The sequence below is a fragment of the Stenotrophomonas sp. ATs4 genome (assembly GCF_051861585.1).
GTDB classification, from domain to species: Bacteria; Pseudomonadota; Gammaproteobacteria; order Xanthomonadales; family Xanthomonadaceae; genus Stenotrophomonas; species Stenotrophomonas maltophilia_AS.
The window spans coordinates 109805-337638 of sequence record NZ_JBLYPK010000001.1 but is presented as its reverse complement, the minus strand read 5'-3'; the positions used below and the strand labels follow the sequence as shown (position 1 = coordinate 337638).

Below are 227834 nucleotides of genomic sequence, written 5' to 3'. Positions count from 1 at the left end.
GCAGCTTCGGCGAATGCTGGCGCGACGGCGGGTAGATCAACGACAGTTCGCGGCTGCGGCCCTCGAATGGCTGCAGCACGCGCTGCAGGCGGCCGTCGGCCAATGCATCGGCCACCGCGAAATCCATCACCTGCACGATGCCGATACCAGCGATCGCTGCTTCCACCAGCGGATCGCCGCTGTCGAACACCATCCGCGTCGGTGGCGTGACCTCACGCAGGTGCCCGTCCTGCAGGAACTGCCAGTCCACCAGCCGGCCACTGCGCAGGTTGCGCACCGCCAGGCACGCGTGATCCTGCAGCGCGGCTACATCGCCCGGTGCGCCACAGCGGGCCAGATAGGCGGGGCTGGCCACGGTCACCCAGCGCAGCGGCCGCAATGGCCGTGCGACGATGCGCTGGTCGGCGATGACGCCGGTGCGCAGCGCGGCATCGAAGCCTTCCTCGACCAGATCGACCAGACGGTCGCTGAGCACCGCTTCCACCTGCAGCTGCGGATGCCGTTCCAGCAACGGCGCCAGCATCGGCACCAGCACCTTGCGCCCGAACATCGACGGCGCGCTGATCTTCAACGTGCCCGAGGGCGTGCACGGGCGGTCGGCCAGTTGCCGCTCGGCATCGTCCAGGCCGGCCAACAACGGTGCCACCTGTTCCACGAACTGGCGGCCATCCGGGGTCAGCGCCACGTTGCGGGTGTTCCGCTGCAGCAGCTTCACCCCCAGCGACACTTCCAACCGCCCGATCGCACGCGACAGGCCGGACTGGCTCAGGCCCAGCTGACCGGCAGCCACGGTGAAACTGCGGGCTTCGGCTACCTGCACCAGCATGCGAACCGCATTGAGGTCCATCGAGGCTGCATTCATGCGAAAAATCATGACAGAAATGGTGGGTGGGGGGTTTATTGATTCGGTCGCATCAATGAGACTGCGTTTCCCCACCGTTCCAGACCGCCGATGCCTCCCCTCAAATACCCGCGCTGGGCGCTGACCCTGCTGGCCACCGCCCAGCTGATCATCGCCCTGGACGCCACCATCATCTTCGTCGCCCTGCACGACATGGGGCGCGCGCTGCAGATCAATGCGCAGCAGCTGCAATGGGTGGTCAGTGCCTACACCGTCGCCTTCGGCGGCAGCCTGCTGCTGGGAGGCCGTGCCGCCGACCTGATCGGCCGCCGCCGCTTCTACCGGCTGGGCATGCTGCTGTTCGCGCTGGCATCGCTGCTCGGTGCCCTGGCACCGAATGCCACCCTGCTGATCATCGCGCGTGCCGCGCAGGGCATCGGTGCCGCACTGCTGTTCCCGGCCACGCTGGCGCTGATCAACACGCTTTACGCGGAAGGTCCAGTGCGCAACCGCGCGCTGGCGATCTGGAGCATGGCCAGCGCGGTGGGCCTGGCGCTGGGCACGCTGCTTGGTGGCGTGCTGACCCAGGCGTTCGGCTGGCCGGCGGTACTGGCGGTGATCGTGCCGCTGGCCACCGCTTGTGCGGTCGCCGCAGGCGCGTGGTTGCCGGCTGATGGCCCGCGTGCGCAGGGCCGCTCGTTCGATCTGGCCGGCTGCATCACCGTCACTCTCGGCGGCAGCCTGCTGGTCACCACCCTGGTGCAGGGCCCGGAATGGGGCTGGCTGGCGCCGGCCACGCTGGGCTGCCTGCTGCTGTCGGTGCTGCTGCTGGTGGCGTTCGTGCAGATCGAACAGCGCAGCCGCGATCCGCTGATGCAGTTTGCGCTGTTGCGCCTGCCCGGCCTGCGCGCGGCACTCGGCCTGACCTTCGCCTTCATGAGCAGCTATGGCGTGCAGTACTACTTCCTGGCGCTCTACTTCCAGGACGGCTACGGCTGGAGCCCGCTACAGGCCGGCCTGGCGTTCCTGCCGGCCACCGCGGTGTGCACGGTCGGCATCCAGCTGGCTGAGTGGACGCTGCAGCGTTGGAGCGCACGCAAGGTGCTGGTGGTCGGGCAGTTGGCCGGGGCCGTGGGCATTGCCGGAGTGGCGGCGGCATTGCCGCACGCAGCGAACTTCTGGCCGCTGCTGCCCGGTGTAGTGGTGCTGAGCATTGGCCAGGGCATGACCTGGACCGCGATGTGGATCGTGGCCGGGCAGGGCGTGCCGGCCGCACAGCAGGGTGTCGCATCTGGCATGGCCGCCACCGCGCAGCAGATCGGTGGGGCGCTGGGCCTGGCGGTGCTGGTGATGGTGGCCAATGCCGGTGCCGGCGCTGCAGGCTCGCCCAGTGCGTTGGCCGGACTGGTGCGCGCCGAGTACGGCGCCGCGCTGTTCGCGCTGTTCGGCGTGGTCATTGCGCTGGGCCTGCGCCCGGCGCCGGTAGACTCGGTAGCGACTGCTTGCCTGAGCACCGACGCATGATCGAACTGCTGGACCTGCAACAGACGCTGCACGCGTTTGCCGCCTGCAATGATGACTACGACGTATCCATGTCCTTCGGCTGGGTGCACGCCACCGACGGCGAGCCGATGCACGCGCGCTTCTGGTTGCCGCCCGATGAGGACACCGCCTTTGATGACGACGGCGAGGTGCCGGCCGAGGCGCGCGCGCTTGGGCTGCGCGGGTATCTCGAACCTGGCAACTTTGCAGGTGTGATTTTTGTACAGAAGCGCCAGCGTCCGCTATCCACTGTGGAGGAGTACGCAAAGGCTCTGGAGCACTATTGCGAGCACGACGCGTTCCTGGAAGTCGAAGGTGTCGACGAAGCGCTGGGGGAAGCTACGGCGGCTGACCGACTGGCCGCGCGCTATGCCGGGGTAGGTGCGGACATCTTTACGTCGTTCGACCTGTGGTTGCTGGCGTGTGCGGATGAGCAGCTGAAGGCCGCCGCGCAGCATGTGGCGCACGTGCACCAGGTACCCGTGGGTGAGGCGCTGGCACGCTGCCGTGCGTTGCCGCTGGTGCTGGGTGAAGCGCTGGATCGCAACCGCGCGCAGGTCATCAAGGATCAGTTCGGTGCGATCGGCGCGACCTTGCAGGTGCACGGGTTCAAGCCGTTCCCGTGGATGGATGCGCCGGTATTGCGTTGAACAACACCATCCACGCATGGCGTGGATCTACTGGGAACCGGCCTCGTTCGTTTTTCGCCGAATGCGGATGTCCGTCGGCGCTGCAGTAGATCCACGCCATGCGTGGATGGCGGTCACCCGGCCGCCAACAACCCCGGCTGCAACGCGCTGAAAATCCGCGCCAGCCGCTCCGCCCACGCCTGCTGCCCGGCGGTATCGGCGATCAGGTCCTGGCGGATCTCCAGTTCCACATGCACCAGGCCCCGGCCTTCGCCGTGCACCGGTACCGCGTAGTCGCTGGTACTGCTCACCGAATACGGTTCGTTGTCACCCACCACCAGGTCGCCTTCATCGCGCAGTGCCTGCAGCAGCGCATGCGCAAAGCGCGTGTCCTGGTGGTACAGCACACCGGCGTGCCACGGACGTTGCATCCCGTTCATCGCCGGGGTGAAGCTGTGCATCATCACCAGCAGAGTGGGGCGGCCGGCATCACGGCGTGCATCAAGTTCGGCCTCGATACGCGCGTGGTAGGGCGCGTGGATCGAATCGATGCGTTGCTGCCGCTGCGCCGCCGACAGTCCGGTATTGCCCGGTACCACAGTGTGGTCGCTCATCTCCGGAATCAGCGTGGGCGAGGCCAGCGGGCGGTTGCAGTCGATCAGCAGCCGCGAATAGGTCTGCTCGATCGCCCAGGCATCCAGCAATGCCGCCAGCGCACGGGTGGTGCCACCGATGCCGATATCCCAGCCGATGTGGCGGTCCAGCTCGGCCTGGGCCAGGCCAAGCCCGGCCAGCGCGCGCGGTACCTGCTGGCCGGCATGGTCAGCCAGTAGCACGTACGGCGACACGCCCTGCGGCTGATGGATGGTGTGGATCGCCGGGTCACCGGCGCCCAGCAGTGCTGGCAGCACATGCAGGTCGGCGTCAGCCACGCGGGCGCCCGTCCAGGTGGTGCTCGATCATCCACAGCCCGGCCCAGAGCTTGGCGTCCAGCGCGTAGCCTTCCCCCATCTTCTGCACCAACCACGCTGCCGCCTGCGCACGCGGGACCTCGTGCACAGTGATGTCCTCGCTGTCATCGCCGCCACCTTCGCCGATCCGACGCAGGCCGGTGGCGCGCACGAAGGCGATCTTTTCGCTGCTGGCGCCGGACGACGTCGGGCCGATCATCAGCACTTCGGCGTGATCGGCGGTCCAGCCGGTCTCTTCCTCAAGCTCTCGCACGGCCGAGACTTCAATCGACTCGCCTGCATCGATGTCGCCGACCAGGCCGGCCGGCATCTCGATGGTCGGTGCCTGCAGGGGCACGCGGAACTGTTCGACGAACAGCACGTTGTCCTCGGGGGTGACGGCGATGATGATCGCCGCCAGGCCACCGGCGTGGGTGCGTTCGCTGTACTCCCAGGTGCCGCGCACGACCATGCGCTGGTACTTGCCTTCATAGACGACACGCGGGGCTTCGGTATTTCTCTGGCTCATGCGGGCTCGCTGGAGGAGGGAAGGGGATTGTCGGGGCCGGCCGCGGTGGCCGAACCGGGATCGTTCACGCCTGCGGCGCTGAACAGACGCCGGCGGGTCAGCGGGCCGAAGCGCAGGGCCTGGCACAGGCCGCCCAGCAGCTCCGGGTCGGCCGTCTGGCGCAGCAGGCCGGGCTGGCAGCCTTCCAGCGGCGCGTCCAGCGCGATGGTGGTCAGCTGCCGCCAGAGCTGGGCATGCTCGCGCTGCTCGCGCAGGCGCACCGCCATCTGTGCGGCACCGCGCAGGCGCAGGAACGGCACTTCGTCCAGCCGTTCGTAGAGCACGTCCATGCTGCCGAAATGGGCCAGCAGCACCGCAGCGGACTTGCTGCCAACGCCACTGATACCGGGAATGTTGTCCACCGCATCGCCGCACAGCGCCAGGTAGTCGGCAATCTGGTGCGCGTGCACGCCGTGCCGCGCCTTCACCCCGGCCACGTCCCAGCGCTGGTTGCGCGCGTAGTCCCACTGCTCGTCGTGGTCCACCAGCAGCTGCGACAGGTCCTTGTCGGCGGAAATGATCAGGCCGCGATGGCTGTGCCGGTGCTGGTGCAGGGCACTGCCGATCAGGTCGTCGGCCTCGTAGTCATGATGGGCCAATACCACCAGGCCCAGCGCTGCGCACAACGCCTTGCAGTGCACGAACTGGCGCTTCAGCGCTTCCGGCGCCGGGTCGCGGTTGGCCTTGTAGGCCGCGTACAGGCGGTGGCGGAAGCCACTGTCCAGCGCCTCGTCGAAGGCGATGGCGATGTGCCGGGGGCGTTCGCGCTCGAGCAGGTCCAGCAGGAAGCGGGCAAACCCGTGTACTGCGTTGGTCGGCCAGCCCTGGCTGTCCTGGAACTCGTCCGGCAGCGAATGCCAGGCGCGGAACACGTAGATGCTGGCATCCACCAGGTACAGCGGTGGCAGCGGCACGGCATTCACGGCGCTCACTGGCCGGTCCAGTCCTGCAGCAAGGCCGCGGCGTCCGGCCGCTCGCGCTCAGGCACCTCGGCCTTGGGCGTGCCGATATGGATGAAGCCGGCGATGCCCTCGCCCTCGGTGAGGCCAAGGTGCGCCTGCACGACCGGGTCGAAGGCCATCCATGCAGTCAGCCACTGAGCGCCGAAGCCCAGCGCCTGTGCGGCCTGCAGCAGGGCGAAGCAGACACAGCCGGCGGTCATCAGCTGTTCCTGCTCGGGCACCTTCGGGTCCGGGCGTGGGCTGGTCACCACCACGATCACCAGTGGTGCATGGCTGAAACGCTGGCGGTCTTTCTCGATCACGGCCTCGCCGGCGTGCGGGTCACGCTGGCGGCTGCGCTCGGCCAGGAAGTCGCCCAGAGTGTGACGCGCATCGCCGGCAATCTTCAGGAAGCGGAACGGCACGCGCTTGCCGTGGTCAGGCACGCGTACTGCTGAAGCCAGCATCCGCTGCAGAGTGGCCGGATCCGGTCCGGGCTCGCCCAGTTGCCGCGAAGGCACTGAGCGGCGGGCATCCAGGGCAAGCAGGGCAGCGGGGTCGGGCATGGAGTCTGAACCGGTCGTCACGGGTGTTTGATTATAGTCGGGGTGGCCAATGGCGCCGTCTGTGTCGCGTCCGGACCCTGAATATCAAACTGTGATGAACATCATGCCACTGGCGGGAAACGGAGGACCGCTTCCCCTCGCCTCATGGGCCTTGCACCGCTTACGATACCTATCTTGCCGGGCCGCCGGTCATGAGGTTTGAAGTGAGGACTGTTTCACTGTCCGTGACGGGCTGGCCGGCCTACCATCGACGTACCGGTACATGGGGTGTGCCGGTCGTCGCGATGTCCATGCTGTCTGTCGTACCAGAGAAGGTGGGGAGCCTTCCCGAATGATGAGCGCGCCCACACCGATGGGATCGCCGGGCCGTGACCCGGCACAGCTCCAGCGTGCCCGGGACATGGTCCTGCCCGCCCTGTGCCAGGCCTTCGGGGCCGCACTGGCGCGTTTCGACGATGCCCTGTTCGACCGTGCCGGCAATGCCGGCTCGTCGCAGCTGCTGTTCCTGGATGCGATGCGCGAACTGCGCCGCCGCCGCGAGGACATCGCTGCCGCCTTCGCCGGCCATCTGCAGCAGGCCTGGGATGCGCTGGCCAGTGGTGAGCCGCTGTCGGCCGAGGCAACCCTGTCGGGCCCGGCCGAGGACAGCCTCAGCCTGCTGGATGAGCACGTACTGGAATCGCGGTTGGCGGTGCGCAACTTCGCCACCGTGCTGCTGCGTGATTTCAAGCCGGTGCTGGCACGGCTTGATCGCCGGCTGGGGCGGCTGATCGGTGGTGCCGAGCTGGATGCCGACCACAACCCGATCAGCCCCGAGCACCTGGGCGTTGCCATCCACGAAGCCTTTGCCGGCTGCGAGCTGGCGCCGGAAGTACACCTTGTGCTGATCAAGCTGTGCGAACGCGACCTGCGCGCGCCGGTGGGTCGCATCTACGAAAAACTGGACGAACAACTGGCCGCAGCCGGCGTGATGTCGCAGATGGGAGCGCCGCAGCGACCGCTGTCAGCCGCACCCGATCCGCGCATGCCCCCGGGCCTGGACGATCTGGTCGAACAGCGCCAGGGCGCGGGCTTCGACGGCGAATCCGGCGATGACGAACAGGCCGCACCGGCCTGGGCACAGCGCTTCGCCGCACGCTGGTCCGAGCGCCGCGGCCACATGCAGCAGCACCTGGGCGCTGAAGACAGCGGTGGCACCGGCGAGGCCTACGCGGGCCAGCAGGGCATGCTGCTCGAAGCGCTGCATGAACTGCTGCAGCAGACCCGCCATGTGCGCGAGGACGCAACGTCGGCCGCGCAGGTCGCCGTCGGCCAGCATCGCCCGCTCAGCCAGCGCGAGATGATGTCGGTGTTGTCGCTGCTGCAGGCCACACCCAGCGCCACGCTGCGTGCAGCGATCGGCGAGGACGGCGAATCACTGGCGCAGCGGCTGAAGAGCGAAGTGCTGTCCAGCGCCACACGCCTCGGCGTGGATCCGGGCCAGACCCGACTCGATCCGCAGGACGAGGATGCGATCGATCTGGTTGGCATGCTGTTTGACGTAATGCTGGACGAGCGCGAACTGGAAGGTCGCTCGCGCGAGCTGATCGGCCGCCTGGTGGTGCCCTTCGTCAAGGTCGCCATGCTCGATCGCCGCATGTTCGTGCAGAAGACCCACCCGGCGCGCAAGCTGCTCAATTCGCTGGCCGAGGCCTGCGAAGGTAATACCGGCGAAAGCCAGGCCGAGCGCATGCTGATGGCCAAGGTGGAAGAGATCATCGAGCGCCTGGTGGCCGAGTTCAACGAGAACCTGGCGATCTTCCTGACCCTGGAAGAAGAATTCCGCGAATTCCTGGTGCAGCATCGCCGCCGCGTGGAAATCGCCGAGCGCCGTGCTGCCGAAACGCAGCGCGGCCAGGAAAAGCTGGAAATGGCCCGCAGCCGGGCCGGTGCCGAACTGGATCGCCGCATCGGCGATGCCACCCTGCCGTCGGCCATCGCCGAGTTCCTGCGCCAGCCGTGGCAGCACCATCTGACCCTGGCGCTGCTGCGCGAAGGTGAGGACGGGGCATCGGTGGCCGAGGCGCTGAGCCTGGGCGATGGCCTGCTGGAGGAAGTGGCCGAAGCGCGCCGCCAGATCGTCGGCAAGCCGTGGCTGCAGGCCTGGCAGCCATTGCTGGCCAAAGTGTTCGCCAGCGTTGGCGTGCACGGTGATGCGGCCACCGCCGCCATCGATGCGCTGCACGATACCTTGCAGGGCATTGCTGAATCGCGGCCGGAACTGCAGCGCGCGCTGCCGGAACTGCCGCAGGTCGCGCTGCCGGCACCGCCGGTGGCCGAATCGCCGGCGGTGGAGTTGAGGGGTCAGATCGACGCCGATGACTTCGACAATGCCGACGCCGATCGCTTCCGTCGCATGGAGATCGGCAACTGGCTGGACTTCGTCGACAAGGACGGCAAGGTCCAGGCCGGCAAGCTGTCCTGGGTCAGCCCGATTTCCTCGCGCCTGTTGTTCGTCAACCGCCGCGGCGTGCGCTTCTGCGTGGCCTCGCCGGAGGAACTGGCGGTGATGGTGCGGCTGGGCCGCCTGCGCGCCCACGTTGACGATGGCGCCTTCGACAGCGCCATGCAGGGCGTGATCGATCGGCTGGACCCGGGCAGCGCCACCCTGCACTGAGGGGTGGCCGCCTGCTAGGATCGGGAAAACACACCGATCAGCGGGGACCTGCATGGCCGTGGCGTTGCTGGGGATCAAGGAGACCGCGCCGGGCGAACGGCGTGTGGCACTGACGCCGGAGACCGCGCGCAAGCTCGGTGCGCTGGGCGTCACCGTCTGGTACGAAGCCGGTGCTGGCCTCGCCGCGGGTTTCACCGATGCTGCCTATGACGATGCCGGCGCGCGCGTCTTCGACGCCAGCCGCTGGAGCGAAATCGACATCCTGCTGTGCGTGCAGGCGCCGCCGGCTGCGGTGCTGGCCCAGTTGAAGCCCGCCGCCAGTGTGGTCGGTCTGTTGACCCCGGCCAGCGATCCAGCCCTGGCCGCGTTGGCCAGCGACGACCGCCTGTACCTGTTCCCGCTGCAGCAGCTGCCGCGCACCACCCGTGCGCAGGCGATGGACGTGCTCAGTTCGCAGGCCGGCATGGCCGGTTACAAGGCCGCGCTGATCGCCGCCGAGCGCGCACCACGCTTCTTCCCGATGCTGACCACCGCGGCCGGTACCGTGCGCCCGGCCAAGGTGCTGGTGATCGGTGCCGGCGTGGCAGGCCTGCAGGCCATCGCCACCGTGCGCCGCCTCGGCGCGCAGGTGGAAGGCTTCGACGTGCGTCCGGAAACCCGCGAGCAGATCCAGTCACTGGGCGCGCGCTTCCTCGATCTCGGCGTGAGCGCGGCCGGCGAGGGCGGCTATGCGCGCGCGTTGACCGACGAGGAGCGCGCCGAGCAGCAGCGTCGACTGGCCGATCACCTGCGCAGCGTGGACGTGGTCATCTGCACCGCTGCGGTACCGGGGCGTCCAGCACCGACCATCGTGACCGCCGCGATGGTGGAGGGCATGGCCACCGGCAGCGTGATCGTGGACCTGGCCGCCGAGAGTGGCGGCAACTGTGCACTGACCCAACCGGGGCAGTGCATCGAGCATCAGGGCGTGACCATCGATGGCCCGCTGGGCCTGGCCAGTCGCGGCGCGACGCAGGCCAGTGAGATGTATGCGCGCAATCTGCTCAACTTCGTCGCGTTGTTCGTGCGCGAAGGAGCGCTCGGTTTCGATTGGGAAGACGAACTGCTGGCCAAGACCCGCTGGCAGGCGTGAGTCGGCAGCGCCGGTTGTCTTCCCGGTAGATCCACGCCATGCGTGGATGAACGGCCCAGTGTGCGGACCAAGGTCCGCACCCACCATGCGGATGCCGGCGTTACCGCGGCTTCGCCGGCGGCGGGTTGTCGCGCACCCAGTCCTTGCGCTGTTCCGGCGTCATCTGCGACCAACGCTCGCGCAGCGCGTCGCGCTGGGCCGGCGGCAGTTCCCGCATCTGACCGAACAGGGCGCGCGCCTGCTCGCGCTGTTCCGGGCTCATGTGCTCGAAGCGGCGCAGGCCACGGCGGGCCTTGTCGCGTTCTTCCGGGCTCATCGACTGCCAGCGCTGGCCATGCGAGAGCATGCGCTGGCGCTGGCCGGCATCGGCGCTGTTCCAGCGGTCGCGCAGCGGCGCCAGCAGGGATTCGCGCTGGGCTTCGCTCAGTTGCTCCCACGCCGGCAGTGGTGCTGCCGGTGCAGGGCGTGCGGCAGGCGCGGGCGCGGTGCTCTGCGCCAGCGCCGGGACGGCCGGCAGCAGCGACAGGATCAGCAGCAGCGGCAGGGTATGCAGTCGGGACATGGGTTCACTCCATCGCCAGGTCGTTGTCGCCCAGCCACAGGTACAGATCGGGATTCTCGTCGTACAGCGCGCTGTTGTCTTCCACCGATGCAAGTATCGGCGCCGGCGCCGGGCCCGTCAGCGTGTCGTGACCGGTGAACTGCAGGCCGATACCCAGTGCCACCACCAGTGAACAGGCGCTGGCCAGCCACCAGCGCCCGCGCCCGCGATGGGCAGCCGTGGCGCCATGTCGGGCCTGGCGCAGCCGTGCCAGCGTCGCCGGCGGCAACGCCTGCAACGACTGCGCGTGCAGGCTGCGCAGGGTGTCATCGGAAGGCAGGGAACGGTTCACGGGTGGGTCTCCAGGTAGTCCTGCAGCGCCTGCCGGGCGCGTGCCAGATGGGTTTTTACCGCGCCTTCGCTGCAGCCCATGGCACGGGCGGTGGTGGCCCCGTCCAGGTCCTGCAGCACGCGCAGGGTGAAGGCTTCGCGCTGGCGTGCAGGCAGGGTTCGCAGCGCCTCCACGAGTTGCTGGTACTGCTGGCGTTGTTCATGCGCCTGCGCCGGATCCGGGCCGGGATCGGCCCAATCGATTTCGCCGCCATCGGCATCCTGGTTGTCACGCCAGAACGGCAGGCGGAAGCGTCGCCGGCGCTGCAGGTCGATCACCCGTCGGCGCAGGATGCTCCAGAACAGTGGTGCCCATTCGGCGGCCGGCTTGTCGGCGTAGTCCAGCATGCGCAGCAGGGCATCCTGCACCGCGTCCAGCGCATCCTCGCGCTGGCGCAGGCCGGCCTCTGCGAAGCGGAACGCACGCGGGCCAACGCTGGCCAGGAACGCCTCCAGCGACGCCGGCAGGGCATCGGTCTCGGCGCTCGGGGGGAGGGGGCTGCTCACCAGCACAGGGTACGGTTCCACACTCGGGGTCACCATCGACAACGCGTGAGCGCGGCTTCGGTTGACGGCGGACGCGCGCCGGGTTCAGCCCATGGTTATGATGGGGCGACGAAGACAGAGCAGGAGCGTTGCCAGTGAGTAACGGGTTCGTAGCGCTGTACATCTTCATGCTGGCCGCCATTGCCGGCCACGTGATCATTTCGCGGGTGCCGGTGATCCTGCACACCCCGCTGATGTCAGGTTCCAATTTCATCCACGGTATCGTGCTGATCGGCGCGATGGTGGTGCTGGGGCACGCGCAGACGCCGCTGGAAAAGGCGCTGGGCTTCCTCGCCGTGGTGCTCGGTGCCGGCAATGCCGCCGGTGGCTACGTGGTCACCGCGCGCATGCTGGAAATGTTCAAGCCGAGCGCCCCCAAGCGCGGCAAGGACGAACCGAAGGAGCCGCAGGCTTGAACATCAGCACCGTCGAACTGCTCGATTGGCTGGTCAAGGCCAGCTACCTGGTTGCCGCCACCCTGTTCCTGCTGGGCCTGCAGCGCATGGCCTCGCCGCTGACCGCGCGCAGCGGCATCCGCTGGGCCGGGCTGGGCATGCTGCTGGCTACGGTAGCGACCTTCTTCCTGCCCGAACTGCACAACGTGCCGCTGATCCTGGTAGCACTGCTGCTGGGGGCCGGCCTGGCCTGGTGGTCGGCGGGCAAAGTGGCGGTCACCGACATGCCGCAGATGGTGGCGCTGTACAACGGCATGGGTGGCGGCTCGGCGGCGGCCATCGGTGCGGTGGAACTGCTGCGCTACGCCTTCCTGTCCAATCGCGATACCACTCACTGGAGCCCACAGGCGCTGGCCGACCTGGCCGCGCGCCAGCCGTCGGGCACGGTGCTGCTGCTGGCAGTGGTTGGTGCGGCCATCGGCGCGGTGTCGCTGTCCGGTTCGGTCATCGCCTGGGCCAAACTGGATGGTCGCCTCGACAAGCGGGTGACCTGGCCGGGCCAGCAGGTGATGAACCTGCTGGTCGCGCTGGCGGTGGTGGTGCTGGGCATCATCGCGGCCACCACGCTCAGCACCTGGGCCATCGTCGCCTTCTTCGTGCTGGCACTCGCCCTGGGCGTGCTGATGACGCTGCCGATCGGTGGCGCCGACATGCCGGTGGTGATCTCGCTGTACAACGCATTCACCGGCCTGGCGGTGTCATTCGAAGGCTATGTGCTGGGCAACGAGGCGCTGATCATCGCCGGCATGATGGTTGGCGCGGCGGGCATCCTGCTGACCCGGTTGATGGCCAAGGCGATGAACCGGCCGATCCGCAATGTGCTGTTCTCCAACTTCGGCGGCGCCGCGGCAGGCGAGGCGCAGGCGATTTCCGGATCGCAGAAGCCGATCGAAGCGGCGGACGTGGCGGCGATGATGGGCTTTGCCGAGCGGGCGGTGATCGTGCCGGGCTACGGCATGGCGGTGGCCCAGGCCCAGCACAAGATCTGGGAACTGGCGCAGCGCCTGATCACCCGAGGGGTCAAGGTGAAGTTCGCCATCCATCCGGTGGCCGGGCGCATGCCCGGGCACATGAACGTGCTGCTGGCCGAGGCCGGCGTGCCCTACGACCTGATCGCCGACATGGACGACATCAACCCCGAGTTCGCCAACACCGACGTGGTGCTGGTGATCGGCGCCAACGATGTGGTCAATCCGGTGGCACGCACCGACCCGGCCAGCCCGATCTACGGCATGCCGGTGCTGGATGTGGTCAACGCGCGCAACGTGGTGGTGATCAAGCGCGGTAAGGGCACTGGCTTCGCCGGCATCGAGAATGCGCTGTTCTATGCCGACAACACCCGCATGCTCTACGGTGATGGCGCCGAAGCGGCGGCGTCGCTGGTGAGCGAGCTGAAGGCGCTCGACGGCGGGCATTGAGGCCGTACCGGTAGCGCCGGGCCATGCCCGGCGGCTTTTCGTGCGGACCGCTGCGCTCGCCGGGCATGGCCCGGCGCTACCCCCATCCACGCGTGGCGTGGATCTACGGCGGGCATTGAGCGGCGGCTGCATCCGGTAGGTGCGGACCTTGGTCCGCACGCTTCTGCCGGCCAGCGGCCGGCACTACCGCCCATCCACGCGTGGCGTGGATCTACGCGCTCAGCGCGCCAGCCAGGCGCCTACGGCCACGCCCACGGCCAACCACAGCCATTCCACGGCGCCATTGGCCAGTGTGATCAGGGTCCAGGCCAGATGCGGACCCATCCGCATCGTTGCGTCCCACAGGCCCAGCCCGATCGAGCCGCCCATCCAGGCACTGGCGATGGTCCAGTTGGCCACCGCAGCCACCAGCAACGTGCCCAGTACCACCAGGGCGATGCGCAGGCGGCCCGGACCCAGCGTACCCATGCGCAGCATGAACACCAGCTCCAGTGCGGTCACCACGGCCATCCAGCCGACCTGCCGGCCGGTCATCAGGGCCAACACCATCCAGGCGAGGGGAGCAACAAGCAGGCCCAGCAGCAGCATGAGGGGCCAGAGCCAGGTCACGGTCCTGGCACGCGCGGCATTGGAGGACATCGAAGCTCCCTGAAAGTCATCCACAGGATACTGTGGTTTGCCGCAGTGCACCGGCGAGGGTAGGGCGGCTGGGCTAGAATGCGTTCTTGCGTGGCCTTGGCCACGGCCCCATATCGGTCCCCATGTATTCCCGTAGCAGCGAACCTGTCCACTTCGAACGCGATTGCGAGGCCGTGATGGTCCCGCAGGGCGATACCGTGACCCTGCCCGCCGGCAGCTATGGGTATATCACCCAGGCGCTGGGTGGCAGTTATTCGGTGTTCGTGGAAGGCAACCTGTTCCGCATCGCCGGCAAGGACGGCGACGCCATCGGCAAGGAGGCCCCGGCACCGCTGGAGCTGCCGGCCGATGCGACCGACGAGCAGGTGGAGCAACTGGTGTGGCAGCAGCTGCGGACCTGCTTCGACCCGGAAATTCCGGTCAACATCGTCGAACTGGGGCTGGTCTACGAGGTCGAGATCAAGCATCTGGACGAGGGCCAGCGCGAGATCGATGTGAAGATGACCCTGACCGCACCCGGCTGCGGCATGGGCGACATCCTCGTCGACGACGTGCGCAGCAAGCTTGAAATGATTCCGACGGTGGCCGAGGCCGACGTCGACCTGGTGTTCGACCCGCCGTGGAACCAGCACATGATGTCCGAGGCGGCCCGGCTCGAGACCGGCATGCTTTGACCCAGGGCCCGCAGTGACGCGGGCCCGGCATTACCCGCAACCAGAACAGGAAATCTCCGGTGTCCCAGTCCATTCCCAGCTTCGCCGTCACCCGTTCGGACCACCCGCGCAGCGCTGAAGAGCGCGCCCAGATCCTGGAGAAGCCGGGCTTCGGCCTGCACTTCACCGACCATATGGTGGAAGTGCGCTGGGACAAGGACACCGGCTGGCACAACGCCAACGTGCGTGCCTACGGCCCGCTGCAGCTGGATCCGGCCGCGGCCGTGCTGCACTACGGCCAGGAAATCTTCGAAGGCATCAAGGCCTACCGCCATGCCGACGGTTCGATCTGGACCTTCCGCCCGGATGCCAACGGCCGCCGCCTGCAGCGTTCGGCGCAGCGCCTGGCGCTGCCGGAACTGCCGGTGGAGATCTTCGTTGAATCGCTGAAGCAGATGATCGCCGTCGACAGCGCCTGGGTGCCGTCGGCCGACGAGTCGAGCCTGTACTTCCGTCCGTTCATGATCGGCGATGAAGCCTTCCTCGGCGTGCGCGGCGCGCACAAGGCCGGTTACTACGTCATCGCCAGCCCGGCCGGCCCGTACTTCGCCAAGGGCGTCGCCCCGGTGTCGATCTGGCTGTCCACCGAATACGCACGTGCGGCCAAGGGCGGCACCGGTGCGGCCAAGTGCGGTGGCAACTACGCCGCTTCGCTGCTGCCGCAGCAGAAGGCGCAGGCGCAGGGCTGCTCGCAGGTGCTGTTCCTCGACCCGGTCGAAGGCAAGTACCTGGAAGAACTGGGTGGCATGAACGTGTTCCTGGTCTACAAGGACGGCACCCTGGTCACCCCGCAGCTGTCGGGCAGCATCCTTGAGGGCATCACCCGCGAGAGCATCCTGCAGCTGGCCCGCGACCGTGGCATGAAGGTCGAAGAGCGCAAGGTGACCATCGATGAGTGGAAGCAGGGCGTGACCTCCGGCGAGATCGCCGAAGTGTTCGCCTGCGGTACCGCTGCGGTGGTGACCCCGATCGGCCAGCTGAAGGGCGAAGGTTTCTCGGTGGGCGACATCAACGCCCCGGCCGGCGAAGTGACCATGTCGCTGCGCAAGGAACTGACCGACATCCAGTACGGCCGCCTGCCGGACCGCCACAACTGGCTGGTCAAGCTGGGCTGATCGCCCACGCCCGTCTGTAGAGCCGAGCCCACGCTCGGCTGCGTTGTTCCTGGAAAGCCCGTCCCTGTGACGGGCTTTCTGCGTTTTGGTCAGGTCGGTGGGGTCAGATCCCTTTTCCGTGGGAAAAGGGATCTGACCCCATCCACCTCCGACCCCAAATCGGCGGACGCCGATGTCGGCAAAGTCATTGCAGGACACGTGATGACCCAGTCAGGTGCGTGCAGGGCACGAGAAAGTTCCTTCACCTTCACAAACCCTCGACCCGGGAAGTCTCAGAACGAACATTTCATCTTGCTGAAAAGACACTGAAAATCTTGTGGTGTCCGGTTTTGGTCTTTAGCGTCATCTGCACGGCGGATCGGAAGGGGGATCCGCTGGCTCTCCGGACTTCGAACCTCGCCATTGCAAGCCAGCCCACGGTTCGGGCCGGTGCTTCTGCCGATTCCGGCATTCACACCACTAGAAAGGGAAATACGATGTCCCAGGTAACGCAACCGCGTGTGCGTCGAGTGTGGGTGGTCCTTGGTGCGTCCGTTCTGTCATCGCTGCTGCTGGCCACGCCTGCGCTGGCCGGTGATGTCCAGCTCAGCGGCCTGCAGTCCGCACAGACCCACCAGCGTTTCATCGTGAAGTACCGCGACGGCAGCGCACCGGTGGCCAACACCACCGCACTGGCCTCTTCACTGAAGAGTGCCGCCGCCGGCCTAGCCAGCAGCCAGGGCCGCGCGTTGGGCCTGCAGCAGGTCCGCAAGCTGGCCGTCGGCCCGACCCTGGTCAGGACCGATCGTCCGCTCGACCAGGCCGAATCCGAGCAGCTGATGCGCAAGCTGGCCGCCGACCCGAACGTGGAATACGTCGAAGTCGACCAGATCATGCGCGCGACGCTGACCCCGAACGACACCCGCTTCAGCGAGCAATGGGGCTTCGGCACCTCCAATGCCGGCATCAACATCCGGCCGGCGTGGGACAAGGCCACCGGTACCGGCGTCGTGGTGGCGGTGATCGATACCGGCATCACCAACCATGCCGACCTCAACGCCAACATCCTGCCCGGCTACGACTTCATTAGCGATGCGGCGATGGCGCGCGACGGCAACGGCCGCGACAACAACCCGAACGATGAAGGTGACTGGTACGGCGACAACGAGTGCCAGGCGGGCTACCCGGGTTCGAACTCCAGCTGGCACGGTACCCACGTCGCCGGTACGGTGGCGGCGGTGACCAACAACAGCACCGGCGTGGCAGGCACCGCGTTCAACGCCAAGGTCGTGCCGGTGCGTGTGCTGGGCAAGTGCGGCGGCTACACCTCCGACATCGCCGACGCGATTGTGTGGGCCTCCGGCGGCAGCGTCAGCGGCGTGCCAGCCAACGCCAATCCGGCCGAGGTCATCAACCTCTCGCTGGGCGGCGGTGGCAGCTGCTCGACCACCTACCAGAACGCGATCAATGGCGCGGTCGGCCGTGGCACCACCGTGGTGGTCGCGGCAGGCAACAGCAACACCAACGTGTCCTCGTCGGTGCCGGCCAACTGCCCGAACGTGATCGCGGTGGCGGCCACCACCTCGGCCGGTGCGCGTGCCAGCTTCTCCAACTATGGCAACGGCATCGATATCTCGGCACCGGGCCAGGGCATCCTGTCCACCCTCAACAGCGGCACCACCACTCCGGGCAGCGCCAGCTACGCCTCGTACAACGGTACCTCGATGGCGGCACCGCACGTGGCCGGCGTGGTTGCGCTGATGCAGTCCGTGGCCCCGAGCCCGCTGAGCCCGGCGCAGGTGGAGAGCATCATCAAGAGCACCGCACGTCCGCTGCCGGGTGCCTGCTCGGGTGGTTGCGGCGCCGGCATCATCGACGCCGACGCGGCCGTGGCTGCAGCGATCAACGGCGGCGGCCCGAACCCGGGTGGCAACGTGCTGCAGAACAACGTGCCGGTGACCGGCCTGGGTGCCGCCAGCGGCGCTTCGCTGAGCTACACCGTCAACGTTCCGGCTGGCAGCACCCAGCTGCGCGTGGCGATCAGTGGCGGCAGCGGTGACGCCGACCTCTACCTGCGTCAGGGCAGTGCCCCGACCGACACGGTGTACACCTGCCGTCCGTACCTGAGCGGCAACGCTGAAACCTGCACCGTCAACAGCCCCGCCGCCGGCACCTGGCATGTACGGGTGAAGGCGTACAGCACCTTCTCGGGCCTGACCCTCAACGCCCAGTACTGAGCCCAAGCCCCTCTCCATGGGCACGCCCCGGCTCCGGCCGGGGCGTTTTTCTTCGGGCAGGTGCCGACCTTGGTCGGCACGCTGTTCCTCAAACCGACTCGAAGCGGTTCGCGGCCACGTTCTTGCGCACATGCTGCGGATCGAAGATCCGGCCATTCATCGCGATGTACACGCCGCTCGGCAGCGACTGCACCGCACCGATCGCACAGCCGATGTTGAACTCGGCATCCGACCCGCGGAAACGCGCCGGGCTGAGTGCGCCGGTCATCACGATGGTCTTTTCCGGAATCGTCGCCAGCACCTGGCCGGTCTGCACCATCGAATCGGTGCCATGGGTCACCAGCACGTGGCGGGTCGGCTGTGCGGCGATGGTGGCGCGGATCAGCTCGCGATCCTCATCGTTGATGTGCAGCGAATCCTTGCGCAGGATCGGAATCACGTTGAAGCGGAACGTCACGCCCAGCTCGCGTAGGATCATGCCGATCTGAGGGTCGCCGATCTGGTAGTCCGACTTGTCGTCGAAATAGATCTTGTCGATCGTGCCACCGGTGGTGACGACCAGGAGCTCTTCCATCATGTGCATGCGCGAAACCAGGACAGGTACAGCGGCGCGGGGCCAGGAACACAGATGATACGGCCCGGCGGCCGCAGCGTCAGCGTCGCTTGCCGAAGCGGGCACGCAGCCCGGGCAGGCTGGCACTGAAGATCACCAGCAGCGCCAGGGAGATCTCGATCAGGGCCAGCCAGCGCGTTTCCGGGTGGCTCCAGGCGCTCATCACGCCGTGGCTGAACCAGCCCAATGCCAGTACCGATGCCCAGAAACCGGCCTTGCGCCAGCCCAGGCGCAGCGCCACGGCCAGCGCCAGCGGCGGCGCGGTGAACACCAGCTGGGTGGCCAGCCAGTGCTTGTCATTGATGAACCAGCCGGCGAACAGCGCGGCCAGCCCCATCAGGGCCAGCAGCAGGACCGTGCGCGGCGGGCGGTTCATCGGGCCAACCGCTGTGCGATGTCGGCCACCCGGCGGCCCAGCGCGCGCGCCAGCACTGCCTCGTCGTCGGTCGGCTGCGGATCGTCGGCCGCGCCGGCCACATGGCTGGCGCCATACGGCGTGCCGCCACTGGTGGTATGGCTCAATGCCGGTTCGGTGAACGGGATGCCGACGATCACGCAGCCATGGTGCAGCAGCGGTACCTGCATCGACAGCAGGGTCGATTCCTGGCCGCCATGCATCGAGGCGGTGGAGGTGAACACGCCGGCCGGCTTGCCGGACAGGGTGCCGTTGACCCATTCGGCGCCCAGCCCATCAAGGAAGTGCTTCACCGGCGCGGCCATGTTGCCGAAGCGGGTCGGGCTGCCCAGCAGCAGGCCCTGGCACTCGACCAGGTCCTGCACGCTCACGTAGGGGGCGCCATCGTCGGGCACCGGCGGCTGCGCGGTCTGGGTCACTGCGGCCACCGGCGGCACCGTGCGCAGGCGCGCAGTCATGCCCGGCACTTCGCCGATGCCCCGCGCGATCTGGCGCGCCAGCCGTGCCACTGAACCGCCCCGGCTGTAGTACAGCACCAGAATCTCGCCCATCGTGACCGCTTCTCCTCGTCGTGTGAGTACCAGTATGGCTATCCTGCGAACATTCCGCATCGGGTACCCTTTCGCCGATGGAACCTTTGGATACGCTCAACCTGTGGATGGAGCGCGCGCGGGATCGCGCACGCGCCATCAGCTTCGGCCGCTTCCTGTGGCATCGCTTCCTCGACGACCGCCTGTTCCAGGCAGCGGCGGCGCTGGCCTACACCACGGTGTTCGCGCTGGTGCCGCTGGCCATCGTGGTGTTTGGCGTGCTCTCGGCCTTCCCCGTCTTCGACCGCTGGAGTGACCAGCTCAGCGATTACGTCTTCTCCAACTTCGTGCCCAATGCCGCACGCGCGGCCGAAGGCTACCTGCGGCAGTTCTCGGCCAGTGCCGGACAGCTCACCGCCGCCGGCTTCATTGCGCTGGTGGTGTCACTGCTGATCACCCTCAATAGTGTTGAAGAAACCTTCAACCAGATCTGGCGCGTGGGCTCGACCCGGCCCAAGTTGACCCGCTTCCTGGTCTACTGGACCGTGCTGACCCTGGGCGCGATGCTGGCTGCGGCCTCGCTGGCGGTGTCGGCGCGGGTCTTCGCGATGCCGCTGTTCGGCACCCAGGAAGGCCGCTGGCTGGCCGACCTGGCGCTGCGGCTGGCACCGATCCTGATCGAATTCGTCTGCATCACGCTGATGTTCCGCGTGGTGCCGCACCACACGGTGAAATGGCGGCACGCGGTGCCTGGTGCGATCCTCGCGGCGGTCATCCTGGAACTGGTGAAGTGGGGCATCGGCGCCTACCTGGGCAGCTTCCAGTCCTACCAGAAGCTCTACGGCACAGTGGCCTTCGTGCCGATCCTGCTGCTGTGGATCTACCTGTGCTGGGTGGCGGTGCTGTTGGGTGCATCGTTGTCTTCGTCGATGGCAGCCTTCCGCTACCAGCCGGTAGAGTTGCGCCTGCCGCAGGGCTACGAGTTCTATGGCCTGCTGCGCCTGCTCGGCCGCTTCCACCATGCCCGTGCCAAGGGCAAAGGCCTGGCCGACGACGAGATCCTGCGGCTGGAGCCGATGCTGACCGACTCGCTGCTGCAGGACCTCATCTGCAACCTGCAGGAGATCGGCCTGCTGCGCCGCGATGAGCGCGGCGAGTGGCTGCTCGCGCGCGACCTGGAGCAGGTCAGCCTGGCCGATCTGTACGAATGCACCCAACTGCGCATTCCAGTGGCCGAGCAGCACCTGCCGTATCGCGACGACACCCTGGGCCGTGCCGCACTGGCGGCACTGGACGACCTGCGACTGCCCCTGCGCGAACGCCTCAAGCGCAAGGTCAGCGACATCTACACCGATTCTGGAGACACGCCATGACCCGCAAGCCCCCGTTGCCGCTGCTGCTCCCGCTGGCCCTTGTGCTGGCGCTGGCCGCCTGCAAGCCCGCGCAGGAACCGACGCCCGCCAGCAGCCAGCCGCCAGCACAGGCGCCGACGCCGACTACGCCGGCGCCGGTGGATGAGACCCCGGCCGAGCGCACCACCGCCGAGTTCCCGACGCTGAAGATGAAGGCGGTGGACGGCAGCGATTACGATCTGGCTGCGCATCGTGGCAAGTGGGTGGTGGTGAATTTCTGGGCGACCTGGTGTGCACCGTGCCGCAAGGAGATGCCGGAACTGTCAGCGCTGCACGCGATGCGCAGCAACATCGAAGTGGTCGGCCTGGCCTATGAAGACATCGAGGTGCCGGAGATGCAGTCGTTCCTGACCAAGCATCCGGTGACCTATCCGATCGTGATCGTGGACCCGTTCGATCCGCCGGCCGACTTCGCCACCCCGCGTGGCCTGCCGTTGACGCATCTGCTGGATCCGCAGGGCAAGCTGGCGCACAGCTTCCTTGGCCCGGTGACGGCCGCCGACATCGAAAAGCAGATCGCTGCTGCCAAGTAGTGGGGTTGTCGGCAGGGCCTGCGACCCTGCACCTGCTACGAACCAAGGCAACAGCAACAGCCGAAGCAAAAGCGGGTTACCTGTGGGTAGGCGGGGTGGGTCCGGTTGCGGGGGGCGCTGCAAGTACGTCCATGTAAGCTCGGTCGCCGCTTGCTCGTGCGCGCAGTCCTGCGCACACGGCAAGACCGGGGTTGGGCGTCCTGCCCAACTCGCCCGAGGCATGCCTCGGGCCCATGCGGCTCACGCCCCCGCAACCGGACCCACCCCGCCTTCGACAGTTTCTCGCGACCTGCAGTAGATCCACGTCATGCGTGGATGCTCTTCGTTCCATTGTCGAAATATTCGATTTCGATTGAGATTCATCCACGCATGGCGTGGATCTACTGTGTCGACCAAGGTCGACACCCGCCAACAGCTGCCGGAATCTGTCAGGGGTGGGGCGGTGTCGGAGTGCGGGGTGTCCGCGGCATGGATGCCGCGGCCAAGCCCCCATGGACGGGTTCACGGCGTCCCCGCACTCCGACACCGCCCCACCACCCCACGGAATACCCGCCGTTGCTGTCGCTGTCGCCTTTGCTCTGGCTTCGGCAGGTGCAGGGCGCAGCCCTGCCGAACAACCCTAATCTTCGACCGGGAAGTCCTCGATCGGCTTCAGCACATCGTAGTGCTCGCGATGCAGCTTGCCCTTCAGCTTCGGCAGCTCCGGCAACGGTGCATCCACCCGCGTATCCGGCAACCGGTCCAGCAGGTTGCGCACCAGGGTCAGCCGGCCCAGCCGCTGGTCATTGAAATCCACCAGCGTCCACGGCGCTGCCTCGCGATGGGTCGCGCGCAGCATCGCCTCGCGGGCCTCGGTGTACGCGCTGTATTTGCTACGCGATTTCAGGTCCACCGGGGAGAGCTTCCAACCCTTCAGTGGATCGAGGTGGCGCTCGGCGAAGCGTTTTTCCTGCTGTTCCTGGTCCACGCACAGCCAGTACTTGAACAGCAGGATGCCGTCGTCCGCCAGCAGCTGTTCGAACACCGGCGCCTGGCGCAGGAACTGCTGGTACTCGGTTTCGCTGCAGTAGCCCATCACCCGCTCGACGCCAGCGCGGTTGTACCAGCTGCGGTCCATCAGCACGATCTCGCCGGCGGCGGGAAGATGCGAGGCGTAGCGCTGGAAGTACCACTGCGTGGTTTCACGGTCGGTGGGTTTGGGAAGTGCCACCACCCGGCACTGGCGCGGGTTGAGATGCTGGCTGATGGCCTGGATCGCACCGCCTTTGCCCGCCGTATCACGGCCTTCGAACAGCACCAGCAGGCGCTGCCCGCTGTGCTGCACCCAGCGCGCCATCGCGGTCAGTTCCAGCTGCAAAGGCAGCAGCAGTTCGTCGTAGTCCTTGCGCTTGAGCTTGGCCATCGTCACACCACGCGGGGAGGAAGCCCGAGCGTAGCGCAGGGGGCGCTCAGGCGATGTCGAGGCCCTGCCAGCCATGCTCGCCGGCCAGCCGCTGCAGCAGCGCCGAAAGGTCGTGGGCAAATCCAGCCATGTCGAACAGGCCACTGTCTTCGCGTGCCTTTGCCAGTTCAGCGCGCAAGGCCGCCAGCGCTGCAGGGTCGTTGCCCAGCGCGCTGGCAGTGGTGATGAACGCCGCATCGTCGGCGACATTCATCCGCGCCAGCCCCAGATGATGGTTGAGGCTGCCGGCCACGCGCGCAGCGAAGGTGTCGCCGGGGCAGGTCAGCACCGGGCAGCCGGCCCACAGCGCGTCCGATGCCGTGGTATGGGCGTTGTACGGGTGGGTATCGAGGAACAGGTCGGCCAGCTGATACCGGGCCAGGTACTGCGGATGCGGCAGCTTGGCCATGAACACCAGGCGCGCCGGGTCCATGCCAGCGGCCTGTGCGGCGGTGCGCAGGCGGGCATCGGCCCGGCCGGGGCCGGACAACAGCCACAGCACGCTGCCAGGCACTGCCTGCAGTACGGCGAAGGCACGGCCCATGCTGCGTGGGTTGAGCTTGTAGCTGTTGTTGAAGCAGCAGAACACCACGCCGTGCTCGGGCAGTCCGCAGTCCGCGCGTGTCGGCGCGTGTTCCAGCGCGCGCGTGTTGTCCGACGGCTGGAAGGCGCGCGGCAGGCGCAGCACGCGTTCGCTGTAATGCGGTTCCAGCGACGGTGGTAGCGCGAAGTCGTCGCCCATCACCGCATCCATCCACGGTGCGCCGGACGTGCCGGGGTAGGCCAGCCAGTTCAGCTGCAGCGGGGCAGGGCGCATCGCCAGAACTTCCGGCGTGCCGCCGCCGCCCCATCCGCGCAGGTCGAACAACAGATCGATGCCCTGTGCGCGGATGCGTGCCGCCGTATCGGCATGGCGCAACCCCACCACGTCATGCAGCTGGGTGGCGTTCTGCAGGCGTTGGCGGATGCGGCTGCCATCATCGGCATTGAGCGCGAATAGATGCAGTTGCAGCGCCGGGTCCAGCCGCAACTGTTCGAGCAGGGCCACGGTCAGCAGGCCGGTGGGATGGGCGCCGAAACCATTGGAGAGGAAGCCCACGCGAAGTGGACCTCGCTCGCGCAACCTCGCCGGGGGGAGCGGCCGTACCGATGCGGCAACGGCGGCTGCGCGCGCACGCGCGCAGGCCAGCTGTTCAGCCGCGCTGGCGTCTTCGCTGAGAAACGCGAAGGGCTCAACCACGCCCTGGCCCGATGCCAGCGCGCCGCGCACCTGTGCAGCCAGCGCATCCACATCCTGCCAGTCGCACAGGCGGCGCTGCCAGGCCAGCCGCTGGGCGGCGATATAAGGCTCAGCCGGCATCAGTGCATGCGCGCGCCGATAAGCCGCCGACGCGCCTTCGGCATCATCGGCATCTTCCAGCGCATGGCCCAGCCACAACGCGATGCCCGGGTGCTGCGGCGCCAGCGCCGAGGCCTGGCCAAGCAGCTTCGCTGCGTCGGCATGCGCGCCGGCCATCCACGCCACGCGGCCCAGCCGCGCCAGCGCTTCGGGATGATTCGGCCGCAGCTGCAATGCGCGGCGTGCCGCCTGCTCGCCGGCGGCGATGTCGCCAGCTTCCAGCTCAAGATCGGCCAACATCACCCAAGCGACGAAGTCGCCGGGTTGGCGAGCGATCGCCTGTTGCAGGTGTTGCCGCTGCTGCCAGGCCGACATCGTCGTCAGCCCGCCGACAGCTGGGCCAGGGCGTCAACCTGGTGCTCATGGCTGAGCCGCAGCAGCAGCGGATCGAGATCGCCGGCCAGGATGTTGGGCAGGTCGTACAGGGTCAGGCCTTCCACGCGGTGGTCGGTGATCCGGCCCTGCGGGAAGTTGTAGGTGCGGATGCGCTGGCTGCGGTCGCCGCTGCCGACCTGCAGGCGCCGCGACTCGGCCTGTGCCGCATCCTGGCGCTGGCGCTCGGCGTCCAGCAACTGCGCCTTCAGCCGCTTCATCGCCTTGTCGCGGTTGGCATGCTGGCTGCGCTCGGTCTGGCATTCCACCACCACGCCCGTGGGCACGTGGGTGATGCGGATGGCTGATTCGGTCTTGTTGACGTGCTGGCCGCCGGCACCCGAGGAGCGGAAGGTATCCACCCTCAGGTCGGCCGGGTTGATGACGATGTCATCCACTTCGTCGGCTTCGGGAATGATCGCCACGGTCGCCGCCGAGGTGTGGATGCGGCCCTGCGATTCGGTGGCCGGTACCCGCTGCACGCGGTGCGTGCCCGATTCGAACTTCAGGCGCGAGAACGCGCCACGGCCGACCACGCGCGCCACCACTTCCTTGTAGCCGCCATGCTCGCCGGGGTTGTCGGATTCGATCTCGACTTTCCAGCCCTGGCGCTCCGCATAGCGGGCGTACATGCGGAACAGGTCGCCGGCGAAGATCGCCGCTTCGTCACCGCCGGTACCGGCGCGCACTTCCAGGAACAGGTTGCCGTCGTCGCGCGGGTCGCGCGGCACCAGCAGCAGGGCCAGTTCCTGTTCCAGTTCCTGCAGGCGGGCCTGGGCGGCGGCGATTTCCTCGTCGGCCAGTTCGCGCAGGTCAGGGTCGGCACGCATGCCTTCGGCCGCGGCCAGATCGGCCTTGGCGCGGGTCTCATCGGCCAGGGCGGTGGCGATCGGCTCAAGTTGGGCGAATTCGCGCGAAAGGTCGCGGAAACGGGTGTTGTCGGCGACCACATCGGGTTCGGCGAGCAGGCGTTCCAGTTCTTCGCGGCGCTCGGCCAGCGCTTCCAGCTTACGGCGCAGGGTCGGCGTCATCGGGTCTCACGGGTGGGTGGCGGTAACCCGGCGTGGCCGGGAACAGGCGCTCGGCGGCGCGGGTCAGGTCGGCGTCGCCACTCAGCGCGGCAGCGCGCAGTGCAGCGGTCGGCGGATGCAGCAGGCGGTTGGTCAGGCCATGGGCAAGCAGTTCCAGCACTTCGTCAGCCGGCTTGCCGTTGGCCAGCTGCTGGCGTGCGCGCTCCAGCAGTTCGGTGCGTGTGGCCTCACCGAACGCGCGCAGCTGCCGCAATGGCGCCTGGTGAGCGCTGGCCTGCTGGGTTTCGACGAAGCGCGACACCTGCAGGTTGATGATCGCTTCGGCCTCGGCGGCGGCCTCACGGCGGCCACGGCGGTTGTCTTCCACCGCACGTTCGAGATCGTCCACGGTGTAAAGGAAGGCATCGTTGAGCGTGGCGACCCCCGCTTCGATGTCACGCGGCACGGCCAGGTCGAACAGCAGCATCGGCTTGTGCCGTCGCGTGCGCAACGCCTTGGCCACCATCTCGCGATGGATCACCGGCTCGCGTGCGGCAGTGGCCGAGAACACCACGTCGGCCTCGCCCAGGTGGCGGTCCAGTTCGGTCAGCGGCAGTGCCACGCCGCCGTGGCGGCTGGCCAGCTCCTGTGCATGGGCGAGGGTGCGGTTGGCGATCAGCAGCCGCCGCACCTTGCCTTCACTCAGGTGGCGTGCAGCCAGCTCGATGGTTTCGCCGGCGCCGACCAGCAGCACGGTGGAATCGTCCAGGCGCGCGAACGCGTTCTGCGCCAGTCGCACTGCAGCCGAGGCCACCGACACCGGGTTGGCGCCGACCTGGGTATCGGTGCGCGCGCGCTTGGCAACCGAGAAGGTCTGCTGGAACAACCGGTCCAGGCGCTGGCCAAGCAGGCCGTGGTCGCGCGCGGTCGACCAGGCATCCTTCACCTGGCCGAGGATCTGCGGCTCACCCAGCACCATCGAGTCCAGCCCGGTGGCGACCCGGAACAGGTGGCGCACGGCCTCGGCATCGGCATGCTGGTACAGGTAGCCCTGCAGATTGCCGGCCTGGGCGTGCAGCCACTGATCCAGCGCCTGCGCCGAGTCGGCCACCGCATACAACTCGGTGCGGTTGCAGGTGGACAGCAGCACCGCCTCGGCGATCTGCGGGGTATCGCGCAGCGAACCGAGCGCGCGCGGCAACGCCTCACCGGCGAAGGCTGCGCGTTCGCGCAGTTCCACCGGTGCGGTCTGGTGATTCAGTCCGAGCACCCACAGGGTCATTGTTCAGTTGCTTGCGATAAGCTGCTGGCCATTGGACGACATTTTAAGGCCCCGATGCCGACGATGCCCGCATTGATTCGCATCCCCAGTGTTCTGCTGCTGTCCCTGGCCTGCAGCCAGACCCTGGCGGCGGTGCCGGCCAAGGCCCCCGTACGGGCCCCGGCCACTGAGGAACTGGCGCTGGAACCGGTGATGGCCGGTGAGTTCGCCCTGCAGGCCGGAAAGCTGGCCGAGGCCGCGCGCTGGTACCTGCAGGCGGCCCAGCAGACCGACGGCGACGCCGGCCTGGCCGAGCGCGCCACCCGCATTTCCATGCTTGCCAACGACGATGCCAGCGCCGCCAAAGGCTTGGCCTTGTGGCAGCAGCGCGCCCCGCGCTCGCTGACCATGCGCAGTGCCGCCGGTGCGCTGGCCATGCGCCAGGGCGATGTGAAGGCTGCCCGCAGCGAGCTGCAGGCGCTGCTGGCCGACCCTGACGAGCGTGGTTGGAAGTTCGCCCTGGCCGCGCTGATCGGCGGCGGCCGCGACCCGGCGGTGCCCGCGCAGGTGCTGGGGGAGCTGGTCGACGCCAATGCCATTCCGTCGAAGATCGAGGCCTGGCAGGAGTTCGGCCGCCTCGCCCTGCGCATGGACAAGCCCGAACTGGCGCGGCGCATGATCGACGAAGTGGTCAAGCGCTTCCCCGAGGAGCCGCGCGTGGCCCTGCTGCGTGCCAGCCAGCTGCAGCAGGCTGGCGAGACCGGCAAGGCGCTGTCGCTGCTGCATGACGTCGAACCGAAAACCCGCCAGGACCCGGAACTGCGCAACGCGGTGGCCATCGCCTACGACAGTCTCGGCCAACCGTCCGCGGCCGAGCGCGTGCTGGCCTTCGGGCCGCAGGATGTGCAGACCTGGGGAATGCGCGCCTCGCTGCTGGCCAAGCAGGGCGACAAGGCCGCGCTGTCCAACCTCTACAACGAACTGTCGCGGCAGGCGGCCAAGCCGGACCCGGCGCAGCGCCTGCTGCTGGGCAAGATCGCCGAGTACCTGAAGCGTTACCCCGAGGCGGTGCAGTGGTACCACAGCGTGCCCGGCGGCGATGAGCTGAGCGAGGCACGCCTGCGCGCTGCCAATGCCCAGGCCCTGGCCGGGCGCCTGCCGCTGGCGCTGGATGAAGTGCACGCGATCCAGTCCGATGCGGTGGTCGACGACGACGTGCGCCGCGACGCCTACCTGCTGGAAGCGGAACTGCGTCAGCGCGCCGAGGACAGCGCGGGTGAACTGGACGCGCTGGCCCGTGGCCTGGCGGCCTATCCCGATGACAACGGCCTGCTGTACGCCCGTGCACTCACCTGGGAGCGCCGCGACGACATCCCGCGTGCCGAGGCCGACCTGCGCAAGATCCTGGTGACCGACCCGGAAAACGTGCCGGCGCTGAACGCGCTGGGCTACACCCTCGCCGACCGTACCGGCCGCTTGCAGGAAGCGCTGGAGCTGATCGACCGCGCCCGCGTGGCCGAACCGGACAATGCCGCCATCGTCGACAGCTATGGCTGGGTGCTGTATCGCCTGGGTCGCAAGGACGAGGCGCTGGTGCAGCTGCGTCGCGCCTGGACGCTGGCCAAGGATCCGGAAATCGCCTCGCACGTGGGTGAAGTGCTGTGGGTGCTGGGCAAGCATGACGAGGCACGCCATTTCTTCGACGAAGCGGCCAAGCTCGATCCCGAGAACCGCGCGCTGCTGCGCGCCCGTGAGAAATTCAATCCATGAGTGTTTCCCTGATCCGGCCGCTGTTGCTGGCGGCCGCGACCCTGGCGGTTACCGCCTGCACCACCGTGGGCACGCAGAAGACTCCGGCACCGGCCGTGGTCGAGATCGTTTCGGCCGAAGCGGCGCAGGCCGAGGCCGCACGCGTGGCTGCGTTGCAGGCACAGCCGGACTGGACCTTCCAGGGCCGGGTCGCGGTCAGCAAGGGCAAGGACGGTGGCAGCGGTCGCATCGACTGGAAGCAGGAAGGCCGCCGCTACGTGGTCGAACTGAGCGCGCCGGTGACCCGGCAGAGCTGGAAGCTGACCGGCGATACCCATTCCGAAGCGGGGCGTCTGGAAGGTCTGGCCGGTGGCCCGCGTGATGGCGAGGACGCCCAGCAGCTGCTGCTGGAGGCGACCGGCTGGGACATCCCGGTCAACCAGCTGCCGGACTGGATCCGCGGCCTGGTGGCAGGTGACGCAGCGGGTCCCGAGAAGATCGAACGTGACGGTGAAGGTCGTCCGCGTCGCATGCAGCAGATGGGCTGGCAGGTGCAGTACCTGGACTGGTACCCGGCCGAAGCCGGGCGCCCGGCCGTGCCGCGGCGGATCGAAGCCAGCAATGGCGACGCCAAGGTGCGCCTGCTGGTGGACCAGTGGGGGCAGGGCACCCCATGAATGCCGTGGTCGATGACGCGGGCTGGTCCTGGTGGCCGGCCCCGGCCAAGCTGAACCTGTTCCTGCACATCACCGGCCGCCGCGCCGATGGCTACCATGAGCTGCAGACCGTATTCCGCCTGTTGGACTGGGGCGATCGCATCGGTCTGCGCGTGCGTGAAGACGGCCAGGTGCGCCGGCAGGGCGAGGGCCTGGCCGGCGTGGCCGAGGTCGATGACCTGGCAGTGCGTGCCGCGCGCCTGCTCAAAGAAGTGGTGAATGTCGCGCAAGGTGCAGACATCATCGTTGAAAAGCATGTTTCGGCTGGCGGTGGCTTCGGTGGCGGTTCGTCCGATGCCGCCACCGTGCTGGTGGTGCTGAACCGGCTCTGGCGGGCCGGTCTGGACGAAGATGCGCTGGCCGCGCTGGGCCTGCGCCTGGGGGCGGATGTGCCGGTGTTCGTGCGCGGGCGCAATGCCTGGGCCGAGGGGGTGGGCGAGCGGCTGCAGCCGATCACGCTGGCGCCGGCCTGGTATGTCATCGCCGAGCCTGGTGTTCATGTTCCCACCCCGGCGCTGTTTGCTGATCCGGATTTGACGCGCGACTGCCCACAGGCGAAAATAGACGACTTCGCTTCCGGTGCTCTGGTCGGAAACGTGTTCGAGCCGGTTCTGCGCCGCCGCGAGCCTGCCGTAGAGGCGGTGCTTGCCGCGTTGAGCGGTATTGGCAGGGCACGTTTGACCGGGTCTGGAAGTGGTTGTTTCGTCGAGTTCGATTCGCAGGCTGCCGCAGAGCAGGGGCGAGCGAAGTTGCCGAAGGAGTTGCGGGCAAGGGTGGCAGCGGGCGTTGCACGTTCGCCACTGCTGGATGCACTCGAGCAACACTGATTCATCAATGCAGGGGCGTCGCCAAGAGGCCCAAGGCACCAGGTTTTGATCCTGGCATTCGGAGGTTCGAATCCTCCCGCCCCTGCCAATGCGGCTGTGTCCGCGCCATCCAGCGCATCGACCGCGCGGGACGTGGAAACAACCGCGGTGTTGTAAGCAGCAGGGGCCGAAGCGGTCCTTGCCGCTACCGGATCCCCGCCACTCGTCCCCGCCCGAGACAATCATGATGCAAGAGTCCCCGAACCTGCTGGTCTTTTCCGGCAACGCCAACAAACGTCTGGCGCAGAACATCTGCAAGGAACTCGGAGTACGCCCGGGCAAGGCACTGGTCTCGCACTTCTCCGATGGTGAAGTGCAGGTGGAAATCGAAGAGAACGTCCGCAAGCAGGACGTGTTCGTGATCCAGCCGACCTGCGCGCCGAGCGCGGAAAACCTGATGGAACTGCTGGTGCTGATCGACGCGCTCAAGCGCGCATCGGTGGCCAGCGTGACCGCCGTGGTGCCGTACTTCGGCTACTCGCGCCAGGATCGCCGCATGCGTTCCTCGCGCGTGCCGATCACCGCCAAGCTGGCGGCCAAGATGTTCAGCACCGCTGGCGCTGATCGCGTGCTGACCGTCGACCTGCACGCCGACCAGATCCAGGGCTTCTTCGATATCCCGGTGGACAACGTGTATGCGTCCCCGCTGCTGCTGGCCGACATCTGGCGCGCCTACGGCACCGAGAACCTGATCGTGGTATCGCCGGACGTGGGTGGCGTGGTCCGCGCCCGTGCGGTGGCCAAGCGCCTCGACGACGCCGACCTGGCGATCATCGACAAGCGCCGCCCGCGCGCCAACGTCTCCACCGTGATGAACATCATCGGTGACGTCGAAGGCAAGACCTGCGTGATGGTCGATGACATCGTCGATACCGCCGGCACCCTGTGCGCCGCTGCCGCAGCCCTGAAGGCGCGTGGTGCGCTCAAGGTCGCCGCCTACTGCACCCACGCGGTGCTGTCGGGCCCGGCGGTGGACAACATCACCAATTCCCAGCTCGACGAGCTGGTGGTGACCGACACCATCCCGCTGAAGGACGCAGCGCGGGTGTGCAGCAAGATCCGCCAGCTGAGCGTGGCGGAAATGCTGGCCGAGACGATGCGCCGCATCGCCTTCGGTGAGTCGGTCAGCTCGCTGTACGTCGACTGATTTTTCGTCCCCGCCGGCAACGGCAGGGACACACCGGGCACTTCTGGTCGCGGAAGTGCCTTCAACCGCCAAGCCGCAAGGCAAGGCAACAACCTGAGTAGTCGAAAATGTCGAAGACCCATGAAATCAAGGTCACCAAGCGTGAACTGCAGCGTAAGGGTGCGAGCCGCCGCCTGCGTCACGCCGGTGTGATCCCGGCGATCGTGTACGGCGGCAACGCCGAGCCGGTCGCCATCAGCCTGGACCACAATGAAATCTGGCTGGCCCAGCAGAACGAGTGGTTCTATGCCTCGATCCTGGACCTGAACCTGGACGGCCAGGTGCAGAAGGTGCTGCTGCGTGACATGCAGCGCCATCCGTACAAGCAGCTGATCATGCACCTGGACTTCCTGCGCGTGAACGAGAACGAGAAGCTGACCGCTTCGGTTCCGCTGCACTTCGTCAACGAAGACACCTCGCCGGCTGGCAAGGCTGCCGACGTCGTGGTTGCCCACGAACTGAAGGAAGTGACCATCAGCTGCCTGCCGAAGGACCTGCCGGAGTCGATCGAAGTCGACCTGGGCGAGCTGAAGGCCGGTGACATCGTCTACCTGTCCGACATCAAGCTGCCGAAGGGCGTGGAAATCCCGGCGCTGGCGCTGGGCAAGGACCACGACGACGCCATCGTCACCGCCAAGCACGGCAAGGAAGACGCTGCCGACGCTGAAGCACCGGCTGCCGAGTAATACAGTGGCGGTGCCTGCCTGCGGGCAGGCACCGTTCTGGAAGGAACCATGGCAGGACTGCGACTGATCGTCGGTCTGGGCAACCCCGGATCGGAACACGCCCGGACCCGGCACAATGCCGGGTTTCATTTCGTTGAGGCCCTGGCTGAAAAAGCCGGTGCGCGATGGAATGTGGACAGCAAGCTGTTCGGCGAGACCGCCAAGGTCGACATTGCCGGGCAGACGGTGTGGCTGCTCAAGCCCGCCACCTTCATGAACCTCAGTGGCAAGTCGGTCACCGCCGCACAGCGGTTCTGGAAGATCGAGCCGGAAGAGACCCTGCTGGCCCACGACGAACTGGACCTGGCGCCCGGCGTGGCGCGGCTGAAGTTCGACGGTGGCCACGGTGGCCAGAACGGCCTGCGCGACACCATCCGGTTGCTCGGCCACGGCAAGTTCCATCGCCTGCGCGTGGGCATCGGCCACCCCGGCCACAAGGATCGCGTGGTGGGCTGGGTGCTCGGCCGCCCGTCGAAAGATGACGATGTGCTGATCGCGCGCGCCATCGATGATGCGATCGACGTGATGCCGCTGGCGGTACAGGGCGATTTCAGCGAAGCGATGAAGCGGCTGCACACCCCGAAATAACCGGTCCGGTGGGTACCGACCGTTGGTCGGTACGGAAACAACCAGACCGGTAGGTGCCGACCGTTGGTCGGTACGGAGAATGATTGGAAAAGCAGCGCCCACCTCGCTGCTTCCCCAATCACTTTCACCCCAGAGAGCTGTCACCCATGGGTATCAAATGCGGCATCGTCGGCCTGCCCAACGTCGGCAAGTCGACCCTGTTCAATGCGCTGACCAAGGCGGGTATCGCCGCGGCGAACTTCCCGTTCTGCACCATCGAGCCGAACGTCGGCATCGTGCCGGTGCCGGATCCGCGCCTGAACGAGCTGGCAGCGATCATCAACCCGCAGAAGGTCATCCCGACCGCGGTCGAGTTCGTCGACATCGCCGGCCTGGTGGCCGGTGCCGCCAGTGGTGAAGGCCTGGGCAACAAGTTCCTGGCGCACATCCGCGAAGTCGATGCGATCACCCACGTGGTGCGTTGCTTCGAAAACGCCGACGTCATCCACGTCAACAACAAGGTCGACCCGATTTCGGATATCGAAACCATCGATACCGAGCTGGCGCTGGCCGACCTGGACAGTGTCGAGAAGGCGCTGAACCGTGCCGAGCGCGCCGCCAAGGGCGGTGACAAGGACGCAGCGGCGCGCAAGCCGGTGCTGGCCAAGCTGCAGGCTGCGCTGTCGGACGGCAAGTCCGGTCGTTCGGTCGGCCTGGACGAGGAAGAGAAGGCGCTGGTACGTGACCTGTTCCTGCTGACCCTGAAGCCGGTGATGTACATCGCCAACGTGCTGGAAGATGGCTTCGAGAACAACCCGCACCTGGACGCGGTGCGCGCCCACGCCGCCGCCGAAGGCGCGCAGGTGGTGCCGGTGTCGGCCGCGATCGAAGAAGAGCTGTCCCAGCTTGATGACGAAGACCGCGACACCTTCCTGGCCGACCTCGGCCTGAGCGAGCCGGGCCTGAACCGCGTGATCAACGCGGCCTACAGCCTGCTCGGCCTGCAGACCTACTTCACTGCTGGCGTGAAGGAAGTCCGTGCGTGGACCGTGCGCAAGGGCGCCACCGCCCCGCAGGCTGCTGCGGTCATCCATACCGACTTCGAGAAGGGCTTCATCCGCGCTGAAACCATCGCGTATGACGACTTCATCAAGTACAAGGGCGAAGCTGGCGCCAAGGAAGCCGGTCGCCTGCGCCTGGAAGGCAAGGAATACCGCGTGCAGGAAGGCGACATCCTGCACTTCCGCTTCAACGTCTGATCCAGCGGCATCGGATCGACCCCGGACGCCCCGCCTTGTGCGGGGCGTTCGCGTTTCCGGTGATGGACAAAAAAACACCACGTTGCGAAACGCTTGCGGTGTGATGTTCGCCGGCACTTGTCCACAGCAAACTCCCATCGCTTTCCACGCTGGATGTGGAAAACCGGGCGTACCTCTGTGGAGCCGAGCCCACACTCGACTCAGATTGCCATCAGCCGAGCATGGGCTCGCCCCTACAGGACTTTCCCGCGCAGCATGGACAAATTTTCACCACACTTCGAAACGCTTGCGTGGCAGCACTCACAGCCACTTGTCCACACCTAGTTCCCATCGCTTTCCACGGTGCATGTGGAAAACCCGGATTCTGCCTGGACAATAAATGGCCACCCTTCGAAACCATTGCCGTGCATGGCTCGCGCGGACTTGTCCACACCAAACCCCCATCGCTTTCCACGACGGATGTGGAAAACACGCAGATGCCTGCGACAGGGTGCTGGCTCGGATGACGCCCGGAAGAGTGCGCAATGGATCGGCTCAGTGGGCGGCACGCACCCGATCGTGTCGTACGATGGAGCGGCATCGCCGCGCAACATCCCCACTGCTTCCCTGCAGGAACACTCGATGGAGTTCCCCATGTTCAGCCACATCACCGTGGGTACCAACGATCTGGACAAAGCATCCACCTTCTACGATGCCCTGCTGACGCCGCTTGGCATGCGTCGCCGTCCGGTTACGCCCGATGGTGGACCTGCCGCCGCGTGCTGGGTGACTGCGCACGCGGCACTGCCGCGCTTCTACGTCTACTCGCCCTATGACCGCGAGCCGGCAGGCCACGGAAACGGCAGCATGGTGGCCTTCCTCGCACCTTCCCAGGAGGCGGTGGATGCAGCCCATGCGGCAGGTGTTGCCGCAGGCGGGACCGACGATGGTGCACCAGGGCTGCGGCCGCACTACGGGCCAGGCTACTACGGTGCCTATCTACGCGATCCCGACGGCAATAAATGCCATGTCGTCCATCGCGGCGATCTGACCTAGATCGCCGCTGGGCCAACGTCCGGCGCCCTGCTGCAGCCCACGTCCTGGCACGCTCCCTACCGGTCGTCTTCCTGCGTCTGCGCCTTGCGGATCATCCACTCGCGCGGAATCCGTTTCCAGCGATAGTGCTGCAGCTGCAGCGCGTGGATGGGAGCAGCCGCGGCAATCTCCAGACGCTCCGGCTCACGGTCACGCTCCCATTCCAGGGCGGTACCGTAAGGGGATGTGGCGTCGGCAGCCGTTGCGTCCCGAGGCGCATGGGCCAGGGCGATGGGTATGTTCCTTCCCTGCGCATCCAGTGCGGTGGCCGTGGTCCACACCCCCTCGCGTTCGGTCTTGTCCACCGCCGCCTGTACGAGCGTGGCCCGCCGGTCGGAACCCCACGTGATACGCATCCGCGTGTTTGTCTTTGACTGCTGGCCGCGGGGTACACGTTCTCCTGCATCCTTCGTGTAGCGCTCCAGGTCAACCGCGAGGCGGATGGCCGACAGCCCTTCCAGCTGCTCGGCGCGCGTATTGATGGATAGCCGGAATGGGAAGCCGACGTCGTTTTCATCGGTACGTGGTGCCCCGGCGATCATCCAGCGCTGTACGACCGGCACCGGCTGCAACCCTGGCAGCGGCCTACCCTTGGCATCGAGCAGCTCGACGCCGCGCAACCAGGCCATCATCGGGAACCATTCACTGTCCGCCGCAGCGTGGCGTTCATGCTCCGGCACCGGCATGTGCAGCCGGATCACCGGGCGGGCTGCACGGTGGTCGTCGTCGGTGGAAAACCGCAGGCCCGCTTCAAGTTCCGCCAAGGTGGTGCGGTCAAGTGTTCCGGCAGGGATCGGCTCTGCTGCCACCTGTGGATAGGCCGCCGGGTCGTTGCTGGGCGAGGAGAAGGGCGGACGTTCGATCAGTTCCTGCAGCAGCGCGTCGTAGCGCTGCCTGGACTCACGTTCATCGGCGTCGAGCAGCGGGTCGGTACTCACCCTTGCCACATACAGATCCCTCTCCAGAGCTGGCGTGTCGCCCTGCTCGTCCACCGAAAGTGCATAGCGTGCCTCAACCGGCATGCCATCGCTGCGCTGCAGGACCTGGCGCCCCTTGCCGCTGACCCGCGAACCGGAAACAACGACATCCAGAAGCACGCTGCGCTCGGTGAGCGCGAGCACCTGCTGTTGGATGGTCATGTCGCCCAGGTCGGTGGATGTGTCCTGGCGGACGATCTTCTGGCCGATCCGCAGGGGAACCGGCAGGTCCGTTGGCACGAGTCCGCCAACGCGACGTTGTGACGCCAGCTGGGCGGCCAGTTGCGGAGCGTGCTTCACGGCGTGCTGCCAGGCCGATGGATCGACCGCGTGTACATCGCGTACCGCACCATCGGCGGCGAGCGTCATTTCAAAGCCGGTGTCGAGCAGCGCCGTGATCGATCCGTCGTCAGCGGCCGTCGGATCGAGCCGCAATGAGTTTGCGGAGAAGCCGGTGCCGCGCTGCTCGCTCCAGATGACGCGGGTCCGCAGTCGCCGCTCGCTGCCGACTGCACCGTCCATGCGGAGGGCGGTGAACGATCGATCTTCGAATGCACCGGCTCCGCTGTCGGGCAGGCGGATGTTTGAGGCAGCAAAGTAGATCGCCTCTTCGCTGGCGGCAGATGCGTGGGTGGACGCCAGCAGCGCCATGCCCAGCAGAGCGCGGCGCGGCATGGCCATCGACAAGGTCATGCTTCGGTGGCGGAGGCGCGTCATGGTGCGTGCTGCCCGCCCACCGGGACACCTGTCGATGCATCTGCCGGCCTGGGCGCGATCATGCTGCCTTTCATCGGGGCACCCTGCGGTGCATCGCCTTCCAGAACAACAAGGGTTCCGGCATCGTGCACGCTCGTGGTGGCCGCCGTTGATCGGTATCCCTCGCGGCAGGCAGGGTTCACCACGCGCTCCCAACCGCCGGAGCCTGAGCAGCTGAAGCATCCTGAAAGGAGCAGCGGTGCGGTGGCGCAGGCAACAAGCCTTGCGAAGAATCTGCTGTGCGGTCCATGCATGTACTGCTCCTGGGGCTGCATCCGGGTGGATGGCCAGGCGGTGCCTGGCATCTGCGGGATTGTAGGGGGCGGGTATCATCGCGCACCCATGCCGCGGCCCGGTACGAAGAGAGCCTCGACCCTGGCCATGCTTCAGGAGGGGGTAAGAAAAACCCCCGCCGAAGCGGGGGTTCCTGTACTGCAGGTCAAGCCCTGTTACAGCGCGCTGCCACCGAACTTGTGGGTGTACTGCAGGTTGATGGTACGGCCGACGCTGTCGAACCAGGACACGTCGTAGTACGGATACGCGGTGTACGTGGCGTCCTTCGGCGGCATCTTGTTGAACACGTTGACCACCGACAGCGACAGGCGCGAGTGGTCGTCGAAGCGGTACTGCAGCGAGGCGTTGTAACGGTAGGTCGCCTTGATGTACGGGCTGTCACCGCTGTCCCACTTGAACACCTGGTCGTAGCTGTCCGAGGTCGGCAGCTTGCCCAGGCGCGAACCATAGACCGTGGCCGACCACGCGTCCTTCTCCCAGGTCACGCTGAGGCTGGTCTTGGTGCGCGGGATGTCGAAGTTGCTGTTGACCGCGAACTGGTCCTGGGTCGGATCCCCCGGGTAGCGCTGGAAGTCGTGCTTCTTCACCCAGGTGTGGGTGCCGTTGAGGATGAAGTCGCCGATACCGGTCTGCAGGCGATAGCGCAGGCCGACGTCGATGCCGGAGGTGGACTCGCGGGCGACGTTGATCGGCGCTACGCGCACGCCGTACAGGCGGCCATCACTGGTGCGAGTGATGCGGTCGAGCGCGTCCACGCAGGTCGGCGAAGTGATGTCGGCACTGCCGAGGCGGCAGTTCGCTTCGCTGGCCAGGATCGTGCGCACGTCCATGTCCTGCACCTGCTTGCGCATGTCGATATCGAACCAGTCCACCGACAGGTCCAGGCCGATCGCCGGTGACCAGACCAGGCCGGCGCTCCACGAGGTGCTGGTTTCCGGGTCGAGCTGGCGGTTGCCGGTGCGGCTGCGGATCAGGTTGCGTTCGTAGTCCGAACAGTCGGTGGCGCCGTCGGCGCGGCAGCTGTACAGGTCCTCAGCGGTCGTTTCGTCGTTGCCCGGGCCGGCGAACACGTAGTGCAGGTCCGGTGCACGGAACGCGGTGCCATACGAGCCGCGTACCAGCAGGGTGTCGATCGGGCGCCATTCCAGGCCGCCGCTCCAGGTGGCCTTGCCGATGGTGTTGCCGGAATAGCGGTACTGGTCGTAGCGACCGGCCACGCTCAGGTTGACCGTCTCGTGCAGCGGCATGCGCAGCTCGGCGGCAGTGGCCCAGCGGTTGCGCGAACCCTTGCCGTCCGAATCCTTCCAGCTGTAGTAGTAGTACTGGGTGGCCAGCGGATCAGGATTCAGCGAGTACGCCTGCTGGCCCACTTCCACGGTCGCGGCGAAACCGGCGTCGCCACCGGGCAGGCCGAACAGTGCGGAATTGGTCAGCGTGAACGCAGCCGTCTCGGTGCGCGACTTCGGGGTGTAGGTGGTGCGCGCGGCGATCGAATCGTACTCGGCGCGGGTCAGTGGCCGGTACAGGCGTGACGGGTCGGCGTTGTAGATCGGGAAACCGTCGTCGTCCACGCCCAGCTGCGGGCCCAGGAACAGGTCGTTGGCCTTGGCGGCGATGATCTGCGCCCAGCTGATCCGCGACTGGTACTGCGAATGGCTCAGGGCCGCTTCGTAGTCCCAGTTGCCGATCAGGTTGCCCTTGAAGCCGGTGGTCACGCTGAGGGTCTTCTGCGTGCTGCGCACCATCGCGTTGCGCAGGCCGCCCATTTCCTCGGGCGAGAACTGCCGCTGCCAGAACTCGATCTCGCCGGTGGCCTGGTTGTTGAAGTAACCCGACTCATTGCCGTTGGCGTCCATCCGGCCCCACTTGGTGACATCGCGCATCAGCGACATCGTGTGGTAGCCCAGCTGCACGTCGGCGAACCATTGCTGGCCATTGTCGAAGTCGTAGCTCAACGACGCATAGCCGTTGGCACCGCGGCGCTTGCTGAGGATGGTGCCGTAGCCGATCGAGCTGTCGCTGCCGCAGTAGTAGCCATACTTCGGGCGATAGGCACGGTAGGTGCTGCCCTGGTTCTGCCCGGCCAGCGCTTCGCAGGTGGCCGCGCCCGGGTCCAGATAGTCGTCGTTGTAATCGGTGCGCAGGTAGGCGCGGCGGGCGATGCGCGAGCCCTCGGTCGGCCCGTCCTGGGTCGAATCCTGGATGTCGCGCTCGTAGGCCCACAGCGGCGTCTGCGATTGCAGTTCAACGCTGTACACCGCATTGAAGTTGCCGTGGCTGAAGCCGCTGGCAATGCTCACGTCGAACGACTCGCCACCGCCTTCGCTGGTGGTGCCCATGCGCATGTCGACGGTGGTGCCGTCGGCCTTCTTCTTCAGGATGAAGTTGACCACGCCGGCGATCGCATCCGATCCATAAATTGCCGACGCGCTGCCGGTCAGCACTTCGATGCGCTCGATCATGCCCAACGGGATGTTGGAGACGTCGGTGAAGTTGCTGCGGCCCTTGAACGGCATCGGGAAGTCGGCGATGCGGCGGCCATTGACCAGCACCAGCGTGTGGTTCGGGCCAAGACCGCGCAGGTCCACCTGCTGGGCGCCCGGCGAGAAGTCGGCACCGCTGGAAGACTGCTGGCTCTGCGTCTCACCGCCGTTCTGGGTCATCGACCGCAGCACGTCGGGCACGGTGGTGAAGCCGCTGGAGCGGATCTGCTCGGCGCTGATCACCGTGATCGGGGCGGGGCCTTCAACCTGGGCGCGCGGAATGCGCGAACCGGTGACCTGCACCGCGTCCAGCTGTTGAACCGAAGAGGAAGCCGGAGCCTGGGCCGCCGCGGAAGCAGCCACGCCCATCAACGCCAGCTGGATCGACCACGCCATCGCCTTTCTACGCATGAGAAATTCTCGGAAATGAAGCCGGCCCGCAGAGGAGGGGCCCTGTCCCCCATTCAGATTTCTGGAATGGGCGCGCGCATTTAACGCCTTTTTTATGTCCTTGACTACTGGGTTTCTATCTGGCAAAGAGTGAAAACGCTTGCAAGTCGATTTTGTTCAGGGAGATCAAGATGCGGCGCCTCCATCGGACGCTATGTGCCCCCTTCGCCTGGTTGGCCCTGCTGGCGTTGGCCTGGCCGCTGGCGGCGCCTGCGCAGGACCTTCAGGGTCCCGGCTTCGCCTACTACGAGGTCGGCGACCTGGAAGCGCCCCGACCCGGCCCGCGCGCGCCGGCAATGATGCTGATGGGCGGTGGCGAGTGGGTGCCTGAGGCCTTCCAGTGGTGGCTGAAGCAGGCCGGCAACGGCCGTGTGCTGATCCTGCGCGCGTCGGGCCGCGATGAGTTGCAGGACCGCCTGTACCGCGACATCGGCGGCACTACCGCCGTGCAGACCCTGGTGTTCGACAGCCGCCGCGGCGCAGACGATCCGGCCGTACTGCGCGTGGTCGCGGCGGCTGACGCCATCTTCATTGCCGGTGGTGACCAGTCGCGCTATATCCGCTTCTGGAAAGGCACCGCACTCAACCGCGCACTCAATGCCCACGTGCGCGCCGGCAAACCGATTGCCGGCACCAGTGCCGGGCTGGCGATCCTGGGGGGCTACGCCTATGGTGCGTTGGATGGCGGCAGCATCACCTCCGCCGGTGCGCTGGCCGACCCGATGGGCAGCGCGGTGACCATGGACAGCGGCTTCCTGCAGATGCCCTATCTGCAGCGTGTGGTTACTGATACCCACTTCGACAAGCGCGACCGCCTCGGTCGCCTGATTGTGTTCGTCGCCCGTGCCGTACAGGACAGTGGCGACCCGGACATTGTCGGCATCGGTGTCGACGAGGACACCGCCCTGTGCGTGGAGCCGGATGGCCAAGCGCAGGTCTACAGCGCCGACGGCGAGGGCAAGGTCTGGGTGGTCAGCCCCGGTCGTGATGCCGATCGCCTGGTCGAAGGGGAGCCGCTGCGCTTCCACGCCGTGCCGGTGACCGTGGTGGCCAGCGGCAGCCGAATGCGCCTGGACGACTTCCAGGCAGACGTGGACTACCAGGCCATGGCCGAGATCGACGACGGCCAGATCGAAATCACGCGCCGGTAGCGCCGGGCCATGCCCGGCGGCCTTGCCGCGCTGCGCCTTCCGCCGGGCATGGCCCGGCGCTACCGAACTACATTTCCCTGGAGACGTATCCGATGAAACTGCGCCTGGCGCTGTCCACACTGTTGTCCCTGCCACTGATCGCCCAGGCCGCGCCGGCCACCTCGCCGCTGCTGGTCATCCATGGTGGAGCAGGTGTCGAGCGCAAGGACCTGTCGCCGGCGGAAGAGAAGGCCGCTCGTGACGCATTGAGTGCGGCCCTGCGGAAGGGACATGCGGAGCTGGCAGCGGGTCGCCCGGCGCTGGCCGCAGTCACTGCCGCGATCACTGTGCTGGAAGACGATCCGACCTTCAACGCCGGGAAGGGCGCGGTATTCACCCATGACGGCCACAACGAGCTGGATGCGGCTGTCATGGACGGCGCGACCCAGGCCGCAGGTGCGGTAGCCGGTGTGCAGCGGGTGCGCAATCCGATCTTGTTGGCGCAGACGGTGATGCAGAAGTCCAGGCACGTGATGATGGTGGGGCAGGGCGCCGAGTCCTTCGCGGTGGAGCAGGGCATGACCCTGGTCGATCCCTCGTACTTCCGGACCGACAAGCGCTGGCAGCAGCTGCAGCGTGCGCTGAAGGAGGAGGCCAGCGGCCAGGCCCATGCCGACCTGGAGACCGCAAAGCACTTTGGCACCGTCGGGGCAGTCGCGCTCGATACGCAGGGCCATCTTGCCGCCGGCACCTCCACCGGTGGCATGACCAACAAGCGCTACGGCCGTGTGGGCGACTCGCCGATCATTGGTGCCGGCACCTGGGCCGATGCCCGCTGTGCGGTGTCCGGGACGGGGTGGGGTGAGTACTACATCCGTACTGCGGCCGCGCACGAGATCTGTGCACGCGTGCGCTACCTGGGGCAGACGCCGGAACAGGCCGGCAAGGGTGTGATCAACGAGACGATCCCGCAGATGGGGGGCGACGGCGGGGCGATCGTGCTCGCTGCGGACGGGAAAATGGCCACGCCGTTCAACACCCAGGGCATGTACCGGGGCTGGATCGGGGCCGACGGAATTCCCCATGTCGCAATTTTCGCCAGCGAGTCGCTGCCGGTGCCCGGGCAATAGCCTTGCGTATCAATGGCTTTGCGACGCATGTGAAAAAAAGTGAAAAAAAGCGTTGACAGGCCCCCGCTTCATCTCCAGAATTGCGGGCTCACCACCACACACCGCAACGCTTCGGCGGCACGGAATGGGGTGGTAAGGAGGGATACCCAAGCGGCCAACGGGGGCAGACTGTAAATCTGCTGGCTTACGCCTTCGGTGGTTCGAATCCACCTCCCTCCACCAGTTTCACGTTGTGACATTCCCGGCGCGGGAGTAGTTCAATGGTAGAACCTCAGCCTTCCAAGCTGATGGTGCGGGTTCGATTCCCGTCTCCCGCTCCATTGAATGAACTTTGAATATTATCGAGTTCATGTCATAATGCAAAACTCGGCTCACGTAGCTCAGTCGGTAGAGCACTTCCTTGGTAAGGAAGAGGCCGAAGGTTCGATTCCTTTCGTGAGCACCATCTTAAGCACCACCTCTCAGACGAATTCGAGATAAGCAGCCATGGCCAAGGGTAAGTTCGAGCGCACCAAGCCGCACGTCAATGTCGGCACCATCGGTCACGTCGACCACGGCAAGACCACGCTGACCGCCGCACTGACCAAGATCGGTGCCGAGCGCTTCGGTGGCGAGTTCAAGGACTACTCCTCGATCGACGCCGCGCCGGAAGAAAAGGCACGTGGCATCACGATCTCGACCGCGCACGTCGAATACGAATCCGAGAAGCGTCACTACGCCCACGTTGACTGCCCGGGCCATGCTGACTACGTCAAGAACATGATCACCGGTGCTGCCCAGATGGACGGCGCGATCCTGGTCTGCTCGGCCGCTGACGGCCCGATGCCGCAGACCCGCGAGCACATCCTGCTGTCGCGTCAGGTCGGCGTGCCGTACATCGTCGTGTTCATGAACAAGGCCGACATGGTTGACGACGCCGAGCTGCTCGAGCTGGTCGAGATGGAGCTCCGTGAGCTGCTGAGCAAGTACGACTTCCCGGGTGACGACACCCCGATCATCGCGGGTTCGGCCCGTCTGGCGCTGGAAGGCGACCAGAGCGAGATCGGCGTGCCGGCCATCCTGAAGCTGGTCGAGGCGCTGGACACCTGGATCCCGGAGCCGGAGCGTGCGATCGACAGGCCGTTCCTGATGCCGGTGGAAGACGTGTTCTCGATCTCGGGCCGCGGCACCGTGGTGACCGGTCGTATCGAGCGCGGCATCATCAAGGTCGGCGACGAAATCGAAATCGTCGGTATCCGTCCGGTGCAGAAGACCACCGTGACCGGCGTTGAAATGTTCCGCAAGCTGCTGGACCAGGGTCAGGCAGGCGACAACGCTGGCCTGCTGCTGCGCGGCACCAAGCGTGACGACGTCGAGCGTGGCCAGGTCCTGGCCAAGCCGGGTTCGATCAAGCCGCACACCAAGTTCGAAGGCGAAGTGTACGTGCTGTCGAAGGATGAGGGCGGCCGTCACACCCCGTTCTTCAACGGCTACCGTCCGCAGTTCTACTTCCGTACCACCGACATCACCGGTGCAGCCCAGCTGCCGGAAGGCGTCGAGATGGTGATGCCGGGTGACAACGTCAAGATGGTCGTTACCCTGATCAACCCGGTGGCAATGGACGAAGGCCTGCGCTTCGCCATCCGCGAAGGCGGCCGTACCGTCGGCGCCGGCGTGGTCTCGAAGATCATCGAGTAAGCCTGCAGTACCGGCGGTTGCATAGCGCCGCCGGTTACGCGAATGGCGGGCCGGGAACCTCGGTCCGCCTTCGCCGTCTAAGGGAAGGCAAGTTTTAAAACGTACGCCAGTAGCTCAATTGGCAGAGCAGCGGTCTCCAAAACCGCAGGTTGGGGGTTCGAGTCCCTCCTGGCGTGCCATCTGCCCACCTTATCCAGCGGCCTGGGCCGCTAAAGCAGACACAGCCGGATGAATAGCAAGATCGAACATTCCAAAGACAACTCCGCCAGCGGTGGGGATATCGTCAAGTACGTTGCCGCATCACTGCTGGTGCTGGCCGGTCTGTTCGTCTGGTTCTGGTTCTCTGCCGATTCCGGTCGCGCTACCCAGCTGGGTACGTGGACGGGTCAGCTGCGTGCGTTGGCGGTCGTGGTCGGTCTGGTTGGCGGTATCGGCGTGTTCATGCTGACCGGCAAGGGGCGCGACACCCGCGAATTCCTCTCCGAGTCGCGCTTCGAACTGCGCAAGGTGGTCTGGCCGACGCGCCAGGAAGCCATCCGCATGACCTGGGTCGTGATGGTGGTGGTAACCATTCTCAGTCTTCTGCTGGGTGGGTTCGATTACGTCATTCAGTGGCTTGTTCAGTTGTTCCTGAGCCGCTAAGGAGAATTGCATGAAGCGTTGGTACGTCGTTCACGCCTATTCGGGCTTCGAGAAGTCGGTGGCGCAGGCCCTGCGCGACCGCATCGTCCGTGACGGCATGGAAGAGCGCTTCGGCGACGTCCTGGTTCCGACCGAGGAAGTGATCGAAATGCGCGCCGGCCAGAAGCGCCGTTCCGAGCGCAAGTTCTTCCCGGGTTACGTGCTGGTCCAGATCGAGACCCACGAAGAGGCCGGCATCCCGCGCATCGACAACGAAAGCTGGCATCTGGTCAAGGAAACCCCGCGCGTCATGGGCTTCATCGGCGGTACCGCCGATCGTCCGCTGCCGATCGCTGACTCCGAGGCCGAAGCCATCCTGAACCGCGTTCAGGAAGGTGTCGAGAAGCCGCGTCCGAAGGTGCTGTTCGAGCCGGGTCAGATGGTCCGTGTCACCGACGGCCCGTTCAACGATTTCAATGGCGTCGTCGAAGAAGTCAACTACGAGAAGAGCCGTCTGCGCGTCTCGGTGTTGATCTTCGGCCGTGCTACCCCGGTCGAGCTCGAGTTCGGCCAGGTCGAAAAGGCCGTCTGACCTGTATTGTAGGGTCGAGCCATGCTCGACTCCGCGGTCCGGATGGTGTGGTAGTCGAGCAAGGCTCGACTCTACAGAAAGGCAAGCCGGGCTCAGCCCGGTTTCGTTCGTTTATGTGCCGCTTCAGGCATGTGAAGAAAAAACCTGATATAGTGCGCGGCTCCCCGCTGGGAAGCCAGCAGGACGAGGCCGCCGCAAGGTGGCCTTCAGCATGATTTCAAAACGCGATGCCGGGACGCGTGATTCCCGGTCCGATGGGGAGCCTGTTGTCGCAAGGCGCTAGCACCCGGAGAGCATACTCATGGCAAAGAAAGTTGTCGGTTACATCAAGCTGCAGGTGAAGGCCGGTCAGGCCAACCCCTCGCCGCCGGTCGGTCCTGCGCTGGGTCAGCGCGGCCTGAACATCATGGAATTCTGCAAGGCGTTCAACGCTGCCACGCAGAAGCTCGAGCCGGGTCTGCCGGTTCCGGTGATCATCACGGCCTATTCGGACCGTACGTTCACCTTCATCACCAAGAGCACCCCGGCCACCACTCTGCTGAAGAAGGCCGCTGGCATCTCGTCGGGCTCCAAGCGCCCGAACACCGAGAAGGTCGGCAAGGTCACCCGTAAGCAGCTGGAAGAGATCGCCAAGGCGAAGGAACCGGATCTGACTGCCGCCGATCTGGACGCCGCCGTGCGTACCATCGCTGGCTCTGCCCGTTCCATGGGCCTCGTGGTGGAGGGTTAAGAAGATGGCACAGACCAAGCGTGAGAAGGCCATCAAGGCCGCCGTCGTTCCGGGCAAGGCATACGCCTTCGAGGACGCGATCAACATCCTGAAGACCGCCACCAAGGCCAAGTTCGTCGAGTCCATCGACGTTTCCGTGCGCCTGGGCGTCGATGCGAAGAAGTCCGACCAGCAGGTCCGTGGCTCCACCGTGCTGCCGGCGGGTACCGGCAAGTCGGTCCGCGTCGCTGTCTTCGCTCCGGCCGGTGCCAAGGCTGACGAAGCCCTGGCCGCTGGCGCCGAAGCCGTCGGTATGGACGATCTGGCCGAGAAGATGCAGGCCGGCGATCTGAACTACGACGTCGTCATCGCGACCCCGGACGCCATGCGCGTCGTCGGTAAGCTGGGCACCGTGCTGGGCCCGCGCGGCCTGATGCCGAACCCGAAGGTCGGCACCGTTTCCCCGAACCCGGGTGAAGCCGTGAAGAATGCCAAGTCGGGTCAGGTGCGTTACCGCACCGACAAGGCCGGCATCATCCACTGCACCATCGGCAAGGCCGACTTCGCCGAAGACGCGCTGAAGTCGAACCTGACCGCGCTGCTGCTGGACCTGATCAAGGCCAAGCCGGCCACCTCGAAGGGCACCTACCTGCAGAAGGTTTCGGTCAGCTCGACGATGGGCCCGGGCGTCACCGTCGACCAGTCGTCGCTGACCCTGAAGTAATTGTTTCAAGCGGTCACGATGCCCTGGGTGCCGTGACCGTGACATTTGAAGGCATCGCCGGCAGCACATCGCCGGTGGTAGCCGTCAAAGACCGCAGGCGCGGTCATGGCAATACCGGCGACGGGCACGGAAGCTCGAACTGGCAGGGAGTCGCCGCCGGAGCAGTCATGAGCGCTTAATCGATTCTTCGGAATCACCCTGCGTAGATGGTGCCCTTCTGGAGTTTTTCTGGTTTACGCATTTCTGGGATTTCCCTGATTGCCTCCAGGTCTGGAACGGCCCACCCCCCGGAGCATCATTCCGATGTTCCCGGCGTCCAGGACGGATGCCGCACAGGACCGCACACGGCAGGAGCCGTAAGCGGAGTTCAATAGGAGGAGTGCAATGGCTCTCAATCTGTCCCAGAAGCAAGAAGTAGTCGCGGAGCTGGCAGACATCGCCGCCAAGGCCCACTCCTTGATCGCAGCCGAATACGCTGGCACCACGGTCGCTCAGATGACCGCGATGCGCAAGCAGGCGCGTGAAACCGGCGTTTTCTTGAAAGTTGTCAAGAACACCCTGGCGTCGCGTGCTGTTGAAGGCACCGAGTTCGCATGTGCACAGGACAAGCTGGTTGGTCCGCTGCTGTACGCGTTCTCGCTTGAGGAGCCCGGCGCTGCCGGTCGCCTGATCAAGGATGCCGCCAAGGGCAACGACAAGCTGCAGGCCAAGGTCGTCGCCATCGGCGGCGAAGTGTTCCCGGCAAGCCATGTCGACGTGTTGGCCTCGCTGCCGACCCGCGACCAGGCGCTGGCAATGCTGGCACGCGTCCTGACCGAGCCGGTCACGATGTTCGCCCGCGCCATCAAGGCAATCGGCGACAAGCAGAATGGTGGCGACGTCGCCGCCGACGCTGCTGAACCGGCCGCCGAGACCGCTTGAGTTTCGACTAATCGTGGTTCCTGACGGAACCTCAATCCAGAAAAACATCCAAAGGTAATTATCATGTCCCTTACCAACGAACAGATCGTCGACGCCATCGCCGAGAAGTCCCTGATGGAAGTGATGGAGCTGGTCAAGGCCATCGAAGAGAAGTTCGGCGTCTCCGCCGCTGCTCCGGTTGCCGTGGCTGCTGCCGCTGGCCCGGCCGCTGCTGTTGAAGAGCAGACCGAGTTCACCGTCACCCTGAAGTCGGCCGGCGACAAGAAGGTCGAAGTCATCAAGGCCGTCCGCGCCATCACCGGCCTGGGCCTGAAGGAAGCGAAGGACCTGGCCGAAGCCGGTGGCATCCTGAAGGATGCCGCTTCGAAGGACGAAGCCGAGAAGATGAAGAAGGACCTGGAAGCTGCTGGCGCGACTGTCGAAGTCAAGTAAGCACTTCCTTTGCATCGTCATCGATTCACGGCGATGCAGCCAAGGCTGGGGGCGTAAGCCCCCGGCCTTTGGTCGTTGTTGCGGTGCTGTAGATCCATGCCATGCGTGGATGTAAAAAGCGGCAAAAAGCCCAACACGGGCTGCAGTCAAACCCCGATCGGCCAGCGCAGGGCGCGGCGGAAGGGGCGCGGTAGCAGACGAGTTGGCAGTTGGAAGTAGCGGGAGAAGGCGTGCTGGTGCCGGCAATACCAGCGACTTCCAACTGACAATTTCAAGTTCCCTTCGGATCGTGGGCGCACGATCCGCACAACAAGGTGGAAGACCTCATGACGTCCTATTCGTTCACCGAAAAAAAGCGTATCCGCAAGGATTTCGGCAAGCAGCGTTCGATTCTCGAAGTGCCGTTCCTGCTCGCCATCCAGGTGGATTCCTACCGTGAATTCCTGCAGGAAAACGTCGATCCGGCCAAGCGCACGGACCACGGCCTGCACGCCGCGCTGAAGTCGGTCTTCCCGATCGCCAGCTACAGCGGCAATGCCGCCCTGGAGTACGTCGGCTACAAGCTGGGCGAACCGGTCTTCGACGAGCGTGAGTGCCGCCAGCGTGGCATGAGCTACGGCGCACCGCTGCGCGTGACCGTGCGCCTGGTGATCTACGACCGCGAGTCGTCGACCAAGGCCATCAAGTACGTGAAGGAGCAGGAGGTCTATCTGGGCGAAATCCCGCTGATGACCGACAACGGCACCTTCATCGTCAACGGCACCGAGCGCGTCATCGTCTCGCAGCTGCACCGCTCGCCGGGTGTGTTCTTCGACCACGACCGTGGCAAGACCCACAGCTCGGGCAAGCTGCTGTACAGCGCCCGCATCATTCCTTACCGCGGTTCCTGGCTGGACTTCGAGTTCGACCCGAAGGACGCGCTGTTCACCCGTATCGATCGTCGCCGCAAGCTGCCGGTGTCGATCCTGCTGCGTGCGCTGGGCTACAGCAACGAAGAGATGCTGGCCGAGTTCTTCGAGATCAACACCTTCCACATCAACCCGGATGAAGGCGTCCAGCTGGAGCTGGTGCCGGAGCGCCTGCGTGGCGAAACCCTGGGCTTCGACCTCGCCGACGGCGACAAGGTCATCGTGGAAGCCGGCAAGCGCATCACTGCGCGTCACATCAAGCAGCTGGAAGCCTCGGGCATCGCCGCCCTGGCCGTGCCGGACGACTACATCGTCGGCCGCATCCTGTCGCACGACGTGGTCGATGCTTCGACCGGCGAACTGCTGGCCCAGGCCAACGACGAAATCACCGACGAGCAGCTGCAGGCCTTCCGCAAGGCCGGTGTGGATGCCGTGGGCACCCTGTGGGTGAACGATCTGGATCGTGGCCCGTATCTGTCCAACACCCTGCGCATCGATCCGACCAAGACCCAGCTGGAAGCCCTGGTCGAAATCTACCGCATGATGCGTCCGGGCGAGCCGCCGACCAAGGACGCCGCGCAGAACCTGTTCCACAACCTGTTCTTCACCTTCGAGCGCTACGACCTGTCCGCGGTCGGCCGCATGAAGTTCAACCGTCGCGTGGGCCGCAAGGAAACCACCGGCGAAGCCGTGCTGTACGACCGCAAGTACTACGGCGAGCGCAACGACGAAGAATCCAAGCGTCTGGTTGCCGCCCACGGCGACAGCTCCGACATCCTGGACGTGATCAAGGTCCTGACCGAGATCCGCAACGGTCGCGGCGTGGTCGACGATATCGATCACCTGGGCAACCGTCGCGTGCGTTCGGTCGGTGAAATGGCCGAGAACGTGTTCCGCGTCGGCCTGGTCCGCGTCGAGCGCGCGGTCAAGGAGCGCCTGTCGATGGCAGAGTCGGAAGGCCTGACCCCGCAGGAGCTGATCAACGCCAAGCCGGTCGCCGCTGCCATCAAGGAGTTCTTTGGCTCCTCGCAGCTGTCGCAGTTCATGGACCAGAACAACCCGCTGTCGGAAGTGACCCACAAGCGTCGCGTCTCGGCCCTGGGCCCGGGCGGTCTGACCCGTGAGCGCGCCGGCTTCGAAGTGCGCGACGTGCACCCGACCCATTACGGCCGCGTCTGCACCATCGAAACCCCGGAAGGCCCGAACATCGGCCTGATCAACTCGCTGGCCGTGTACGCCCGCACCAATCAGTACGGTTTCCTCGAGACCCCGTACCGCAAGGTCGTGGACGGCAAGGTCTTTGACGAAGTCGAGTTCCTGTCGGCGATCGAAGAAAACGAGTACGTCATTGCGCAGGCCAACGCCCTGACCAATGCCGACAGCGTGCTGACCGAGCAGTTCGTTCCCTGCCGTTTCCAGGGCGAATCGCTGCTGAAGCCGCCGGCGGAAGTCCACTTCATGGACGTCTCGCCGATGCAGACCGTGTCGATCGCGGCTGCGCTGGTTCCGTTCCTGGAGCACGATGACGCCAACCGTGCACTGATGGGCGCCAACATGCAGCGTCAGGCCGTGCCGACCCTGCGTGCGCAGAAGCCGCTGGTCGGTACCGGCATCGAGCGCGCCGTGGCGCGTGACTCCGGCGTGACCGTGAACGCCCGTCGCGGTGGTGAGATCGTGCAGATCGACGCCGCCCGCATCGTGGTCAAGGTCAACGAGGAAGAGATCGTTGGCGCCACCGACGCAGGCGTGGACATCTACAACCTGGTCAAGTACACCCGTTCGAACCAGAACACCTGCATCAACCAGCGTCCGCTGGTCCAGGTGGGTGACGTCATCGCCCGCGGCGACGTGCTGGCCGATGGTCCGTCCACCGACATCGGCGAACTGGCCCTGGGCCAGAACATGCTGATCGCGTTCATGCCGTGGAACGGCTACAACTTCGAAGACTCCATCCTGCTCTCCGAGCGCGTGGTGGAAGAGGATCGTTACACCACGATCCACATCGAAGAGCTGACCTGCGTCGCGCGTGACACCAAGCTGGGGCCGGAGGAAATCTCCGCCGACATCCCGAACGTTTCCGAGCAGGCGCTGAACCGCCTGGACGAGAGCGGCGTGGTGTACATCGGTGCCGAAGTCCGCGCCGGCGACATCATGGTCGGCAAGGTCACCCCGAAGGGCGAAAGCCAGCTGACCCCGGAAGAGAAGCTGCTGCGCGCGATCTTCGGCGAGAAGGCTTCGGACGTGAAGGACAGCTCGCTGCGCGTTCCGCCGGGTATGGACGGCACCGTCATCGACGTGCAGGTCTTCACCCGCGACGGCATCGAGAAGGACAAGCGTGCCCGCCAGATCGAAGAGTCTGAAATCAAGCGCGTCAAGAAGGACTTCGACGACCAGTTCCGCATCCTGGAAGCGGCCATCTACATGCGTCTGCGTTCGCAGATCGTGGGCAAGGTGGTCAATGGTGGTGCCAACCTGAAGAAGGGCGACGTCATCACCGACGCCTTCCTGGACGGCCTGAAGAAGGCTGACTGGTTCGCTCTGCGCATGAAGGACGAGGATGCGTCCGAAGCCATCGAGCGCGCCCAGAAGCAGATCCAGGCGCACGAGAAGGAATTCGAGCGTCGCTTCGCCGACAAGCGCGGCAAGATCACCGCGGGCGACGACCTCGCCCCGGGCGTGCTGAAGATGGTCAAGGTGTTCCTGGCCGTGAAGCGCCGCATCCAGCCGGGCGACAAGATGGCAGGCCGCCACGGCAACAAGGGTGTGGTCTCCAACGTGGTGCCGGTCGAGGACATGCCGTACATGGCCTCGGGCGAAACCGTGGACATCGTGCTGAACCCGCTGGGCGTGCCGTCGCGTATGAACATCGGCCAGATCCTGGAAGTGCACCTGGGCTGGGCAGCCAAGGGGCTGGGTCGCAAGATCCAGGCGATGCTGGAAGCCCAGGCCGCGGTTGCCGACCTGCGCAAGTTCCTCGACGACATCTACAACCACGATGACACCAACGTGGCCAACCGTGTCGACCTGTCGCAGTTCAGCGACGAGGAGCTGCTGCGCCTGGCCCGGAACCTGTTCGACGGCGTGCCGATGGCCACCCCGGTGTTCGACGGTGCCACCGAAGCGGAAATCAAGCGCATGCTGGAACTGGCCGACCTGCCGAGCAGTGGCCAGACCCAGCTGTACGACGGCCGCACCGGTGAAGCCTTCGATCGCCACACCACCGTTGGCTACATGCACTACCTGAAGCTGAACCACCTGGTCGACGACAAGATGCACGCCCGTTCGACCGGTCCGTACTCGCTCGTCACCCAGCAGCCGCTGGGCGGCAAGGCGCAGTTCGGCGGCCAGCGCTTCGGTGAAATGGAAGTCTGGGCGCTGGAAGCCTACGGCGCGGCCTACACCCTGCAGGAAATGCTGACGGTGAAGTCCGATGACGTGCAGGGCCGCAACCAGATGTACAAGAACATCGTCGACGGTGAGCACGAGATGGTCGCGGGCATGCCGGAATCCTTCAACGTGCTCGTGAAGGAAATCCGCTCGCTGGCCATCAACATGGAACTGGAAGACAACTGATCCATGCCGGCGCGGCGGTCCGCCGCCGCGCCGCTGGCAGTCAACTGAAAGCCCATCGACACAGCATTCCTCCTTCTGGAGAACACCATGAAAGACCTGCTCAACCTCTTCAACCAGCAGCGCCAGACGCTGGACTTCGACGCGATCAAGATCGCGCTGGCCTCGCCGGACCTGATCCGTTCGTGGTCCTTCGGCGAAGTGAAGAAGCCGGAAACCATCAACTACCGTACCTTCAAGCCGGAACGTGACGGCCTGTTCTGCGCCGCCATCTTCGGGCCGGTCAAGGACTACGAGTGCCTGTGCGGCAAGTACAAGCGCATGAAGCACCGTGGTGTCGTGTGCGAGAAGTGCGGCACCGAAGTCACCCTGGCCAAGGTGCGTCGCGAGCGCATGGGCCACATCGACCTGGCTTCGCCGGTCGCGCACATCTGGTTCCTGAAGTCGCTGCCGTCGCGCATCGGCCTGATGCTGGACATGACCCTGCGTGACATCGAGCGCGTGCTGTACTTCGAAGCCTACGTGGTGACCGAGCCGGGCCTGACCGCCCTGGAGCGCCGCCAGCTGCTGACCGAAGAACAGTACCTGCAGGCCCGCCAGGAGCACGGTGACGACTTCGACGCCGCCATGGGTGCCGAGGCCGTGTACGAGCTGCTGCGCACCATCGACCTGCAGTCGGAGATGACCCGCCTGCGCGAGGAAATCGCCAGCACCGGTTCGGAAACCAAGCTCAAGCGACTGACCAAGCGCATCAAGCTGATCGAGGCCTTCCTGGAGTCGGGCAACCGTCCGGAGTGGATGGTCATGACCGTGCTGCCGGTGCTGCCGCCGGACCTGCGTCCGCTGGTGCCGCTGGATGGCGGCCGCTTCGCGACCTCCGACCTGAACGACCTGTACCGCCGCGTCATCAACCGTAACAACCGCCTGCGCCGCCTGCTCGAACTGAGCGCGCCGGACATCATCGTGCGCAATGAAAAGCGCATGCTGCAGGAATCGGTCGATGCGCTGCTGGACAACGGCCGTCGTGGCCGTGCCATCACCGGCACCAACAAGCGCCCGCTGAAGTCGCTGGCCGACATGATCAAGGGCAAGCAGGGTCGCTTCCGCCAGAACCTGCTCGGCAAGCGCGTCGACTACTCGGGCCGTTCGGTCATCGTGGTCGGTCCGTACCTGCGCCTGCACCAGTGCGGCCTGCCGAAGAAGATGGCGCTTGAGCTGTTCAAGCCGTTCGTGTTCGCCAAGCTGCAGCGTCGTGGCCTGGCCACCACCATCAAGGCTGCCAAGAAGCTGGTCGAGCGCGAAGAAGCCGAAGTCTGGGACATCCTGGAAGAGGTCATCCGCGAACACCCGGTGATGCTGAACCGTGCGCCGACCCTGCACCGTCTGGGCATCCAGGCGTTCGAGCCGGTGCTGATCGAAGGCAAGGCCATCCAGCTGCACCCGCTGGTCTGCACCGCGTTCAACGCCGACTTCGACGGTGACCAGATGGCCGTCCACGTGCCGCTCTCGCTGGAAGCCCAGCTGGAAGCGCGTGCGCTGATGATGTCGACCAACAACATCCTGTCGCCGGCCAACGGCGAGCCGATCATCGTGCCGTCGCAGGACGTCGTGCTGGGTCTGTACTACATGACCCGCTCGCTGGAAAACAAGAAGGGCGAGGGCATGGCCTTCGCCAACATCGCCGAAGTCAAGCGCGCCTACGACAACCGCGTGGTGGAACTGCACGCGCGCGTCAAGGTCCGCATCACCGAGGTGGTGACCGACGAAGACGGCATCAAGCAGAACAAGACCTCGATCGTGGACACCACGATCGGTCGCGCCCTGCTGGCTGAAATCCTGCCGGAAGGCCTGCCGTTCGCGCTGGCCAACACCGAGCTGACCAAGAAGAACATCAGCCGCCTGATCAACTCCAGCTACCGCCAGCTGGGTCTGAAGGACACGGTCGTGTTCGCCGACAAGCTGATGTACACCGGCTTCGCCTACGCGACCCGCGCCGGCGTCTCGATCGGCATCGACGACATGCTGATCCCGGACGAGAAGAAGGGCATCCTCACCGAGGCCGAAGCCGAAGTGCTGGAAATCCAGGAGCAGTACCAGTCGGGCCTGGTCACCGCCGGCGAGCGCTACAACAAGGTGGTCGATATCTGGTCGCGTACCAATGAACGCATCGCCAAGGCGATGATGGACACCATTGGTACCGAGAAGGTCATCAACGCCAAGGGCGAAACCATCGACCAGAAGTCGATGAACTCGCTGTACATCATGGCCGACTCCGGTGCACGAGGCAGCCAGGCGCAGATCCGTCAGCTGGCCGGTATGCGTGGCCTGATGGCGCGTCCGGATGGCTCGATCATCGAGACGCCCATCAAGGCGAACTTCCGCGAAGGCCTGAACGTGCAGGAGTACTTCAACTCCACCCACGGTGCCCGTAAGGGTCTGGCCGATACCGCGCTGAAGACGGCGAACTCGGGTTACCTGACCCGCCGTCTGGTCGACGTGGCGCAGGACGTCGTGATCACCGAGGTGGATTGCGGTACCACCGAAGGCCTGATCATGACCCCGATCGTGGAAGGCGGCGACGTGGTCGAGCCGTTGAAGGATCGCGTGCTGGGTCGCGTGGTTGCCGAGGACGTGTTCCTGCCGGGCAATGACGAAGATCCGATCGTGACCCGTAATACCCTGCTCGACGAAGCCTGGGTGGCCAAGCTGGAAGATGCCGGCGTGCAGACCATCAAGGTCCGCTCGACGATCTCCTGCGAATCGGCCTTCGGTGTCTGCGGTCGCTGCTACGGCCGCGATCTGGCCCGTGGCCACATCGTCAACATCGGTGAAGCGGTCGGCGTCATCGCCGCCCAGTCCATCGGTGAGCCGGGTACCCAGCTGACCATGCGTACGTTCCACATCGGTGGTGCGGCGTCGCGTGCGGCTGCGGTCGACAACATCACCGTCAAGACCACCGGCTCGGTCAAGTTCAGCAACCTCAAGTCGGTCGAGCATGCCAATGGCTCGCTGGTGGCAGTGTCGCGCTCGGGCGAAATCTCGGTGCTCGACGCACATGGCCGTGAGCGCGAGCGTTACAAGCTGCCGTACGGTTCGATGATTGCCTCCAAGGACGGCGATGCAGTGAAGGCTGGCCAGACCGTGGCCAACTGGGATCCGCATAACCACCCGATCGTTTCGGAAGTGGCCGGCTTCATCCGCTTCATCGACTTCATCGACGGCGTCACCGTCATCGAGAAGACCGATGAGCTGACCGGCCTGGCTTCGCGCGAGATCACCGACCCGAAGCGCCGCGGCGCCCAGGCCAAGGATCTGCGCCCGATCGTCCGCATCGTCGACGCCAAGGGCAACGACCTGACGATCCCGGGTACCGACCTGCCGGCGCAGTACCTGCTGCCGCCGCGCTCGATCGTCAACCTGCAGGACGGCGCCGCCGTCGGCGTGGGCGACGTGGTTGCCAAGATCCCGCAGGAAGCCTCGAAGACCCGTGACATCACCGGTGGTCTGCCGCGCGTGGCCGATCTGTTCGAAGCGCGCAAGCCGAAGGATCCGGCCGTGCTGGCCGAGCGTTCGGGCATCATCAGCTTCGGCAAGGACACCAAGGGCAAGCAGCGCCTGATCATCAAGGACACCGATGGTTCGGAACACGAAGAGCTGATTCCGAAGTACCGCCAGGTGATCGTGTTCGAAGGCGAGCACGTGACCAAGGGCGAAACCATCGTGGACGGCGAGCCGAGCCCGCAGGACATCCTGCGCCTGCTGGGTGTCGAACCGCTGGCCGCCTACCTGGTCAAGGAAATCCAGGACGTGTACCGCCTGCAGGGCGTGAAGATCAACGACAAGCACATCGAGGTGATCACTCGCCAGATGCTGCGCAAGGTCGAGATCACCGATCAGGGCAGCAGCAAGTTCCTGAACGGTGAGCAGGTCGAACGTCAGCGCGTCATCGAAGAGAACGTTCGCCTTGTTGCCCGCAACGAGCTGATCGCCCGCTTCGACCCGGTCCTGCTGGGTATCACCAAGGCATCGCTGGCCACCGAATCGTTCATCTCGGCGGCTTCCTTCCAGGAAACCACCCGCGTGCTGACCGAGGCTGCCGTCCGCGGCACCAAGGACAACCTGCGCGGCCTGAAGGAAAACGTGATCGTCGGCCGTTTGATTCCGGCCGGTACGGGTCTGTCCTACCACGCCAACCGCCGCCGCAACGCGAGCGGGCTGACCGATTCGGAAATGCAGACCCTGTCGGGTACCCCGGCTGCCGCACCGGCCGCCGCGGCCGTGGCTGCACCGGAAGTAGTGGTGGAATCGACCGACGCCGAGCAGGCCGAGGATTGATCGACCGGTCCGGCCCCAGGGCTGGACCGCGCAAGAGGGTAGGGCCCGGCCGTTGGCCGGGTCGCGCTACCGGAACCTCCGGCCGCTGGTCGGATGGCTCCGGATGAGGTAGGATGCCGGCCCGGTCTTTCAAAGGACCGGGTTGACAACCTGAACGGGGGGCATGGAGAAGGCTCCCCTGTAACGGCCCGGGATCAGGGCTGGCTTGGCGCGTGCGCATTTGACCGCGTTTTCGTCAGGTTGCTACAATCGTCTGTCTCAGCAGGCCGGTTTCTCGCCTGCTCGCACATATCCGCATTCATGGCCGGTTTTTTTCGGCCTCTCTCAGAAGAACATACTGATGGCGACGATCAATCAGCTTGTCCGCAAGCCGCGGCAGGCAGTCACTTATAAGAGCGCCTCGCCGGCTCTCGAAAAGTGCCCCCAGCGCCGTGGCGTTTGCACGCGCGTTTACACCACTACTCCGAAGAAGCCGAACTCGGCGCTTCGTAAGGTTGCCAAGGTTCGCCTGACCAACCAGGAAGAAGTGATTTCCTACATCGGCGGTGAAGGCCACAACCTGCAGGAGCACTCCGTGGTCCTGATCCGTGGCGGTCGCGTCAAGGATCTGCCGGGTGTGCGTTACCACACCGTTCGTGGTTCGCTCGACGCCTCCGGCGTTGCCAAGCGTCGCCAGGGCCGTTCCAAGTACGGCGCCAAGCGTCCGAAGAGCTAAGGGAAAGCACACATGTCTCGTAAAGGTAATACGCCGCAGCGCGCAGTCCTGCCGGATCCGAAGCACGGAAGCGAAACCATTGCCCGTTTCATCAACATGGTGATGCTGAGCGGCAAGAAGTCGGTCGCTGAAAAGATCGTGTACGGCGCCATGGACGTGATCACCGAGAAGAACAGCAGCGCCAACGCCGTTGAACTGGTGCAGAAGGCGCTGGACAACGTTGCTCCGGCGGTCGAAGTCAAGTCGCGTCGCGTCGGTGGCGCCACCTACCAGGTGCCGGTCGAAGTGCGTTCGTCGCGCAAGATGGCCCTGGCCATGCGCTGGCTGATCGACTCCGCGCGCAAGCGTGGTGAGAACACCATGCCGAAGAAGCTGGCTGCTGAACTGATCGATGCCTCGGAAAACCGTGGCGGCGCCATCAAGAAGCGCGAAGAAACCCACCGCATGGCCGAAGCCAACAAGGCATTCGCCCACTACCGCTGGTGAGTTTGACGGCCTTGTAAAACAGGCAGGGCAGCACCATTACGGTGCTGCCTCGCGGCCCCGGAAGGGCTGCGCCAATCCGAAGGCCGCCGCAAGGCGGCGTTCGGCCATCCGAAATCCAAGAAATCTGAGAGGCTCCCCGTGGCCCGTTCCACTCCTATCGAGCGTTACCGTAACTTCGGCATCATGGCCCACATCGATGCCGGCAAGACCACCACGTCCGAGCGCATCCTGTTCTACACCGGCAAGAGCCACAAGATCGGTGAAGTGCACGACGGCGCCGCCACCATGGACTGGATGGAGCAGGAGCAGGAGCGTGGCATCACGATCCAGTCCGCTGCGACCACCGCGTTCTGGAAGGGCATGGACAAGTCGCTGCCGGAGCACCGTTTCAACATCATCGACACCCCCGGGCACGTTGACTTCACCATCGAAGTCGAACGCTCGCTGCGCGTGCTCGACGGTGCGGTGTTCGTGCTGTGTGCCGTCGGTGGCGTGCAGCCGCAGTCGGAAACCGTGTGGCGCCAGGCCAACCGTTACAAGGTGCCGCGCATTGCGTTCGTCAACAAGATGGACCGCACCGGTGCCAACTTCTACAAGGTCCGCGACCAGCTGAAGGCCAAGCTCGGCGCTGTCGCCGTGCCGATGCAGCTGCCGATCGGCGCTGAAGAAGGCTTCAAGGGTGTCGTCGACCTGCTGAAGATGAAGGCCATCCATTGGGATGAAGCCTCGCAGGGCATGAAGTTCGAATACGGCGAGATCCCGGCCGACCTGCAGGAAAAGGCTGAAGAAGCCCGTACCTTCATGATCGAAGCCGCGGCCGAAGCCAACGAAGAGCTGATGGAAAAGTACCTGGGCGGCGAAGAGCTGGCCGAGGCTGAAATCATCAACGCGCTGCGTACCCGTACCCTGGCCACCGAGATCGTGCCGATGTACTGCGGCTCGGCGTTCAAGAACAAGGGCGTGCAGGCCATGCTCGACGGCGTGATCCAGCTGCTGCCGTCGCCGGTCGACGTGCCGGACGTGACCGGTACCGACGTGGACGATGAAAACATCGCCATGACCCGCAAGTCCGACGACAAGGCTCCGTTCTCGTCGCTGGCCTTCAAGATCATCACCGACCCGTTCGTCGGCGCGCTGACCTTCTTCCGCGTCTACTCGGGCACCCTGAACGGTGGCGACACCGTCCTGAACTCGGTGAAGGGCAAGAAGGAGCGCATCGGCCGCATCCTGCAGATGCACTCGAACAACCGCGAGGAAATCAAGGAAGTTCTGGCCGGTGACATCGCAGCTGCCGTGGGTCTGAAGGACACCACCACCGGTGACACCCTGTGCTCGGTCGACAAGCCGATCATCCTGGAGCGCATGACGTTCCCGGAGCCGGTGATCTCGATGGCCGTCGAACCGAAGACCAAGTCGGACCAGGAAAAGATGGGTCTGGCCCTGGGTCGTCTGGCGCAGGAAGATCCGTCGTTCCGCGTCAAGACCGACGAAGAATCCGGCCAGACCATCATCTCGGGCATGGGTGAGCTGCACCTGGACATCATCGTCGACCGCCTGAAGCGCGAGTTCAACGTTGAAGCCAACGTCGGCGCGCCGCAGGTGGCCTACCGCGAAACCATCACCCTGGCCGACGTCAAGTCGGACTACAAGCACGCCAAGCAGTCCGGTGGTAAGGGTCAGTACGGTCACGTCGTGATCGAACTGTCGCCGCTGACCGCTGCCGACCGTGCGGATGCCAAGCTGTCGGCCAACATCAAGGACGACTTCCTGTTCGTCAATGACATCACCGGCGGCGTGATTCCGAAGGAGTTCATTCCTTCGATCGAAAAGGGCCTGCGCGAAACCATCACCAGCGGTCCGCTGGCTGGCTTCCCGGTGGTGGACGTCAAGGTCAAGCTGGTGTTCGGTTCGTACCACGACGTCGACTCCTCGGAAATGGCGTTCAAGCTCGCTTCGTCGATGGCCTTCAAGCAGGGCTTCGCCAAGGCCAAGCCGGTACTGCTGGAGCCGATCATGAAGGTCGAGATCGTGACCCCGGAGGATTACCAGGGTGACGTGATGGGCGACGTGAGCCGTCGTCGCGGCGTGTTGCAGGGTTCCGACACCACGGGTGACGGTTCGGCCAGCATCATCAACGCGATGATCCCGCTGGGTGAAATGTTCGGTTACGCCACTGCGCTGCGTTCGCAGACCCAGGGCCGCGCCACCTTCACCATGGAATTCGATCACTACGAGCCGGCGCCGAACAACATCGCCGAAGCCGTCATGAAGAAGGGCTGAGCCTCGCTCAGCCTCTCCTGAAAACCACTTACAAAATCAAGGTATACAACAATGGCAAAGGGTAAGTTCGAGCGCACCAAGCCGCACGTCAATGTCGGCACCATCGGTCACGTCGATCACGGCAAGACCACGCTGACCGCTGCACTGACCAAGATCGGTGCCGAGCGCTTCGGTGGCGAGTTCAAGGACTACTCCTCGATCGACGCCGCGCCGGAAGAAAAGGCACGTGGCATCACGATCTCGACCGCGCACGTCGAATACGAATCCGAGAAGCGTCACTACGCCCACGTTGACTGCCCGGGCCATGCTGACTACGTCAAGAACATGATCACCGGTGCTGCCCAGATGGACGGCGCGATCCTGGTCTGCTCGGCCGCTGACGGCCCGATGCCGCAGACCCGCGAGCACATCCTGCTGTCGCGTCAGGTCGGCGTGCCGTACATCGTCGTGTTCATGAACAAGGCCGACATGGTTGACGACGCCGAGCTGCTCGAGCTGGTCGAGATGGAGCTCCGTGAGCTGCTGAGCAAGTACGACTTCCCGGGTGACGACACCCCGATCATCGCGGGTTCGGCCCGTCTGGCGCTGGAAGGCGACCAGAGCGAGATCGGCGTGCCGGCCATCCTGAAGCTGGTCGAGGCGCTGGACACCTGGATCCCGGAGCCGGAGCGTGCGATCGACAGGCCGTTCCTGATGCCGGTGGAAGACGTGTTCTCGATCTCGGGCCGCGGCACCGTGGTGACCGGTCGTATCGAGCGCGGCATCATCAAGGTCGGCGACGAAATCGAAATCGTCGGTATCCGTCCGGTGCAGAAGACCACCGTGACCGGCGTTGAAATGTTCCGCAAGCTGCTGGACCAGGGTCAGGCAGGCGACAACGCTGGCCTGCTGCTGCGCGGCACCAAGCGTGACGACGTCGAGCGTGGCCAGGTCCTGGCCAAGCCGGGTTCGATCAAGCCGCACACCAAGTTCGAAGGCGAAGTGTACGTGCTGTCGAAGGATGAGGGCGGCCGTCACACCCCGTTCTTCAACGGCTACCGTCCGCAGTTCTACTTCCGTACCACCGACATCACCGGTGCAGCCCAGCTGCCGGAAGGCGTCGAGATGGTGATGCCGGGTGACAACGTCAAGATGGTCGTTACCCTGATCAACCCGGTGGCAATGGACGAAGGCCTGCGCTTCGCCATCCGCGAAGGCGGCCGTACCGTCGGCGCCGGCGTGGTCTCGAAGATCATCGAATAATCTGTTAGACTCTGCGCCCCGATGTTGCCTGGGTAGGGCATCGGGGCGTATCAAACGGGAAAGTAGGCACAGGATGTGCCTTGTGTTCCCCGGACCAGGAAGGGTCAATGCCATTCAGGCGGCGTCAACAGGAGACTGTTGACAGCTGCCTTGCGTGCCATTATACTTCTCCGTCTGGGCAGGCCGGTTTCATGGGTCTGCCTGTGCTTTTGGGGTCTACGGATTGACCTTGTCGGCCTGCCGGAGTGCGGGTCGTCTGCATTCAAGGATTTCATGGGACAAAGCAACCCAGAGGCTTTGTCTGTCGCTCTTTTAACGAAGGAACCTACCGCTATGGCGGACCAAAAGATCCGGATCCGGCTGAAAGCGTTCGATCATCGTTTGATCGATCGTTCGGCCAGCGAGATCGTTGAAACGGCTAAGCGGACCGGCGCGCAAGTGCGTGGCCCGATCCCGCTGCCGACCAAGATCGAGCGTTATACCATTCTCGTCTCCCCGCACGTCGACAAGGACGCGCGTGACCAGTACGAGACCCGCACGCACAAGCGCGTGCTCGATATCGTTGACCCGAATGACAAGACCGTGGACGCGCTGATGAAGCTCGAACTGGCTGCCGGCGTCGACGTTCAGATCAAGCTGACCTGAGGACTACGACCATGACGAAGAAGTATTCGTTGGGCTTCGTGGGCCGCAAGGCTGGCATGAGCCGCGTGTTCACTGAAGATGGCCGTTCCATCCCGGTGACCCTGATCGAAGCAACCCCGAACCGCATCGCGCAGATCAAGACCGTCGAAACCGACGGCTACAGCGCCGTGCAGGTGACCGTCGGCGCCCGTCGCGCTGCCCTGGTCAACAAGCCGGAAGCCGGCCACTTCGCCAAGGCGAAGGTGGAAGCGGGTCGTGGCCTGTGGGAATTCCGCGTTGAAGACGCGCAGCTCGGCGATTTCGCCGTTGGCGGCGAAGTCAAGGCGGACATCTTCGAAGTCGGCCAGATCGTCGACGTCCAGGGTGTCACCAAGGGTAAGGGTTTCCAGGGCACCATCAAGCGCTACAACTTCCGTATGGGCGATGCAACCCACGGTAACTCGCTGTCGCATCGCGCGCCGGGTTCACTGGGTCAGCGCCAGACCCCGGGTCGCGTTTTCCCGGGCAAGAAGATGTCGGGCCACATGGGCGCGGTGCAGCAGAGCACCCAGAACCTGGAAGTGGTCAAGGTCGACGTGGAGCGCGGTCTGATCGCGGTTCGCGGCGCCGTTCCGGGCGCGGCGGGTGGCGATGTGATCGTCCGTCCGGCGAGCAAGGCATAAGGAGAGATGACGATGGAACTCGTTATCACGGGTAGCAACAACAAGGTCTCGGTCTCCGACGCCGTGTTCGGTCGCGATTTCAGCGAAGATCTGGTCCACCAGGTCGTCGTTGCTTACCGCAACGCCGGTCGCGCCGGCACCAAGGCACAGAAGACTCGCTCCGAAGTGGCTGGTACCACCAAGAAGTCGAAGAAGCAGAAGGGCGGCGGCGCGCGTCATGGCGCACTGACGGCTCCGATCTTCGTCGGCGGCGGTGTCACCTTCGCGGCAAAGCCGCGCAGCTTCGAGCAGAAGGTCAATCGTAAGCAGTACCGTGCCGCCATGTGCGCGATCCTGTCCGAGCTGAACCGTCAGGGCCGTCTGACCATCGTGGAGTCCTTCGATGTCGAAGTGACCAACACGAAGGGTCTGATCGCCAAGCTGGCCGGCCTGGAAGTGGGCAAGCGCCCGCTGATCGTCACTGAAGAAGCCTCCGAGCACCTGTACCTGTCCGCCCGCAATCTGCCGTACGTGCAGGTGCGTGACGTCCAGGGCCTGGATCCGGTGTCGCTGGTCGGTGCCGACACGGTCGTCATCACCGCTGACGCGGTCAAGAAGGTCGAGGAGTGGCTGGCATGAACAGCAACGAAAAAATCTTCAGCGTGCTGCGTGCCCCGCGTGTCTCCGAAAAGACCGCGCGCCTGCAGGAACTCTCCAACCAGTATGTCTTCGAAGTTTCGAACGAAGCCACCAAGGCCGATGTAAAGGCCGCGGTTGAGCAGCTGTTCGACGTCAAGGTCGAAGCCGTCAACGTGGTCAACGTCAAGGGCAAGAACAAGTCCTTCCGTAACCGTGCTGGCCGCCGCGGCGATTGGCGCAAGGCGTACGTTCGCCTGGCCGACGGCCAGTCGATCGATGTAACGGCCAAGGCCTGAGGTACATCCCATGCCATTGATGAAATTCAAGCCCACTTCCCCCGGCCGTCGTTCGGCCGTGCGCGTGGTTACTCCCGACCTGCACAAGGGTGCTCCGCACGCCGCACTGGTCGAGTCGCAGAGCCGCTCGGGTGGTCGTAACCACCATGGCCGCATCACCGTGCGTCACGTCGGTGGTGGTGCCAAGCAGCACTACCGCATCATCGACTTCAAGCGCAACAAGCTGGGCATCCCGGCGCGCGTGGAACGCATCGAATACGATCCGAACCGCACCGCCCATATTGCTCTGCTGTGCTACGTCGACGGTGAGCGTCGCTACATCATCGCCCCGAAGGGTCTGAAGGCGGGCGATCAGGTGATCGCTGGTTCGGATGCCCCGATCAAGGCGGGCAACACCCTGCCGCTGCGCAACATCCCGGTGGGTACCACCATCCACTGCATCGAGCTGAAGCCGGGCAAGGGCGCTCAGATCGCTCGCGCTGCGGGTGCTGCCGTGCAGCTGGTCGCTCGTGAAGGCATCTACGCCACCCTGCGCCTGCGCTCGGGTGAAATGCGCAAGGTTCCGGTCGAGTGCTGCGCAACCATCGGCGAAGTCGGCAACGACGAGCACAGCTTGGAAAAGCTGGGCAAGGCCGGTGCCAAGCGCTGGCGTGGCGTCCGTCCGACCGTTCGTGGTGCAGCCATGAACCCGGTTGACCACCCGCACGGTGGTGGTGAGGCGAAGGCCGGCCAGGGTAACCCGCATCCGGTCACCCCGTGGGGTGTCCCGACCAAGGGCTACAAGACGCGCCATAACAAGCGCACTCAGCAGTTCATCGTCCGCGATCGTAGGGGCTAATCGACCATGGCACGTTCACTCAAGAAGGGCCCGTTTGTCGATCACCACCTGGTTGCTAAGGTGGCTGCCGCTGCGGGTAGCAAGCGTCCGATCAAGACCTGGTCGCGTCGTTCGATGATCCTGCCTGACATGGTAGGCGTCACCATTGCCGTGCATAACGGCAAGAATCACATCCCGGTTCTCGTCAACGAGAACATGGTCGGCCACAAGCTCGGCGAATTTGCCATCACCCGGACCTTCAAGGGTCACGGTGGTGACAAGAAGTCGGGCAAGTAAGGAGAGATGACAATGGAAGCGAAAGCCATCCTGCGCACCGCGCGCATCTCCCCGCAGAAGGCACGTCTGGTCGCTGACCAGGTGCGCGGTCTGCCGGCCGAGCGTGCCGTCAACCTGCTGAAGTTCTCGGACAAGAAGGCTGCCCACCTGATCAAGAAGGTGGTGGAGTCGGCTATTGCAAATGCCGAGAACAACCAGGGCGCCGACGTCGACGAGCTGAAGGTTCAGACCATCATGGTTGATGAAGGTCCGACCCTGAAGCGTTTCATGGCGCGGGCGAAAGGCCGCGGTACCCGCATCCTCAAGCGCACCAGCCACATCACTGTGGTTGTGGGCGCCGCCAAGTAAGCGGATAAGGAAAAGACCATGGGTCATAAAGTTCATCCGATTGGTATCCGCCTGGGTATTTCCAAGGACTGGAACTCCAAGTGGTACGCCAACAAGGCCGAGTTCGCTGGTTACCTGGCGGCCGACCTGAAGGTGCGGGAAATGCTGCGCAAGAAGCTTGCGCAGGCCGGCATCAGCAAGATCCTGATCGAGCGTCCGGCAAAGACCGCTCGCGTGACGATCCACACCGCCCGCCCGGGCGTGGTGATCGGCAAGCGCGGTGAGGACATCGAGAAGCTGCGCAAGGAAGTGAGCGAGATGATGGGCGTTCCGGCGCACATCAACGTCACCGAAGTGCGCAAGCCGGAGCTGGACGCACAGCTGGTTGCCGAATCGATCGCGCAGCAGCTGGAGCGTCGCATCATGTTCCGCCGTGCAATGAAGCGCTCGGTCGGCAATGCGATGCGCCTGGGTGCCCTGGGCATCAAGGTCAACGTCGGTGGCCGCCTCAACGGTGCAGAAATCGCCCGTTCGGAGTGGTACCGCGAAGGCCGCGTGCCGCTGCACACCCTGCGTGCCGACATCGACTATGGCTTCGCTGAAGCCAAGACGACCTACGGCATCATCGGCATCAAGGTCTGGATCTACAAGGGCGAAGTCTTCGATTTCTCCCAGGTTGGCCAGGAAAAGCAGGACGACACCCCGTCGCGCAACGATCGTCACGATCGCGGCGACCGTGGTGACCGTCAGCGCCCGGCCCGTGAAGCGAGGTAACGACAATGTTGCAACCCAAGCGAACCAAGTACCGCAAGGTACACAAGGGCCGTAACGAAGGCCTGAGCTGGAGCGCCAACGCTGTCAGCTTCGGCGAATACGGCCTGAAGGCAACCGCCCACGGTCAGCTGACCGCGCGTCAGATCGAAGCGGCCCGCCGCTCGATCAGCCGCTACGTGAAGCGCGGCGGCAAGATGTGGATCCGCGTGTTCCCCGACAAGCCCATCACCAAGAAGCCCATCGAAGTTCGAATGGGTTCGGGTAAGGGCAACGTGGAATACTGGGTGGCCCAGATCCAGCCCGGCCGCATGATCTATGAAATCGAGGGTGTTACCGAAGACGTGGCACGCGAGGCGTTCCGCCTGGCCGCCGCCAAGCTCTCGGTCACCACCACTTTCGTGACCCGGACGGTGCGCTGATGGATATCAAAACTCTCCGTGAAAAGTCGGCTGACGACCTCAAGGCCCACCTGATCGACCTGCGTAAGGAACAGTTCTCTGTCCGTATGCAGCAGGTCACCGGCCAGCTGCCGAAGACACACGACATCCGCCGGGTCCGTCGCGAGATTGCTCGCGTCAAGACCCTGCTCGGCAGCACGAAGTAAGGATGGCCGCTATGAGCGACAATACTGAAAACAAGGCGCTGCGCACGGTCGAAGGCCGTGTCGTCAGCAATAAGATGGACAAGACGGTTACCGTCCTGGTTGAGCGTCAGGTCAAGCACGCGCTGTACGGCAAGTACATCAAGCGCTCGACCAAGCTGCACGCCCACGATGCCGACAACGCCTGCAAGGAAGGCGATGTCGTCCGCGTGACCGAGATTGCTCCGATGTCCAAGACCAAGAACTGGCGCGTGGTGGAAGTCATCACGCGTGCGGCTGAATAAGGAGTCTGAATCATGATCCAGATGCAGAGCTACCTTGACGTCGCGGACAATTCGGGTGCCAAGCAGGTGATGTGCTTCAAGGTGCTGGGTGGTTCCAAGCGCCGTTACGCCGGTATCGGCGACATCATCAAGGTCACCGTGAAGGATGCGATTCCGCGCGGCAAGGTCAAGAAGGGTGAAGTGTATGACGCCGTCGTGGTGCGTACCCGCAAGGGTGTGCGTCGCGCCGATGGCTCGCTGATCCGCTTCGACGGCAATGCTGCCGTTCTGCTGAACAGCAAGCAGGAGCCGATCGGCACCCGTATTTTCGGGCCGGTGACGCGTGAACTTCGTTCGGAGAAGTTCATGAAGATCGTCTCGCTCGCTCCCGAAGTGCTGTGAGCGACAGGAGATAATCATGGCTAACCGTATCAAGAAGGGCGACCAGGTTGTCGTCAACGCCGGCAAGGACAAGGGCAAGCAGGGCGAAATCGTCCGCGTCGACGGCGACCGTGTGGTCGTCGCCAACGTGAACATCGTCAAGCGCCACACCAAGCCGAACCCGCAGGCAGGTGTTGCCGGCGGCGTGGTCGAGCGTGAAGCGTCGATCCATATCTCCAACGTGAATGTGCTGAACCCGGCTTCGGGCAAGGGCGAACGCGTTGGCTTCAAGGTGCTGGAGGATGGACGCAAACTGCGTGTGTTCCGCTCCAGCGGTGAGGCGCTCGACGCCTGAGGAATGTGAAGATGACTTCCCGTCTCGAAAAGTTTTACAAGGAAGAAGTGGTGCCGGCGCTGATGAAGCAGTTCGGCTACACCAATTCGATGGAAGTGCCGAAGCTGGTCAAGGTCACCCTGAACATGGGTGTCGGCGAAGCGGCCACCAACAAGAAGATCCTGGAAAACGCCGTCGGCGACATGACCAAGATTTCCGGCCAGAAGCCGGTTGTCACCAAGTCGCGTATCTCGGTTGCGTCGTTCAAGATCCGTGATGGTTGGCCGATCGGCTGCAAGACCACGCTGCGTCGCCACAAGATGTACGAGTTCCTGGATCGCCTGATCAACATCTCGCTGCCGCGCGTGCGCGACTTCCGTGGTGTTTCCGGTCGTTCCTTCGACGGTCGCGGCAACTTCAACATGGGTGTGAAGGAACAGATCATCTTCCCGGAAATCGACTTCGACGCTGTCGACGCGATCCGCGGCATGGATATCGCCATCACCACCACTGCGAAGACCGACGCGGAAGCGAAGGCGCTGCTGGCAGCGTTCAAGTTCCCGTTCCGTAACTGATCCGTCGAGGAAACCGAAATGGCAAAGACCTCCATGGTCAACCGCGACATCAAGCGGAAGAAGCTGGCTGAAAAGTACGCTGTCAAGCGTGCTGCTCTGAAGAAGATCGTGTCCTCGCCGGACGCGACCTACGAAGAGAAGATCGAGGCCTCCACCAAGCTGTCGAAGCTGCCGCGCGATTCGTCGCCGAGCCGCCATCGCAGCCGTTGCGAACTGTCTGGCCGCCCGCGTGGCGTGTACAGCAAGTTCGGCCTGGGTCGTAACAAGCTGCGCGAAGCCACCATGCGTGGTGACGTTCCGGGCCTGCGCAAGGCCAGCTGGTAATCCCAGCCGGTCCTGCGATCAGGGGTCCCCTCGGGGGCTCCTGAACCGGGGAGGGCAGGCGTTCAGCTTTCCCTCTGCGAAAAAACCCGAAGAGCCCGACGCAAGTCGGGCTCTTTTGGCGTATACTCCCGCGTCTTGCTCTGTGCAAACGGGGAAGTAGAGTGGGCTTCCGGCTCACTGCATGAAGGGACCTGGCCCGTTTCCAGGAGACAACAGATTTTCGCGAAAGCGGATATCGGTGCACTCAAAGGTACTCATATGAGCATGACTGATCCCATCGCCGACCTGCTGGTCCGCATCAAGAATGCGGCCGCGGTTGGCAAGCAGACGGTGAAAGCCCCGTCGTCCAAGATCAAGGTTGCGATCGCCCAGGTCCTGAAGGACGAGGGTTACATCACCGACCTGCGCGTTACCGCGCTCGAGAACAACAAGTCCGAGCTGGAAATCGTGCTGAAGTATTTCGAAGGCAAGCCGGTCATCGCGACCCTGAAGCGCTTCTCGCGTTCGGGCCTGCGCCAGTACCGCGGCAAGAGCGAGCTGCCGAAGGTCATGAACGGCCTGGGTATCTCCATCATTTCCACCTCCAAGGGCATCATGACTGATGCGCAGGCGCGCCAGCTGGGCGTCGGCGGCGAAGTCCTGTGCTTCGTGGCCTAAGGCGAAAGGAGTAGACCATGTCCCGTGTAGCCAAAAAGCCGATCGACCTGGGTAAGGTTGAACTGAACGTCCAGAGCGACAACGTCACCGCCAAGGGCCCGAAGGGCACCCTGTCGCTGGCCAAGCCGGCTGGTATCAACATCAATGTCGAGAACGGCGTTGCCACCCTGAGCACCGACAACGTGGACCTGATCCCGCTGACCGGTACCGTCCGCGCCATCCTGTCCAACATGGTCAAGGGTGTCTCCGAAGGTTTTGAGCGCAAGCTCGAGCTGGTCGGCGTGGGTTACCGTGCCGCGATGCAGGGCAAGGACCTCAGCCTGGCGCTGGGTTACTCGCACCCGATCGTGTTCGTGGCGCCGGAAGGCATCACCATCACCACCCCGACCCAGACCGAAATCCTGGTACAGGGTGCTGACAAGCAGGCCGTTGGTGAAGCCGCCGCCAAGATCCGTGCGTTCCGCAAGCCGGAACCGTACAAGGGCAAGGGCGTGAAGTACTCCGACGAAGTCATCATCCGTAAGGAAGCCAAGAAGGCATAAGCGCGAGTCCCTCGCAAGAGCCCGCACATTCTTTTGCGGACTCCTCAGGGAAAAGCTCTTCCTTCAGCTTTCAAGGAATAATCAAAATGAACAAGAACATCGCCCGCCTGCGTCGCGCCAAGTCGACCCGCGCCCACATCCGTGAGCTCGGTGTCGCCCGCCTGTCGGTGCTGCGCACCGGCCAGCACCTGTACGCCCAGGTCTTCACCGCCGACGGTTCCAAGGTGCTGGCTGCTGCCAACACCACTCAGGCCGACATCAAGGATGGCCTGAAGAACGGCAAGAACGCCGACGCCGCTGCCAAGGTTGGCCGCATCGTCGCCGAGCGTGCCAAGGCCGCCGGCGTCGAGAAGGTTGCCTTCGATCGTTCGGGCTACCGCTACCACGGCCGCATCAAGGCCCTGGCAGAAGCCGCCCGCGAAGCCGGCCTGCAGTTCTAAGGGATAAGGGCAGGGGACGTCAGGTCCCCTGCCTGCCTGCTCGCCAGCCTGAGTGAGGCTGGACGGCGCCGCTCTTCTGCAGCGGCTCACCGGATCAACGCGCCATTCCACAACCATAAGCGGCCTCGAGCCGTACATACCCAAACAACCAAGGAATCAAAATGGCAGAAGAACGTCAGCAGCGGGGTCGCGATCGCGACCGTAACCGCGAAGAGAAAGTCGACGACGGCATGATCGAAAAGCTGGTCGCGGTCAATCGCGTCAGCAAGACCGTCAAGGGTGGCCGTCAGTTCACCTTCACCGCCCTGACCGTGGTCGGCGACGGCGAAGGCAAGGTCGGTTTCGGTTATGGCAAGGCGCGTGAAGTGCCGGTCGCCATCCAGAAGTCGATGGAACAGGCTCGCAAGAACCTGGTCAGCGTTGACCTGAACAACGGCACCCTGTGGCACACCATCAAGGATGGTCACGGCGCAGCCCGCGTGTTCATGCAGCCGGCTTCCGAAGGTACCGGCGTCATCGCCGGCGGTGCCATGCGCGCCGTGCTGGAAGCGGTTGGCGTGAAGAACGTGCTGGCCAAGGCCACCGGTTCGCGCAACCCGATCAACCTGGTGCGTGCCACCGTGAAGGGCCTGTCTGCTGCGCAGTCGCCGGCTCGCATCGCGGCCAAGCGCGGCAAGAAGGTGGAGGAACTCAACCATGGCTAATGAGTCCAACAAGACTGTGAAGGTGCGCCTGGTGCGTGGCCTGCGTGGTGCTCAGTCGCGTCACCGCCTGTCGGTGCGTGCCCTGGGTCTGAATAAGCTCAACGATGTGCGTGAACTGAAGGACAGCCCGCAGGTTCGCGGCCTGATCAACACTGTTCACTACCTCGTCAAGGTTGAGGAGTAATCGATCATGACTCTGCGTCTCAATGAACTGAGCCCGGCACCGGGCGCCCGCACCGAGCGCACCCGCGTCGGTCGCGGTATCGGCTCGGGCCTGGGCAAGACTGCCGGCCGCGGCCACAAGGGTTCGTTCGCCCGTAAGGGTGGCGGCAAGATCAAGGCTGGCTTCGAAGGCGGCCAGACCCCCATGCAGCGTCGTCTGCCGAAGATCGGCTTCCGTTCGCCGATCGCCAAGGACACCGCTGAAGTGCTGCTGTACGCGCTGGACAAGCTGCCGGCCGGTGAGATCGACTTCGCCGCCCTGCGTGCTGCCAAGCTGGTCCCGAGCACTGCAAAGAAGGCCAAGGTCGTCGTCAAGGGCGAAGTGACCAAGGCGTTCACCCTGAAGGGTATCGCTGCTACGGCCGGTGCCAAGGCTGCGATCGAAGCTGCCGGCGGCAGCGTAACGGAGTAAGAAAATCATGGCGCAAGCTGGCATCGGTAACCTCGCGGGCGGAATGGGCAAGTTCACTGAACTTCGCCAACGTTTGCTGTTCGTCGTCGGGGCTTTGATCGTCTATCGCATCGGCTGCTATGTGCCGGTGCCGGGCGTCAATCCCGATGCCATGCTTGCCATGATGCAACAGCAGGGCGGCGGCATCGTGGACATGTTCAACATGTTCTCGGGCGGCGCCCTGCACCGTTTCAGCATCTTCGCGCTGAACGTGATGCCGTATATCTCGGCATCGATCGTGATGCAGCTGGCCGTGCACATCTTCCCCGCCCTGAAGGCGATGCAGAAGGAAGGTGAGTCCGGTCGCCGCAAGATCACCCAGTATTCGCGCATCGGCGCCGTGCTGCTGGCAGTGGTGCAGGGCGGCTCGATCGCGCTGGCCCTGCAGGGCCAGGTCTCGCCGACGGGCGCCCCGGTCGTGTACATGCCGGGCATGGGCTTCGTGCTCACCGCCGTGGTTGCACTGACCGCCGGCACCATGTTCCTGATGTGGGTCGGTGAGCAGGTCACCGAGCGCGGCATCGGCAACGGCGTGTCGTTGATCATCTTCGCCGGTATCGTGGCCGGCCTGCCGGGTGCGATCATCCACACCTTCGACGCCTACCGCGACGGCAACATCCAGTTCATCCAGCTGCTGCTGATCGCCATCGTCGTGCTCGCCTTCACCTTCTTCGTGGTGTTCGTCGAGCGTGGCCAGCGCCGGATCACGGTGAACTACGCGCGCCGCCAGGGCGGTCGCAACGCGTACATGAACCAGACCTCGTTCCTGCCGCTGAAGCTCAACATGGCCGGCGTCATCCCGGCGATCTTCGCTTCGAGCCTGCTGGCCTTCCCGGCCACCCTGGCGATGTGGTCCGGCCAGGCGGCGAACCAGAGCAGCACCGGCCAGATCCTGCAGAAGGTTGCCAACGCCCTTGGGCCGGGTGAGCCGCTGCACATGATCGTGTTCGCTGGGCTGATCACCGGTTTCGCGTTCTTCTATACCGCGCTGGTGTTCAACTCGCAGGAAACCGCCGACAACCTGAAGAAGTCGGGTGCACTGATTCCGGGTATCCGTCCGGGCAAGGCCACGGCGGATTACATCGATGGCGTGCTGACCCGCCTGACCGCGGCCGGCTCGGCCTACCTGGTGATCGTCTGCCTGCTGCCGGAACTGATGCGCACGCAGTTGAACGCCTCGTTCTACTTCGGCGGTACTTCGCTGTTGATCGTGGTGGTGGTGGTGATGGACTTCATCGCCCAGGTGCAGGCGCACCTGATGTCGCACCAGTACGAGAGCCTGCTGAAGAAGGCCAACCTGAAGGGCGGCAACCGCGGCGGCTTTGCCCGCGGCTGATTGGCCTGTTATACTTTCGTCTTCCTGACGTGATGGTCCCTCCGCTTCGCGGACTCCGGCCACACAAACGAAGGGCGGCCCCCGCAGCGGTTCCGGGTGGGGGTGTGATGAGGTGGTCCCGCGCTGGAGTAGCGCGGGCGGTCCGGGGGAAACCCCCAGGTCCAACCCCATCCGGCGCCGGAGCCTGGGCACACTCCCCAGGCCGGGTTCATGAAACCAATGGTTTCACGGGCTTCCATGTAAACCGGAACCTTGTTAGTATCGCTAGTTCACTTTTTTGATCCATCCTGCCGGATTGGCGTGCCCGAGGCGCGCTGTCGGCCATCACTCAGCTGGAGAACCGCGTCATGGCGCGTATTGCAGGCGTCAACCTGCCAGCCCAGAAGCACGTCTGGGTCGGGTTGCAAAGCATTTACGGCATCGGCCGTACCCGTTCGAAGAAGGTCTGCGAAGTTGCAGGCGTTGCTTCGACCACCAAGATCCGCGATCTGTCGGAGCCGGAAATCGAGCGCCTGCGCGCCGAAGTCGGCAAGTACATCGTGGAAGGCGATCTGCGCCGTGAAATCGGCATCGCGATCAAGCGCCTGATGGACCTGGGCTGCTACCGCGGCCTGCGTCACCGCCGCGGCCTGCCGCTGCGTGGCCAGCGCACCCGTACCAACGCCCGCACCCGCAAGGGCCCGCGCAAGGCGATCAGGAAGTAAGGGACCTATAAATGGCTAAGCCTGCTGCTAAGACCAAGAAGAAGATCAAGCGCGTCGTCACCGACGGCGTTGCCCACGTCCACGCTTCGTTCAACAACACCATCGTGACCATCACCGACCGCCAGGGCAATGCTCTGTCGTGGGCGACCTCCGGTGGCGCTGGCTTCCGCGGTTCGCGCAAGTCGACCCCGTTCGCAGCCCAGGTGGCTGCCGAAAAGGCCGGTCGTGCTGCGCTGGACTACGGCGTGAAGTCGCTGGAAGTCCGCATCAAGGGCCCGGGTCCGGGCCGTGAGTCGGCCGTGCGTTCGTTGAACAACGTCGGCTACAAGATCACCAACATCATCGACGTGACGCCTATCCCGCACAACGGGTGCCGTCCGCCGAAGAAGCGTCGCGTCTAAAGGGAGCGATAAGAAATGGCTCGTTATATCGGTCCTACCTGTAAGCTCGCCCGTCGCGAAGGCGCCGACCTGTCCCTGAAGAGCCCGGCGCGTGCGCTGGACTCCAAGTGCAAGCTGGAGCAGAAGCCCGGCCAGCACGGCGCCACTGCCCGCAAGGGCAAGCTGTCCGACTACGCCACCCAGCTGCGTGAAAAGCAGAAGGTCAAGCGTATCTACGGCCTGCTGGAGCGTCAGTTCCGCAACTACTACAAGAAGGCCTCGACCAAGAAGGGCAACACCGGCGAGAACCTGCTGCAGCTGCTGGAAACCCGCCTGGACAACGTCGTCTACCGCATGGGCTTCGCCGTGACCCGTCCGGCTGCCCGTCAGCTGGTGTCGCACCGCGGCGTCACCGTGAATGGCAAGTCGGTCAACCTGGCTTCGTACCAGGTCAAGGCTGGCGACGCCATCGCCCTGTCCGAAAAGGCTGCCAAGCAGCTGCGCGTCCAGGAAGCCCTGACCGTCGCCGCCCAGCATGACCTGAGCCCGTCGTGGGTTGAAGTGGATTCCGGCAAGTTCTCCGGCATCTTCAAGGCTGTTCCGGATCGTTCGGATCTGCCTGCGGACATCAACGAAGCGCTGATCGTCGAGCTGTATTCGAAGTAATTCACATTGGAGAGCCCCCGGCGACGGCCGGGGGTTCACTAGGAGAACCCGCAACATGACGGTTACCGCCAACCAGGTTCTGCGTCCTCGCGGTCCGCAGATCGAACGCATTACCGACACCCGTGCAAAGGTCGTTATCGAACCTTTGGAGCGGGGTTACGGGCATACGCTGGGCAATGCCCTGCGTCGCGTGCTGCTGTCGTCCATCCCGGGCTTCGCCATCACGGAAGTCGAAATCGACGGCGTGTTGCATGAGTACACCACGGTCGAAGGTCTGCAGGAGGACGTGCTGGAAGTCCTGCTGAACCTGAAGGACGTGGCCATCCGTATGCACTCCGGCGACAGCGCCACCCTGTCCCTGTCCAAGCAGGGCCCGGGCGTTGTCACCGCTGCCGATATCAAGGTTGACCACAATGTGGAAATCCTGAACGGCGAACACGTGATCTGCCACCTGACCAAGGACACGGCAGTCAACATGCGTCTGAAGATCGAACGTGGTTTCGGCTACCAGCCGGCTGCCGCGCGTCGTCGTCCGGACGAAGAAACCCGTGCCATCGGCCGTCTGGTCCTGGATGCCTCGTTCTCGCCGGTCCGCCGCGTCGCCTATGCCGTGGAAGCGGCCCGCGTCGAACAGCGTACCGACCTGGACAAGCTGGTCATCGATATCGAGACCAACGGCACCATCGATGCCGAAGAAGCAGTGCGTACCGCTGCCGACATCCTCAGCGATCAGCTGTCGGTGTTCGGTGACTTCACCCACCGCGACCGCGGTGCGGCGAAGCCGGCCAACAACGGCGTGGATCCGGTGCTGCTGCGCCCGATCGACGATCTGGAGCTGACCGTGCGTTCGGCCAACTGCCTGAAGGCTGAAAGCATCTACTACATCGGCGATCTGATCCAGAAGACCGAAGTGGAGCTGCTGAAGACCCCGAACCTGGGCAAGAAGTCGCTCACCGAGATCAAGGAAGTGCTGGCTCAGCGCGGCCTGTCCCTCGGCATGAAGCTGGAGAACTGGCCGCCGGCCGGTGTCGCCAGCCACGGCATGCTGGGCTGATATCGGTAATGCCTGAAGGCTCCACCGTTCGCGGTGGGGCCTTCAACCGGTTGTAAAAGCCGAGCATGGCTCGACGCTACAAAGTGCCACGACGAACGAAGGTTCGCGGGGCAGGTCGTCCAGGACGGGTGACCAGGACCAACCGCAGTCCGCGCAGCAACGCCAGGATGGCGACAACGATCCACACAGCCTCATCATTAACCAAGGAATATCACCATGCGTCACCAGAAGTCTGGCCGTAAGTTCAGCCGCACCAGCGCCCACCGCGAAGCGATGTTCAAGAACATGGCCGCGTCGCTGTTCAAGCACGAGCTGATCAAGACCACCCTGCCGAAGGCCAAGGAACTGCGCCGCGTTGCCGAGCCGCTGATCACCCTGGCCAAGGTCGACTCCGTCGCCAACCGCCGTCTGGCCTTCGCCCGTCTGCGCGACAACGAAGCCGTGGGCAACCTGTTCACCATCCTGGGCCCGCGCTACGCGAACCGTCCGGGCGGCTACCTGCGCCTGCTGAAGTGCGGCTTCCGCGCCGGCGACAACGCGCCGATGGCCTACGTCGAGCTGGTTGACCGTCCGGTCGTGGCCGAGGAAGTGGCCGAGTAATCGGACTGCTTCAACGCGACACAGCGAAAGCCCGGCATCTGCCGGGTTTTTGCGTTTCCGGGGTCGGATCCCTTTCCGCAGGAAAGGGCTCTGACCCACACCGTTCCGACAGGCGTCGCCTGCAGCGGTTCGAATGGCGCGCACTCTCGGTTACGCTTGGCGCCTGATCCGTTCGAGCGTTCCCGATGAATCCACTGCGCTGGCCCTTCCGCGCCCAGTTCTTCCTGGGCTTCCTGATCTGCGCGGGCCTGCTTGGCTACGCGATCTTCCTGCAGCTGAAGATGGGCCTGGAGCCGTGTCCGTTGTGCATCTTCCAGCGGCTGGCGTTCGCCGCGCTGGGCCTGCTGTTCCTGATCGGTGCGCTGCACGGGCCGTCCAACCGGGCAGGCCGCGCGACCTATGGGGTGCTGGCCTTCATTGCCGCGGCGGTGGGTGTCGGCATCGCCGGTCGCCATGTCTACGTGCAGATGCTGCCGCCGGAGATGGGGGCAACCTGCGGTCCGCCGTTGAGCTTCCTGAGCGAGACCATGGGGCCGCTGGAAGTGTTCCGCACGGTGCTGACCGGTACCGGCAACTGCGGCAACATCGACTGGACCTTCCTGGGCCTGACCATGCCGATGTGGTCGGGTGTGTGGTTCGTGCTGCTGGCGCTGTGGGCGCTGGTGGCGTCGTTGCGCAAGGTGAAGCGCTGATCCAGTCTGCAGCCACGCATGGCGTGGCTCTACTGGGTTCCGGTGGTGCCGGCCGCTGGCCGGCACTACCTCAGAAGTCCTGCTGCAGGCTCAGGTAAGCGCCACGGCGCGGCCCCCACTGCGGGGCGAAGACGCCGACACCGCCGCCATCGCGCAGCTGATAGCTGCGGTCCAGCGCGTTGAGCACCGCCAACTGCACATGCAGCGGATGGCCGCTGTCGGCGTTGAAGTCATGTCCGGCGCTGAGATTCACCTGCAGGTAGGACGGCAGCGCGCCGCCGTTGGGCACGCCCTCGATATCCGAACGCAGTCCGCTGCCGAACACGTAGTTGGCACCGATGCGGTTATGGCCGGCAAACGCATAGCTGAATCCGCCTGACGAGGTCAGCTTCTGGTCGTGGTCCAGGTGGATCCAGTGGTCGGCCACATAGGCCAGCGCTTCCGGGTCGAGGTTGTACTGGCTGGTGATGACGTCGGTACCGATGGCTTTGTTCAGGGCGGCGTTGACGTAGGCGCTGAACGGGCCGTCGCTGTAGTCGGCGCTGAATTCCAGCCCGCGGATATGGCCACGCCGGTAGTTGAACGTCGAGTAGATGTAGGCGGCGCCGAACTGGCCTTCGTCCTGCAGGCGCGATACGCGACGGTCATAGGCATCCAGCCCCAGGGTCAGGTGCTCACCGAGTTGCTGCGAGACGCCGATGTCGTAGTAGTCACTGCGCTCGGCCAGCGGCGTGTTGTTGCCGCCGCTGGGCTGCTGGTTGGTGGTGCCGTCATAGAGGGCGATGTCGCTGCTGGCGATCAGCTCACTGGCGGGAGGTGTGAAATAGCGCGAGTAGCCGGCGTGCACGGTGGTGCTGTCGCTGGCGTTCCAGACCACACCCACGCGCGGGCTGAGCTGGCCCTCGGTGCGGCCGAAGGCGCGGTAGCGGTCGCCACGCAGGCCGTAGTTGACGGTCCAGTCGTCGCCGATCTTCCATTCATCCTGCACATACAGCGCCAGCGTGCTGGCATGGAAGGCGCTGCGGTCAGGAATCAGCAGCGGCGTGGTGCTGGACTGCTGCCCGGCGTCATTGACCGGGAACACCCAGCTGTTGTTGTTGGCCTGCGCGTTCTCGTAGTTGCCATACAGGCCATAGCGCAGCGTGTGGTCGTTGCCCAGCGGGGTGGAGAAGTCCGCCTGCAGGGTGTTGGCGCGGTTGCTGCGCTTCACCTGCGAAGCAACGCCACTGAACACCAGGTCACCCACCACGTCCGGGTTGAACGCCGCATCGCTGTAGCGCTGCCCGGTGGAGACTTGGTAGGCGGTGCTGCCCAGCGTGCCCTGCAGCACCAGCATGCCGAAGCGGGTGGTCTCGCGCTGGGTCTCATCCAGCTGGCTGGAATCGAAAGCAGTGGTGTCCAGGTAGCCGAACTGGGGCGTCTGGCCGGGATTGACCGGGATCTGGAAGCGATTGTTGGCAAAGCCGGCGAACACGCTCAGCCGGGTGTTTTCGTTGACCAGGTAGGTGAGGTCGGCGAACGCCTTGCCCTGGTGGGTCTCGTCATGCAGCGGCCTGCGCGAGTTGGTCGGGTTTTCCAGGCCCACCTCGTTCTGGTCGTAGTTGCCGGTCAGGAACCAGCTCCAGCGGCCCTGGTTGCCCCACCACGATGCGTTCGGATTGACCTTGCCGAACGAGCCGGCGGTAAGCCCGGCGCTGCCACCGTTGCCCAGCTCGGCGCCGCTGCGGGTGGTGATGTCGACCACCGCGGCGGTGCGCTCACCGAACTGTGCCGGCAGCGCGCCGTCCATCAGCCGGATGCTCTTGATGGTGCGCGCATCCAGGGTCTGGCCGAAGCCGGAGATTGATTCGGGCAGCAGCACGCCGTTGACGCGGTACTGCAGGTTGGCGTGGTCGCCGCGCACGTGCACGCCGCCATAGGAATCCTGGACGACGCCGGGAGCCTGCAGCAGCACCTGGCTCAGCGGCGCGGAGGCGCCCAGTGGCTGTTTCTGGATGTCCTCGGCGGTGATCTGGTACTGGCTGCTGCCGATGTCCGGCGACAGCGCGTTGCGGGCCTGGTCGAGCTGGGCGCTTACCGTGACCGTGTCCAGGTCCTTGACCGCAGGCCCGGCGTCGTCGGCGGCGACTGCGAAGGCGGGCAGGCTGGCCAGGGCCAGGGCGAAGGTGATGCCGGTAGCAAGGGGCGAGGGCTTCATGGTGGGAGTGATGGCGGGGCGTGGAAGGGGCCGGTCCATGACGTGGAAGTGTTACTCCGTAACAGATCATGCGCCTGCCTTGAGCGACTGACCATGCTGGATCTGGCTGCTCGCGTCGGCCTTTCCCTGCCGTTCAGGCGGCCGGGCCGATCAGGTCGGCCCTTTGCGCCAGCGGCTGGCTCTGCGACCATGACCGCCCCCCATCCCGGAAGTCTGCAATGAGCCTGTCCGCCGTTCCGCCCGTGCCCGATCCCGCCGCCGCCGCTGGCGCTGCCTGGTCGCCGGAGAGCTGGCGTGGCAAGACCGCGCTGCAGATGCCCACCTATCCCGATCCGGTTGCGCTGGACGCGGCCCTGCACGAGCTCAAGCGGCTGCCGCCGCTGGTGACCTCCTGGGAGATCCTGGCACTGAAGCAGCAGCTGGCCGACGCCCAGGAGGGCAAGCGCTTCCTGCTGCAGGGCGGCGACTGTGCGGAGAACTTCAGCGACTGCGAGTCGGGCACCATCTCCAACCGGTTGAAGGTGCTGCTGCAGATGAGCCTGGTGCTGGTGCACGGTCTGCGCCAGCCGGTGATCCGCGTCGGCCGCTTTGCCGGGCAGTACGCCAAGCCGCGTTCGGCCGATACCGAGACCCGCGACGGCGTGACCCTGCCCAGCTATCGCGGCGATGTCATCAATGCGCCGGCCTTCACCGCAGCGGCTCGGCTGCCGGATCCGAAGCGGATGCTGCAGGCCCACGCGCACTCGGCGATGACCATGAACTTCGTGCGTGCGCTGATCGACGGCGGCTTCGCCGACCTGCACCACCCCGAATACTGGAACCTGGAATGGGTGAGCCATTCGCCGTTGGCCGCCGACTACCAGAAGATGGTGGCGTCGATCGGCGATGCCGTGCATTTCATGGAGACCCTGGCCGGGGCCCGCGTGCACAACCTCAACCGCATCGATTTCTACACGTCGCATGAAGCGCTGCTGTTGCCGTACGAGCAGGCGCTGACCCGCCAGGTACCGCGCCAGCAGGGCTGGTTGAACCTGAGCACGCACTACCCGTGGATTGGCATGCGCACGGCAGCGCTTGACGGCGCCCACGTGGAGTACCTGCGTGGCGTGCGCAATCCGATTGCGATCAAGGTGGGCCCGTCGGTGACCCCGGACCAGCTGCTGCGCCTGATCGACGTGCTCAACCCGCATGACGAACCGGGCCGTCTGAGCTTCATCCACCGCATGGGAGCAGCGCAGATTGCACAGAAGCTGCCGCCGCTGCTGGACGCGGTCAAGCGCGATGGTCGTCGCGTGCTGTGGGTGTGCGATGCGATGCATGGCAACACCGAGAGCACCGCCAATGGCTTCAAGACGCGCCGTTTCGACAACGTGCGTGGCGAAGTGGAGATGTCGTTCGATCTGCACGCGGCCGCAGGCACGCGCCTGGGTGGCGTGCACCTGGAGCTGACCGGCGAGGATGTAACCGAATGCACCGGTGGCGCGCGCGAGCTGACCGAGCGTGATCTGGAGCGCGCGTATCGTTCGACGGTGGACCCACGGTTGAATTACGAACAGTCGCTGGAGATCGCGATGGCGATCGTGCGCAAGCAGGAGCAAGTGCGGTAAAGGTTTTTTCGGCAGGGCTTGCAGCCCTGCACCTGCGGACGCAACGGCAACGGCCGAAGCAACGGCAACAGCATGCATTCCGTGGGATGGCGGGGCGGTGTCGGAGTGCGGGGACGCCGCAAGTACGTCCATGTAGGCTTGGCAGCCGCATCCATGCGGCTGACACCCCGCACTCCGACACCGCCCCGCCTATGACAGATTCCGGCGGCTGTTGGTAGGTGTCGACCTTGGTCGACACGGTAGATCCACGCCATGCGTGGATGCTTTTGGATTCCAATTCGAAATATTCGATTCCGATGGAGATTCATCCACGCATGGCGTGGATCTACTGCAGATCGCGGGAATCTGTCGAAGGCGGGGTGGGTCCGGTTGCGGGAGTGTCCGCGGCATGGATGCCGCGGCCAAGCCCCCATGGATGGGTTTACGGCGTCTCCCGCAACCGGACCCACCCCGCCATCCCACGGAATGCCAGCTTCTGCTGTTGCTGTTGCTTCGGATTCTGGCAGGTGCAGGGCTGCAAGCCCTGCCGACCAACACCCTCCTTACGAATGACTGACGTGACGCTCATGCGCCATGCGCGAGGCTGTCCGCTTGCTGTTCAAGTGGAGGTGGCAACGGTGCACTGGCAAAGCGCACAGGCATACGCATGGCCGTTGGGTTTGGCAGCGTTGATGGGCGGCATCGGTGCGTGGTTGATCCTGTGGATCCATCACCGGCTGAAAGGGCGTGACCGCCGGCGTGCGCGCATCGGTCGTGTGCTCGGGCTGCCGATGGCGACTGCATGGCCGCTGTTGCTGTTGATCCCTGCGCTGCAGGCCACGCCGTTGCAGGATCCCTTGCTGGGCAACCTGCAGCATGTGCTGCACATCGCGCTGACCGCGTGCTTCATCTGGCTGCTGGTGCGCGGTGTTGCTGCGGGCGAGCGCGCGATCCTGCGCAGCCATCCCATCGATGTCTCCGACAACCTGGAAGCGCGCCGCATCCAGACCCAGACGCGGGTACTCAGCCGCGTGCTGATGGGCGGCATCATCGTGCTGGGTGCGTCGCTGGTGCTGCTGACCTTCCCGATGGTGCAGAAGATCGGTACCGCGCTGCTGGCCTCGGCGGGTCTGATCGGTCTGGTCGCCGGCATCGCGGCCAAGCCGGTATTCGGCAACCTGATCGCCGGTCTGCAGATCGCAGTGACGCAGCCGATCCGGCTGGATGACGTCGTGATCGTCGAGGGCGAGTGGGGCCGGATCGAGGAGATCGGCAGCAGCTATGTGGTCGTACGCATCTGGGATGAGCGGCGGATGGTGGTGCCATTGACCTGGTTCATCGAGAACCCGTTCCAGAACTGGACACGGCGTAGTGCGGATCTGCTTGGTACTGCGTTCCTGTGGCTGGACTATCGCGCACCAGTCGCGGCGATCCGCGCCGAACTGGAGCGTATCTGCCGTGGTGAGGCATTGTGGGATGGCCGGGTCTGCGTGACCCAGGTGACCGAGACCAGCGAACGGGCGATCCAGGTGCGCCTGCTGGTCAGCGCGCGCAGTTCCGGTGATGCCTTCGACCTGCGCTGCCTGGTGCGCGAGCGGATGCTTGATTTCCTCGCGCGTGAACATCCGCAGGCGTTGCCGCAGGTGCGTGCGCGGTTGCAGCACGAAGACGAGCGGGACATGCCGCGTGGTCCGCGTGCACGCACTGCGGATGTGCGTTCGCCAGGCGCGGAAGATGGTGAGGCCGCGATCGTGGCGGTGGATCCCGAACGGTAGCGCCGGGCCGTGCCCGGCGGATAGTTCGACGCCGCTACGCTCGCCGGGCGTGGCCCGGCGCTACCGAGCGGATCAAGGTTCGCCAGCGTCGATCAAGGTATCGGTGTTGAAGCGCGGCGGCCGCCGCGCGCGCGTGCGCTGTTCGTAGGCGTAGGCCATCTCGATCAGCTTCGGTTCGCTCCAGGCGGTGCCCATGAACAGCAGGCCGACCGGTAGGCCGTTGATCTGGCCCATCGGCACGCTGAGGCTGGGATAGCCGGCCACGGCGGCGACGCTGTAGCTCTCGCCGGGGAAGTCATCGCCTTCACTGCGGATCGGCCAGGCCACGCCGGTGGTCGGCGCAACCAGTGCATCGAGCTGATGGGCGGCGAGGGCAGCATCAATGCCTTCAGGACCGGCCAAACGGCGCGCGTCGGTGCGCGCACGGATGTAGGCCGGATCGGCCAGGCCTGCCGTGGCATCGGCCTCCACCAGCAGTTCCTGGCCGAACAGGCCCAGTTCCTGCTTGCTGTGTGCCTGGTTGAAGGCGATCAGTTCGGCCAGGCTGCGCAGTGGCGCGCGGTGGGTAGTGAAGTAACGCTCCAGGCCGGCCTTGAATTCGTACAGCAGCACGGTGCGTTCGGCCTCGGCCCAGGCGCCCTGGTTGGGCAGCTCCACCGGTACCACCACCGCGCCTGCACGGCGCAGTTCGGTGGCGGCCTGCTCGATCAGCGGCGGCATGCCGCGGTACTTCAGCAGAGGTGTCTGCAGCAGGCCGATGCGCTTGCCGCGCAGACCCTGCGGGTCCAGGCGCGCGGTGTAGTCGTAGACCGCACGGCCGGGCATGGTCGCCGTGGCCGGATCCGCGTCATCGCGGCCAGCGATGGCGGTCAGCACGGCCGCAGCATCGGCGACGCTGCGCGTCATCGGTCCGGCAGTGTCCTGGCTGAAGGAAATCGGGATGATGCCGTCGCGGCTGACCAGGCCGACAGTCGGCTTCAGGCCGACCACGCCGTTGACCGCGGCCGGGCAGACAATGCTGCCGTCGGTCTCGGTGCCGATGGCCACGCTGGCCAGGTTGGCAGCTACGGCCACCGCGCTGCCGCTGCTGGAACCGCAGGGCGAATGGCTGAGCCGGTAAGGATTGCGGGTCTGGCCACCGCGCGCGCTCCAGCCGGACACCGAATCATTGCCGCGGAAATTTGCCCATTCGCTGAGGTTGGTCTTGCCCAGCACCACCGCGCCGGCATCGCGCAGGCGGCGCACCAGATAGGCGTCGTCCGGACGGAAGCCCTGCAGCGCCAGCGAACCGGCCGTGGTGGCCATCGGTGCGGCGTTGATGTTGTCCTTCAGTACGATCGGGATGCCGTGCAGCGGGCCGCGCAGGCGGCCGTCACGACGCTCGCGATCGCGTTCGGCGGCTTCCTTCAGCGCATCCGGGTTGAGTTCGATCACCGCGCGCAGGCGGGGGCCGGCACGGTCCAGTGCGGAGATGCGCTGCAGGTAAGCCTGGGTCAGGGTAGTGCTGTCCAGTTCGCCGGCGGTCATCCGCGCCTGCAGGTCGCTGACATCGGTTTCGGCGTAAGGAAATGGCACGTTGCGGCTGGCGGGTTCGGCGGCGTGGGCGCTGGGCGTGGCCGGACTGCAGCCAGCAACGAGCAGCGCAGGCAGCGCAGCGAGCAGGCAGATCAGGAGGGGCGGCAAGGACGGGCGCATGGGGCGGCGTGGTCGGCTCCAATCCCCAGTGTAGCCGGTGCTCAGCGGCGGCGCTTGCGCAGGTCGCGGGCCAGTACGTAGACCACGATCAGATTGATCGCCAGGATCGTCCACGAGGGCCAGCCGGGGTGGCGGATGATCGCGAAAACATCGAACGGCAGGTACAGCGAAGCGGTCAGGCAGCCCAGCCATGACGCCCAGGCCTTGGCGCGCCAGAGGCCCCAGGCCTCGACCAGGTGCAGCAGGCCGTAACCGATCATCCCCGCCGCGGCCAGGTGCACCGCGTCGGGACTGATCATGTGCAGCAGCGAGGGCAGGGTGCCATGGTCCGGATCCAGGCTGAAGCGCCGGATCAGGGCCATGATGCCGTGCCGCAACGGCTGCGGTCCGAGCACTTCCAGCCCGGTGGCGGCCAGCAGCGCCAGCATCGCCTTGCTCGCTTCGAGCAAGGCGATGACGTGCAGACCCGGATGCCGGTGTGGATCCGGGTTGTAGCCGCTCTGGTTCAAGGGGGGGCTGGCTCAGCCGCCGCGCGAAGACTTCTTGCGGTCGCTTTCGGTCAGACCCTTCTTGCGCAGGCGGATTTCCTTCGGGGTGATCTCGACCAGCTCGTCGTCTTCGATGAAGTCCAGTGCCTGCTCCAGCGAGTACTTGATGGCCGGGGTCAGCTGGATCGCATCGTCCTTGCCCGAAGCGCGCATGTTGGTCAGCGGCTTGGTCTTGATCGCGTTGACGGTCAGATCGTTGTCCTTGGAGTGGATACCGATCAGCTGGCCTTCGTACACGTTGTCGCCTTCAGCAGCGAACAGCTTGCCGCGTTCCTGCAGCGGGCCCAGCGAGTAGGCCGGGGTGGCACCCGGGGCATTGGCGATCATGACGCCGTTCTGGCGCTTGGCGATCGCGCCCTGTTCCTTCGGACCGTAATGGTCGAACACGTGGAACAGCAGGCCCGAACCCTGGGTAAGGGTCTTGAACTCGTTCTGGAAACCGATCAGGCCACGGGCCGGGATCTGGTACTCAAGGCGCACGCGGCCCTTGCCGTCCGATTCCATGTTCTTCAGCTGGCCCTTGCGGGAGCCCAGCTTTTCCATCACGCCGCCCTGGTGGATTTCTTCGATGTCCACCACCAGCTGCTCGATCGGCTCCATGGCCTGGCCGTCGATCTGCTTGATGATCACTTCCGGGCGCGACACGGCCAGCTCGTAGCCTTCGCGACGCATGTTCTCGATCAGCACCGACAGGTGCAGTTCGCCACGGCCGGAGACCAGGAACTTGTCGGCGTCTTCCAGCTGTTCCACCTTCAGGGCCACGTTGTGGACCTGCTCGCGGTCCAGACGGTCCTTGATCTGGCGGCTGGTCAGGAACTTGCCGCCGGACAGGTCCTTGTTGCCGGCGAACGGCGAGTTGTTGACCTGGAAGGTCATCGAGATCGTCGGTTCATCGACGGTCAGTGCCGGCAGGGCTTCCGGGGTATCCGGGTGGCACAGGGTGTCGGAGATGGTCAGTTCGGCGATACCGGAGATGGCGACGATGTCGCCGGCCTCGGCAGTGTCCTGCTCGATGCGCTCCAGGCCCAGGAAGCCCAGCACCTGCGCGACCTTGCCGTTGCGCTTCTTGCCTTCACGGTCGATCACCGCGACCTGCATGCCCTTCTTCAGGGTGCCGCGCTGGATACGGCCGATGCCGATCACGCCGACGAAGTTGTTGTAGTCCAGCTGGCTGATGCGCATCTGGAACGGACCTTCCGGGTCCACTTCCGGCCTCGGCGCGTGCTGCATGATGGCTTCGTACAGCGCGGTCATGTCGCCGTCACGCACGGTGTCTTCCAGGCCGGCATAGCCGTTCAGGGCCGAGGCGTAGACGATCGGGAAGTCGAGCTGCTCATTGGTGGCGCCGAGCTTGTCGAACAGGTCGAACACCTGGTCGATCACCCATTCCGGACGCGAGCCCGGGCGGTCGACCTTGTTGACCACGACGATCGGCTTGAAGCCCATCGCGAAGGCCTTCTGGGTCACGAAGCGGGTCTGCGGCATCGGGCCGTCCATCGCATCGACGAGGATCAGCACGGTGTCGACCATCGACAGCACGCGCTCCACTTCGCCGCCGAAGTCGGCGTGTCCGGGGGTGTCGACGATGTTGATCCGGTTCTTGATACCGGTCTTCTTGTCTTCCCAGGTGATGGCCGTGTTCTTGGCCAGGATGGTGATGCCGCGTTCCTTTTCCTGGTCGTTGCTGTCCATCACGCGCTCGGCGAGGACGGTGCGTTCGGACAGGGTGCCGGACTGCTTCAGCAGCTGGTCGACCAGGGTGGTCTTGCCATGGTCGACGTGAGCGACGATGGCGATGTTGCGAAGATTTTCGATGGACATACGAAAGGGGGCCAGTCGGCGCCGGATTTGGAAAAAGAAGTCCAACATTATACGTCGAACTTGACGTTTGGCGAAAACCTGCATTTCACACCGCCCGGGTGCCCCGTTCAGCTACCCGCCCAGGGCCCACCGTCCGGGTGCTGAAGACCCCGCCTGCACCGATGGTCGAAGGCGCCCATACGGCAGGGGAGGTGTATCCTTATGGGGCTGATTACACACCCCGCATCCCAAGGATCTTCATGTCCCTCATCGCCACTTTCGACACCACCCAGGGCCCGATCAAGGTCGAGCTGTTCGCTGACAAGGCGCCGCTGACCGTTGCCAACTTCGTGAACCTGGTCAAGCACGGCTTCTATGACGGCCTGATCTTCCACCGCGTGATCGCCGACTTCATGATCCAGGGCGGCTGCCCCAAGGGTCAGGGCACCGGTGGCCCGGGCTACAAGTTCGAAGACGAGAAGAATGGTGTGAAGCACCAGGTCGGCTCGCTGTCGATGGCCAATGCCGGTCCGAACACCAACGGCAGCCAGTTCTTCATCACCCACATCAAGACCGATTGGCTGGATGGCAAGCACACCGTGTTCGGCCAGGTGCTGGACGGCCAGGCCATCGTCGATTCGGTCAAGCAGGGCGATGTGATCCATTCGATCACCCTGGAAGGCGATACCGACGCCGTGCTGGCCGCCCAGGCCGAGCGCGTGGCGGAGTGGAACAAGCTCCTCGCCGCCTGATTCCCCTTCGAAACGGCCACCCTCGGGTGGCCGTTTCCCTGTTCCCCGCCGCCCGCCCGGCCTGCGTGGCCACGCCCGCGGCGTCCCATCAAACGCTTGCAAGCAAGAGGAAACCCCCATGAAAGCACCCGTTCGTGTTGCCGTGACCGGCGCCGCCGGCCAGATCGGTTATGCCCTGCTGTTCCGCATCGCCTCCGGCGAAATGCTGGGCAAGGACCAGCCGGTCATCCTGCAGCTGCTGGAACTGCCGATCGACAAGGCCCAGGCCGCCCTGAAGGGCGTGATGATGGAGCTGGAAGACTGCGCCTTCCCGCTGCTGGCCGGCATGGTCGGCACCGATGATGCCGAAGTGGCCTTCAAGGACGCCGACATCGCCCTGCTGGTCGGCGCGCGTCCGCGTGGCCCGGGCATGGAGCGCAAGGACCTGCTGCTGGAAAACGCCAAGATCTTCACCGCCCAGGGCGCGGCGCTGAACAAGGTCGCCAGCCGTGACGTGAAGGTGCTGGTGGTCGGCAACCCGGCCAACACCAATGCCTACATCGCGATGAAGTCGGCGCCGGACCTGAAGCCGGAAAACTTCACCGCCATGCTGCGCCTGGACCACAACCGCGCGCTGAGCCAGCTGTCGGCGAAGCTCGGCAAGCCGGTCGGTGGCATGGAGAAGCTGGTCGTGTGGGGCAACCACAGCCCGACCATGTACCCGGACTACCGTTTCGCCACCGCCGATGGTGCGTCGATTGCCGATGCAATCAACGATCAGGAGTGGAACGCCAACACCTTCATCCCGACCGTCGGCAAGCGTGGCGCGGCGATCATCGAAGCCCGTGGCTCGTCCTCGGCTGCTTCGGCCGCCAACGCTGCCATCGACCACGTGCGTGACTGGGTGCTGGGCAGCAACGGCAAGTGGGTCACCATGGGCGTGCCGTCCGACGGTTCCTACGGCATTCCGGAAGGTGTGATCTTCGGCTTCGCCGTGACCACCGAAAACGGCAAGTACACCCTGGTCAAGGATCTGCCGATCGACGACTTCAGCCAGAAGTACATCGACAAGACCCTGGCCGAGCTGGAAGAAGAACGCTCCGGCGTCGCCCACCTGCTGGGCTGATGCAGTCGGTACCGGCTCCGGTCGGTACGTCTTCCATCGAGGTAGGTACCGACCGTTGGTCGGAACGCAGAAAACGGGGAAGCTTCGGCTTCCCCGTTTTTGTTTGGACGGATAGAACCTGATGATCCACCTGCATTACATCGACGACGCGCTGCTGGTGGCGGAAAAGCCGGCCGGCCTGCTGTCCGTGCCTGGCCGCAGCGCCGAGAACCAGGACTGCGTGATCGTGCGTTTGCAGGCGTTGTACCCGGATGCGCTGACCGTGCATCGCCTGGACCAGGTGACTTCGGGCCTCTTGCTGCACGCGCGTGGCAAGGACATGCAGGCGGCGTTGTCGATGCAGTTCGAGCAGCGCCGGGTCGGCAAGCGCTACGAGGCCATCGTGCAGGGTCTGCTGGAAGCTGAGGCCGGCGAGGTGGAGCTGCCGTTGATCGTGGACTGGCCGAACCGGCCGAAGCAGATGGTTGACCACGAGCGTGGTAAGCCGGCGCTGACACGCTGGCGTGTGCTTGCCCGCGATGTTGAAGCGCAGCGCACCCGCGTGGAGCTGGAGCCGGTCACCGGCCGCAGCCATCAGCTGCGCCTGCACATGGCCAGCCTCGGCCATCCCATCGTCGGTGACGTGCTGTATGGCGCTGCACCTGCGCAGCGGGTGCACCTGCATGCGCGCAGCCTGCAGTTCACCCACCCGGTGACGGGTGAGGCGCTCGCGTTCGAGTCTGCGACTCCGTTCTAGGGGTTCGGCAGGGCTTGCAGCCCTGCACCCGCAGAATCAACGTCAACGTCGAAAGCGGGCTATCCGTGGGATGGTGGGGCACTGTGGGTTTGCGGGGACGCCGTAAACCCATCCATGGGGGCTTGGTCGCGGCATCCATGCCGCTCACACCCCGCAAACCCACAGTGCCCCGCCTTCGACAGTTGGCCGGCGGCCAGTAGATCCACGCCATGTGTGGATGAATCTCAATCGGAATCGAATATTTCGAATTGAAATCGAAATGCATCCACGCATGGCGTGGCTCTACCGTGTCGACCAAGGTCGACACCCACCAAGGCAGAACGTCGTTCCGACAGATCGCGGAGAACTGTCGAAGGCGGGGTGGGTCCGGTTGCGGGGGCGTGAGCGCCATGGATGGCGCGACCGAGCCTACAGGGACGCATTCACGGCGTCCCCCGCAACCGGACCCATCCCGCCATCCCACGGATACCCAGCTCTTGACGTTGCCTTGGCTTGAAGCCTCGGCGGGTGCAGGGCGCAGCCCTGCAGAACAAACACCCCCTACCAAGGTAGGGCGGCCCGCGCGGCAGCGCCGGACTATCCTCGAACCCATGACTTTGTCTGGGAGGGCTGCGTCATGAACTACGAGGAAACCTACCGTCGCTCGATCGACGAGCCGGAGGCCTTCTGGGGCGAGGAAGCCAAGCGCATCCATTGGCACAAACCGCCGCAACAGGTGCTGGACTACAGCAATCCGCCGTTCCGGCGCTGGTTCGTCGGCGGCGAAACCAATCTCTGCTACAACGCCGTCGATCGCCACTTGGTGGATCGTCCCGACCAGCTCGCATTGGTCGCAATCTCCACCGAAACCAACAGCACCCGCGAGATCACCTATCGCCAGTTGTATCGCGAGGTGAACGACTTCGCCGCCGTGCTCAAGCACCTTGGCGTCGGCCACGGCGACCGCGTTGTGATCTACATGCCGAACATGGCCGAAGCGGTATTCGCCATGCTTGCGTGCGCGCGTATCGGTGCGGTGCACTCGGTAGTATTCGGTGGCTTCGCCGCGCACAACCTCGCGCTGCGCATCGACGACGCAAAGCCCAAGCTGCTGATCGCCGCCGATGCCGGCATGCGCGGTGGCAAACTGATTCCCTACAAGGCGATGGTCGACGCGGCCTGCGCTGAAGCGGCTTCGCCGCCACCGCATGTGTTGATCGTATCGCGTGGTCTGGATGCAGCCGAACCACGCGTGGCAGGCCGCGACGTGGACTACGCTGCGCTGCGTGCACAGATCGGCGAAACCGACGTGCCGGTCCAGTGGCTGGAATCGAGCGAGCCGAGCTATCTGTTGTACACCTCCGGTACCACCGGCAAGCCGAAGGGCGTGCAACGCGACGTGGGCGGATACGCGGTGGCGATGGCACAGTCGATGGAGACGGTGTTCGACTGCAGGCCGGGGCAGGTCATGTTCTCCACCTCCGACGTCGGCTGGGCCGTGGGTCACTCCTACAACGTGTACGGCCCGCTGATCGGCGGCTGCACGTCGCTGCTGTACGAAGGACTGCCGACCAACCCGGACCCGGGCATCTGGTGGGCACTGTGCGAACAGTACAACGTGCGCACGATGTTCTCTTCGCCCACTGCCATCCGCGTGCTGAAGAAGCACGACGCGGACTTCATCCATCGCCACGACCTGCGTGCGCTGAAGTACCTGTTCCTGGCGGGCGAGCCGCTGGACGAACCCACCGCGCACTGGATCAGTGAAGCGCTGGGCAAGCCGATCATCGACAACTACTGGCAGACCGAAACCGGCTGGCCGGCGCTGACCCTGCTGCCGGGCCTGGAGATGAAGCAGGTGCGCTTCGGTTCGCCGGGCTTCCCCAACCTCGGTTACCGGATGAAGGTGATCGATGAGAACACCGGCGAAGAAGTCGCGCCGGGCCAGAAGGGCGTGCTGGTGATGACCCCGCCGTTGCCGCCGGGCTGCATGAGCACGGTGTGGAACGACGACAGCCGCTTTCTGCAGAGCTATTTCAGCCACTTCAAGGAGCTGCTGTACAGCTCGCTGGACTGGGCGATCCGCGATGACGATGGCTACACCTTCATCCTCGGCCGCACCGACGATGTGATCAACGTGGCCGGGCATCGACTGGGCACGCGCGAAATCGAAGAAGCCATTTCCAGCCACCCGCGCGTGGCCGAGGCCGCAGTGATCGGGGTCAAGGACGAACTGAAGGGGCAGGTGCCGCTGGTGTTCGTCACTCTCAGGCAGGGGCTCGATGGCGAGGATCCGGCGCCGGTGGTGGCCGAGATGATGGCGACGGTGACTGCCTCGCTCGGTGCGGTTGCGCGCCCGGCGCACGTGCACGTGGTCAATGCGCTGCCCAAGACCCGTTCGGGCAAGCTGCTGCGGCGCTCGCTGCAGGCGCTGGCCGAGCAGCGCGACCCGGGAGACCTGTCGACGCTGGATGATCCCAGCGCACTGGAGGAGATCCGCCGGGCGCTGGGGCGGTAACCGGTCTGGTAGCGCCGGGCCATGCCCGGCGAGCGCGAAGCGCGGAAAAGCCGCCAGGCATGGCCTGGCGCTACCCATCCGCCAGACATGCGCTAAGCTCGGCCTGTCATCGATCTGCAACAGGGCCTGCGCTTCGGGGAAGCTGCGCAGGCTCCGGCGATGGCGGGCAAAGGGGGCGCGTCCGTCCGGGCGCGCAGATGAAGCGCATCAAGGATCGGGGGGATGCAATGGCATTGCTGCACGCCAAGACGGCTGCTGGCCGCCAGGAAATCGAAGACCGCGCGCGCCGGCTGCCGGCGGCGCTGCGTTCGATCCTGCTGATGGTCGATGGCCAACGTGATGACACTGAACTGCGTGGCCTGTTCGAAGGCCTGCGTGCGCCACCCGATGCACTGGAACAATTGTCGGCGCAGGGCCTGATCGAAGTGATCGGCGGAAGCGCCGATGTGGCACCGGTGCGCGGCATCAGCACGGGCCGCGAACAGGACCCGGCGCTGTACCAGCAGCTGTACGACGCGATGAGCGAGGCCGTGCGCCGCCATCTGGGCCTGAAGGGCTACTTCATGCAGTTGAAGATTGAACGCTGTACCGATGCACGGGCGTTGGAGCGCTTGTGCCCGGAGCTGCTGACCGCCGTCGGCAAGGCGCGCAGCCCGGCGCTGGCGCAGCGTTGGTGGCAGGAAACCCAAGCGGCACTGGTGGGTGGCAGCAGCGAGGTCGTACAGGCCTGAGCCACCGCGTAAAGTGACCGGTTCACTTCCACAAGGAGTCTCCCGTGCAGGACGACCACGACGACACCGATACCCCCGGCTGGGACGCGATCAACGCAGCGCTGGCGCCAATGTATGCCGGCCAGGAGCCGCGTCACTACGGCACGGCGCTTCCGTACACGCTGGGTGGCCAGGACCCCTTGGATGGCATCAGTGTGTACTGGGCGGATGCGCCTGTACCGCACTGGCACTACATCACCTATGGCTTCTCCGAGCTGTACGCCAAGGAGAGCAGCGATGCCGCTACCAGTGGCTATGGCTTCGAGCTGACCTTCCGTCTGGCGGCGGCTGCCGATGAGAACGCCGACAGCACGCCGCCGGTGTGGCCGATGAACCTGCTGCAGAACCTGGCGCGCTATGTGTTCGGCAGCGGCAACGTGTTCGAGGACGGTCACCACCTCAATGCCAATGGCCCGATCGCGCTGGAGACCGACACGCGGTTGTGCCACCTGGCCTTCGTCGCCGACCCTCAGTTGCCGGCGCGCGATACCGCCAATGGCCATCTGCAGTTCCTGCAGCTGGTCGGGCTGACCGATGAGGAGATGGAGGCGGTCAAGCGCTGGTCGACGCGCGGCGTGCTGCAGGTGCTGCAGCCGGCGATGCCGCTGTGGATCAGCGACCTGCATCGCGGCAACCTGCTGGACGATCCAGCGCTGGCCGCACAGGTGCGCGCCGGCAGCGAGCGCGAAGGCTCCAGTACCGGCATGTTGTTCATCGAGACGCTGGACTGGCGCCAGGAGGCCGGTGTTACCACGCTGGTGCTGGGCGCGGGCCAGGTGGCCAGCGTGTGCGAGTTGCTGCCGCTGCGTCTGCGCCACGGCAGATCACTGGAGCTGGTCAGCCGCGAGCGGCAGTGGGAGTTCATTCCAGCCGGGCGCGATGAAGCCGGCGAGGTGTCTGTCGACAGCGCGCGCTGGGCGCTGGACGAGGCAGGGCTTCAGGCGCTTGCCGAGGTGCGTGCCGAGCGCGGCATCTACCCGCTGGCCGATGCGCTGCGCATCGAAGTGGTGCCGACCTACCTGCGTGATGCGAAGGGCGAAGTGATCCGCCAGATCGGTTGATTGCACCGCTGGAACCGATGGGGTCAGAGCCGTCTGCTGCGCAGACGGATCCGACCCCGTCCCAGCAGCCATTTGGGTCAGATCCGTTCGCCACGCGAACGGCTCTGACCCCAGGTCACGGTCAGGCCAGGCCTTCAGCCTTCAGTGCGGCCTGCACGCCGGCATCGGCATCCATGCGCGCCTTGTAGGCGGCCAGGTTGTCCAGCCCGGACAGATCGACCTTGGCGCCGGCTGCCCAGCGCAGGGTGATGTAGAAGTACGGGTCGGCGTAGCTGCGGAAGCCGGCCAGCCACTGCTTGTCTGCCAGCTGCGTGTCGGCGGTTTCGAACAGGCCACGCAGGCGCTTGTGTGCGGCGGCGCGGATCGCGTCGTACTGGCCTTCGTCGGCAATGAACTTGCCCGGCGAGAACAGCGGCGAGAACGCCGGATGCACATCGGAATTGACGAAGGCCAGCCAGCGGGTGGCTTCTGCGCGCTGGCGCGGGCTGCCATCGCCGCCGAGGCCGGCCTGCGGGAAGCTGTCGGCGATATAGCCCATGATCGCGGCGTTCTGCAGCAGCACGAAATCGCCGTCGACCAGTGCGGGAACGGCGCCGGCCGGATTGATCTTGAGGAATTCCGGACCCTTCAGGGTGTCCTTGTTCAGCAGTTCAACCTCGAACGGCTGGCCGGTCCACTGCAGGGCGATGTGGTCGGCGGTGGAACAGGCACCGGGCTTGCTGTACAGCTTCATGGGAACTCCAGGTGATACGGGCGGGAAACGCCCACTATCCCAGAGCCCGCCGGCAGGCGGCAACGCTGCCGCCTGTACGGATCGTTACGACTGCCGCGGCTTGAGGTTCTGCACCTTATAGAAGGTGTGATCGCCGATGGTGGCCACCTGGTAGGCATTGCGCCAATTCGGGCTGGCGATGGACAGCGCAGCGAAGTGGCTCGCACCGGGCACGATCTCGCGGCGCTCGCCGGCCGGCAGCGCCCAGTTGCGCTCGGCGTCGAAGGCCACGTTCATCGCCTCGCTCCAGGCCGCGTCATTGCCCAGCTGGGTGCCGGGGGAGACGATGGTCGGTGCGAACTGCTTGCGCGCGGTAACCACCTGGCACATCGAGTCGCCCCACAGGCCACTGTCGAGACGGCGCAGGGCGACCTCGGCCACGGCCTGCTGGCCACGGACGGTCTGGTCGCGGGCTTCCAGGTAAACGGTGGTGCTCAAACACAGTGAATCAGCGGCCGGCTGCGGCAACAACTGCGACAGCCAGAGAATCCAGGCCAGTTTCATATAACTCCTTGCTCCGTATGGGCCGCACGCTCCGGTTCCGGCCGCGGGGGCGACAGGAGGCGGGGTACGACTTGGCGTCATGGGGAGGCGGCCATCGGGGCCGCCCCGTGGGCAGCCCCAAAAGAACGATCAGTACCGATCGAGGGGGCTGCGCCGGCTCACCGGAAACTGGCTGGTGAGCGGAAGATGGCGCAAGGTAGGGGGGGATAGCCGAACGCATCGTGAACCGTCCGGCTTGACATTCAGGTTCGGCAGGGGTGACGGAAATCACATTCCGCCCCCCATTCAGGCGCTCATCAGAGCGCGGCGGCGACCCGGCTGCCCTGGTCGATGGCCCGCTTCGCATCCAGTTCGGCCGCTACATCGGCACCGCCGATCAGCTGCGCGTTGATGCCGGCGGCCTGCAGTTCGGCCTGCAATGCACGGTTCGGTTCCTGCCCGGCGCAGATCACCACATGGTCGACCGGCAGCAGCTGTTCGCTGCCTTCCACGCGGATGCGCAGGCCCTCGTCGTCCACCCCCAGGTACTCGACGCCGCCGAGCATGCGCACACCCTTGGCCTTCAGCGTGGCGCGGTGGATCCAGCCGGTGGTCTTGCCCAGCCGCGCGCCGGGTTTGCCCGGGCTGCGCTGCAGCAGCCACAGCCGCCGCGGTGATGCCTCGACCTCGGGCCGGCCCAGTGAGCCGCGGGCCTCGAAGCTGGCATCGACGCCCCATTCGGCCATCCAGCGCTGCGGGTCCAGCGAGGGCGACTCACCGGCGTGGCTGAGGAACTCGCCGACATCGAAGCCGATGCCACCGGCGCCGATGATCGCCGCATTGGTGCCGACCTCAACCCGGCCCAGCAGCACGTCCAGGTAGTTGATCACCTTGGCGTGGTCGGCGCCGGGGAAGTCGACCTTGCGCGGGGTGATGCCGGTGGCCAGCACCACCTCGTCGAAACCGACCAGGTTGGCGGCATCGGCGCGGGTGCCGAGGCGCAGCTGCACGCCGGTTTCCTGCAGCTTGTGGCGGAAGTAGCGCAGGGTCTCGTGGAATTCTTCCTTGCCGGGGATGCGCTTGGCCACATTGAACTGGCCGCCGATCGCCTCGTTGGCATCGAACAGGGTGACCTGGTGGCCACGTTCGGCGGCCACCGTGGCACAGGCCAGACCGGCGGGGCCAGCACCGACCACGGCAACCTTCTTCGCCGTGGCGGTGGGGCGATAGACCAGCTCGGTCTCGTGTGCGGCGCGCGGGTTGACCAGGCAGCTGGCCAGCTTGTTCTCGAACACGTGGTCCAGGCACGCCTGGTTGCAGGCGATGCAGGTGTTGATCGCCTCGGCGCGGCCGGCGCGGGCCTTGTTCGGCCACTGCGGGTCGGCCAGCAGCGGGCGCGCCAGCGACACCATGTCGGCGCCGCCACTGGCCAGGATGCGCTCGGCCACCTCGGGCATGTTGATGCGGTTGGTCGCCACCAGCGGCACCTTCACATACGGCTTGAGCTTGGCGGTGACCCCGGCGAAGGCTGCGCGCGGCACCGAGGTGGCGATGGTCGGAATGCGTGCTTCGTGCCAGCCGATGCCGGAATTGATGATCGTTGCGCCGGCCGCCTCGATCGCCTGCGCCTGCTGCACGATTTCTTCCCAGTTGCTGCCGTCGTCGACCAGATCCACCAGCGACAGGCGGTAGATGATGATGAAGTCCGGGCCGCAGGCCTCGCGGATGCGGCGCACGATCTCCACCGCGAAGCGCATGCGCTGGCGTGCGTCGCCACCCCAGGCATCGGTGCGCTTGTTGGTGCGCGGGGCGATGAACTCGTTGATGAGGTAGCCCTCCGAGCCCATCACTTCGACGCCGTCGTAGCCGGCTTCGCGGGCCAGCTTCGCGCTGCGCGCGTAGTCGGCGATATGCCGTTCGACGCCACTGGCCGAGAGCGCGCGCGGGGTGAACGGGTTGATCGGCGCTTTCAGCTTCGACGGCGCCACCGACAGCGGGTGATAGGCATAGCGGCCGGCATGCAGCAGCTGCAGGCAGATCTTCGCGCCATGCTGGTGCGCAGCGGCGGTCAGTTGGCGGTGCGGGCGCACTTCCCAGGGCCAGGACAGCTTGCCGCCGAACGGCTTCAGCCAGCCCACCACGTTCGGTGCGAAGCCACCGGTGACGATCAGGCCGACGCCGCCCTCGGCGCGTTCGGCGAAATAGGCCGCCAGCCGCGGGAAGTCGCGGGCGCGATCTTCCAGGCCGGTGTGCATCGAGCCCATCAGTACGCGGTTGCGCAGCTGGGTGAAGCCCAGGTCCAGCGGGGCGAACAGATGGGGATAGGTGCTTTCGTTGGCTGGCGACATGGTCGATACGCTTGCGTACGGAAGCGCGAAGCGTGCCGCGAAACGGCGGCCGGGGCAAGGGCCGCCGCACGGCGGGGTGGCGCCGGGCCATGCCCGGCGACGCGATCAACCCTTGCCGCGCTGTGCGCTCGCCGGGCATGGCCCGGCGCTACCGGAAGCAGGCGCCGACGGTACCTTGCCAATTCCGAACCAACCCAGCGTCACCCCGCACAGCGGGCCGATCAGCAGAGCGAAAGCCAGCGTGCCGACGCCGACGTTGCCACCCAGCCACCAGCCCAGCAGCAGCACGCTGCCCTCGATCAGGCTGCGCACCTTCCAGATCGGCCAGCCGGTGCGCGCGTGCAGGCCGGTCATCAGGCCGTCGCGCGGACCGGGGCCGAGCTTGGCGCCGATGTACAGCCCGGTGGCAAGCGCGACCAGCAGCATGCCGGCGCAGAACATCGCCAGCTGCCAGCCGAGGCCGACGGCTGGCGGCAGCAGCCACAGCCCGAACTGGGCCGAAGGGCCGATCAGCATGACGTTGAGGACGGTGCCGACGCCGGGCTTCTGCCGCAGCGGCCACCAGAGCAGCAGCACCAGCGCGCCGATCACGTTGGTGGCCAGCCCGAACGACAGCGGGGTCTGTGCGGCGATGCCCTGCGACAGCACATCCCAGGGGGCCACGCCGATCGCTGCGCGGATCATCAGCGAGGCGCCAAAGCCGTACAGGAACAGCCCGGTGATCAGTTGCAGCAGGCGCAGGGGCAGGGCGGTGGGCATGGCAGGCTCGGGGGGAGGGTGATCTGTTTCCACCGTAGTCCTGATCCAGCAACTTCCATAGATACAGATGCCAGCCAATCCGCCGCTACAGGAGAGTCGAGCCTGCTCGACTGCTCCTGATGAATCAGTCGAGCAGGCTCGACTCTACGATCAGGCCGCATGGCCGAGCACGGGCTCGGCTCTACATCGGCGTTCCAGCCCGGCTCAGTCGTCCCAACCGGCCAGTGCCAGCTTGCCCACCGTGCGCCCGCTGGCCACGCGCTGATGCGCGATGTCCAGATTTTCCGCATTGATCGTGCCCAGCGTCTCGCTGAGGGTACCGCGCAGCTGGCCGGCGTCGATCATGCTGGCCGCACGGCTGAGGATGCGGTGCTGCTCGATGCGGTCGGCAGTGGCGAAGCGCGAGCGCGCGAACATGAATTCCCAGTGGATGCCGATGCATTTGGCCTTGTAGGGATCGCCGATGCGCAGCGGGCCGCGCGGTTCGACGATCAGGCCGACATGTCCCTGCGGCGCCAGCAGCTCACCCAGCTCGTCCCAGTAGTGGTCGGTGTCGGCCAGGTTGAGGGCGACCTGCACCGCATCGATGCCCGCCGCCTGCAGTTGGGGCAGCAGGGGTTGCCGGTGGTCGATCACGTGCTGGGCGCCCATGCGCCGGCACCAGTCGATCGAGGCCTCGCGGGACGCGGTGGCGATCACCTCGAAGCCGGCGTGGCGGGCCAGCTGGATCGCCATCGAGCCGACGCCCCCCGCGCCGCCGATCACCAGCAGGTGCTGGCCGGACTGGCGTCGGTCGTCCAGCCGCAATGGCATGCGCTCGAACAGCAGTTCCCAAGCGGTGAGGGTGGTCAGTGGCAGCGCAGCGGCCTCGGCGAAGTCGAGGGTGGTGGGCTTGCGTGCGACCAGGCGTTCGTCCACCAGCTGGTACTGCGCATTGCAGCCGGGGCGGGTCACATCACCGGCGTAATAGACCTCGTCGCCGGAAGCAAACAGACTGGCCTCGTCGCCGATCGCCTCGACCACGCCGGCGGCGTCCCAGCCGAGTACGCGGGGGACGTCGAGCGTGGCCGGATGGGTGGCAGCGCGTTGCTTGCCGTCGACGGGATTGACCGAGATCGCCTCGACCCGGACCAGCAGGTCACGGCCGCCCGGAGGCAACGGCGGAGGCAGATGGATATCGTGCAGGGCAGGGCATGATTCACGACTCAGGGCGACGGCTTTCATCACGGCTCCGGCTGGGTACGTGTTCTCATCATAAGGTTCCTCACCTTTCCGCAAACCGGCTGAATCCTGTGATGCAGTGTGTGGCGAAGAATGTCGCTTTTCGCACTTAAACCCCGTCAAACCCTTGCAGCGCGAGGGTCTTGCGGATTTTCATCATCCTGTATAGGGTTTCAACGTCGGACCGGTGGAGGGTCGGGCACAACACTTCACATGTTACGGGACTGTTAACATGACCTTCACCCGCCTGAGCATAATGTTCGCGGCGGTGGCGTGCTGAATCGGCTGTCGAGCTTCGACGCAGTAGTGCTGGCCCATGCCTCTACCGGTTTCATACCCCCGAAATAGGAGCTGTACTCAATGAACAAGAAGATCCTTACTGCCGCGCTGCTGGGTGGTCTGGCTTTTGCCCAGGCTGCTTCCGCGCAGGAGTTCGATGACCGCTGGTACCTGACCGGTTCGGCCGGCTTCAACTTCCAGGACAGCGACCGTCTGACCAATGACGCTCCGTTCGTGACCCTGGGCCTGGGCAAGTTCATCAGCCCGAACTGGTCGCTGGACGGTGAGCTGAACTATCAGAACCCGAACTTCGATTCGAACAAGGACCTGAACTGGTCGCAGTACGGCGTCTCGCTGGACCTGCGTCGCCACTTCATCAAGGAAGGCCGCGGCTGGAACCCGTACATCCTGGGTGGCCTGGGCTACCAGAAGTCGGAAGAAGAGTACCCGGCACTGAACGCCAATGGTCCGCGCGAGCGTAAGGACGGCAACGTTGCCGCCAAGCTCGGCGTCGGCCTGCAGACCACCTTCGAGAAGCGCGTTGCTGTGCGCGCCGAAGTGGCCTACCGCGCTGTCTTCGACGACAAGAGCATTGCTGCTCCGAAGGAAGACTGGTTCGGCGACGTGCTGGCTTCGGTCGGCGTCGTGATCCCGCTGGGCCCGGCTCCGGTTGCTGCCACCGTTGCTCCGGCTCCGGTTGCTCCGAGCTGCGCCGACCTGGATGACGACGGTGACGGCGTCAACAACTGCGACGACAAGTGCCCGAACTCGCAGCCGGGTCAGACCATCGGTCCGGACGGTTGCCCGGTGCCGGTCTCGATCGACCTGAAGGGCGTGAACTTCGACTTCGACAAGTCGAACCTGCGTCCGGACGCCGTGGCCATCCTGAGCGAAGCCACCGAGATCCTGAAGCGTTACCCGGATCTGCGCGTTGAAGTTGCCGGTCACACCGACTCGAAGGGTACCGACGCTTACAACCAGAAGCTGTCGGAGCGTCGTGCTACCGCCGTGTACAACTACCTGACCAAGAACGGCGTTGACGCCGGTCGTCTGGTCGGCCCGATCGGCTACGGCGAGAGCCGTCCGATTGCTCCGAACACCAACCCGGATGGTTCGGACAACCCGGAAGGTCGCGCCAAGAACCGTCGTACCGAGCTGAACGTCCAGAACTAAGTTCTGACGCTCTGCCAGTAAGACACAGCAGGACCCGGCTTCGGCCGGGTCTTGTTGTTTCTGCGGCCCGGAATGCCCGGAACCCCCCGAATCATCCGTTGGTAGCCGACCGTTCGTCAGTAATTTTCTTCTAAAACCAATGAGTTGCGGTATTCATTGAAAGTGGCGCTTGAAAGCTGTCGCGGCATTGCTAAACTCGCCGCGTCACTTCCTTTCCTGGATGTCCTTCATGCTGCGCTCTGCATCGGCCGCCGTCCTGGCGCTGGCCCTGGTTCCCGCCGCCCACGCTGCGGTCGATTGCTCGGTCAACACCAGCGCCTCGCCGCTGCCGTTGCCGGCCACGACCATCGCGCCGGTGGCTGACGAGCTGTACATCCGCGGCAACCAGCTGGGTATGCCGGCCGGCGTGCTGAGCGGCAACTACGATCCGTCGCAGTCGTTGGACCAGGTGCTGCAGCGACTGCGCATCGATGGTTGCCAGAACATCGCCAAGGCCATTCCGAGCGCGCCGGCGGTGAAGGCGAACGATCCGGCGGCCTACAAGCCGCAGACCGAGTTCGACAACACGCCGTGGCGCTTCGACATGAGCCAGAACGGCAAGCGCATGACCGCCGAAGAGTTCGACGCCTGGATGAAGGCGCGCGGCGTGCGTGTGGTCAAGGCCCGTCCGGTTCCAGCGGCTACGCCGGCTGCAGCCGAAGCACCGGCTGAAACCAAGCCGGTCGACAAGAAGTAAGCGACGCGGGGAGCAGAGGCTTGCGCACGCGCCGCCCACCTGCCGCCCCCGCTGCCCGCTCCCACGCCTCGCGTGGGCGTGCGAATCCGAACGCCTCCAGCGGCGTGCGCCATGGTCTGGCGCGCGTGCTGTCCAAGGCCGGCGTGTGCTCGCGCAGCGAGGCCGCGCGCTGGATCGCCGATGGCCGTGTTCGTGTCGCCGGGCGCATTGTCCGTGATCCGGAATTCCCGATTGCCAGCCCGGCGCCGCCGATCGAGGTCGACGGCCAGCCGATGGGCGCACCGCAGCGCCTGTACCTGATGCTCAACAAGCCGCGCGGGGTAGTGACGACCGCGCAGGACGAGCGCGGCCGCGACACCGTGTACCGCTGTTTCGATGGTGCCGGCCTGCCGTGGATCGCGCCGGTCGGGCGGCTGGACAAGGCCAGTGAAGGCCTGCTGCTGTTCAGCAATGATCCGCAGTGGGCCGCGCATCTGACCGATCCGCAGACCGGGCCGCAGAAGACCTATCACGTACAGGTGGACCGCCTGCCCGACGAGGACATCCTGGCAGCGCTGCGCGCCGGTGTCGAAGACGAGGGCGAGTTCCTGGTTGCCCAGGCCGTGCGCGTGCTGCGCAGCGGCGACAAGACCGCGTGGCTGGAGGTGGTCCTCGACGAGGGGCGCAACCGCCATATCCGTCGCCTGTTGGCGGCATTCGACCTGCAGGTGCTGCGGTTGGTCCGGGTTGCGATCGGAGAGCTCACGCTCGGCGATCTCGGCAAGGGCCAGTGGCGGGTGCTGGAGGTCAGCGACCAGCAGCGGCTGGGGGCCGCTGCAACGGGCTGATCATCGCCCGCGGCCGGCGCCCGCCGGCCACCGTTCCAGGCGTAGGGGGCGCCTGGTTGTTGAATTTCCCGAACGGAGCCTGCCCATGTACCACCCGACCCTCAATCACACCCTGCGCTGCGCAGGCCTGCTGCTGCCGATGGTGCTGCTCACTGCCTGTGGCGGCCACAAGAAGGTGGCCAAGGCGGAAACGCCGGCCGAGACCCCGGTGGTGGAAGTGAAGACCCCGGAACTGGACGGTCGCGGCAGCTACCGCTTCCTGATGAGCAACGGCGACCAGAAGATGACCGCCGACCAGTTCGACGCATGGATGAAGGCCAATGGCATCCGTGTGGCCAAGGGCAACGGCCAGGATGCTGCTACCAAGCCGGTGGTGGTGGCCAGCAAGGACGAACCGAAGGGCAAGAAGAAAAAGAAATGACGCGCAATGCGCGTCATTTCGGTAGCGCCGGGCCATGCCCGGCGAGCGCGTAGCGCGGAAGCTGTTGCTGGGGTCAGAGCCCTTTCCTGCGGAAAGGGATCCGACCCCGGGGCGTCATCAGCCCTTGATCACGCCCAGCTCGACGCCAATGCGGGTGAACGCATCGATGGCACGGTCCAGGTGCTCGCGGCTGTGCGCGGCGCTGATCTGGGTGCGGATGCGCGCCTGGCCCTTGGGCACCACCGGGAAGAAGAAACCGATCGCGTAGATGCCTTCTTCCAGCAGGCGCTCGGCGAACTTCTGCGCCAGCGGTGCGTCGTACAGCATCACCGGGCTGATCGGATGTACGCCCGGCTTCACGTCGAAACCGGCGGCGGTCATCTTTTCGCGGAAGTAGGTGGTGTTCTCGGCCAGCGTGCTGCGCAGGTCGTCGGCGGCGGCCAGCATTTCAAACGCCTTGATGCCGGCGGCGACCACGTGCGGCGGCAGCGAGTTGGAGAACAGGTACGGGCGCGAACGCTGGCGCAGCAGTTCGATCACTTCGCTGCTGGCGCAGGTGAAGCCACCCAGTGCACCGCCCATGGCCTTGCCCAGGGTGCCGGTGATGATGTCGATCTTCTCCAGCACGCCCTTCACCTCGGCCGAACCGCGGCCGCTGGCGCCAAGGAAGCCGGTGGCATGGCATTCGTCGATATGCACCAGTGCGTTGTACTTCTTCGCCAGCGCGGTGATTTCGTCCAGCGGGGCGATGAAGCCGTCCATCGAGAACACGCCGTCGGTGGTGATCAGCTTGGTCCTGCAGCCGGCAGCGTCGGCGGCCTGCAGCTGCGCTTCCAGATCGGCCATGTCGCAGTTGGCGTAGCGGAAGCGCTTGGCCTTGCACAGGCGCACGCCGTCGATGATCGAGGCATGGTTCAACGCATCGGAAATGATGGCGTCGTTCTCGCCCAGCAGCGGCTCGAACAGGCCGCCGTTGGCGTCGAAGCAGGCCGCGTACAGGATGGTGTCCTGCTTGCCGAAGAAGCTGGCGATCTGCGCTTCCAGCTGCTTGTGCAGGTCCTGGGTGCCGCAGATGAAACGTACCGACGCCATGCCGAAGCCGTGGCTGTCCAGCGCGTCTTTCGCGGCCTGGATCAGGTCCGGGTGGTCGGCCAGGCCCAGGTAGTTGTTGGCGCAGAAGTTCAGCACCGTGCGGCCGTCTTCGAGGGTGATCTCGGCCGACTGCGGGCTGGTGATGATCCGCTCGGACTTGAACAGGCCCTGGGCGCGGATGGCGTCCAGTTCCTCGGCGTAGTGGCGGGTCAGGGCGGAGGAGGCGTCGGTCATGGCGTGGGCACGGCTCTGAACGGGGAAACCGCTGATTCTACCGGGCATCGTTGCTCACCAACCGCTCCGGATGGGCCATCGCCATGGCCGGCACATGTTGCATCGCAATAGCAAACTGGTTAAGAATTCGTGAACCGGAGCTGTCGCGCTCCGGCTGCTACGCCCGCTACCGCCTTCCACGCCACCGCCCCCACCGGAGACGCTCATGAAGCACGCCCGTGCCTGCCTCGCCATTGCCGCTGCCCTGACCCTGGCCGCCCCGTTCGCCGCCAGCGCCCAGGAAAACGAATCGCCGTACAGCTGGAACGTCACTGCCGTTTCCGATTACCTGTTCCGTGGTGTGTCGCAGACCGATGAGGATCCGACCCTGCAGGCTGGCTTCACCTACACCAGCCCGGTCGGCCTGTATGCCGGCGTCTGGGGCTCGGGCGTGGACTTCGGTCCGGGCGATCCGAAGACCGAAATCGACTACCTGATCGGCTACGGCGTGGACGTCACCGAGCGGGTCAACTTCGACGTGCTGCTGAACCGCTACACCTACCTCAAGTCCAGCCGCCAGAACTACAACGAGCTGATCACCACCACCACGCTGGATGACACCTACAAGCTGACGGTGGCCTACAGCAACGATGTGTGGAACAGCAGCACCGATGGCTGGTACTTCGGCCTGGGCGGCAGCTGGGGCCTGCCGAAGGACTTCACCTTGAACGCCAACGTCGGTCGCAGCACCTTCGAAGATGGCATCGCCAAGGATTACACCGACTGGAACGTCGGCGTCGCGCGCCAGTTCGGCTTGTTCAACGTTGGCCTGGGCTACTACGGCACCGACGGCAATGGCCGTGACAACTCCGGCAAGCTGGCCCACAGCCGGGTGATGCTGAGCGTGGCGGTCGGAAAGTAACGCCGAAGCGTTACGGTAGGTGTCAGGCTTGCCTGGCACGCTTTACGAGAAAGGCGCCCCATGGGCGCCTTTTTCAATTCCAAGGCGTGCCGAGCAAGCTCGGCACCCACCATTCGCGCGCGGAGCGAAGGGTCAATTCCAGCTCAACACAACCTTGCCGGCCTTGCCTTCTTCCATCAGGTCGAAGCCCTTCTGGAAGTCGTCGATCGGCAGCTGGTGGGTCATCACCTTGCCCAGCGGGAAACCAGACAGCACCAGCTGGGTCATCTTGTACCAGGTCTCGTACATCTTGCGGCCGTAGATGCCCTGCACGGTGAGGCCCTTGAAGATGATCTTGTCCCAGTCGCAGCCAGCGCCCTTGGGCATGATGCCGAGCATGGCGATCTTGCCGCCGTGGTACATGCAGTCGAGCATGTCGTTGAACGCGCGCGGGTTGCCGCTCATTTCCAGGCCCACGTCGAAGCCCTCCATGTGCAGTTCCTTCATCACGTCCTTCAACGAGGTGTTGGCGACGTTGACCACGCGGGTGGCGCCCATGTCGGCGGCCAGCTTCAGGCGGAAATCGTTGACGTCGGTGACCACCACGTTGCGCGCACCGATGTGCTTGCAGATGCCCGCTGCGATGATGCCGATCGGGCCGGCGCCGGTGATCAGCACGTCCTCACCGATCACGTTGAATTCCAGTGCGCAGTGCGCGGCATTGCCGTACGGGTCGAAGAACGCGGCCAGCTCCGACGGGATCTGGTCCGGGATCGGCCACAGGTTGCTGGCCGGCATCACCATGTATTCGGCGAACGCGCCGTTGACGTTGACGCCGATGCCGACGGTGTTCGGGCACAGGTGCGGGCGGCCGCCACGGCAGTTGCGGCAATGGCCGCAGACGATGTGGCCTTCGGCCGACACGCGCTGGCCGATCTCATAGCCGGTCACGCCCGGGCCGATTTCAGCAATGCGGCCGACGAATTCATGGCCGATGGTCAGGCCCGGCTTGATCGTGCGCTGGCTCCACTCGTCCCACAGGTAGATATGCAGGTCGGTGCCGCAGATCGCGGTCTTTTCCAGCTTGATCAACACCTGGTTGGGGCCCGGGGTCGGCACCGGAACCTCTTCCATCCAGATGCCCTTGGCTGCTTCGCGCTTGACCAGGGCCTTCATCGTTTGCTGCGCCATCGGGGTGGAACTCATCAGGGGGAAAACGCGGATTATAGAGGCCTGCGCGGATTTCCCATGTTGCGCTGCGGGTGCAGTGGCGGAACGAAAGGCCAGCTTGGCCGGGTGTTTCGAACGACGCCGCTGCGCTCGTCGGGCATGGCCCGGCGCTACCGGGGAGGGCGCGCGCAAGCGGTAGCGCCGGGCCAGGCCCGGTGGAGGGCGTCGGTGCGCCCGGTCCATGACTTCCGGGGTTCGGGCCGGGGCAGGGCAGCGGGCTACAATCGAAGGTTCCACTACCAGGGGTCGCTCCATGCGCTCGAACCTGCTTGCATTCTCCGTCGTCGCCAGCCTTGCGCTGGTCCAGGTCGCCCATGCCGCTGAAGGCATGTGGGTGCCGCAGCAGCTGCCGGAAATCGCCGGCCCGCTGCAGAAGGCCGGCCTCAAGTTGTCCCCGGAACAGCTGGCCAACCTGACCGGCGACCCGATGGGCGCCGTGGTTGCCCTCGGCGGCTGCACCGCCAGCTTTGTCTCGCCGCAGGGCCTGGTGGTTACCAACCACCACTGCGCTTACGGCGCCATCCAGCTGAATTCGACCGCGCAGAAGAACCTGATCAAGGACGGCTTCAACGCACCCAAGCTCAGCGACGAACTGAGTGCCGGCCCGAACGCCCGCGTGTTCGTGCTCGACCAGATCACCGACGTCACCGCCCAGGCCAAGGCCGCCATTGCCGGCGCCGGCAACGATCCGCTGGCCCGCAGCCGCGCGCTGGACGCTTTCGACAAGGCCCAGGTGGCCGCCTGTGAAGCCGATGCCGGCTTCCGCTGCCGCCTGTACAGCTTCTCCGGCGGCAACACCTACCGCCTGTTCCGCAACATGGAAATCAAGGACGTGCGCCTGGTCTACGCGCCCCCGGGCAGCGTCGGCAAGTTCGGCGGTGACGTCGACAACTGGATGTGGCCGCGCCACACCGGTGACTTCTCGTTCTACCGCGCCTACGTCGGCAAGGACGGCAAGCCGGCCGCGTTCGCTGCCGACAACGTGCCGTACCAGCCCAAGCATTTCCTCAAGTTCGCCGACCAGCCGCTGGGCGCCGACGACTTCGTGATGGTGGCCGGCTACCCGGGCCGCACCAACCGCTATGCGCTGGCCGGTGAATTCAACGAGACCGCCAGCTTCACCTACCCGACCATCGCCAAGCACTACAACGCAGTGCTGAAGATGATCGCCGATGCCGGCAAGGCCGACGCCGACGTCAAGGTGAAGTACGCCGCCACCGCCGCCAGCATGAACAACGTGGCCAAGAACTATCTGGGCCAGCTGGAAGGCTTCAAGCGCATCGACGCCGCCGGCCAGAAGCAGGCCGAAGAAGCCGCCGTGCTGGCGTGGCTGAAGAAGCAGGGCGCTGCCGGCAAGCCGGCCCTGGCCGCGCACGCACAGCTGCTCAAGCACCTGGATACCAGCAAGGCCACCCGCGAGCGCGATCTGTTCGTTGGCCAGTTCAACAACACCTCGGCTGTTGGCGCGGCGATCACCCTGTACCGCCTGTCGATCGAGCGCAGCAAGCCGGATGCCGAGCGCGAAGCCGGTTACCAGGAGCGCGACCTGACCACCATCGAAGGTGGCCTGAAGCAGATGGACCGCCGCTACGTGGCGAAGATGGACCAGCAGCTGCAGACCTACTGGCTGGACCAGTACGTGGCCCTGCCGGCCGCGCAGCGCGACAACGAGGTGCTGAACAAGTGGCTGGCCGGCAGCGATGCCGCTGCGGTGAAGTCGCTGGTGGCCAAGCTGGGCGGCACCGAGCTGGGCAGCCTGGACAACCGCCTGAAGTGGTTCAAGGCCGACCGCGCCGCGTTTGAAGCCAGCAGGGACCCGGCCATCCAGTACGCCGTGGCCGTCATGCCGGCACTGCTGAAGCAGGAAGAGCAGAAGAAGATCCGCGAAGGCGAATCGCTGACCGCGCGTCCGCTGTACCTGCAGGCCGTGGCCGACTACAAGAAGAGCCAGGGTGAGTTCGTGTATCCGGACGCCAACCTGTCGCTGCGCATCACGTTCGGCAACGTCATGGGCTATGGCAAGGACGGCGTGAAGTACACCCCGTTCACCACCCTGGAAGGCGTGGCGGTGAAGGAAACCGGTGAAGATCCGTTCGATTCGCCGAAGGCGCTGCTCGATGCGGTCAAGGCCAAGCGTTACGGCGGCCTGGAAGACAAGCGCATTGGTTCGGTGCCGGTGAACTTCCTGTCCAACCTGGACATCACCGGCGGCAACTCGGGTTCGCCGGTGCTGGATGCCAACGGCAAGCTGGTCGGCCTGGCGTTCGACGGCAACTGGGAATCGGTCAGCTCCAACTGGGTGTTCGACCCGGTGATGACCCGCATGATCGCCGTCGACAGCCGCTACATGCAGTGGATCATGCAGGAAGTGGCGCCGGCGCCGCAGCTGCTGAAGGAACTGAACCTGGCTAAGTGAGGTAGTGCCGGCCGCTGGCCGGCAACGCCTGCAGACACTGCCGGGCGGTGCATCCACGCATGGCGTGGATCTACTGCCCGGCGCGCCCTCCGCGATCCCGAAACCCCGCGACGTCTGTCGCGGGGTTTTTTCATGCCCGGTCCGGCCCGGTGCGCCGAACAGGTATCATCCCTGTTCCGCGTACTTCACAGGATGTGAACGAAACGCGGAAACCTCCTCCCCCCAGGACCCCTTGCACGCATGCGCATCCTGCTTGCCCGTCACGGCGAAACGCCGTGGAACGCCGAAGGCCGCTACCAGGGCCAGATCGATATTCCGCTTTCGCCGATCGGTGAAGCCCAGGCCCAGGCCCTTGGCGCCCGTCTGGTCTCGGTGGACATCACCCGTGCCGTTGCCTCGCCGCTGTCGCGCGCGCAGCGCACCGCGCAGTTGGCGCTTGGCGCCGCCCGTGCCGACATGCTGCTGACCGAGCCGGAGCTGCAGGAAATCGCCCACGGTGAGTGGGAAGGCCTGCTGGCCAGCGAGATCAACGAGAAGGATCCGTCGCGCCTGCAGGCCTGGCGCGAGGAACCCGATACCGTGCTGATGCCCGGCGGTGAATCGCTGCGCCTGGTGCTGGAGCGCAGCTGGCGCGGCCTGGCCCGTGCCACCGAAGGCCTTGGCGAGCACGACACCCTGCTGGTGGTTGCGCACGATGCGGTCAACCGCGTGATCCTGTGCAAGGTGCTGGGCCTGCCGATTTCCCGCCTGTGGACCTTCCGCCAGGCACCGACCACGCTCAACCTGCTCGAAGGCGCGGATCTGGACAGCCTGGAAGTGGTGCGCCTGAACGATTGCGCCCATCACACGCCGTTCTTCGGCGAAGCCAAGCACCGCGCACTCTGACCATCACACCGAACCACCTGTACCTGTTGGAAGCACTGCCGTGACGAACACCCCGACCACCCTGGCCGATTGGCTGGATTACATTGAACGCCAGCACCCGGCGACCATCGACATGGGCCTGGAGCGCGTGCGCACCGTGGCCACCGCGATGGGTATTGGTGCGCCGGCCGGGCGCACCATCGTGGTCGGTGGTACCAACGGCAAGGGTTCCACCGTGGCCTTCATCGAAGCCATCGCGCGTGCCGCGGGCTGGAAGGTGGGTGCCTACACGTCGCCGCATCTGCTGCGCTACAACGAGCGCGTGCGCATCGATGGCCAGGAGGTGGACGATGCCGCGCTGGTCGCCGCCTTCAACGCCGTCGAAGCGGCACGCGGTGACACCACACTGACCTATTTCGAGTACGGCACGCTGGCGGCGCTGCAGCTGTTCACCGACGCCGACCTGGACCTGGCCGTGCTGGAAGTGGGTCTGGGCGGGCGCCTGGATGCGGTCAACATCATCGACGCCGATGTCGCCGTGATCACCACCGTGGACATCGACCACGCCGAATGGCTGGGCGAGGACCGCGAGGCCATCGGCACCGAGAAGGCCGGCATCATCCGCGGCTGGAAGCCGGTGATCCTGGGCGAGACCGATCCGCCATCGAGCGTGCTCGCACGGGCCTACCGGCTGGGCGCCAATGCGATCCGCGGTGGCAGCGACTATTTCTACGAACCGATCGATGCCGAGCGCTGGCGCTGGCGCGATGTTGGAACCCGCCTGGAGCTGCCGATCCCGGCGCTGGCCGGACCGATCCAGCTGGCCAATGCCGGTGCCGCCATCGCCGCACTGCGCGCGCTGGACAAGCCGGTGCCGCGTGCCGCCTGGGCCGAGGGTGTGGCCGCCGCCCGCATCGCCGGCCGCCTGCAGGCGTTCGAGCGCGACGGCGTGCAGATCCGCGTCGATGTCGGCCACAACCCGCAGGCTGCTGGCCAGCTGGCGCGTGCGCTGAAGGCCGAAGTGTCGCCGGGCCGTACCCTGGCGGTGTACGCCGCGTTGCAGGACAAGGACGCGCTGGGCGTGGTGCAGGCGCTGCAGGACGTTGTGGGCGCGTGGACCCTGGCAGGCCTGGACGGCCCGCGTGGACAGAGTGCCGCGCAGTTGCAGGCACGCCTGGCCGGCACGGCTGCGGCCAAGGCGCAGCTGGCCGATACCGTCGAACAGGCACTGGCGCAGGTGCTGGCCCAGGCCGAACGTGGCGACCGCGTGTTGGTGTTCGGCTCGTTCCATACCGCCGCCGCGGCCCTGCAGTGGCTTCAGGACCCGGCCTGATCCGCGTTCAGCCAACGCCGACGCCGTCCGGCCCGGCACCCGTATAATCGATGGCAACCCCCGGACAGTTGCCTGCCTCACGTGGATACGCCTCTGAAACAGCGTCTGATTGGTGCCATCGTGCTGGTAGCGCTGGCCGTGATTTTCCTGCCGATGCTGGTCAAGGGGCCGGCCCCGGACAGCGGGGTGGCCAATGTGCCGATCGCCGCGCCGGATGCGCCAGCCGATGGCCAGTTCGAAACCCGTGAACTGCCGCTGGTCGCCCCGGCAGGCGGCGCCACCGGCCTGCAGACCGGTCAGGCCAAGCCGCTGGCGGATGCTGCCGCACCGGCCACTCCGCCGACCGTGGACACCTCGCCGGCGGTGGCCGCCGGCAACTATGCGGTCACCTTCGGTGCGTACGGCAGCAAGGCCGATGCGGATGCGGTGATCGCGTACCTGAAGCGCTCGCAGCTGCCGGGCTTCACCGAGACCGCCACCATCAACGGCCGCCAGGCGTGGCGTGTGCGGGTCGGACCGTACGCCGATCGTGCCCAGGCCGAAGCGGCCCGCCTGCAGGCGGTGAAGATCCGCGCCGATGTGAAGGCCGAAGTCATTGCCCTGGATGCGGCGGCGGGCAACAGTGCCGCGGTTGCCGCTACCCCGGCGCCTGCGCCGGCAAGCGCCAGCACCCCGGCAGCAGCCACCACGCCGTCGGCCACTGGCAATCCAGTGCGCAGCGAAAGCCTGCCGCCGAGCACGCCGACCGCCACCACCACGCCGGTGGCCAAGCCGGAGCCGCCGAAGCCGGCACCGAAGCCGGAAGCCAAGCCCGAGCCGAAGCCGGAAACCACGGCCAGCAAGCCGGCGCCGGCGCCAGCCACGCCAGCCACGCCGGCAGCACCGGCTGCCAGCGGTGTCGGCTTCGCCGTGCAGCTGGGTGCGTTCGGCCAGGCCAACGATGCCAATGCACTGCGCGACAAGGTCCGTGGCGCAGGTTTCAGTGCCTTCGTCGAGCAGGTGCGTACCGACAAGGGCACCCTGCATCGCGTCCGCGTCGGGCCGGTGGCCAACCGCGCCGATGCCGAGCAGCTGAAGGCGCAGGTCGCCGCCAAGGTCGGCGTGGCCGGCATGGTCCGACCGCACCCATGACCCACGCGCAGCCCCGTTGCCAGCGCCGCCGAAGGAGCGGGGCGCCATGATCGACGTGGTGCTGCTGATCGTGATCGCCGCCTCGACCCTGCTGGGGATGCTGCGCGGCTTCGTGGGAATCGTCATCGGCACCCTGTCGTGGCTGCTGGCTGCTTGGGCGGCCTTCGCCTTCGGCAACGATGCCGCCCATTGGTGGGCGGCCCCGGCCGCCCCGGGCGGCGAACACTTCGTCGGTGGCTACCTGGGTGTGGGCATCGGCGTGATGATCGTGGTCGCCGTGATCGGCATGGTCATCAAGGCCCTGGTTCACCGCAGCATGCTGACCAGCCTGGACCGCTTGCTGGGCGGGGTGCTGGGAGCCGTACGCGGCGGCTTGATCGCTGCGATCCTGCTGCTGCTGGGCAGTTTCACCCCGCTGACCGCCGAGCCCTCCTGGCAGCGCTCGGCCGTGCGCCCGTTGCTGAACCCGACCGTGGCCTGGATGAACAGCAAACTGCCGCACTGGGAGGTTCCCGGGGCCGATCTGCTGCCCAAGGGCTTGCCGACCGACGCGCTGTCCCCATCTGCATTGATGGAGTTGGGCAAGAACGCAGGCGTCGGGTTGGGAAAGCCGGGCGCGGCAGGCGATAATGGCATCCTCAACCAGGTAGTGGCAGGCAGCGGATGGCTGCGGCCTGCGAAAGCGGAACAGGGCGATTCCTACGATCCGGCCGAAGTGCGCCCGGACGCTCCTGCACTGCCGGACAGTATCGAGCCGGGCGATCCGGCCAACGTCGACCGCGCGCGCGGCGACCACCGCGGCCAGGTACGGCCACCTTCCTTGTAACTGGGCACAGCCCAGCGGAGACCTCGCACCATGTGTGGCATCGTCGGAATCGTCGGCAACCAGAACGTCGCCGGGCAGTTGTATGACGGCTTGACCGTCCTCCAGCATCGCGGCCAGGATGCGGCGGGCATCGCCACCGTCAATGGCAGCCGCCTGCGGGTGCAGAAGGCCACCGGCCTGGTCCGTGATGTGTTCGATGCACGCACCATGTCCACCCTGGAAGGCAGCGTCGGCATCGCCCATGTGCGCTACCCGACCGCTGGTTCGGAAGGCATGGACGAAGCGCAGCCGTTCTACGTCAATTCGCCGTACGGCATCGCGCTGGCCCACAACGGCAACCTGATCAACACCGAGGCGCTGCGCCAGCAGGTGTTCGAGCAGGACCGCCGCAACGTCAACACCGATTCGGACAGCGAAGTGCTGTTGAACGTGTTTGCCTACGAACTGGAACAGCAGCGCCAGCTGAGCCCGGAAGCCGCGATCCGCGCGGTGGCCGGCGTGCACCGCCGCTGCAAGGGCGGCTATGCGGTGGTCAGCGTGGTGCTGGGCCTGGGCCTGGTGGCCTTCCGCGACCCGCACGGCATCCGTCCGCTGGTGCTGGGCAAGCGCAGCCATGCCGAGGGCGACGAGTACATCGTGGCGTCTGAGTCGGCTGCGCTGGACGTGCTGGGCTTCCAGCGCGTGCGTGACGTGCAGCCGGGCGAAGCGCTGGTGATCACTGCGCGCGGCGAGCTGTTCTCGGAGATCTGCGCCGAGCCGGCCGAGCACACCCCGTGCATCTTCGAATACGTGTACTTCGCACGCCCGGATTCGATGATCGACAACGTGTCGGTGCACAAGGCGCGCATGCGCATGGGCATCAAACTGGGCGAGAAGATCCTGCGCCTGCGCCCGGACCACGACATCGACACCATCATTCCGATCCCGGATACCTCGCGCGATGCCGCGCTGGAAATCTCCAACGTGCTGGGCGTGAAGTATCGCGAAGGCTTCATCAAGAACCGCTACATCGGCCGCACCTTCATCATGCCGGGGCAGGGTGAGAGGGTGAAGTCGGTGCGCCGCAAGCTCAATCCGATCCACCTGGAGTTCCGCAACCGCGTGGTGCTGCTGGTGGACGACTCGATCGTGCGCGGCACCACCAGCCAGCAGATCGTGCAGATGGCCCGTGATGCAGGCGCGCGCAAGGTCTACCTGGCCAGCGCCGCACCGCCGGTGCGCTACCCGAACATCTACGGTATCGACATGCCGGCGGCCGAAGAGCTGGTCGCGCACAACCGCACGGTGGAAGAGATCGAAGCCCACCTGGGCTGCGACTGGCTGATCTACCAGGACATCGAGGACATGGAAGCGGCGGTGAGCGAAGGCAATCCGGCACTGCGCAACTTCGATTCGTCCTGCTTCAACGGCCATTACCCGACGGGCATCGAACCGGGCTATTTCGAACGCATCCAGCAGTTGCGCTCGGACGATGCCAAGCACAAGCGCCGCGCCTGAGGCCCAGCGTGGTTGACGTGCCTGACGTCGGCGGCGACCTGCTGCGTGCTGCGCAGCAGTGTCTGGCCGAAGCCGACCCGCTGCGCAAGGTGGCGCTGACCCAGGCCTACGCGGCCGCGTTCCGGGCCGGCCGCCTGAAGGTGGCCGCCGATGCGCCGCCGCCGGAGCCGATCTGCATGCCGGGCCGGCCGGCGCAGCTGGTGCTGGTGCATCCGCGCGAAGTACCCCGGCGCGGGCTGGGGGGCGTGGAAGGGCGTGCTGCCTTCATCCACGCCATCGCCCACATCGAACTCAATGCGATCGACCTGGCCTGGGATGCGGTGTACCGCTTCCGTGGCCTGCCGTCGGCGTTCCATGCCGATTGGGTCAGCTGTGCCGACGACGAATCGCGGCACTTCATGCTGCTGCGCGAACGCCTGCAGGTGCATGGCCACGACTACGCTGATTTCCCCGCGCACAACGGCTTGTGGGAGATGTGCGAAAAGACCGCGCATGACGGTCTGGCGCGGATGGCGCTGGTGCCGCGCGTACTGGAAGCACGCGGCCTGGATGTGACCCCGGGCATGATCGAGAAACTGCGCAATGTCGGTGACGCTGCAACTGCCGATGTGCTTGAAGTGATCCTGCGTGAGGAAGTGGCGCACGTCGCCGCCGGTTCTCGTTGGTTCCGCTGGTACTGCGACCGCGCGGGTGTAGAACCACGCGCGCGTTTCAAGGAGCTGCTGGTCGAATACGCTGGCGGCTACCTGTATGGCCCCTTCAATATGGAAGCGCGGCTGTTGGCCGGATTCGATGCGGATGAGCTCGCCAACCTGGTCGAGCAGGCCGGTTGAGAAAAAGGGGACGGAGGGGATTAAGTCGTTTGTGCCCCAAACGACTTAATCCCCTCCGTCCCCTTTTTCATGCGTTCGGCAACACCACGCGCTTGCCATCCACCGTCGGCCGGTTGATGTAGAACAGGCCGGGGCCCGGCCGGTAGGGCAGTTCGCTGACGCCGGCATCGGCGGCATAGGTCAAGGCGGTATCGCCCAGCGCATCGAAATTCCAGTGCGCCGACTGCATCAGGTAGCGCCTTCGCAGCAACGCCTCCTGGGTCTGGGTCAGCGCCTGCCCGGCCACCAGCCTGCGGGCGATCGGCAGCAGCGCAGATGGAAGCTCCCAGCCCGGAACATCGGCGGCATTGGCACGCCACTGCACGCCGGCATCGCGTGCATGCTGCTGCATCACCTGCAGGGCGATCAGCTGGTACCGCCAGTCGATGCGCCGGCGCAGCACCACCGCAGCAGTCACATACAGCACCGGTGACAGCAATACGCTGCGGCTGCCTGCACGACGCTGCTGCTGCCACTGGTGCCACACATCCACCCACACTTCCTTCTGGTCCGCGCCCAGTTGCTGTCGCCAGCGTTCGGCATCGGCCTGTGCTTCGGCGTAGGCCGTGGTCGCCTGCAGTACCGCCAACGGGGGTGTCTGGTAGTCGGCAACGGCAGGGCGTCGCAGCTGCTGGCGGCGCGGCCGGCTGAGCAGCTTGGGCCCTTCTTCGAGCTGGTTGTAGCCACCGCCAATGTTGGCGTGCACCCCTGGCAGCGCGACCTCGGTAAAGGGAGGCGCCACGCTGGTGAGCGGGTAGTGCTGGCGGTGTTCATCGCGTGCCGTCAGCTGCAGCACCTGGCCGGCGATGCCGGTACGCAGCGCCAGCCGTGGCTGTTCGTCGGCGCGGCCGCCATTGACCGCAACCACGGTGTCCAACAGACCGATGAAGCGCAGTAGCGGGGTTGCGGCAGCGAAATCGCTGGCACAGATCATGCCCGATGACTGCAGCAGTTGCCGCCAGCGCGTGCTGTCCCAGGCCTGCAACTGGTTGGCGATATCGCGTGCAGCGGCGGCACCGCGCGAATAGCCGAACAGGTCCAGCTGCACGCGCCGCAGCGGTTGATGCCAGCGTGTGGACAGCTCGGCCAGTGCGGCCGGCAACAGTACCTGCAGCGCGCGTTGTACTTTGGCGCGCACGCCGCTGGCACCGATACCGAAGGCCAACCCGATCAGGTCGTCGTCTGCATCATCGCGGGTGCCGACGCCTTCCACATAGATCGACAGCGAGGGTGTGGCCAGCGCATCGCGGCGGCTGTCGGGGTACAGCCGCTGTAGTCGGGCGATGTTGGTCAGGCCGTTGTCGTAGCTGCTGGTCAGCCGGCTCTGGTAGGTCGAATCGTCATCGGTGCGCAACTGGGCGGGGCGCGGCTGTGGCCGCTGCGGGCGATCACGTTCCAGATTGTGCGCGTTGTTGCGGGTGCCGTCGAAGAACAGGCCGATCCGCAGCAAGCCGACATCTTCGTCCGTGTTCTGCGGTGGTGCCATGTGCATTCCCCGTCGTGGCTGCGTCACGGTAGCGCGAAAGCGGTGTGTTGGCGAAGTGTAGTGACGCTTTTGACCTGACTGAACGCAGATGCGGTCGATCACAGTTCCTGATTTTCATTCCCATCTTCTATTGAATTCACACGACCCGCGCAGGCCATATGGCCAAACCCGGCAAACCCCGGGCGTGCTGCATCAACGCTGTTCACATCATTCAAGGAGCGACGCAATGTTGTCCAGATCGATTGGCAAAGCGGCAGGTGGCCTGGTGTTGGGTTTGTCAGTGGTGGCGGCCGCGCATGCCGCACCGTTGTTCGAGCCGGTGACCGTCATCAGCCGGGCATCGGCAAACAGTGAGCCCGCGCTGGGCAAGCTGCTGGCCACCCCGTCCACCGCGACGGTACAGGAAGTGCGTGTGGATGCTGCGGCGACCGCGCAGCCGCAGCTTGAGTTCGAGCTGCTCGGCCAGCGCGTGCAGGCACTACGCAGCAAGGTCGAGTCGCTGCCCGATGGCGGCAGCATCTGGTATGGCCAGTTGCGCTCGCCGTCCGATCGGCTGACTGCCGCCACTTCGAACGGTCAGGATGATCCCGGCAATTCAGTGATCCTGGTGCGTTCGGGCAACACCCTCACCGGTTCGATCCGCAAGGACGGCAAGCTTTACCGGCTGCGTCCGCTGGGCAACCGCCATGTGTTGGTGGAAGTGGACGAGTCGCGGATGCCGGCCGACCATCCGGCCGACTACAACCAGTTGCCGAAGATCGCCATGCCGGCCAATGATCGCCTCGGCGCCGCTCAGGCCTCGTCGGGAAGCCCGGCGACCATCCGCGTACTGGTAGTGGCGACCAATGCCGCCGTCGCGGCCTATGGCGGCAACATGCAGTCGCTGGTGCAACTGGCGGTAGCCGAATCCAACCAGGGCTACGTCAACAGCAACGTCGGCATCACCATGCAGCTGGCCGGTTATGAAACCACCAGCTACACCGAGTCCGGCAATTTCACCACCGACCTGACCCGCTTCCGCAACACCAGTGACGGCTACATGGACAGCATCCATACCAGCCGCAACACCACCGCTGCCGACGTCGGTGTGCTGCTGATCAACAACACGAGCTATTGCGGGCTGGCTTCGGGCATCGGCTCCACCGCTTCGACGGCCTTCGCGGCGGTGTACTGGGATTGCGCGACCGGCTATTACTCCTTCGCGCATGAGATCGGCCATCTGCAGAGCGCACGGCATGACATCGCCAGTGATCCCAGCACGTCGCCTTACGCCTATGGCCATGGCTATCGCTACGAGCCGGCAACCGGTTCGCGCTGGCGCACGATCATGGCCTATGACTGCTCGGCCGGTTGCCCACGGTTGAACTACTGGTCCAATCCCAACATCAGCTACAACGGCGTGCCGATGGGCATCGCCAGCAGTGCCGACAACCAGCGCGTGCTGGTCAATACCAAGGCCACCATCGCGGCCTTCCGCTGAGCCCAGGCGCCAGCCAGGGTCGGTGTCTACCAGGGCGCGTGTACCTGCTCTGGTAGATGCCAACCTTGGTTGGCACCCTGCGATCCATCATCCGCGGCTGAGCGAATCCAGACGCCAGCCGTTGGCATCCACGCGCAGCACCGACCCCTGTTCGTACCAGTCGCCCAGCACGATGCGGGTGCAGCTGCGTCCGCCGGCCTGCAGCGTGTGGATCGCCGGGCGATGGGTGTGGCCATGGATCATCGTGTCCACGCCATGGCGCACGTAAGTCGCCTCCACTTCGGCCGGGGCCACGTCGGTGACCGTTTCAAACTGCGCGCGGTCACCCTGCTTCATGTCCGACTGGCGGGCCTGGCTGGCCTCGCGTGCCTTCTGCGCGAACGCGATGCGCGCGGCCAGCGGCTGCGACAGGAACTGCGCCTGGAATGCCGGGTCACGTGTCTGTGCACGGAACTGCTGGTAGGGGATGTCATCGGTACACAGCAGGTCACCGTGCTGCAGCAGCACCGGGCGCCCGTACAGTTCGATCACGCAGGGGTCGGGCAGGATGCGCAGGCCGGCGCGGCGCGCGTAGTCCTCGCCGAGCAGGAAATCGCGGTTGCCACGGATGAAGTATGCCGGCACGCCGCTGTCGGTCAGCACCTTCAACGCATCGGCTACCGCATCTGCGGTGGGCGAAGGCGTGTCGTCGCCGATCCAGGCTTCGAACAGGTCGCCGAGGATGTACAGCGCATCGGCGGTGGGCGCCTGTTCGCGCAGGAAGCGCAGGAACAGGTCGGTGATCTCCGGACGGCTGGGGTCCAGGTGCAGGTCGGAAATGAACAGCGTGGTCATGCCTGCATTCTAGGCCATCGGCGATGACGGTAGCGCCGGGCCATGCCCGGCGGCGGGCTTACACCGGCAGCGGCAGCCACGCCAGGCTGGCCGCAGCCAGCAGCGCGGCGATGCCGGTGGCAGCGAGCACGTCGCTGGGGTAATGAAGGCCCAGCACCACCCGCGACAGCGCTACGCCGACGGTGAACGGCACCAGCAGCGGTGCCAGCCACGGGTAGTAGGCCAGTGCGACGATGGTGAACGACACCGCGTGCAGCGTGTGCCCCGAGGGGAAGCTGAATTCGTCCAGCGGTGCCACCCAGGCGCGGATGCGCAGGTCCGCGGCGTACGGGCGCGGGCGCCGGGTCCAGCGCTTCAGGCTCTTGTACAGCAGCAGCGCAGCCAGGCCGGTGGTGGCCATGTGCAGTGAGGCCCGCAGGCCATCGAAGCCGTCCAGTACCACCAGCGCGCCCATCAGGACATACCAGAACACGCCATCGCCGAGCCGGCTGATGACCGAGAACAGACGGCGCACGCGGCGGCGCCGGCAGTAGTGGTTGGCCCGCCGGCACAGCCGTGCTTCGCGGCCGGCCAGCAGCTCAAGCGGCGTGGTGCGCATGGCCGCTCCTCCGCGACTGGGCCAGTTCGGCCAGCAGGGCGTCGAACTCGGCCACCACCTGCTGTGGATGCAGGCGTTTCATCGCCTGCGCGGCGCTGCTGCCCAGTGCGTGGCGGCGCGCATCGTCAGCGGCCAGTTGCACGGCCGCTTCGATGAACTGCTCGTCGTTGTCCACCGCTGCGCCGTTCTCGCCGTTACGCAGGTATTCGCGGGCGGCGCCGTAGTCGAAGGCCACGGTTGCCAGGCCGCTGGCCATGCTTTCCAGGGTCACGTTGCCAAATGTCTCGCTGCGGCTGGGAAACAGGAACAGATCGCCGCTGGCGAAGTGCCGTGCCAAGGCATCGCCGCGCTGGATGCCACAGAAAATGAAGTCGGGGTTGTCATGCGCCAGCTTCTCGCGGGCCGGGCCATCACCTACCCACACGAAGCGCGCCTTGGGCCGGATCTGCTGCAGTCGGCGGAAGGCCTTCACAGCCAGGCCGAGGTTCTTCTCCGCGGCGATGCGCCCGACGTAGATCGCCACCAGGCCGTTGCCGTCCACCCCCCATTCCTCGCGCAATGCGGGATCGCGCCGGCCCGGATCGAACTGCTGGCTGTCGACCGCGCGTGCCAGCAGGCGCACACGTTCGAAGCCCTGTTCGCCGAGGAACTGCTGCAGTTCGCGGGTCGGAACCAGGGTCGCATCGGCCTGGTTGTGGAAGCGGCGCATCCAGCGCATTGCCGCTGCCTGCAGCCAGGCCACGCCGTAGTCGGGCAGGTACTCGTCGAAGCGGGTGTGGAAGCCGCTGGCAACCGGGATGCCCAGACGGCGGGCAGTGCGCAGCGCCGACCAGCCCAGCGGGCCTTCTGTGGCCACATACACGGCATCGGGTCGCTGCTGCTGCCAATGGCGGCCCAGCCGGATCGGTGCCGGCAGCCCGAAGCGCAGGCCGGGATAGCGCGGCAGAGCGGCGCCCGGAACCAGCAGGGTGCCCGGTGCCGACTCCAGCGCCTCGCCGGCCTGACGTGGCCGGATCAGGTCGATGTCATGCCCCGATGCGCGCAGCCCCTGTTCCAGGCCCTGCACGGTGAGGGCAACGCCATTCACTTCCGGCGGATAGGTCTCGGTGACGATGGCATAGCGCATGGCGGGCCTCCGGGTTTCCGGCATGCTCGGGCCTGGCGATGTAGCCGATATGACCGCTTTGCGACCGCTGGATGACGGAGGCCCGGATCCCGCGCAACCACGGCCCCGAAGGGCCGTGGCGGCCGCTCACGCGTCGGGGTGGATCAGAAGCGCTGCTGGTATTTCATGTAGATGAAACGGCCGATGTCAAAGCCTCCGTAGTAGGAGAAGTTGGAACTCGGCTGGCTGTACATGGCAGGGCCCTGACGGCCGAACACGTTGTTCGCGCCGATCGAAACGGTAGCGTCCCACGGCAGGGTGTAGCGTGCCTGCACGTCGTGGAAGGTGACCGAACCCAGTCGGTTGTAGTCACGGCTGCCACTGAACCACGGTGCGCGCTGATTGGGGTGCGAGCACTCGTTCGGATAGTCATCCACGCCCAGGCAGCGTTCCTTCACCCCGGAGAAGTAGCGAAGGCCCCAGGTGATGCCGAGGTTGCCCTGCTCCCAACCCAGCGATGCGTTGGAGCGCACACGGAAGCCGATGCCGCCGTTGGTGGCGAGGCCGTTGCTGGGAATCGGCGGGACATCCACCTCGTTGGTGGTCCGATCTTCTGCATTGGCCACATAGGTGGTCTTCCAGTCGGCGCTCAGCGTGCCCCAGCGGGTTTCGACCCGGTGTCCGATCTCCAGGTCGTAGCCTTCGGCCTGTGCGAAGCCGCTGTTGCGGCTGCCGTAGTTGAGCTTGTTGACGATGCCCAGGTCCGGATCGCGGGTGAAACTGCCGCAGCGCTCGGCGATACCCAGCTCGTAGCAGTCGCGGAGGATGTCGTTGGGATGGTCGGCGACGATCGTGTTCTCGATGCGGATCTTCCACCAGTCCAGCGCGATGTTCAGTCCTTCGGCGAAGGTCGGGCTCCAGACCAGGCCCAGTGTGCGGCTGGTCGAGGTCTCGGGCTTCAGGTTGGGATTGGAGCCATTGGTGAAGGGGACGGGCGTCTGCCCGCTGCTGCCGGTGATCGGCTCGTTGCCCTGGCCGAGCTGGCGGTAGCTGTCCGCGTTGGCAATGTCGGCGGCGCAGCGTGCAAGCACCTCGGGACTGCTGGCGGCAGCACCGTGCACGGTGTCGCAGGGATCGCGGAAACCGGTGGTGAAGGTTTCCGAGCCGCCACCATACAGATTGGAAATGGTCGGCGCGCGGAAGCCCTGGGCCCAGGTGCCACGGACCAGCAACTGGTCGATCGGTTTCCAGGTGAAGCCGAATTTGCTGTTGAGGGTGCTGCCGAAGGTGGAGTAGTCCGAATAGCGGGTCGCCGCGTTGAGGGTAAGCTCGCGCGCGCCGGCGAGGTCGCGCAGCACCGGCACGCTCAGTTCCAGGTAGGCCTCGTCGACGCGATAGCCGCCACCGGTGGGGCCTGCGGCCAGATTGGTGGTGGCGCCGGTCTGCGCCAGCGCATCGGGAGTGAAGCGACCCTCCTCGCGGCGGCTTTCCGCACCCACGGCAAAGCCCAGCTCGCCGGCGGGCAGGGTGGCGATACTGCCACTGAGGCTGGTGAACAGGTTGCGGGTAGTGGTGAGGCCACGGGTGAGTTCTTCGGGGAACAGCCAGTCCTGCAGTTCCGGGTTGCCGGACAACCCATAGGGGTCATCCTGGCCGTAAGGCACCAGCGGATTCCACGGCTTGCAGCCGGCGATCGGCGCATCCGGCGTACCGCATTCAACCTTGCCCGTCGCCGGGTTGTAGAACGAAGGGCCGGTGGCATCGGCTACGCGCTGCTTGTGCAGGTTGCCCGTGGCGCGCTGGCTCAGCTCGCTGCGGTTGTACTGGTAGCCGGCCTCCCAATCGAACTCGCGACTGCCGAAGGTGAAGCTGCCTTCAAAGGCTGCAGTACCCTGCCAGGTAGTGAGTTCGCTGGTGCTGATGCGCGGAATTTCCCAGCTGCGGCGGTTCCAGTGCACGTCGCTGGGGTTTTCGTAGCCGTGGTGGCTGCCGAACGGGTTGAACCAGCTGTCGGCGGACATCGGCGTGATGCCGGCCGCAGCGGACTGGAAAGGATAGCCGGCGATCTGACGCGTGGTGGTGCGCCGGTTGTAGGCCAGCTGGGTGTTGAAGCGGACCTGGTCGTTCAGATCCATGCGGGCGTCGACGAAGATCGAGTCGCGCTTGATCGGCGTCTGCACGTGCATCTGCTCGTTGCTGTTGCTGACATCACCGGTGAACGGCGTGTTGTCGCTGATATGGAAGCTGTCCGGGCCGCCCGGCTGGCTGCCGCGATCGAGCGAGTAGCTGCAGCCACGGCTGCTGGTGCAACCCGGGCCGTTGAAGCCGGTGATGCGCCCCCATTGGCCGACCGTGGTCCAGCCGTCATCCGGGTGGCGATCGGTGTAGGTATAGGCACTGAAGCCACGATCCTTTGCCCATACGCCCTTTTCTTCGACATGCTCGGCGGCGATGCTGATCGACGCACGATCATTCGACCAGCCGGCAACCACGTCGTACTGCGTGCGCGCGCCGTCGCCTTCGCTGTACTGCCCGTGGTAGACGCTGGCAGTCACGCCTTCGACGTTGCGGCGGGTGATGATGTTGACCACGCCTGCCATGGCGTCGGAACCATAGATGGCTGAGGCGCCGTCCTTGAGCACTTCCATCCGCTCCACGGCCGCAGCGGGAATGCTGGATACATCCTGGTAGCCGCTGGTGGTCATGCCCAGGCGCTTGCCGTTGACCAGCACCAGGGTGCGCTGTGCGCCCAGGCCGCGCATGTCCACGTAGCTGCCGCCAGCGGCTTCACCGCTGCTGAGTGGGCTGGAACGACTGAGCGCGGGGCTGCCGGTCGCGGTCAGGTTCTGCAGGATGTCGGCGACGGAATTGAAGCCTTGCCGCTCGATGTCGGCGCGGCTGATGGTCAGCACCGGTTGTGCGGTTTCCAGGTCGACCTGGCGGATGCGCGAGCCGGTGATCTCGATGCGATCGAGCGTGGTGGCTTCCGGCGCGTGCTGGGCGAATGCAGGAACGGCGAGTGCGGTGGTTGCCGTCATCGCCAATGCGCGACGGATCGCCAACCCGAGTTCGGGAATACGGATGGTCATGGGTCTCTCTCTCTTCTAGGTCTTCGGTGCGCTGCCAAAGCGGACGGCGCAAATACCACCGCAGGCGGTGGAGATTCGACGCTAGTGAAGGACCGATGAGAGAGGTATGGGAAAGGTACGAATCCGCAATCGAAGGGGCTGACGCATCTGCACAAAGTCGATGCGAATCATGTGGCTGCGTTGCTCGATGACGATTCACCGCCGTTCCGGCACTGCCGCGACGGTGACGCGGCGAAGGTTGCCGAGCCTGTCAAACACGTCAACCTGCGCAGAAACAAAAAAACCACGGCCCCGCAGGGCCGTGGTCGTGGTGCATTACAGCGCGATGGATCAGAAGCGCTGCTGGTACTTCATGTAGACGAAGCGACCGATGTCGTAACCGCCGTAGTACGAGAAGGCCGAGTTCGGCTTGCTGTACATGACCGGGCCGTACTTCTCGAACACGTTGTTGGCACCGACCGAGACGGTTGCATCCCACGGCAGCGCGTAGCGGAACTGCACGTCGTGGAAGGTGACCGAGCCACGCTCGTTGTAGTTGCGTGCACCCTTGTACCACGGGGCGTAGACGTTCGGATCCGAGCATTCACCCGGATACGAACGGATGTCCACGCACTGTTCCTTCACGCCGGAGTAGTAGCGTGCGGTCCAGCTGACGCCGAAGTTGCCCAGGTCCCAGCCCAGCACCAGATTCGAACGGACGCGGAAATTGCTGCCGATGCCGTTGGAAACAGTCGGCACCACCGTGGTGTCGTTGGTCGAGCGGTAGATGCTCTTGCTGACATAGGTGGTAGCCCAGCCGGCGTTGAACTTGCCGACGCTGGTATCCAGGCGGTAGTTCAGGTCCAGGTCGTAACCTTCGGTCTCCATGAAGCCGGAGTTGCGGCTGCCGAACGTCAGCTTGTTGACGATGCCGGCGGTCGGACCGGTGGAGGTGTCACGGGTGAAGCGTGCGCAGCGAGCAGCAACGCCCTGCTCATAGCAGTCGATCAGGATCTGGGTCGGGGTATCGGACACGATCGTGTTGTCGATACGGATCTTCCACCAGTCCAGCGAGGCGTTGAAGTTCTTGATGAAGCTCGGGCTCCAGACCAGGCCCAGGGTCTTGCTGGTCGAGGTTTCCGGGGTCAGCTTCGGATCCGAACCGGACACGAACGGCACCGGGGTGGCGTCGGTGGCGGTGGTGACAGGCTGGTTGCCCTGCTTCAGCTGGCGGAAGGTGTTGGCATTGGCAATGTCCTGGGCGCAGCGCGCACGCACTTCGGCGCTGGTCTTGGACGAGCCGAACTGGACGTCGCACGGATCGCTGAACTGGGCGAAGGTTTCCGAACCACCGCCGTACAGGTCGTTGATGGTCGGAGCGCGGAAGCCCTCGGCCCAGGTACCACGGACCAGCAGCGAATCGAACGGCTTCCACTTGAAGCCGAACTTGCTGTTGAGCGTGTTGCCGAAGGTGTCGTAGTCCGAGAAGCGGGTCGCGCCGTTGAAGGTCAGTTCCTTCGCGCCCGGCAGGTCGGCCAGCACCGGCACGTTGATTTCCAGGTACGCCTCACTGACCTTGTAGTCGCCACCGGTCGGGCCAGCGGCCAGGTTGGTGGTGGCACCGGTCTGCGCCAGCGGATCCGGGCGGTACTCGCCCGATTCCTTGCGGCTTTCCACACCGAACGCGAAGCCCAGGTCGCCGGCCGGCAGAGTCACGATGGAACCGGCGATGTTGGCGAAGAAGTTCTTGCTGGTGGTCTTGCCGGTGGTGACCTCCGGCGGGAACAGCCACTGCTGCAGGGCGGCGTTGCCATCGATGCCGTTCGGATCGATCTTGCCGTACGGCACCAGCGGGTTCCACGGCATGCAGTTGGCGATCGGCGCGCCCGGGCGGCCGCACTCGACCTTGCCGGTGGCGGCGTTGTAGTACGACGGTCCAACGCCGCCAGCGACGCGGCCCTTGTGCAGGTTGCCGGTAGCGGTCGATGTCAGCTCGTTGCGGTTGTACTGGTAGCCCACTTCCCAATCGAAGAAGCGCTCACCAACCTCGAACGAGCCATCGAACGAAGCCACCGCACGGTAGGTCTTCAGTTCGCTGGTGGTCACGCGCGGCACTTCCCAGGTGCGGCGGTTCCAGGCCACGGCGGTCGGGTTGGCGTAGCCGTGCTGGTTGCCGAACGGGTTGAAATAGCTGTCAACCGACATCGAGCCAACGCCAGCGGTGCTCGACTGCAGCGGGTAGCCGGCGATCTGGCGGGTTGCTTCGCGCTTGTTGTAGCCCAGCTCGGTGCGGAAGTTGATGTTGTCGGTGATCTTGAAGCGACCGTCGAAGTACACCGAATCGCGCTTCAGCGGGTAGTTCACGTGCATCTGCTGGTTGGCGTTGCTGACGTCGCCGGTGAACCCAGTCGGATCGGTGATGTGGTAGTTGGCCGGGTTGGTCGGGTCGGCGCCGCGGTTGAGCGAGTAGTTGCAGCCGTCCTTTGCGTTGGTGCAGCCCGGGCCGCCCTTCAGGCCGGTGAACTGGCCCCACTGGCTGATGGTGGTCCAGTTGGTCAGGTTTTCGGCGTGGCGATCGGTGATGCCGTACTCGCTGAACCAGCGGTCCTTGGCCCACACCGACTTTTCTTCCGCGTGTTCGGCAGCCAGGGTCAGCGAGATGCGGTCATTGCTCCAGCCGGCCACTACGTCGAAGCGGTCACGCGCGCCGTCGCCCTGGCTGTACTGGCCGTGGTAGACGTTGGCGGTCACACCGGTGACATTGGAACGGGTGATGATGTTGACCACGCCGGACATGGCATCGGAACCATAGATGGCCGACGCGCCGTCCTTCAGCACTTCGATGCGCTCCACGGCCGAGACCGGAATCGTGGAGATGTCCTGGTAGCCCGAGGTGCTGATGCCCAGGCGCTTGCCGTTGATCAGCACCAGCGTGCGCTGGGTGCCCAGGTTGCGCATGTCGATGTACGAACCACCCGCGTTCTCACCGGCCGTCAGCGCGTTGGCGCGGCTGATGGCCGGGCTGCCCATCGCAGTGACGTTCTGCAGGATGTCGGCGACCGAGCTGAAGCCCTGCTGCTCGATGGCCGAACGGGTGATCGCAAACACCGGCTGGGCGGTTTCCACGTCCACCTGGCGGATGCGCGAACCGGTGATCTCGATGCGGTCGAGGTTGGTGGGAGTGGCGCTGCTGCCGTCCTGGGCAAACGCTGGCAGGGCGGCCAGCGCTGCGGTGGTTGCCAGGGCATAGCGGATGGCCTGCCCCAGTGCGGTGGTGCGTGAAGTCATGGCGAGCTCTCTCTCTCAGGTCGTGCAAAGGACGCCAAAATGGGCGTCGAAGAAGCCGGCGGGTCCAAAGACTGAGCCGGTGACCTGATAGTAGTCTCGTTGGTTAATGATCTGTAAAGAGTACGTATCCAATTGTTTCGCGATACGCCGCTTTCTTTCACAAAAAATGAACAAAAGCATTGGCTTACGCGAATCGACCCTCCCGAGCGGTCGCTGGAGGTCGCTGCATCGCAACAGAAAAAGAGGCCAGATTGCGCAAAGTGTGACGGATTCGGCCTCGGGCGCCGCCCCATTCAGGCCCGAGGTCAGCCGCGGATCACGCCACGAACGGGCGGAACTGGATGCCCAGGCCGGCGATGCCGTCGGTTTCGCCGATCAGGTCGGCGCGCAGCAGGGGGCGGGCATCGATGAAGGCCTGCGGCACGATCAGCGACAGCCGGTTGTCGTCGGCGGTCAGCTCCAGCACCGGCATCGGGTCGTCCTCGTGGGCGCGGTTGAGCAGCACCGCCAGGCGCAGCAGCGCGGCCAGCCGGCGTGCGGTCAGCAGCAGGCGCTCGGGCAGGGCATCGAAGGCGGTCTTGGTCACGCTGCGGCGGTGGCTGCGCACCAGTGCGGCCAGCATCTGTTGTTCCTGCCGCGAGAAGCCGGCGATGTCCGAGTTCTCCAGTACGTAGCTGCCATGCACGTGGTAGCCGCTGTGCGCGATCATCAGCCCCAGCTCGTGCAGGCGCGCGGCCCAGCCGAGCATGCGTGCATCGTCGGCATCAAGCTTCCAGCGTTCCTGCACCTGCTCCAGCAGCGACAGCGCGGTGTCCTGCACGCGGTCGGCCTGCACGGTGTCGATGCCATAGCGCTGGGTCAGCGCGGTGACCGACTCGTCGCGCAGGTCGTTCTCGCCGGCGCGGCCGACGATGTCGTAGAGGATGCCTTCGCGCATCGCGGCCTTGCTGACCAGCAGCTTCTGCAGGCCCAGGGCCTGGAATGCAGCCTCCAGCACCAGGATGCCGCCGGCGATGATCGGGCGGCGGTCGCTGGACAGGCCCGGCAGTTCGATGTCGTCGATCTTCCTGGCTTTCAGCAGTTCGTCGCGCAGCTGCGGCAGGGCCTCGGCAGTGATCGCACCCTTGCTCAGCTTCATCGTCGCGCAGATCTCGCTGATCGCCTTGTGCGTGCCCGACGAGCCCAATGCTTCCTGCCAGCCCAGCGCGCGGTACTTGCTGGCGAAGGGCTGGAACTCGCGGCCGATCTCGGCCAGCGCATCTTTCCAGCGCTTCTTGCTCAGCTTGCCGCCCGGGAAGAAACGCCGGGTGCTGGCAATGCAGCCGGCCTGCAGGCTTTCGCGCTCCAGGGTCTGCATGCCCATGCCGATGATGAACTCGGTGGAGCCGCCGCCGATGTCGATCACCAGCCGGCGCTGGCCGGGCTTGGGCGGCTGCGCGTGGGCCACGCCCAGATAGATCAGTCGCGCCTCTTCGCGGCCACTGACCACCTCGATCGCATGCCCGAGCGCGGTCTCGGCCGGAACCAGGAACGATTGCGGCGAGCGCAGCTGGCGTACGGTGTTGGTGGCCAGCGCGCGCACCTGGTGCGGCGGCACATTGCGGATGCGCTGGCCGAATCGGGCCAGGCATTCCAGCGCGCGCTGCCGCGCGGCGGCGGACAGTCCACCCTTGCCATCCAGGCCATCGGCCATCCGCACGGTTTCGCGCAGGCGGTCGATCACCCGCAGCTGGCCGAGCGTGTAGCGCGCGATGACCATGTGGAAACTATTGGAGCCAAGGTCGATGGCGGCCAGCAGGTCGCCATCCTGCAATGCGGGCGGAGTCGTGGTGGTATGCGGCATGGGCGAATGTTAGCCGAAGGGGCGGTGTACTCGTCACCGCGCGGCCTTCACATTTTGTAGGGGTGCGACCGCGGGTCGCATTGGACTGGACCGGTGGGTGCCGACCGTTGATCGGCACTGATCGAGTCCCGACCAACGGTCGGGACGCACTTCTGTAGAGCCGAGCCGTGCCCGGCTGCTTTCAGAGGCCCTGCATCAATGCCATCTGCGCAGAATGCGGCGCCTCATCGTGGGCCGGCGCACGTTTGTGGTAAACGCCATCGGCGTCCAGGTCCCACGCGTTGAGATTGTCGTCCAGGTAGTTCTGCAGGACCTCGCGGTACACCCGCTTGGCCAGTCCCGGGTCGAGGATCGGGAAGCAGGTTTCGACCCGGCGCAGCAGGTTGCGCTCCAGCCAGTCGGCGCTGGCGCAGTAAAGCTCCGGCGCACCGTCGTTGCCGAACCAGTACACGCGGCTGTGCTCGAGGAAGCGGCCGACGATCGAGCGCACGCGGATGTTGTCCGAAACGCCCGGCACGCCGGGGCGCAGGGTGCAGGCACCGCGGATGATCAGGTCGATCTGCACGCCGGCCTGCGAGGCGGCGTACAGCGCGCGCACCACCTGCGGTTCGTTCAGTGCGTTCATCTTGGCGATGATCCGCGCCGGGCGGCCGGCGGCGGCGACGCGCGTTTCGCGTTCGATGCGACCGAGGATGCCGGTATGCAGGGTGAAGGGCGACTGCAGCAGGCGCTTGAGCTTCATCTTCGAGGCCAGCCCGGACAGCTGCTGGAACAGCAGGTGCACGTCGTTGCCGATGTCGGCGTCGGCGGTGATCAGGCTGATGTCGGTGTACGCACGGGCCGTACCACTATGGTAGTTGCCGGTGCCCAGGTGCACGTAGCGGCGCAGCTTGCGGCCTTCGCGGCGTACGATCAGCAGCATCTTGGCGTGGGTCTTGTAGCCGACCACGCCATACACCACCTGTACGCCGGCTTCCTGCAGGCGGTCGGCCAGGCCGAGGTTGGCCTCTTCGTCGAAGCGGGCGCGCAGTTCGACCACCACGGTCACGTCCTTGCCGTTGTGTGCGGCCTGGATCAGCGCGTCGACGATCAGCGAATCCTTGCCGGTGCGGTACAGGGTCTGCTTGATCGCCAGCACGTTCGGGTCGATCGCCGCCTGGCGGATCAGGTCCAGCACGGCAGTGAAGGCATCGAACGGGTGGTGCAGCAGCAGATCCTGGCGGGCCGTGGTCTCGAAGATGCCGTCGCTGTCGCGCAGGGTGCGCGGGGTCATCGGCGGATACTTCAGGTCAGGCTGTGCGATCAGGTCATACAGCTGGATGATGCGGTTGAGGTTGACCGGGCCGTCGATGCGGTACACCGCGTTTTCGGTCAGGCCGAAATTCTGCAGCAGGGTGCGCACGATCTCGCGCGGCATGTCGTGGGCGATCTCCAGCCGCACCGCCGGCCGGTAGCCACGGTCGACCAGTTCGTCGCGCAGTGCCAGCGCCAGGTTTTCCACTTCTTCCTCGTCCACCACCAGCTCGGAGTTGCGGGTGACACGGAACTGGTAGGCGCCCTGGACTTCCATGCCCGGGAACAGCTCGTCGACGAAGGTGGACAGCACCGAGGACAGGAACACGAAGTTCTGCGGCCCGCCGAGCTTCTCCGGCAGCTGGATGATGCGCGGCAGCGAGCGCGGCGCGCGCACGATGGCCAGGTGGCCGGTGCGGCCGAACGCATCGGTGCCCTTCAGCACCACCACGATGTTCAGCGATTTGTTGAGGATCTTCGGGAACGGGTGCACCGGGTCCAGGCCCAGCGGTGACAGCACCGGCATGATCTCGTTGCGGAAGTACGCGCGCAGCCAGCGCTTCTGGCGGTGCGTCCAGGAATGGCGGCCGAGCACGCCGATGCCGGCGTCCATCAGTGCCGGGCGCAGCGTCTGGTTCCAGCAGCGGTACTGCTGGTCGACCAGTTCCGCGGCGCGGTCGTGGATGGCGTTGAGGATGGCCTGCGGGCTCATCCCGTCCGGCGCGGGCGGCAGGCCGAATTCCTGCGCATGGCGTACGGCGGCGGCGCGGATCTCGAAGAACTCATCGAGGTTGGTGCAGGAGATGCACATGAAGCGCAGGCGCTCCAGCAGCGGCACCTGCGGGTCCATCGCCTGGGCCAGCACGCGGAAGTTGAAATCCAGCTGCGACAGTTCGCGGTTGATGTACAGCGCCGGGTCACGCAACGGATCGTTGTCCGGGCTCACGGGGAGGGGGAGGGATCCGAGGCTGCTCATGGCGTCATTCTTCGATGGAGGTCAGGGGGGCGGACTCGCGCGGGCGCACGTGGTCGGCATCGAAATGGCAGGAGAACACCGAGCCCTTGCCGACTTCGCTTTCAATCTCCAGCCGTGCGTGATGCAGGCCGAGGATGTGCTTGACGATGGACAGGCCCAGCCCGGTACCACCGCTCTCGCGCGAACGGCTGCTGGAGACACGGTAGAAACGTTCAGTCAGGCGTGGCAGGTGGTTGGCCGGGATGCCATAGCCGGAGTCGCGTACCGCCAGCACCGCGCCGTCGCCTTCGCGACGGAACTCGACCGCGATGCGGCCCTCGGCCGGGGTGTAGCGCACCGCATTGGTGACCAGATTGGAAAATGCGCTGTGCAGTTCCTTGGTCGAGCCCTGCAGGTCGACGCCGGCCAGGTCGTCGATGCTGATCTGGTGGCGGCCCTGGCTGTGCGCCTCGGCCTCGCGGCGCAGCGTCGCCAGCATCGGCTGCATGGCCACCGTCTCGGCTTCGCTGTGTTCCTGTGATTCCAGTCGAGACAGGGTCAACAGGTCTTCCACCAGCTGGGCCATGCGCTGGCTCTGCTTGCGCATTTCTTCCAGCATCGGTCCGGTTCCCGGGAAGTCTTCCGGATCCATCATGTCCAGGTAGCCGTGGACCACGGTGAGCGGCGTGCGCAGCTCATGTGAAACGTTGGCCACGAAATCGCGGCGCACCTGTTCCAGGCGCAGCAGCTTGCTGACGTCGCGGGCGATCAGCAGCCAGTAATCCGACGAATAGGGAATCAGGCGCAGGTTGAGGCGGATGGCCGGATCGACCGGCGAGGGCACATCCAGGATCGGTTCGGCATTGCGGCCGCCGGCCAGCCAGTGGGCCAACGGCATCGGCTGCAGGCGCTCGACCAGCGCCTCACCCAGGTCGCCGGGGTGGTGCAGGCCGAGCAGGGCGGTGGCCGCTTCGTTGAACCACTGCACACGCTGGCTGTTGCGATCCAGCACCACCACCGCATCGGGAAGCGCGGCGGCTGCAGCGCGGTAGCTGCGCAGCATGTCCAGCAGGCGGCGCTTGCGCACGCGCATTTCCACCTGGTTGCGGTACAGCAGGCGGTCCAGTTCGTTCCAGACGCCAGTGCCTTCCTCGGCGGTGTCCCAGCGCTGGCGCGCGGTCAGCCGCCGCAGCACGCTGCGCAGGCGCCAGTAGTGCCAGGTGAGAGTCGCCAGCGCACCCAGTGCGATGCACAACCACAGGTGTCCCGTGAACCACCCCACCAGTCCGGAGAACAGCAGTACCGCGGCGACAGTGGCCAGGGTCTTCAACCAGGCAGAGCGGATGTGGCGGGGCATTGCGATCTCGTCGTTGAGGTGCGGCGGTTCACTGGGGCGAACCGAGGGTTATAGCAGAGTTGCCGGTGCCGGCACCCGCGGGTGCGCGGCGCCGGCATGACGAGACTCAGGTGGACGTGGAGAAGCGGTAACCGGCGCCGCGCACGGTCTGCACCATGTTCTCGGCGTTGAACGGTTCCAGCGTCTTGCGCAGGCGGCGGATGTGCACGTCGATGGTGCGCTCCTCCACGTACACGCTGCCGCCCCACACATGGTCCAGCAGCTGGGCGCGGGTGTAGACGCGTTCCGGATGGGTCATGAAGAAGTGCAGCAGCCGGTATTCGGTCGGGCCGATCGGCACCGGCTGGTCGTTGGCGAACACGCGGTGGGCGGCGCCGTCGATGCGGATCGGGCCGACGGCCACGCTGCCGTCCTCATCGTCCTCGCGCGCACGTCGCATGACCGCGCGGATGCGGGCCAGCAGTTCGCGCGCCGAGAACGGCTTGACCACGTAGTCGTCCACGCCGGCTTCAAGGCCACCGACGCGGTCGTTCTCTTCGCCGCGGGCGGTCAGCATGATGATCGGCACTTCGCGGGTCAGGGTTTCCTTGCGCCAACGGCGGGCAAGGTCCAGGCCGCTGGTGCCGGGCAGCATCCAGTCCAGCAGGATCAGGTCCGGAACGCGGTCGGCGATCGCGGTCTGGGCCTCGCGGGCGTCGCCGGCGTGGACCGGTTCGTAATCGCCCTTGCGTAGGGCGAAGGCGACCATTTCACGGATCGCGGGCTCGTCATCGACGATCAGGATGCGTTTCTGCACGAGGACACCGTAGGGCTCGGTTACTGGAGTGGTGCCAGTAGACTACGGTTTGATGACATGTTTGTGACCAACCGGCCGGAACCCGCGTGGATTGCCATCGGCCGGTCATGCAGCGCTCAGCGGCGGTCCAGGTCGGGGTCCTGCACGCCTTGCCGGCGCAGTTCCAGCACGGTGGGGGTGATGGCCTCGATGCGTGCGTCCACCCGCGCCCGGCCCACATAGTCCAGCGCCGGATTGCGCTTGAGCGCCTGCAGCTGCATCAGCGACTGTTCCGGCCGGCCACTGAGGAAGGCCGCCTCGGCATAGGCCTCGCTGGCCCGCACGCTGTCACCGGCCAGTTCGCTGGCGCGGGCATAACGCTGCTGGAAGACCGGATCGTTACCACTTTGCGACAGCAGGGGGCGCAGCATGGCCTGCGCGCGCTGGCCGGCCTCGCGGTTGCCCTGTTCGTTCAGGATTTCGGCATAGGTCAGCGCCACCGGGCGGCTGTTGGGGTGCTCGCGCAGCAGCTGCTCGAAGCGGCTGTTGGCCTGGGCGGTCTGCCCGGCGCGCAGTTCGGCCTCGCCCAGGGCCAGTGCCAGCCACAGGTTGTCCGGGCGGGTCTGCAGCAGGCCTGCCAGCGTCTGCCGCGCCTGGGTGGCACCGCTGCGGCCGCCACGCATCATAGCCAGGGCCTGGCCATAGCGTTGGGCATCGTTGAGACCGTCCTTCTGGCGTTTGGCCATGTCCGCATACTCGCGCTCCAGCTCGGCGTTGGAATCTGAGCTGAGGACACGCAGGCGTTCGCGTGCCCAGTCGAAATCACCGCTGGCACCCCGGCTGAGCTGGCCCATCGGAACACGCAGCACGCTGCTGGGCAGCAATGGATTGTTGCCACGCAGCAGCGGCTCGGCCAGGCTCGGGTCCGCCGGGTCCACCCGTTCCTTGCGCTCACCGCTGGGGGTGCTGGTGGTCAGCAGCACCGTGTCCTTCTTCATTTGATCGGCGCGGGCCTTGGCCTCGCTGATGCGGGTGATGTTGACCGGGTGGGTGCGCAGGAACTCGGGCACGCTGTAGCCGCCTTCGTTGCCGCGCATTGCCGCGGACATCCGCTCGAAGAAGCCGGCCATCGCGTCCACGTCGTAGCCGCTGCGCGCCAGGGTACGGATACCGAGGCGGTCGGCCTCGGACTCGTTGGAGCGGGTGTAGTTGATCTGGCGCTGCTGCATCAGGCCCATGCCCGAGCTGATCGCGGCCATGGTCGCGTTGCCCGAGGAGGTGCTGTTGCTGGCCTGGGCGGCCACCACGGCCGCCAGCATGCCCAGCAGGATCGGAATCTGGTCGCGCTGGGCGCGCTCGACCCCGCGCAGTACGTGCTGCTGGGTGACGTGGGCGATTTCGTGCGACAGCACGGCTGCCACCTCGTCCTCGCGCTCGGCCGTCAGCACCAGGCCGGCATTGACCCCGATGTAGCCGCCGAGCGTGGCGAAGGCGTTGATCTGGCGGTCCTTCATCACGAAGAAGGTGTACGGCTGGCGTGGCTGGTCGCTGTTGGAGCCAAGCCGGGTGCCCATGATCTGCAACCAGTCGTTCACCAATGGGTCGTCCAGCAGGTAGCCGTAGTTGCGCAGCTCGCGCAGCATCATCGCGCCGTACTCGGCCTGCCGGGCCGGGGTCAGCAGCTCGCCGGCCGAAGAGCCGATGTCGGGCAGCTTCTCCTGGGCCTGGGCCAGCGGCATGGCCAGGGCCAGGGTGACGGCGGTAGTCAGCAGCAGGGCTCGCAAGCAGAAGGTCCTCGGGCGGGGCGCGCCAAGCGTGGCAGGGCAGGGGGCAACCATTCGTTAATCCACAGTGTTGCGGCCGTGGCGTGGAAATTCCAGCGCACCGGTACCATATATGGACCGTCGATCCATCGTGGAGTTTCCCGTGACAGCCCAGACCGCCGGCGGTGCCCCCGCCATCACCATCTATTCCACCGCCGTCTGCCCGTACTGCGTGGCCGCCAAGAACTTCCTCAAGAGCAAGGGCCAGCAGTGGACCGAGGTCCGCATCGACCTGGACCCGGTCGAGCGCGAGAAGATGATGGCCAAGACCCGCCGTACCAGCGTGCCGCAGATCTTCGTGGGCGACGTCCACGTGGGCGGCTACGACGACATGATGGCCCTGCACCGTGAAGGCAAGCTCGAGCCGCTGCTGGCCGGGCAGGGGCAGGCATGAGCGCGGCCGACGACGGCAGCAAGGATCGGATCGCCGAGTTCACCGACTTCCGCAAGCGCATGAATGAACGCATCCTGGGCGAGCCGAACCAGGTGGTGCGCCGCTTCTTCGCGCTGGACACGCAGACCTACCAGGCCGGCGCGCTGGATGTGAAGACCAAGGAGCTGCTGGGCCTGGTGGCCTCGATGGTGCTGCGCTGCGACGACTGCATCAGCTACCACGTGGCCCAGTGCAAGGACGCAGGCGTGACCCGCGAGGAGTTCTTCGAGACTTTCTCGGTCGGCCTGGTGGTCGGTGGCTCCATCGTGATCCCGCATCTGCGCCGTGCGGTCGATTTCCTCGACCAGCTTGAAGGCGGCGCCGCCGCTCCCGCCGCGCACGAGCACTGAGGCTGACGACGGCCGCCGGGAACCGGCCCTCGCGGCCCTCCCGGTAGTGCCGGCCGCTGGCCGGCATCCCCTGAACCCGACACGGCCGAGGTTGCCGGCCAGCGGCCGGCACTACCGGGCGTAGCTCAGGGCCTTCTGCGCGATCCAACAGCCCAGGAGCCCCCTTGTTGTTCAAGGGGGCGCGCCGAAGGCGTGGGGATAAGGTGGGATGCGCGGGCAATTCTGCCTGAGCCGGGGCTGGGACCATGGTCTATTTGGGACCTCGGCCCCGGCTCAGGCATAATTGCGGGTGAAACTTCCTTTGCGCCGGCGTTTCCGGGCACGTCCGGACGGCGTTTTTCCCCCTGTTCGGAACATCGATCAATGACGCAGAAAATTACGGTCATCCGCGGCGACGGCATTGGCCCGGAAATCATGGACGCCACCCTGTACGTGCTCGACCAGCTCAACACTGGCCTGGAGTACGAAGATGCCGACGCCGGCCTGGTGGCCCTCGAAAAGCACGGCGACCTGATGCCGGCAGTGACCCTGGAATCGATCGCACGCAACAAGGTTGCGCTGAAGAGCCCGCTGACCACCCCGGTCGGTGGTGGCTTCACCTCGATCAACGTCAGCCTGCGTCGCCATTTCGACCTGTACGCCAACGTGCGCCCGGCCCACACCTTCCCGAACACCAAGTCGCGTTTCGACAACGTCGACCTGATTACCGTTCGTGAGAACACCGAGGGCGCGTACCTGGCGGAGGGCCAGGAAGTGTCGGCCGACGGCGAGACCGCCTTCTCCGGCACCCGCATCACCCGCAAGGGTTCCGAGCGCATCGTGCGCTACGCCTTCGAGCTGGCCCGCAGCGTCGGCCGCAAGAAGGTCACCGCGGTGCACAAGGCCAACATCATCAAGTCGACCTCGGGCCTGTTCCTGAACGTCGCCCGTGAGGTTGCCGCGCAGTACCCGGACATCGAATTCCAGGAAATGATCGTCGACAACTGCTGCATGCAGCTGGTGATGCGTCCGGAACAGTTTGATGTGATCGTCACCACCAACCTGTTCGGCGACATCATCTCCGACCTGTGCGCCGGCCTGGTGGGCGGCCTGGGCCTGGCCCCGGGTGCCAACATCGGCAAGGACGCGGCCATTTTCGAAGCCGTGCACGGCACCGCGCCGGACATCGCCGGCCAGGGCAAGGCCAATCCGTGCGCGCTGCTGCTGGCAGCTGCACAGATGCTGGACCATGTTGGCCAGCCGGAAAACGCCGAGCGCCTGCGCAAGGCCATCGTGGCGACCATGGAAGCCAAGGATTCGCTGACCGGCGACCTGGGCGGCAGCGGCACCACCATGAGCTTCGCCAAGGCCATCGCTACCCGCCTGTAAGCGGCGGGTGATCCTGCTGGACATCGCCCTGGGCGACGTCCAGTCAGGGCCTCGGATAGTTGAAGGCGGGCCGTCCTTGCACGGCCCGTCTGCGTTTTCGACTGCCGCCTTTTCACCGACAGGAGTTTCTGCAGATGCCTGAGGCGGCTGTGTGGGTCGTGGCGGCCATTGCCGTCTATGCCATCGGCGTGGCCCTCTACGCCATCTTCTACTGGCCTTGGTCCCGGGCCCAGCGCGCGCTGAGCCGCCTGCGCAAGCATGGGACGTCCATCCGCAGCATGCGGGAGCGCGAGGCGCGGGTCCTGCAGCTGATTGAATGTGCGGCAGGTTTACCTGTGTATCAGCTTGAAGGCCATTGCGCGGAGTTCGTCATCAGGAGCAGGCACTCCCCAGCCCAGCATGTGCAGACCCTGGCCGGCGTGCCAGTGAAGTATCCGGCGGGCCTCGAACGCGCCATGCGCGCTGGCAACAATACTGCCGAAGTGGTGCTGGCTCGCGACTACGCGATGATCCTGCGGCTCAATGGGGTCAAGCTGGCCTAGTAGAGTCGAGCCATGCTCGACTGCTCCTGCGTAGTCGAGCATGGCTCGACTCTACAAAAGCTATCTGTGCATCAGTCGCACAGATCATGTGCTGCTACATGGCTGGTTCGTGCGCCAACCGCTCCGCATCCTGTGCCCACTTTCCACCGCACAGGAGCACATCATGAATCTCACCGCCTTCGGCCTGGCCAGCCTGATCGGCATGGCCGCCACCACGCCGGTCGCTGCCGCCGAGCCGGCCCATCCCACCATCCGCCATCTGGCCGGGGCGCCGGCTGCAACATCGCTGGACGCGGCGAAGACCGCCGTGCTCGTGATCGACTTCCAGAACGAGTACTTCGACGCCAGCGCCGCGCCGGGGTTCGCCGGTGGCCGCATGGTCATTCCCGATGGCCTGGCCGCACTGCGCCAGGCCAAGCGCGTGGTTGAATTCGCCGATGCCAACGGCATTCGTGTGATCCATGTGCAGCACGTACTGCCGGCCGGCGCGCCGTTGTTCGCGCAGGGCAGCGTCAATGCCGCCTTCCACCGCGACCTGCAGCCGCGGCAGGGCGAAACCGTTGTGCAGAAGGACAACGTCAGTGTCTTTGCAGGTGCCTCGGCCGCCATGCTGGACAGGGTGCTGAAGGACGCCGGCATCGACACCCTGGTCGTGACCGGCCTGCAGACCCACGCCTGCGTGGTGGGAGCCGCGCGTGACGCCGCCGCCGCGCCGCGCGGCTATCGGGTGATCGTGTCGTCCGATGCCACCGCCAGCCGCGATCTGGACTTGGCCGGAGGCCAGCGCATCGGGCATCGCACGCTGCACGAGGCCTCGCTGGCGCAGATCGAAGACGCTTTCGGTGATGTCATGAGCACCGATGCGATCCTCGCGCTGCCGGTGCGCCGGGCTGGCGACGGCGCTTGATAAGCTGGTGGGGCCCGCATGCCGTGGGCCCCGCCGCGTGGAGCCGCCTGCCGATGGATCACTTCGCCGCTCTGCGCGCGCTGCGCGCCATCGTCGACGCAGGCAGCTTCTCTGCTGCTGCCGAACGCCTGGGTACCACCCATTCGGCGATGTCGCGGCAACTGCGGCAGCTGGAAGAGCATCTGCAGGTGCGCCTGCTTGACCGCAACAGCCGCCGGCTGTCACTGACCGAAGCCGGGCGCGACTATTACCGCGAAGCGGCATCGCTGCTGGACCGCCTGCAGGAAGCCGATGACCGGGCGCGTGCCGGGCAGGCGCAGCCCAGTGGCATCGTGCGGATCAGCGTGCCGCAGGTGGTGGCCAGCCAGGAGCTGCCGCATTGGCTGCCATCGTTCCTGCAGCGCTATCCGCAGGTCGCGCTGGACCTGTCGGCCGATGATCAGCTGGTTGATGTCGTTGGTGGCGGCTTTGACATGGCCTTTCGCATCGCGCCGTCCTTGCCGGACAGTCAGTTGGTGGCACGCGAACTGGCCAGTTGCCCGCGCATCCTAGTGGCTGCACCTGCCTACCTGGCCCGGCATGGCCTGCCACGGCAGGCTGCGGACCTGAAGCACCACGCCCTGCTGGGCTTCAGTCCCACGGCTGCCCCTGCGTCGTGGCAGCTGCAGGGACCTCGCGGTGCCACTGCCAGCGTCGAAGCCGGCCAGCGCCTGCGTGTCGACGCCACCCCGGCGCTGTATGCCGCCGCCGTGGCGGGCATGGGCATCAGCCTGTTCACTGCGCTGACCGTGCAGGAGGACCTGCGTGCCGGCCGGCTGATCCGCGTGCTGCCCGCATGGAATGCCGGCCAGCGCCACTATTTCGCCCTCTATCCGCATGCCCGCGCACTGGCGCCGAAAGTGCGCGCGCTGGTTGACCACCTGGCGACGCACTACGCTGCGTGGATGGATGGGGCAGCGTAGCCGCACGGCAGCAAACGGAGAGGGGATGGAATCGGTGTATCTGCTGGTCGCGCTGGGCGCGATCGTCGCGGGGTTCGTACAGGGCCTGTCGGGGTTCGCCTTCGGCATGGTCGCGATGTCGTTCTGGGCATGGGGGCTGGAGCCACGGCTGGCGGCGACGCTGTCGGTGTTCGGTGCGCTGGTCGGCCAGCTGCTGGCGGTGTTCACCGTTCGCCGCGGCTTCAACCTGCGGCTGCTGCTGCCGTTCGTGCTGGGTGGGCTGGCGGGCATTCCGCTGGGCGTGATGGTGCTGCCGCAGCTGGACATGGACTGGTTCAAGGCGCTGCTGGGCGGTTTCCTTGCGCTATGGTGCCCGGTGATGCTGATGGCGCGGTCGCTGCCGCCGATCACCGTCGGTGGCCGTTTCGGTGATGCGATCGCCGGCATGGCCGGTGGCGTGCTCAGCGGTATTGGTGGCTTTGCCGGACCGGTGCCGACGCTGTGGAGCACGCTGCGTGGCTTCGGCAAGGACGAGCAGCGCGCGGTCATCCAGAACTTCAATCTGGCGATGCTGGCGGTGACCATGGCGATCTATGTCGGCAGCGGCCTGGTCACCCGGCCGATGCTGCCGTACTTCGCCATCGTGGCGCCCGCGATGCTGGTGCCGACCTTGCTGGGGGCGCGGGTCTACATCGGCATCAGCGAAGCGCGTTTCCGGCAGATCGTACTGAGCCTGTTGACCGCCTCGGGCATCGCGTTGCTGGCGTCGTCGCTGCCGGTGCTGCTGGCACGCCCCATCGCGGGCTGAGGCTCAGCCCGGGCGGAACATGCGGAAACGCTGTTCGGCGTCGATGCGGAAATAATCGGCGGGCCCGCCGCCGCGCAGGATCGGGGCCGCCGCCGCGGTGTCGTAGATGCCATCGACGAGCAAGCGTGCATCGATATGCACCGCGACCACTTCGCCCAGCACCAGCCAGCCATGGGTGTCCTGACCGGCGGCATCGCGCAGGCGCACGATCTGGGTGCAGCGGCATTCCATGCTCACCGGACTCTGTGCCACACGGGGTGGCGCGACCTGCGTCGACGCCAGCGGTGCCAGGCCGGCGAGGGCGAACTCATCGACATCCGGCGCGACCGCGCGGCAGCTTTCGTTCATTGCCTCGGCCAGATCGAACGTGGCCAGGTTCCAGACGAATTCACCCGTGGCTTCGATGTTGCGCAATGAGTCTTTGCGACCCTGGCTGGAGAAGCCGATGATCGGTGGGGTGTAATTGAAGGCGTTGAAGAAGCTGTAGGGCGCGAGGTTCAACGTGCCTTTCGCGTCGCAGCTGGAAATCCATCCGATCGGGCGTGGGCCGATGATGGCGTTGAATGGGTCGTGTGGCAGGCGATGGCCGTCCGCTGGGCGGTAGCTGTGGAAGGTGTCGGGCATGGGGGCTGGTTCCGTAGCGTCGAGCTGGCTCGACTGGATCGGCATCAGTCGAGCAAGTTCGACTCTACCGTCTGAAACAGTCGAGCTGGCGCGACCCACAAAAAAGCCGCGACCCTTGCGGATCGCGGCTTGTCGTTTACGGCACGGCTGGACTCAGCGCTGCTGGATCTTCGACAGCAGTCGCAGGAATTCCACATACAGCCAGACCAGGGTCACCATCAGGCCGAATGCGCCATACCACTCCATGTACTTCGGTGCGCGCTGGGCCACGCCGGTTTCGATGAAGTCGAAGTCCAGCACCAGGTTCAGCGCGGCCACGACCACCACGAACAGGCTGAACGCGATGCCCAGCCAGCTGGCGTCGTGGATCACCGGCACGTTGATGTTGAAGAAGCCCAGCACGAACGAGGCCAGGTAGAGCAGGGCGATACCGCCGGTTGCCGCAACCACGCCCATCTTGAAGTTCTCGGTGGCCTTGATCAGGCCGCTGCGATAGGCGAACAGGAGCGCGAACAGGGTGCCGAAGGTCAGCAGCACTGCCTGGAACACGATGCCCGGGAACTTGGCGTTGAACAGCGCCGAGATGGCGCCGAGGAACAGGCCTTCCACCAGCGCGTACATCGGTGCGGTGACCGGCGACCATTCCTTCTTGAACACAGTGATCAGCGCCAGCACCAGGCCGCCGATGGCGCCGCCCATGGCGTACAGCTTGGCGCCGGCCATGACCTGGCCATAGTCGTCGATGGTCTGGTTCCAGGCGAAGGCGGCCGTCAGTACGGTCAGCAACAGCAGGAAGCCGGTCTTGTTGACGGTGCCGTTGAGGGTCATGGCCTGGTCAGGGCTGGTCACCACCGAGCCACTGGCGAGGTCGAGGAAGGTGGACTCGGAAAGAGCCGGGTTGCCGCTGCGCATGCGCGTTCTCCGTGCGAATAAGGGTCAGGACGGCCATCCGGCCGATGAGTGCGAGCATAGCCCATGGCTGCTTTCGGCGCCGTGGCAGGCCCCAGCTGTGCACTTCCTGCGTTGACAGTTCGTGATGCGCTTGGCGACAATGGTCAGCTCCCCGGGCCTGGCCCGAGGGGATTGCAAGATCGGGGTATAGCGCAGTCTGGTAGCGCGCCTGCTTTGGGAGCAGGATGTCGGGGGTTCGAATCCCTCTACCCCGACCAATCCAACGCCATGTCGGATTGGACACCGTTCGGTCTGGGCGCCCGTAGCTCAACTGGATAGAGCACCGGCCTTCTAAGCCGGCGGTTACAGGTTCGATTCCTGTCGGGCGCGCCATTGAAATCAATGGCTTATGTATTCCATTCCATGCCTGGCCGGGCGCCTCCCGAAATCATCGGGGCCTGGTCGTAGTCGGGCGGGCAACGAAAAAAGGCCAGCGCAGTGCGCTGGCCTTTTGGCGTCGTGGTGGACGCACTCTCCTGGAGTGCATCCTTTAGGGATCACATCTGTTCGAGTTCACCCACGCGCACGGTGCCGCCGCCGCAGTTGCCGTAGCAGCCGCCACTGATCGGGCCGCTGCCGCCACCGCCGCCGCCGCCGCCACCACCACCACCACCACCACCCTGGGAGTTGGGCGGAAGAACGGTCGAGATGACTTCACCGGAGTCGAATTTCCCGTTTCGCCAGGTGTAGTTGACGCAGGAGATGCCGTTGCAGACGGTCAGGACGTCGCCTGACTGGACGCGGGTCTGCGCTGTCCACACGGTTGTCCGGCCTTCGTTGAGCTTTGCAACCTCTTGGGAAAGCTGCTGGTTGGTCACCGGGTCCGGATAGGGGGTTGCCAGCGTGCACCCCGCGGTGCAGTTGATGACGCCAGGAAGCTTTTTCGCTTGAACACTCCCTACCGCCATGAGCAGCAGGACGCCTGCAAGGGCGGGGATGGAGTTTCTACCAAGCGAAGGGATAATCCCAATGAGTCTAGCTTTCACAATATGTCCTTATCGTGGGATGCAACAGTTCTTGAAGATCTCGTTTGATGACAGTCGGGCGTTTTCTTTTTGTTGGCTGCTCAGGTTTTTCTCACGGGTTGCAATGTCGTTGGTTGTGGCGAATCGCGGGTCGAGCCTGTTGAGGACGCGGGTGTAAGCCAGGGCGGCGACAGGATCTGCAGGAACGATGCCGCCGTAGGTGTAGGCCATTGCCATGTCGCTGATGACGTTGACGTTCCCTTGTGCCTCCAGTTCGCGGAGATACCCGGTGGCTGTTTCCTTCCATGCCTCGAGCTTCGCCGGGTCACGGATGGCGTCATCAAGCGAACCGATGGCCTTCTCTGGCGAGAGCGAGTAAGCGCGCATTGCTTCCTGCGAGCCCATGGCGGCGGCCTTTGAGAGCCAATCGGCGTGATAGATGTCCTGATCCAGAGCGAGCGACTCGCACTCTTTGAGGATTCGCTCGGATCTTTCCAGGAACCACTTGCCCGACCCGACGCTGGCGGCTGAATCGGCCAGGTTGTCAGCGCGATCGGAGATGAAGGTCTGGCACTGCTCGACGGTCCGATAGATTTCGTAGGTCGCCGTCGCATCTCCAGATTCGGAGCGCAGCATCAGTTGCTTGACGTGGGCGAGCGCGTCACCGGGAGGGCGGAACTCATTTCCCCGGACAATTTCGTAGGCCTTCGGTCCCACGGCCTTGTACGAGCCCCGGGGAATCTTGTTGTCTCTTTCAAGCGTCTGTGCAGCCGTTGCGCCTGAGGCTGGAAGCGGCTTTGCATATGCAGATGTGTCTTCCTGGCTTCCGCTCCTGTCGGATTCCCGCGGTGTGGTGTCAGCCGTCTCCTGCTGCCGATAGCTGGACACTGCAACGGCTGCTACTGCCAGCGCCGCTGCCAGCGTGACGAATCCGATTAGCCGCTTTCTCATTTATCGATCTCACCTTCATTGCAGGAACCGGCATGGTTGCAAACGCGAGCGCCGTGTTCCATGTCCTGCAGCTAACGGTGTATGAACAGATCCCCCCCATTCCCATTCGAGATTTGTTCACGATCTGTTCACGTTACATTCACTTGACCAGCGGGTGGCAGCCCCGGGGTGTGCGCGCCAGGCAAGGCGGCGAGGGCTCGCTTCCGACCGTTCTTGAATGCAGGCGATGTGCAGGGCATCAACATCGAACAACCTGACGGTGGGCTGCGCCTGGCCATCTGCAATCGCATAGCGTTTGGCTGCGCCGTGATGTCGCTGACGGACGGCGTCATTGATCTCTTGCCGCGTTTCCTCGCATGGCGGAGTCGTTCAACGCGATGCTCAAGACGGGAATGGCCCTTGATCGACCGTCCACCAGGTGTGGTGCAGTGTCTGCCGAAGCGGCAGTCGCGTCGTTGGATTGAACAAGGGCAGTGGCAGTTGCAAGCCTTGTTCCTGCGTCTGCACATCAATGTGAAGAAATGCTTGCAATTCCCTCGCGGCTCCCGGAAAATGCCGGACTCGCTTCGGGGGACGGACTTCTGGTTCAACCCGGTCGCAACGCATCAAGTCCAAGTGTCAGCGGTACCGGCGCAGGGACGAAAGTTTCAGTGGTGGCTGTAGCTCAGTTGGTTAGAGTACCGGATTGTGATTCCGGTGGTCGGGGGTTCGAATCCCCTCAGCCACCCCACTGATTCAACCGCATCGGCACAGCCGACACGGTGTTGCAATAAACAGAAAGCACGCTACAATGTGCGTCTGAGTTTCACGGGCCGTTAGCTCAGTTGGTAGAGCAGTTGACTCTTAATCAATAGGTCCAAGGTTCGAATCCTTGACGGCCCACCAAGACAGAAGCCACCTGGCATGCCAGGTGGCTTTTTTCTTATAAGTGTGACTCCTTCGATTCGAAGGAGGGCACGCTGCAGAGTCCCGCGTGGTGCGGCGCTTCTGCAGGAGCGGAACCGCAATGCTGCTTTCAACGACGTTGAAAAAAGCGCTTGCACCCACCGAGCGGATCGGGTCATAATTCGCGCCCCGATTTCGGGCTGTTAGCTCAGTTGGTAGAGCAGTTGACTCTTAATCAATAGGTCCAAGGTTCGAATCCTTGACAGCCCACCAGACAAAAGCCACTTGGTTCGCCAAGTGGCTTTTTTCTTGCTTGTTTGCCGGGTTGCGCTTCATCCACGCATGGCGTGGATCTACTGAAGCGATGCATGGCGTGGATCTACTGAAGCGATGCTGAAATCAGGGGCGTACGCGTCATCAGTGTTTTCAATGCTGTGCGCTGTTTCTCACCACACTGCGTGCTGGATCGCTCCCAATGGTTCTTCCGCGCCGATGGCGCATGCACGAAGGAAGATCCTGATGGCCGATATCAAACGACTGCGCCGGGCGCTGTGGGTTTCATGTGCGTTGCTGGCACTGGCGGCCTGTGCGCCGGAGCGTGATCCGGCGCAGACCGTGGAGCGCGATGCAGGTACAGAGGCGGTTCCGGCGCGCCCGGTCGGTGACGCCATGCAGATGCAGCCGGCGCAGCCGGTGGAGGCTGAAGCGGCGCCGGAGGCGGTGGAGCTGCGCCGCACCGACGAGGGCGGCGTGGAGGTCCGCAAAGTGGACGCGACGGTCGGGCAGGGGGCTGAGGCGTTGCCGTCCCGCGCCGAAGCGAAGCACTGAGTCGCTGCCGTCCCGGAGGCGCGCTCGGCGTCCGGGACGGCCCCTCGGCGATCATATTGCCCGCAGCTGGCAGGTTCAGCTTTGTGCAGGCCTTCCGCTTCCCGTCGTCGCCTGCGACAATGGGTGTCTGTGCCGGCCACGCGAAAGTGGCGGAATTGGTAGACGCCCTGGATTTAGGTTCCAGTGTCGCAAGGCGTGGGGGTTCGAGTCCCCCCTTTCGCACCAGTGCCGGCCTGTCCCCGCCCTGATCGGGCCATCTGTGCCCCCTTGACCGGCACGCGCTGGCAGTGCACGCCGAATTGGGCGAAACTAAAGGGCTGCGGCAAGCAGGCGCGTCCCAGACGTCGTGTCCTTACAACCGTTTCATCCCAATCATCGTGCCGGGGGCCTGGGCCACCGGTGGCAGGAGTCAACATGCAAGCTTCGATCGAATCCACCGGCAACCTGGAACGCCGCCTGAGCTTCTCGCTGCCGGAAGACCGTCTGCAGAGCCACATCGTCGGCCGCTTGGGCGAAATCGCCCGTACCACCCGCATCAAGGGGTTCCGTCCGGGCAAGGTGCCGGCCAAGGTGATCGAGCAGCGCTTCGGCGCGCAGGTCCGTGGTGAGGCGCTGGACGGCCTGCTGCGCGAAACCTTTGATGCCGCCGTGCGCGAGCACGACCTGCGCATCGTCGGCAGCCCGCGCATCGACAAGGGCGAAGAGGGCGAGTTCTCCTTCGTGGCGACCGTGGAAGTGGTGCCGGACTTCGGCGACATCGACGTCAGCAAGCTGACCGTCGTGCGCCACAGCGCCGAGATCAACGACGCCGACATCGATCAGATGATCGAAAATCTGCAGAACCAGCGTCGTACCTGGGCCCCGGTCAGCCGTGGCGCGCAGGACGGTGACCTGGTCGCGGTGGAAACCTGGTCCCAGGCCGGCGAAGAGCGCCTGCCGGCCGAAGGCACCGAGAAGGGTTCGATCGTGCTCGGCCAGGGCATGATGTTTGAAACCATCGAAAAGGGTCTGGTCGGCCTGGCCAAGGGTGAAGAGAAAACCCTGGACGTCGACTTCCCGGCCGACTGGCGCGTGCCGGTGCTGGCCGGCAAGACCGTGCAGGTCACCGTCAAGGTCGCCGAAGTGTCCGAGCCGGTCGTGCCGGCGGTCGATGAAGCCTTCATCAAGAGCTTCGGTGTGAAGGGCGGCGACGTCGAGCAGTTCCGCAGCGACATCCGCGCCAACCTGGAGCGTGAGCTGAAGGGCGCGCTGATGAACCGCCTGCGCCGCGAAGTGGGCGAGCAGCTGATCGCCGCTTACGCCTCGGTGGAAATGCCGCCGCGCCTGGTCGAGAACGAAGCCCGCGCCATGCTGGCCCAGCAGGTCGAGCAGATCCGCCGCAACGGCCAGAACGTCGGTGAAATCCCGGCCGATGCCCACGAAGGCTTCAAGGACGCTGCCGCCAAGCGCGTGCTGGTCGGCCTGCTGGTCGGCGAAGTGGCCCGCGTCAATGACCTGCGCCTGGAAGCCAAGCGTCTGAACGAAACGATGCGTCTGATCGCTTCGACCTACGAAGAGCCGGAGCAGGTCATTGAGATGTACCGCAATGACCCCCAGCTGATGTCTGGCCTGCAGAACCGCGTGATGGAAGAGCAGGTGATCGACTGGATCGCCGAGCGTGCCCAGCACACTGAAGAAAAGCTGTCGTTCCAGGACGCGATCCGCCAGTAAGCCCGGGCGGATCACCGGATGCCCCGCGCCTGTCCCGGCGCGGGGTTGTTGCCCCCCAAGATAGGTACCTCACGTAATGGACAACCGAACCAAAGCCCTGAACCTGGTTCCGATGGTGGTCGAGCAGACCAGCCGCGGCGAGCGTGCCTACGACATCTATTCGCGCCTGTTGAAGGAGCGCCTGATCTTCCTCGTGGGCCCGATCGACGATCACATGGCCAACGTGGTGGTGGCGCAGTTGTTGTTCCTGGAATCGGAAAACCCGGAAAAGGACATCAACATCTACATCAACTCGCCGGGTGGCGTGGTCACCGCCGGCATGGCGATCTACGACACCATGCAGTACATCAAGCCGAATGTGAGCACCACCTGCATCGGCCAGGCCGCCTCGATGGGCGCCCTGCTGCTGGCCGCGGGCGAAGCCGGCAAGCGCTATGCGCTGCCGAACTCGCGCGTGATGATCCACCAGCCGTTGGGCGGCTACCAGGGCCAGGCCACTGACATCGACATCCACGCGCGTGAGATCCTGACCCTGCGTTCGCGCCTGAACGAGATACTGGCCAAGCACACCGGCCAGTCGCTGGAGACGATCGCCCGTGACACCGAGCGCGACAACTTCAAGAGCGCCTTCGAGGCGCAGGCCTATGGTCTGGTCGACCAGGTCCTGGAGCGTCGCCCGGATGAGTCGATCCAGGCCGGCTGACCGGTCATCACGGGGCCGTGGAGGCCCCGTTCCTGCAGGGTCGGGCGGGACTGGTGTCCCTCCGGCCCTGTGCTATTCTCGAATCGAACCCCCGTTCAGCGGGTGGGGTAACTGGGTAAGCGAAGCATGAGCGAAGACCGCCAAGGTCGTTCCACGGACACCGGCAAGATCCTCTACTGCTCTTTCTGCGGCAAGAGCCAGCATGAAGTGCGCAAGCTGATTGCGGGTCCGAGCGTGTTCATCTGCGATGAGTGCGTGGAGCTGTGCAACGACATCATCCGTGAGGAACTTGAGGAAAAGGCGCAGTCGGCGCGCAGCTCGCTGCCCAAGCCGCGCGAGATCCTCGAGGTCCTCGACCAGTACGTGATCGGTCAGAACCGCGCCAAGCGCACCTTGGCCGTGGCTGTGTACAACCATTACAAGCGCATCGAGAGCCGGCAGAAGAACGACGAGGTCGAACTGGCCAAGTCGAACATCCTGCTGGTCGGCCCGACCGGTTCGGGCAAGACGCTGCTGGCCGAAACCCTGGCCCGCCTGCTCAACGTGCCGTTCACCATGGCCGACGCCACCACGCTGACCGAAGCCGGTTACGTGGGCGAGGACGTGGAGAACATCATCCAGAAGCTGCTGCAGAAGTGCGACTACGACGTCGAGAAGGCGCAGCAGGGCATCGTCTACATCGATGAAATCGACAAGATCTCGCGCAAGAGCGAGAACCCGTCGATCACCCGCGATGTGTCCGGCGAAGGCGTGCAGCAGGCCCTGCTGAAGCTGATCGAAGGCACCGTGGCCAGCGTTCCGCCGCAGGGCGGCCGCAAGCACCCGCAGCAGGAATTCCTGCAGGTGGACACCAAGAACATCCTGTTCATCTGCGGCGGCGCGTTCGCCGGGCTGGACAAGGTGATCCAGGCCCGCTCCACCGACGTCGGCAGCATCGGCTTCGGTGCCAAGGTGAAGAGCGCCGAGCGCAAGCAGGAAGTGGGCAAGGTGCTGGCGGAAGTCGAGCCGGAAGACCTGATCAAGTTCGGCCTGATCCCCGAGTTCGTCGGCCGCCTGCCGGTGGTGGCGACCCTGGAGGAGCTGGACGAGCCGGCCCTGATCAGGATCCTGACCGAGCCGAAGAACGCCATCACCAAGCAGTTCAAGAAGCTGTTCGAGATGGAGAACGTCGAACTGGAGTTCCGTCCGGACGCGTTGTCGGCCATCGCCAGGAAGGCGCTCAAGCGCAAGACCGGCGCCCGAGGCCTGCGTACCATCGTCGAATCGGTCCTGCTGGACACCATGTACGACCTGCCGTCGCAGGAAAACGTCAGCAAGGTGGTGGTGGACGAGTCGGTGATCGAGCACAAGTCCGAGCCGTACCTGATCTACCAGACCCCAGTGGCCCCTGAACAGAAGGCCGCAGGCGCCGAGTGATCCTTCCAGGTTGTTGATTGGAAAGGATTTTCAAGGAATGCCTTGCATCTGAAAGCCGATGGCCCCATAACGGGGCCATCGGCTTTTTTTGTCTCCGGAAGATGCCCTCCCGGAGGCGGTTTTCCCCTTCCCTGGAGCCCCCATGGCCCGTTCCCCAAGTGAAACCCTCGACCTGCCGGTCCTGCCGCTGCGCGACGTAGTGGTGTTCCCGCACATGGTCATCCCGCTGTTCGTCGGCCGTGACAAGTCCATGCACGCGCTCGAACAGGCAATGGAAGCGGACAAGCGCATCCTGCTGCTGGCGCAGAAGTCGGCTGAGACCGATGACCCGCATGCGGCCGACCTCTACCAGGTCGGTACGCTGGCGCAGGTGCTGCAGCTGCTGAAGCTGCCCGACGGCACCATCAAGGTGCTGGTCGAAGGCCTGTCGCGCGTGCAGGTCACCCACGTCGACGAGCGCAACGGCTCGCTGCATGGCCAGGCCGTGGAGATCGACGCTACCGACGAACGCGAAGCACGTGAGGTCGAGGCGATCGCCCGCTCGCTGATGTCGCTGTTCGAGCAGTACGTGAAGACCAACCGCAAGCTGCCGCCGGAGCTGCTGCAGACCCTGTCCGGCATCGATGAGCCGGCGCGCCTGGCCGATACCATCGCTGCGCACATCAGCGTGCGCCTGTCCGACAAGCAGCGCCTGCTGGAAACGCTGGCGGTGGGCGATCGCCTGGAGATGCTGGTCGGCCTGGTCGACGGCGAGATCGACGTGCAGCAGATGGAAAAGCGCATCCGCGGCCGCGTGAAGTCGCAGATGGAAAAGAGCCAGCGCGAGTACTACCTCAACGAACAGATGAAGGCCATCCAGAAGGAACTGGGTGACCTGGACGACGCGCCGGGTGAACTGGAAGAGCTCGCGCGCAAGATCGCCGAAGCGGGCATGCCCAAGCCGGTGGAGACCAAGGCACGCAACGAGCTCAACAAGCTCAAGCAGATGTCGCCGATGTCGGCTGAAGCGGCGGTGGTGCGCAACTACCTGGAGTGGCTGCTGGGTGTGCCGTGGAAGAAGCGCAGCAAGGTGCGCAAGGACCTCAAGGCCGCGCAGGACACCCTGGACGCCGATCACTACGGTCTGGAGAAGGTCAAGGAACGCATCCTTGAGTACCTGGCCGTGCAGTCGCGGGTGAAGCAGATGAAGGGCCCGATCCTGTGCCTGGTCGGTCCGCCGGGCGTGGGCAAGACCTCGCTGGGGCAGTCCATCGCCAAGGCCACCAATCGCAAGTTCGTGCGCATGTCGCTGGGCGGCGTGCGCGACGAGGCCGAGATCCGTGGCCACCGCCGTACCTACGTCGGTTCGATGCCGGGCCGCATCGTGCAGAACCTCAACAAGGTCGGCAGCAAGAACCCGCTGTTCGTGCTCGACGAGATCGACAAGATGTCGATGGACTTCCGTGGCGACCCGTCTTCGGCGTTGCTGGAAGTGCTTGATCCGGAGCAGAACAACGCGTTCAACGACCACTACCTGGAAGTGGATCTGGACCTGTCCGAAGTGATGTTCGTGGCCACCTCGAACTCGCTCAACATTCCGGGTCCGCTGCTGGACCGCATGGAAGTGATCCGCATCCCCGGCTACACCGAGGATGAGAAGCTCAACATCGCCACCCGTTACCTGTCGCCCAAGCAGATCAAGGCCAACGGCCTGAAGCCGGAAGAGCTCGAGATCGGCAGTGATGCGATCCAGGACATCGTGCGTTACTACACGCGCGAATCGGGCGTTCGCAACCTGGAACGCGAGATCGCCAAGATCTGCCGCAAGGTGGTGAAGGAGATCGCGCTGGCCGGCCCGCAGCCGGTGAAGGCGAAGAAGGGCGCGAAGAAGTCCAAGGCGCTGGTCAGCGTCACCAGCAAGAACCTGGACAAGTACCTGGGCGTGCGCCGCTTCGACTTTGGCCGCGCCGAGGAAGAAAACGAGATCGGCCTGGTCACCGGCCTGGCCTGGACCGAAGTGGGTGGCGATCTGCTGCAGATCGAATCGACGCTGGTGCCGGGCAAGGGCCAGCTGATCCTGACCGGCCAGCTCGGCAACGTGATGAAGGAGTCGGCGTCGGCGGCACTGTCGGTGGTGCGTTCGCGTGCAGTGGGCTTTGGTATCGACAGCGACTTCCTGCAGAAGCATGACGTGCACGTGCACGTACCCGATGGCGCCACGCCGAAGGACGGCCCCAGCGCCGGCGCGGCGATGGTCACCTCGCTGGTGTCGATGCTGACCAAGGTGCCGGTGCGTGCCGATGTGGCGATGACCGGCGAAATCACCCTGCGTGGTCGCGTCACTGCCATCGGTGGCCTGAAGGAGAAGCTGCTGGCCGCACTGCGTGGCGGTATCCGCACCGTCATCATTCCCGAAGAGAACCGCAAGGACCTGGCCGACATCCCGGCCAACGTCACCCGCGATCTGCAGATCGTGCCGGTGAAGTACATCGAAGAAGTCCTGGACCTGGCGCTGGAGCGTCCGCTGGCACCGAAGAAGGCGCGCAAGAGTGCGCAACGCGTCACGGTGCGCAGCAAGGCCAAACCGAGTGGAAGCGCGCGCGTCAAGCATTGACGCGCGCTGTCCAAGGGCTTGAAACCCGCGTCGTTGCTGGCTTTCCAGCTTGCGTGGGGGTAGGGCCACTGGTATAAAAGCAGCACTCGCGAATGAGTGATCGCTGTCTGCGATGACTGAACCAGCGAACCGTTTCCACATGGCGGCCGCATGCAGAAGGCGTGCGGTTGCTTCCCTGTCGAATCTGCGGAACCCACCGCCAAAGGAGTTGTAGAGAATGAACAAGACCGAATTGATCGATGCCGTTGCTGAAGCTGCCGACCTGACCAAGGCCGAGTCCAGCCGCGCTGTCGATGCCGTCGTTGCTGCCGTCACCAAGGCGCTGAAGGACGGCGATGCGGTCACCCTGGTTGGCTTCGGTACCTTCCAGGTCCGCGACCGTGCTGCCCGCACCGGCCGCAACCCGAAGACCGGCGACACCATCAAGATCGCTGCTTCGAAGAATCCGTCGTTCAAGGCTGGTAAGGCCCTGAAGGATGCTGTAAACTAAGCGGCTCGCTGGGGTGCTTAGCTCAGCGGTAGAGCGTCTCCTTTACACGGAGAGGGTCGGGGGTTCGAAACCCTCAGCACCCACCACAGCACCGCGGTAAAAGTTTGAGTGTGGAGCGGTAGTTCAGCTGGTTAGAATGCTGGCCTGTCACGCCGGAGGTCGCGGGTTCGAGTCCCGTCCGCTCCGCCACTTCAACGAGGCCTCCGGCCAAAAGCTGGAGGCTTTGTTTTCTCCCCGGTCCAGATCGGCAGAAAACAAAACAGGTAACAAATGCGGAGCGGTAGTTCAGCTGGTTAGAATGCTGGCCTGTCACGCCGGAGGTCGCGGGTTCGAGTCCCGTCCGCTCCGCCATTACATCGAGGCCCCCGGTCGAAAGCTGGGGGCCTTGTCTTCTCACCGGCAGGTCCGGAAGAAGACGAAAAGGTTTTTGCAAGAATGGAGCGGTAGTTCAGCTGGTTAGAATGCTGGCCTGTCACGCCGGAGGTCGCGGGTTCGAGTCCCGTCCGCTCCGCCATTGCAGAATTCTTAAGTCCCTGTGAAAAAACTTTGAAAAAAGTGTTCATCGGGCTGGGTTTCCAGGGAGTCTTCGGATATACTGGGCACCTGCAAAGTTCAAGCGCGGAGCGGTAGTTCAGCTGGTTAGAATGCTGGCCTGTCACGCCGGAGGTCGCGGGTTCGAGTCCCGTCCGCTCCGCCAACTTTAAAAGCCCTCGGCGCAAGTCGGGGGCTTTTTCTTTGGTCGCGCGCGGTGTGGAGGGCCGGCCGATCAAGTGCGCGGCCGCTGGCTGGCATCGAGATGTTGCGCGCAGGCCGCGCCAGCGCTGCTTTTGGTCCCTGCGGCGAAGCGGGTTACACTGCCGGGCTCGCCAATCAGGCCTTGTGATTCCTCACCATGCTGCAGAAACTCCGCGACAAGACCTCAGGCTGGATCGTCACCGTGATCCTGGGGCTGCTGATGATTCCGTTCCTGTTCGTGATCGACAACAGCTACCTGGGTGGCGTTGGTGCACAGAACGTGGCCAAGGTTTCCGCGCCTCCCACCTGGTGGCGTTCGGCCCCGTCGTGGTGGCCGGTGCGCATGCTGTGGCAGCACCATGAGATCAGCGCGCAGGATTTCCGCACCCGCTTCGAGCAGGAGCGCATGCGTGAGCGCCAGCAGCAGGGCGAGAACTTCGACCCGCGCGCGTTCGAGAGCACCGAAAGCAAGATGGCCGTGCTCGATCAGCTGATCGACGAGCAGGTCGTCCGTCTGGTCGGTGAGCAGGCCGGTGTCGTCATTGGCGATGGCGCGGTTCGCGAGTACATCACCACCATCCCGGCGTTCCTCGATGCGAACGGCAAGTTCAACGAGAACAACTACCGCCTGGCCCTGGCCGGTGGCAATCCGCCGCGTACGCCCACCCAGTTCCAGGAGCTGGTGCGTGAGAGCCTGCAGCAGTCGGTGATTCCGTCCGGCCTGCAGAATTCCGGCTTCGTCACCCAGGCCGAGACCGAGCGCCTGCTGAAGCTGCTGGGCGAGACCCGCGACGTCGAGCTGGCCGCGCTGCCGGAAGTGCCGGCCGATACCGCGCCGGTCACCGACGCGCAGATCAAGCAGTGGTACGACAGCCATGGCAAGGATTTCCGCCAGGCCGAGAGCGTGTCGCTGGAGTACGTCGAGATCAACGGCGGCAACCTGCCGGCGCCGACCGCGGCCGACGAAGCCACCCTGCGCAAGCGCTATGAAGACGAGAAGGCGAAGTTCACCTCGCCGGAACAGCGCCAGGCCGCACACATCCTGATCACCGGTGACGGTGCCGAAGCCAAGGCGAACAAGATCGCTGCCGAAGCCAAGGCTGCCGGCGCCGACTTCGCCGCACTGGCCAAGGCCAACTCGGAAGATCCGGGCTCGAAGGACCAGGGCGGTGACCTGGGCTGGGTCGAGCGTGGCGCGATGGTCAAGCCGTTCGAAGACGCTCTGTTCGCCGCCAAGGCGGGTGACGTGATCGGCCCGGTCAAGACCGACTTCGGCTACCACGTCATCAAGGTCGCCGCAGTGCGTGGCGGTGAAGGCAAGTCGTTCGAGGAAGTGCGCGACACCCTGGCCGCCGAACAGCTGAAGGCCGACGGTGAGCGTGGCTTCAACGAGCTGGCCGGCCGTCTGGTCGATGCCATCAACAAGAGCCCGAGCGACCTGGCCGCTGCCGCCAAGGAAGTGAACCTGCCGCTGCAGACCCTGGGCCCGATCACCCGTGCCACCGCCAGCGGTATTGCCACGGATCCGGCCGTGCTGCGTGCGGCCTTCTCCGAAGTGCTGGTGCAGGACGGAACCGCCAGCGACCCGATCGCCCTGGGCGGTGCCACCAACCACAGCGTAGTCATCCGCGTGGCCGCGCATACCCCGGAACAGGCGATGCCGCTGGAGAAGGCGCGTGAGCAGGTGATCGCTGCGATCCGCACCGACCGCCAGCGTCAGGCCAGCGACAAGGCCGCCGACGCCGTGCTGGCCAAGCTGAAGGCGGGTGCCACCCTGCAGTCGCTGGCCGCCAGCGAGAAGCTGCAGGTGAGCCCGATGCCGGGCCTGCCGCGCAGCCAGCCGGTGCCGACCCCGGAAATCAACCGCGCGATCTTCAGTGCGCCGGTCCCGGACGAAGGCAAGCCGAGTTACGGCAAGGTCGACGTCAACGGCCACGCGCTGTTGTTCGCGGTGAACAAGGTCAACCCGGGCGACATCAAGGAAGTGACCGCCGAACAGCAGAAGCAGCTGAAGGACCAGTTGAGCCAGATCGATGGCATGGCCGCGGCCAAGGCCTACATCGAAGCGATGCGCAAGAAGTTCGTGATCCAGACCACCGAAGCGAACCTGTAAGCCTCGCGGCGAGCCGCAAAGAGAAGGGCCCGGCATTGCCGGGCCCTTTTTTGTGCCTGCGGCTATGTAGAGCAGAGCCATGCTCGACTGCATCTGCCGAGCACAGACATGAAAAAGCCGAGCGTGGGCTCGGCTCTGCACAGACATGAAAAAGCCGAGCGTGGGCTCGGCTCTACAGGAAGCGGGGAGGGCGCGGCCGGAACCGCGCCTGCCTCAATCTTCGACGCGCAGTACCGCGCCCGGCTTCAGCACGCTGCTGCCGCTCAGGCCGTTCAGCGACAGCAGGGCCTTCACCGGCATGCCGTAGCGGCGGGCGATGGTCCAGGCCGACTCGCCATCACGCACGGTGTGGCGGCGGCTGCGCGGGCGATCGGCAATCGCGGCGACGGTCTTGGTCACCTGCGGCGTCGGCGTGGTCGTGGCGACCGGTGCGGTGCTGGCCACCAACGTGGTCGCAGCCTCGACCACCGTCGCACTGGCGGCCGAGACCGGGGCCAGCACCCGGGTGGTTCCCGAGGCGCGGCCGCCGCCGGCAAGCGCGGGGTTCAGGCGGGCGATCCTGGCCGGGTCCAGCGCGCGCTGGGCAGCCCACTGCTGCACGCTGGTGCCTGCGGGCAGGGTGTGGTCCTTCAGTACCGGCACGGTGCGGTCCAGCGAGGCCATCACGCGGGGCTGGTCTTCCACGTCTTCCAGCACGCAGGCCAGGGCATGCAGCTTCTCGACGTAGGCATGGGTAACCGGCGACAGACCCGGCAAGGCTGCCGGCTTGGCGTTCTGCGCGTTCATGCCGGCCTTGCGCATGGACTGCAGCACGCGGTATTCGCCGGCGTTGTAGGCCATGGTGGCCAAGCGCCAGTCGCCGCCGAACATGCCGTGCAGGGTCTTCAGGTAGCGTACCGCGGCCTGGGTCGAGTCGACCGCCGACAGGCGGCCGTCGTAGCCGGTGGCCATCGGCACACGGTGGTTTCGCGCGGTGGTGGCGATGAACTGCCACAGGCCGGTCGGGCCGCTGCCGTTGCGGGCATTGGGCCGATAGCCGCTTTCAACGAACGGAATGAGCGCGAATTCGGTGGGCAGGTTGGCCTTGCGCAGCTCTTCCACTACATAGCCGAACAGCACCAGCGCGTCGTCATCCTGGTTGGCCAGGCGTGAGGGGGCGTGGGCGAACTGCTTCTGCCAGCGCGGGCTGGTGGCCTCGGCATCGCAGCTGGGCTCGGCCAGGCCGTCGCGGAAGCTGGTGAAGATTTCCTGGCCGTTGCGCACCGAGGGCGCAGGCAGCGCGGACGGATCCAGCGGCAGCGCCGCGGCGGCGGTCAGGTTCTGGCTGATGCCGGCGCCCAGCGACTGTGCGCCTGCGGTTCCGGCCAGCCCCAGGGCAAGGCCCAGGGCCAGCGATAGACTTCGGCGCATCATGCGCGGAAGCCGTCTTTCCAATGCCGAAGACCGGCCATTACGTCGACGTCGTCAACGACGTCACGGCCCAGGTATGCCGACACCGACGCACGAATGGGCGCCGCGTGCACACGCAGGAAAGGATTGCAGTCGAATTCGTTGGCCAGGGTTACCGGCAGGGTGGAACGGTCATCGCGGCGCATGGCCAAAGCCTCCTCTTGGCGCTGCCACAGGGCAGCGTTGGCGGGGTCGACATGCCGCGCGAAGACGGCATTTGACACGGTGTACTCATGAGCGCAACACAGCAGCAGTTGCGCGGGCAGGGCACCCAGCTTGCACATCGATGCCAGCAGCTGGGACGGCGTACCTTCGAACAGGCGTCCACAGCCCAGGCTGAACAACGAATCTCCGCTGAAAAGGTGTTCAGCAGTGTGAAACGCGATGTGGCTGCGGGTATGCCCGGGCACGGATAGTACGTGGAACGTCCGGCCTAGTGCCTGAACGCGTTCACCTTCGCCGACCCGTTCGGTGGCCATGGGAATGCGCTCTTCGACCGGGGCGATCACCCGCACGCCGGGAAAACGCGCCCGCAGTGCGGGCACGCCGCCGATGTGGTCATCGTGGTGGTGGGTGAGCAGGATGCTGTCCACGCGCAGGCCCTGATCGGCCAGCGCGAGCACCGGCGCGGCGTCGCCGGGATCGACGACCACGGCCGCGCCATCGTCGTCGATCAGCATCCAGATGTAGTTGTCCGCAAATGCGGTCAGGGCAGTCAGTCGCATAGAATTGGACCATGCCCGCGCTGCAGAGCACCCGTCAAGCGAGCCAGGCCCCGTGGTTCGACAGCGAACCAGCGGTGGCGTTGCGCGTGCTGGAGCGGCAGTTGCTGCTGCCACAGCTGTCGGTGCTGCCGACGCAGCCGTGGCTGTGGATCGCGCCAAGCGCGGCCTGGCTGGACGACGCGCAGCCCGGCGGGCGCGGCCTGCGCCTGTACCGGCAGGGGCGGGGCTATGCCGGCGATACCCACTGCGCCCTGCCATTGCCACTGCCCAACGAGAGCGTCAACGCTATCGTTCTGCAGCATGTGGTTGCCGCCGATGCCGACCAGTTGCTGGATGAGTGCGAACGGGTGTTGATGCCGGGCGGCCATCTGTGGCTGAGCAGCCTCAATCCGTTCAGCCCGTACCGCACCCGCTGGCGCCAGCATGGGTTGGTGGTGCGCACACCGCAGCGGATCCGCCTGCTGCTCGGCCGCCACGGCCTGGAGTGCGACGATATACGCTACCTCGGCCCGCTCTGGCAGGGCGGTGGCAGCCGTCGTCCAGGGGGCTGGGCGCCACTGCGCGCGGCTTGCCTGTTCCATGCCGAAAAACGCACGCTGGCCCTGCCCGGGCCAAAACCACTGCCGGTGCGCTGGCACGGCACTGTTGCTACCTGATTCTGGAGTTGTATTGAAAACGATCGAAATCCACACCGACGGATCCTGCCTCGGCAATCCCGGTCCGGGCGGCTGGGCTGCGTTGCTGCGCTACAAGGGCCACGAGCGCGAGCTCAGCGGTGGCGAAGCGCACACCACCAACAACCGGATGGAGCTGATGGCAGCCATTTCCGGGCTGGAGTCGCTGACCGAGCCGTGCAACATCGTGCTCTATACCGATTCGCAGTACGTGAGGCAGGGCCTGACCCAGTGGATGCCGGGCTGGATCCGCAAGAACTGGAAGACCGCTGGTGGCGATCCGGTGAAGAACCGTGAGCTGTGGGAGCGCCTGCAGGCGGCCACGTTGCGGCATCAGATCGACTGGCGGTGGGTGAAGGGGCACTCCGGCGACCCGGACAATGAGCGGGTCGATACCCTGGCCCGCAATGCGGCGATCCAGATCCGCGATTCCAGCCCGGTAAACTGAGCCCATGCGCCAGATCATCCTTGATACCGAAACCACCGGCCTGGAGTGGAAGAAGGGCAACCGCATCGTCGAAATCGGCTGTGTTGAGCTGTTCAAGCGCCGCCCGACCGGCAACAACTACCACCAGTACATCAAGCCGGACTGCGAGTTCGAACAGGGCGCGCAGGAAGTCACCGGCCTGACCCTGGAGTTCCTGGCTGACAAGCCGGACTTCGCGCAGATCGCCGACGAGTTCCTGGCGTTCATCGATGGCGCCGAGCTGATCATCCACAACGCGGCGTTCGATCTGGGCTTCCTCGACAACGAGCTTTCATTGCTGGGGTCGCAGTACGGGAAGATCACCGATCGGTGCACCGTGATCGATACCCTGGTAATGGCGCGCGAGCGCTTCCCGGGTCAGCGCAACTCGCTGGATGCGCTGTGCAGGCGATTGGGCGTGGACAATTCGCACCGCGCGCTGCACGGCGGTCTGCTTGATGCGCAGATTCTCGGCGATGTGTACATCGCCCTGACCTCGGGCCAGGAGGAGATTGGTTTCGGTCTGGGCGATGACGAGGCCGGCGCTGCCGGTGCAGCATTGCAGGCCTTCGATACCAGCAAGCTGCTGCCGCGGCCGCGCGTGGTGGCCACGCCGTCGGAACTGGAGGCGCACACTGCGCGCCTGGAACGGCTGCGCAAGAAAGCCGGCCACGCGCTGTGGGATGGCCCGAAGGTGGAAGAAGCCGCGAGCGCGTAAGCGGCCGCGGCAGCCACGCATGGCGTGGTGATGCGTTCGAAATGCAGCCACGCATGGCGTGGCTCTACTGTAGGTCCACGCCATGCGTGGATGGCGCTGGTCAGTGGCAGCGCACCAGGATCACGCTGATGTTGTCGCGGCCACCACCATCGAGAGCGGCCGCGACCAGCGTATCCACGCATTCCTGCGCGCTGGCGTCGTCGAAGGCGAGGGTGCGGGCGATGCCGCGGTCGTCCACTTCTTCGGTGAGGCCGTCACTGCATAGCAGCAGCTGCATGCCCGGGCGCAGTTCGCCGCTGGTGGTGGCCACGTTCAGATGTGCCGGATCGGTCACGCCCAGTGCCTGGGTGACCACATTGCGGTGCGGATGCGCACGCGCCTGCTCGGCGGTGAGATTGCCCTGCGCGACCAGTTCCTGCACCACGCTGTGGTCCTGGCTGAGCTGGGCAAGCTGACCGTCGCGCCAGAGGTAGGCGCGGCTGTCGCCGACCCACGCCACTTCATAGCGATTGCCGTGCACGCGTGCGGCGACCACGGTGGTGCCCATCGGCAGGGTGTCGTTGCGGCGGCGCGAGGCGCGGATGATTTCTTCATCGGCAGTACGGATGGCCTGCGCCAGTGCCGCGCCGCGGCGTATCTCGCGCACGATGGTCTCGCGCGCCAGCGCACTGGCCACTTCGCCGCAGGCGTGCCCGCCCATGCCATCGGCCACCAGCCAAAGGCCGAGCTCGCTGTCACCGTAGTAGGTGTCCTCGTTGAGCTCGCGGCGCATGCCGGGGTGGGTGAGGTGTCCGAATTCGATCATGGGGGCTGGGGCGGGGTGTTGCTGGGGAGACAGGCATCATCGGGTGGCTGCGTGCATCCGGCAAGGCATGCGCTCAGGAAATTTTCACTTCGTTGGCCGGAATGACTTGTCGTCGGCGTCACTTCCTCGTATGATGCGCGTCCCCGGTCCGCCGGGGACCACCCGGAGAGGTGGCAGAGTGGTTGAATGTACCTGACTCGAAATCAGGCAGGCGTTTATAGCGCCTCGGGGGTTCGAATCCCCCCCTCTCCGCCAGATAAAGAAAAAAGGGCTGCCGAAAGGCAGCCCTTTTTTCTTTATCCGGCGCGGGACGCGACGCGCTCTGCCGGCCTCTCCCTGCCCCTGACGGGGCAGATGCATCAGTAGATCCACGCCATGCGTGGATGCCTTTTCCTGCAACCCCGAGCATCCACGCATGGCGTGGATCTACCCGATCACCAGGTGGCGGCTCTTTCCTGTTCCGGCAACCTGCGGAACACCAGGCTGGCGTTGGTGCCGCCGAAGCCGAACGAGTTCGACAACGCGTAGTCGATGCTGCGGCGACGCGGAACCTTCGCGGTGAGATCGAGCCCGGCACAGGCTTCCGATGCCGTTTCCAGGTTCCGTGTGGGCGGTGCGATCTGGTCGCGCAGCGCGAGGATCGAGAGAATGGCCTCGACGCTGCCCGCAGCGCCCAGCAGATGGCCCATCGAAGACTTGGTCGAAGAGATCGACATCGCACCTGAGGTGGCGTGTCCGCCGAACACACTCTTGATGGCGGCGATCTCGGCCAGGTCACCGGCCATGGTCGAGGTCGCATGGGCATTCAGATAGTCGATACGCTCCGGGCCGATACGTGCGCGGCGCAGGGCCGCCTGCATCGCGCGGGCTGCACCGTTGCCGTCTTCCGGCGGCGAGACGATGTGGTACGCATCGCCGGACATTCCATAGCCCACGATCTCGGCGTGGATATGGGCGCCGCGGCGGCGAGCGTGTTCGTATTCCTCCAGTACCAGGATGCCGCTGCCTTCGCCCATGACGAAGCCGTCGCGATCTACATCCCACGGACGCGATGCGCGCTCCGGGGTGTCATTGAAGGCAGTCGCCAGCGCGCGCGCCGCACAGAAACCGCCGATGCCGAGCTCGCACACTGTCGCTTCGGTACCGCCTGCGATCATGACGTCGGCATCATCCAGCGCGATCATCCGCGCGGCATCGCCGATGGCGTGAGCGCCGGAGGCGCAGGCGGTCACCGCCGCGTGCGCAGGGCCACGGAAGCCGTACTGGATCGCGATATGTCCGCCGGCCAGGTTGATCAGTGTGGAGGGGATGAAGAACGGCGAGATGCGCCGTGCGGAGGTGCGCTCGAGCACGCGCGCGGTGGCTTCGATGCCTGGCAGGCCGCCGATGCCGGCACCCACCATGACACCAGTGCGGTCACGCTGCTCGATGTCCTGCGGCAGCCAGCCTGCATCGTGGATGGCCTCGTGTGCAGCGGCCAGCGCATAGACGATGAAGTCGTCCATCTTCTTGAGTTCTTTGCTGTCGGCCCAGTCGCTCGGATCGAAGCCGCCGCTTGCGCGGTTGCCATGCGGCAGCAGTCCGGCCACACGGCAGGGCAGATGCGCGGCGTCGAAGCGATCGATCTGGCGCACGCCGCTGTGGCCGTCCAGCAGGTTGCGCCAGCTGGTCTGCACGTTCATGCCCAGCGGCGTGATCATGCCGATGCCGGTGACCACGACGCGGCGATAGCCCAGCGGATACGGGGGGGAATAAGAGGGGGTATTCATGGCAGCAGGGACCGTGGGGTTCATTCGGGCAGGGGCACGTCTTTCCAGAGGGCTTCGACCTGTGCGGCGCGTTGCCTGACCTGCTCTGAGGCGATGGCGCCGGGCTGCAGCAGCACGCGATCAACCGTGATCGGCGTGCGCGTGCGGCGGTCGACCACCATCGACTGCAGCGGCGCACCACTGCCACGGTCGATCTGTGCAACGGCGGTGCCTTCAGGCGTGAGGTAGCGGCTGCCCCAGTCGAACAGCACCACCAGCACCGGAAACAGGTCCTGGCCCTTGGCAGTCAGTACGTACTCATGGCGCGGAGGGCGCTGGCTGTATGCCTGCTTCTGCAGCAGGCCGTTGTCGACCAGATGCTTCAGGCGGCGGGTGAGGGTGTTGGCGGGGATGCCCAGGCTCTGCTGGAAGTCGTCGAAGCGGCGGCAGCCCTGGAAGGCGTCGCGCAGGATCAGCAGGCTCCAGGACTCGCCGATGCAGTCCAGTGCCCGCGCCGTCGGGCATTCCATTGTGGCGAAGCTGGTCGTTCTCATGGCAGCAGCGTAAACCAGTAACTTCAAATATGGAAGTTACTGGTTTACGCCATGCGACTGCCGGTTATGGGGCGGGTGTTGTGCTTGATCCCGGCAGTGATCGTTCGGGCCCGGGTTACCATGTGCCAATCACCTGCTGGAGCTTTTCACCATGACCGCTGAAATCCTCGTCCCCGTGTCTTTCGGCGAGCTGCTGGACAAGATCTCGATCCTGCAGATCAAGTCCGAGCGCATCAGCGACGAGGGCAAGCTGGCCAATGTGCGCAAGGAGCTGTCGGCGCTGGAGCAGACCTGGATGGCACACCCGGCGGCGGTGAAGGACATCGCCAAGCTGCGTGCCGAGCTGAAGGCGGTCAACGAGCAGCTGTGGGACATCGAGGACGACATCCGGCTGAAGGAGAAGGCGCAGGCGTTCGACCAGGGCTTCATCGACCTGGCGCGCAGCGTCTACCTGCGCAACGACGAACGCGCGCGCATCAAAAAGGCGATCAACCTGGCGCTGGGTTCGGCGTACGTGGAAGAGAAGTCCTACCAGGATTACGCGCAGCGCGGGTGAGGTGGATCCGCCGGGCGTGGCCCGGCGCTACCGATGATCCATCGACTCAGCTGAGGTGGTCCGCCACGTAACGTTCGAATGCGGCGATGCCGTCTTCGACGGTGATCAGTTCCATCACATCATCGAATTCGATCTTGGTGCCCCACTTCAGATCCGCCGCCTGCTTGGCCAGGTACTTGCGCGCGGCATCGTCGTAGCGGTCCACGCAGTAGCGGCGGTCGGAATAGGGACCGCTGCGGTTCGGGTTGCTGGCCGCATGCAGGCCCAACACCTTTGCCCCCATCGCGTTGGCAATGTGCATCGGGCCCGAGTCCGGGGTCATCACCAGGTTGGCGCGGGCGAGCAGGGCGGGCAGCTGCTTGAGCGTGTCCTTGCCGACCAGGTCCAGTGCCGGCGTTTGCAGCTGTGCCTGGATAGCGTCGGCCATGCTGCGCTCGAGCTCGCTGCGGCCACCGCACAGCACCACCCGCCAGCCGCGCTGGACGGCATGGTTGGCCACCGCCGCATAGCGGTCGGCGTACCAGTTGCGCATGACGTGGCTGGAGCACGGCGAGATCATCAGCACCGGGCGGCCATCATCGGGCCACTGCGCAGCGGCCCACTCGTAGGCCGACGGCGGCACCGCCAGGTCCCAGCTCACTTCGGTCTGGCGCAGGCCCAGCGGTTCGCAGAAGCTGCCGATGGCGTCCAGCACGTGGATGCCGGGGCGGTCGGGGATGCGCTCGTTGATGAACAGACCGTGCAGATCCTTCGATCGGCTGCGGTCGTAACCAATGCGGCGCTCGGCAGGAATGAAGGCGGACAGCACATTGGCGCGGAACGCCACCTGCATCTGCAGCAGCGCCTCGAAGCGCCCCGGCGGCAGTTGCTTGCGCAGTTCCTTCACCCCGGCCATGCCGGTCTTCTTGTCGTAGGCATGGAAGGTGACGCCCGGCAGGCCGTCGAGCAGCTTGTGGCCGGCTTTGTCGATGATCCAGTGGATCGGCGTATCCGGGCGCGCGGCCTGCAGGGTGCGCACCAGCGGCACTACGTGGGTCACATCGCCAAGAGCGGACAGGCGCAGAAGACACAAGGAGGAGGACGCTGATGCCATGTGTTGTTAGACTCAAAGGAATGGTCGCATTCGACGCCAATGAAGCGCTGACGCCATGCCGCGAGGGTCGCGGCATCGGGGCCATTCTGTTCGACCGCGAGCGGCTGCGGCAAGCCGAGATCGGCCTGTTCTCGCCCCAGCACTGGGGCAGCAGGGCCCGGCCGGTCAGCGAGGGTGGCCGCGGCAGTGCCTGGTTGGTCGATGCGCCGTTCGGCGCCAGCGTGCTGCGGCACTATCTGCGCGGTGGCCTGGCGGCGAAAATCAGCCATGACCAGTACCTCTGGCGTGGCGCGGACCGGACCCGCAGCTTTGCCGAATTCCGGCTGATGCGCGCGCTGCGCGAGAAGAAACTACCAGTGCCACGGCCGATCGCCGCGTTCTACATGCGCGAGGGCCTGCGCTACCGGGCCGCGATCCTGATGGAGCGGATCGATGATGTCCGTTCGCTGGCCGACCGCGCGCTGGTCGCTGGCCGGGGCGCACCGTGGGAGGAGACCGGGCGGCTGATCGCCCGCTTCCATCGTGCCGGCCTGGACCATGCCGATCTCAATGCGCACAACATCCTGTTCGATGGCAATGGCCATGGCTGGCTGATCGATTTCGACCGCGGGGTGATCCGCATCCCGGCCACCGCCTGGCGTGAACGCAATCTCAAGCGCCTGCTGCGCTCGCTGATCAAGCTGCGCGGCGAGCGCAGCATGGAAGACGTGCAGAAGGACTACATGCGGCTGCGCCGCGCCTATGACATGGCCTGGAACCGGGGCACCTGATGGACTGGTCGTTGCGTTTCCTCGGCGTCGGCAATGCGTCGGCGGTCGAGCTGGGGTCACCGATGTCGGTGATCGAGCGTGAGGGTCGGCCGTGGCTGACCATCGACTGTGGTGGCGAGGGCCTGACCGCGTTCAAGGCCCATTACGGGCACATGCCGCAGGCGCTGTTCGTCACCCATGTGCACCTGGATCACGTGGCGGGCTTCGAGCGGCTGTTCGTCGATACCTTCTTCAACGCGCATCGGCGCGGCAAGGTGCGCCTGTATGTGCCTGCCACCGTGGTGCCGCTGCTGCACAAGCGCATCGGGGACTACCCGAACGTGCTGGCCGAGGGCGGCGCCAACTTCTGGGATGCCTTCCAGTTGATCGTGGTGGGTGAGGCGTTCTGGCATGAGGGCGTGCGCCTGGAGGTGTTTCCGGTGCGCCACCACTGGCCGGAGACGGCCTATGGCCTGCGCCTGCAGGGCGCGCTGACCTGGAGCGGCGATACTCGGCCGGTTCCGGAGATGCTGGCCCGCTTCGCCGATGACAACGAACTGATCGCGCACGACTGCGGCCTGCACGGCAACCCGTCGCATACCGGCGTGGATGACCTGGAACGCGAGTACAGCGCCGAACTGCAGGCGCGGATGATGCTCTACCACTACGCCAGCGTGGCCGACGGCCAGGCGCTGGCCGCGCGCGGGCACCGCGTGGCGCAGCCGGGGCAGTGTGTGCCGCTGGCCAACCCCACCGCACCGCACGTGCTGGCACAGGATCCGCCGTGAGCGGAACCGGGCGGCCGGCCGATACGGCGCTGGCCACCGAACTGGAGGCGCTGGAGCGTGCGCTGCACACGCCACAGGTGCGCGGTGATCGTGAATACCTTGCGGCCCTGCTGGACGAAGATTTCAGCGAGATCGGCAGCTCCGGGCAGTGCTACGGCCGTGAGGCCGCACTGCAGGAGATCCCGCAGGAGCGTACGCAGGTGTTGATCGAATCGGACCAGTACGTGGTGCGGTTGTTGGGCGAAGGGCTGGCCCAGGTGCGCTACCGCAGCCGCTATCACGTCGATGGCCAGGCGCAGCGCTGGGTGCTGCGCAGTTCGCTATGGCGCCGGCACGGGCAAGGGTGGCGCGTGGTGTTCCATCAGGGCACGCCGGAAGCGCAGTAGCGCGGGGCCATGCCCGGCCAAGGGCGCCAACCAAGGTTGGCATCTACCAGAGGCGGGGTGTCGCCGGAAAAGGCGGTGGCCCCGCCGGCTGACCTCGGCGCCCGCGTCGATCGATACCGTTGCTGCCTTCCGGCCCTGGCGGGATTTTCGACCTAGCGTCGCGAGGGGCCGACGGGGCCACCATAGAGACGTTGGCCGCCCAGAGGGCGGCCAGTTCACGGATCAGGGGAAGCAGCGCGCGTTGCGCCGGAGACCACAGCCGGACTGCGCATCGGCTGGCCGATGGCAGACGCGCATTCTAGCGCAGGCAGGCATGCCGACGCCAGCTTCACGCACTGAATCAGCTGTAACCCGCATCCATTGGCAACGGCCCGGGCCGATCCGCGTTGCTAGAATGCCGGCCAGGAGGAACGACCTCCCCCCACATCGGGAATCAATGACCAGGACGGCCTGGCCCTACCAAGAGGAGGGCTGTCATGGCCTGGATCTATCTGTTGTTTGCCGGCCTGCTGGAAATCGTCTGGGCCGTGTCCATGAAGCAGTCCGAAGGCTTCACCAGGCTCACCCCCACCGTGGTCACGATCATCGGCATGATTGCCAGCTTCTGGCTGCTGGCGGTGGCGATGCGCAGCCTGCCGTTGGGTACCGCTTACACGATCTGGACCGGCATCGGTGCCGTCGGTGCGTTCGTGGTCGGCATTGTGTTCCTGGGCGAGCAGGTCAGCCCGATGCGGATCGGCGCGGCTGCACTGATCGTTTCCGGGCTGGTGCTGATGAAGCTCTCCAGCAGCTGAACGCATCTGTTCATGGCGGAGAAGGGAATCTCCGCTTCCGGCAGGAATATGCATTTTCGGCAAAACCATTTTGTCCGCCCGTTTTATTTGACGTACGTCATGAAAATAACGAGCGTGATTCACATCGCACTGGCGCCGTCGGCCGCACAGTGCCGCCATTCGTCAGCGAAATCGGGGAGTTTTCGCCTTGGCGGACGCGCTGGACTGCCTCTTTCGGGGGCGCCCGCGTGAAGATGTGAAGATTTTCAGGAGTTAATGCCACCAGACCTTGTTCCCGTGTCGGGAGCCGGGGTGGGCCGCATTGTCTTCAAAAAACCTGCCTGCAGTGCCATCTGGTCTTTTCATGGAGATTTACCGATGAACCGCATTTACCGTCTGGTTTTCAATCGTGCCCTCGGCGTAATGCAGGTTGCTTCGGAGGTCGCCCAGAATCCCGGCGGAAGCGCGGTCAGCACGGGCCGGGTACCGCGATTGAGGGCGCATCAGCTGGCAGTGGCATTGGCCGCCACGCTGGCCAGCGGTTCGGCGTTCGCGGCGTGCACAGGCACCACAACCGTCGACTGTGACGGTGCCACCAACACCAACAACTACACCAACGCGACCAATGGCCTCACGCTGAACATCGCTGCAGGTGCGTTGCTGCGTACGCCGCCGGTCGTAGGCGGCGGCAATGCAGCAACGCTGACCGGCAACAACGTGACGGTCAACAACAGCGGTACGATCGATCCGAGCTCGCTTCTTCTCGCGTCGCCCGGCCTGGTCATCGGCAATGGTGCGGCCGGCAGCAGCACGATCATTGTCAACAACAATTCCGACGGACAGATCAAGGGTGTCGTCAACCTCGCCACGTTGCTGGGCTTTGGTGGGCAGGCGCTGGTTGCGCAGAACGTCAACGGCACGACCACCCTCAAGAATGATGGCCTGATCAGCATGTCGTTGATCGGGCTGGGTAGTGTTTCCGACGCGACTTCGGTGGTGACCTATGGCGGCGCTGCCGCCAACGTGACCAACAACGGCACCATCAACGGGCGGGTCGGCCTGGGCGCTTCGGCGGGCAATACGTTCCTCAATGCTGGAACGGTCAATGGCAGCGTGCACCTTGGCGACTCGACCGGGGGAAATACCTTTACCGCGCTGGCCGGCTCCAGCATTTCCGCCGGTGGAGGCGTTGCCGCTGCCGGGACGATAACCGGGGTTGCCGGCGTCAAGGTTGCCGCTGCAGGCACCGTCAATGCAGGTGCCGGTACCGGTGCTGCCAACAACACACTGGTGCTGCAGGACAACGCCACCAACAATGGGCCGGTGTCGAGCTTTGGCTGGACCAACTACATCGGCTTCCAGAAGTTGACCGTCAACAGCGGTACCTGGAACCTGCAGGGACCGTGGCTGGGAACCGGCGCGGTGACGCTCAATGGCGGCCTGGCCAGCTTCAACGATGCCGGCGCTTTCGGTTCCGGCACGATTACAGGTGCCGGCGGCAGCATCGCTGCGAGCACCGGCGGCCTCACGCTGGCCAACAGCTTCACGCTCAACAGTGGCCTGGGCCTGACCCTCGGCGGCAGCAACGCCTTCACTCTGGGCGGTGTGCTGGCTGGTAGCGGCGGGCTGACGGTCAACAACACCGGCATCGTTACCCTCGGCGGCGCGAACCTGTTCTCCGGCGGCGTCAACCTCAATGCCGGTGGCTTGCTGCTGGGCAATGCGGGTGCTCTTGGTTCCGGCACCCTCACCGTGGGTGGTCTGGCGTCGCTGGACACCAACGCCGCGTTCAACCTGAGCAACAACCTGGTCGTCAGCGGGGGCGGCACCCTCAACCTGCTGGGCAACAACAGTCTTGGCCTCAACGGTTCGATCTCGGGCGCCGGCAACCTGGTCAAGGCGGGTCCGGGTACCCTCACCTTGAATGGTGCCAACCTGCTCACAGGCTCCTTCGCGGTCACCGGTGGCGCGCTGGGATTGGGCGCCGGTGGCAGCCTGTCGCCGACCAGTGCGATCTCGCTGAGCGCAGGTACCAACCTCGATCTCTCGGTTGCGGCCAGCCAGACCATCGGCTCACTCGCCGGATCCGGTGCGCTCAACCTCGGCGCGCGCAGCCTCACGTTGGGTGGCCTGAACACCAGTACCAGCTTCTCCGGCGTCATCGGCGGTGCCGGTGGCGCGCTCGTCAAGGTCGGTACGGGTACCCAGACCCTGTCGGGTGCCAATACCTTCACCGGTGGCGTCGCGCTCAACGGTGGCGGCCTGCTGCTGGGCAATGCGGGCGCGCTGGGTACCGGCGCACTCAGTGTCGGCGGCAACGTGTCCCTCGATGGCACCGGGGCACTTGCTCTCGCCAACGCGGTCAATCTGGGCGCGGGTGGCATCCTCAATCTGGCCGGGAACCAGGCGTTGACCTTCAACGGCGTCGTCGGTGGTACCGGCAGCCTGGTCAAGAATGGCGCGGCCACCCTGACCCTCAACAATGCCAACACGTTTGGTGGAGGGCTGTCGCTCACGGCCGGTGGACTGGTGCTCGGCAACGGCGGTGCGCTGGGAACCGGCGCATTGAATGTCGGTGGCGCGGTGACGCTTGATGCCAGCTCGGCACTCACCGTGGGCAACGGCATCAACCTGGGGCTGGGTGGTTCGCTCAATGTGCTGGGAGGCAACGCGCTGACACTGGGCGGCGTGATCGGTGGTACCGGCAGCCTGGTCAAGAACGGCGCCTCCACGCTGACGCTGGGTGGCGCCAACGCGTTCACCGGCGGCCTGAACGTGAACGCAGGCAAGGTGGCGCTGGCCAGTGGCGGCAGCCTGGCGGCCACCGGGGCGGTGAGCCTGGCGGGGGCCGGCGCGGAACTGGATATCTCACTCGGTGGCAACCAGACCATCGGTGCGCTGTCCGGTGTGGCAGGCAGCACCCTCTCGCTTGGCGGCAGCACGCTCACCTTCGGTGATGCCAGCAACCAGACCTTCGCCGGCGTGATCGGTGGCACTGGTGGCCTGATCAAGCAGGGCAGCGGCGTGCAGACGCTGACCGGCGCCAACACCTTCAGTGGCGGCGTGAACCTTGCCGCCGGTGGCCTGATGCTGGGCAACGTTGGCGCGCTTGGCAGCGGCACGTTGACCGTCAGTGGCAACGGCTCGCTGGACACCACTGCAGCGCTGAGCCTGGGCAACGCGATCAACCTCGGCGCAGCGCTGACCCTGCAGGGCAGCCAGAACCTGACGCTGGGCGGCGACATCACCGGCACCGGCAGCCTGGTCAAGAACGGCACGTCTCTGCTGACCTTGAACGGCACCAACACCTTCAATGGTGGCGTGAGCGCAAGCGCCGGCACCCTGCTGCTGGGCAACAGCGGCGCACTTGGCACGGGGACATTGGGTATCGGCGGCAGCGTCTCGCTCGATGGCAGCGCTCCGCTGAATCTGGCCAACAATGTGTCTCTGGGCGCGGGTGCTGCGCTGTCGCTGCCGGGCTCGCAGGCGATCACGCTGGGTGGGGTGGTCTCCGGTGCGGGCAGGCTGGTGAAGAACGGCGCCACCACCTTGACCCTCAATGGCGCCAACACCTTCGGTGGTGGGTTGACCGTCAACGGTGGCGGCCTGCTGCTGGGCAATGCCGGTGCGTTGGGCACCGGTGCGCTGTCGGTGGGCGCTAATACCACGCTGGACAGTTCGGTCGCGCTGAACCTGGCCAATGGCGTCAATCTTGGAACTGGGGCAGTGCTGAATCTGCTGGGCAGCCAGAATGCGTCGCTGGGCGGTGTCATCGCCGGCACCGGTAGCCTGGTCAAGAACGGTGCGGCGACTCTTGCGTTGAACGGGCCAAATACCTTCAGCGGGGGCGTTGGCCTCAACGCGGGTGTGTTGCAGCTCGGCAATGCGCAGGCACTGGGTACCGGTCAGCTTGACGTGGGCGGCAACGCTTCGCTGGATGCCACAACGGCGCTGGCGCTGGGCAATAACATCGGCCTTGCTTCCGGCGCCAACCTCACCGTGCTTGGCAGCAATGATCTGACGCTCACCGGACCGGTGTTCGGTGTCGGCGGGCTGATCAAGAACGGTGCGGCACTACTCACGCTGTCCGGTGCCAACGTCTATACCGGTGGCACCACCGTCAATGCCGGTACGCTGGCGTTGGGTGCGGGGGGCAGTCTTGCCGCGGCCGGTGCGGTGGATCTTGCCGGTGCCGGTGCGACGCTGGATATCTCCGCAGCTGCGGCGGCACAGACCATCGGTGCGTTGAACGGTGTGGCGGGCAGCCAGCTTGCACTGGGCGCGCAGTCGCTCACGTTTGGTGGTGCCGGCAACGGCAGCTTTGCCGGTGTGATCGATGGCACCGGTGGCCTGATCAAAAACGGTGCGGGCGTGCAGACGCTGTCCGGCGCCAACACCTTCAGCGGTGGTCTCGCGCTCAACGCGGGCGGCCTGATCCTCGGCGACGCCAACGCGCTCGGTACCGGCGCGCTGGGCATCGGTGGCACCACTACGCTGGACAGCACGGTGGCGCTGAACCTGGCCAACGCGGTGAACTTTGGTGCCGGTACGCAGCTGACGCTGGGCGGCAGCAACGATGTCACCCTGGGTGGCGTGGTGGCCGGCAACGGCAGCCTGATCAAGAATGGTGCGGGCCTGCTGACCCTCAACAACACCAATACCTTCGGTGGCGGCCTGACCTTGAACGGTGGTGGCCTGGTGGTCGGCGCGAACGGCGCACTCGGTTCCGGCACGCTGGCGGTGAATGCCAGCACCTCGCTCGATGCAGGCGCTTCAGTGACGCTCGGCAATGCGGTCACGCTCGGCTCGGGCGTCGCGCTGACGCTGCCTGGCAGCAACGCACTGACGCTGACCGGTGGGATCGGCGGCAACGGCAGCCTGATCAAGAATGGCGGCACCACGTTGACGCTGTCAGGCGCCAACACCTACACCGGTGGTACCACCATCAACGCCGGTACGCTGGCGCTGGGCACGGGCGGCAGCCTTGCTGCAGCGGGTGATATCACGTTGGGTGCGGGCGCAGGCTTCGATATCTCCGGCGCGGGCAGCAACCAGACCATCGGCGCGCTCCATGGCGCGGGCGGAAGTACGCTGGCGCTGGGCGGCAATTCGCTGACCTTCGGCACGGCCGGCAATGCCGCCTTCGATGGCGTGATCAGTGGCGGCGGCGGTCTGATAAAGGTAGGCGCGGGCGTACAGACGCTGTCCGGTGCCAACACCTTTGGCGGTGGCGTGGCACTCAATGCAGGTGGACTGGTACTCGGCAACGATGCAGCGCTGGGTACGGGCGCGTTGACTGTCGGGGGTGCCGCCACGCTGGATACCACCGGCCTGGCAACACTGGCCAACAACATCGCGCTCAACGCCGGGTTGACCGTGCTCGGCAGCAACGCGCTGACCCTCAACGGCGTCCTTTCCGGTACCGGCAGCCTGACCAAGAATGGTGGCGCGACGCTGACCCTGAACGGCATCAACACCTACACCGGTGGCACCAGCATCAACGCCGGCACGCTGGCGCTGGGTGCCAATGCCAGCCTGGCGGCGAGCGGTACCGTGAACCTTGCGACCGGTGCCACGCTGGACCTGTCGGCCGGAAGTGGCACGCAGACCTTCGGGACCCTGACCGGCAACGGCACGGTCAATCTCGGTGCCAACTCGATTGAAGTCGGTGGCGCCGCCAATGGAACCTTCAGTGGCTCTATCGCAGGCACGGGTGGCCTGACCAAGGTCGGTGCAGGTATCGAAACGCTGACCGGTGCCAACACCTACACCGGCGGCACCTTCATCAATGCCGGTACGCTGGCGATTGGCCCGGGCGGCAGCCTGGCCGCCACCGGCGCGGTGACGCTGAATGCTCCTGGCACCGGCTTCGACATCTCCACCGCAGGGGCGAACCAGACCATTGGGGCGTTGAACGGCGTGGCGGGCTCGTCGGTGAGCCTGGGGGCGCAGACGTTGACACTCGGTGGTGTGGGCAACAGCCTCTTCGATGGCGCGATTTCCGGCACCGGTGGTCTGGTCAAGAACGGCGCCGGCATCCTCACGCTGGGCGGCACCAATCTGTTCAGTGGTGGCGTTGCACTCAACGGCGGTGGACTGGTGGTCGGCAACAACGCTGCGCTCGGCAGCGGTGCGTTGACGGTCGGAAGCAACGCGACGCTGGATGCATCGACCGGCGTCAGCCTGGCCAACAACATCAACCTCGCATCGGGTGCCAACCTTGATCTGCTCGGCAGCCAGGCGCTGGCACTGGGCGGCGTGATCTCGGGTACAGGCGGGTTGATCAAGGACGGTGCGGCCACGGTGACCCTGAGCGGTGCCAATACCTACACCGGTGGTACCACCATCAACAGCGGCACGCTGGCGATCGGTGCCGGTGGCAGCCTGTCCGCAACCGGCGGAGTGAATCTGGCCGGCACCGGCACGCTCGACATCTCGGCGGGCAACCAGGCCATTGGTTCGCTGGCCGGCGTGGCCGGTAGCATGGTGGCGTTGGGCGGCAGCACGCTGACCTTGGGCGGCACGGTAGACAGCACCTTCGAGGGTGCGATCAGCGGCAACGGCGGCCTGATCAAGAACGGTGCAGGCGTGCAGACGCTCAACGGTGCCAGCACCTTCAGTGGCGGCGTAACGCTCAACGCAGGTGGCCTGGTTGTCGGCAACAACACTGCGCTGGGTACCGGTGCGGTGACGGTGGGTGGCAACGCCACGTTGGACTCGAATGCCGCGGTCACCCTTGCCAACAACTTCACGCTCAATGCCGGACTGACCGTGCTCGGCAGCAACAACCTCACCCTCAACGGCAGCCTGAGCGGCACCGGCAGCCTGACCAAGGAGGGTGCAGCGACGCTGACCTTGAACGGCACCAACACTTATACCGGCGGCACCTTCATCAATGCCGGCACCCTGGCACTGGGCGCCGGCGCCAGCCTGGCCTCCACGGGCACCGTCAACCTGGCCACGGGCGCGACCTTCGATCTGTCGGCGGGCAGCGGCACGCAGCAGTTCGGCACCCTGATCGGCAACGGTACGGTGAATCTGGGCGCCAACACGCTGACGATCGGAGGCGCTACCAATGGCACCTTCAGTGGTTCGGTGGCCGGCTCCGGTGGCCTGATCAAGGAAGGTTCGGGTACCCAGACGTTGACCGGCACCAACACCTTCACCGGTGGTACCACCATCAACGCTGGCACGCTGGCGATCGGCGCCGGCGGCAGCCTGGCTGCCACGGGTGCGGTGAATCTGGCCAATGCAGGTACCGCCTTCGACATCAGCGCAGGTGGCGCGCAGGCCATCGGTTCGCTGGCGGGCGTGGCGGGCAGCACAGTGGCGCTGGGTGGCAGCACGCTCACTCTCGGTGGCATCGGCAATACGACGTTCGCCGGCACCATCGACGGTACCGGCGGCCTGGTGAAGAACGGTGCAGGGATCCAGGGGCTGACCGGCGTCAATACGTTCACCGGCGGTGTGGCTCTCAATGCCGGCGGCCTGCTGCTGGGCAACGCTGGCGCGCTCGGAACCGGCACGCTGACAGTCGGCGGCAACGCCAACCTGGATGGCACCAGCGCGCTGACCCTGGCCAACACCGTGCAGCTGGCCAGCGGCACGTTGACCCTGGCCGGCAGCAACGCGCTGACCTTGAACGGCCCGATCAGCGGCGCTGGCGGCCTGCTCAAGGATGGCGCGGCGACGGTCACCCTGGGCGGTGCCAGCACCTATACTGGCACGACCACCATCAACAGCGGCACGTTGGCGGTCGCCGCGGGTGGCAGCCTGTCGGCGGCCAGCACGGTGAACCTGGCCGGCGCCGGTACGCTGGACATCAGTGCCGGTGGCAGCCAGAGCATCGGCGGCCTGGCCGGTGTGACCGGCTCCAGCGTAGTGCTGGGGGCGACAACCCTGACCACGGGCGGCAACAACAGCAGCACCACCTTTGGTGGTGTCATCAGTGGCACCACCGGCGGCTTGGTGCAAAGCGGTAGTGGCACGCTCATCCTGACCGGCGACAACACCTATACCGGCGGGACCACCATCAATGGTGGCAGCACGCTGCAGATCGGCAACGGCGGCAGTACCGGCTCGGTGCTGGGCAATATCACCAACGATGGCAGCCTCGTCTACAACCTCGGTACCACTGCAACAGTGACCGGGGTCGTCGGCGGCAGTGGTGGCCTGACCCAGGCGGGGAGCGGCACGCTGGTGCTGGCCGGTAACAACACCTACACCGGCGGCACCACCATCAACGCGGGTGGCACGCTGCAGCTTGGCAACGGTGGTGTGTCCGGCAAGATCACCGGCGACGTCACCAATAACGGCGCACTGGTGTCCAACGTGGCAGGCAGCACGTCACTGGATGGTGTCATCAGCGGTGCCGGCGGCCTGACCCAGGCGGGGAGTGGCACGCTGGTGCTGACTGGCAACAACACCTATACCGGCGGCACCACCATCAATACCGGTGGCACGCTGCAGGTGGGCAATGGTGGTGCGACCGGCGCCATCACCGGCAACGTCGCCAACAATGGCAGCCTGGTGTTCAACGTCGGCGGCAACACCACGGTCGGTGGCGCGATCAGCGGCAGTGGCGCGCTGACCCAGGCCGGTGCCGGCGTGCTGACCCTGGTCGGCAACAACACCTACACCGGCGGCACCACCATCAATACCGGTGGCACGCTGCAGGTCGGCAACGGCGGGGCAACCGGCGCCATCGCCGGCGACATCACCAACAATGGTGCGTTGATCTCCAACGTGGCCGGCAACACCGCGCTGGGCGGCACCATCAGCGGCAGCGGCGGCCTGACCCAGGCGGGGAGTGGCACGCTGCTGCTGACCGGCACCAACACCTACACCGGCGGCACCACCATCAATGCCGGTGGCACCCTGCAGCTGGGCAATGGTGGTGCGACAGGCTCGATCGTCGGCGACGTCACCAACAACGGCACGCTGCTGTCCAACGTGGCGGGCAACACCACGCTGGGCGGCACCATCAGCGGCAGTGGCGGCCTGACCCAGGCCGGCAGCGGCACACTGACCGTGACCGGCAACAACACCTATACCGGCCCGACCACCATCACTGCCGGTGGCACCCTGCAGGTGGGCAATGGCGGCGCGACCGGTGCGATTGGCGGCAGCGTCACCAACAACGGCAGCCTGGTGTTCAACGTGGGTGGCAACACCACCGTCGGCGGCGCCATCAGCGGCAGCGGTGGCCTGACCCAGGCCGGCAGCGGCACGCTGATCCTGGGCGGCAACAACACCTATACCGGCGGCACCACCATCAACACTGGCGGCACGCTGCAGGTTGGCAACGGTGGTGCGAGTGGGTCGATTGCCGGCAACGTCAGCAACAACGGCAGCCTGGTGTTCAACGTAGGTGGCAACACCACCGTCGGCGGCACCATCAGCGGCAGTGGTGGCCTGACCCAGGCCGGCAACGGCACCATCACGCTGACCGGCAACAATACCTACACCGGCGGCACCACCATCAATGCGGGTGGCACGGTGCAGGTCGGCAACGGTGGGGCCAGCGGTTCGGTCACCGGCAACATCACCAACAATGGTGGCCTGGTCATCAACACCGGTGGCACCACCACGCTGGGCGGCACCATCAGCGGTGGCGGCAGCATTGTGCAGGCCGGCCCGGGCAGCCTGAACCTCGGCGGCAACAGCGGTGGTTTCAGCGGTACCGGCCAGGTCACCGGCGGTGGCCTGAATGTTACCGGCAACATCGGCGGCCAGTGGACCATCGGCAGCGGCACCACGCTGTCCGGCACCGGCACCATCGGGGGTACCGGCGGTGGCGTGACGGTATCCAGCGGCGGTGTGCTGTCGCCGGGCAATGGTCCGGGCAACGGCAGCGGTGCGGGCAATGGCACCGGCACGATCACGGTGGGAGGCAACCTGACCCTGTCGCCGGGCAGCACGCTGGGCATCGATCTGGGTGCCACCGGCAGCGATACGGTACAGGTAGGTGGCAGCGCCAACGTGGGGGGCAGCAGCGTGCAGGTGAACACCATTTCGCCGAGTACCAGCTACCAGCTGGGCCAGCAGTACACCGTGGTCAACGCGGCCGGCGGCGTGAGCGGGCAGTTCGCCTCGGCGACCACGCCGTCGGCCTTCCTGACCATCACCCCGGTCTATACCGCAAACACCGCCAACCTGCAGATCGACGTGGCGCAGACCGCAGCGTTCACCACGGCAGCGAAGACGCGCAACCAGTACAACACCGCCGCAGCGTTGGACAGCCTGCCGCAGAGTGGTTCGGCACTGGGCCTGTACAACACGCTGCTGATGTATGACGCGGGTACCGCGCGCGCGGCATTCGACCAGCTGTCCGGTGAAGTGCATGCGGCCAGCCGTGCGGTGCTGCTGTACGACAACTATCTGGAAGAAGGCATCCGCCAGCGCCTGGGCAGTGAGCTGCCGACCGTGCGTGGTGAGCGTGCCTCGGCCTGGCTGGCCGGTAGTGGCAAGGTGTTCCGCCAGGACGGTGACGGCAACGGCGATGACATCCGCTCCAACCGCAATGCGCTGATGGCGGGCGTGGACTGGCAGCTGGGCGAGCACGTGGTGCTGGGTGCGGCGGCAGGCAACGAGCGGCTCGATACGCGCCTGTACGACCGCAGCTCGCGAGCCCGCCTGCGCGGCAACACGTTCGGCCTGTATGCGCAGGGCCAGTGGAACAACGGCTTTGCGGTCGGTGGCAGCGTATCGCGCGGTGACTACCGCACGCGCACCACGCGTGAGGTGCCGCTGCTGGGCCAGACCCTGTACAGCCGCCAGGACTCGGATGTGACCATCGCGCAGGTGGAGGGCAGCTGGACCTGGACCCATGGCAGGACCCAGCTGCAGCCGTACGTGCAGTTCACCAAGCACTGGGTAGACACTGATCGCGCGGTGGAGCAGGGCGGCACTGCTGCGCTGGAGCTGGAAGGCGGCAAGGACACGCTCAATGTCAGCACCGTGGGCGTGCGTGGGCGCTGGGACGTGGGCAGCGGCGAGCGCTTCCCGGCACAGCTGACGGTCGGCCTCGGCTGGCAGCACGCCTCGGGTGACACCGATGTGGCCAGCCGCAACCGCTTCGCGGTCGGCGGCAATGCCTTCGACGTCTACAGCGCGGTGATGGCACGCAATGCGCTGGTCAGTCAGGTCGGCGTGGCGGTGGGTCTGGGTCGCAACAGCCAGCTGTCGATGTTCGTGCAGGGCCAGCACGGCGATGGTCGCCGCGATGTCGGCGGGCAGATCAACCTGCGCGTGGGTTTCTGAGGGGAGTAGGTCGGCGGTAGAACTGGCACCGGGGAGCGGGACGCTAAAGCGCCCGCTCCATTTCCACGGCGTCGATCCCGGCGCCGTGGCCATCGGGCACGATCCGCGTCACCTGGAAGCCCAGGCCGGCATAGAACCCCTGGGTGTGCTGGCTGGTACTGAGCGCGATGCGCTCGATCGAGGGATCCGCTTCGGCCTGGCGCAGGCGTGCCAGCGCCAGGTCGCGGCCCAGCCCTTGCCTGTGCAGCGCGCGCTGCACCATGCCCCAACAGAACCCGGCGCTGCCATCGCCGCGGCGCGACAGGCCGCCACAGGCCACGATGCCGCCATCGCGCTCGATGACCTGGAATGCACAGTCCGTGGCCTGTTCGCGCAGGAAGCGTTCAAAGTCGCAGCGCTCTTCGGGCGCGAAGTAGGTGGGCACGTTGCTGTCGAAAATCGACAGGCATGCGTTGGCATCTGCGGGGCGGTAGAGGCGGAGGTTCATGGGGCCACGATAGACGATCGTCCGTAGATCCACGCCATGCGTGGATTCATGGGCCGGATGCCGAGCGTGTATCCCTCAGGCCGATATTCCCGCCAGCGCCGCATACATCACCACGAAGCTCACCAGGAACAGGTAGACGCCGCCGATGGCCAGGTAGCGAATTACGGTCAGCGCCTTGTTGCCGCCATACACGCGTTGCTGCATCCACAGCAGATAGACCGGGACCGCCAGCCACAGCAATGCATACAGCCACTGGCTGACGGCGGCGAACGTGGGTGATGCGATCGCGCTGTTGATGCCGGCGACGAGGAAGGTTGCCAGCAGCACCATCATCAGCCAGCAATGGCTGTACAGCGCCACGACCAGATGTTCCAGATACCCCGTCTGCCGTGGCACGTAGGCGATGCGCAGTACCAGTGCGAACACCGGCATCAGGAAGAACAGGGCGCCGGGCAGTGCGGTCAGGATCGCCTGCATGTAGAGATCGGTCTTGCCGCCCATGCGCTGGATGTTGGCGTTGCCGTTGTCCAGGCGCTTGTTGAGCCAGGTGTTGGCGAACCGGGGCCAGCCGGCAACGACGATGGGGTTGGTGTCCGCATTCCACGGCTTGCCGTTGACGTTGTGGCTGAAGAAGGTGCCATGTTCTGTCGTGGCGGTCTGTTTGCCGGTGCCGGTGAGCTCGGCCTTGCGCTGCGCGGCCGTGGCATTCACTGCAGCCCTGGCCATGGCGAAGCCGGCGTTGCCGGTGGCGGGTGAGTTGGCCTGTTGTTGGTTGATCAACGCCAGCTGCGCCGCGCGCGCGGCTTCGACCTGCTTCACGGTTGTGGCCCTGGCGTACGCCGAACCGCTGCTGCCGCCCACGTTGATGTCGCCGACATGCACGAACAGCTTGCCGATGAAGAACGTAAACAGGGTGAGGATGACGAACAGCCGCAACGGTTGCACGTATCCCACGCGACGCCCCTTGAGATAGTTCAGTGCGATGCGGCCGGGCACCCAGAGATCGCGCAGGGTGCGGAAGATGCGCCCATCCAGGTGCCAGAAGGATTCGAACACTTCTTCGATGGCATGGCCCACATGCTTGAGCGGGTTGTGTGCCGATTGCCCGCAACGATGGCAGTAGTGGCCCTGCAGGGCGGTGTCGCAGTTCTCGCAGGCGGCGTGAGCGCTGTCGGTCGAGCTCATGGGCGATGGGCCAAGCGTCGGTTGAGGGCGCCTACGATAGCGAATTTTCAGGTTTCATTCAGTTTTGTTTTGGGGTGCCAACGAGCGCGCGTGAGGCGATCAAAAGCATCCACGCATGGCGTGGATCAACTGATGGATCTGGAGGAACAAGCCCCTCTGTTGAGGGTTTGCCCCGACAGGGGCGGGGAGAGGCAGGCAAAGGGAGGGGCCCAATCGTTGCGTAGCAACGTTTGGGGCGAAGCGCGCGCAGCGCACTTCGCGTCCCGCGCCAGATAACTGAAAAAGGCCGCCCCTAAGGGCAGCCTTTTTCAGTTATCTGGCAGAGAGAGGGGGATCCAGTTGAGTCCGACCCAACCCATTGAACCGCTTGGCATTCACAAACCGGGAGTGTGCCCTGTTTTGTGCCCGGCCCATTGTAGGACTATCCAAACATGCACGGATAGTTCCGGAGCTCCTCCGTGTGCCTTTAGAGAATGCCGCCTGGATCGCCGAGGGCTGGCCGCGGGATAGCTGCTCCAATCGGTCCTACCCGCTGGATCCGACTGCTCAATGAGCCATCTCAGGGCCTCCTAGTGGCTAACCACTTCACTGCGAACAACGGGCACCCGGCGAGGGGAGAGGATCTTCTCCCAATCACCGGGGGTGATCATGCCACTTCTACGTTAGTAGGTATCGGGACGACTCATAAGCGCCGCCCAAGCTCTCAATTCGCTATCGGGGACATGAAGAATGCCGTCGGCTGTTGAAATCCATCCGGGCTGCCTTTTCACACCGCTGCCGTTGATCAAGGAAGCGGCCGATCCCCGCATTTGGGAAGACCATGGAGTCGTTGTCTCCAGTCCCCAGCCACTGTCAGGGCACACATTTTCCTCAGCGACGCACACTGACTGGCGGATGGACATGAAAGCGGCCCGGGCACTGCTGCTGATCACAGCCCGATTCAATCGTGTCCACAAAGTCCACGTGGCTAAGAGCCATTCACTTGCTCCCAGTGCCAAGGACAGAATCATTCAAAGCATCCGACCGCTGGCAATTAGCGATGTTCAGGATTGGAGGAGTTTCCTGGAGCAGATGACTCAGTGCTCCGGAATTGCGCCGTTCCAACTTCGTTCGGATCGCTCCTGGGTCGGGGCAGCATCGCCCTTAGAGGCAAGTCTTGTATGCCCCTCCATGGCAAGAGTGCCGCAACAGATGGCGGATCTAGTGTCATTCCTCGCGGATCATCTCGACAACCCCAATGAGGAGATTGACGAAGCCGCGGCATTTCAGTTCTTGACGATCCATCCGTTGCATGACGGCAATGGCAGAACGGCCCGAACCCTCTTGATCAAAATGGCCGCCAGGAAACAAAGTTTGTATCCGCTCTACATTGCATGGCGGCTTATGTTCGACAAGATTGGCCTGATTAGATCGTGGCGGGATCGATCCCTTGACGGTGGCATCTTATTCGATGCGAACCACTATATCCAATGGCGCCATACCAGCTCTAGCATCGGGAAAGCCTATCTCGATGCAGAAGCGGCAGGGTGCGACACCCGCGTTCTGGATTGTCTGACAGCGTTCGGAGAGATTTCCCCAGCCGGCATCTGTGCACTCAACAGCACGGTCAATCAAGGGCTTTCCGCAAAAATAGTTTCCAAACACGAGGACTGCTGCCACACCAAGATCTATAGCGAAACGCTTCGCGCCCTTCTTCAGAAGATCTGCAAGGACAGCACTTCGGATGAAGTGCTTCCCGTTCAAACAATATAAACACAAGGATGAACTGAGAAAATGCGACACTTGTACCGCTCAAGCCATACCACAGCGCGAACCTCGGATCTTGGGGCCGCAATACGGCATAGCATCAGATTGACCTTGGTAGTTGCAGGATGCTTCTTTGCCGTTCAGCCCGGCTTCGCAGACACCTCGACGGACAGAGGCACGACCAATCTTCCTCCGGTGGACGCAATCCCTCCTCCATATGTTCCTCCATATACACCCCCGATGGAGCCGCCGGCTCGCCCGCCTGACCTAGGATATGATCCAGGCGATTCAGGTGGCGGCGGCGGTGGCGGGGCCGGTAGTGACCAGCAACAATCTTGTGAATTTCTGCTTGCCACTCGTCCCGCCGCATGCCCTAATCCTATTCCCATGCCGACGGATCCGCTGTTTGGGGATGATCGAATACCCGCGGGACAACGCTCTTCCATGCGGATGGCTCATTCGTTCGTCAATGGCAAGGCCTATTGGGAAGGAACGCCGATCCAGATGGACTCCCTAGCCATCTGGTTCCTTCAAGTAGCTTTGCAGGAACAGGTCAACAGTTTCGCCTCAGGCGCCAGCCTTGTGGAGACCAATGCTCGCATGCGGATTCAGCTTGGTTTGACATGTGACATTCAGCTCGATGCGTCGAGTCAGTATCGCGTCGGGGGAACGCTGACCAAGCCGGAACAGTATTGTATCGAGATGCTGAAAGCATTCGATGCGGAGGCCAACGACAATCAGAACTTCATGATCTGGTTCATTGAACATCAACGAAAGGTTGGTGTACCCCTCGAAAACTACGTTCCGTATGGGATCGTCGAGCTCGTTGACACGCGAAACTCTATCGGCGAGAAATGGCGTGCAGTGACGGAAGACGCATCCTGCTCAAAATGGTGGACACAGGTCCAGAAAAACATGTGTGGGGTAAAGTAATGCACGCGAGATCGATCCTGTTTACGGCCATTTTGGCAGTCATCGCCACGGCTTGTTCAGAACAACCCGCCCCAGACAAGGGCGCAGTGACACAGGCGGCAGAAGGCGCCGCGTCGTCCCACTCTGTTCCGGGACAGACACCACGCGCTACCACGTCCCAGCACTCAACGGGTGGTGAATCCCATAGCATTGACGCGGCCGTGGTTGCGCAGCGTTTGTGCACTGGAGACTGCCGTGACGCCGGCCCCTTGCAAGCAAGATCGCAAGAAGAGGCCGAATGGCTAATTCGGCATCAATATCCTTCGCAGGCTGAACTCGAGCGGCTTCGATCAGAGTCGCTGGACGTATTGCAGCAAAAGGCGTCAGTGGGCGACTCCACCGCAGCCGCGGTGCTGGGAAAACGGATTGCCTTGGAGAAGAACTTCATGGACGGTCAAGTCATGCTCCGAAATCAGGTGCTATCGGGCAACTTCTATGCGCTTTACGCGATCTCAGAGTCGTATCGCGAATCGAAAGTTCCAAACGCGGTAGATGGCGCAGCATATCTCCGTTTGGCTTACATCATGGGCGACCACAAAGCAGCGACCGAGATTGCGAAGATGGGTCTCAGCTCTGCGGAGCTAGCGGCTGCCGACAGGAGAGCGTCTTTGCTTTACAAGGGATTCGCAGGAGACCAAGTGCCTGATCCGCGCCCACAAGGGTAGTCGTATATGGTGCAGCTGGGTGCCCTCTTAAGGGCACCCAGACTTCGCAGGCATGGGCAATAATGCAGTGCCGGTCGATGTCAAGCCATCTACCGGTGGGCAAGGCTGCCCCGCATTTTTCCCGTCTTCTTGCCTTGTTTGACGGCATTGGCGGCTTTGCGCTTTTTCTTCATGGTTCGGCGCAGGCTTTTGCGGCTCGTGTTGTAACCAGCGGCTTTCAGGAGTTTGTCGGCAGCGCGTGCCGCTGCCAGGCGGGTGAGTTTGTCTATCCCCAGTGTTTAGCGCGTTTTCGCCGATGCGCAAGCCCGGCGGCGCAGGAGCGCCGCCCCCTGCCTTTTCTCCAAAGGAAAACCGAGCAGCAGCGAGGCCAGAAGGGCGGCGCAGCCACCCGTGGTTTCGCTGTTGAACCCAAGCGCAGCCCGTCCAGCGACGAAGCCCGTGCGCGTGTTTTCCTGGTAGTGACCCCGGGCCATGTGTAACCGTAGGCGAACGCTGGCTCAGTCGCAGCCCGATAGAGACGCCCACAACAGATCGTGGGCGGCGTGGACCGGGATCTATCCGCCTCAGCGATATGCCAGTGCTCGGTCACCGTCCCGTCTGCCGCCTTGGTCCGGTTCAAGATCAACTGCTGTAGCGGGTCGCCATCGGTCAGGTGCCTGGCAGCGCGTCGATGTCCTCTTCCTTGATTCCCATGCGTTGCTCTCTCAGTGCCTCGAAAGCCCGAGCATAGCGCGCCGCCAGTTGCAGGGCGCGCAGCTGGGCCACGGCCAGCTCGGTCGTGCGCAGGGTGCATTTGAAGATGGAATGGCCTGGAGATCGGTGGGAGCCCGTTGCCGGAACGACCAAAGCCCAGAGAGCGCGCGAACAAGATGATGTGGGATGCGCATGGAAAGATGTGTCCCGATTTGTGTCCCGCTGAGGTCATTCCAGAAACGCAAAAACCCCTGCGTAAACAGGGGTTTGCGTAATCTGGCGGAGAGAGGGGGATTCGAACCCCCGAAGCGCGGTTTAGACGCTTACACACTTTCCAGGCGTGCTCCTTCAACCACTCGGACACCTCTCCGGATCCCTGCCATCTGCAAACGCCTCAGCAGGGGCGCAGATTCTAGCGGGCTGCGCGACACTTCACAAGCACCCCAGTCAGGAACCTGCGAACGACGTGCCGGAGGCGAGGGGGCTGGACAGGCATGGCACAATGGAACATCCGATGGAAAACGGTGGCCTGATGTCCTATCTCGTCCTTGCCCGCAAGTGGCGTCCGAAGCGTTTTGCCGAGCTGGTGGGCCAGGAACACGTGGTCCGTGCGCTCAGTAATGCGCTGGACAGCGGCCGGGTCCACCATGCGTTCCTGTTCACCGGTACCCGCGGCGTGGGCAAGACCACCATCGCGCGCATCTTCGCCAAGTCGCTCAACTGCGAGCAGGGCACCAGCGCCGACCCCTGCGGTCAGTGCGCGGCCTGCCTGGACATCGACGCTGGCCGCTACATCGATCTGCTGGAGATCGACGCCGCCTCCAACACCGGTGTGGATGACGTGCGTGAGGTGATCGAGAACGCGCAGTACATGCCCTCGCGTGGCAAGTACAAGGTCTATCTGATCGACGAAGTGCACATGCTGTCCAAGGCGGCGTTCAACGCGCTGCTGAAGACGCTGGAAGAACCGCCGGAGCACGTGAAGTTCCTGCTGGCCACCACCGACCCGCAGAAGCTGCCGGTCACCGTGCTCAGCCGCTGCCTGCAGTTCAACCTCAAGCGCCTGGACGAGGATCAGATCCAGGGCCAGATGACCCGTATCCTGGCGGCAGAAGAGATCGAGGCCGACGGCAGCGCCATCGTGCAGCTGGCCAAGGCCGCTGATGGCAGCCTGCGTGACGGCCTGTCGCTTCTGGACCAGGCAATCGCCTATGCCGGCGGCGCGCTGCGCGAGGACGTGGTGCGCACCATGCTGGGCACCGTTGACCGCACCCAGGTGGCGGCGGTGCTCGATGCGCTGGCCGAAGGCGATGGCCCGCGGCTGCTGCAGGTGGTGGCCGCGCTGGCCGAATTCTCGCCGGACTGGAGTGGGGTGCTGGAAGCATTGGCCGAAGGCCTGCATCGCATCCAGGTGCAGCAGCTGGTACCGGGGGCTGCGGTTGCCGCCGAAGGCCTGGACGCGGCGGCGTTTGCCGAGCGCCTGCGGCCTGAGGTGGTGCAGCTCTGGTACCAGATGGCGTTGAATGGCCGTCGCGACCTGCCGTTGGCACCGAGCCCGCGCGCGGGCTTTGAAATGGCTGTGCTGCGCATGTTGGCGTTCCGCCCCGCCGCAGCAGTGCCGCCGGTGCCGAAGACGGTCGAAAGCGCGGCCGGTGGTGCACCGGGTGGCAATGCTGCCGGTGGTGGTGCTGGCAGCCATGAGGCAACGCCCGCGCCTGCCTCCGCTGCTGCTTCGGCGAGCCCGGCAGTCGCAGCGGTGCCTGTGCAGGCTGCACCACGCGAACCTGAACCGGAGCCGGCCCCGCAACCGGAGCCGGATCCGACACCGGAACCTGAGCCGGTTCCGGTGCAGGAACCCGAATCGCCGCCGCCGGTGAAGGCCGAAGTGGAGGCGCCAGCGCCGGCCACTGATGCAGAGGCCGCCGATGACCTGCCGCCGTGGGCGACCGATGAAGCCGAGGCCCGCGACGAGGCGCTGGCCGTCGAGATGGCTGGCCCGGACGCCGCGATGGTTGCGCCCTGGCATGAGCCGCCGGCGCCGGCCGACGCCGCGCCTGCCGAACCGGAACGCCCGTTCCGCACCGAGGGCATTGCCATCGCCCCGGCCGAGCCCGCTGCGGCGCGTGATTCTGTGCCTCAGGAAGGCGTCAGCGAACTGGCCACGGCCGAGGACTGGCTGGATCTGGTCGGCAACAGTGGCCTGAGCGGTCCGTCGCGCCAGCTGGCCGCCAACGCGGCCTTCATCAGTTGCCAGCGCGGGACCTTGAAACTGGGCCTTTCGCCCGGATTTGAATACCTGCGCTCGGAGCGGGCGCTGGCTGCACTGGGCGAGATGCTGGAAAAGGCGCTCGGCCAGGCGCTGAAGATCGTGGTCGAGACCGTGGAAACCGAGCACGTTCCGGCCGAGACCCTGCACCAGCGTGCCGACCGCCAGCGTGGCGAGCGGCAGCAGGTGGCAGAGGCTGTTTTCATGGACGATCCGGAAGTACAGGTGCTGATCCAACAGCACGGCGCCCGGGTTGTTTCCGATTCCATCCGTTCTTTTGACGAGTAAGACACTATGCGCGGCAACATCGCCCAACTGATGCAGCAGGCCCAGAAGATGCAGGAAAACCTGCAGAAGGCCCAGGAAGAAATCGCCAAGATCGAAGTGACGGGCAGCGCCGGTGGCGGCATGGTCAGCGTGACCCTGACCGGTGCCAAGGAATGCCGCAAGGTGCGTATCGACCCGTCGCTGGCCAGCGATCCGGAGATGCTGGAAGACCTGATCGCCGCCGCCTTCAACGACGCCTCGAACAAGATCGATGCCGAGTCGAAGTCGAAGATGGGGTCGGCCACCGCCGGCATGCAGTTGCCGCCGGGCATGAAGCTGCCGTTCTGATTTCTGGCGCGGCGCCTGTCGTAGAGTCGAGCCTGCTCGACTTTACCTGGCCCTTCAGTCGAGCACGCTCGACTCTACACGTAGCCGTCGAGCCTGCTCGACGCCATCAAAGCATGCCGCCGTGTCCGCACCCCTGCTTGAACAATTGATCGACGCGTTGCGGGTGCTGCCTGGCGTAGGCCAGAAGACCGCGCAGCGCATGGCCTACCACCTGCTCGAGCGCGAGCGCGAAGGTGGCCAGCGCCTGGCCGAAGTGCTGTCGCTGGCAGTAGAGCGCATCGGCCATTGCGCGCAGTGCCGCGATTTCAGTGAAAGCGAACTGTGCCCGACCTGTGCCAACAGCAGCCGCGAACGCAGCCAGCTGTGTGTGGTCGAATCGCCGGCCGACCGCCTTGCCATCGAGAACGCCACCGGTTTTCGTGGCGTGTACTTCGTGCTGCAGGGACGGCTGTCGCCGCTTGATGGCATTGGCCCGCGCGAACTGGGCCTGGAGCAGCTGGAGCGGCGCCTGGCCGAAGGCGAGGTGCAGGAACTGATCATTGCCACCAGTGCCACCGTCGAAGGTGAAGCCACCGCGCATTATCTGGCGCAGCTGGCGCGCGCGCGCAAGGTACAGCCCAGCCGCCTGGCGCAGGGGCTGCCGCTTGGTGGAGAGCTGGAATACGTCGATCGCGGCACGCTGTCACATGCGTTCGGGACGCGCAGCGAATTCCGCGATTGAGCAACGGCCGGGCATCGTCCGGCGCGGCCGGCCTACAATGCGGGAGACATCTCCGCCGAGGCCGACCATGAGCAACGAAACCCTCTTCAGCAAGATCATCCGTCGCGAGATCCCGGCCACCATCGTCTACGAGGATGACGAGGTGCTGGGCTTCAAGGACATCGCACCGCAGGCGCCGGTGCACGTGCTGTTCATTCCGAAGAACGAGATCATCCCGACCCTGGACGACCTGCAGCCGACGCAGGCGCACCTGATCGGCAAGCTGGCGCTGGCCGCTGCCGAGTACGCGCGCGGCGAGGGATTCGCACAGGACGGCTACCGCATCGTGATGAACTGCCGCGAAGACGCCGGGCAGACCGTGTTCCATATCCACATGCACCTGCTGGCCGGGGCGCCGCTGGGGCATTTCGGTACGCCGGGACGTTGAGGCCCGTATCCACGCATGGCGTGGATCTACCGTCTCCCGGCGTAGATCATGCATGAGCGCCAGGAGCGCCCCGCTGTAGATCCGTACCATGCGTGGATGCAAAAAGGCCGCCCGAGGGCGGCCTTTCCCGTCATGCGTGCAGGGGAGGGATCACCACCAGCCCCAGCGTCCATAGCCGCCCCAGTACGGGCCATACGGGCTCGGGCCCCACGGACCATAGGGATAAGGCACCACGTCGACCTGGCGCTGTTCCGGCCACAGGTAGATCACATCGGCCGACAGCTTCGGCAGACGGTAGTCATAGTCGCCGATACGGGTGTTCTGGTAGCCGTCGATCTTGCCGATGAAGGTCACGTCACGGCCGGCTTCGAATACCGCCGGGTCGTAGAAGCCGGCGCGGCAGGCAATGAAGCGGCCGTCGCTGGCGTCGGACGAGGTGGTGTTCGGGCGGCCACTGGCGTTGAGCGGGCGCGAGATCATCTGGAAGCAGGTCTCGCCCTGGCCGGGCTTGGTTTCGATGATGCGACCACCCCAACGGACCGGCGTACCGACCTGCTGGGTAGCGACCGAGTCGCGCGGGGAAACCAGGCTGAACTGTCCCTGCAGCGGCTTGGGGGCCGTGGCGCAGGCCGACAGGGCCAGCGTGGCCACAGCGGTGAGGAGGAACTTGGTGTTCATTGGGAGGCTCCGGAAGTCGGGCGATGCCTGCGCAGGTCCCGCAATAATGAAGCGAGGTCGGTGCAAGTTCCAGCGTAGCGCGCGTCGGCGAAACGCTGGCTGAGTGCCAGCAGCGCAGAATCAGGGTGCCGGGCATGTACCCGACGTGCCCAATCCTGTGCGGTCTCATGCGTTTGGCGGGCCAGGCCGAGGCGGGCATAGCGATAGCCCAGCCGGTGCCAAGCGCGCAGCAGCGGATCGCGTTCGCGTTCGCCGCGGGCCAGCAGCCAGGCCATCCACGCCAGGGCCATCAACGCGGTCGTCACGAAGCCGGCTACCAGCTGTGTCGGGCCCAGATCATCCAGCCCGAGCGGCGTGAGCAGCTGCTGTTGGCGGCGCGCATCGAAGGACAGCACCAGGTCGTTCCAGCCACGGCGCAGCCAGTCGCCCATCTGACCCACCTGCAGCCAACGCTGCTGCAGCGGGCTTTCGGTACCGGCCTGCAGGCGATCGTCGAGGGTGTCGAGAATACGTTCCGGGGCCACGGCAGCGGTCGGGTCGATCCGCACCCAGCCACGTTGCGGCAGCCATACCTCGGCCCAGGCATGGGCGTCCATCCGCCGCAGCACCCAATAGTCGCCGATGCGGTTGCGGGTGCCTCCTGCGAAGCCGGTGACCACGCGCGCGGGAATGCCGGCATTGCGCATCAGCACTACGAAGGCCGAGCTGAAGTGCTGGCAGAAGCCGGCTTTGTAGCCGAACAGGAACTCGTCGACCGGGTCACGCCCAGCCGGGGGTGTGGTCAGCGTGTAGGAGAAGTCGCGGGTGATCCATTGCAGCGCGCGGCGGACGATGGCCTCGTCGTCGCCGCCAGCCTCCTGGCGCCATTGCTGGGCCAGGGTGGCGCTGCGCGGGTTGAAACCGCCAGGCAGCTGCAGGGTCGCACGGCGCAGGTAGGGGGACAGGGTGCTGTCGAACCGCGCAGGCGGGGCCGAGTGCAGGCGCCATCGGCTCAGCGACGCCAGCGGGCGCTCGCTGCTCAGGCTCATGTCCGCGTCCAGCGTGCTGCCCTGGGGAGCGCGGCTGGGCAGGTCCAGCGCCACCAGCTGGCGGCGATCGGTGGGCTCGTAGTCGATCTGGTAGTCCCAGCCCTGCGGGCCCGCTTCGACCGAGGCCGGCGGTCGCCGCACGCTGGCACGATCGCGCGACCAGCGACGGCCATCGAAGGCGGTCAGTACCGGGCCCCGCCAATAGCGCTGCGCCGGTTCCGGCACCGCACCGAAGAACTGCACGCGCAGCGCCGGGGTATCGTCGGCCATCAGGTCCAGCCATTGGTCGGGCTCCATGCTGTCGGACAGCCCCGGCGTACCCACCGCACGTTCGGGAACACCCCAGAGGGGCGTGGCCAAACGCGGGAACAGCCAGAAGCTGGCCAGTGCCAGCGGCAGGCCGATTGCCAGCAGGCGGCCGACACTACGCAGCTGCCCGCGCAACGCCAGGCGGCCGGCATGGCCCTCATCATGTGCCAGGCGTTGCAGCGCAAGCAGGGCGCCAACACCGGCGATGACGGCCAGGGTCGTGGTCAGCGGTCCCTGGTCGAGCAGGAATGCGGCGAACGGAGCAAACAGGGCAAAGCCGAGCAGGCTGCGCGCGTCACGCAGGTTGCGCAGTTCGCTGGATTTGATCGCCAGCATCGCCGCCAGCAGAGCGCAGCCGGTATCCCGGCCGGGGCGCACCATGCCCATCTGCCAGACGATGGCGGCGAGCATGCCCAGTACCAGCAGCAGGCGTACCGGCATCGGCAGCACGCGTCGCCAGGAAAGTGCGGCGGTCAACATCGCAGCGATCGCAATCACCGCCGCCAGCAGCGCTGGCAACTGCAGCAGCAGCGGCAGCAGGGCCAGGGCCGCACAGGCCAGCGTCCAGGCGCGTGTGCTGCGATCAAGTTGATCGAGATGCTCAGCCATGGGGCATCAGCGCCAGCGCGCGCAGGCACAGGTGATGATGGTTGGCGCCCTGGCCGGGGCCGAACGGCGGATGCGCCGGCAGCAGCAGGGTGTAGCGGCGCCCCTCGCGTTCGGCCATGCCGATCCAGCGCGCCAGCCGTGCGATGCGTGCTTCGTGGCCCAGCGGTGCCAGCGTGCGCCAGTCCAGCACCACTTCGATGCCGATCGGCTTCTCATACTCGCGCACCAGCAGGCTGTCGCGGCGCGCGGAGTGCTTCCAGGAAATGCTGCGTGTCGCGTCGCCGGCGCGGTAGGGACGCAGCTGATGCAGTTCCTCGCCGCTGGCATGGGCGCGCGTGTGCAGGGGATCGTTGCCACTCTCCGGAAGTGCGGGCGCGGTCGTCTCGGCCAGTGGATAAACCAGCAGCGGTTGTTCCGGCCACACCCACGACCACGCCCGCACCAATCCCAGTGGCTGGGTGGTGGACAGGCGGATGCGTGGCAGCTCCAGCCAGCCGCGGCGTTCGCTGGGCACCTCCAGCTCCACCTCACCGCGGCCGTGTGCAGGCAGCGAGGTCCAGGCTTGGCTGTCGCCCAGTTGCAGGTGCAGGCCATGACGTGCGCGCGGGTCACGCAGCGACAGGTCCACGCGCAGGCGCAGCGGTTGCCCGGCCGGTACCGGCTCAGCGGAGATCGCATCGACCTGCACCCCGGACAGCTGCAGGTGCGCGGCGATGGCACTGGCGATCGCCGCGGCCGCGAGCAGCAGGGCCAGCAGCAGCGCCGGGTTGTTGTTGTAGTTCAGTGCGCCCAGCAGCATTGCCGCCAACAGGGTGGCAACAAACAGGCCGAAGCGGGTCGGCAGCACGTAGATGCGATGACGGTCCAGTCGCTGCGGCAGGGTTTCGGGCCTGCGTGGCCGCGCCAACAGCTGCATGCGTGCCCAGCGTGTGGCCACGTTCAATCCACCGCGACGGTCTGCAGGATCGCACGCGCCAGTGCCGGCCCCGAGCTGGACTCGGCCTCCGCCACCAGCCGATGGCCGGCCACGGCCACGAACAGGGTCTGCACGTCTTCGGGCACTACATGGCCGCGACCGAGCAGCAGCGCATGTGCTTTGGCTGCACGCAGCAGGGCCAGGCCTGCACGCGGTGACAGGCCGACCCGCACGCCGGCGTGCTGGCGGCTGCGGGTCAGCAGCGCTTGCACGTAGTCGATGAGCGCGTCGCTGGCGTGCACCTGGCCGACGGCGTCGCGCAACGCGCGCACCTGGGTGTCGTCCAGTTTCGGTACGGCGCGTGCGATCAGGTCGCGGCGATCACTGCCACGCAGCAGTTCGCGTTCGGCCTGCACGCCGGGGTAACCCATCGCCAGCCGCAGCAGGAAGCGATCCAGCTGTGAATCCGGCAGTGGGAAGGTGCCGGACAGGTCCACCGGGTTCTGCGTGGCGATCACGAAGAACGGATCGGGCAGCGGATGGGTCTGTCCATCCAGGGTGACCTGCTGCTCGGCCATCGCCTCCAGCAGCGCGCTCTGTGTACGCGGCGGTGCGCGATTGATCTCGTCGGCCAGCAGCACGTGGGTAAACACCGGGCCGGGATGGAACTGGAACTGGCGGCTGCCCGCTTCATACACCGAGACGCCCAGTACATCGGCGGGCAACAGGTCGGAGGTGAACTGCACGCGCTGGAAGCTGAGGCCGAGGCTGCTGGCCAGTGCATGTGCCAGCGTGGTCTTGCCCAGGCCGGGCAGATCCTCGATCAACAGGTGACCACCGGACAACAGCGCGACGAAAGCCAGTCTGACTTCCGGCACCTTGCCCAGCACCAGTGCGTTTACCTGATCCTGTGCCTCCCGCAGGGCCTGTCTCAATTGATCGGTTAGCATGCTGGGGTTGGGGGACGAAGCTGGCATGATCGTCTCAGTTCTGGAATCCACTCGATTATCCATAGAGCGATGCAAGGCGAACAGCGCGCACGAACGATATTTCTCTGGTTATGGACGCTGGTCACAGCGGCCAAGCTGGTGGTGGCCGCGCGCCTGCCACTGTTCGTCGATGAGGCGTTCTACTGGCAGGAAGGCCAGCATCTGGCGGCTGCCTATTCCGATCTGCCCGGGCTGACCGCATGGCTGGCACGGCTGGGCGTGGAGATCGGTGGCCACCACGTACTGGCATTGCGCCTGCCGTTCCTGGCCATCGGTGCATTGCTGCCGCTGCTGGTGGCGCGCATTGCCACGCGCTGGTTCGGCAACGTGGCCGGGTGGCAGGCCGGCAGCCTGACGCTGTTGATGCCGTTGTCGGCCACGCTGGGGCTGCTGGCGGTGCCGGACGTGCCGATGGCGCTGGCGGCGGTGATCTGCCTGCACGCCGGCGCGCGCCTGCTGCACAACGTCGATGCGTCTGCGGCGATGAAGCTGGCGCTGGGCCTGATGATCGGTGCGCTCAGCCACTACCGTTTCATCGGCGTCATCGGCGTGGGCTTTGTTGCCTTGCTGGCGCTGCCGCAGGGGCGGCGCATGCTGGCCGATCCGCGCGTGTGGGTGGCGCTTGCCGTGGGCGTGCTGGCCTGGCTGCCGTTGCTGGCATGGAATGCGGACAATCACGATGCCGGGTTGAAGTTCCAGGTGGTCGAGCGCCATCCCTGGTCCTTTGAATGGGCTGGGCTCTGGTTTCTGCTGATCCAGCCGATGCTGGTCACACCCATCCTGTGCATCGCGATGTGGAAGGTTGCGTTGGCCGGTACCCGCAGCGGTGGCGGCGCGCGCGTGCAGTGGCGTTACTTCGGCCTGGTCGGTGGTGTGTCCACGCTGGGCATCTTCCTGCTGGGATTCTTCACCGACGTCGAGCGGATCAGCTTCCACTGGCCGTTGCCGGGCTATCTGGCGCTGCTGGTGGCGGTGCCGGTGGTGCTCAACGGCTGGCCTCGCTGGCTGCGCCGTACCGGCTGGTGGCTGGCCGGCGCCGGCATGGTGCTGGCATTTGGTTATTACCTGATGGCATCCACGCCTTCGCTGCGTGAACAACTGGCGGGCAGCAAGTATTACCCGCGCAATTTCGCAGGCTGGCAGCCGTTGGCGGTGGCCGTGCGTGATGAGCTGCAGCAGATGCCGGTGGGCACGCGCGTGCTGGCTGGCAACTTCAAGGTCGGGGCCGAACTGGGCTTCCAGCTGGGCAATGGTGATATCGAGGTGTTGCCGCATCCGCTCAACGACAAGCACGGCCGTACTGCGCAGCTGGCGCAGTGGGGCCTGCTGCACGAGGGCGAGCGTACGGTGCCGATGCTGCTGGTGCTGTCACCCAGTGACCAGCGTTACCGCGATCTGCTGGCGCGCTATCACGCCATCTGCGAACAGGTCGGGCCGCTGCCTGCGCCGCGGGTGGTCAGCAGTGACCACGGCTTCCAGCGCTTCCTGCTGTTCCGCATGCCGGCGCAGCGCGCGGCGGGACCGTGCGTGACCCCGGCGATGGCGTGGCTGGATGCACCGTCCAGTGGCGAGAAGGTTTCGGGCACGCTTTCCATCAAGGGCTGGGCGTTCAAGGACGGCGTTGGACTGGCGCGTGTGGAGGTGCTGGTCGATGGCCGCTCGATCGGCGACGCGCAGTACGGGCGGGTGTTCGACATACGCCAGACCTGGCCGGACAGTACTGACCCGCAGCACCCGGCGGTGGGCTTCGATGCGTCGCTGGATACCACCACGCTGGCACCGGGCCGGCATTGGCTGGGCCTGCGCCTGCATGGCCGCGATGGCAGCGTGGAGCAATGGCAGGAGCAGCCGTTCGAGGTCCGTTGAGGCGCTTGTTTTTGTAGAGTCGAGCCATGCTCGACTGCTTCTGTTCCAGATGGCAGGTGACCTGAAAAAAGCAGTCGAGCATGGCTCGACTCTGCAGTTCAGGGCACCGCGAAACCTGCCCTGCGCAGCAGCCCGCACAGCGTGATCAACGGCAAGCCCACCAGCGCTGTCGGGTCGCGGGTGTCGATCGCCTCGAACAGGCTGATGCCCAGACCCTCGCACTTGAAGCTGCCGGCACAGTCCAGTGGCTGCTCTGCGGCCACGTAGCGGGTGATCTCGTCCTCGCCCAGCGCGCGGAAGCGTACTTCGGTCAGGTCGATTGCTGTGAAGAATTCTCCGTTGCGCGTGAGACTGATGGCGGTATGGAAGCGCACGGTGTGCCCGGACATCGCCGCCAGCTGTGCGCAGGCGGCCTCGACCGTACCCGGTTTGCCCAGCGGCTGGCCGTTCAGGTCGGCCACCTGGTCCGAGCCGATCACCCAGGCGCCGGGGTGGTGGGCAGCGACCTCGGCGGCCTTGGCCGTTGCCAGGCGCGCAGCCAGGGCCTGCGGGGCCTCGCCGTTCAACGGGGTTTCATCCACATCGGGGCGTGCGCAGTCGAAGGGCAGGCCCAGCCGTTGCAGCAGTTCGCGGCGGTAGCGGGAGGTGGAGGCCAGGATCAGCGGCATGCGACAATACCGGGGCAGGGCGCGGCAGTCTGGCTCGTCCGTATCGCCAGCGGCAAGCCCTGTATGGCTGGCATTTGACAGCAGTCGCCTCGATCCTTAGTATTCAGCGGCTTATGTCCGCGAACGTGCCCGAAACGCTGGATGCTTGGCGGATGGTTGTAGCGCGAAGGCGCTTCGACGGCCAGGTCTCACTGGCTGAATTGACCCGCCTGCAGGGGTTGGTCGCCGATACCGACGGCGAGTGTGTCTACTCGCTTGAATTCGGTCGCGACGACATCTTGCGGGTATCCTATGTGGAATTGTCCATCGACACCGCGTTGCCGCTGACCTGTCAGCGCAGCATGCAGCGATTCCTGTTGCCGGTGAAGATGACCCAGAGGCTTGGCCTGATCCGCGACGAGGACGAGGAATCGTCCCTGCCGGAGGAATACGAGGCGTTGCTGGTGCCGGAAGATGGCCAGCTGCGTCCGCTGGACCTGGTCGAAGACGAGTTGGTGCTGGCGGTGCCGGTGGTACCGCTGTCGCCCGACGGTGAGGCAGTCGACAAGGACTGGGCACCGAGCGAAGAAGAAACAAAGAAGGCCAACCCGTTTGCGGCGTTGGCGGCCTTGAAGAAACAATAGCAGCCGGATTGTCGTCGGCGGCTGCGGCGAAAGCGAAAGTGTGCTGGGCGCTGGCGTCCTGCGCGACGATACGACGAAGCAAAAACGAACCGAGTTTGGAGCAATCCCATGGCTGTCCAGAAATCCCGTGTCACCCCGTCCCGCCGCGGTATGCGCCGTGCGCATGACGCCCTGAGCGCCAAGCAGCTGTCGACCGACCCGACCACCGGCGAAGTGCATCTGCGTCACCACATCACTGCCGATGGTTTCTACCGCGGCAAGAAGGTCATCCAGACCAAGACCTCGGCCGTCGAAGAAGATTGATGTGCCGGGAAGGCCGCTGCCTCCGGGCAGCGGCCTTTGCCTTCTTTCCCGGGCATGCCGGTGATCGGCGGCCCGCGCAACAGGAAACATGATGAGCAAGCGGATCTATTCGAGGATCGCGGGCACCGGTAGCTATTTGCCGGAAAAAGTCCTGACCAACGCCGACCTGGAAAAAATGGTCGAAACCTCGGATGAGTGGATCCAGTCGCGCACCGGTATTCGTGAACGGCACATCGCGGCCGAAGGCGAAACCACCAGCGATCTCGGCTACCACGCCGCGCTGCGCGCGCTTGAAGCGGCCGGCATCGACGCTTCGCAGCTCGACATGATCGTGGTCGGCACGACCACCCCTGACCTTATTTTCCCGTCCACCGCGTGCCTGATCCAGGCCAAGCTCGGTGTGGCCGGATGCCCTGCCTTCGACGTCAACGCGGCCTGCTCGGGTTTCGTGTTCGCGCTGGGCGTGGCTGACAAATTCATTCGTTCCGGTGACTGCCGGTACGTTCTGGTGATCGGCGCCGAAACGTTGACCCGCATGGTCGACTGGAACGATCGCACCACCTGCGTGCTGTTCGGTGACGGCGCCGGTGCCGTCGTGCTCAAGGCCGACGAAGAGACCGGTATCCTCAGCACCCATCTGCATTCCGATGGCAGCAAGAAGGAGCTGTTGTGGAATCCGGTCGGCGTCTCGACCGGTTTCAAGGACGGCACCAACGGTGGTGGCACCATCAACATGAAGGGCAACGACGTGTTCAAGTACGCCGTCAAGGCGCTGGACTCGGTCGTTGACGAAACGTTGGCCGCCAATGGCCTGGGCAAGTCCGATCTGGACTGGCTGATTCCGCATCAGGCCAACCTGCGCATCATCGAAGCCACGGCCAAGCGCCTGGACATGTCGATGGAGCAGGTCGTGGTCACTGTCGACCAGCACGGCAACACCTCGTCAGGCTCGGTGCCGCTGGCGCTCGACGCTGCAGTGCGTTCGGGCAAGGTCGAGCGCGGCCAGTTGCTGCTGCTGGAAGCCTTCGGTGGCGGCTTCACCTGGGGTTCGGCTCTGCTGCGCTATTGATAGTGCAAGTTACGACAACGTGAAGTCTGTCGTTACGGCCCCTCTGGGGCCGTAACGCGTTTTAAGGAGGACCTGTCATGGTTGAGCCCATCGTCATCGAAGGGCAACGTGCCTGGCTGAAGCAGTACGGCAAGGGAAGCCGGGCCCTGGCCCTTGGCCTGCTCAATTTTGTTGCCCGCCGTTTCCATCTCGATGCCCTGCGCCCGCCGCCGCACCGTGGTGGCGACGCCGCACGCCAAACCGAAGCCCGTCGTCTGGGAGAACTGCAGGCGCAGGGGGTGAACGTGCCCGATGTGCTGGGCACCGGTCATGCGGCGCTGGTGATCGGCGACAACGGCAGTTCGTTCAATACCTGCCTGCGCGAAGCTGATCCGGCCGGCCGCGACCGGTTGGTGATGGCGGCAATGCTGGCCATTGCCGAAGCGCATGCGCGTGGGGCCTATTTCGGTCAGCCGCTGCCGCGCAATCTCACCTGGGACGGGCAGCAGGTCGGCTTCATCGACTTCGAAGAAGATCCGCTGGAAGTGATGGATCTGTCCGAAGCACAGGCCCGCGACTGGCTGATGTTCGGTTACGGCGTGGCCAAGTACTACGCCGACCGCCCCGAGCACCTGCAGGCAATGATGGCCGAGGCGATGGACGACGTTCAGGCACCGGTGCGCGAGCATGTGCATGCGGTCAGCGGCCGCCTTCGCAATCTCGCCCGGGTCTGCATGAAGCTGGGCCGTTCAGCGCGCGCGCTGGCCCATTCGATCTTCATCGCCCATGGCGCCAGTACTGCTGGCGTGCTGATGCTGGTGGGCCTTTGTGTGGATTTCCTCGCCGACGGCGATCTGGACGTTCTGCAGCTGTTCTGCTGAGTTGCGTCCGCCGGGCATGGCCCGGCGCTACCATCGGCCGGGTCGGATCTCTTTTTCCTTGGAAAAAGGGATCCCACCCCGGATCTCCAGCGCGTTGCGACAGCCATGCACCATACGCGTGCATACGCGCACGTACAGACGACACGGCATGTTCCCCCTTATCATGGCCCGCTTCGATTGCAACAAGCGGATGACCGCGTGACCGTATCCACCCTCGCTTTTGTCTTCCCCGGCCAGGGCTCGCAGTCTGTGGGCATGCTGGCTGAGCTGGCTGAACTGCACCCGCAGGTGCGTGAAGCCTTCACCGAGGCATCCGATGGTGCCGGCGTCGACCTGTGGGCGCTGTCCCAGGGTGGCCCGGAGGAAATGCTCAACCGTACCGAATACACCCAGCCGGCCCTGCTGGCTGCAAGCATCGGCGTGTGGCGCGCCTGGAACGCCGTGGGCGGTCCGCGCCCGTCGGTGCTGGCCGGTCACAGCCTGGGCGAGTACAGCGCGCTTGTCGCTGCTGGCGCGCTGAGCCTGCATGACGGTGCGCATCTGGTGCGCCTGCGCGGCCAGCTGATGCAGCAAGCGGCGCCGACCGGTGTCGGCGCCATGGCCGCCGTGCTTGGCGCCGAAGACCAGCTGGTGCTGGACGTCTGCGCTGAAGCCGCAGGCAGCCAGGTGGTGGTGCCGGCCAACTTCAATTCGCCGGGCCAGATCGTGATCGGCGGCGACGCCGATGCGGTCGACCGCGCGCTGGCGCTGCTGGCCGAAAAGGGCGTGCGCAAGGCAGTCAAGCTGGCGGTCAGCGTGCCGTCGCACACCCCGCTGATGCGTGAAGCCGCCAACCGCCTGGCCGAAGTGATGGCCGGCCTGTCCTGGCAGGCACCGCAGCTGCCGGTGGTGCAGAACGTCGATGCCAAGGTTCATGACGGCATCGACGCGATCCGCACCGCGCTGGTGCAGCAGCTGTACCAGCCGGTGCAGTGGACCGGGTGCGTGCAGGCGCTGGCTGGCCGTGGCGTCACCCAGATCGCCGAGTGCGGCCCGGGCAAGGTGCTGACCGGCCTGGTCAAGCGCATCGACAAGGCCATTGACGGCCGCTCGCTGGCCACCCCGGGCGACTTCGAAACCGCCCGCGAGACGTGGTCGGCCTGATTGCCCCTGTTCCTGCCGACCGCGCCGGTCGCCGCTGCAAGCGGCATGGGTGCGGCGGCCGTCCCAGCCTGAGGAAAACATCATGAGCAAGCCCCTGCAGGGTGAAATCGCACTGGTCACTGGTGCAAGCCGCGGCATTGGTGCCGCCATCGCCGATCTGCTGGCCGCCCAGGGCGCCACCGTCATCGGCACCGCCACCACCGAGTCCGGCGCTGCCGCGATCGGTGAGCGCCTGGCTGCCCACGGCGGTCACGGCCGTGCGTTGAACGTGACCGACGCCGCTGCGCTGGACAGCGTGCTGGACGGCATCGCCAAGGAATTCGGCCCGATCTCGATCCTGGTCAACAATGCCGGCATCACCCGCGACAACCTGCTGATGCGCATGAAGGATGAGGACTGGGCGTCGATCATCGACACCAACCTGACCAGCGTGTTCCGCACCAGCAAGGCGGTCATGCGCGGCATGATGAAGGCGCGCAAGGGCCGCATCATCAACATCGCTTCGGTGGTGGGCGTGACCGGCAATGCCGGCCAGGCCAACTACGCGGCCGCCAAGGCCGGCATCATCGGCTTCAGCAAGTCGCTGGCCAAGGAAATCGGTTCGCGCGGTGTCACCGTCAATGTGGTCGCTCCCGGCTTCATCGACACCGACATGACCAAGGCGTTGCCGGAAGAAGCGCGTACCGCGCTGATCAACGACATCGCCCTCGAACGCCTGGGCGCGCCGGAGGACATCGCGCATGCGGTGGCCTTCCTGGCCGGCCCGGCTGCCGGTTACATCACCGGTGAAACCCTCCATGTGAACGGTGGCATGTACATGCCGTAAGCAAGGGGCGCAGGGATTGCGCCGCAAGTGATTGATCTGCTGAGGTTTTTGCTGCGATGCAAGGCCGCGCTGGTTTCCACTACACTATCCCACGGCCATCGCCTTTGATGGCGACCACTTTTGAACCACAACTCCATCTGGAGCGAGATCCCATGAGCACCATCGAAGAACGCGTCAAGAAAATCGTCGTCGAACAGCTTGGCGTCAAGGAAGAAGAAGTCACCACCAGCGCATCGTTCGTCGATGACCTGGGTGCTGACTCGCTGGACACCGTCGAGCTGGTGATGGCGCTGGAAGAAGAATTCGAGTGCGAGATCCCGGACGAAGAAGCCGAGAAGATCAGCACCGTCCAGGCCGCCATCGACTACGTCAAGGCCCACGTCAAGGCCTGATGTCAGACGGCAGTGCGCGCGCGGGCTCCCGCTCGCCGCGCACCGCACCCCATGGGGCCGCTGTTGCGGCCCCGTGTGTTTGGGCATCACATCGAAGCAAACCGAGTTACCCGTAGAAATCATCCGGGTCAGGAGAAACAGCAATGAAGCGTCGCGTCGTCGTAACCGGCCTGGGTATCGTCTCGCCGTTGGGCAATGATCTGGCCAGCAGCTGGGAAGGCATCACCCATGGTCGTTCGGGCATCGGTCCGCTGACCAACGTTTCTGATGCCTACCTGGATCGGTTCACCACCAAGATTGCAGGTGAGGTCAAAGGCTTTGACATCACCGCCGACAACGAACTGTTCGGCAGATTCCGGGTCAGCGGCAAGGATGCCAAGAAGATGGACCCGTTCATCCATTACGGCCTCGGTGCCTCGTTCATGGCCCTGCATGATTCGGGCCTGGAGATCACCGAAGCCAATGCCGATCGCATGGGCGCCATCGTTGGCGCCGGCATCGGCGGCCTGCTCGGCATCGAGGAGCAGACCATCGAGTTCCACGAGGGCAAGAAGATCTCGCCCTTCTACGTGCCCAAGACCATCATCAACATGCTGCCGGGCCAGCTGAGCATCATCACCGGCCTGAAGGGCCCGTCGTTCTCGGCAGTGTCGGCGTGCGCGACCTCGAACCATTCGATCGGTACCGCCATGCGCATGATCCAGTACGGCGATGCCGACGTGATGGTGGTTGGCGGTGCCGAGCGTGGCTCGTCGCCGACCGCGGTGGGCGGCTTCTGCGCGATGAAGGCCATGAGCACTCGCAACGACGCTCCAGAACAGGCCTCGCGCCCGTGGGACAAGGACCGTGACGGCTTCGTGCTGGGCGACGGCGCCGGCATCCTGATCCTGGAAGAGTACGAGCACGCCAAGGCACGCGGCGCGAAGATCTATTGCGAACTGGCCGGCTTCGGTGCCAGCTCCGACGCGTACCACATGACTGCCCCCAGCGAGAACGGCGAAGGCGCCGCCCGCTGCATGGTCATGGCCATGAAGGACGCCGGCGTGACCCCGGAACAGGTGGGCTACCTCAACGCGCACGGCACCTCCACGCCGCTGGGCGACCTGGGTGAAACCATGGCGATGAAGACCGCCTTCGGCGACCACGCCTACAAGATGATGGTCAGCTCCACCAAGTCGATGACCGGCCACCTGCTGGGCGCTGCCGGCGGCGTGGAAGCGATCTTCTCGGTGATGGCGCTGCAGGACAACGTCATTCCGCCGACCATCAACCTGCAGCAGCCGGGCGAAGGCTGCGACCTGGACTACGTGCCCAACGAAGCGCGCCAGGCCAAGGTCGATGTGGTGATGTCCAATGGCTTCGGCTTTGGCGGCACCAACGGTACGTTGATCTTCAAGCGCATCTGATCTGTCCGTGGCGCCGGGCAATTGGCCGGCGTCGCTTGGTAGAGTCGAGCTTGCTCGACTCCGCCGTTGTGTAGAGTCGAGCCATGCTCGACTGAACGTGCAACCCAGTCGAGCATGGCTCGACTCTACATGCGAAGAAGCCGCCGCAAGGCGGCTTCCGTGCATCTGAACCCCGAACTGGCCGCCATGAACCACGCACCGCTGATCCACCCGCTGCCGCATCCGATCGACCTGCTGGCCCTGCAGCAGAACGACCCGGCGCGCTTCCCGCTGCTGATGGAATCCACTGCCTCGGGCACCGCCCAGGGCCGCTGGAGCCTGCTGCTGGCCGCGCAGGGCGATTGCCTGCGGCTGGATGCCGATGGCCGGGTGCGTGACCAGCATGACGCTGTACAGGCAGGCAGCTTCCTGCAGGTGCTGGATCGCGCCTGGCAGCACGAACGCCTGCCGCATGACGGCAGCCACAGCCTGCCGTTCCGCGGCGGCTGGGCGTTGATGCTGGACTACGAAGTGGCCAGCCAGATCGAACCGGTGCTGCCGGCGCGTGCGCGCGACGATGGTCGCCCGACCGCGCTGGCGCTGCGCTGCCCGGCGGCGGTGCTGCACGATCACCACAACGATGCCAGCTTCGTCATTGCCGAAGCCGGTGAGCAAGCGCTGCTGGATGCGCTGGTCGGCCTGGCCGCGCAGGTGCTGCCCGAAGCAGGGCAGGGCTGGCAGCCACCGCAGTTGGTGGGCGAGGACGCGCCGCAGCGTTTTACCGACGGCGTCCGTCGGGTGATCGAGTATCTGCGTGCCGGCGACGTGTTCCAGGTGAATCTGTCGCGACGCTGGAGCGCGCAGTTCGCTGCGCCGGTCAGCCCGCAGGCGCTGTACGCGCAGCTGCGCCGCGCCAACCCGGCGCCGTTCGCGGGCCTGTTCAGTGCGCACGGCCGCCACGTGGTCAGTTCCTCGCCGGAGCGGCTGGTGTCGGTGCATGCCGGGCATGCGCAGACGCGGCCGATTGCCGGTACGCGTCCACGTTTCGAGGGCGACGACGATGCCGCGCGCATCCAGGAACTGGTCGGCCACCCGAAGGAGCGCGCCGAGCACGTGATGCTGATCGACCTCGAACGCAACGACCTGGGTCGCATCTGCCTGCCCGGCACCGTGGTGGTCGATGAACTGATGACGGTGGAGAGCTATGCCCACGTGCACCACATCGTCAGCAATGTCAGTGGTCACCTGCGCCCGGAAATCACCCCCGGCGAGGTGATCGCCGCCACCTTCCCCGGCGGCACCATCACCGGCTGCCCCAAGGTACGCTGCATGCAGATCATCAGCGAGCTGGAGCAGACGCCGCGCGGCGCCTACACCGGTGCGTTCGGCTGGCTGAACCGCGATGGCGATCTGGACCTGAACATCCTGATCCGCACCGCCGAAGTGGATGGCCACGAGGTGAGCTTCCGTACCGGCGCCGGCATCGTGGTCGATTCGGACCCGGACAAGGAACTCGACGAGACCCGCGCCAAGGCCCGCGGCCTGCTGCGCGCGCTGGGCCAGCAGGGTTGACGGCAACCACCCCGCCGGGCATGGCCCGGCGGGGTGGTTGCCTCCATGGCCGGTTCATCCACGCATGGCGTGGATCTACTGGTGGGTGCCGACCGTTGGTCGGCACGGCCACAAACCCCGGTCATGACCCCAATCCATCGGCACGGTATCCTGCACGACGGAATCGAGTTCAGAGGTAGTCCATGGCGGGAGCCAAGCGCGGGTGTCTGTTCGTGGTAACGCTGGTGGTGGTGCTGGCCGCCGTCGTGGCCGGCGCGGGCGCGTGGTTCTTCTACCAGCAGACCCAGTTCGCTGACGCCCGGATAACCCCGTCCGCCGAGAGCGTGGTCATCGCCAGTGGCGATGGCATGAACACGGTGCTGCGAAAACTGCGCGATGCCGGCGTTGACGAGGGCCAGGACGCGCAGTGGCAGCTGCTGGCGCGCCAGCTCGATGCGGCCGGCAAACTGAAAGTGGGCGAGTACGCGCTCAGTGGCGAACTGACCCCCCGCGAGCTGCTGCTGCGCATGCGCGCCGGCAAGGTGCTGCAGCATCGCGTCACGATCATTGAAGGCTGGAACATCCGCCAGATGCGTGCCGCGCTCAAGCGCGCCGAGCCGCTGCAGCACACCACCGACACCCTCGATGACGCCGCGTTGATGCAGCGTCTTGGTTTCGGCGGACAGCATCCGGAAGGTCGGTTCCTGCCGGAGACCTACGTCTACCAGCGCGGCGACAGTGATCTGGATGTGCTCAAGCGCGCCCACGCTGCGATGGAGAAGGCGCTGGACGAAGCGTGGGAAAGCCGCGCGCCGGACCTGCCGATCAATACGCCGTACGAGCTGTTGACGCTGGCCTCGATCATCGAAAAGGAAACCGCGCTGGCCAGTGAACGTCCGCAGATTGCCGGTGTGTTCATGCGCCGGCTGAAGATCGGCATGCGCCTGCAGACCGACCCGACTGTGATCTATGGCATCGGCGCTGCGTATGACGGCAACATCCGCCGTCGCGACCTGACCACCGATACGCCCTACAACACCTATACCCGTGCCGGCCTGACCCCGACGCCGATCGCCATGCCCAGCCGCGACGCGCTGATGGCCACCGCGCAGCCGGCCGCCGGTGACGCGCTGTACTTCGTCGCCGTGGGCGATGGCAGTGGCGCGCACGTGTTCTCACCCAGCCTGGACCAGCACAACGCCGCCGTAGCCCGCTACCTGCAGCAGCTGCGCCAGCAACGTACCAAGGAGACCCCGGCGCAATGAGTCCCGCGCTGCTTCGCCATCCCCGTTTCGTCAGCCTGGAAGGTGGCGAAGGTGCGGGCAAGACCACCGCCATCAACGCCATCCGTGACTGCCTGCGCGGCCATGGCCACGAGGTGGTGCTGACCCGCGAACCGGGCGGTACGCCGCTGGCCGAGCGCATCCGCGGACTGGTGTTGAAGCCCGATGCCGAGATCGCCGCCGAACCGCTCAGCGCCGAAGCCGAGCTGCTGCTGGTGTTCGCCGCCCGCGCGCAGCATGTGGGCCAGGTGATCCAGCCGGCGCTGCAGCGCGGCGCCTATGTGCTGAGCGATCGCTTCACCGATTCCAGCTACGCTTATCAGGGCGGTGGCCGTGGCCTCGACCCGCAGTGGATTGCCGACCTGGAGCGCCGCGCCGTCGGCTTGCTGCCGGGCCTGACCCTGCTGCTGGATGTGGATGTGGCGGTAGGTCGTGCGCGCGCCAATGGCCGTGACCTGTGGCCGGATCGCATCGAGAGCGAGCAGGACGATTTCTTCCAGCGCGTGCGCGAAGTGTTCCGCATCCGCGCACAGCAGGACCCGCAGCGCTTCGCGCTGGTCGATGCCGGACAGGTGCAGGAGCGCGTGGCTGCTGATGTAGTCGCGCGTGTCGAGCGCTGGCTGCAGGACGGGGAGGGCGCATGAGCACGTTCTCGCCCTGGCAGCAGCGTGCGTTCGATCAGACCGTGGCGGCGCTCGATGCCGATCGCCTCGGCCATGGCCTGCTGATCTGCGGACCGGCCGGGCTGGGCAAGCGCGAGGTGGCGTTGGCACTGGCCGACCACGTGCTGGCGCGCGGCGATGCCACGCATGCCACGCGCACCCGCCAGCTGATTGCTGCCGGTACCCACCCGGACCTGCAGCTGGTCAGCTTCATTCCGAACAAGAGCGGCGACAAGCTGCGCACCGAGATCGTGATCGAGCAGGTGCGCGAGATCACCAACAAGCTGGCGCTGACCCCGCAGTACGGCGTGGCGCAGGTGGTGATTGTCGACCCGGCCGATGCGATCAACCGCTCGGCGGCCAACGCACTGCTGAAGACCCTGGAAGAGCCGCAGCCCGGCCGCTACCTGTGGCTGATCAGCAGCGACCCGGCGCGCCTGCCGCAGACCGTGCGCAGCCGATGCCAGCGCCTGGAATTCAAGCTGCCGCCGCGCGATGAAGCGATGGCCTGGCTGCAGCAGCAGGGCCACAGCGAAGCATCCGCACGCGAAGCGCTGGACGCGGCACGCGGCCATCCCGGACAGGCCGACAACTGGCTGCGCGAAGACGGCCTGAGCCTGCGCCGCGAGGTGGGCCGCGAGCTGGAACAGCTGGCGGCCGGCAAGACCGGTGCGGTGGAGCTGGCGCAGAAGTGGTGCGCTGATGACAACGCGGCGCTGCGCCTGCGCTTTGCCGCCGACCTGGCGCTGGCACAGGCCAGCACCGATGCCTTGACCACGCCGGAGCGATTGCACAAGCTTGCGGCCTGGTTCGATGCGGCCAACCGCACCCGCGACCTGCTGCGCACCACGGTGCGTGCAGACCTTGCGGTGGTCGAGTTGCTGCTGGCCTGGAACAAGGTGAACGAGCGGCCTGCCGCAAGGGGAAATCGATGAGTGCCAGCAACGCCCGCCAGGGCATCCTGTCCCTGGCCGTGAAGGACAAAGCCGCGCTGTACAGCGCGTACATGCCGTTCGTGAAGAATGGCGGCATCTTCGTGCCCACGCCCAAGCGCTACTTCCTGGGCGACGAGGTGTTCCTGCTGCTGACGCTGCCCGATTCCAGCGAGCGCCTGCCGGTGGCCGGCAAGGTGATCTGGGTGACCCCGGCCGGCGCACAGGGCAACCGCACCGCCGGCATCGGCGTGCAGCTGGCAGATGGTGCCGAAGGCGAAGGCGTACGCCACAAGATCGAGACGCTGCTGGCCGGCCTGACCAGTTCGGACAAGCCGACCCATACGATGTGATGGGGCTGCGGATCATTGCTCCTGGCAGCGCCGGGCCATGCCCGGCGGATACCCCGGAAATCCCCGTGAACACATATGTGAAAACCTGTTGACGGTCTCTGAAAAGACCCTATAATGAGCGGCTCAGCAACACCGGGCGGTTAGCTCAGCGGTAGAGCATTGCCTTCACACGGCAAGGGTCACAGGTTCGATCCCTGTACCGCCCACCATGTTGCAGAACGAAGAAAGCCTCCAGAAATGGGGGCTTTTTTGTTGCTCGGGACCCGTCCTGGTCATCACCGGTGCGGAGCGCATCGAGGCCGGAGAGGAACGTCTGCTGCGATGACGATGGTTGCCGCTCTTCCTGCGCACCATGCGCTGTCCCGCCACCCCAGGCAGGCGTAGTCTCAGCCCATTGCTGTGCCCATCCACTCTGGAGTGCCACCATGCCGCTCGCCCGCATCGATCTTCGCAAAGGTAAATCCGCCGACTACCTGCAACGCGTCGGCGAAACCATCTACCAGGCCATGCGCGCGGTGGGCGTGCCGGAGAACGATCGCTTCCAGATCTTCCAGGAGCACGAGCCTGGCGCGCTGATCTACGACCCCGGCTACCTGGGCGTGGACCGCACCGACGACTTCATCTGCATCCAGATCACCTGGAATGAAGGACGCACGCTGGAGCAGAAGAAGGCGCTGTACCTGGGCATCGCCGATGGCCTGCACGCGGCGGTGGGCATCCGCCGCGAGGATGTGTTCATCAATCTGGTGGAAGTGAAGAAAGAGAACTGGTCGTTTGGTAACGGTCAGGCGCAGTACGTGAGTTGATGCGCGGAGAGCATCCGCGCATGGCGTGGATCTACTGCGAGCCCGGCAGGGGCTGAGAGGCCAATCCACGCATGGCGTGGATCTACACTTCGCTGCCCACCTGCGGGGTCTGCTTGACCGCGGCGCTGCTGGCGGCCTTCACCGCGTCGGCGCTGTTGGGCTGTTCGCACTCGATGCTGGTGCGGTAGCCGTCGTTGCCGATGTTGTGCTCGGCGCGCTTGACCAGCCACTGCCCATCCACGCCATCGCGGAAGCCCTGCATCACCACCGTGGCTTCGGCCATCAACGTCTCACGGCCGGGCAGGCTGTAGCTGAGCGTACGCGTTTGCCGGGCCTGCTCCTGGTGTTTGGCGCGGGCTGCGGCTTCGGCGGTGGCGCGGTCGGCATAGGCCATGCGCAGGCGAACGATCGGTTCACCGCTGCCCACCTTCACTTCCTGGCGCTTGGCACCGCGTACATCGCGGTAATAGGCGATGGTGGTGCCGGTCTTCTCGCGTGAGGCGATGGTCACCTTGTAGGCGCTGCCATCGGCAGGGGTAAGGGTGACGTCGGGAATGCGCTCGCCGCTGGCACTGGTGGATTCGCCTCGTTTGACGAACAGCAGGTGCCCACCGCCCGGCTTCGCGATGGCGTCGTGCTGTTTGGCCAGGCGCAGCAGCAGGTTCATGTCCGATTCCTGCGACTGCGCCGTCAGCGGTAGCACGATCGATGCCAGGGCTGCACTCACCGCAGCGGTCAGTCCATGTTCGGCAGCCATCCGCGTGACCATCCCGCCGATCGTCGTGCCCTTTTTCCAGGTGCGCGTTTTCTGCGTCTGCAGATCGTTCTTGCCGCCTTTGCTTGTTTCGAAGGGCGACGCGTGTGCGCGCAGGGTCATGCTGCCCGGGTAGCCGGAAATCTCCACCTCATTGCAGACGTACAGGCCCATGCGCCGCACTTCGCCGTCATAGCCGATGAAGGCTTCCAGCTCCGCGCCCGCAGGCGGCAGCTGGATCGGGTCGGATGGGTCATGGTCGGCCAACTGCAGTTCCAGCATGTCAGCGCTGGTGCCGGTCTCGTCAGTGATGCGCAGCGACTTGAAGCGCGACATGATCTTGTCAGTGATGTCTTCGCTGTTGGCCACCAGGCGGAACGCCGGTGCGATGCCTAGTCCCACAGTGCGACTCCCTTGCGTTCAGTGGCCGGACGCTGAACGTCGGGCAGGATGAGGGTGACCCCGGCCGGCAGTACTGCGCCGCGACCGGCCAGGCCGGGGTTTGCATCCAGTACCGCACGCACGATCGATGGTGACTGCTCGCCATAGTGCGAGTACGCGATGCGGTCGACGACGTCGCCGTCGCGGGTGTTATACGTTCGTGCCATGGCTGTGCTTCCGCAGGGAAAGGGTGAAGGTCTGCTGGCGTATTTCGCCATCGGCGGTGAAGTGCTTGCTGGTGGCTTCGACCTTGTCGATCACCCACAGGCCGAGGTTGCCGCCACGGCCGGTCAGCAGCCGCTGTGGCGCGCCCTGTGCGGCCAGCCTGCGCAGCTCCGACATCTGGTTGCCCTTGCCGCGGAACTCGTGATTCAACACCCCTGGCAGTGTCATGGTGGCCTGGCCTGGACCGATGTACTGCAGGGCGGCCAACTGGCCCACACGCTCCTGGGCCTGCCAACGGAACTCGTTGGATTGCTGGATCTCCTGGAACACCGCGGTGTTGAGGCTGAACTTGAAGCCGCCCAGCATCAGCAGCACGGGCGCGTTGCCTGAGTCGTTGCTCTGGAAACCAGGCAGCAGCTTGTCGAGGGTTGCGGTTACGAACTCGCGCTTCATGCTTAGTTCCTGTCTCCGAGGGTGGCGCGGGCCTGCACGGCCTGTTGGTGCTGCAGTGCATTGGCGGTACGCCGCGCCAGGGCTTCGCTGGATTCCCCGGGCTGCTGGTGGATGGTGATGTTGTTGGTCTGTTGCTGCTGCACGGTCGTGGGCATGGGTGGGGCGCCCGAGGGCATCGACGGCGCCTGTCGCCCTTGCTGTGCGCTGCCGAGGTCGGCCATGCGCCGCTTCAGGCCATCACCGTCGTTGCTGCCTACCGCGTAGGCGACACGTGCCATGTCACCGATGCCGCCGCCGCCGTTGGCGGCCATGGAGCCATACACGGCCTTGCCCACGTTTGCGCGGTCAAGGGCGATACCGGCGCCTTCGACGGCCTTGTCCTTGAGGAAGCCAAGGCCACCGCCCACTTTGTCTGCCACCCAGCTGATGCCGTCCAGCAACGGCTGCAGCTTGCCCATGATCCAATCGATGGCCGCGCCTGCCGATGCCATGATCGCGTCCCAGGCACCGCCCAACGTGACGGTGATCCAGCCGGCAGCCATGCCCAGCATTTCGCCCAGCCAGACAACGGTCTGCACCACGCCCCCGATGACCTGGATGACCATGCGGAAGTTGGTCAGCAGGGCCTCACCCACCAGCGAGCCGATCTCGGCCACGCGCGAAAGCTCGTTGCCGGTGTACTGCGCCGGCTCCAGCATCCTGGACAGCCAGTCCCAGGCCTGTCCGATCAGCCCGCTCATGACTTCCCATGCCGGACGCAGCGGTTCGACGGCACGCATCAGTTCGCCCATGGCAGCGGTACCTGCGCCGCTGAGACCTTCCCAGACGCCACCGAGGAAGGCCTTGATGGGCTCCCAGTACTTGCGCACCAGCAGTGCACCGGCGGTGATGGCTGCAATGGCCAGCGTGATCGGTCCTCCGCCGATGGCACCGACAGCAGTGGCGACCACGCGGAAGCCGGACGCCAGGCGCATGGCGGTCGGTCCGAACTGCCCCAGCTGGGCCAGCAGGCTGCCGCCGCGGAACAGTTCGAAGGCTTTCTGCACGGCCAGGATCGGGCCCTGCAGGAAGGTCCAGGCATAGCGCACGCCGAGCACAGCGGTGCGCATGCCCATCATGCCAACCACGACCTGGGTGGTGTTGGCGATCAGCTTGGGATTCTCCTGCACGAACGAGGTCACCCCGTTCAGCAGCTCGGTCAGCTTCACCGCCGCTTCGCCGACCGCGGGCAGCAGGGCGGTACCGAAGGCTTTGGACAGATTGTCGACGGCGATCTTCGCGCCTTCGATCTTTTCCGGATCGCTTTGGATTTTTGCTGCAAAGCCGGCATCGGTGGTGCCTGACGACGCGTACAGGGCCTTGTCGCGGATCCGGGTGTATTCCTCCCAGTTCTGGATCATCGGGCGCACGAAGTTCTGCGCCTGTGCATCACCGAACAGCTTGCCGATCTTTGCCTGGTCGCCCGAGGTGGCCTGGATGATGCCCTGCATCGCTGCATCGAACGGATTGCCGCCGGTGGTCTGCGCCTCGTTGATGATCCTGCGCAGGTCCAGCTTGAAGCCCTTCCTGGCCCTGGCCTGCAGGTCCGGCGAGAGGATGCTGGCCATGAAGCGCTGCATGTTGCCAGCCGCTTCGTCGGCACCACCGGCGCCCTGGCGGGCGACATCCAGCGCCGCACCCATGGTGGCCGCGGCTGCATTGCCATGCATCTGCAGCGACTGGAACGCGCTGCCAAGCACCGGCAGCGCGCCTGCCATGTCCTTCAGGCCGACGCCGCCATCCTTGCCGGCCACGACCAGTACGTCCAACGCTGACTGCAGGCCACTGGGGTCGATCTTCAGCGCCTGCTGCAGGCCGGACGCGGCCAGGGTCACGTCGTCGATGCTCTCGCCGGTGGCGGTGGTGGTGCGGCCGATCGCGCCGAGGCTGGCCTGTGCGGCCTGCGCGTCGATGCCGGCGCCAACCAGTTGGCTGATCGCGCGCTGCAGTTCACCGGCGCCCTGATAGGTGCGTCCGGATTCGGCCAGGATGGTCTCGCCCAGTGCCTTGACCTGGGAGCGGGTCAGGTTGGCGGCGTTGCCGATGGCCTGGTTCTCGCGTACGAAGCCGGCGGCGTTCTCCACCGGCTTGGCCAACGTGGTGATGGCATTGCCGAGCATGCCACGGGCATCGCCGAATGCCGATCCGAGCTTTTCACGCTTCTCGAGATTGGCCGTGCGCTTGTCTTCGATGCGTTGCAGTGCTTCCTGCGAGGCGCGCAGCGCGTCGGCTTCGATGCGCATGCGGGCGAACTGGCTGCTCGACCTGCCCATGAGGTTGAGCTTGCGCTCGAGCTTGTCCGCTTCATCGCCAAGACGCCTCAGGCCATCGTTGCTGAAGGACAGCGCGTCCTGCAGCGACTTGGAGACCGAGCCGCCGATCGTGATCGTTGTCGTTTGAACGTTACTCGCCATGTACCGGCAATCCCTGTATCCACCAGATGAACTTCGACACCCGCAGCGTCATGATCTCGCCCAGTCCCCAGCCGGTATGCCCGGCCAGGGCGAGCGCTCCCTGCCTGATCTGCGGCAGGGTCAGGTGGTAAAAAGCGCGACACCGGCCTGCAGGCGGGCGTAGTCACGCAGCGGCATCTTGCGCACGTCGTCGGGCGCGATCTCGCACAGGTTGGCGATCATGCGGACTTCGCGCTGGGCATCGGTGCCCTTGTCGTCCTGGTAGCGCTCCATGTCTTCCACGGTCGGCTCGCGCATGCGCAGCACGGCAGTGTCCACGCCATTGACCTGGCGCGGGCGGGAGAGGGTGATTTCGGCATAGCCGTCGCGCTCGATGACGGTGTCGGTGCTGGTCTTGGTCTTGCTGGACATGGATGTGTTCCTGGATATCGATGGAGTGCGGTGGATGCGGGGGCGCGATGCGCCCCCGTGTACTTCAGTGCGATGCGGGCTCAGATGCCCAGCGCACCGCGGATGCCGGCCAGTGCGTCCACGCCGCCCTGGCGGGCGATCATGTTGGTCACGTCGATCTCCTGCACCACCTGCGCGCCATGGGTCAGCTTGTAGTAGCTCAGCGCCAGGCCGACCTTGACCGTGCCCTTCTCACCGACCTTGGTCTCGCCGCGGTCCAGCGACTTCACCTTGCCGCGCATGTTGTGCACGACCTGGGAGACCGTGCCGTCGTCCGCTTCCAGTGCTTCGCGGGCGGTGAAGCCGTATTCCTTGCTTTCGATGACGTGGAACTTGGACATGATCTCCGCGTCATCGGAAGCGAAGGTCACTTCGGCGGTCAGCTTTTCGTGGCCGAGTACGATCTCGGTCGGGGCGAGCATGCCACCGGCCTGGAAGTCCTCGGTCTTCAGCGTCAGCTTGGGGGCGGTGAAGGAGACCACGCTGCCGGCATAGCCCTTGCCGTCGACGTAGAAGTTGAAGTTCTTGCGGATCTTGCGCGCCATGCTTAGAAGATCTCCGAGACGTAGTTGTTGTTCATGTGCATGCGGAAGGTCAGCTGCTCACCCGGGTAGGTCGGGGTGAAGTCGAAGTCCCAGTAGAAGCGGCCCTGGGCCACGCTGTCCGCTGCGTTCAGGTCGGGGTCGACCCAGCAGTTGCCGCCGAGGATCGCGCCCTGGGTCTTCAGGCCGCGCAGGAAGGCATTGACGCCCTCGCGCACGTCATCGACGTAGGTCTTGCTGATGCCGCGGTCAACGGCCCACAGATGGGCGGCCTCGAGGCTGTCGGCGATGATGTCGGCGGTGCGCACCACGCACAGGAACTGCCACTTGGCATCGATGCTGGCGGTGCGGTTGCCCCACAGGCGGAAGCCACCTTCACGGATGATGGTTGCCACGTTCGACTGGTTCAGCAGGTTGGCGCGGCTGGTTGCATCGGACAGCCCGAAGTCGATCGCACGTGCGGTACCGACCACACCGTTGAGCTCCAGGTTCGACGGCGATGCCCACCAGCCACGTTCGTTGTCGCTGCGGGCGATGGCGCCGGCCACGGCACCCGAGGCGTAGCGGGTGATGATGGCATCACCGGACTGCACCAGCAGTGCCGGGTCGACCACGTAGACACGCTTGGAGCCGGTCAGGGTGGTGGTGCTCTTGGCCGCCTCGTCGTTGCTGTTCGGGCCGTCCTTGATGATCACCGCGCGCAGCTTGTCGGCGATACCCAGCAGTTCGGCCACGACCGGGTTGGCCAGCAGCTCTGTGTCGCGCTTTTCGTGGGTGTGGGTGAAGCCCGGTACCGCCAGGATGCGCGGCTTGATGCCGACCACCGACTTGGCAGCCAGCAGCGCGTGCACGCCGGTGTAGGCACCGGTCTGCGCATTCACGCCGCCCAGCACGTTGGCCAGGGTGTCGTTCTCGGTGGCGCCCTTCTCGACGCGGACGACGACGACGACGGCGTTGGACTGGTCGAAGATGGCGTCGAGCTGGCCCGGGAGGGTGCCCTCATCGACTTCGGTTGCGGCGTTGGCGAGCAGCTTGGCTGCCTGCGAACGCGAGGTCACCAGGACCGGAGTGTTGTACGGGAAGGCGGTCTTGTCGGCGCGGGGCGCGGTGCCCACGATGCCGATGACGCTGGTCGAGGCAACAGCGATCGAGCGGGAACCACCATCGATGTTGACGACCTGCACGCCATGCAGAAATTCGGCCATGCGTTGTTTTTTCCTTGGTTGGGTGGGTGCTGCGGTCGCGAGCTGCGCCGCATGGGTACATGTTCGTATCTGGCCACGGCTGGATTAATTGCAGCCGTGGCCCGGCATCACGGTTGCGGCAGCGTGGGCACTTCGGGTTCGGGTGCAGCGACCATCACCCAGGCAGTGCTGGCTTCGTCGAAGGTGACCGGGTAGCTGCGGTCGCCGGGCGGCGCAAGATCGGTGACCGTGGCCGGTAGTGCTACGCCGCGAGGTACGGGAGTGGCGAAGCTGGCATCGCGCTTGTTCCACAGGGGACGCGCGCTGTAGTCCGGCAGCAGGGCCCATTCGAGGCGGCTGGCATTCCACGCGTTGTATTGCGCCGTGGTGCCATCCAGCTTGAACGGTTCCGACAGGGTCACGTCCTTCGGCAAGGGCTGGCCGAGCGCGAGGCGATTCGGTACCGCCGTTGCCGTGCGCGTGTCCCACAGCATGCAGTTGCGGAAATCGGCCACCGTTTCCCAGCGTGAGCCGTCGTCGGCCAGGCGCAGTGCCTGGTACTCGCCTGCAGGTTGGCGGGGGGCGACGTCCACGGTGAAGTCGGGCAGGTTCCATGCACCATCGGGCGAGGGCTGCAGGCGGACCTTGCCCATGTAGGCGCGGGTGTCGGGATCGTAGGAGTGCGCGAAGCGCGGTTCAGTAGGCAAGCTCATGTCCTCAGTACGCGATGCAATAGATCATCCGCAGGCCGGCAGGCAGGTTGCGGTCGCCACCGGTGTTCTCCACCACGATGGCGTGGGTGTGTGCACCGGCGTCGGCGGCCGAAGCGGCATGGCCGTGGTCCCCGACCTGGGCGATGGAAATGGTGTGCGAGTGGGCGCCAGCGCCATTCATGCCGATGTTGTGGCCGTGCGCGCCCGCGCCGTCGGTAGTGAAACTGTGTGCATGGCCACCGGCCGGGCTGGTGTACGGCCAGGGGTTGTCGTAGTCCAGGTTGCCGCGCGAACCCATGTGGTTGTTGTAGTCGGCGCCCCACGGGTAAGTGGTACCCGATTCCGCGAACGCGGTGAGATGCTGGTGATCGCCCACCCAGGAGGTGCCACCGGTATGCCCGTGGTGACCCTGCGAATCGGTCCACGCACCATGCGCGTGGTCGCCCACGGCACTGGCACTGGCGCCGTGGGAGTGCGCGCCGCCTGCGCCGACGGAGATGGCGTGGCTATGGTTGCCTGCTGTTGCCGCGCTGGCGCCATGGGCATGGCGGATCACCTCGCCCTGGGTGAAGCTGCCGACCGCGTCCGGGTTCAGCGTGTGGGTGACCACCGTGCCTTCCAGCATTGCCGGAAGGTTGAAGGTGGTTGCACCATCACCGGCACCGTAGCGGGTACCGATGGCTGCAAACAGTGCCGGATAGCTGGCACGCAGCACGGCGGCGCCGTTGCACAGCAGCATGCCGTTGGGTGCGGTGGCGCCGGCGAACAGGATCACCTGGCCAGGCACGTGCACGCTGGATGGCACGCCGGTCATGTTGCGCCAGTCCAGGTAGTGGGTGCCGTGGCGGCCATCGAGCAGGTCGGCGTCCAGGCCCTTGTCGGCGCCCTCATCCTTCAATGCGGCCGATTTCAGGCCCAATGCGGAACGGAACGCAGCATCGGTGGCGATCGACAACAACGTGCGCACGAACTGGGTCGGTGCGCTGGCGCCGAAGCGCTTGTCGATGAACGCACGCAGGCCACGCGGGGTGACTGCACGTTGCGTGTCGGCACCGTCCTCGGTTTCGGTGGGGGTGGCCAGTTCGACCACGCCCTGCACCTCGGTGGTGGACGGCGGGTAGATGAACTCGGCATTGCCGAACTCGATCAGCGCGGTATCGACTTCACTGAAGCGGGTATCGGTGGAGAGCAGCAGCATCGAGGCCGCGGTCTTCTCCATGATCGGATCGGCCTGGCCGAAGGTTGCGAACAGCGTGCCGTCGCCCAGGTAGAGGCCGAAGCCCCGCAGGCTGTAGGCCGCTGCGCTGTCGTCGCGGATGGTTACGTGCAGCGTGTCATCGCCCACGGCCTTGCCGCCGAAGGTCGAGACACGCTTGATCTCGCCGGGCAGCGTGGTCTGCCCGGCCGACGGTGTGAACGCCGTGGAGGTCAGGCCGATCTCGGTGATCAGTACGGCACTGGTGCCGGTATTGGGTGGGTTGACCAGCCTGGCGAAGCCGGCGTCGGTGATTTTCAAGCGCATGCGGGGTTTACTCTCCGATCAGTTGGATGCGGCGGAAGGTGGTGCCATGGGCGCCGGCAAGCGCACCGATACCGGCGCTGGCCTGCATGCCCTGGGTGAAGGTGAAGTGCGAGCGCACCGGCTTGGTGCGCGTGATCTCGCCGATCACGTCGTCGACGAATTTGGCGGTGGCGGTCTCGCCGCCCTGGTTGGCGATGGTCATCACCGCTTCGAAGGTGTGCGGCGCGCCCGGTGGCTGCATCTCCCACCATTCGCGGATCAGGATCGAGCCACCGAAGGCGGCGACCACATCACGTACGCTGCCCCAGGTGCCCTTGCGTCGCTGGATCGCGATCGCGGCGCGCACGCGCGCACGCTTCACCGTCTCCGGCCAGTAGGCTTTCCATTCGTCGACGGACAACGCCCAGGCCAGCCATGGCAGCAACGCGGCTGGGCAGCGGTCCGCATCCCACAGCGCGGTGATGTCCACCGGCAGCGGGCGGGTCACCGCAGCGCGGGCCAGCGCCCGTTCGGCGTGGGTGGCATTGGGGGGCAGCAGGTTGGCGGCGGCCGGTACCCTGACCAACGCATCGCCGTCGATGATCGAACCGGGGGCGGGCAAGTAGTTCAGAGTGACCACGTTGTTGACCACGCTGTAGTCGATCCTCCCCATCTGTTGCGGCAGGGTATGGATATAGCTTGTCGCTACACGGCCTTCTTCGGCCTGCGCGCCCCAGACATGAACGAGGCTGTCGGGCTTCAGACCGCGATTCCCGGCGGCCAGTCGATCCAGCACGATGCTCATGCCCCGTGGCGCGTCATCCGCGGTCGCCGTGTAGGTGTAGCTGTAGCGCTTCCACTCGGTGCCCACCTGCAGGCGCGTCCTGCCTGGGCCGGTCGTGCGCATGCCGAAGTCGATGGCGCACGGTTCGGTTGCACGCAGCCAGACGCTGATGGTGCGCATGGCACCGTTGGGAAACGAGCTGCCGTCCTCGTCCACCAGGCCGGCGAAGTTCTGTTCCGGCCCCCCGGTCGCGTCGGAGACGGGGAAGGAGTACGCGTTGAGACTGCCATCTGGGGCCAGCGCACCTGGTATCAGGTTGGCCGGCTTGAGGTAGAAGCCTTTCCACCGGGGATGGTCGAAGTACGCCGAGAAGCGCTGCAGGTTGCGCCGCAGCGTATCCGACAGCTTCAGGCGTCCCTGCCAGTCAGTGCGGTACACCGCCTGCAGGGTGGCCAGCGAGCCACCGGGATGGCGGAACTGCAGGTTGTGCCCATCGATCGCGCCGCGCAGGCGTGCATTGACCAGGCGTGTGGTGGAATCACTCATCGTTGCCGCCATGGGTCAGGGTCACCGTACTGCAGTAAGTGGCCTGGGTCCGGTCCACCACCACGTCAGCCGACGGGCTGGCAATCTCCACGCGCTGCACGCCCTCGGCATGCAATGCGGCGAACAGGCCCGAGCGGGTGACATCGCGGCCGAGCCGATGCGACTCGGCGATGTAGCGATCCAGGCGCGCGCGTGCTTCGGCCAGCACCACCTGTGAATCCGGGCCGGCGAAGGTATAGAGCGTGGCAGTGACCGCGTACCTGACGATCGCCGCCGTGCGTACCAGCACGTGGTCCGTCAGCGGACGCACGTCGGCCGCGCTCAGCTTCGCTTCCACTGCATCGAGCAGCCCCTGGGTGGCGGTGCCATCGGCTTCACGCGAGAGCACCGAAACCACCACCTCCCCCGGCGACGGACTGGTCGCGCTGGCGTCGAGCACGCGCGGATCGGCGCTCAGCGCGTGGAAGATGTAGGCGCCTTCCGGCCCGGCTACGCTGAATCCTTCCGGTCCCAGCTGGATGCGCCGACGGAAATCCTCGTCGTTCTCGTAGCGCGGCGGGACGCCCTCCTGCGGCTTGCCAGGGTCCAGCATCTGGCGGCCGATGCCGAAGATCGCGGCCAGCTGATCCAGATCGCTGCCGACTGCGTAGGCCAGCATCACGCCGCGTGCGGCGTCGTTGACGCGCTGGCGGTCGAGCAGGCGCAGGTAGGTGCAGACCTCCAGGATCTTGAAGGCCGGGTCCGACGGCAGCAGCGCGTCGAAGGTGGGGTCGAGCGCCTGCAGTGCGGTCAACGATTCATCGAACAGCGTCTCGAAATCGAGCACTTCGATGACCGCCGGTGCAGGCAGTTGGGAGAGATTGACACTGGTGAACGAGCCGGATGCCACGGTTAGCGAACCTCGATTCCTTCGATGGTGATGGCCTCGCCGTCGGGCAGATGGATTCCGGTCACTGCCAGGATCATCACGCCGGGGGCGGGGAGGGAGACGTCGACGTTCTCGACGTGGAGCCGCGGTTCCCATCGCGCGAGTGCGTCGACGGTTGCCGCGATCAGGTCCATGCGCAGCGAGCGGTTGGTCGGCGCATCGATCAGTTCGAACACACGCGAGCCATACTCGCGACGCAGTACGCGGGAGCCCAGGGGCGTGGTGAGAACGTCACGCACGGATTGATGCAGATGGGCCAGCCCATCCAGTGGTTTGCCAGTGTTGGCGTCGATTCCTCGCATGGCCTCTATCGTCGTGGAGTGCGGGTTTTCAGGGCATTGCACGCGTGGCCGCTCAGGGCTGCGCGGGCGTGGTGGGTGCGGTTGGACCCTGTGCGGTGTGCATGTGTGACTTCAGGCCGATGACGCCGGCCTTGACGTCGCCCGGTGTGCTGATGTCCTTGCCCGCACTGATCGCACCGGTGACGTCCAGGTCGCCGGTCGCCTTGACCGACGGTGTGTCGAGCACGATCGATTCACTGGCGATCACCTGTGCACTTGCACAGTTGACGATCACCTTGCCGCTGCCGACATTGACGGTCAGTGTGGTGGTTTCCCGGTCGTACTCGACAAAGCTGCCGTCGGCGAACTCGGTGCGCTGCCGCAGGTGCGAATCGGCCGGCGCCGGGAAACGATCCTGGTACAGGCTGCCGAGCACGAGTGCCTGGCCCGGGTCGCCATAGGGGCATGCCAGTACCACCTGCTCACCGGGCTCAGGGGCGCACCAGCTGCGCACGCCGGGCCCGGCACGCCGTTCCAGCCAGTGAATCCAGTCGGTGAGCATCCCATCGGCATCAACGCGTACGCGGCCATTGGCCTCATCCAGCTCGCGCACGACGCCGATCATCAACAGGTTCCCGATCAGCCTGGCGTGTTCGGCGCTCATGGTGCTGCTCCCTCGATGGGCTGGTAGCGGGCCTGATGATCGCGACCGATCTCCGGTACGAAGCTGTAGAAGGCCTGCGGCACCACGCCGCCGGTGTCTTCCCAGCTGTTACTGCCGAGCGCGACCGGTAACGCCCACTCGACCACCCAGGTGCGAAGCCCGGGCTGTGCCGTTGCGGCATCCTCGGGCAGTGCGGCGATCACTTCGATCGCTCCACTGGGAGCGCCGGGGAATCGGCCGAGCTGGTGCAGCCAGGTCGCCAGGCCAACGGCGCTGTTACGCAGCTGCAGCGCTGTGCCTGCATTGGCGGTGGCCACGACGATTCGCGCTTCGAAGCGCAACATGGCCTGCAGCTGCCCACTGCCGTCGTCGTTGTCCTTGCCGCGATCACAGCGGGTCAGTGCCAGCAGGCAGGCCGGCGTGGCCAGTCCTTCAGCGCTTGCGTCGCGATAGAACTCGACGGTTGCGAAGCCTGGAAAGCGCGCGCGTATCGCGGCTTCGACAGCAGCATGCAGCACGTCGAGAGTGGAAGGTTGGGAGTCGGTCGCCATGTCAGCTCGTACGTTGAATGGGAGGGCGCGCGCGATCGAGGAAGACGCGCGCTGTCTGCATGTAGTGTTGCCATCACCTGGAGCGCGGGACATTGCAGGCGTGGCCGTGGTCCGGCTCAGTACCGGCCATACCCGCCGGTGCTGTCACCGGCGGTACATCCCGCTGGCTTCAGTGGTGGCGCGCCATTGAGGGTGAAGCCCTGCTGGCTGCCAAGGCTGCACAGCAGGGCGCGCAACTGGTCGGCCAGTTCGTGGTAGTACCGCGCCACGGCGACGTGGTTGCGCAGCAGCGCATCGTCGTCGGCGGCCTGCAGATCCGGCAGCGCCCGCGGCGCGCGCAGCTGTGCTGGTGCGATGTGCAGATCAATGTGGCAAGGAGCCGGCGTTGGCTTCGCGCCAGATGCGCATGAACTCAGCATCAGCATTGCCGCGATTGCGGCCAGGGGTCTTGGCATGGGTCTCGATATCCCGTTGCAGGGCGTTGAACTGCTGGCTGCGCGTGGCCTGTGCGGCGACGTGCTGTGATTCAGCCTGTGCACCGGCTCGTGCGTTGGCCTGGCCCTGCCGGTAGGCGGCCTGCGCGTTGTCGGCCCGTAGCGCCTGCTGTGCCGCCTGCGCCACCGCGACGGCGCGGTCGGCACTGCGGTCGCGCAGTGTCCAACCCAGCCAGGCGCAGGCCACATGGCTGGTGAACAGTGCAACCAGGGCAATGCGCAACTTCAGAGGGATCGGCATCAAGGCGGGCCCCCACCCGCGGCACGATAGGCCGCGCGCAACGTTTCCAGCGCGTGCTCCTTCTGCCCATATCCGGCGCCTGGAAGCGAGGCCCAGATGCGTCGTGCCGCGCTGACGGCGGCATCGAAGCGGCCGAGGCGGACCAGCTCATAGGCACCGCATTGCTTGAGCAGGGCCACTGCCGCGCGGTCCTGCGATACCGGGCCGAAGTCGGGCAGGCCGAGGCGTGCACGCAGGTCATCCCAGGTGCTGCGCAGGAACTGGTAGCGGCCGGCGGCACTGGACTTGATGCCGTAACGCGGCAGCGACACCAGTACGCGCGGATGGTCGCGGTAGTCGTTGAGCAGCTGGCCACCGACGATCACGTCGTAGCCGCGGTCACGCGAGCGCTGGCCTGGGATGTCGGTGCCTTCGGAAACGGCCAGCATGTCCAGGAACGCGGCGACGTTGGCGCCGCCGAGGGCGCTGGCTGCAGCGGCGGTCATGCCGCAGCTCCAGGTTGCTTGCGCACCAGGTCCAGCAGCGCAGCTATCTGCACGCTCTGCTGGGCGACCTGCGCGCGCAGGGCGCTGACTTCGCCGCGCAGCTGGCCTATCTCCTGGGCCATCGCTTCGCGTTCGTGCATCAGGTCATCGGCACGCGTGCGCTCGGCCGCCAGTTGCTCCTGCAGGGTGCGCAGGGTGTTGCTGGTGGCTTCGTCGGCGGTACGGTCGACCTTGGCTGACGACAGCCATTGCCGAAGCCACAGTGATACCGCGATCAATACGCCGGAGGTACCGCCCAGGTATTTGGCCCAGTCCGGCACGCTGGCCAGCAGGTCGCTCTCGTTCATGCGCGCGCGTACCCCTTGAGCAGGGCCGGGTGGACCGGTAGTGGCGACGCGGAACGGGCACCGCGCAGCGCGCGCTTGATGGTGGTCTGGGAGACGCCGAACTCGCGCGCGACATGCTCACGGGGCATGCCGCTGGCCACCGCGCGTGCGATCTGCTCGCGGCGCTCATGTGCACTGGCCGCGAAGCACGATGCCAGGAACAGCAGCTCGCCACCGAAGTGCGCAACCAGTCGCTGGGCGACCTCATGGCCAAGGATGTCGATCAGCCGGTGCTGGTCCGGCAGGCTGGAGGGTACGTAGACGATGACGCGATGGCGTCCGGTGGTGCTGGAGGTGGTCGGCGGCCACGCACGCACCAGCGTGAGGGCTGCGGATTCGCCGATGACCTCGGCCAGGGTCTGGATGCTGTCGGGCAAGGCGTTCATGGGAAGGCTGTTCAGTGGCATGGATATCCACTGTTGCCATCCCGTGACTTTGGTCAACACCTTTCATCCACTTTCGTTCTGGCGTGCTGAAGGCGTTCAGAGCCGTAGGCGAGGTCCAGTGAGGGCCTCCAGGAGCACATATGTGAAGCGCTGTACCCGGTTGACCGGCTGCTTCTGGGTTTCAGCCGTTCTTGTAGTGCTCCTTGTCCTCACCGGAAGGAAACAACGGCAGGGCAAGGGAATACGGCAGGTACAGGGTGAGGATGGCCCGAGCGTACCCATCCTCATGCGGCGCGCAGGCCCTGAAACGAAGAAGCCCCGGACGATGCCGGGGCTTCAGGACTGCAGGTCAGGCTGGATCAAAGATCGAACACCAGGTTGCCGCCGGTCTTGCGCGGTATGTAGCCGGCATCGCGCAGCCAGCGCGCGGCGTTGACCTGGTCCATGCGCTTGACCGGGAAGCGGTTGGCGAACATCAGGAAGCGCGCAACGGTGATCGACTCGCCCTTGCCCTTGAGAGCGGCCAGGGTTTCGGTGAACCACGGTGCAGGCGGCTGCTGGCTGCCAGGGCGGGCGGTTGTGCGCGGCTGCTGGGCATTGCCGGTCCCCGTCTGGGCATTGGCCAGCGAGCACAGTGCAATGAAGATCGCATCCAGGCTCACGATGTCCTTGCCACCCTTGGGCTGCGACTTGAACAATTCGATGGCCTGTTGGCGCGTCGACGTGAACTGTTCGACCTCCATGACATTTCCTCTTTTCAAAAGCGGTTGGGGATGCAGGGTGACGGCAGGTGCCGTCGGTGATGGGGGACGACCATACCTCATTTTCGTCGATGATGGGCCGGAACCTGCGGTTGGGTCAGGGGAAGAGACAGGGCAGTGCGGCCCTGCTCCAGGCTCAGATCGCGCCGCGCGACAGCAGCTGGTTCAGCGTCCTGCGTACCAGATCGGCCTGGCTGCCGTCGTTGCTCACCTCGATGTCGACCAGTTCATCGGGCAGTGGCTGCTCGCTGTCGTGGGTGTCATGGCCGCCATGGCCCGGGCGGCTGACGCGGATCACGACACCACCGCGGCGACGGATCGCGCGGGCTTCATTGGTGAAGCGGACGTCGGGCACCAGTCCTCCCGCAGGCAGGCGCGCGAACAGCGAGCGTACCCACAGCTCGGGATGGACGCGGTCGCGGCCCCATTCGGTACCCGCGGTCTGCATCAGGTGGCGAGGAGTGAGTTCGGCCAGCCAGTCGATGGTGTCCTCCTTGCGGCTGTCCAGTTCACGCAGGGAGAGCCCGAGGATGGACGCGACGAACTGCCGCAGCGGTGCGGCGAAGCTGTCGCAGGGCAGTGCCAGTGCCGACGCCAGCCCGTTGGCGAGGGTGTCCTTGCCCGCACGCTTGGCGCCGGCGATGCCGATGTAGAGCGGCGGGCCCGCCTGCGGGCGTGCGCGAAGCGCAGTGCTGGCCAGGGCAGGCCCGGCACGGAACGCGGCCAGCGTGTCGGCGATCATGCGATGGCCGCTGTCGAGGGAAGCGGGAATCATGGGGAATCTACTCCTGGAAGGGCGTGGTCGCTGCCGGTGGATCAGGAATCACGTGCGGCGGTGCTGCGGGCGCGCAGGATGCGCTGGGTGATGCGGCCACCGCGCGCTGCCGCCGCAATCGGGTCGAAGCACAACATGGCGGAGCGGGTGCGACGGCCGGCGGCCAGATGGTCGCGGATGGTGCGCTCGGACAGGATGGGAACGCGTAGATGGATCTGCTGCACAGTCAGCTGTTCGCCTTCGAAGGCATGCAGTCGGGCGCGAGGCATGGCGTGTGCTCCTGGAAGGTGGCGTAGCCGGTGCACGCATCTTGATCTTGGGGACGCAACTAGTCAACACCTTTCATCTACTTACATCCTTGCGTGTATTGTCTGGAGGGTGGGTAGACCACAACTGCAGCGCCAACGCTGCGAGGCGGTCGCGCTCGGCATGGCCCCGGATCGCCTGCACACGTTCGAGATACTGCTGTCGGTGCCGGCGCGGACTGACCGTCCTCCAGCGCCCACAGGCATCCATGCAGCGGTAGCCGCCAAGCAGCAGCAGGCGGCGTGCCTCGCAGGCCAGTCGCCAGTCGGCGCTGTCGATGCCGAGCTCGCGACCGTCGCGCACAGGTGGCATCAGAACGGACCCGCCGCGTGCTCGCCGAGGGTGAGCTTGCGCACTGGCATCAGCCACACCTTGGCGCGCTCCTTGCCCACCACCCTGGTACACACGCCATGACGCTTGACCACGTAGGCGGCGGCCTCGTTGACCTCGCGGCGGTTCGGCCTGTCGATCCCCACCGCGATGACGATCTCGGTCGCACGGTACTGTGCGCTCCAGTGTTCGGCGGGAACGGACCAGTCGAAGTGGCGGTCGATCAGCTCGGCGATCGGCGAGATCGGTTCATGCTCGCTGTTGGTGGCATTCAACGTATCCAGCTCCTCACTGGACAAGTGCCAGGTCTCACCGCTGCGGTACAGCGCGTGAGCTTCGGCCCATACCTGCTGCATGTCGATCCGCGCCGGTTCGCCCAATGCCACGGCGTGTACGGTCCACCAGCGGGTGTTGCCGGTGGCATCGCGCAGGAAGCGCTCATCGTTGACACTGGCGAACAGGATGGTGCGCCGCGCATAGCGCGATTCCGTACGCGCATAGGGGCGGCGGATCTCGTCATGGCTGCGCGAAATGAATGACTTCAACGCAGCAATGTCGGTGCGGCGGAAGGTGGCGTCGACCTCGCCGAGTTCGACGATCCACTTGGAGATGACCTGCTTGACGCTGTCCTTGTTGGCCGGATCAAGCACCACGCCGTCGGCGATCAGCTGCAGCTCGGCGGGTGCCAGCTGCCGTGCCCAGCGGGTCTTGCCCAGGTTCTGTTTCGACACGAAGGTCAGCACGCCACGCGCCACTAGGCCGTCCGGTTCGAACGCTGCGGCCACACCCGAGATCAGCCAGCGTCGCATCAACACCTCTTTCAGGATGCGGCCATCAGTCATGCAGGTGGGGCGGGCCTCCTGCACGGTATCGAAGAAGTCCTGCAGGCGTGGCTGGCCATCCCATGGCCGCGAGGTGATCCAGCTGGCGACCGGGTTGTAGGGGTTGGCCTCGGCCACCTGGCACAGGTTGGTCTCGAAACTGGCCGTGGCCATGCCAGCGCGATGCATGCAGTCCATCACCTCGCCGGCGGCCACTTCCTTGGCATTGTCCACCGTGCTCTGCAGGCCCGGAACCAGGACCTCCAGGTCCTTGCGGATGACGTTGTAGCGCACGGTCACCCCGGTGCGCCGGCACAGTTCGGCCAGGTTGCGCGCGGTCGGCAGCGGCCGGCCACGCGCGCTGCTGTCCGGGAACGGAGTGAACGTATCGAACGCGGAAAGATTGCCGGGCACCAGGTAGTGCGTGGCGCGCACTGGCGGAGGGTCATCGTCACCCGGGGCGTCCTCCGGTGCCGTCGCTGGCGCGGGTAACAGCTGGGCGCGCAGCACCTCCAGGCCTTCGCGCAGATGCAGGTCGTTGAAATCGGTGGGACGGTCATCATCGCCATGTACAACGGCGAACTCCGGCCAAACCACGCGCGCGTCGATCTCCGCCGCAGCGTGGGTAGCCTGGGTGACACCGGGGTTGTCCAGCGGCTGCCGGGTCCATTGGTCGTTGTCTGCACAGAGTACGAAGCTGGCATCGGGCACGGCGTTGCGCCAGGCATGGGCTACCGGTGCCAGGTTGCCGGCGTCCCAGGCGACCACCACGCACCAGCCGGTGGCCTGGTGGATCGACTCCGCAGTGGCATAGCCCTCGGCGATGGCGATGGGCTGGTGTGGCTGCGGCTTGCCGATGACGTGAAAGCAGCCCTGCTTGCGGCCGCCCGCCAGGAAGTCCTTGTCGCGGGCCAGAGCCGGGTCCACGCGTGGAAAGATTGCCTGCAGCGAGACGATCCGGCCCGCTGTGTTCATCACCGGCACCAGCAACGCGTTGTCGATGTGACGGAACACCAGGCCATCGCTGTTGCGTATCGGCCACGCCGCCACGCGCAGGCCGTGTGCATGGATGCCCTTGCGCACGAGGTAGGGATGGCTGCCATCGGCGGGCACGGCGCGGTTCCACAGAATGTTGGCAGCCTTGGCCGCTGCGTGCTCGCGCTCGCGCTGCTGCTGTTCGCGTTCGGCACGGGCCCGTTCCTGGCGCTGGCGGATAGCACGCTGCTCGGCGGTGCTCAGTGTGGTGGGTGACTTCGCGCACCACGCATGGCGGGTTCCGGTACGCCAGCTGCCGAACTCACCGGCTGGAACGTTGTCACCGAACAGCACGGCCCAGCCATTGCGGGAACCGCGGCGGTCGCCCTCCACATGGAAGCGCACAAGCGTGCCGTCGGGATTGAGTGCATCGCGACCGCGCGCGTCCGGCACGATGCCGTGCGCGTGCATGGCCTGCAGGAACGCGGGAACGACGTCCTGTGATGGGTGCGTTGTGTGCATTCGGCGGGGTCCCCCTGAAACATGTTTCGGTTCACAGCGACCGATGGCGGCCAGGGTGCTGTGCGTTGCCTGCCGTGCGCAGGCCATGCGGTGGCCGCCCGACGCGAAGTGGTCAGTAAGTGATTGGAGGTGTTGAGGCCGTCATGGTGTCGGAACGCAATTCTTTTTGCAACACCTTTCAGTACCTTTTGTCCCTTGCTGGCACGGTGTGGGAAAGCTCGCCTGGGACATGCGATGACGATCGCAGATCGCATGCATCCGCGTGTTCCGTCGCAGTTGGCGAGAACCGGTTTTCCGATGATGGCGTGGCCGTTCCGGACGGCCGTTTTTCGACTCAATCGCCCGGCCTGGGCGCCCATGCACAAGGAGCCTGCATGCCTGAAATCGACCCCACTGAAGCACGCCCATCCGATGAAACGGGCGCGGCATGCCTTGCTGCCGCAGCGTTCTCATTCGGTGCGACCACCCCTCGATAAAATACGACTGGCATGACGGACACCATCGACGAAGCGCAGGAACTGGAAGCGCGCCACCTGCAACGCGCACTGGCCCAGCACGCAATGCGGGCCAGCAGCGTTGCCCCTCTCACACCCATTGGGGAATGCCACAACCCGGACTGCAGCGAAGACTTCAACAACGATCCGGCCAGGTTGTTCTGTGGGCCTGCCTGTGCCGAGCGTTTCGAAGCCATCCATCAACACCGCAACGCATAGGAACAGGGGACATGTCTCTGAACAGCAACGACGCTGGCTTCACCGAACGCATCGCCGGATTGTCGGCCGAGCTCGCCCTGCTGGTGAGCCTGGTGGAGAACCACATCCATCTGCAGTTGGCCGATCTGGCCGATGCGGGGGACGTGGATGCACAGGAGCGATTCGCGGTGGCCGACCCGGAGCGCTGGTTGGAGAACGCCCGCAACAGCCTGCAGGCGGGTGTCATGTTCCTGGAACGCGCGGTGCAGCAGCCCGCACGGTTCTAGCGGCGCGGTGCGGGGACGGAAGGGGCCGGTGCGGTCGCCTTCCGTCCCCCCCGGGGGATACCCAATGCGCGGCGCATCCGAGACTGCGTCATAACGTCGCACTGCCTGCAGGGCAACCCTGAACGTGGTCCAAGGTTGGCCATGGCCCCGTAGAATGGCGGCGTGCGTCGTTCTGTCCTCCACCGCCGGTTCCAGGCCCTGGCATGGCTTGCCATGCTGCTGGTGCTGCTCGCCCCGTTGGTGAGCAGCTGGCTGGCGCATGGCCACGTTGCCGCTGCCGCACCGGTGGCAGCCATGGGCCACGCGATGCATGCGGAACATGCGCAGCACGCGATGGAAGGGCACCACGACCATCACGCGATGGCGATGCAGCACGGCGAATCGACGCCGAAGCCGGCTGCCGATCCACACGCCGACCATGAGATGGGCGTGGACTGCGATTACTGCCTGATCGCCGCGCGGCTGATCACCCTGTTGGTGGCGGCATTGCTGCTGTTGGCGCCGATGGCGCCGGTATGCCGCGCGTTGCGCGGTGCGGTGCAGGCGTTGCCGCAGCGGATCAGCGGCACATTGGGCGCGCGTGGGCCGCCGGCCCTGATGGCCGTCTGAGCCCTGCGCGTACGCCTTTGGATTGATTTTCGCGAGCTGCCAGGCATGGCCTGGCACTACGGCGTGCGCATTCTACGAACTCCTTGAGCTGCCCTGCCATTGCGGGGTGGCCTTGCATGCCGTGAACAAATGAAAACGAACCCCAACTCCGCGCGCCTGCACCGGGCGGCGCTGCCTGTCCTGTGCGCGTTGGTGCTGCACACCGCCCCCGTACTTGCCGCCGACGGGGCACCACCGACCACGCTGGATACCGTGCGCGTGGTTGATACCCGCAACGGTGAACTGTCTTCCACCGCCAGTGCCGGCTCTGCATTGGGCCTGAGCGTGCTGCAGACGCCGGCCAGCCTGACGGTGATCTCGCGCGAGCAGCTGGAACAGCGCGGCGACAGCAACCTCAGCGATGCGATCGGTCGCGCCGGTGCGATCAGTGCCATGCCGCACCCGGGCAATGGTCTGAGTGCGCTGTCCAGCCGTGGCTTCACCGATGGCGCCTCGGTGATGCGCCTGTACGACGGGCTGCGCCAGTACGGTGGCGTGGGCATCACCTTCCCTTTTGATACCTGGTCGATCGAGCGCATCGAAGTACTGCGTGGGCCGGCTTCAGTGATCCATGGCGACGGTGCGATTGGCGGCGTGATCAACATCGTGCCGAAGAAGCCCTCGCGT

Annotated in this window: 214 protein-coding genes, 19 tRNA genes and 1 other RNA gene (2 of these 234 running past the window's edge); 151 read left to right on the top strand and 83 right to left on the bottom strand. The window is 65.5% G+C overall.

The features are described from left to right. Positions 1-847, bottom strand: partial view of a LysR family transcriptional regulator gene (locus ABR323_RS01715; RefSeq protein ID WP_439448168.1) — the 5' portion only. Its footprint begins 38 nt before the window's first position; the window shows 847 of its 885 coding nt (coding positions 1-847); the start codon lies at positions 845-847; the stop codon falls past the left edge of the window. A gap of 105 nt (positions 848-952) precedes the next feature. Between ABR323_RS01715 and ABR323_RS01710 the strand changes: the two genes are divergently transcribed. After that, positions 953-2365: an MFS transporter gene (locus ABR323_RS01710; RefSeq protein ID WP_439447965.1), complete on the top strand. Its 1413-nt coding sequence runs from the start codon at positions 953-955 to the stop codon at positions 2363-2365. Then, positions 2362-3033, top strand: a complete 672-nt coding sequence (locus ABR323_RS01705; protein WP_439447964.1) for a DUF7716 domain-containing protein — start codon at positions 2362-2364, stop codon at positions 3031-3033. Before ABR323_RS01710 ends, ABR323_RS01705 begins: the two co-directional genes overlap by 4 nt. 113 nt (positions 3034-3146) lie before the next feature. On the opposite strand, the gene ABR323_RS01700 is transcribed toward ABR323_RS01705, so the two are convergent. Genes ABR323_RS01700 through ABR323_RS01685 form a run of 4 tightly spaced genes read right to left on the bottom strand, consistent with a single transcriptional unit; the run spans position 3147 to position 6037 of the window. After that, entirely contained in the window at positions 3147-3944 is a 798-nt protein-coding gene (locus ABR323_RS01700; RefSeq protein WP_439447963.1) for an N-formylglutamate amidohydrolase, read from the bottom strand. After that, the gene (locus ABR323_RS01695) at positions 3937-4491 is read right to left on the bottom strand and encodes an NUDIX hydrolase (protein ID WP_439447962.1); all 555 of its coding nucleotides are present in this window, start codon (positions 4489-4491) and stop codon (positions 3937-3939) included. Before ABR323_RS01695 ends, ABR323_RS01700 begins: the two co-directional genes overlap by 8 nt. Continuing rightward, positions 4488-5474 (bottom strand): 5'-3' exonuclease, encoded by a 987-nt coding sequence (locus tag ABR323_RS01690; protein ID WP_439448167.1) that lies wholly within the window; start codon positions 5472-5474, stop codon positions 4488-4490. Before ABR323_RS01690 ends, ABR323_RS01695 begins: the two co-directional genes overlap by 4 nt. Continuing rightward, entirely contained in the window at positions 5459-6037 is a 579-nt protein-coding gene (locus tag ABR323_RS01685; protein ID WP_439447961.1) for a nitroreductase family protein, read from the bottom strand. The genes ABR323_RS01690 and ABR323_RS01685 overlap by 16 nt, the downstream gene beginning before the upstream one ends. Before the next feature lie 331 nt (positions 6038-6368). Here ABR323_RS01685 and ABR323_RS01680 point away from each other — a divergent pair, with 331 nt between their 5' ends. Together ABR323_RS01680 and ABR323_RS01675 are read left to right on the top strand one after the other, a co-directional pair. Beyond that, a complete protein-coding gene (locus ABR323_RS01680; protein WP_439447960.1) occupies positions 6369-8693 on the top strand; it encodes a DUF1631 domain-containing protein in 2325 nt (774 codons plus the stop codon). Between the two features lie 52 nt (positions 8694-8745). Next, a complete protein-coding gene (locus tag ABR323_RS01675; RefSeq protein WP_439447959.1) occupies positions 8746-9825 on the top strand; it encodes an NAD(P) transhydrogenase subunit alpha in 1080 nt (359 codons plus the stop codon). Positions 9826-9925: 100 nt separating this feature from the next. Here the strand turns inward: ABR323_RS01675 and ABR323_RS01670 are convergent, their stop codons facing one another. The 3 genes from ABR323_RS01670 to ABR323_RS01660 are packed head-to-tail and all read right to left on the bottom strand — an operon-like array spanning position 9926 to position 11299. After that, positions 9926-10387 carry a DUF3106 domain-containing protein gene (locus ABR323_RS01670; RefSeq protein ID WP_439447958.1) on the bottom strand — a complete coding sequence of 154 codons (462 nt, stop codon included), beginning with the start codon at positions 10385-10387 and terminating at the stop codon, positions 9926-9928. Positions 10388-10391: 4 nt separating this feature from the next. Continuing rightward, complete coding sequence (locus tag ABR323_RS01665; protein WP_439447957.1) at positions 10392-10718, bottom strand: hypothetical protein; 327 nt, start codon at positions 10716-10718, stop codon at positions 10392-10394. After that, complete coding sequence (locus ABR323_RS01660) at positions 10715-11299, bottom strand: RNA polymerase sigma factor (protein WP_135272404.1); 585 nt, start codon at positions 11297-11299, stop codon at positions 10715-10717. Before ABR323_RS01660 ends, ABR323_RS01665 begins: the two co-directional genes overlap by 4 nt. Before the next feature lie 98 nt (positions 11300-11397). Between ABR323_RS01660 and ABR323_RS01655 the strand changes: the two genes are divergently transcribed. Together ABR323_RS01655 and ABR323_RS01650 are read left to right on the top strand one after the other, a co-directional pair. Further along, positions 11398-11718 carry an NAD(P) transhydrogenase subunit alpha gene (locus ABR323_RS01655; protein WP_439447956.1) on the top strand — a complete coding sequence of 107 codons (321 nt, stop codon included), beginning with the start codon at positions 11398-11400 and terminating at the stop codon, positions 11716-11718. Then, positions 11715-13175, top strand: coding sequence for an NAD(P)(+) transhydrogenase (Re/Si-specific) subunit beta (locus ABR323_RS01650; protein WP_439447955.1), 1461 nt, complete (start codon positions 11715-11717; stop codon positions 13173-13175). Before ABR323_RS01655 ends, ABR323_RS01650 begins: the two co-directional genes overlap by 4 nt. Before the next feature lie 219 nt (positions 13176-13394). Here the strand turns inward: ABR323_RS01650 and ABR323_RS01645 are convergent, their stop codons facing one another. Further along, positions 13395-13814 (bottom strand): hypothetical protein, encoded by a 420-nt coding sequence (locus ABR323_RS01645; protein WP_135272407.1) that lies wholly within the window; start codon positions 13812-13814, stop codon positions 13395-13397. Positions 13815-13936: 122 nt separating this feature from the next. On the opposite strand from ABR323_RS01645, the gene sufT reads away from it, so the two are divergent. The 3 genes from sufT (at position 13937) to ABR323_RS01630 (ending at position 17858) form a co-directional block, all read left to right on the top strand. Beyond that, positions 13937-14488, top strand: a complete 552-nt coding sequence (gene sufT / locus ABR323_RS01640; protein ID WP_012479222.1) for a putative Fe-S cluster assembly protein SufT — start codon at positions 13937-13939, stop codon at positions 14486-14488. A gap of 59 nt (positions 14489-14547) precedes the next feature. Next, positions 14548-15642, top strand: a complete 1095-nt coding sequence (locus ABR323_RS01635; protein WP_135272408.1) for a branched-chain amino acid aminotransferase — start codon at positions 14548-14550, stop codon at positions 15640-15642. A gap of 476 nt (positions 15643-16118) precedes the next feature. Next, a complete protein-coding gene (locus tag ABR323_RS01630) occupies positions 16119-17858 on the top strand; it encodes a S8 family peptidase (RefSeq protein WP_439447954.1) in 1740 nt (579 codons plus the stop codon). Positions 17859-17946: 88 nt separating this feature from the next. On the opposite strand, the gene ABR323_RS01625 is transcribed toward ABR323_RS01630, so the two are convergent. From ABR323_RS01625 to wrbA, 3 genes are all read right to left on the bottom strand, one after another. After that, positions 17947-18432, bottom strand: coding sequence for an asparaginase domain-containing protein (locus ABR323_RS01625; protein WP_041864473.1), 486 nt, complete (start codon positions 18430-18432; stop codon positions 17947-17949). A 79-nt stretch (positions 18433-18511) separates the two neighbouring features. Beyond that, positions 18512-18847 carry a DUF2069 domain-containing protein gene (locus ABR323_RS01620; RefSeq protein WP_439447953.1) on the bottom strand — a complete coding sequence of 112 codons (336 nt, stop codon included), beginning with the start codon at positions 18845-18847 and terminating at the stop codon, positions 18512-18514. Continuing rightward, a complete protein-coding gene (gene wrbA / locus ABR323_RS01615; RefSeq protein WP_012510135.1) occupies positions 18844-19437 on the bottom strand; it encodes an NAD(P)H:quinone oxidoreductase in 594 nt (197 codons plus the stop codon). The genes ABR323_RS01620 and wrbA overlap by 4 nt, the downstream gene beginning before the upstream one ends. Positions 19438-19514: 77 nt before the next feature. On the opposite strand from wrbA, the gene ABR323_RS01610 reads away from it, so the two are divergent. Then, the gene (locus ABR323_RS01610; protein WP_135272412.1) at positions 19515-20789 is read left to right on the top strand and encodes a YihY family inner membrane protein; all 1275 of its coding nucleotides are present in this window, start codon (positions 19515-19517) and stop codon (positions 20787-20789) included. After that, positions 20786-21361 (top strand): redoxin domain-containing protein, encoded by a 576-nt coding sequence (locus tag ABR323_RS01605; protein WP_439447952.1) that lies wholly within the window; start codon positions 20786-20788, stop codon positions 21359-21361. Before ABR323_RS01610 ends, ABR323_RS01605 begins: the two co-directional genes overlap by 4 nt. Positions 21362-21980: 619 nt before the next feature. Here ABR323_RS01605 and ppk2 read toward each other — a convergent pair. The 4 genes from ppk2 to hemA are packed head-to-tail and all read right to left on the bottom strand — an operon-like array spanning position 21981 to position 26865. Next, on the bottom strand, positions 21981-22763 hold the full coding sequence (gene ppk2, locus ABR323_RS01600) for a polyphosphate kinase 2 (RefSeq protein WP_439447951.1): 783 nt from the start codon (positions 22761-22763) through the stop codon (positions 21981-21983). A gap of 46 nt (positions 22764-22809) precedes the next feature. Beyond that, positions 22810-24516: an O-linked N-acetylglucosamine transferase family protein gene (locus ABR323_RS01595; protein ID WP_439447950.1), complete on the bottom strand. Its 1707-nt coding sequence runs from the start codon at positions 24514-24516 to the stop codon at positions 22810-22812. Between the two features lie 5 nt (positions 24517-24521). Next, positions 24522-25604 (bottom strand): peptide chain release factor 1, encoded by a 1083-nt coding sequence (gene prfA / locus ABR323_RS01590; protein ID WP_439447949.1) that lies wholly within the window; start codon positions 25602-25604, stop codon positions 24522-24524. Next, a complete protein-coding gene (gene hemA / locus ABR323_RS01585; protein ID WP_439447948.1) occupies positions 25582-26865 on the bottom strand; it encodes a glutamyl-tRNA reductase in 1284 nt (427 codons plus the stop codon). Before hemA ends, prfA begins: the two co-directional genes overlap by 23 nt. Before the next feature lie 63 nt (positions 26866-26928). Here hemA and ABR323_RS01580 point away from each other — a divergent pair, with 63 nt between their 5' ends. The 9 genes from ABR323_RS01580 to ABR323_RS01540 all read left to right on the top strand — a co-directional run bounded on the left by ABR323_RS01580 (position 26929) and on the right by ABR323_RS01540 (position 34947). Continuing rightward, positions 26929-28614: a tetratricopeptide repeat protein gene (locus ABR323_RS01580; protein ID WP_439447947.1), complete on the top strand. Its 1686-nt coding sequence runs from the start codon at positions 26929-26931 to the stop codon at positions 28612-28614. Beyond that, complete coding sequence (gene lolB, locus ABR323_RS01575; protein WP_439447946.1) at positions 28611-29270, top strand: lipoprotein insertase outer membrane protein LolB; 660 nt, start codon at positions 28611-28613, stop codon at positions 29268-29270. Before ABR323_RS01580 ends, lolB begins: the two co-directional genes overlap by 4 nt. Further along, the gene (gene ispE, locus ABR323_RS01570; RefSeq protein ID WP_439447945.1) at positions 29267-30136 is read left to right on the top strand and encodes a 4-(cytidine 5'-diphospho)-2-C-methyl-D-erythritol kinase; all 870 of its coding nucleotides are present in this window, start codon (positions 29267-29269) and stop codon (positions 30134-30136) included. Before lolB ends, ispE begins: the two co-directional genes overlap by 4 nt. An 11-nt stretch (positions 30137-30147) precedes the next feature. Then, positions 30148-30224: transfer RNA gene (locus ABR323_RS01565), tRNA-Gln, on the top strand. A gap of 138 nt (positions 30225-30362) precedes the next feature. Beyond that, the gene (locus ABR323_RS01560) at positions 30363-31322 is read left to right on the top strand and encodes a ribose-phosphate diphosphokinase (protein WP_005415400.1); all 960 of its coding nucleotides are present in this window, start codon (positions 30363-30365) and stop codon (positions 31320-31322) included. Between the two features lie 107 nt (positions 31323-31429). Beyond that, positions 31430-32047, top strand: coding sequence for a 50S ribosomal protein L25/general stress protein Ctc (locus tag ABR323_RS01555; protein ID WP_135272421.1), 618 nt, complete (start codon positions 31430-31432; stop codon positions 32045-32047). Positions 32048-32095: 48 nt separating this feature from the next. Beyond that, complete coding sequence (pth, locus tag ABR323_RS01550) at positions 32096-32674, top strand: aminoacyl-tRNA hydrolase (protein ID WP_135272422.1); 579 nt, start codon at positions 32096-32098, stop codon at positions 32672-32674. A 146-nt stretch (positions 32675-32820) separates the two neighbouring features. After that, positions 32821-33912: a redox-regulated ATPase YchF gene (ychF, locus tag ABR323_RS01545; RefSeq protein ID WP_004144978.1), complete on the top strand. Its 1092-nt coding sequence runs from the start codon at positions 32821-32823 to the stop codon at positions 33910-33912. Positions 33913-34545: 633 nt separating this feature from the next. Continuing rightward, the gene (locus tag ABR323_RS01540) at positions 34546-34947 is read left to right on the top strand and encodes a VOC family protein (protein WP_439447944.1); all 402 of its coding nucleotides are present in this window, start codon (positions 34546-34548) and stop codon (positions 34945-34947) included. Positions 34948-35003: 56 nt separating this feature from the next. On the opposite strand, the gene ABR323_RS01535 is transcribed toward ABR323_RS01540, so the two are convergent. Together ABR323_RS01535 and ABR323_RS01530 are read right to left on the bottom strand one after the other, a co-directional pair. Beyond that, positions 35004-36680 carry a hypothetical protein gene (locus tag ABR323_RS01535; protein ID WP_439447943.1) on the bottom strand — a complete coding sequence of 559 codons (1677 nt, stop codon included), beginning with the start codon at positions 36678-36680 and terminating at the stop codon, positions 35004-35006. A gap of 488 nt (positions 36681-37168) precedes the next feature. Continuing rightward, on the bottom strand, positions 37169-39907 hold the full coding sequence (locus ABR323_RS01530) for a TonB-dependent receptor plug domain-containing protein (RefSeq protein ID WP_439447942.1): 2739 nt from the start codon (positions 39905-39907) through the stop codon (positions 37169-37171). 170 nt (positions 39908-40077) lie between these two features. Between ABR323_RS01530 and ABR323_RS01525 the strand changes: the two genes are divergently transcribed. The 47 genes from ABR323_RS01525 (at position 40078) to ABR323_RS01295 (ending at position 76780) form a co-directional block, all read left to right on the top strand. Further along, positions 40078-41097, top strand: coding sequence for a cyanophycinase (locus ABR323_RS01525; RefSeq protein WP_135272426.1), 1020 nt, complete (start codon positions 40078-40080; stop codon positions 41095-41097). Positions 41098-41189: 92 nt separating this feature from the next. Further along, a complete protein-coding gene (locus tag ABR323_RS01520; protein WP_439447941.1) occupies positions 41190-42206 on the top strand; it encodes an isoaspartyl peptidase/L-asparaginase family protein in 1017 nt (338 codons plus the stop codon). Between the two features lie 136 nt (positions 42207-42342). Further along, positions 42343-42428: transfer RNA gene (locus tag ABR323_RS01515), tRNA-Tyr, on the top strand. 24 nt (positions 42429-42452) lie between these two features. Further along, positions 42453-42526, top strand: a tRNA-Gly gene (locus ABR323_RS01510). Positions 42527-42575: 49 nt separating this feature from the next. After that, positions 42576-42651: transfer RNA gene (locus tag ABR323_RS01505), tRNA-Thr, on the top strand. A gap of 41 nt (positions 42652-42692) precedes the next feature. Further along, a complete protein-coding gene (tuf, locus tag ABR323_RS01500) occupies positions 42693-43883 on the top strand; it encodes an elongation factor Tu (RefSeq protein WP_439447934.1) in 1191 nt (396 codons plus the stop codon). A gap of 103 nt (positions 43884-43986) precedes the next feature. Further along, positions 43987-44062: transfer RNA gene (locus ABR323_RS01495), tRNA-Trp, on the top strand. A gap of 49 nt (positions 44063-44111) precedes the next feature. Beyond that, on the top strand, positions 44112-44525 hold the full coding sequence (secE, locus tag ABR323_RS01490) for a preprotein translocase subunit SecE (RefSeq protein WP_135272429.1): 414 nt from the start codon (positions 44112-44114) through the stop codon (positions 44523-44525). Positions 44526-44535: 10 nt separating this feature from the next. Next, a complete protein-coding gene (nusG, locus tag ABR323_RS01485) occupies positions 44536-45096 on the top strand; it encodes a transcription termination/antitermination protein NusG (RefSeq protein ID WP_004145203.1) in 561 nt (186 codons plus the stop codon). Positions 45097-45397: 301 nt separating this feature from the next. Next, a complete protein-coding gene (gene rplK, locus ABR323_RS01480; RefSeq protein WP_004145248.1) occupies positions 45398-45826 on the top strand; it encodes a 50S ribosomal protein L11 in 429 nt (142 codons plus the stop codon). Positions 45827-45830: 4 nt separating this feature from the next. Then, entirely contained in the window at positions 45831-46529 is a 699-nt protein-coding gene (gene rplA / locus ABR323_RS01475) for a 50S ribosomal protein L1 (protein WP_004145250.1), read from the top strand. Between the two features lie 384 nt (positions 46530-46913). Beyond that, on the top strand, positions 46914-47450 hold the full coding sequence (gene rplJ / locus ABR323_RS01470; protein WP_089238991.1) for a 50S ribosomal protein L10: 537 nt from the start codon (positions 46914-46916) through the stop codon (positions 47448-47450). 63 nt (positions 47451-47513) lie between these two features. Then, entirely contained in the window at positions 47514-47882 is a 369-nt protein-coding gene (gene rplL, locus ABR323_RS01465) for a 50S ribosomal protein L7/L12 (RefSeq protein ID WP_439447940.1), read from the top strand. A gap of 326 nt (positions 47883-48208) precedes the next feature. Beyond that, positions 48209-52363, top strand: a complete 4155-nt coding sequence (gene rpoB / locus ABR323_RS01460) for a DNA-directed RNA polymerase subunit beta (RefSeq protein ID WP_439447939.1) — start codon at positions 48209-48211, stop codon at positions 52361-52363. Between the two features lie 87 nt (positions 52364-52450). Next, positions 52451-56695, top strand: a complete 4245-nt coding sequence (rpoC, locus tag ABR323_RS01455) for a DNA-directed RNA polymerase subunit beta' (RefSeq protein ID WP_439447938.1) — start codon at positions 52451-52453, stop codon at positions 56693-56695. Positions 56696-57035: 340 nt separating this feature from the next. Further along, entirely contained in the window at positions 57036-57410 is a 375-nt protein-coding gene (gene rpsL / locus ABR323_RS01450; RefSeq protein WP_439447937.1) for a 30S ribosomal protein S12, read from the top strand. A 12-nt stretch (positions 57411-57422) separates the two neighbouring features. Next, positions 57423-57896 carry a 30S ribosomal protein S7 gene (rpsG, locus tag ABR323_RS01445; RefSeq protein WP_439447936.1) on the top strand — a complete coding sequence of 158 codons (474 nt, stop codon included), beginning with the start codon at positions 57423-57425 and terminating at the stop codon, positions 57894-57896. 138 nt (positions 57897-58034) lie between these two features. After that, positions 58035-60176: an elongation factor G gene (gene fusA / locus ABR323_RS01440; RefSeq protein ID WP_439447935.1), complete on the top strand. Its 2142-nt coding sequence runs from the start codon at positions 58035-58037 to the stop codon at positions 60174-60176. Positions 60177-60227: 51 nt separating this feature from the next. Continuing rightward, a complete protein-coding gene (gene tuf / locus ABR323_RS01435; RefSeq protein ID WP_439447934.1) occupies positions 60228-61418 on the top strand; it encodes an elongation factor Tu in 1191 nt (396 codons plus the stop codon). Between the two features lie 333 nt (positions 61419-61751). Further along, positions 61752-62063 (top strand): 30S ribosomal protein S10, encoded by a 312-nt coding sequence (gene rpsJ, locus ABR323_RS01430; protein WP_010341589.1) that lies wholly within the window; start codon positions 61752-61754, stop codon positions 62061-62063. 11 nt (positions 62064-62074) lie between these two features. Continuing rightward, entirely contained in the window at positions 62075-62725 is a 651-nt protein-coding gene (gene rplC, locus ABR323_RS01425; protein WP_025879301.1) for a 50S ribosomal protein L3, read from the top strand. Between the two features lie 12 nt (positions 62726-62737). Further along, positions 62738-63343: a 50S ribosomal protein L4 gene (gene rplD / locus ABR323_RS01420; protein ID WP_004145337.1), complete on the top strand. Its 606-nt coding sequence runs from the start codon at positions 62738-62740 to the stop codon at positions 63341-63343. Continuing rightward, the gene (gene rplW, locus ABR323_RS01415) at positions 63340-63639 is read left to right on the top strand and encodes a 50S ribosomal protein L23 (protein WP_004145338.1); all 300 of its coding nucleotides are present in this window, start codon (positions 63340-63342) and stop codon (positions 63637-63639) included. The genes rplD and rplW overlap by 4 nt, the downstream gene beginning before the upstream one ends. 10 nt (positions 63640-63649) lie before the next feature. Further along, positions 63650-64477, top strand: a complete 828-nt coding sequence (rplB, locus tag ABR323_RS01410) for a 50S ribosomal protein L2 (protein ID WP_004145339.1) — start codon at positions 63650-63652, stop codon at positions 64475-64477. 6 nt (positions 64478-64483) lie between these two features. After that, a complete protein-coding gene (gene rpsS, locus ABR323_RS01405; protein WP_004145340.1) occupies positions 64484-64753 on the top strand; it encodes a 30S ribosomal protein S19 in 270 nt (89 codons plus the stop codon). A gap of 12 nt (positions 64754-64765) precedes the next feature. Then, positions 64766-65101 carry a 50S ribosomal protein L22 gene (gene rplV, locus ABR323_RS01400; RefSeq protein ID WP_004145348.1) on the top strand — a complete coding sequence of 112 codons (336 nt, stop codon included), beginning with the start codon at positions 64766-64768 and terminating at the stop codon, positions 65099-65101. An 18-nt stretch (positions 65102-65119) separates the two neighbouring features. Next, entirely contained in the window at positions 65120-65854 is a 735-nt protein-coding gene (gene rpsC, locus ABR323_RS01395) for a 30S ribosomal protein S3 (protein WP_004145350.1), read from the top strand. Positions 65855-65859: 5 nt separating this feature from the next. Beyond that, positions 65860-66273 carry a 50S ribosomal protein L16 gene (gene rplP / locus ABR323_RS01390; protein ID WP_004145352.1) on the top strand — a complete coding sequence of 138 codons (414 nt, stop codon included), beginning with the start codon at positions 65860-65862 and terminating at the stop codon, positions 66271-66273. After that, positions 66273-66458, top strand: a complete 186-nt coding sequence (gene rpmC / locus ABR323_RS01385; RefSeq protein ID WP_025879306.1) for a 50S ribosomal protein L29 — start codon at positions 66273-66275, stop codon at positions 66456-66458. Before rplP ends, rpmC begins: the two co-directional genes overlap by 1 nt. Before the next feature lie 11 nt (positions 66459-66469). Then, positions 66470-66739 (top strand): 30S ribosomal protein S17, encoded by a 270-nt coding sequence (gene rpsQ, locus ABR323_RS01380; RefSeq protein WP_004145355.1) that lies wholly within the window; start codon positions 66470-66472, stop codon positions 66737-66739. A 12-nt stretch (positions 66740-66751) separates the two neighbouring features. Next, on the top strand, positions 66752-67120 hold the full coding sequence (rplN, locus tag ABR323_RS01375; RefSeq protein WP_004145357.1) for a 50S ribosomal protein L14: 369 nt from the start codon (positions 66752-66754) through the stop codon (positions 67118-67120). 16 nt (positions 67121-67136) lie between these two features. Then, positions 67137-67454, top strand: a complete 318-nt coding sequence (gene rplX, locus ABR323_RS01370) for a 50S ribosomal protein L24 (RefSeq protein WP_004145359.1) — start codon at positions 67137-67139, stop codon at positions 67452-67454. A gap of 11 nt (positions 67455-67465) precedes the next feature. Continuing rightward, complete coding sequence (gene rplE / locus ABR323_RS01365; protein ID WP_049470496.1) at positions 67466-68008, top strand: 50S ribosomal protein L5; 543 nt, start codon at positions 67466-67468, stop codon at positions 68006-68008. Between the two features lie 18 nt (positions 68009-68026). Then, entirely contained in the window at positions 68027-68332 is a 306-nt protein-coding gene (gene rpsN / locus ABR323_RS01360; RefSeq protein ID WP_135272434.1) for a 30S ribosomal protein S14, read from the top strand. A gap of 258 nt (positions 68333-68590) precedes the next feature. Continuing rightward, positions 68591-68989, top strand: coding sequence for a 30S ribosomal protein S8 (rpsH, locus tag ABR323_RS01355; protein ID WP_004145387.1), 399 nt, complete (start codon positions 68591-68593; stop codon positions 68987-68989). A gap of 17 nt (positions 68990-69006) precedes the next feature. Further along, the gene (gene rplF, locus ABR323_RS01350; protein WP_135272436.1) at positions 69007-69531 is read left to right on the top strand and encodes a 50S ribosomal protein L6; all 525 of its coding nucleotides are present in this window, start codon (positions 69007-69009) and stop codon (positions 69529-69531) included. Between the two features lie 80 nt (positions 69532-69611). Continuing rightward, on the top strand, positions 69612-69971 hold the full coding sequence (gene rplR / locus ABR323_RS01345; RefSeq protein WP_174238316.1) for a 50S ribosomal protein L18: 360 nt from the start codon (positions 69612-69614) through the stop codon (positions 69969-69971). A 161-nt stretch (positions 69972-70132) separates the two neighbouring features. After that, positions 70133-70675, top strand: a complete 543-nt coding sequence (rpsE, locus tag ABR323_RS01340) for a 30S ribosomal protein S5 (RefSeq protein WP_004145411.1) — start codon at positions 70133-70135, stop codon at positions 70673-70675. Beyond that, positions 70668-70859: a 50S ribosomal protein L30 gene (gene rpmD / locus ABR323_RS01335; protein ID WP_004145412.1), complete on the top strand. Its 192-nt coding sequence runs from the start codon at positions 70668-70670 to the stop codon at positions 70857-70859. The genes rpsE and rpmD overlap by 8 nt, the downstream gene beginning before the upstream one ends. Before the next feature lie 6 nt (positions 70860-70865). Beyond that, positions 70866-71309, top strand: coding sequence for a 50S ribosomal protein L15 (gene rplO, locus ABR323_RS01330; RefSeq protein ID WP_004154498.1), 444 nt, complete (start codon positions 70866-70868; stop codon positions 71307-71309). 7 nt (positions 71310-71316) lie between these two features. After that, complete coding sequence (gene secY / locus ABR323_RS01325) at positions 71317-72684, top strand: preprotein translocase subunit SecY (RefSeq protein WP_135272438.1); 1368 nt, start codon at positions 71317-71319, stop codon at positions 72682-72684. A gap of 347 nt (positions 72685-73031) precedes the next feature. Beyond that, positions 73032-73388 (top strand): 30S ribosomal protein S13, encoded by a 357-nt coding sequence (gene rpsM / locus ABR323_RS01320; protein ID WP_004145437.1) that lies wholly within the window; start codon positions 73032-73034, stop codon positions 73386-73388. Positions 73389-73399: 11 nt separating this feature from the next. Continuing rightward, positions 73400-73789 carry a 30S ribosomal protein S11 gene (gene rpsK, locus ABR323_RS01315; RefSeq protein WP_004145443.1) on the top strand — a complete coding sequence of 130 codons (390 nt, stop codon included), beginning with the start codon at positions 73400-73402 and terminating at the stop codon, positions 73787-73789. 15 nt (positions 73790-73804) lie between these two features. Then, entirely contained in the window at positions 73805-74434 is a 630-nt protein-coding gene (rpsD, locus tag ABR323_RS01310) for a 30S ribosomal protein S4 (protein ID WP_025879319.1), read from the top strand. A gap of 55 nt (positions 74435-74489) precedes the next feature. After that, positions 74490-75488 carry a DNA-directed RNA polymerase subunit alpha gene (locus tag ABR323_RS01305; protein ID WP_135272440.1) on the top strand — a complete coding sequence of 333 codons (999 nt, stop codon included), beginning with the start codon at positions 74490-74492 and terminating at the stop codon, positions 75486-75488. 216 nt (positions 75489-75704) lie between these two features. Continuing rightward, entirely contained in the window at positions 75705-76088 is a 384-nt protein-coding gene (gene rplQ, locus ABR323_RS01300) for a 50S ribosomal protein L17 (RefSeq protein ID WP_005408217.1), read from the top strand. 185 nt (positions 76089-76273) lie between these two features. Continuing rightward, complete coding sequence (locus tag ABR323_RS01295; protein WP_439447933.1) at positions 76274-76780, top strand: disulfide bond formation protein B; 507 nt, start codon at positions 76274-76276, stop codon at positions 76778-76780. A 70-nt stretch (positions 76781-76850) separates the two neighbouring features. Here ABR323_RS01295 and ABR323_RS01290 read toward each other — a convergent pair whose 3' ends face one another. Then, on the bottom strand, positions 76851-78977 hold the full coding sequence (locus tag ABR323_RS01290) for a TonB-dependent receptor (RefSeq protein ID WP_439447932.1): 2127 nt from the start codon (positions 78975-78977) through the stop codon (positions 76851-76853). A 218-nt stretch (positions 78978-79195) separates the two neighbouring features. Between ABR323_RS01290 and ABR323_RS01285 the strand changes: the two genes are divergently transcribed. Together ABR323_RS01285 and ABR323_RS01280 are read left to right on the top strand one after the other, a co-directional pair. Then, positions 79196-80584, top strand: coding sequence for a class II 3-deoxy-7-phosphoheptulonate synthase (locus tag ABR323_RS01285; RefSeq protein ID WP_135272443.1), 1389 nt, complete (start codon positions 79196-79198; stop codon positions 80582-80584). 617 nt (positions 80585-81201) lie between these two features. Further along, positions 81202-82338 (top strand): mechanosensitive ion channel family protein, encoded by a 1137-nt coding sequence (locus ABR323_RS01280; RefSeq protein WP_439447931.1) that lies wholly within the window; start codon positions 81202-81204, stop codon positions 82336-82338. A gap of 72 nt (positions 82339-82410) precedes the next feature. On the opposite strand, the gene ABR323_RS01275 is transcribed toward ABR323_RS01280, so the two are convergent. From ABR323_RS01275 to typA, 3 genes are read right to left on the bottom strand one after another with little or no spacing between them, the layout of a single operon-like run. Beyond that, on the bottom strand, positions 82411-84033 hold the full coding sequence (locus tag ABR323_RS01275; RefSeq protein WP_439447930.1) for an amidase: 1623 nt from the start codon (positions 84031-84033) through the stop codon (positions 82411-82413). Positions 84034-84074: 41 nt separating this feature from the next. Further along, the gene (locus ABR323_RS01270; RefSeq protein ID WP_439447929.1) at positions 84075-84542 is read right to left on the bottom strand and encodes a DUF2127 domain-containing protein; all 468 of its coding nucleotides are present in this window, start codon (positions 84540-84542) and stop codon (positions 84075-84077) included. A 12-nt stretch (positions 84543-84554) separates the two neighbouring features. Next, the gene (typA, locus tag ABR323_RS01265) at positions 84555-86402 is read right to left on the bottom strand and encodes a translational GTPase TypA (protein ID WP_135272447.1); all 1848 of its coding nucleotides are present in this window, start codon (positions 86400-86402) and stop codon (positions 84555-84557) included. 239 nt (positions 86403-86641) lie between these two features. On the opposite strand from typA, the gene ABR323_RS01260 reads away from it, so the two are divergent. The 6 genes from ABR323_RS01260 to ABR323_RS01235 all read left to right on the top strand — a co-directional run bounded on the left by ABR323_RS01260 (position 86642) and on the right by ABR323_RS01235 (position 93302). Beyond that, positions 86642-87133, top strand: a complete 492-nt coding sequence (locus ABR323_RS01260) for a peptidylprolyl isomerase (protein WP_004145509.1) — start codon at positions 86642-86644, stop codon at positions 87131-87133. A gap of 118 nt (positions 87134-87251) precedes the next feature. Beyond that, positions 87252-88238: a malate dehydrogenase gene (locus ABR323_RS01255; RefSeq protein ID WP_439447928.1), complete on the top strand. Its 987-nt coding sequence runs from the start codon at positions 87252-87254 to the stop codon at positions 88236-88238. Between the two features lie 121 nt (positions 88239-88359). Further along, positions 88360-88974: an RluA family pseudouridine synthase gene (locus tag ABR323_RS01250; RefSeq protein ID WP_439447927.1), complete on the top strand. Its 615-nt coding sequence runs from the start codon at positions 88360-88362 to the stop codon at positions 88972-88974. A 616-nt stretch (positions 88975-89590) separates the two neighbouring features. After that, on the top strand, positions 89591-91471 hold the full coding sequence (prpE, locus tag ABR323_RS01245) for a propionate--CoA ligase (protein WP_439447926.1): 1881 nt from the start codon (positions 89591-89593) through the stop codon (positions 91469-91471). Positions 91472-91698: 227 nt separating this feature from the next. Next, complete coding sequence (locus ABR323_RS01240) at positions 91699-92202, top strand: hypothetical protein (RefSeq protein WP_135272452.1); 504 nt, start codon at positions 91699-91701, stop codon at positions 92200-92202. Positions 92203-92246: 44 nt separating this feature from the next. After that, a complete protein-coding gene (locus ABR323_RS01235; protein WP_439447925.1) occupies positions 92247-93302 on the top strand; it encodes a suppressor of fused domain protein in 1056 nt (351 codons plus the stop codon). Positions 93303-93423: 121 nt separating this feature from the next. On the opposite strand, the gene ABR323_RS01230 is transcribed toward ABR323_RS01235, so the two are convergent. The 5 genes from ABR323_RS01230 to ABR323_RS01210 form a co-directional block, all read right to left on the bottom strand. Continuing rightward, positions 93424-94035, bottom strand: a complete 612-nt coding sequence (locus ABR323_RS01230) for a glutathione S-transferase N-terminal domain-containing protein (RefSeq protein ID WP_135272454.1) — start codon at positions 94033-94035, stop codon at positions 93424-93426. Between the two features lie 84 nt (positions 94036-94119). After that, positions 94120-94578 carry a cell wall hydrolase gene (locus ABR323_RS01225; protein WP_439447924.1) on the bottom strand — a complete coding sequence of 153 codons (459 nt, stop codon included), beginning with the start codon at positions 94576-94578 and terminating at the stop codon, positions 94120-94122. A 296-nt stretch (positions 94579-94874) separates the two neighbouring features. Beyond that, complete coding sequence (locus ABR323_RS01220) at positions 94875-96905, bottom strand: FAD-dependent oxidoreductase (protein WP_439447923.1); 2031 nt, start codon at positions 96903-96905, stop codon at positions 94875-94877. 105 nt (positions 96906-97010) lie between these two features. Further along, on the bottom strand, positions 97011-97664 hold the full coding sequence (locus tag ABR323_RS01215; RefSeq protein WP_439447922.1) for a YczE/YyaS/YitT family protein: 654 nt from the start codon (positions 97662-97664) through the stop codon (positions 97011-97013). Positions 97665-97868: 204 nt separating this feature from the next. Next, positions 97869-98888 (bottom strand): zinc-binding alcohol dehydrogenase family protein, encoded by a 1020-nt coding sequence (locus tag ABR323_RS01210; protein WP_439447921.1) that lies wholly within the window; start codon positions 98886-98888, stop codon positions 97869-97871. A gap of 357 nt (positions 98889-99245) precedes the next feature. Between ABR323_RS01210 and ABR323_RS01205 the strand changes: the two genes are divergently transcribed. From ABR323_RS01205 to ABR323_RS01190, 4 genes are all read left to right on the top strand, one after another. Further along, positions 99246-100337: an OmpA family protein gene (locus ABR323_RS01205; protein ID WP_135272458.1), complete on the top strand. Its 1092-nt coding sequence runs from the start codon at positions 99246-99248 to the stop codon at positions 100335-100337. Positions 100338-100566: 229 nt separating this feature from the next. Beyond that, positions 100567-101073: a hypothetical protein gene (locus tag ABR323_RS01200; protein WP_439447920.1), complete on the top strand. Its 507-nt coding sequence runs from the start codon at positions 100567-100569 to the stop codon at positions 101071-101073. A gap of 20 nt (positions 101074-101093) precedes the next feature. After that, a complete protein-coding gene (locus tag ABR323_RS01195) occupies positions 101094-101900 on the top strand; it encodes a pseudouridine synthase (RefSeq protein WP_312846202.1) in 807 nt (268 codons plus the stop codon). Positions 101901-101985: 85 nt separating this feature from the next. Further along, positions 101986-102321, top strand: coding sequence for a hypothetical protein (locus tag ABR323_RS01190; RefSeq protein ID WP_439447919.1), 336 nt, complete (start codon positions 101986-101988; stop codon positions 102319-102321). Between the two features lie 117 nt (positions 102322-102438). On the opposite strand, the gene kbl is transcribed toward ABR323_RS01190, so the two are convergent. Next, positions 102439-103647 carry a glycine C-acetyltransferase gene (kbl, locus tag ABR323_RS01185; protein WP_439447918.1) on the bottom strand — a complete coding sequence of 403 codons (1209 nt, stop codon included), beginning with the start codon at positions 103645-103647 and terminating at the stop codon, positions 102439-102441. Positions 103648-103852: 205 nt separating this feature from the next. On the opposite strand from kbl, the gene ABR323_RS01180 reads away from it, so the two are divergent. Further along, positions 103853-104548 (top strand): TorF family putative porin, encoded by a 696-nt coding sequence (locus ABR323_RS01180; protein WP_135272462.1) that lies wholly within the window; start codon positions 103853-103855, stop codon positions 104546-104548. A 132-nt stretch (positions 104549-104680) separates the two neighbouring features. Here ABR323_RS01180 and tdh read toward each other — a convergent pair whose 3' ends face one another. Further along, positions 104681-105703: an L-threonine 3-dehydrogenase gene (gene tdh / locus ABR323_RS01175; RefSeq protein WP_032952044.1), complete on the bottom strand. Its 1023-nt coding sequence runs from the start codon at positions 105701-105703 to the stop codon at positions 104681-104683. Between the two features lie 307 nt (positions 105704-106010). Here tdh and ABR323_RS01170 point away from each other — a divergent pair, with 307 nt between their 5' ends. The 7 genes from ABR323_RS01170 (at position 106011) to ABR323_RS01140 (ending at position 114657) form a co-directional block, all read left to right on the top strand. After that, positions 106011-108173 carry a S46 family peptidase gene (locus tag ABR323_RS01170; protein ID WP_439447917.1) on the top strand — a complete coding sequence of 721 codons (2163 nt, stop codon included), beginning with the start codon at positions 106011-106013 and terminating at the stop codon, positions 108171-108173. A gap of 240 nt (positions 108174-108413) precedes the next feature. Continuing rightward, positions 108414-109058 (top strand): histidine phosphatase family protein, encoded by a 645-nt coding sequence (locus tag ABR323_RS01165; protein WP_439447916.1) that lies wholly within the window; start codon positions 108414-108416, stop codon positions 109056-109058. A gap of 40 nt (positions 109059-109098) precedes the next feature. After that, positions 109099-110370, top strand: coding sequence for a bifunctional tetrahydrofolate synthase/dihydrofolate synthase (gene folC / locus ABR323_RS01160; protein WP_439447915.1), 1272 nt, complete (start codon positions 109099-109101; stop codon positions 110368-110370). A gap of 81 nt (positions 110371-110451) precedes the next feature. Then, on the top strand, positions 110452-111501 hold the full coding sequence (locus ABR323_RS01155; protein ID WP_439447914.1) for an SPOR domain-containing protein: 1050 nt from the start codon (positions 110452-110454) through the stop codon (positions 111499-111501). 46 nt (positions 111502-111547) lie between these two features. Further along, positions 111548-112327 (top strand): CvpA family protein, encoded by a 780-nt coding sequence (locus tag ABR323_RS01150; RefSeq protein WP_439447913.1) that lies wholly within the window; start codon positions 111548-111550, stop codon positions 112325-112327. A gap of 30 nt (positions 112328-112357) precedes the next feature. Next, the gene (gene purF / locus ABR323_RS01145; protein ID WP_135272467.1) at positions 112358-113824 is read left to right on the top strand and encodes an amidophosphoribosyltransferase; all 1467 of its coding nucleotides are present in this window, start codon (positions 112358-112360) and stop codon (positions 113822-113824) included. An 8-nt stretch (positions 113825-113832) separates the two neighbouring features. Beyond that, positions 113833-114657 carry a ferritin-like domain-containing protein gene (locus ABR323_RS01140; protein ID WP_439447912.1) on the top strand — a complete coding sequence of 275 codons (825 nt, stop codon included), beginning with the start codon at positions 113833-113835 and terminating at the stop codon, positions 114655-114657. Positions 114658-114724: 67 nt separating this feature from the next. Here the strand turns inward: ABR323_RS01140 and ABR323_RS01135 are convergent, their stop codons facing one another. After that, on the bottom strand, positions 114725-116182 hold the full coding sequence (locus ABR323_RS01135; RefSeq protein ID WP_439447911.1) for a DUF2235 domain-containing protein: 1458 nt from the start codon (positions 116180-116182) through the stop codon (positions 114725-114727). Between the two features lie 226 nt (positions 116183-116408). Between ABR323_RS01135 and ABR323_RS01130 the strand changes: the two genes are divergently transcribed. After that, a complete protein-coding gene (locus ABR323_RS01130; RefSeq protein ID WP_135272471.1) occupies positions 116409-117662 on the top strand; it encodes a zinc-dependent metalloprotease in 1254 nt (417 codons plus the stop codon). Positions 117663-117749: 87 nt separating this feature from the next. Here ABR323_RS01130 and lpxH read toward each other — a convergent pair whose 3' ends face one another. From lpxH to ABR323_RS01080, 10 genes are all read right to left on the bottom strand, one after another. Then, complete coding sequence (gene lpxH, locus ABR323_RS01125) at positions 117750-118496, bottom strand: UDP-2,3-diacylglucosamine diphosphatase (RefSeq protein WP_439447910.1); 747 nt, start codon at positions 118494-118496, stop codon at positions 117750-117752. 58 nt (positions 118497-118554) lie between these two features. Further along, positions 118555-119094 carry a phosphatase PAP2 family protein gene (locus ABR323_RS01120; RefSeq protein ID WP_135272473.1) on the bottom strand — a complete coding sequence of 180 codons (540 nt, stop codon included), beginning with the start codon at positions 119092-119094 and terminating at the stop codon, positions 118555-118557. Beyond that, positions 119075-120220, bottom strand: a complete 1146-nt coding sequence (locus ABR323_RS01115; protein WP_439447909.1) for a glycosyltransferase family 4 protein — start codon at positions 120218-120220, stop codon at positions 119075-119077. The genes ABR323_RS01120 and ABR323_RS01115 overlap by 20 nt, the downstream gene beginning before the upstream one ends. Positions 120221-120363: 143 nt before the next feature. After that, on the bottom strand, positions 120364-123288 hold the full coding sequence (locus ABR323_RS01110) for a TonB-dependent receptor domain-containing protein (protein WP_439447908.1): 2925 nt from the start codon (positions 123286-123288) through the stop codon (positions 120364-120366). A gap of 330 nt (positions 123289-123618) precedes the next feature. Further along, complete coding sequence (locus ABR323_RS01105; protein ID WP_439447907.1) at positions 123619-126555, bottom strand: TonB-dependent receptor domain-containing protein; 2937 nt, start codon at positions 126553-126555, stop codon at positions 123619-123621. A 316-nt stretch (positions 126556-126871) separates the two neighbouring features. Then, a complete protein-coding gene (gene ppx / locus ABR323_RS01100; RefSeq protein WP_439447906.1) occupies positions 126872-128398 on the bottom strand; it encodes an exopolyphosphatase in 1527 nt (508 codons plus the stop codon). Between the two features lie 181 nt (positions 128399-128579). Further along, positions 128580-130667 carry a polyphosphate kinase 1 gene (gene ppk1 / locus ABR323_RS01095; protein ID WP_439447905.1) on the bottom strand — a complete coding sequence of 696 codons (2088 nt, stop codon included), beginning with the start codon at positions 130665-130667 and terminating at the stop codon, positions 128580-128582. 4 nt (positions 130668-130671) lie between these two features. Beyond that, complete coding sequence (gene phoR / locus ABR323_RS01090; RefSeq protein ID WP_135272480.1) at positions 130672-132003, bottom strand: phosphate regulon sensor histidine kinase PhoR; 1332 nt, start codon at positions 132001-132003, stop codon at positions 130672-130674. Between the two features lie 106 nt (positions 132004-132109). Next, positions 132110-132799 carry a phosphate regulon transcriptional regulator PhoB gene (phoB, locus tag ABR323_RS01085; RefSeq protein WP_004146035.1) on the bottom strand — a complete coding sequence of 230 codons (690 nt, stop codon included), beginning with the start codon at positions 132797-132799 and terminating at the stop codon, positions 132110-132112. 116 nt (positions 132800-132915) lie between these two features. Beyond that, positions 132916-134616, bottom strand: coding sequence for a M48 family metalloprotease (locus tag ABR323_RS01080; RefSeq protein WP_439447904.1), 1701 nt, complete (start codon positions 134614-134616; stop codon positions 132916-132918). An 88-nt stretch (positions 134617-134704) separates the two neighbouring features. On the opposite strand from ABR323_RS01080, the gene grxC reads away from it, so the two are divergent. The 7 genes from grxC to ABR323_RS01045 all read left to right on the top strand — a co-directional run bounded on the left by grxC (position 134705) and on the right by ABR323_RS01045 (position 139950). Next, positions 134705-134995, top strand: coding sequence for a glutaredoxin 3 (gene grxC / locus ABR323_RS01075; protein WP_010483913.1), 291 nt, complete (start codon positions 134705-134707; stop codon positions 134993-134995). Further along, positions 134992-135384, top strand: coding sequence for a carboxymuconolactone decarboxylase family protein (locus tag ABR323_RS01070; RefSeq protein ID WP_005408260.1), 393 nt, complete (start codon positions 134992-134994; stop codon positions 135382-135384). Before grxC ends, ABR323_RS01070 begins: the two co-directional genes overlap by 4 nt. Before the next feature lie 363 nt (positions 135385-135747). After that, complete coding sequence (locus ABR323_RS01065) at positions 135748-136752, top strand: isocitrate dehydrogenase (RefSeq protein ID WP_135272483.1); 1005 nt, start codon at positions 135748-135750, stop codon at positions 136750-136752. Between the two features lie 134 nt (positions 136753-136886). Further along, complete coding sequence (locus ABR323_RS01060) at positions 136887-137294, top strand: hypothetical protein (RefSeq protein ID WP_439447903.1); 408 nt, start codon at positions 136887-136889, stop codon at positions 137292-137294. A 163-nt stretch (positions 137295-137457) separates the two neighbouring features. Further along, positions 137458-138201 (top strand): cysteine hydrolase family protein, encoded by a 744-nt coding sequence (locus ABR323_RS01055; RefSeq protein WP_439447902.1) that lies wholly within the window; start codon positions 137458-137460, stop codon positions 138199-138201. Positions 138202-138254: 53 nt separating this feature from the next. Further along, complete coding sequence (locus ABR323_RS01050; protein WP_439447901.1) at positions 138255-139163, top strand: LysR family transcriptional regulator; 909 nt, start codon at positions 138255-138257, stop codon at positions 139161-139163. A 25-nt stretch (positions 139164-139188) separates the two neighbouring features. Then, positions 139189-139950: a sulfite exporter TauE/SafE family protein gene (locus ABR323_RS01045; RefSeq protein WP_439447900.1), complete on the top strand. Its 762-nt coding sequence runs from the start codon at positions 139189-139191 to the stop codon at positions 139948-139950. Between the two features lie 3 nt (positions 139951-139953). Here the strand turns inward: ABR323_RS01045 and ABR323_RS01040 are convergent, their stop codons facing one another. Both ABR323_RS01040 and ABR323_RS01035 read right to left on the bottom strand, forming a co-directional pair. After that, positions 139954-140574 (bottom strand): flavin reductase family protein, encoded by a 621-nt coding sequence (locus ABR323_RS01040; RefSeq protein WP_439447899.1) that lies wholly within the window; start codon positions 140572-140574, stop codon positions 139954-139956. Positions 140575-140727: 153 nt separating this feature from the next. Further along, the gene (locus tag ABR323_RS01035) at positions 140728-141486 is read right to left on the bottom strand and encodes a Bax inhibitor-1/YccA family protein (RefSeq protein WP_135272489.1); all 759 of its coding nucleotides are present in this window, start codon (positions 141484-141486) and stop codon (positions 140728-140730) included. Positions 141487-141666: 180 nt separating this feature from the next. Between ABR323_RS01035 and ABR323_RS01030 the strand changes: the two genes are divergently transcribed. Then, positions 141667-141743 (top strand) — tRNA-Pro (locus ABR323_RS01030). A gap of 38 nt (positions 141744-141781) precedes the next feature. Next, positions 141782-141858, top strand: a tRNA-Arg gene (locus ABR323_RS01025). Between the two features lie 164 nt (positions 141859-142022). Here the strand turns inward: ABR323_RS01025 and ABR323_RS01020 are convergent. Both ABR323_RS01020 and ABR323_RS01015 read right to left on the bottom strand, forming a co-directional pair. Next, the gene (locus ABR323_RS01020; protein ID WP_439447898.1) at positions 142023-142343 is read right to left on the bottom strand and encodes a hypothetical protein; all 321 of its coding nucleotides are present in this window, start codon (positions 142341-142343) and stop codon (positions 142023-142025) included. 177 nt (positions 142344-142520) lie between these two features. Beyond that, positions 142521-143441, bottom strand: coding sequence for a hypothetical protein (locus ABR323_RS01015; protein ID WP_439447897.1), 921 nt, complete (start codon positions 143439-143441; stop codon positions 142521-142523). A 653-nt stretch (positions 143442-144094) separates the two neighbouring features. On the opposite strand from ABR323_RS01015, the gene ABR323_RS01010 reads away from it, so the two are divergent. The 16 genes from ABR323_RS01010 to ABR323_RS00935 all read left to right on the top strand — a co-directional run bounded on the left by ABR323_RS01010 (position 144095) and on the right by ABR323_RS00935 (position 154914). Continuing rightward, positions 144095-144171: transfer RNA gene (locus ABR323_RS01010), tRNA-His, on the top strand. A 79-nt stretch (positions 144172-144250) separates the two neighbouring features. After that, positions 144251-144326: transfer RNA gene (locus ABR323_RS01005), tRNA-Lys, on the top strand. A 197-nt stretch (positions 144327-144523) separates the two neighbouring features. After that, a tRNA-Lys gene (locus ABR323_RS01000) sits at positions 144524-144599 on the top strand. 246 nt (positions 144600-144845) lie between these two features. After that, positions 144846-145154: a hypothetical protein gene (locus tag ABR323_RS00995; protein ID WP_439447896.1), complete on the top strand. Its 309-nt coding sequence runs from the start codon at positions 144846-144848 to the stop codon at positions 145152-145154. A gap of 140 nt (positions 145155-145294) precedes the next feature. Continuing rightward, positions 145295-145379: transfer RNA gene (locus tag ABR323_RS00990), tRNA-Leu, on the top strand. A gap of 189 nt (positions 145380-145568) precedes the next feature. Beyond that, positions 145569-146864, top strand: coding sequence for a trigger factor (gene tig / locus ABR323_RS00985; RefSeq protein WP_439447895.1), 1296 nt, complete (start codon positions 145569-145571; stop codon positions 146862-146864). Positions 146865-146940: 76 nt separating this feature from the next. After that, positions 146941-147567, top strand: coding sequence for an ATP-dependent Clp endopeptidase proteolytic subunit ClpP (gene clpP, locus ABR323_RS00980; protein ID WP_019659528.1), 627 nt, complete (start codon positions 146941-146943; stop codon positions 147565-147567). A 126-nt stretch (positions 147568-147693) separates the two neighbouring features. Further along, positions 147694-148983, top strand: a complete 1290-nt coding sequence (clpX, locus tag ABR323_RS00975) for an ATP-dependent Clp protease ATP-binding subunit ClpX (RefSeq protein WP_439447894.1) — start codon at positions 147694-147696, stop codon at positions 148981-148983. Positions 148984-149125: 142 nt separating this feature from the next. Then, positions 149126-151576: an endopeptidase La gene (gene lon, locus ABR323_RS00970; protein ID WP_439447893.1), complete on the top strand. Its 2451-nt coding sequence runs from the start codon at positions 149126-149128 to the stop codon at positions 151574-151576. A gap of 217 nt (positions 151577-151793) precedes the next feature. Beyond that, a complete protein-coding gene (locus tag ABR323_RS00965) occupies positions 151794-152066 on the top strand; it encodes an HU family DNA-binding protein (protein ID WP_004146343.1) in 273 nt (90 codons plus the stop codon). Between the two features lie 11 nt (positions 152067-152077). Further along, positions 152078-152152: transfer RNA gene (locus ABR323_RS00960), tRNA-Val, on the top strand. Positions 152153-152178: 26 nt separating this feature from the next. Continuing rightward, a tRNA-Asp gene (locus ABR323_RS00955) sits at positions 152179-152255 on the top strand. 85 nt (positions 152256-152340) lie between these two features. Beyond that, a tRNA-Asp gene (locus ABR323_RS00950) sits at positions 152341-152417 on the top strand. An 86-nt stretch (positions 152418-152503) separates the two neighbouring features. After that, a tRNA-Asp gene (locus ABR323_RS00945) sits at positions 152504-152580 on the top strand. A gap of 106 nt (positions 152581-152686) precedes the next feature. Then, positions 152687-152763 (top strand) — tRNA-Asp (locus ABR323_RS00940). 195 nt (positions 152764-152958) lie between these two features. Then, positions 152959-154914: a peptidyl-prolyl cis-trans isomerase gene (locus tag ABR323_RS00935; RefSeq protein WP_439447892.1), complete on the top strand. Its 1956-nt coding sequence runs from the start codon at positions 152959-152961 to the stop codon at positions 154912-154914. Between the two features lie 213 nt (positions 154915-155127). On the opposite strand, the gene ABR323_RS00930 is transcribed toward ABR323_RS00935, so the two are convergent. Both ABR323_RS00930 and gloB read right to left on the bottom strand, forming a co-directional pair. After that, positions 155128-156327 carry a transglycosylase SLT domain-containing protein gene (locus ABR323_RS00930; RefSeq protein WP_439447891.1) on the bottom strand — a complete coding sequence of 400 codons (1200 nt, stop codon included), beginning with the start codon at positions 156325-156327 and terminating at the stop codon, positions 155128-155130. Then, a complete protein-coding gene (gloB, locus tag ABR323_RS00925; RefSeq protein WP_439447890.1) occupies positions 156324-157088 on the bottom strand; it encodes a hydroxyacylglutathione hydrolase in 765 nt (254 codons plus the stop codon). Before gloB ends, ABR323_RS00930 begins: the two co-directional genes overlap by 4 nt. Before the next feature lie 11 nt (positions 157089-157099). Here gloB and ABR323_RS00920 point away from each other — a divergent pair, with 11 nt between their 5' ends. From ABR323_RS00920 to dnaQ, 3 genes are read left to right on the top strand one after another with little or no spacing between them, the layout of a single operon-like run. Further along, entirely contained in the window at positions 157100-157744 is a 645-nt protein-coding gene (locus tag ABR323_RS00920; RefSeq protein WP_135272498.1) for a methyltransferase domain-containing protein, read from the top strand. Between the two features lie 13 nt (positions 157745-157757). Beyond that, positions 157758-158210: a ribonuclease HI gene (gene rnhA, locus ABR323_RS00915; RefSeq protein WP_135272499.1), complete on the top strand. Its 453-nt coding sequence runs from the start codon at positions 157758-157760 to the stop codon at positions 158208-158210. Positions 158211-158214: 4 nt separating this feature from the next. Further along, positions 158215-158946, top strand: a complete 732-nt coding sequence (gene dnaQ / locus ABR323_RS00910; protein ID WP_439447889.1) for a DNA polymerase III subunit epsilon — start codon at positions 158215-158217, stop codon at positions 158944-158946. A gap of 100 nt (positions 158947-159046) precedes the next feature. Here the strand turns inward: dnaQ and ABR323_RS00905 are convergent, their stop codons facing one another. After that, positions 159047-159751 carry a PP2C family protein-serine/threonine phosphatase gene (locus ABR323_RS00905; RefSeq protein ID WP_135272501.1) on the bottom strand — a complete coding sequence of 235 codons (705 nt, stop codon included), beginning with the start codon at positions 159749-159751 and terminating at the stop codon, positions 159047-159049. Between the two features lie 164 nt (positions 159752-159915). On the opposite strand from ABR323_RS00905, the gene ABR323_RS00900 reads away from it, so the two are divergent. Continuing rightward, positions 159916-160006 (top strand) — tRNA-Ser (locus tag ABR323_RS00900). 179 nt (positions 160007-160185) lie between these two features. Here ABR323_RS00900 and fabF (ABR323_RS00895) read toward each other — a convergent pair. Further along, positions 160186-161520: a beta-ketoacyl-ACP synthase II gene (fabF, locus tag ABR323_RS00895; RefSeq protein ID WP_439447888.1), complete on the bottom strand. Its 1335-nt coding sequence runs from the start codon at positions 161518-161520 to the stop codon at positions 160186-160188. Positions 161521-161540: 20 nt separating this feature from the next. Further along, the gene (locus ABR323_RS00890; protein ID WP_439447887.1) at positions 161541-162053 is read right to left on the bottom strand and encodes a winged helix-turn-helix transcriptional regulator; all 513 of its coding nucleotides are present in this window, start codon (positions 162051-162053) and stop codon (positions 161541-161543) included. 151 nt (positions 162054-162204) lie between these two features. On the opposite strand from ABR323_RS00890, the gene ABR323_RS00885 reads away from it, so the two are divergent. Further along, positions 162205-162609 (top strand): DUF6165 family protein, encoded by a 405-nt coding sequence (locus ABR323_RS00885; protein ID WP_164082466.1) that lies wholly within the window; start codon positions 162205-162207, stop codon positions 162607-162609. Positions 162610-162655: 46 nt separating this feature from the next. On the opposite strand, the gene ABR323_RS00880 is transcribed toward ABR323_RS00885, so the two are convergent. Further along, the gene (locus ABR323_RS00880; RefSeq protein ID WP_135272503.1) at positions 162656-163702 is read right to left on the bottom strand and encodes a glycosyltransferase family 9 protein; all 1047 of its coding nucleotides are present in this window, start codon (positions 163700-163702) and stop codon (positions 162656-162658) included. A gap of 20 nt (positions 163703-163722) precedes the next feature. On the opposite strand from ABR323_RS00880, the gene ABR323_RS00875 reads away from it, so the two are divergent. From ABR323_RS00875 to ABR323_RS00865, 3 genes are read left to right on the top strand one after another with little or no spacing between them, the layout of a single operon-like run. After that, a complete protein-coding gene (locus tag ABR323_RS00875; protein WP_439447886.1) occupies positions 163723-164472 on the top strand; it encodes a 3-deoxy-D-manno-octulosonic acid kinase in 750 nt (249 codons plus the stop codon). After that, positions 164472-165239, top strand: a complete 768-nt coding sequence (locus ABR323_RS00870) for an MBL fold metallo-hydrolase (RefSeq protein ID WP_439447885.1) — start codon at positions 164472-164474, stop codon at positions 165237-165239. The genes ABR323_RS00875 and ABR323_RS00870 overlap by 1 nt, the downstream gene beginning before the upstream one ends. Continuing rightward, positions 165236-165625 (top strand): DUF4440 domain-containing protein, encoded by a 390-nt coding sequence (locus ABR323_RS00865; RefSeq protein ID WP_439447884.1) that lies wholly within the window; start codon positions 165236-165238, stop codon positions 165623-165625. The genes ABR323_RS00870 and ABR323_RS00865 overlap by 4 nt, the downstream gene beginning before the upstream one ends. 78 nt (positions 165626-165703) lie before the next feature. Here ABR323_RS00865 and ffs read toward each other — a convergent pair. Continuing rightward, an RNA gene (ffs, locus tag ABR323_RS00860) (signal recognition particle sRNA small type) lies at positions 165704-165800 on the bottom strand. 301 nt (positions 165801-166101) lie between these two features. Between ffs and sugE the strand changes: the two genes are divergently transcribed. Continuing rightward, positions 166102-166419, top strand: coding sequence for a quaternary ammonium compound efflux SMR transporter SugE (sugE, locus tag ABR323_RS00855; RefSeq protein ID WP_049444051.1), 318 nt, complete (start codon positions 166102-166104; stop codon positions 166417-166419). Positions 166420-166776: 357 nt separating this feature from the next. Beyond that, positions 166777-177660, top strand: a complete 10884-nt coding sequence (locus ABR323_RS00850; protein WP_439447883.1) for an autotransporter-associated beta strand repeat-containing protein — start codon at positions 166777-166779, stop codon at positions 177658-177660. A gap of 43 nt (positions 177661-177703) precedes the next feature. Here ABR323_RS00850 and ABR323_RS00845 read toward each other — a convergent pair whose 3' ends face one another. Beyond that, positions 177704-178147, bottom strand: coding sequence for a GNAT family N-acetyltransferase (locus ABR323_RS00845; RefSeq protein WP_439447882.1), 444 nt, complete (start codon positions 178145-178147; stop codon positions 177704-177706). 75 nt (positions 178148-178222) lie between these two features. Continuing rightward, positions 178223-179332: a DUF3667 domain-containing protein gene (locus tag ABR323_RS00840; protein ID WP_439447881.1), complete on the bottom strand. Its 1110-nt coding sequence runs from the start codon at positions 179330-179332 to the stop codon at positions 178223-178225. A 729-nt stretch (positions 179333-180061) separates the two neighbouring features. On the opposite strand from ABR323_RS00840, the gene ABR323_RS00835 reads away from it, so the two are divergent. The 4 genes from ABR323_RS00835 (at position 180062) to ABR323_RS00820 (ending at position 183194) form a co-directional block, all read left to right on the top strand. Continuing rightward, complete coding sequence (locus ABR323_RS00835) at positions 180062-181084, top strand: Fic family protein (RefSeq protein ID WP_439447880.1); 1023 nt, start codon at positions 180062-180064, stop codon at positions 181082-181084. 381 nt (positions 181085-181465) lie between these two features. Further along, on the top strand, positions 181466-182011 hold the full coding sequence (locus tag ABR323_RS00830; protein WP_439447879.1) for a hypothetical protein: 546 nt from the start codon (positions 181466-181468) through the stop codon (positions 182009-182011). Between the two features lie 365 nt (positions 182012-182376). Next, on the top strand, positions 182377-182715 hold the full coding sequence (locus tag ABR323_RS00825) for a hypothetical protein (protein WP_152593484.1): 339 nt from the start codon (positions 182377-182379) through the stop codon (positions 182713-182715). A gap of 77 nt (positions 182716-182792) precedes the next feature. Then, positions 182793-183194 carry a hypothetical protein gene (locus ABR323_RS00820; protein WP_439447878.1) on the top strand — a complete coding sequence of 134 codons (402 nt, stop codon included), beginning with the start codon at positions 182793-182795 and terminating at the stop codon, positions 183192-183194. A gap of 491 nt (positions 183195-183685) precedes the next feature. Here the strand turns inward: ABR323_RS00820 and ABR323_RS00815 are convergent. Continuing rightward, positions 183686-183778: transfer RNA gene (locus ABR323_RS00815), tRNA-Ser, on the bottom strand. 144 nt (positions 183779-183922) lie between these two features. Between ABR323_RS00815 and dnaX the strand changes: the two genes are divergently transcribed. From dnaX to ABR323_RS00795, 4 genes are all read left to right on the top strand, one after another. Next, positions 183923-185962: a DNA polymerase III subunit gamma/tau gene (dnaX, locus tag ABR323_RS00810; RefSeq protein ID WP_439448166.1), complete on the top strand. Its 2040-nt coding sequence runs from the start codon at positions 183923-183925 to the stop codon at positions 185960-185962. 6 nt (positions 185963-185968) lie between these two features. Continuing rightward, complete coding sequence (locus ABR323_RS00805) at positions 185969-186289, top strand: YbaB/EbfC family nucleoid-associated protein (RefSeq protein ID WP_004154630.1); 321 nt, start codon at positions 185969-185971, stop codon at positions 186287-186289. A gap of 121 nt (positions 186290-186410) precedes the next feature. After that, entirely contained in the window at positions 186411-187010 is a 600-nt protein-coding gene (gene recR, locus ABR323_RS00800; protein ID WP_439447877.1) for a recombination mediator RecR, read from the top strand. A gap of 67 nt (positions 187011-187077) precedes the next feature. Then, positions 187078-187437, top strand: a complete 360-nt coding sequence (locus ABR323_RS00795; protein WP_439447876.1) for a histidine triad nucleotide-binding protein — start codon at positions 187078-187080, stop codon at positions 187435-187437. A gap of 150 nt (positions 187438-187587) precedes the next feature. On the opposite strand, the gene ABR323_RS00790 is transcribed toward ABR323_RS00795, so the two are convergent. From ABR323_RS00790 to ABR323_RS00775, 4 genes are read right to left on the bottom strand one after another with little or no spacing between them, the layout of a single operon-like run. Further along, positions 187588-188115, bottom strand: a complete 528-nt coding sequence (locus ABR323_RS00790; RefSeq protein WP_012510211.1) for a Slp family lipoprotein — start codon at positions 188113-188115, stop codon at positions 187588-187590. Continuing rightward, positions 188112-190061: a transglutaminase TgpA family protein gene (locus ABR323_RS00785; RefSeq protein ID WP_439447875.1), complete on the bottom strand. Its 1950-nt coding sequence runs from the start codon at positions 190059-190061 to the stop codon at positions 188112-188114. Before ABR323_RS00785 ends, ABR323_RS00790 begins: the two co-directional genes overlap by 4 nt. Beyond that, a complete protein-coding gene (locus ABR323_RS00780) occupies positions 190054-190977 on the bottom strand; it encodes a DUF58 domain-containing protein (RefSeq protein WP_439448165.1) in 924 nt (307 codons plus the stop codon). Before ABR323_RS00780 ends, ABR323_RS00785 begins: the two co-directional genes overlap by 8 nt. Before the next feature lie 23 nt (positions 190978-191000). Continuing rightward, positions 191001-191954 (bottom strand): AAA family ATPase, encoded by a 954-nt coding sequence (locus tag ABR323_RS00775; protein ID WP_135272514.1) that lies wholly within the window; start codon positions 191952-191954, stop codon positions 191001-191003. Positions 191955-191996: 42 nt separating this feature from the next. Between ABR323_RS00775 and ABR323_RS00770 the strand changes: the two genes are divergently transcribed. Continuing rightward, entirely contained in the window at positions 191997-193832 is a 1836-nt protein-coding gene (locus ABR323_RS00770) for a glycosyltransferase family 39 protein (protein ID WP_439447874.1), read from the top strand. A gap of 98 nt (positions 193833-193930) precedes the next feature. Here the strand turns inward: ABR323_RS00770 and ABR323_RS00765 are convergent, their stop codons facing one another. After that, positions 193931-194500, bottom strand: a complete 570-nt coding sequence (locus ABR323_RS00765; protein ID WP_135272516.1) for a Maf family protein — start codon at positions 194498-194500, stop codon at positions 193931-193933. Positions 194501-194613: 113 nt separating this feature from the next. Between ABR323_RS00765 and ABR323_RS00760 the strand changes: the two genes are divergently transcribed. The 15 genes from ABR323_RS00760 to ABR323_RS00690 all read left to right on the top strand — a co-directional run bounded on the left by ABR323_RS00760 (position 194614) and on the right by ABR323_RS00690 (position 206688). Continuing rightward, positions 194614-195123, top strand: a complete 510-nt coding sequence (locus ABR323_RS00760) for a YceD family protein (protein ID WP_135272517.1) — start codon at positions 194614-194616, stop codon at positions 195121-195123. A 108-nt stretch (positions 195124-195231) separates the two neighbouring features. Then, the gene (gene rpmF / locus ABR323_RS00755; RefSeq protein WP_004154640.1) at positions 195232-195426 is read left to right on the top strand and encodes a 50S ribosomal protein L32; all 195 of its coding nucleotides are present in this window, start codon (positions 195232-195234) and stop codon (positions 195424-195426) included. Positions 195427-195517: 91 nt separating this feature from the next. Continuing rightward, on the top strand, positions 195518-196495 hold the full coding sequence (locus tag ABR323_RS00750) for a beta-ketoacyl-ACP synthase III (protein WP_439447873.1): 978 nt from the start codon (positions 195518-195520) through the stop codon (positions 196493-196495). A 77-nt stretch (positions 196496-196572) separates the two neighbouring features. After that, positions 196573-197355 carry a serine/threonine protein phosphatase gene (locus tag ABR323_RS00745; protein WP_439447872.1) on the top strand — a complete coding sequence of 261 codons (783 nt, stop codon included), beginning with the start codon at positions 196573-196575 and terminating at the stop codon, positions 197353-197355. A gap of 198 nt (positions 197356-197553) precedes the next feature. Next, positions 197554-198498 carry an ACP S-malonyltransferase gene (gene fabD, locus ABR323_RS00740; RefSeq protein ID WP_439447871.1) on the top strand — a complete coding sequence of 315 codons (945 nt, stop codon included), beginning with the start codon at positions 197554-197556 and terminating at the stop codon, positions 198496-198498. An 82-nt stretch (positions 198499-198580) separates the two neighbouring features. After that, the gene (fabG, locus tag ABR323_RS00735) at positions 198581-199324 is read left to right on the top strand and encodes a 3-oxoacyl-ACP reductase FabG (RefSeq protein WP_135272521.1); all 744 of its coding nucleotides are present in this window, start codon (positions 198581-198583) and stop codon (positions 199322-199324) included. 152 nt (positions 199325-199476) lie between these two features. After that, positions 199477-199716 carry an acyl carrier protein gene (gene acpP / locus ABR323_RS00730; protein ID WP_012510218.1) on the top strand — a complete coding sequence of 80 codons (240 nt, stop codon included), beginning with the start codon at positions 199477-199479 and terminating at the stop codon, positions 199714-199716. Between the two features lie 143 nt (positions 199717-199859). Beyond that, the gene (gene fabF, locus ABR323_RS00725; RefSeq protein WP_439447870.1) at positions 199860-201122 is read left to right on the top strand and encodes a beta-ketoacyl-ACP synthase II; all 1263 of its coding nucleotides are present in this window, start codon (positions 199860-199862) and stop codon (positions 201120-201122) included. A gap of 186 nt (positions 201123-201308) precedes the next feature. Then, complete coding sequence (locus tag ABR323_RS00720; protein ID WP_439448164.1) at positions 201309-202673, top strand: aminodeoxychorismate synthase component I; 1365 nt, start codon at positions 201309-201311, stop codon at positions 202671-202673. A gap of 182 nt (positions 202674-202855) precedes the next feature. Further along, complete coding sequence (gene mltG, locus ABR323_RS00715) at positions 202856-203917, top strand: endolytic transglycosylase MltG (RefSeq protein ID WP_439447869.1); 1062 nt, start codon at positions 202856-202858, stop codon at positions 203915-203917. Then, positions 203914-204579 (top strand): dTMP kinase, encoded by a 666-nt coding sequence (tmk, locus tag ABR323_RS00710; RefSeq protein WP_439447868.1) that lies wholly within the window; start codon positions 203914-203916, stop codon positions 204577-204579. The genes mltG and tmk overlap by 4 nt, the downstream gene beginning before the upstream one ends. Continuing rightward, positions 204576-205532: a DNA polymerase III subunit delta' gene (locus ABR323_RS00705; RefSeq protein ID WP_135272525.1), complete on the top strand. Its 957-nt coding sequence runs from the start codon at positions 204576-204578 to the stop codon at positions 205530-205532. The genes tmk and ABR323_RS00705 overlap by 4 nt, the downstream gene beginning before the upstream one ends. Beyond that, positions 205529-205882 (top strand): PilZ domain-containing protein, encoded by a 354-nt coding sequence (locus tag ABR323_RS00700; RefSeq protein ID WP_004146965.1) that lies wholly within the window; start codon positions 205529-205531, stop codon positions 205880-205882. Before ABR323_RS00705 ends, ABR323_RS00700 begins: the two co-directional genes overlap by 4 nt. Before the next feature lie 134 nt (positions 205883-206016). Further along, a tRNA-Val gene (locus ABR323_RS00695) sits at positions 206017-206091 on the top strand. Positions 206092-206307: 216 nt separating this feature from the next. After that, positions 206308-206688, top strand: a complete 381-nt coding sequence (locus ABR323_RS00690; protein ID WP_135272530.1) for a tautomerase family protein — start codon at positions 206308-206310, stop codon at positions 206686-206688. Between the two features lie 82 nt (positions 206689-206770). Here ABR323_RS00690 and ABR323_RS00685 read toward each other — a convergent pair whose 3' ends face one another. The 24 genes from ABR323_RS00685 to ABR323_RS00570 form a co-directional block, all read right to left on the bottom strand. Further along, on the bottom strand, positions 206771-207844 hold the full coding sequence (locus ABR323_RS00685) for a phage late control D family protein (protein ID WP_439447867.1): 1074 nt from the start codon (positions 207842-207844) through the stop codon (positions 206771-206773). Continuing rightward, entirely contained in the window at positions 207835-208050 is a 216-nt protein-coding gene (locus tag ABR323_RS00680; RefSeq protein ID WP_135272532.1) for a tail protein X, read from the bottom strand. The genes ABR323_RS00685 and ABR323_RS00680 overlap by 10 nt, the downstream gene beginning before the upstream one ends. Continuing rightward, positions 208034-208501 carry a phage tail protein gene (locus tag ABR323_RS00675; RefSeq protein ID WP_135272533.1) on the bottom strand — a complete coding sequence of 156 codons (468 nt, stop codon included), beginning with the start codon at positions 208499-208501 and terminating at the stop codon, positions 208034-208036. The genes ABR323_RS00680 and ABR323_RS00675 overlap by 17 nt, the downstream gene beginning before the upstream one ends. A gap of 2 nt (positions 208502-208503) precedes the next feature. Next, entirely contained in the window at positions 208504-210954 is a 2451-nt protein-coding gene (locus tag ABR323_RS00670; RefSeq protein WP_439447866.1) for a phage tail tape measure protein, read from the bottom strand. Between the two features lie 120 nt (positions 210955-211074). Beyond that, positions 211075-211365 carry a phage tail assembly protein gene (locus ABR323_RS00665; RefSeq protein ID WP_312786207.1) on the bottom strand — a complete coding sequence of 97 codons (291 nt, stop codon included), beginning with the start codon at positions 211363-211365 and terminating at the stop codon, positions 211075-211077. Between the two features lie 80 nt (positions 211366-211445). Further along, entirely contained in the window at positions 211446-211949 is a 504-nt protein-coding gene (locus tag ABR323_RS00660) for a phage major tail tube protein (protein ID WP_135272536.1), read from the bottom strand. A 2-nt stretch (positions 211950-211951) separates the two neighbouring features. Next, the gene (locus ABR323_RS00655; protein ID WP_135272537.1) at positions 211952-213151 is read right to left on the bottom strand and encodes a phage tail sheath C-terminal domain-containing protein; all 1200 of its coding nucleotides are present in this window, start codon (positions 213149-213151) and stop codon (positions 211952-211954) included. A gap of 107 nt (positions 213152-213258) precedes the next feature. Continuing rightward, positions 213259-213843 (bottom strand): hypothetical protein, encoded by a 585-nt coding sequence (locus tag ABR323_RS00650; RefSeq protein ID WP_439447865.1) that lies wholly within the window; start codon positions 213841-213843, stop codon positions 213259-213261. 4 nt (positions 213844-213847) lie between these two features. After that, positions 213848-215365: a tail fiber protein gene (locus ABR323_RS00645; RefSeq protein ID WP_439447864.1), complete on the bottom strand. Its 1518-nt coding sequence runs from the start codon at positions 215363-215365 to the stop codon at positions 213848-213850. Between the two features lie 7 nt (positions 215366-215372). Beyond that, positions 215373-216674: a phage tail protein I gene (locus ABR323_RS00640; RefSeq protein WP_439447863.1), complete on the bottom strand. Its 1302-nt coding sequence runs from the start codon at positions 216672-216674 to the stop codon at positions 215373-215375. Beyond that, complete coding sequence (locus ABR323_RS00635) at positions 216667-217563, bottom strand: baseplate assembly protein (RefSeq protein WP_439447862.1); 897 nt, start codon at positions 217561-217563, stop codon at positions 216667-216669. The genes ABR323_RS00640 and ABR323_RS00635 overlap by 8 nt, the downstream gene beginning before the upstream one ends. 2 nt (positions 217564-217565) lie before the next feature. Continuing rightward, positions 217566-217904, bottom strand: coding sequence for a GPW/gp25 family protein (locus ABR323_RS00630; protein WP_046982780.1), 339 nt, complete (start codon positions 217902-217904; stop codon positions 217566-217568). A gap of 52 nt (positions 217905-217956) precedes the next feature. After that, positions 217957-218547, bottom strand: coding sequence for a phage baseplate assembly protein V (locus ABR323_RS00625; protein WP_439447861.1), 591 nt, complete (start codon positions 218545-218547; stop codon positions 217957-217959). Then, on the bottom strand, positions 218544-219098 hold the full coding sequence (locus tag ABR323_RS00620; protein ID WP_439447860.1) for a hypothetical protein: 555 nt from the start codon (positions 219096-219098) through the stop codon (positions 218544-218546). Before ABR323_RS00620 ends, ABR323_RS00625 begins: the two co-directional genes overlap by 4 nt. A 116-nt stretch (positions 219099-219214) precedes the next feature. Further along, positions 219215-219517: a hypothetical protein gene (locus tag ABR323_RS00615; protein ID WP_439447859.1), complete on the bottom strand. Its 303-nt coding sequence runs from the start codon at positions 219515-219517 to the stop codon at positions 219215-219217. Next, a complete protein-coding gene (locus tag ABR323_RS00610) occupies positions 219462-219833 on the bottom strand; it encodes a hypothetical protein (RefSeq protein WP_439447858.1) in 372 nt (123 codons plus the stop codon). Before ABR323_RS00610 ends, ABR323_RS00615 begins: the two co-directional genes overlap by 56 nt. Continuing rightward, positions 219833-220318 carry a glycoside hydrolase family 24 protein gene (locus tag ABR323_RS00605; protein ID WP_439447857.1) on the bottom strand — a complete coding sequence of 162 codons (486 nt, stop codon included), beginning with the start codon at positions 220316-220318 and terminating at the stop codon, positions 219833-219835. The genes ABR323_RS00610 and ABR323_RS00605 overlap by 1 nt, the downstream gene beginning before the upstream one ends. Next, positions 220315-220665, bottom strand: coding sequence for a hypothetical protein (locus ABR323_RS00600; RefSeq protein ID WP_439447856.1), 351 nt, complete (start codon positions 220663-220665; stop codon positions 220315-220317). Before ABR323_RS00600 ends, ABR323_RS00605 begins: the two co-directional genes overlap by 4 nt. Further along, positions 220662-221090 (bottom strand): Mor transcription activator family protein, encoded by a 429-nt coding sequence (locus tag ABR323_RS00595; RefSeq protein WP_439447855.1) that lies wholly within the window; start codon positions 221088-221090, stop codon positions 220662-220664. Before ABR323_RS00595 ends, ABR323_RS00600 begins: the two co-directional genes overlap by 4 nt. 359 nt (positions 221091-221449) lie before the next feature. Further along, positions 221450-221833: a hypothetical protein gene (locus tag ABR323_RS00590; RefSeq protein ID WP_439447854.1), complete on the bottom strand. Its 384-nt coding sequence runs from the start codon at positions 221831-221833 to the stop codon at positions 221450-221452. Between the two features lie 154 nt (positions 221834-221987). Continuing rightward, a complete protein-coding gene (locus ABR323_RS00585; protein WP_439447853.1) occupies positions 221988-222626 on the bottom strand; it encodes a hypothetical protein in 639 nt (212 codons plus the stop codon). 41 nt (positions 222627-222667) lie between these two features. Continuing rightward, positions 222668-222895, bottom strand: a complete 228-nt coding sequence (locus ABR323_RS00580) for a hypothetical protein (RefSeq protein WP_439447852.1) — start codon at positions 222893-222895, stop codon at positions 222668-222670. Between the two features lie 73 nt (positions 222896-222968). Then, a complete protein-coding gene (locus tag ABR323_RS00575; protein WP_439447851.1) occupies positions 222969-223244 on the bottom strand; it encodes a DUF7696 family protein in 276 nt (91 codons plus the stop codon). Next, positions 223244-225580 (bottom strand): VapE domain-containing protein, encoded by a 2337-nt coding sequence (locus tag ABR323_RS00570; RefSeq protein WP_439447850.1) that lies wholly within the window; start codon positions 225578-225580, stop codon positions 223244-223246. The genes ABR323_RS00575 and ABR323_RS00570 overlap by 1 nt, the downstream gene beginning before the upstream one ends. Positions 225581-226068: 488 nt before the next feature. Here ABR323_RS00570 and ABR323_RS00565 point away from each other — a divergent pair, with 488 nt between their 5' ends. The 4 genes from ABR323_RS00565 to ABR323_RS00550 all read left to right on the top strand — a co-directional run. Beyond that, positions 226069-226293, top strand: a complete 225-nt coding sequence (locus tag ABR323_RS00565; RefSeq protein ID WP_439447849.1) for a hypothetical protein — start codon at positions 226069-226071, stop codon at positions 226291-226293. Positions 226294-226304: 11 nt separating this feature from the next. Continuing rightward, positions 226305-226559: a hypothetical protein gene (locus ABR323_RS00560; protein WP_135272555.1), complete on the top strand. Its 255-nt coding sequence runs from the start codon at positions 226305-226307 to the stop codon at positions 226557-226559. Between the two features lie 213 nt (positions 226560-226772). Then, positions 226773-227168 (top strand): DUF2946 family protein, encoded by a 396-nt coding sequence (locus ABR323_RS00555; protein ID WP_439448163.1) that lies wholly within the window; start codon positions 226773-226775, stop codon positions 227166-227168. Between the two features lie 129 nt (positions 227169-227297). Next, a protein-coding gene (locus ABR323_RS00550; protein ID WP_439447848.1) for a TonB-dependent receptor crosses the window boundary here: on the top strand, positions 227298-227834 show its start. The gene runs 1602 nt beyond the window's last position; only the first 537 of its 2139 coding nucleotides appear in the window; the start codon lies at positions 227298-227300; its stop codon lies off the right edge, out of view.

Bases quoted from the DNA above. Each gene is read 5' to 3' on its own strand.
- rplA (WP_004145250.1), top strand. From the start codon at position 45,831: ATGGCACAGACCAAGCGTGAGAAGGCCATCAAGGCCGCCGTCGTTCCG.
- rpsH (WP_004145387.1), top strand. From the start codon at position 68,591: ATGAGCATGACTGATCCCATCGCCGACCTGCTGGTCCGCATCAAGAAT.
- ABR323_RS01180 (WP_135272462.1), top strand. From the start codon at position 103,853: ATGAAGCACGCCCGTGCCTGCCTCGCCATTGCCGCTGCCCTGACCCTG.
- rpsD (WP_025879319.1), top strand. From the start codon at position 73,805: ATGGCTCGTTATATCGGTCCTACCTGTAAGCTCGCCCGTCGCGAAGGC.
- pth (WP_135272422.1), top strand. From the start codon at position 32,096: ATGGCAGGACTGCGACTGATCGTCGGTCTGGGCAACCCCGGATCGGAA.
- ABR323_RS01555 (WP_135272421.1), top strand. From the start codon at position 31,430: ATGTCGAAGACCCATGAAATCAAGGTCACCAAGCGTGAACTGCAGCGT.
- ABR323_RS01165 (WP_439447916.1), top strand. From the start codon at position 108,414: ATGCGCATCCTGCTTGCCCGTCACGGCGAAACGCCGTGGAACGCCGAA.
- ABR323_RS00650 (WP_439447865.1), bottom strand. From the start codon at position 213,843: ATGAGCTTGCCTACTGAACCGCGCTTCGCGCACTCCTACGATCCCGAC.
- ABR323_RS00675 (WP_135272533.1), bottom strand. From the start codon at position 208,501: ATGAAGCGCGAGTTCGTAACCGCAACCCTCGACAAGCTGCTGCCTGGT.
- ABR323_RS01170 (WP_439447917.1), top strand. From the start codon at position 106,011: ATGCGCTCGAACCTGCTTGCATTCTCCGTCGTCGCCAGCCTTGCGCTG.
- ABR323_RS01540 (WP_439447944.1), top strand. From the start codon at position 34,546: ATGTTCAGCCACATCACCGTGGGTACCAACGATCTGGACAAAGCATCC.
- ABR323_RS00585 (WP_439447853.1), bottom strand. From the start codon at position 222,626: ATGATTCCCGCTTCCCTCGACAGCGGCCATCGCATGATCGCCGACACG.
- rpsJ (WP_010341589.1), top strand. From the start codon at position 61,752: ATGGCGGACCAAAAGATCCGGATCCGGCTGAAAGCGTTCGATCATCGT.
- ABR323_RS01015 (WP_439447897.1), bottom strand. From the start codon at position 143,441: ATGAGAAAGCGGCTAATCGGATTCGTCACGCTGGCAGCGGCGCTGGCA.
- ABR323_RS00760 (WP_135272517.1), top strand. From the start codon at position 194,614: ATGTCCGCGAACGTGCCCGAAACGCTGGATGCTTGGCGGATGGTTGTA.
- ABR323_RS00610 (WP_439447858.1), bottom strand. From the start codon at position 219,833: ATGCCGATCCCTCTGAAGTTGCGCATTGCCCTGGTTGCACTGTTCACC.
- ABR323_RS01045 (WP_439447900.1), top strand. From the start codon at position 139,189: ATGGAATCGGTGTATCTGCTGGTCGCGCTGGGCGCGATCGTCGCGGGG.
- ABR323_RS00615 (WP_439447859.1), bottom strand. From the start codon at position 219,517: ATGCTGAGTTCATGCGCATCTGGCGCGAAGCCAACGCCGGCTCCTTGC.
- mltG (WP_439447869.1), top strand. From the start codon at position 202,856: ATGGCGGGAGCCAAGCGCGGGTGTCTGTTCGTGGTAACGCTGGTGGTG.
- ABR323_RS00745 (WP_439447872.1), top strand. From the start codon at position 196,573: ATGGTTGAGCCCATCGTCATCGAAGGGCAACGTGCCTGGCTGAAGCAG.
- ABR323_RS00660 (WP_135272536.1), bottom strand. From the start codon at position 211,949: ATGGCGCGCAAGATCCGCAAGAACTTCAACTTCTACGTCGACGGCAAG.
- lpxH (WP_439447910.1), bottom strand. From the start codon at position 118,496: ATGACCACGCTGTTCATTTCCGACCTGCACCTGGACCCCAGCCGTCCG.
- acpP (WP_012510218.1), top strand. From the start codon at position 199,477: ATGAGCACCATCGAAGAACGCGTCAAGAAAATCGTCGTCGAACAGCTT.
- rplO (WP_004154498.1), top strand. From the start codon at position 70,866: ATGACTCTGCGTCTCAATGAACTGAGCCCGGCACCGGGCGCCCGCACC.
- phoR (WP_135272480.1), bottom strand. From the start codon at position 132,003: ATGCCCCGCCACATCCGCTCTGCCTGGTTGAAGACCCTGGCCACTGTC.
- lon (WP_439447893.1), top strand. From the start codon at position 149,126: ATGGCCCGTTCCCCAAGTGAAACCCTCGACCTGCCGGTCCTGCCGCTG.
- rpsL (WP_439447937.1), top strand. From the start codon at position 57,036: ATGGCGACGATCAATCAGCTTGTCCGCAAGCCGCGGCAGGCAGTCACT.
- ABR323_RS00750 (WP_439447873.1), top strand. From the start codon at position 195,518: ATGAGCAAGCGGATCTATTCGAGGATCGCGGGCACCGGTAGCTATTTG.
- ychF (WP_004144978.1), top strand. From the start codon at position 32,821: ATGGGTATCAAATGCGGCATCGTCGGCCTGCCCAACGTCGGCAAGTCG.
- ABR323_RS01595 (WP_439447950.1), bottom strand. From the start codon at position 24,516: ATGTCGGCCTGGCAGCAGCGGCAACACCTGCAACAGGCGATCGCTCGC.
- tdh (WP_032952044.1), bottom strand. From the start codon at position 105,703: ATGAAGGCCCTGGTCAAGCGCGAAGCAGCCAAGGGCATCTGGATGGAA.
- tig (WP_439447895.1), top strand. From the start codon at position 145,569: ATGCAAGCTTCGATCGAATCCACCGGCAACCTGGAACGCCGCCTGAGC.
- ABR323_RS00765 (WP_135272516.1), bottom strand. From the start codon at position 194,500: ATGCCGCTGATCCTGGCCTCCACCTCCCGCTACCGCCGCGAACTGCTG.
- ABR323_RS00630 (WP_046982780.1), bottom strand. From the start codon at position 217,904: ATGCGAGGAATCGACGCCAACACTGGCAAACCACTGGATGGGCTGGCC.
- rpsG (WP_439447936.1), top strand. From the start codon at position 57,423: ATGTCTCGTAAAGGTAATACGCCGCAGCGCGCAGTCCTGCCGGATCCG.
- ABR323_RS01530 (WP_439447942.1), bottom strand. From the start codon at position 39,907: ATGCGTAGAAAGGCGATGGCGTGGTCGATCCAGCTGGCGTTGATGGGC.
- rplJ (WP_089238991.1), top strand. From the start codon at position 46,914: ATGGCTCTCAATCTGTCCCAGAAGCAAGAAGTAGTCGCGGAGCTGGCA.
- ABR323_RS00620 (WP_439447860.1), bottom strand. From the start codon at position 219,098: ATGGCGACCGACTCCCAACCTTCCACTCTCGACGTGCTGCATGCTGCT.
- ABR323_RS00850 (WP_439447883.1), top strand. From the start codon at position 166,777: ATGAACCGCATTTACCGTCTGGTTTTCAATCGTGCCCTCGGCGTAATG.
- ABR323_RS01230 (WP_135272454.1), bottom strand. From the start codon at position 94,035: ATGAAGCTGTACAGCAAGCCCGGTGCCTGTTCCACCGCCGACCACATC.
- rpsS (WP_004145340.1), top strand. From the start codon at position 64,484: ATGGCACGTTCACTCAAGAAGGGCCCGTTTGTCGATCACCACCTGGTT.
- ABR323_RS00555 (WP_439448163.1), top strand. From the start codon at position 226,773: ATGCTGCTGGTGCTGCTCGCCCCGTTGGTGAGCAGCTGGCTGGCGCAT.
- rplW (WP_004145338.1), top strand. From the start codon at position 63,340: ATGAACAGCAACGAAAAAATCTTCAGCGTGCTGCGTGCCCCGCGTGTC.
- ABR323_RS00870 (WP_439447885.1), top strand. From the start codon at position 164,472: ATGGACTGGTCGTTGCGTTTCCTCGGCGTCGGCAATGCGTCGGCGGTC.
- ABR323_RS00665 (WP_312786207.1), bottom strand. From the start codon at position 211,365: ATGTCCAGCAAGACCAAGACCAGCACCGACACCGTCATCGAGCGCGAC.
- ABR323_RS01620 (WP_439447953.1), bottom strand. From the start codon at position 18,847: ATGAACCGCCCGCCGCGCACGGTCCTGCTGCTGGCCCTGATGGGGCTG.
- ABR323_RS01525 (WP_135272426.1), top strand. From the start codon at position 40,078: ATGCGGCGCCTCCATCGGACGCTATGTGCCCCCTTCGCCTGGTTGGCC.
- ABR323_RS01695 (WP_439447962.1), bottom strand. From the start codon at position 4,491: ATGAGCCAGAGAAATACCGAAGCCCCGCGTGTCGTCTATGAAGGCAAG.
- ABR323_RS01065 (WP_135272483.1), top strand. From the start codon at position 135,748: ATGACGCAGAAAATTACGGTCATCCGCGGCGACGGCATTGGCCCGGAA.
- ABR323_RS00805 (WP_004154630.1), top strand. From the start codon at position 185,969: ATGCGCGGCAACATCGCCCAACTGATGCAGCAGGCCCAGAAGATGCAG.
- ABR323_RS00890 (WP_439447887.1), bottom strand. From the start codon at position 162,053: ATGAGAACGACCAGCTTCGCCACAATGGAATGCCCGACGGCGCGGGCA.
- ABR323_RS00785 (WP_439447875.1), bottom strand. From the start codon at position 190,061: ATGGCTGAGCATCTCGATCAACTTGATCGCAGCACACGCGCCTGGACG.
- rpsQ (WP_004145355.1), top strand. From the start codon at position 66,470: ATGAGCGACAATACTGAAAACAAGGCGCTGCGCACGGTCGAAGGCCGT.
- ABR323_RS01625 (WP_041864473.1), bottom strand. From the start codon at position 18,432: ATGGAAGAGCTCCTGGTCGTCACCACCGGTGGCACGATCGACAAGATC.
- secE (WP_135272429.1), top strand. From the start codon at position 44,112: ATGAATAGCAAGATCGAACATTCCAAAGACAACTCCGCCAGCGGTGGG.
- ABR323_RS00705 (WP_135272525.1), top strand. From the start codon at position 204,576: ATGAGCACGTTCTCGCCCTGGCAGCAGCGTGCGTTCGATCAGACCGTG.
- clpP (WP_019659528.1), top strand. From the start codon at position 146,941: ATGGACAACCGAACCAAAGCCCTGAACCTGGTTCCGATGGTGGTCGAG.
- ABR323_RS01675 (WP_439447959.1), top strand. From the start codon at position 8,746: ATGGCCGTGGCGTTGCTGGGGATCAAGGAGACCGCGCCGGGCGAACGG.
- typA (WP_135272447.1), bottom strand. From the start codon at position 86,402: ATGTCCATCGAAAATCTTCGCAACATCGCCATCGTCGCTCACGTCGAC.
- ABR323_RS01055 (WP_439447902.1), top strand. From the start codon at position 137,458: ATGAATCTCACCGCCTTCGGCCTGGCCAGCCTGATCGGCATGGCCGCC.
- ABR323_RS00700 (WP_004146965.1), top strand. From the start codon at position 205,529: ATGAGTGCCAGCAACGCCCGCCAGGGCATCCTGTCCCTGGCCGTGAAG.
- ABR323_RS01105 (WP_439447907.1), bottom strand. From the start codon at position 126,555: ATGACTTCACGCACCACCGCACTGGGGCAGGCCATCCGCTATGCCCTG.
- ABR323_RS01250 (WP_439447927.1), top strand. From the start codon at position 88,360: ATGATCCACCTGCATTACATCGACGACGCGCTGCTGGTGGCGGAAAAG.
- ABR323_RS01210 (WP_439447921.1), bottom strand. From the start codon at position 98,888: ATGAAAGCCGTCGCCCTGAGTCGTGAATCATGCCCTGCCCTGCACGAT.
- rplE (WP_049470496.1), top strand. From the start codon at position 67,466: ATGACTTCCCGTCTCGAAAAGTTTTACAAGGAAGAAGTGGTGCCGGCG.
- ABR323_RS01220 (WP_439447923.1), bottom strand. From the start codon at position 96,905: ATGTCGCCAGCCAACGAAAGCACCTATCCCCATCTGTTCGCCCCGCTG.
- hemA (WP_439447948.1), bottom strand. From the start codon at position 26,865: ATGACCCTGTGGGTGCTCGGACTGAATCACCAGACCGCACCGGTGGAA.
- ABR323_RS00670 (WP_439447866.1), bottom strand. From the start codon at position 210,954: ATGGCGAGTAACGTTCAAACGACAACGATCACGATCGGCGGCTCGGTC.
- ABR323_RS01200 (WP_439447920.1), top strand. From the start codon at position 100,567: ATGCTGCGCTCTGCATCGGCCGCCGTCCTGGCGCTGGCCCTGGTTCCC.
- ABR323_RS01115 (WP_439447909.1), bottom strand. From the start codon at position 120,220: ATGCGCTATGCCATCGTCACCGAGACCTATCCGCCGGAAGTGAATGGC.
- ABR323_RS01135 (WP_439447911.1), bottom strand. From the start codon at position 116,182: ATGGCACCACCGCAGAACACGGACGAAGATGTCGGCTTGCTGCGGATC.
- ABR323_RS00580 (WP_439447852.1), bottom strand. From the start codon at position 222,895: ATGCCTCGCGCCCGACTGCATGCCTTCGAAGGCGAACAGCTGACTGTG.
- ABR323_RS00790 (WP_012510211.1), bottom strand. From the start codon at position 188,115: ATGAACACCAAGTTCCTCCTCACCGCTGTGGCCACGCTGGCCCTGTCG.
- ABR323_RS01060 (WP_439447903.1), top strand. From the start codon at position 136,887: ATGCCTGAGGCGGCTGTGTGGGTCGTGGCGGCCATTGCCGTCTATGCC.
- ABR323_RS01670 (WP_439447958.1), bottom strand. From the start codon at position 10,387: ATGTCCCGACTGCATACCCTGCCGCTGCTGCTGATCCTGTCGCTGCTG.
- rpmF (WP_004154640.1), top strand. From the start codon at position 195,232: ATGGCTGTCCAGAAATCCCGTGTCACCCCGTCCCGCCGCGGTATGCGC.
- nusG (WP_004145203.1), top strand. From the start codon at position 44,536: ATGAAGCGTTGGTACGTCGTTCACGCCTATTCGGGCTTCGAGAAGTCG.
- ABR323_RS01580 (WP_439447947.1), top strand. From the start codon at position 26,929: ATGCCCGCATTGATTCGCATCCCCAGTGTTCTGCTGCTGTCCCTGGCC.
- dnaQ (WP_439447889.1), top strand. From the start codon at position 158,215: ATGCGCCAGATCATCCTTGATACCGAAACCACCGGCCTGGAGTGGAAG.
- ABR323_RS00775 (WP_135272514.1), bottom strand. From the start codon at position 191,954: ATGCCAGCTTCGTCCCCCAACCCCAGCATGCTAACCGATCAATTGAGA.
- ABR323_RS00770 (WP_439447874.1), top strand. From the start codon at position 191,997: ATGCAAGGCGAACAGCGCGCACGAACGATATTTCTCTGGTTATGGACG.
- ABR323_RS01040 (WP_439447899.1), bottom strand. From the start codon at position 140,574: ATGCCCGACACCTTCCACAGCTACCGCCCAGCGGACGGCCATCGCCTG.
- ABR323_RS00590 (WP_439447854.1), bottom strand. From the start codon at position 221,833: ATGGAGGTCGAACAGTTCACGTCGACGCGCCAACAGGCCATCGAATTG.
- ABR323_RS01305 (WP_135272440.1), top strand. From the start codon at position 74,490: ATGACGGTTACCGCCAACCAGGTTCTGCGTCCTCGCGGTCCGCAGATC.
- ABR323_RS00575 (WP_439447851.1), bottom strand. From the start codon at position 223,244: ATGCCACCTGTGCGCGACGGTCGCGAGCTCGGCATCGACAGCGCCGAC.
- ABR323_RS01710 (WP_439447965.1), top strand. From the start codon at position 953: ATGCCTCCCCTCAAATACCCGCGCTGGGCGCTGACCCTGCTGGCCACC.
- rplN (WP_004145357.1), top strand. From the start codon at position 66,752: ATGATCCAGATGCAGAGCTACCTTGACGTCGCGGACAATTCGGGTGCC.
- tuf (WP_439447934.1), top strand. From the start codon at position 42,693: ATGGCCAAGGGTAAGTTCGAGCGCACCAAGCCGCACGTCAATGTCGGC.
- ABR323_RS01295 (WP_439447933.1), top strand. From the start codon at position 76,274: ATGAATCCACTGCGCTGGCCCTTCCGCGCCCAGTTCTTCCTGGGCTTC.
- kbl (WP_439447918.1), bottom strand. From the start codon at position 103,647: ATGACCGACGCCTCCTCCGCCCTGACCCGCCACTACGCCGAGGAACTG.
- ppk1 (WP_439447905.1), bottom strand. From the start codon at position 130,667: ATGAGCAGCCTCGGATCCCTCCCCCTCCCCGTGAGCCCGGACAACGAT.
- ABR323_RS00935 (WP_439447892.1), top strand. From the start codon at position 152,959: ATGCTGCAGAAACTCCGCGACAAGACCTCAGGCTGGATCGTCACCGTG.
- tmk (WP_439447868.1), top strand. From the start codon at position 203,914: ATGAGTCCCGCGCTGCTTCGCCATCCCCGTTTCGTCAGCCTGGAAGGT.
- purF (WP_135272467.1), top strand. From the start codon at position 112,358: ATGTGTGGCATCGTCGGAATCGTCGGCAACCAGAACGTCGCCGGGCAG.
- sufT (WP_012479222.1), top strand. From the start codon at position 13,937: ATGTATTCCCGTAGCAGCGAACCTGTCCACTTCGAACGCGATTGCGAG.
- ABR323_RS00920 (WP_135272498.1), top strand. From the start codon at position 157,100: ATGCCCGCGCTGCAGAGCACCCGTCAAGCGAGCCAGGCCCCGTGGTTC.
- ABR323_RS00560 (WP_135272555.1), top strand. From the start codon at position 226,305: ATGTCTCTGAACAGCAACGACGCTGGCTTCACCGAACGCATCGCCGGA.
- rplK (WP_004145248.1), top strand. From the start codon at position 45,398: ATGGCAAAGAAAGTTGTCGGTTACATCAAGCTGCAGGTGAAGGCCGGT.
- rplP (WP_004145352.1), top strand. From the start codon at position 65,860: ATGTTGCAACCCAAGCGAACCAAGTACCGCAAGGTACACAAGGGCCGT.
- ABR323_RS00995 (WP_439447896.1), top strand. From the start codon at position 144,846: ATGGCCGATATCAAACGACTGCGCCGGGCGCTGTGGGTTTCATGTGCG.
- secY (WP_135272438.1), top strand. From the start codon at position 71,317: ATGGCGCAAGCTGGCATCGGTAACCTCGCGGGCGGAATGGGCAAGTTC.
- rplV (WP_004145348.1), top strand. From the start codon at position 64,766: ATGGAAGCGAAAGCCATCCTGCGCACCGCGCGCATCTCCCCGCAGAAG.
- rplL (WP_439447940.1), top strand. From the start codon at position 47,514: ATGTCCCTTACCAACGAACAGATCGTCGACGCCATCGCCGAGAAGTCC.
- ABR323_RS00690 (WP_135272530.1), top strand. From the start codon at position 206,308: ATGCCGCTCGCCCGCATCGATCTTCGCAAAGGTAAATCCGCCGACTAC.
- ABR323_RS01150 (WP_439447913.1), top strand. From the start codon at position 111,548: ATGATCGACGTGGTGCTGCTGATCGTGATCGCCGCCTCGACCCTGCTG.
- ABR323_RS01680 (WP_439447960.1), top strand. From the start codon at position 6,369: ATGATGAGCGCGCCCACACCGATGGGATCGCCGGGCCGTGACCCGGCA.
- ppk2 (WP_439447951.1), bottom strand. From the start codon at position 22,763: ATGGCCAAGCTCAAGCGCAAGGACTACGACGAACTGCTGCTGCCTTTG.
- ABR323_RS00875 (WP_439447886.1), top strand. From the start codon at position 163,723: ATGGTCGCATTCGACGCCAATGAAGCGCTGACGCCATGCCGCGAGGGT.
- rpsN (WP_135272434.1), top strand. From the start codon at position 68,027: ATGGCAAAGACCTCCATGGTCAACCGCGACATCAAGCGGAAGAAGCTG.
- ppx (WP_439447906.1), bottom strand. From the start codon at position 128,398: ATGCCGCATACCACCACGACTCCGCCCGCATTGCAGGATGGCGACCTG.
- rplD (WP_004145337.1), top strand. From the start codon at position 62,738: ATGGAACTCGTTATCACGGGTAGCAACAACAAGGTCTCGGTCTCCGAC.
- ABR323_RS00640 (WP_439447863.1), bottom strand. From the start codon at position 216,674: ATGAGTGATTCCACCACACGCCTGGTCAATGCACGCCTGCGCGGCGCG.
- fabF (WP_439447888.1), bottom strand. From the start codon at position 161,520: ATGAATACCCCCTCTTATTCCCCCCCGTATCCGCTGGGCTATCGCCGC.
- gloB (WP_439447890.1), bottom strand. From the start codon at position 157,088: ATGCGACTGACTGCCCTGACCGCATTTGCGGACAACTACATCTGGATG.
- wrbA (WP_012510135.1), bottom strand. From the start codon at position 19,437: ATGGGCGAGATTCTGGTGCTGTACTACAGCCGGGGCGGTTCAGTGGCA.
- ABR323_RS00780 (WP_439448165.1), bottom strand. From the start codon at position 190,977: ATGCAGCTGTTGGCGCGGCCACGCAGGCCCGAAACCCTGCCGCAGCGA.
- ABR323_RS01070 (WP_005408260.1), top strand. From the start codon at position 134,992: ATGAGCGCGGCCGACGACGGCAGCAAGGATCGGATCGCCGAGTTCACC.
- ispE (WP_439447945.1), top strand. From the start codon at position 29,267: ATGAATGCCGTGGTCGATGACGCGGGCTGGTCCTGGTGGCCGGCCCCG.
- ABR323_RS01535 (WP_439447943.1), bottom strand. From the start codon at position 36,680: ATGACGCGCCTCCGCCACCGAAGCATGACCTTGTCGATGGCCATGCCG.
- fabG (WP_135272521.1), top strand. From the start codon at position 198,581: ATGAGCAAGCCCCTGCAGGGTGAAATCGCACTGGTCACTGGTGCAAGC.
- ABR323_RS01080 (WP_439447904.1), bottom strand. From the start codon at position 134,616: ATGGTTGCCCCCTGCCCTGCCACGCTTGGCGCGCCCCGCCCGAGGACC.
- ABR323_RS00645 (WP_439447864.1), bottom strand. From the start codon at position 215,365: ATGCGCTTGAAAATCACCGACGCCGGCTTCGCCAGGCTGGTCAACCCA.
- ABR323_RS01645 (WP_135272407.1), bottom strand. From the start codon at position 13,814: ATGTCCTCCAATGCCGCGCGTGCCAGGACCGTGACCTGGCTCTGGCCC.
- ABR323_RS01240 (WP_135272452.1), top strand. From the start codon at position 91,699: ATGGCATTGCTGCACGCCAAGACGGCTGCTGGCCGCCAGGAAATCGAA.
- ABR323_RS00830 (WP_439447879.1), top strand. From the start codon at position 181,466: ATGCCGACGGATCCGCTGTTTGGGGATGATCGAATACCCGCGGGACAA.
- ABR323_RS00655 (WP_135272537.1), bottom strand. From the start codon at position 213,151: ATGGCCGAATTTCTGCATGGCGTGCAGGTCGTCAACATCGATGGTGGT.
- ABR323_RS00605 (WP_439447857.1), bottom strand. From the start codon at position 220,318: ATGACCGCCGCTGCAGCCAGCGCCCTCGGCGGCGCCAACGTCGCCGCG.
- ABR323_RS01215 (WP_439447922.1), bottom strand. From the start codon at position 97,664: ATGCCCACCGCCCTGCCCCTGCGCCTGCTGCAACTGATCACCGGGCTG.
- ABR323_RS01610 (WP_135272412.1), top strand. From the start codon at position 19,515: ATGGAACCTTTGGATACGCTCAACCTGTGGATGGAGCGCGCGCGGGAT.
- rpoB (WP_439447939.1), top strand. From the start codon at position 48,209: ATGACGTCCTATTCGTTCACCGAAAAAAAGCGTATCCGCAAGGATTTC.
- rplX (WP_004145359.1), top strand. From the start codon at position 67,137: ATGGCTAACCGTATCAAGAAGGGCGACCAGGTTGTCGTCAACGCCGGC.
- ABR323_RS01520 (WP_439447941.1), top strand. From the start codon at position 41,190: ATGAAACTGCGCCTGGCGCTGTCCACACTGTTGTCCCTGCCACTGATC.
- rpsK (WP_004145443.1), top strand. From the start codon at position 73,400: ATGGCTAAGCCTGCTGCTAAGACCAAGAAGAAGATCAAGCGCGTCGTC.
- rpsM (WP_004145437.1), top strand. From the start codon at position 73,032: ATGGCGCGTATTGCAGGCGTCAACCTGCCAGCCCAGAAGCACGTCTGG.
- ABR323_RS01260 (WP_004145509.1), top strand. From the start codon at position 86,642: ATGTCCCTCATCGCCACTTTCGACACCACCCAGGGCCCGATCAAGGTC.
- rplQ (WP_005408217.1), top strand. From the start codon at position 75,705: ATGCGTCACCAGAAGTCTGGCCGTAAGTTCAGCCGCACCAGCGCCCAC.
- ABR323_RS01560 (WP_005415400.1), top strand. From the start codon at position 30,363: ATGCAAGAGTCCCCGAACCTGCTGGTCTTTTCCGGCAACGCCAACAAA.
- ABR323_RS01225 (WP_439447924.1), bottom strand. From the start codon at position 94,578: ATGAAACTGGCCTGGATTCTCTGGCTGTCGCAGTTGTTGCCGCAGCCG.
- prpE (WP_439447926.1), top strand. From the start codon at position 89,591: ATGAACTACGAGGAAACCTACCGTCGCTCGATCGACGAGCCGGAGGCC.
- sugE (WP_049444051.1), top strand. From the start codon at position 166,102: ATGGCCTGGATCTATCTGTTGTTTGCCGGCCTGCTGGAAATCGTCTGG.
- rpmC (WP_025879306.1), top strand. From the start codon at position 66,273: ATGGATATCAAAACTCTCCGTGAAAAGTCGGCTGACGACCTCAAGGCC.
- rplF (WP_135272436.1), top strand. From the start codon at position 69,007: ATGTCCCGTGTAGCCAAAAAGCCGATCGACCTGGGTAAGGTTGAACTG.
- ABR323_RS00905 (WP_135272501.1), bottom strand. From the start codon at position 159,751: ATGATCGAATTCGGACACCTCACCCACCCCGGCATGCGCCGCGAGCTC.
- ABR323_RS00570 (WP_439447850.1), bottom strand. From the start codon at position 225,580: ATGCACACAACGCACCCATCACAGGACGTCGTTCCCGCGTTCCTGCAG.
- ABR323_RS00565 (WP_439447849.1), top strand. From the start codon at position 226,069: ATGACGGACACCATCGACGAAGCGCAGGAACTGGAAGCGCGCCACCTG.
- ABR323_RS00795 (WP_439447876.1), top strand. From the start codon at position 187,078: ATGAGCAACGAAACCCTCTTCAGCAAGATCATCCGTCGCGAGATCCCG.
- ABR323_RS01705 (WP_439447964.1), top strand. From the start codon at position 2,362: ATGATCGAACTGCTGGACCTGCAACAGACGCTGCACGCGTTTGCCGCC.
- rpsE (WP_004145411.1), top strand. From the start codon at position 70,133: ATGGCAGAAGAACGTCAGCAGCGGGGTCGCGATCGCGACCGTAACCGC.
- ABR323_RS01050 (WP_439447901.1), top strand. From the start codon at position 138,255: ATGGATCACTTCGCCGCTCTGCGCGCGCTGCGCGCCATCGTCGACGCA.
- ABR323_RS00720 (WP_439448164.1), top strand. From the start codon at position 201,309: ATGAACCACGCACCGCTGATCCACCCGCTGCCGCATCCGATCGACCTG.
- rpoC (WP_439447938.1), top strand. From the start codon at position 52,451: ATGAAAGACCTGCTCAACCTCTTCAACCAGCAGCGCCAGACGCTGGAC.
- ABR323_RS00680 (WP_135272532.1), bottom strand. From the start codon at position 208,050: ATGGCACGAACGTATAACACCCGCGACGGCGACGTCGTCGACCGCATC.
- ABR323_RS00835 (WP_439447880.1), top strand. From the start codon at position 180,062: ATGCCGTCGGCTGTTGAAATCCATCCGGGCTGCCTTTTCACACCGCTG.
- ABR323_RS00625 (WP_439447861.1), bottom strand. From the start codon at position 218,547: ATGAGCGCCGAACACGCCAGGCTGATCGGGAACCTGTTGATGATCGGC.
- rpmD (WP_004145412.1), top strand. From the start codon at position 70,668: ATGGCTAATGAGTCCAACAAGACTGTGAAGGTGCGCCTGGTGCGTGGC.
- ABR323_RS00965 (WP_004146343.1), top strand. From the start codon at position 151,794: ATGAACAAGACCGAATTGATCGATGCCGTTGCTGAAGCTGCCGACCTG.
- ABR323_RS01605 (WP_439447952.1), top strand. From the start codon at position 20,786: ATGACCCGCAAGCCCCCGTTGCCGCTGCTGCTCCCGCTGGCCCTTGTG.
- ABR323_RS01285 (WP_135272443.1), top strand. From the start codon at position 79,196: ATGAGCCTGTCCGCCGTTCCGCCCGTGCCCGATCCCGCCGCCGCCGCT.
- rplB (WP_004145339.1), top strand. From the start codon at position 63,650: ATGCCATTGATGAAATTCAAGCCCACTTCCCCCGGCCGTCGTTCGGCC.
- ABR323_RS01120 (WP_135272473.1), bottom strand. From the start codon at position 119,094: ATGCGCACCACGCCGCTTGAGCTGCTGGCCGGCCGCGAAGCACGGCTG.
- ABR323_RS01035 (WP_135272489.1), bottom strand. From the start codon at position 141,486: ATGCGCAGCGGCAACCCGGCTCTTTCCGAGTCCACCTTCCTCGACCTC.
- ABR323_RS00930 (WP_439447891.1), bottom strand. From the start codon at position 156,327: ATGATGCGCCGAAGTCTATCGCTGGCCCTGGGCCTTGCCCTGGGGCTG.
- ABR323_RS01255 (WP_439447928.1), top strand. From the start codon at position 87,252: ATGAAAGCACCCGTTCGTGTTGCCGTGACCGGCGCCGCCGGCCAGATC.
- tuf (WP_439447934.1), top strand. From the start codon at position 60,228: ATGGCAAAGGGTAAGTTCGAGCGCACCAAGCCGCACGTCAATGTCGGC.
- ABR323_RS01630 (WP_439447954.1), top strand. From the start codon at position 16,119: ATGTCCCAGGTAACGCAACCGCGTGTGCGTCGAGTGTGGGTGGTCCTT.
- ABR323_RS01110 (WP_439447908.1), bottom strand. From the start codon at position 123,288: ATGACCATCCGTATTCCCGAACTCGGGTTGGCGATCCGTCGCGCATTG.
- clpX (WP_439447894.1), top strand. From the start codon at position 147,694: ATGAGCGAAGACCGCCAAGGTCGTTCCACGGACACCGGCAAGATCCTC.
- ABR323_RS01685 (WP_439447961.1), bottom strand. From the start codon at position 6,037: ATGCCCGACCCCGCTGCCCTGCTTGCCCTGGATGCCCGCCGCTCAGTG.
- prfA (WP_439447949.1), bottom strand. From the start codon at position 25,604: ATGACGCCGACCCTGCGCCGTAAGCTGGAAGCGCTGGCCGAGCGCCGC.
- ABR323_RS00885 (WP_164082466.1), top strand. From the start codon at position 162,205: ATGACCGCTGAAATCCTCGTCCCCGTGTCTTTCGGCGAGCTGCTGGAC.
- fabF (WP_439447870.1), top strand. From the start codon at position 199,860: ATGAAGCGTCGCGTCGTCGTAACCGGCCTGGGTATCGTCTCGCCGTTG.
- ABR323_RS00820 (WP_439447878.1), top strand. From the start codon at position 182,793: ATGTCAAGCCATCTACCGGTGGGCAAGGCTGCCCCGCATTTTTCCCGT.
- ABR323_RS01130 (WP_135272471.1), top strand. From the start codon at position 116,409: ATGTTGTCCAGATCGATTGGCAAAGCGGCAGGTGGCCTGGTGTTGGGT.
- ABR323_RS00600 (WP_439447856.1), bottom strand. From the start codon at position 220,665: ATGAACGAGAGCGACCTGCTGGCCAGCGTGCCGGACTGGGCCAAATAC.
- lolB (WP_439447946.1), top strand. From the start codon at position 28,611: ATGAGTGTTTCCCTGATCCGGCCGCTGTTGCTGGCGGCCGCGACCCTG.
- rpsC (WP_004145350.1), top strand. From the start codon at position 65,120: ATGGGTCATAAAGTTCATCCGATTGGTATCCGCCTGGGTATTTCCAAG.
- ABR323_RS00845 (WP_439447882.1), bottom strand. From the start codon at position 178,147: ATGAACCTCCGCCTCTACCGCCCCGCAGATGCCAACGCATGCCTGTCG.
- dnaX (WP_439448166.1), top strand. From the start codon at position 183,923: ATGGAAAACGGTGGCCTGATGTCCTATCTCGTCCTTGCCCGCAAGTGG.
- ABR323_RS01290 (WP_439447932.1), bottom strand. From the start codon at position 78,977: ATGAAGCCCTCGCCCCTTGCTACCGGCATCACCTTCGCCCTGGCCCTG.
- ABR323_RS01275 (WP_439447930.1), bottom strand. From the start codon at position 84,033: ATGCGCCCGTCCTTGCCGCCCCTCCTGATCTGCCTGCTCGCTGCGCTG.
- ABR323_RS01205 (WP_135272458.1), top strand. From the start codon at position 99,246: ATGAACAAGAAGATCCTTACTGCCGCGCTGCTGGGTGGTCTGGCTTTT.
- ABR323_RS00595 (WP_439447855.1), bottom strand. From the start codon at position 221,090: ATGAACGCCTTGCCCGACAGCATCCAGACCCTGGCCGAGGTCATCGGC.
- ABR323_RS01190 (WP_439447919.1), top strand. From the start codon at position 101,986: ATGTACCACCCGACCCTCAATCACACCCTGCGCTGCGCAGGCCTGCTG.
- rplC (WP_025879301.1), top strand. From the start codon at position 62,075: ATGACGAAGAAGTATTCGTTGGGCTTCGTGGGCCGCAAGGCTGGCATG.
- ABR323_RS00840 (WP_439447881.1), bottom strand. From the start codon at position 179,332: ATGAGCTCGACCGACAGCGCTCACGCCGCCTGCGAGAACTGCGACACC.
- ABR323_RS01660 (WP_135272404.1), bottom strand. From the start codon at position 11,299: ATGGTGACCCCGAGTGTGGAACCGTACCCTGTGCTGGTGAGCAGCCCC.
- ABR323_RS00880 (WP_135272503.1), bottom strand. From the start codon at position 163,702: ATGGCATCAGCGTCCTCCTCCTTGTGTCTTCTGCGCCTGTCCGCTCTT.